Annotated in this window: 160 protein-coding genes and 2 tRNA genes; 78 read left to right on the forward strand and 84 right to left on the reverse strand. The window is 60.5% G+C overall.

Translation table 11 applies throughout. The features are described 5' to 3' along the window. The first annotated feature begins 508 nt into the window (after positions 1-508). The 23 genes from HUU46_09790 to HUU46_09900 all read left to right on the forward strand — a co-directional run bounded on the left by HUU46_09790 (position 509) and on the right by HUU46_09900 (position 23,642). Positions 509-5,983 carry an amino acid adenylation domain-containing protein gene (locus HUU46_09790; protein NUM53922.1) on the forward strand — a complete coding sequence of 1,825 codons (5,475 nt, stop codon included), beginning with the start codon at positions 509-511 and terminating at the stop codon, positions 5,981-5,983. Between the two features lie 424 nt (positions 5,984-6,407). Continuing rightward, positions 6,408-6,815 carry a flagellar basal body rod protein FlgB gene (gene flgB, locus HUU46_09795; GenBank protein ID NUM53923.1) on the forward strand — a complete coding sequence of 136 codons (408 nt, stop codon included), beginning with the start codon at positions 6,408-6,410 and terminating at the stop codon, positions 6,813-6,815. A 38-nt stretch (positions 6,816-6,853) separates the two neighbouring features. Beyond that, positions 6,854-7,273, forward strand: a complete 420-nt coding sequence (gene flgC / locus HUU46_09800; protein ID NUM53924.1) for a flagellar basal body rod protein FlgC — start codon at positions 6,854-6,856, stop codon at positions 7,271-7,273. Positions 7,274-7,353: 80 nt separating this feature from the next. Then, on the forward strand, positions 7,354-7,674 hold the full coding sequence (fliE, locus tag HUU46_09805) for a flagellar hook-basal body complex protein FliE (protein ID NUM53925.1): 321 nt from the start codon (positions 7,354-7,356) through the stop codon (positions 7,672-7,674). Between the two features lie 48 nt (positions 7,675-7,722). After that, positions 7,723-8,166 carry a hypothetical protein gene (locus tag HUU46_09810; protein NUM53926.1) on the forward strand — a complete coding sequence of 148 codons (444 nt, stop codon included), beginning with the start codon at positions 7,723-7,725 and terminating at the stop codon, positions 8,164-8,166. A gap of 55 nt (positions 8,167-8,221) precedes the next feature. Further along, on the forward strand, positions 8,222-9,778 hold the full coding sequence (gene fliF / locus HUU46_09815; protein NUM53927.1) for a flagellar M-ring protein FliF: 1,557 nt from the start codon (positions 8,222-8,224) through the stop codon (positions 9,776-9,778). A gap of 4 nt (positions 9,779-9,782) precedes the next feature. After that, complete coding sequence (fliG, locus tag HUU46_09820; protein NUM53928.1) at positions 9,783-10,808, forward strand: flagellar motor switch protein FliG; 1,026 nt, start codon at positions 9,783-9,785, stop codon at positions 10,806-10,808. Between the two features lie 18 nt (positions 10,809-10,826). Then, positions 10,827-11,471, forward strand: a complete 645-nt coding sequence (locus HUU46_09825; protein NUM53929.1) for a hypothetical protein — start codon at positions 10,827-10,829, stop codon at positions 11,469-11,471. Positions 11,472-11,475: 4 nt separating this feature from the next. Further along, the gene (locus HUU46_09830) at positions 11,476-12,789 is read left to right on the forward strand and encodes a FliI/YscN family ATPase (protein NUM53930.1); all 1,314 of its coding nucleotides are present in this window, start codon (positions 11,476-11,478) and stop codon (positions 12,787-12,789) included. Between the two features lie 6 nt (positions 12,790-12,795). Beyond that, positions 12,796-13,254: a flagellar export protein FliJ gene (gene fliJ, locus HUU46_09835; protein ID NUM53931.1), complete on the forward strand. Its 459-nt coding sequence runs from the start codon at positions 12,796-12,798 to the stop codon at positions 13,252-13,254. Next, the gene (locus HUU46_09840; GenBank protein NUM53932.1) at positions 13,251-13,817 is read left to right on the forward strand and encodes a hypothetical protein; all 567 of its coding nucleotides are present in this window, start codon (positions 13,251-13,253) and stop codon (positions 13,815-13,817) included. Before fliJ ends, HUU46_09840 begins: the two co-directional genes overlap by 4 nt. 124 nt (positions 13,818-13,941) lie before the next feature. Beyond that, positions 13,942-15,537: a flagellar hook-length control protein FliK gene (locus HUU46_09845; protein NUM53933.1), complete on the forward strand. Its 1,596-nt coding sequence runs from the start codon at positions 13,942-13,944 to the stop codon at positions 15,535-15,537. 141 nt (positions 15,538-15,678) lie between these two features. Beyond that, positions 15,679-16,104 carry a flagellar hook capping protein gene (locus HUU46_09850; protein ID NUM53934.1) on the forward strand — a complete coding sequence of 142 codons (426 nt, stop codon included), beginning with the start codon at positions 15,679-15,681 and terminating at the stop codon, positions 16,102-16,104. Then, positions 16,101-16,502, forward strand: a complete 402-nt coding sequence (locus tag HUU46_09855; GenBank protein NUM53935.1) for a hypothetical protein — start codon at positions 16,101-16,103, stop codon at positions 16,500-16,502. Before HUU46_09850 ends, HUU46_09855 begins: the two co-directional genes overlap by 4 nt. 235 nt (positions 16,503-16,737) lie before the next feature. Next, the gene (locus tag HUU46_09860) at positions 16,738-17,994 is read left to right on the forward strand and encodes a flagellar hook protein FlgE (protein ID NUM53936.1); all 1,257 of its coding nucleotides are present in this window, start codon (positions 16,738-16,740) and stop codon (positions 17,992-17,994) included. A 170-nt stretch (positions 17,995-18,164) separates the two neighbouring features. Next, positions 18,165-18,932 (forward strand): MotA/TolQ/ExbB proton channel family protein, encoded by a 768-nt coding sequence (locus HUU46_09865; protein NUM53937.1) that lies wholly within the window; start codon positions 18,165-18,167, stop codon positions 18,930-18,932. A gap of 15 nt (positions 18,933-18,947) precedes the next feature. Continuing rightward, on the forward strand, positions 18,948-19,727 hold the full coding sequence (locus HUU46_09870) for a flagellar motor protein MotB (GenBank protein NUM53938.1): 780 nt from the start codon (positions 18,948-18,950) through the stop codon (positions 19,725-19,727). A gap of 13 nt (positions 19,728-19,740) precedes the next feature. Continuing rightward, positions 19,741-20,340 (forward strand): hypothetical protein, encoded by a 600-nt coding sequence (locus HUU46_09875; protein ID NUM53939.1) that lies wholly within the window; start codon positions 19,741-19,743, stop codon positions 20,338-20,340. A gap of 3 nt (positions 20,341-20,343) precedes the next feature. Beyond that, on the forward strand, positions 20,344-20,685 hold the full coding sequence (locus HUU46_09880) for a FliM/FliN family flagellar motor switch protein (GenBank protein ID NUM53940.1): 342 nt from the start codon (positions 20,344-20,346) through the stop codon (positions 20,683-20,685). Continuing rightward, positions 20,672-21,451, forward strand: coding sequence for a FliO/MopB family protein (locus HUU46_09885; protein NUM53941.1), 780 nt, complete (start codon positions 20,672-20,674; stop codon positions 21,449-21,451). The genes HUU46_09880 and HUU46_09885 overlap by 14 nt, the downstream gene beginning before the upstream one ends. Before the next feature lie 142 nt (positions 21,452-21,593). Continuing rightward, positions 21,594-22,349: a flagellar type III secretion system pore protein FliP gene (gene fliP, locus HUU46_09890; GenBank protein NUM53942.1), complete on the forward strand. Its 756-nt coding sequence runs from the start codon at positions 21,594-21,596 to the stop codon at positions 22,347-22,349. Positions 22,350-22,619: 270 nt separating this feature from the next. After that, a complete protein-coding gene (locus HUU46_09895) occupies positions 22,620-23,372 on the forward strand; it encodes a DUF1080 domain-containing protein (protein NUM53943.1) in 753 nt (250 codons plus the stop codon). Positions 23,373-23,551: 179 nt separating this feature from the next. Further along, positions 23,552-23,642: transfer RNA gene (locus tag HUU46_09900), tRNA-Ser, on the forward strand. Between the two features lie 649 nt (positions 23,643-24,291). Here HUU46_09900 and HUU46_09905 read toward each other — a convergent pair. From HUU46_09905 to HUU46_09945, 9 genes are all read right to left on the reverse strand, one after another. Further along, positions 24,292-24,984: an intradiol ring-cleavage dioxygenase gene (locus HUU46_09905; protein NUM53944.1), complete on the reverse strand. Its 693-nt coding sequence runs from the start codon at positions 24,982-24,984 to the stop codon at positions 24,292-24,294. A gap of 248 nt (positions 24,985-25,232) precedes the next feature. Continuing rightward, positions 25,233-25,988, reverse strand: a complete 756-nt coding sequence (locus HUU46_09910) for a succinate dehydrogenase/fumarate reductase iron-sulfur subunit (protein NUM53945.1) — start codon at positions 25,986-25,988, stop codon at positions 25,233-25,235. A 187-nt stretch (positions 25,989-26,175) separates the two neighbouring features. Further along, positions 26,176-28,098 carry a fumarate reductase/succinate dehydrogenase flavoprotein subunit gene (locus tag HUU46_09915; GenBank protein ID NUM53946.1) on the reverse strand — a complete coding sequence of 641 codons (1,923 nt, stop codon included), beginning with the start codon at positions 28,096-28,098 and terminating at the stop codon, positions 26,176-26,178. Positions 28,099-28,325: 227 nt separating this feature from the next. Beyond that, entirely contained in the window at positions 28,326-29,021 is a 696-nt protein-coding gene (locus tag HUU46_09920; GenBank protein ID NUM53947.1) for a succinate dehydrogenase cytochrome b subunit, read from the reverse strand. A gap of 299 nt (positions 29,022-29,320) precedes the next feature. Then, positions 29,321-30,661, reverse strand: a complete 1,341-nt coding sequence (locus HUU46_09925; protein ID NUM53948.1) for a hypothetical protein — start codon at positions 30,659-30,661, stop codon at positions 29,321-29,323. 103 nt (positions 30,662-30,764) lie between these two features. Then, a complete protein-coding gene (locus HUU46_09930) occupies positions 30,765-31,088 on the reverse strand; it encodes a four helix bundle protein (protein NUM53949.1) in 324 nt (107 codons plus the stop codon). Between the two features lie 97 nt (positions 31,089-31,185). Then, on the reverse strand, positions 31,186-32,529 hold the full coding sequence (gene glmM / locus HUU46_09935) for a phosphoglucosamine mutase (GenBank protein NUM53950.1): 1,344 nt from the start codon (positions 32,527-32,529) through the stop codon (positions 31,186-31,188). A 127-nt stretch (positions 32,530-32,656) separates the two neighbouring features. Next, a complete protein-coding gene (folP, locus tag HUU46_09940; protein NUM53951.1) occupies positions 32,657-33,499 on the reverse strand; it encodes a dihydropteroate synthase in 843 nt (280 codons plus the stop codon). 166 nt (positions 33,500-33,665) lie between these two features. Beyond that, positions 33,666-35,636 (reverse strand): ATP-dependent metallopeptidase FtsH/Yme1/Tma family protein, encoded by a 1,971-nt coding sequence (locus HUU46_09945; protein ID NUM53952.1) that lies wholly within the window; start codon positions 35,634-35,636, stop codon positions 33,666-33,668. Positions 35,637-35,968: 332 nt separating this feature from the next. Here HUU46_09945 and HUU46_09950 point away from each other — a divergent pair, with 332 nt between their 5' ends. The 3 genes from HUU46_09950 to HUU46_09960 all read left to right on the forward strand — a co-directional run bounded on the left by HUU46_09950 (position 35,969) and on the right by HUU46_09960 (position 39,277). Next, a complete protein-coding gene (locus HUU46_09950; protein NUM53953.1) occupies positions 35,969-37,039 on the forward strand; it encodes an RluA family pseudouridine synthase in 1,071 nt (356 codons plus the stop codon). Positions 37,040-37,041: 2 nt separating this feature from the next. Then, positions 37,042-37,416 (forward strand): four helix bundle protein, encoded by a 375-nt coding sequence (locus HUU46_09955; GenBank protein NUM53954.1) that lies wholly within the window; start codon positions 37,042-37,044, stop codon positions 37,414-37,416. Between the two features lie 172 nt (positions 37,417-37,588). After that, positions 37,589-39,277 (forward strand): hypothetical protein, encoded by a 1,689-nt coding sequence (locus HUU46_09960; protein NUM53955.1) that lies wholly within the window; start codon positions 37,589-37,591, stop codon positions 39,275-39,277. Between the two features lie 25 nt (positions 39,278-39,302). Here HUU46_09960 and HUU46_09965 read toward each other — a convergent pair whose 3' ends face one another. From HUU46_09965 to HUU46_09980, 4 genes are all read right to left on the reverse strand, one after another. Then, the gene (locus HUU46_09965; protein ID NUM53956.1) at positions 39,303-40,400 is read right to left on the reverse strand and encodes a hypothetical protein; all 1,098 of its coding nucleotides are present in this window, start codon (positions 40,398-40,400) and stop codon (positions 39,303-39,305) included. Positions 40,401-40,492: 92 nt separating this feature from the next. Beyond that, a complete protein-coding gene (locus HUU46_09970) occupies positions 40,493-41,452 on the reverse strand; it encodes a diguanylate cyclase (GenBank protein ID NUM53957.1) in 960 nt (319 codons plus the stop codon). Positions 41,453-41,584: 132 nt separating this feature from the next. Beyond that, positions 41,585-42,820, reverse strand: coding sequence for a DUF1501 domain-containing protein (locus tag HUU46_09975; GenBank protein NUM53958.1), 1,236 nt, complete (start codon positions 42,818-42,820; stop codon positions 41,585-41,587). Positions 42,821-42,852: 32 nt separating this feature from the next. After that, complete coding sequence (locus HUU46_09980) at positions 42,853-44,379, reverse strand: DUF1800 domain-containing protein (protein NUM53959.1); 1,527 nt, start codon at positions 44,377-44,379, stop codon at positions 42,853-42,855. Positions 44,380-44,772: 393 nt separating this feature from the next. On the opposite strand from HUU46_09980, the gene HUU46_09985 reads away from it, so the two are divergent. The 13 genes from HUU46_09985 (at position 44,773) to priA (ending at position 62,535) form a co-directional block, all read left to right on the forward strand. Further along, positions 44,773-45,381: a hypothetical protein gene (locus HUU46_09985; GenBank protein NUM53960.1), complete on the forward strand. Its 609-nt coding sequence runs from the start codon at positions 44,773-44,775 to the stop codon at positions 45,379-45,381. Continuing rightward, complete coding sequence (locus HUU46_09990) at positions 45,378-46,322, forward strand: 4Fe-4S dicluster domain-containing protein (protein ID NUM53961.1); 945 nt, start codon at positions 45,378-45,380, stop codon at positions 46,320-46,322. Before HUU46_09985 ends, HUU46_09990 begins: the two co-directional genes overlap by 4 nt. 94 nt (positions 46,323-46,416) lie before the next feature. Further along, a complete protein-coding gene (nrfD, locus tag HUU46_09995) occupies positions 46,417-47,559 on the forward strand; it encodes a polysulfide reductase NrfD (GenBank protein NUM53962.1) in 1,143 nt (380 codons plus the stop codon). A gap of 229 nt (positions 47,560-47,788) precedes the next feature. Continuing rightward, the gene (locus tag HUU46_10000; protein ID NUM53963.1) at positions 47,789-49,177 is read left to right on the forward strand and encodes a hydroxylamine oxidoreductase; all 1,389 of its coding nucleotides are present in this window, start codon (positions 47,789-47,791) and stop codon (positions 49,175-49,177) included. After that, complete coding sequence (locus HUU46_10005; protein NUM53964.1) at positions 49,174-49,644, forward strand: hypothetical protein; 471 nt, start codon at positions 49,174-49,176, stop codon at positions 49,642-49,644. The genes HUU46_10000 and HUU46_10005 overlap by 4 nt, the downstream gene beginning before the upstream one ends. 32 nt (positions 49,645-49,676) lie before the next feature. After that, the gene (gene hcp / locus HUU46_10010; GenBank protein ID NUM53965.1) at positions 49,677-50,975 is read left to right on the forward strand and encodes a hydroxylamine reductase; all 1,299 of its coding nucleotides are present in this window, start codon (positions 49,677-49,679) and stop codon (positions 50,973-50,975) included. Positions 50,976-51,019: 44 nt separating this feature from the next. Beyond that, positions 51,020-52,573: an alginate export family protein gene (locus HUU46_10015; GenBank protein ID NUM53966.1), complete on the forward strand. Its 1,554-nt coding sequence runs from the start codon at positions 51,020-51,022 to the stop codon at positions 52,571-52,573. A 381-nt stretch (positions 52,574-52,954) separates the two neighbouring features. Next, positions 52,955-53,578 (forward strand): MotA/TolQ/ExbB proton channel family protein, encoded by a 624-nt coding sequence (locus HUU46_10020; protein ID NUM53967.1) that lies wholly within the window; start codon positions 52,955-52,957, stop codon positions 53,576-53,578. Continuing rightward, positions 53,575-54,003: a biopolymer transporter ExbD gene (locus tag HUU46_10025; protein ID NUM53968.1), complete on the forward strand. Its 429-nt coding sequence runs from the start codon at positions 53,575-53,577 to the stop codon at positions 54,001-54,003. The genes HUU46_10020 and HUU46_10025 overlap by 4 nt, the downstream gene beginning before the upstream one ends. Continuing rightward, positions 53,957-56,332 carry a tetratricopeptide repeat protein gene (locus tag HUU46_10030; GenBank protein ID NUM53969.1) on the forward strand — a complete coding sequence of 792 codons (2,376 nt, stop codon included), beginning with the start codon at positions 53,957-53,959 and terminating at the stop codon, positions 56,330-56,332. The genes HUU46_10025 and HUU46_10030 overlap by 47 nt, the downstream gene beginning before the upstream one ends. 3 nt (positions 56,333-56,335) lie before the next feature. Beyond that, entirely contained in the window at positions 56,336-58,123 is a 1,788-nt protein-coding gene (locus tag HUU46_10035; GenBank protein NUM53970.1) for a VWA domain-containing protein, read from the forward strand. A 74-nt stretch (positions 58,124-58,197) separates the two neighbouring features. Beyond that, a complete protein-coding gene (locus HUU46_10040; protein ID NUM53971.1) occupies positions 58,198-59,865 on the forward strand; it encodes a hypothetical protein in 1,668 nt (555 codons plus the stop codon). A gap of 168 nt (positions 59,866-60,033) precedes the next feature. Beyond that, positions 60,034-62,535: a primosomal protein N' gene (gene priA / locus HUU46_10045; GenBank protein ID NUM53972.1), complete on the forward strand. Its 2,502-nt coding sequence runs from the start codon at positions 60,034-60,036 to the stop codon at positions 62,533-62,535. Here priA and tcmP read toward each other — a convergent pair whose 3' ends face one another. From tcmP to HUU46_10080, 7 genes are all read right to left on the reverse strand, one after another. Beyond that, the gene (gene tcmP / locus HUU46_10050) at positions 62,536-63,627 is read right to left on the reverse strand and encodes a three-Cys-motif partner protein TcmP (GenBank protein ID NUM53973.1); all 1,092 of its coding nucleotides are present in this window, start codon (positions 63,625-63,627) and stop codon (positions 62,536-62,538) included. A gap of 61 nt (positions 63,628-63,688) precedes the next feature. Continuing rightward, positions 63,689-64,441: a phage Gp37/Gp68 family protein gene (locus HUU46_10055; GenBank protein NUM53974.1), complete on the reverse strand. Its 753-nt coding sequence runs from the start codon at positions 64,439-64,441 to the stop codon at positions 63,689-63,691. Between the two features lie 69 nt (positions 64,442-64,510). Next, on the reverse strand, positions 64,511-65,521 hold the full coding sequence (locus tag HUU46_10060; GenBank protein ID NUM53975.1) for a 2-dehydropantoate 2-reductase: 1,011 nt from the start codon (positions 65,519-65,521) through the stop codon (positions 64,511-64,513). A gap of 7 nt (positions 65,522-65,528) precedes the next feature. Then, positions 65,529-66,572, reverse strand: coding sequence for a hypothetical protein (locus HUU46_10065; protein NUM53976.1), 1,044 nt, complete (start codon positions 66,570-66,572; stop codon positions 65,529-65,531). Positions 66,573-66,587: 15 nt separating this feature from the next. After that, the gene (gene hisS / locus HUU46_10070) at positions 66,588-68,042 is read right to left on the reverse strand and encodes a histidine--tRNA ligase (protein ID NUM53977.1); all 1,455 of its coding nucleotides are present in this window, start codon (positions 68,040-68,042) and stop codon (positions 66,588-66,590) included. A gap of 168 nt (positions 68,043-68,210) precedes the next feature. Beyond that, positions 68,211-68,287 (reverse strand) — tRNA-His (locus HUU46_10075). 305 nt (positions 68,288-68,592) lie between these two features. Beyond that, positions 68,593-69,900 carry a Gfo/Idh/MocA family oxidoreductase gene (locus tag HUU46_10080; protein NUM53978.1) on the reverse strand — a complete coding sequence of 436 codons (1,308 nt, stop codon included), beginning with the start codon at positions 69,898-69,900 and terminating at the stop codon, positions 68,593-68,595. Positions 69,901-69,999: 99 nt separating this feature from the next. On the opposite strand from HUU46_10080, the gene HUU46_10085 reads away from it, so the two are divergent. Both HUU46_10085 and HUU46_10090 read left to right on the forward strand, forming a co-directional pair. Beyond that, complete coding sequence (locus HUU46_10085; protein NUM53979.1) at positions 70,000-70,887, forward strand: site-specific DNA-methyltransferase; 888 nt, start codon at positions 70,000-70,002, stop codon at positions 70,885-70,887. Then, on the forward strand, positions 70,880-71,848 hold the full coding sequence (locus HUU46_10090; protein NUM53980.1) for an XcyI family restriction endonuclease: 969 nt from the start codon (positions 70,880-70,882) through the stop codon (positions 71,846-71,848). The genes HUU46_10085 and HUU46_10090 overlap by 8 nt, the downstream gene beginning before the upstream one ends. A gap of 225 nt (positions 71,849-72,073) precedes the next feature. On the opposite strand, the gene HUU46_10095 is transcribed toward HUU46_10090, so the two are convergent. The 10 genes from HUU46_10095 to HUU46_10140 form a co-directional block, all read right to left on the reverse strand. Then, complete coding sequence (locus HUU46_10095; protein NUM53981.1) at positions 72,074-73,465, reverse strand: hypothetical protein; 1,392 nt, start codon at positions 73,463-73,465, stop codon at positions 72,074-72,076. Then, complete coding sequence (locus HUU46_10100; protein NUM53982.1) at positions 73,462-74,961, reverse strand: hypothetical protein; 1,500 nt, start codon at positions 74,959-74,961, stop codon at positions 73,462-73,464. The genes HUU46_10095 and HUU46_10100 overlap by 4 nt, the downstream gene beginning before the upstream one ends. Further along, positions 74,958-75,749, reverse strand: coding sequence for an ABC transporter permease (locus HUU46_10105; protein ID NUM53983.1), 792 nt, complete (start codon positions 75,747-75,749; stop codon positions 74,958-74,960). Before HUU46_10105 ends, HUU46_10100 begins: the two co-directional genes overlap by 4 nt. Beyond that, the gene (locus HUU46_10110) at positions 75,746-76,615 is read right to left on the reverse strand and encodes an ABC transporter ATP-binding protein (protein NUM53984.1); all 870 of its coding nucleotides are present in this window, start codon (positions 76,613-76,615) and stop codon (positions 75,746-75,748) included. Before HUU46_10110 ends, HUU46_10105 begins: the two co-directional genes overlap by 4 nt. Before the next feature lie 354 nt (positions 76,616-76,969). Then, complete coding sequence (locus HUU46_10115; protein ID NUM53985.1) at positions 76,970-77,539, reverse strand: HD family hydrolase; 570 nt, start codon at positions 77,537-77,539, stop codon at positions 76,970-76,972. 201 nt (positions 77,540-77,740) lie between these two features. Beyond that, on the reverse strand, positions 77,741-78,109 hold the full coding sequence (locus HUU46_10120; protein NUM53986.1) for a cupin: 369 nt from the start codon (positions 78,107-78,109) through the stop codon (positions 77,741-77,743). Between the two features lie 63 nt (positions 78,110-78,172). After that, positions 78,173-78,586, reverse strand: coding sequence for a hypothetical protein (locus HUU46_10125; GenBank protein ID NUM53987.1), 414 nt, complete (start codon positions 78,584-78,586; stop codon positions 78,173-78,175). A 59-nt stretch (positions 78,587-78,645) separates the two neighbouring features. Then, positions 78,646-80,028 (reverse strand): sulfatase-like hydrolase/transferase, encoded by a 1,383-nt coding sequence (locus HUU46_10130; GenBank protein ID NUM53988.1) that lies wholly within the window; start codon positions 80,026-80,028, stop codon positions 78,646-78,648. Between the two features lie 30 nt (positions 80,029-80,058). Beyond that, a complete protein-coding gene (locus HUU46_10135) occupies positions 80,059-81,075 on the reverse strand; it encodes an NAD-dependent epimerase/dehydratase family protein (protein ID NUM53989.1) in 1,017 nt (338 codons plus the stop codon). A 45-nt stretch (positions 81,076-81,120) separates the two neighbouring features. Beyond that, complete coding sequence (locus HUU46_10140; GenBank protein ID NUM53990.1) at positions 81,121-83,472, reverse strand: PAS domain S-box protein; 2,352 nt, start codon at positions 83,470-83,472, stop codon at positions 81,121-81,123. A 211-nt stretch (positions 83,473-83,683) separates the two neighbouring features. Here HUU46_10140 and HUU46_10145 point away from each other — a divergent pair, with 211 nt between their 5' ends. The 8 genes from HUU46_10145 to HUU46_10180 all read left to right on the forward strand — a co-directional run bounded on the left by HUU46_10145 (position 83,684) and on the right by HUU46_10180 (position 91,732). Next, entirely contained in the window at positions 83,684-85,105 is a 1,422-nt protein-coding gene (locus tag HUU46_10145; protein NUM53991.1) for a fucose isomerase, read from the forward strand. A 563-nt stretch (positions 85,106-85,668) separates the two neighbouring features. Next, on the forward strand, positions 85,669-86,121 hold the full coding sequence (locus HUU46_10150) for a transposase (protein NUM53992.1): 453 nt from the start codon (positions 85,669-85,671) through the stop codon (positions 86,119-86,121). Between the two features lie 164 nt (positions 86,122-86,285). Beyond that, positions 86,286-87,200 carry a histone deacetylase gene (locus HUU46_10155; GenBank protein NUM53993.1) on the forward strand — a complete coding sequence of 305 codons (915 nt, stop codon included), beginning with the start codon at positions 86,286-86,288 and terminating at the stop codon, positions 87,198-87,200. A 234-nt stretch (positions 87,201-87,434) separates the two neighbouring features. Next, on the forward strand, positions 87,435-87,950 hold the full coding sequence (locus HUU46_10160) for a DUF1572 family protein (GenBank protein NUM53994.1): 516 nt from the start codon (positions 87,435-87,437) through the stop codon (positions 87,948-87,950). After that, positions 87,947-88,663 carry an NAD-dependent deacylase gene (locus HUU46_10165; protein NUM53995.1) on the forward strand — a complete coding sequence of 239 codons (717 nt, stop codon included), beginning with the start codon at positions 87,947-87,949 and terminating at the stop codon, positions 88,661-88,663. Before HUU46_10160 ends, HUU46_10165 begins: the two co-directional genes overlap by 4 nt. A 90-nt stretch (positions 88,664-88,753) precedes the next feature. After that, positions 88,754-90,187: a DUF1501 domain-containing protein gene (locus tag HUU46_10170; protein NUM53996.1), complete on the forward strand. Its 1,434-nt coding sequence runs from the start codon at positions 88,754-88,756 to the stop codon at positions 90,185-90,187. 23 nt (positions 90,188-90,210) lie between these two features. After that, positions 90,211-90,852, forward strand: a complete 642-nt coding sequence (locus HUU46_10175) for a class I SAM-dependent methyltransferase (protein ID NUM53997.1) — start codon at positions 90,211-90,213, stop codon at positions 90,850-90,852. Then, positions 90,833-91,732, forward strand: a complete 900-nt coding sequence (locus HUU46_10180; GenBank protein ID NUM53998.1) for a DUF72 domain-containing protein — start codon at positions 90,833-90,835, stop codon at positions 91,730-91,732. The genes HUU46_10175 and HUU46_10180 overlap by 20 nt, the downstream gene beginning before the upstream one ends. Positions 91,733-91,808: 76 nt before the next feature. Here the strand turns inward: HUU46_10180 and dnaJ are convergent, their stop codons facing one another. From dnaJ to hrcA, 4 genes are all read right to left on the reverse strand, one after another. Next, positions 91,809-92,954 (reverse strand): molecular chaperone DnaJ, encoded by a 1,146-nt coding sequence (dnaJ, locus tag HUU46_10185; GenBank protein ID NUM53999.1) that lies wholly within the window; start codon positions 92,952-92,954, stop codon positions 91,809-91,811. Between the two features lie 54 nt (positions 92,955-93,008). Further along, on the reverse strand, positions 93,009-94,934 hold the full coding sequence (dnaK, locus tag HUU46_10190; GenBank protein ID NUM54000.1) for a molecular chaperone DnaK: 1,926 nt from the start codon (positions 94,932-94,934) through the stop codon (positions 93,009-93,011). Positions 94,935-95,062: 128 nt separating this feature from the next. Beyond that, complete coding sequence (grpE, locus tag HUU46_10195; protein NUM54001.1) at positions 95,063-95,710, reverse strand: nucleotide exchange factor GrpE; 648 nt, start codon at positions 95,708-95,710, stop codon at positions 95,063-95,065. Between the two features lie 51 nt (positions 95,711-95,761). Then, positions 95,762-96,814 carry a heat-inducible transcription repressor HrcA gene (gene hrcA / locus HUU46_10200; protein ID NUM54002.1) on the reverse strand — a complete coding sequence of 351 codons (1,053 nt, stop codon included), beginning with the start codon at positions 96,812-96,814 and terminating at the stop codon, positions 95,762-95,764. A 183-nt stretch (positions 96,815-96,997) separates the two neighbouring features. Here hrcA and HUU46_10205 point away from each other — a divergent pair, with 183 nt between their 5' ends. The 13 genes from HUU46_10205 to HUU46_10265 all read left to right on the forward strand — a co-directional run bounded on the left by HUU46_10205 (position 96,998) and on the right by HUU46_10265 (position 110,765). After that, positions 96,998-98,209 carry a glycosyltransferase family 4 protein gene (locus tag HUU46_10205; GenBank protein NUM54003.1) on the forward strand — a complete coding sequence of 404 codons (1,212 nt, stop codon included), beginning with the start codon at positions 96,998-97,000 and terminating at the stop codon, positions 98,207-98,209. Beyond that, positions 98,206-99,321, forward strand: coding sequence for a glycosyltransferase family 4 protein (locus HUU46_10210; GenBank protein ID NUM54004.1), 1,116 nt, complete (start codon positions 98,206-98,208; stop codon positions 99,319-99,321). Before HUU46_10205 ends, HUU46_10210 begins: the two co-directional genes overlap by 4 nt. Before the next feature lie 331 nt (positions 99,322-99,652). Next, on the forward strand, positions 99,653-100,747 hold the full coding sequence (locus tag HUU46_10215; protein NUM54005.1) for a glycosyltransferase: 1,095 nt from the start codon (positions 99,653-99,655) through the stop codon (positions 100,745-100,747). Positions 100,748-100,896: 149 nt separating this feature from the next. Continuing rightward, entirely contained in the window at positions 100,897-101,769 is an 873-nt protein-coding gene (locus HUU46_10220; GenBank protein ID NUM54006.1) for a hypothetical protein, read from the forward strand. A gap of 63 nt (positions 101,770-101,832) precedes the next feature. Then, on the forward strand, positions 101,833-103,068 hold the full coding sequence (locus tag HUU46_10225) for a hypothetical protein (GenBank protein ID NUM54007.1): 1,236 nt from the start codon (positions 101,833-101,835) through the stop codon (positions 103,066-103,068). Next, positions 103,065-103,523, forward strand: coding sequence for an NUDIX domain-containing protein (locus HUU46_10230; protein ID NUM54008.1), 459 nt, complete (start codon positions 103,065-103,067; stop codon positions 103,521-103,523). The genes HUU46_10225 and HUU46_10230 overlap by 4 nt, the downstream gene beginning before the upstream one ends. A 50-nt stretch (positions 103,524-103,573) precedes the next feature. Then, entirely contained in the window at positions 103,574-104,242 is a 669-nt protein-coding gene (locus HUU46_10235; GenBank protein ID NUM54009.1) for a MotA/TolQ/ExbB proton channel family protein, read from the forward strand. A gap of 16 nt (positions 104,243-104,258) precedes the next feature. Beyond that, on the forward strand, positions 104,259-104,705 hold the full coding sequence (locus HUU46_10240; protein ID NUM54010.1) for a biopolymer transporter ExbD: 447 nt from the start codon (positions 104,259-104,261) through the stop codon (positions 104,703-104,705). Between the two features lie 9 nt (positions 104,706-104,714). Beyond that, a complete protein-coding gene (locus HUU46_10245; GenBank protein NUM54011.1) occupies positions 104,715-105,536 on the forward strand; it encodes a hypothetical protein in 822 nt (273 codons plus the stop codon). After that, positions 105,533-105,880, forward strand: coding sequence for a hypothetical protein (locus HUU46_10250; protein ID NUM54012.1), 348 nt, complete (start codon positions 105,533-105,535; stop codon positions 105,878-105,880). Before HUU46_10245 ends, HUU46_10250 begins: the two co-directional genes overlap by 4 nt. Before the next feature lie 117 nt (positions 105,881-105,997). Then, on the forward strand, positions 105,998-107,092 hold the full coding sequence (carA, locus tag HUU46_10255; GenBank protein ID NUM54013.1) for a glutamine-hydrolyzing carbamoyl-phosphate synthase small subunit: 1,095 nt from the start codon (positions 105,998-106,000) through the stop codon (positions 107,090-107,092). Positions 107,093-107,143: 51 nt separating this feature from the next. Beyond that, positions 107,144-107,956, forward strand: a complete 813-nt coding sequence (locus tag HUU46_10260; GenBank protein NUM54014.1) for a sugar phosphate isomerase/epimerase — start codon at positions 107,144-107,146, stop codon at positions 107,954-107,956. A 97-nt stretch (positions 107,957-108,053) separates the two neighbouring features. Continuing rightward, on the forward strand, positions 108,054-110,765 hold the full coding sequence (locus tag HUU46_10265) for a heparinase II/III family protein (GenBank protein ID NUM54015.1): 2,712 nt from the start codon (positions 108,054-108,056) through the stop codon (positions 110,763-110,765). A 20-nt stretch (positions 110,766-110,785) separates the two neighbouring features. On the opposite strand, the gene tsaE is transcribed toward HUU46_10265, so the two are convergent. From tsaE to HUU46_10295, 6 genes are all read right to left on the reverse strand, one after another. After that, a complete protein-coding gene (gene tsaE / locus HUU46_10270; GenBank protein NUM54016.1) occupies positions 110,786-111,250 on the reverse strand; it encodes a tRNA (adenosine(37)-N6)-threonylcarbamoyltransferase complex ATPase subunit type 1 TsaE in 465 nt (154 codons plus the stop codon). Beyond that, positions 111,247-112,710, reverse strand: a complete 1,464-nt coding sequence (glgA, locus tag HUU46_10275; GenBank protein ID NUM54017.1) for a glycogen synthase GlgA — start codon at positions 112,708-112,710, stop codon at positions 111,247-111,249. The genes tsaE and glgA overlap by 4 nt, the downstream gene beginning before the upstream one ends. Positions 112,711-112,720: 10 nt before the next feature. Further along, complete coding sequence (locus HUU46_10280) at positions 112,721-113,821, reverse strand: Nif3-like dinuclear metal center hexameric protein (protein ID NUM54018.1); 1,101 nt, start codon at positions 113,819-113,821, stop codon at positions 112,721-112,723. Next, complete coding sequence (gene amrB, locus HUU46_10285; protein ID NUM54019.1) at positions 113,818-114,642, reverse strand: AmmeMemoRadiSam system protein B; 825 nt, start codon at positions 114,640-114,642, stop codon at positions 113,818-113,820. The genes HUU46_10280 and amrB overlap by 4 nt, the downstream gene beginning before the upstream one ends. A gap of 91 nt (positions 114,643-114,733) precedes the next feature. Next, positions 114,734-115,369: an LON peptidase substrate-binding domain-containing protein gene (locus HUU46_10290; GenBank protein NUM54020.1), complete on the reverse strand. Its 636-nt coding sequence runs from the start codon at positions 115,367-115,369 to the stop codon at positions 114,734-114,736. 69 nt (positions 115,370-115,438) lie between these two features. Beyond that, positions 115,439-116,278: a carbon-nitrogen hydrolase family protein gene (locus HUU46_10295; protein ID NUM54021.1), complete on the reverse strand. Its 840-nt coding sequence runs from the start codon at positions 116,276-116,278 to the stop codon at positions 115,439-115,441. 108 nt (positions 116,279-116,386) lie between these two features. Here HUU46_10295 and HUU46_10300 point away from each other — a divergent pair, with 108 nt between their 5' ends. Beyond that, the gene (locus tag HUU46_10300) at positions 116,387-116,659 is read left to right on the forward strand and encodes a hypothetical protein (protein NUM54022.1); all 273 of its coding nucleotides are present in this window, start codon (positions 116,387-116,389) and stop codon (positions 116,657-116,659) included. Positions 116,660-116,709: 50 nt separating this feature from the next. Here HUU46_10300 and HUU46_10305 read toward each other — a convergent pair whose 3' ends face one another. From HUU46_10305 to HUU46_10320, 4 genes are all read right to left on the reverse strand, one after another. Continuing rightward, positions 116,710-117,639 (reverse strand): universal stress protein, encoded by a 930-nt coding sequence (locus HUU46_10305; protein NUM54023.1) that lies wholly within the window; start codon positions 117,637-117,639, stop codon positions 116,710-116,712. A 79-nt stretch (positions 117,640-117,718) separates the two neighbouring features. Beyond that, positions 117,719-118,069 (reverse strand): hypothetical protein, encoded by a 351-nt coding sequence (locus tag HUU46_10310; GenBank protein ID NUM54024.1) that lies wholly within the window; start codon positions 118,067-118,069, stop codon positions 117,719-117,721. Positions 118,070-118,143: 74 nt separating this feature from the next. Continuing rightward, the gene (locus HUU46_10315) at positions 118,144-118,587 is read right to left on the reverse strand and encodes a hypothetical protein (protein ID NUM54025.1); all 444 of its coding nucleotides are present in this window, start codon (positions 118,585-118,587) and stop codon (positions 118,144-118,146) included. 136 nt (positions 118,588-118,723) lie between these two features. Next, positions 118,724-121,075, reverse strand: a complete 2,352-nt coding sequence (locus HUU46_10320) for a hypothetical protein (protein NUM54026.1) — start codon at positions 121,073-121,075, stop codon at positions 118,724-118,726. Between the two features lie 845 nt (positions 121,076-121,920). Here HUU46_10320 and HUU46_10325 point away from each other — a divergent pair. Together HUU46_10325 and HUU46_10330 are read left to right on the forward strand one after the other, a co-directional pair. Beyond that, the gene (locus HUU46_10325) at positions 121,921-122,094 is read left to right on the forward strand and encodes a DUF1328 domain-containing protein (protein ID NUM54027.1); all 174 of its coding nucleotides are present in this window, start codon (positions 121,921-121,923) and stop codon (positions 122,092-122,094) included. Positions 122,095-122,219: 125 nt separating this feature from the next. Continuing rightward, a complete protein-coding gene (locus HUU46_10330) occupies positions 122,220-122,375 on the forward strand; it encodes an entericidin A/B family lipoprotein (GenBank protein ID NUM54028.1) in 156 nt (51 codons plus the stop codon). A 127-nt stretch (positions 122,376-122,502) separates the two neighbouring features. Here HUU46_10330 and HUU46_10335 read toward each other — a convergent pair whose 3' ends face one another. The 8 genes from HUU46_10335 to HUU46_10370 all read right to left on the reverse strand — a co-directional run bounded on the left by HUU46_10335 (position 122,503) and on the right by HUU46_10370 (position 134,188). Continuing rightward, positions 122,503-125,481 (reverse strand): bifunctional proline dehydrogenase/L-glutamate gamma-semialdehyde dehydrogenase, encoded by a 2,979-nt coding sequence (locus tag HUU46_10335; GenBank protein ID NUM54029.1) that lies wholly within the window; start codon positions 125,479-125,481, stop codon positions 122,503-122,505. A 33-nt stretch (positions 125,482-125,514) separates the two neighbouring features. Beyond that, positions 125,515-125,967, reverse strand: a complete 453-nt coding sequence (locus tag HUU46_10340; protein NUM54030.1) for a cyclic nucleotide-binding domain-containing protein — start codon at positions 125,965-125,967, stop codon at positions 125,515-125,517. A gap of 427 nt (positions 125,968-126,394) precedes the next feature. After that, on the reverse strand, positions 126,395-127,276 hold the full coding sequence (locus HUU46_10345; protein NUM54031.1) for a 3-hydroxyacyl-CoA dehydrogenase family protein: 882 nt from the start codon (positions 127,274-127,276) through the stop codon (positions 126,395-126,397). Then, positions 127,266-127,778: an isoprenylcysteine carboxylmethyltransferase family protein gene (locus HUU46_10350; GenBank protein ID NUM54032.1), complete on the reverse strand. Its 513-nt coding sequence runs from the start codon at positions 127,776-127,778 to the stop codon at positions 127,266-127,268. The genes HUU46_10345 and HUU46_10350 overlap by 11 nt, the downstream gene beginning before the upstream one ends. 10 nt (positions 127,779-127,788) lie before the next feature. Continuing rightward, a complete protein-coding gene (locus tag HUU46_10355; protein NUM54033.1) occupies positions 127,789-128,553 on the reverse strand; it encodes a glucose 1-dehydrogenase in 765 nt (254 codons plus the stop codon). A gap of 52 nt (positions 128,554-128,605) precedes the next feature. Beyond that, positions 128,606-129,601: a YpdA family putative bacillithiol disulfide reductase gene (gene ypdA / locus HUU46_10360; protein ID NUM54034.1), complete on the reverse strand. Its 996-nt coding sequence runs from the start codon at positions 129,599-129,601 to the stop codon at positions 128,606-128,608. 30 nt (positions 129,602-129,631) lie between these two features. Then, complete coding sequence (locus HUU46_10365; protein ID NUM54035.1) at positions 129,632-133,312, reverse strand: DUF1553 domain-containing protein; 3,681 nt, start codon at positions 133,310-133,312, stop codon at positions 129,632-129,634. A gap of 108 nt (positions 133,313-133,420) precedes the next feature. Next, positions 133,421-134,188, reverse strand: coding sequence for a 1-acyl-sn-glycerol-3-phosphate acyltransferase (locus tag HUU46_10370; protein ID NUM54036.1), 768 nt, complete (start codon positions 134,186-134,188; stop codon positions 133,421-133,423). Between the two features lie 303 nt (positions 134,189-134,491). On the opposite strand from HUU46_10370, the gene gcvT reads away from it, so the two are divergent. The 7 genes from gcvT (at position 134,492) to HUU46_10405 (ending at position 140,196) form a co-directional block, all read left to right on the forward strand. Continuing rightward, on the forward strand, positions 134,492-135,553 hold the full coding sequence (gene gcvT / locus HUU46_10375; GenBank protein ID NUM54037.1) for a glycine cleavage system aminomethyltransferase GcvT: 1,062 nt from the start codon (positions 134,492-134,494) through the stop codon (positions 135,551-135,553). Positions 135,554-135,651: 98 nt separating this feature from the next. Further along, positions 135,652-136,041: a glycine cleavage system protein GcvH gene (gcvH, locus tag HUU46_10380; GenBank protein ID NUM54038.1), complete on the forward strand. Its 390-nt coding sequence runs from the start codon at positions 135,652-135,654 to the stop codon at positions 136,039-136,041. After that, complete coding sequence (gcvPA, locus tag HUU46_10385) at positions 136,041-137,327, forward strand: aminomethyl-transferring glycine dehydrogenase subunit GcvPA (protein ID NUM54039.1); 1,287 nt, start codon at positions 136,041-136,043, stop codon at positions 137,325-137,327. The genes gcvH and gcvPA overlap by 1 nt, the downstream gene beginning before the upstream one ends. Next, complete coding sequence (gene gcvPB / locus HUU46_10390) at positions 137,318-138,754, forward strand: aminomethyl-transferring glycine dehydrogenase subunit GcvPB (protein NUM54040.1); 1,437 nt, start codon at positions 137,318-137,320, stop codon at positions 138,752-138,754. The genes gcvPA and gcvPB overlap by 10 nt, the downstream gene beginning before the upstream one ends. Positions 138,755-138,865: 111 nt before the next feature. Beyond that, the gene (locus tag HUU46_10395) at positions 138,866-139,072 is read left to right on the forward strand and encodes a type II toxin-antitoxin system HicB family antitoxin (GenBank protein NUM54041.1); all 207 of its coding nucleotides are present in this window, start codon (positions 138,866-138,868) and stop codon (positions 139,070-139,072) included. Next, a complete protein-coding gene (locus tag HUU46_10400) occupies positions 139,069-139,281 on the forward strand; it encodes a type II toxin-antitoxin system HicA family toxin (protein ID NUM54042.1) in 213 nt (70 codons plus the stop codon). Before HUU46_10395 ends, HUU46_10400 begins: the two co-directional genes overlap by 4 nt. Before the next feature lie 69 nt (positions 139,282-139,350). After that, entirely contained in the window at positions 139,351-140,196 is an 846-nt protein-coding gene (locus tag HUU46_10405) for a TIM barrel protein (protein ID NUM54043.1), read from the forward strand. A gap of 73 nt (positions 140,197-140,269) precedes the next feature. Here the strand turns inward: HUU46_10405 and HUU46_10410 are convergent, their stop codons facing one another. Then, positions 140,270-140,503: a cold shock domain-containing protein gene (locus HUU46_10410; GenBank protein ID NUM54044.1), complete on the reverse strand. Its 234-nt coding sequence runs from the start codon at positions 140,501-140,503 to the stop codon at positions 140,270-140,272. Positions 140,504-140,914: 411 nt separating this feature from the next. On the opposite strand from HUU46_10410, the gene HUU46_10415 reads away from it, so the two are divergent. The 6 genes from HUU46_10415 (at position 140,915) to HUU46_10440 (ending at position 147,359) form a co-directional block, all read left to right on the forward strand. After that, entirely contained in the window at positions 140,915-141,745 is an 831-nt protein-coding gene (locus HUU46_10415; GenBank protein NUM54045.1) for an isoaspartyl peptidase/L-asparaginase, read from the forward strand. 134 nt (positions 141,746-141,879) lie between these two features. Further along, complete coding sequence (locus tag HUU46_10420) at positions 141,880-143,715, forward strand: helicase-associated domain-containing protein (protein ID NUM54046.1); 1,836 nt, start codon at positions 141,880-141,882, stop codon at positions 143,713-143,715. Between the two features lie 177 nt (positions 143,716-143,892). Then, positions 143,893-144,291, forward strand: a complete 399-nt coding sequence (locus HUU46_10425) for a hypothetical protein (GenBank protein NUM54047.1) — start codon at positions 143,893-143,895, stop codon at positions 144,289-144,291. A gap of 15 nt (positions 144,292-144,306) precedes the next feature. Continuing rightward, positions 144,307-145,113, forward strand: a complete 807-nt coding sequence (locus HUU46_10430) for an alpha/beta fold hydrolase (protein ID NUM54048.1) — start codon at positions 144,307-144,309, stop codon at positions 145,111-145,113. A gap of 71 nt (positions 145,114-145,184) precedes the next feature. Then, entirely contained in the window at positions 145,185-145,826 is a 642-nt protein-coding gene (locus HUU46_10435; GenBank protein ID NUM54049.1) for a ribulose-phosphate 3-epimerase, read from the forward strand. A gap of 39 nt (positions 145,827-145,865) precedes the next feature. Beyond that, a complete protein-coding gene (locus HUU46_10440) occupies positions 145,866-147,359 on the forward strand; it encodes a hypothetical protein (GenBank protein ID NUM54050.1) in 1,494 nt (497 codons plus the stop codon). 243 nt (positions 147,360-147,602) lie between these two features. Here the strand turns inward: HUU46_10440 and HUU46_10445 are convergent, their stop codons facing one another. The 31 genes from HUU46_10445 to HUU46_10595 all read right to left on the reverse strand — a co-directional run bounded on the left by HUU46_10445 (position 147,603) and on the right by HUU46_10595 (position 184,393). Further along, complete coding sequence (locus HUU46_10445; protein NUM54051.1) at positions 147,603-148,355, reverse strand: DUF1080 domain-containing protein; 753 nt, start codon at positions 148,353-148,355, stop codon at positions 147,603-147,605. Positions 148,356-148,715: 360 nt separating this feature from the next. Then, positions 148,716-150,455 carry a hypothetical protein gene (locus HUU46_10450; protein NUM54052.1) on the reverse strand — a complete coding sequence of 580 codons (1,740 nt, stop codon included), beginning with the start codon at positions 150,453-150,455 and terminating at the stop codon, positions 148,716-148,718. A 3-nt stretch (positions 150,456-150,458) separates the two neighbouring features. Further along, entirely contained in the window at positions 150,459-152,666 is a 2,208-nt protein-coding gene (locus tag HUU46_10455; GenBank protein ID NUM54053.1) for a hypothetical protein, read from the reverse strand. Between the two features lie 25 nt (positions 152,667-152,691). Further along, positions 152,692-154,071 (reverse strand): hypothetical protein, encoded by a 1,380-nt coding sequence (locus tag HUU46_10460; GenBank protein ID NUM54054.1) that lies wholly within the window; start codon positions 154,069-154,071, stop codon positions 152,692-152,694. A gap of 120 nt (positions 154,072-154,191) precedes the next feature. Further along, on the reverse strand, positions 154,192-154,653 hold the full coding sequence (locus HUU46_10465) for a hypothetical protein (GenBank protein NUM54055.1): 462 nt from the start codon (positions 154,651-154,653) through the stop codon (positions 154,192-154,194). Positions 154,654-154,753: 100 nt separating this feature from the next. Beyond that, on the reverse strand, positions 154,754-155,677 hold the full coding sequence (locus tag HUU46_10470) for an alpha/beta hydrolase (protein NUM54056.1): 924 nt from the start codon (positions 155,675-155,677) through the stop codon (positions 154,754-154,756). 313 nt (positions 155,678-155,990) lie between these two features. After that, a complete protein-coding gene (locus HUU46_10475; GenBank protein NUM54057.1) occupies positions 155,991-156,611 on the reverse strand; it encodes a HEAT repeat domain-containing protein in 621 nt (206 codons plus the stop codon). A gap of 18 nt (positions 156,612-156,629) precedes the next feature. Then, positions 156,630-157,964, reverse strand: coding sequence for a Gfo/Idh/MocA family oxidoreductase (locus HUU46_10480; GenBank protein ID NUM54058.1), 1,335 nt, complete (start codon positions 157,962-157,964; stop codon positions 156,630-156,632). 292 nt (positions 157,965-158,256) lie between these two features. Then, the gene (locus HUU46_10485) at positions 158,257-158,655 is read right to left on the reverse strand and encodes a hypothetical protein (protein ID NUM54059.1); all 399 of its coding nucleotides are present in this window, start codon (positions 158,653-158,655) and stop codon (positions 158,257-158,259) included. 117 nt (positions 158,656-158,772) lie between these two features. Further along, positions 158,773-159,117, reverse strand: a complete 345-nt coding sequence (locus HUU46_10490; GenBank protein NUM54060.1) for a hypothetical protein — start codon at positions 159,115-159,117, stop codon at positions 158,773-158,775. A gap of 140 nt (positions 159,118-159,257) precedes the next feature. Beyond that, positions 159,258-162,536 (reverse strand): HEAT repeat domain-containing protein, encoded by a 3,279-nt coding sequence (locus tag HUU46_10495; protein ID NUM54061.1) that lies wholly within the window; start codon positions 162,534-162,536, stop codon positions 159,258-159,260. Positions 162,537-162,558: 22 nt separating this feature from the next. Beyond that, positions 162,559-162,939: a hypothetical protein gene (locus HUU46_10500; GenBank protein NUM54062.1), complete on the reverse strand. Its 381-nt coding sequence runs from the start codon at positions 162,937-162,939 to the stop codon at positions 162,559-162,561. Between the two features lie 55 nt (positions 162,940-162,994). After that, entirely contained in the window at positions 162,995-164,545 is a 1,551-nt protein-coding gene (locus tag HUU46_10505) for a twin-arginine translocation signal domain-containing protein (GenBank protein ID NUM54063.1), read from the reverse strand. Between the two features lie 282 nt (positions 164,546-164,827). Next, positions 164,828-168,316, reverse strand: coding sequence for a DUF1080 domain-containing protein (locus HUU46_10510; GenBank protein ID NUM54064.1), 3,489 nt, complete (start codon positions 168,314-168,316; stop codon positions 164,828-164,830). Positions 168,317-168,790: 474 nt separating this feature from the next. Further along, complete coding sequence (locus HUU46_10515; GenBank protein NUM54065.1) at positions 168,791-168,988, reverse strand: hypothetical protein; 198 nt, start codon at positions 168,986-168,988, stop codon at positions 168,791-168,793. Between the two features lie 167 nt (positions 168,989-169,155). Beyond that, entirely contained in the window at positions 169,156-169,506 is a 351-nt protein-coding gene (locus HUU46_10520; GenBank protein ID NUM54066.1) for a transposase, read from the reverse strand. 147 nt (positions 169,507-169,653) lie between these two features. Continuing rightward, positions 169,654-170,757, reverse strand: coding sequence for a serine hydrolase (locus HUU46_10525; protein NUM54067.1), 1,104 nt, complete (start codon positions 170,755-170,757; stop codon positions 169,654-169,656). Positions 170,758-171,012: 255 nt separating this feature from the next. Next, the gene (locus HUU46_10530) at positions 171,013-171,942 is read right to left on the reverse strand and encodes a hypothetical protein (GenBank protein NUM54068.1); all 930 of its coding nucleotides are present in this window, start codon (positions 171,940-171,942) and stop codon (positions 171,013-171,015) included. Continuing rightward, positions 171,939-172,931, reverse strand: coding sequence for an ATP-binding cassette domain-containing protein (locus HUU46_10535; protein NUM54069.1), 993 nt, complete (start codon positions 172,929-172,931; stop codon positions 171,939-171,941). The genes HUU46_10530 and HUU46_10535 overlap by 4 nt, the downstream gene beginning before the upstream one ends. Next, positions 172,928-173,905, reverse strand: coding sequence for an ABC transporter ATP-binding protein (locus tag HUU46_10540; protein NUM54070.1), 978 nt, complete (start codon positions 173,903-173,905; stop codon positions 172,928-172,930). Before HUU46_10540 ends, HUU46_10535 begins: the two co-directional genes overlap by 4 nt. A 23-nt stretch (positions 173,906-173,928) precedes the next feature. After that, on the reverse strand, positions 173,929-174,360 hold the full coding sequence (locus HUU46_10545; protein NUM54071.1) for a hypothetical protein: 432 nt from the start codon (positions 174,358-174,360) through the stop codon (positions 173,929-173,931). A gap of 120 nt (positions 174,361-174,480) precedes the next feature. Then, on the reverse strand, positions 174,481-175,356 hold the full coding sequence (locus HUU46_10550; GenBank protein ID NUM54072.1) for an ABC transporter permease subunit: 876 nt from the start codon (positions 175,354-175,356) through the stop codon (positions 174,481-174,483). Next, positions 175,349-176,269, reverse strand: a complete 921-nt coding sequence (locus tag HUU46_10555) for an ABC transporter permease (GenBank protein ID NUM54073.1) — start codon at positions 176,267-176,269, stop codon at positions 175,349-175,351. The genes HUU46_10550 and HUU46_10555 overlap by 8 nt, the downstream gene beginning before the upstream one ends. Before the next feature lie 27 nt (positions 176,270-176,296). Next, the gene (locus HUU46_10560; protein NUM54074.1) at positions 176,297-177,940 is read right to left on the reverse strand and encodes a peptide ABC transporter substrate-binding protein; all 1,644 of its coding nucleotides are present in this window, start codon (positions 177,938-177,940) and stop codon (positions 176,297-176,299) included. Positions 177,941-178,128: 188 nt separating this feature from the next. Further along, on the reverse strand, positions 178,129-178,572 hold the full coding sequence (locus HUU46_10565; protein ID NUM54075.1) for a PEP-CTERM sorting domain-containing protein: 444 nt from the start codon (positions 178,570-178,572) through the stop codon (positions 178,129-178,131). A gap of 503 nt (positions 178,573-179,075) precedes the next feature. After that, the gene (locus tag HUU46_10570; protein NUM54076.1) at positions 179,076-180,350 is read right to left on the reverse strand and encodes a cytochrome c; all 1,275 of its coding nucleotides are present in this window, start codon (positions 180,348-180,350) and stop codon (positions 179,076-179,078) included. A gap of 254 nt (positions 180,351-180,604) precedes the next feature. Beyond that, positions 180,605-181,972 carry a right-handed parallel beta-helix repeat-containing protein gene (locus HUU46_10575; GenBank protein ID NUM54077.1) on the reverse strand — a complete coding sequence of 456 codons (1,368 nt, stop codon included), beginning with the start codon at positions 181,970-181,972 and terminating at the stop codon, positions 180,605-180,607. 141 nt (positions 181,973-182,113) lie between these two features. Next, positions 182,114-182,794, reverse strand: a complete 681-nt coding sequence (locus HUU46_10580; GenBank protein NUM54078.1) for a DNA alkylation repair protein — start codon at positions 182,792-182,794, stop codon at positions 182,114-182,116. 30 nt (positions 182,795-182,824) lie between these two features. Further along, entirely contained in the window at positions 182,825-183,064 is a 240-nt protein-coding gene (locus tag HUU46_10585; GenBank protein NUM54079.1) for a DUF2283 domain-containing protein, read from the reverse strand. Between the two features lie 32 nt (positions 183,065-183,096). Continuing rightward, a complete protein-coding gene (locus tag HUU46_10590) occupies positions 183,097-183,348 on the reverse strand; it encodes a DUF4258 domain-containing protein (protein NUM54080.1) in 252 nt (83 codons plus the stop codon). 7 nt (positions 183,349-183,355) lie between these two features. Then, the gene (locus tag HUU46_10595; GenBank protein NUM54081.1) at positions 183,356-184,393 is read right to left on the reverse strand and encodes an alcohol dehydrogenase catalytic domain-containing protein; all 1,038 of its coding nucleotides are present in this window, start codon (positions 184,391-184,393) and stop codon (positions 183,356-183,358) included. Positions 184,394-184,653: the final 260 nt, after the last annotated feature.

Raw genomic sequence — 184,653 nt, forward strand, 5'->3', positions numbered from 1 at the left:
AGTACCCTCCAAAGTGTTACTTCCACGGCCCGGCCCGATGAGCCGGACCGAATCCCTCGAAACAAAACCAGAGGATACAAAGGCAAACCGCGTGCCAGAACGCGTATGCTCTCTTAACATACTGATAATAAACATTTTACAAATAAACGAGCAGAAAAGACCCCAGCAACGCTGTGACGGAATTTGTCACTTGGCAGGGTTGGGCGACAAATATTGTAACCGCGAAGGGTTGACAAGACTGCGCCAATCGTTTCCGTAGCCCAGTGCTCGAAACTTTCCAGCGCTGTGCGATCGCGGCTTGCTTGGTCGCGGACGCTCGATGTCGTCGGAGTCAATCGGCGAATCGGCGGGCAATGATCGTTCGGCGGGTTGTAAAGGCGAAAGTTGTTAACATGGTACTACCCGTTCGACGATCGCGGCGGGATCCGTGTCAATCGCCGACCTGGTGTGCGGGGTTGGGCGCTCTCGTGTAAATTCGGACATGGGACGAAGTGGGAGGTTTGGGTCAGTGGCAGTCACGGTACCGGTGGAAGAGCTTTATGCGAAATCCCGGCTGACCAGTGCGCAACTGGCGATCTGGCTGGGTCTGAAGCTTTACCCCGACGTGCCAGTCCTTGACGCAGCCGCACTATACTTTCTACCGCCCGGCGCGCGCATTGATTGTTTTCAGTCGGCGTTTCAAAGATTAATCGACACCAGCGACGCTTTTCGTACGATCATTGTCGAAGAGGACGGAATTCCGCAGCCCCGCGTTATCGAGCCGTTTTCGTACACGATGGATATTGTCGACGTATCGGGCCACGCCGATCCGATCGAGGCCGCGAAGGGATGGGCGCGCGAGCAATCCCTGCATGTCTTCGATTGCGCGCAACCGATGTTTCGAGCAATCTTGCTGAAGCTGCGCCCGGATTTCCACGCGTGGTACTTCCACGTCAATCACCTGATTACCGACGCCTATTCGAGCGTGCTGACGGTGCAGCGGTTGAACAATCTGTACCGGCTTGCGATCGACGGCAAGTTGGATGGGCAGATTGCGTTCCCCCAGTACGCGGATTACGCGGCGGAAGAATTCGAGTCGCGCCAATCGAAACCGCCGGTGGAGGAGCTTACTTTCTGGCGCACCAAACTCGCCCGCCGGCTCGAACCCCCGGCGTTCTACGGGCGCACGCGCACGTCGAGCAATACCGCGCTGACGACGCGCGGAAAACTGCTTGGCGACGGAATCGCGCAGAAACTTCTCGGCATGCTCGACGATCCGCGCGTCGCGGGGAAGACGCCCGAGGCGACCCTGTTCAATCTATTTGCGGCGGCGCTGTACGGATTGATGTACCGAATCAGCGGCAGCAGGGAACTCGCCATCGGGACGATGTACCACAATCGCCGCAACGACGCGGCTCGAGACACCATCGGCGTATTCGTCGGCGCGTTGCCGTTGCGCGTTCGTATCGACGAAGGAGAGACATTTCTATCGCTCGCACGGAAAGTGCGCGCGGAAGCGGTGGAAAACCGCAAGAATGTCAACGGCGTTTTTCGCATGAGCCTCGACTATGGCGATTACGACGTGATGCTGAACGTACACGTCGCGCAGCCGGTGGGTTTGCTGGGTTACGAAGAGAACCTGCCCCACTGGGTGCGATCCGGGCACGGACGCGAAACGCTGGTGATTCACGCGTTTTACGTGCCCCAGTTGATGGATTATTTTGTCATCTTCGATTTGAACGACAGTGTGTTCGACGAGTACTTCCGCGAATGCGTCTCGCGGCATTTTTCGGCCATGCTTCGCGCGCTGGTGGACGATCTCGAACGCGAAATCGACGACGTAGATTTGCTGACGGACGACGAGCGCCATCGCGTGCTGGTCGAATTCAACGACACCGCGCGGCCCTATCCGGACATGACAACGGCAAACGCGCTCATCGAGGCGCAGGCCCGCAACAGGCCCGATGCGATCGCCGTCGTGTGCGGCGAACACGTGTTGACATACGCGCAGTTGGACGCGCGCGCAAACCAACTCGCGCGGTACCTTCAATCGCTGTGCGTGAAGCATGAGGACCTGGTCGGCATTTGCACGACGCGTTCCGTCGAGATGGTCATCGCGGCGCTGGGCGTGATGAAGGCCGGGGGCGCCTACGTGCCCATCGATCCGGCGCAACCCGCCGAACGGTTGGCCTTCATGCTGAACGACAGCGGTGTCCGCGTGCTGCTCACGCTCGCGCCTCTCGCCGGCCGGTTCGCCGAGCGGTCCGCGCGGTGCGTGCTGCTCGATACCGATCGCGAGCGTATATCGCGCGAAGATTCCGGCCCAGTCGAATCGGCGTCCGGACCGGCGGCGTTGGCATACGCGATTTACACCTCGGGCTCGACGGGTTGGCCAAAGGGCACACTCATCGAACATCGCGGCTTATGCAATCTCATGCAAATGCAGGCGGCGACGTTCGAGATCACGCCGGCAAGCAGGGTGCTTCAGTTCGCGTCTTTCGGTTTTGACGCATCGGTATCGGAAATCTTCGTTACGTTGGGCGCGGGCGCGACGCTGTGCATTCCGCCCGAAGACGTCGTATTCGACCCGTGGGCGCTGGCGGCTTTTATACAGGAGCACGCAGTAACTATCGCCACGTTGCCGCCGGCCCTGCTGCGCCTCATGGATTCGAGCGGCGCGACGACGTTGCGCACTGTCGTGAGCGCGGGAGAGCGGTGTCCGCGCGAGGTGGTCGAGCGCTGGGCGCCCGGACGCCGCTTTGTGAACGGCTACGGGCCAACGGAAGCGACGGTGTGTGCGGCGATGGCAGTGTGCGACGCGGGCGCCGGCAATGCGCCCCCGATAGGACGCGCGCCAGACAACACGCAACTGTACGTGCTCGACCGGAAGATGCGTCCGGTGCCGTTGGGGACACCGGGTGAATTGCATATCGGCGGCGTGGGGCTTGCTCGCGGATATCTTGGACGCGCCGAATTGACTGCGGACCGGTTTGTCGCGAACCCGTTTGTTGATACGCCCGGCGCGCGCCTATACAAGACGGGTGACTGCGTCCGCTGCCGGCCGGATGGCCAAATCGAATTCATTGGGCGGATCGATAGTCAGGTCAAACTGCACGGGTACCGCATCGAACTTTCTGAAATCGAGTCGGTGCTTGAATCGCACGCGCGCGTCAGGTCCGCCGCGGTGGTTGTGCGCGGCGAAGAAGGCAACGAACCGTACCTTGTTGCGTACATCGTTGCGGACGGGGGCGGGCGTCCCACTGTGTCCGAATTGCGCAGTCATGCGGGCCGGCGTGTCCCCCGTTACATGGTCCCATCGATATACACATTTGTCGACGAATTGCCGCTGACGGCAAGCGGAAAAGTCGACCGCGCGGCGCTGCCGAGTCCATCGCCACAACGCGATGACCCTGCCGGCGAAATTGACGTGCCGCAATCCGACATCGAAAGGCGATTGGCAGCGATTTTCGCGACGGTCTTGCGCACAGATACGGTCGGCTTACACGATCACTTTTTCGAGCGTGGCGGCGACTCGATAGCGAGCATCCAACTGGCCGGTCTCGCGCGCGAAGCGGGCCTTGCCGTGTCGCCGAACCACCTGTTCGAGTACCCGACGGTTGCGTCGTTGGCCGCGGCCCTCTCGCGCGGCGTATTGGTCCACGCGGAACAAAGCCGCGTGACGGGCCGTGTTCCGTTAGCGCCCATCCAGAAGTGGTTTTTCGAAATCCCAAATCCAAACCCAAGTCATTGGAATCAAAGCGTGACATTGCGCGCGAACGCCCTCATCGATATCGACGTGTTGTCGCAAGCGATCGAAGCGGTCGTCGATCACCACGACATGCTGCGCGCGCGGTTTCGACGTGCGAGCGGAACCTGGGAGCAAGTAATCGCCGAACGCGGCGGCGCGCCGCCGGTTCAACTCGTGGATTTGTCGCAGGTGGACGACAAGCAATTGGCGGAATCGCGGGCGTCCGCCGAGGCGGACATCCAGGGCAGCCTCGACATCGAACGCGGGCCGGTGCTTCGCTTCGCGGTACTGCGTTTCGGGCGCGGCCGGCCCGACGCAGTCATCGCGGCCGTTCATCACCTCGTTATCGACGCGGTTTCGTGGCGTATCGTCCTGGAGGACCTCGAGCGCGCATACGACCAGATTATGCGCGGCGTGCCGAATACCTTCTTGCCAAAGACGACATCGTTCAAACACTGGTCGACCCGACTGAGCGCGCTTGCGGCGCACGATAGAACGGGCGTCGGCGCACGCTATTGGCGGGCCCACTGCGACGACCCAGCGCCCGCCATCCCGACCGAACTTGCCGCCGGCCCGAATTCCAGCGGATCAAGCTCGACACTGCACGTTGCTCTGGACGCGGACCGTGCCACAAAATTATTCGATCGCTTTAACCATGCAGACGGAGCGCACCTGCTCGATGCGCTGGCCGCAGGATTGGCGGGCGCGTTCGTCGAATGGACCGGAGGCGACGCGTTCGCATTCAACCTGGAAACACACGGACGCGAACATTCCTTCGATGACGTCGATCTCTCGCGTACCGTCGGCTGGTTTACGTCGCTCATACCGGTCCGCTTGCACATCGACGCGAACGCCGATACTCCGTCGCGCGTCGCGCACGTGGCGGCACAACTCCACGAAGCCCGGAAACACGCGTTGGACTTCGGCGTTCGGCGCTTTCTCGCTGATGATAATCCGGCCCGCAGCGACCTCCCACGATTCGCCGACGTGAGTTTCAATTACATGGGTGACATAGATCGGTTGTCGCCGGCGGGACGCCTGTTTACGACGGATTCCTTGTCGCAGAATTTTCGCGGCAACTATCATCCCGAGTCGGAGCGCGCGTGTCTGATAGAAATCAATGGTTTCGCGCACGACCGCACCCTGCATTTCTATTGGACCTACAGCGCCAACCGACACCGCCCAGATACCATTGCGCGTCTCGCGAACACGTTTATTCAACAACTCGAGACAATCGCGGACGCCCACGTCGGCGCGCCGGCTCCGCCGAAGAGCATTGCCGAAACGTTCAATTTCGCGGAGATGGGTACGCTGATTCCGATTAAGCCAACGGGATCGCGTCCCCCATTCTTCTGTGTACCGGGCGGTGGCGGCGTCGTCTTTCCGTTCTACAACCTGGTGCCATATCTCGACGCCGATCAGCCGCTTTACGGTCTGCAGGACCCGAGCCTAGACGAAAACGTCGCCCCATTCGAACGGGTCGAGGACCTCGCGGCGTTTTACCTGGATCGCATGCGTTCGGTGCAACCGCACGGGCCCTACTACGTCGCCGGCTGGTCCTTCGGCGGGGCAGTCGCGTACGAGATCGCACAACAAGCCGTCCACGCGGGCGAAGACGTCGCGCTCGTAGCAATCATGGACCAACTGGCGCCTCCCCTGCTCGAGACCCGCGGTACGTTGCGCCAGCGTCTCGGCAAGATCGTCCCGGCGATCGCCGTGCTCGGGCGCACGGTAAAGGGCAGTTTTCCGTACGTGCGCGACGGGCTCTATCTCGTCTTTAGCCGCGACCGTCAAAACGGAAATGGCGGCGCCGGCAGAATCTCGCTCGTCGACTACTTCACATGGGCTTGGCGTGACGCCTTGTTCAAATCGTTCCTGCAGCAGGCCGACATCGCGCGCGTGGCCGTGGCGGACTCGAGTTACGTGAAGTTCAAACAACCGGCGACCATGCGCGTCATGTACGTGTTGCGCTCGCACGTGCGCGCACTCAAATTCTACCGGGCCCGGCCGTTCCCCGGTGTCGTCGACGTCTTCCGCTCTATCGACGATTGGAAAGACCTAAAACTGGACGACGACGAGGATCTGGGATGGGGTGCGCTCGCGGAAGGCGGCATACGGGTCCATCGCATCAGTGGGAGCCACGTCACGCTCATGCGCAAACCACACATCTTTGAGTTTGCGCACAACCTTAACGAGCGACTGCGCGAAACGCAGCCCGCGAAGCGCTACGACGGAGTTTCTTCGGCGATTAGGTAAATGCGAGAGCGAAGAGAACCACGAGCATAAGGAGCGCTACGCCGATTCCCCAGCTCGAGTTGTATCCCCACGATCCGCCGCTTCCAAATGTAAATCGGTAACAGTCCATTTCGACAACCATGTTCGCGTGCAGTCCACGCGCCCGGCTCCTTCCCTATTATCCAACATTTCGGCCCCGCGCGTATCTTTCCGCGAAATGATTCCTGCCAGGAGGAATCTGCCGCTGGCTGGAAATAAGTGCCGTAGTGAACGGACACCGAACCGCAAGTACATACTACATAACTAATTTGTTTTCATATACTTATGAGATAAGCACGGATAGGCATGCACATTGCGTCAGCGAATGGCGAGAGTCTTTTGACGGAGAGACTTTCACAGGTGGTGGGGCGACCCGGACGCGGGTCGCCTCGCTTTACGAAATCACTTGACGGAGACGACGGTGGCCTTTGAGGGTGTAAGCAGTGTTCGCTTGTTACAGGACGCGATGCGCGTGTGTGTCCAGAACCACACGGTCATCGCGAACAACATTGCGAACGCGGACACCCCGAATTTTACCCCGTCGAAACTCGATTTTCAGGGTACTCTGCAAGAGACCTTAGGGGGGCGCGGCCGTTTCTCCCTCCGCAAGACTCAGGCCCGCCACCTTGACATTTCCCGCGAAATTCCGCGTTTTGAGCATATTGCACTTTCGAGCAAGAATGACTACAATAAAGTCGACCTAGAACAAGAGATGGCCGATCTTTCCGAAAATACCGGAAAGTACACAATATATGGTAGTCTCTTGGTCAAGCAGTTTAAGCAGGCCAAGGACATGTTGGCGGGCCTTCGGTAGGGGAGTGCGAAGCGGTTGATGCGTAAAGGGTTTCGCTCGTGCTAGAAGCGGTTTCGGCAAAAGAGATTGCGGTCAGCGGCCTCAAGGCCCAGCGTACCCGCATGAATCTTATCGCGAACAACATCGCCAACGCCCTCACCCCCACGACCGCCAAGGGCGGGGCATTCCGTCGGCAACTGGCCATTCTCAGCGGCGAAGGCATCAAGAGCGGCATCCTGCCGAACAAGCTTGGCGTAAAGGTCGAGCGCGTAATGTCCGACCCGTCGCCATTCCGGCAGGTTTACGAACCGAGTAATCCGTATGCAAACGCGGACGGATACGTCGAGTATCCAAACGTTGACCTTGCGGTGGAGATGGCGGACCTGGTTTCGGCCCAGCGCGCATACGAGGCGAACATCGCTGTAATCGTTTCGAGCCGGCGTATGGCGCAGAAAGCGCTCGAGATAATTCAGGTGTAAGGAAAGTGGAACGGACGTAACGGACAAGAGGGACTTGAAGGGGCGACAGCCCCAAGGGACCCATGAGTTTGTAAATCAAAATGGCTGACCCACTCAACATCAGCGGCATCACCCCAGGGCGGATCGAGATCGATCCGTCCAAGATGCGGACGCCCGCGCCATCGTCTGCGCCGGTTGAGGGCAAATCATTCAAGGACGTACTTGCCGATTCAATCGGTGAAGTGCAACGCCTGCAGTCCGAGGCGGACACGACAATCAAGAAACTGGTGTCCGGCGAAATCAAAGACGTTACGGAAGCCATGGTCGCCGTTGAGAAGGCAGACGTGTCGTTTCAAACGATGATGGCCGTGCGTAACAAGATAGTGGCCGCGTACGAAGAGATTATGCGGATGCAGGTATAGCAGTGCGGCGCCGGGCTGTCCGGCGCCGAACGAACGAGAGACAGGCCTGTGAGTATTCTCCGTCGACTCAAGGCCGGCATCGAGGCCCAGTGGCGCGCATTGCCACTGTGCGATCGGCGCCGGTGCATGCTGGTATCGGTTCTGGTGCCTCTGGCGGCCGTTACCGCCTACGACGCGCGCCCGCGATCGGACGAGTTCGAGGCCTTGGCCTCGGGGCTGACATCGTCGGAATCGAGCGCGGTGCTCGGGCACCTCGAAAACCGGCACGTTCCCTACGTTTTGATGGACGGCGGGCAGACTGTGATGGTGCCGGCCACCCAGCGCGCGGAGTTGACAGTTGAATTGACTCGATTGGCCCTGATGCGGGACGGGCTGTTTCCCGCTGGCGGGGACATAGGCCTGAGGGCGGACCGAACGACGCGGGAAATGGAATTGGCGGACTGGAATCGTCCCCGTGCGCAGGCGCAGGCACGCGGTGCTTCGGAGCAGTAACGCAGTTACGAACACACACGCGAATAAGCGCTGAAATGCAGTAAGGGGAACAGCCGTGTTGCAATTTGCTCGTCAATTTCTCGCGGGGCTAGTGCTGGCGTGGGACCGTTTGTCCGCCAGCGCCCGAGTGACGGTCGCGGTGGCATTCCTTTTCACCGTGGCAATTATCGCGGCCATGGTGACGATCGGCAGCCGCCCGCAGTATGTCGAACTCTATTCCGGATTGTCGCCGCAAGACATGCTTGCGGTGCAGAGCCGCCTCGATCAGGAGGGCGTCCCGTGGCAGTTGGACGCGTCCGGCAAGTCTATCAAGGTCCCGCTCCAGCATCGCAGCGACATGATGGTCAAAATCGGCGGCGCGGGCATCGTGAAATCGCAGGGCGCCGCGCCGGGCATGGAGCTTTTCGACGACACAAACCTCATGCAGACGCAGTTTACGCAGGACGTGAACCTCATGCGCGCGAAGACCGGCGAGCTGCAGAATTTGCTGGGGCGCTACTCGTTCATCCGCGCCGCGTACGTGAGCATCGGTGAGGCAAGAGAAGAATTCTTCTCGGCGGACCAGCTTCCGATCCAAGCGAACGTAACGATCGACGTCGCGCAGAACCTGACGGAAGAGCAGGTTAGAGCCGTCATCAACACGGTCGCGTCGTCCATCGCCGGTCTATCCAAGGACCACATCAACCTCGCGACTACGGACGGCAACCTGCTGAAGCCCCTCGCCGACAACGATTTCGATTCTATCGCGAGCACCAAGCTCGACCTGGCGCGCAGCGAACGAAACCACTTGAAGCGTGAAGCGGAAGCCGCGTTGCGGGAATTCGGCATTCGCAGCGTCGTGACAGTCATGCTGGACGTGGACAACACGACAAAGAAAGAAACGAAGGAACAGATCGAGAAGGGCGTCGCGGTCAGCACGCTCAAGGTTAAGAACCAGACGAACAGTTCCGCCGCGTCGCCCTCCGGCCCCGCCGGCGCCCGGGCAAACCTGCCCGCGGACGCGCAGAACGCCGGCGGCGAATCGAATTCCCAGACGGAAACGCAGCAGCTCACCAACACCGAGCCTTCCCGCACCACCACGATCACCGAGTCTTCCCCCGGGAAGGTGACGGTAACCGGAGCGACGGTAATCGTCGAGGGCAAGTATGAAGATGAACTCGACGCGCAAGGCGCGGCCACGGGTAAGAAGACGTATGTGCCACCCGACAAGAAGAAACTCGAAACGTACCAAAACCTTGTGGCAACCGCAGTCGGCGTTACCGTCGACAAGGTGAAAATTAGCGACCATCCATTTGAGTTGCAGCAACTTGCGGCTGCAACACCCGCCGTCGCGGCGGCGGCAAGCCCACTTTCGTTCGGTGCGGTACAATTAGACGGGATATTGAAGATCGTGGCAGTGGCCCTGCTCTTCTTTGTCGTGCGATTCTTGGCGCTGCGCGCCACGGTCCGCAAGGCACAGATGGACGACAGCGTCGAGATCGAGCTGCCCAAGGCCAGCCCCGAAGAATTGCGCAAGCGCGAGATAGCGACCGAAGTGGAGCGCGTGTCGCAAGAGCAGCCGGAAGCGGTTGCGTCCTTGCTGCGTACGTGGCTGAGCGAGACGGAGGAGTAATCCGTTGCCGCCTAAAGCATTAAAGGAACTCGACGGCCGAACGAAGGCGGCGGTCTTTTTGGCATGCCTCGGCCCGAAAAACGCGAGCCGCGTTCTAGCGAAATTGAGCGAAGACGAGATCGAACAGCTCACGCTCGACCTATCGAGCCTCGGCGCGGTCGAACCGGAAATCCGCGAGAAAGTGGTGGAAGAATTCCACCAGATGTACCTCGCGAACCGTTACGTCACCGCGGGAGGCGTGGACTACGCGCGAAACCTGCTCGAATCTGCGCTCGGCCCTGAGCGCGCCATGGAAGTGCTCACGAAACTTCAGAGCAGCTTGACGGAGGTCCCCTTCGAATTCCTGAAGCGCGCGGACCCGTCGCAGATTTGCACATTCATACAGGACGAACATCCGCAGACGATCTCGCTCATTCTCGCGCACCTCTCGCCAAAAGTGTCGAGCATCGTGCTGTCCGCGCTGCCGCAGGACTTGCGCGCGGAAATCATCATGCGCATCGCGTCCATGGACCGGACCCCGCCGGAGATCGTGCGCGAAGTCGAGCGCGTGCTCGAACGCAAGATGGCGTCCGTGTTCAGCCAGGGTTTCACGTTTGCAGGCGGCGTGAAGGAAGTCGCGGAAATACTCAATAACATCGATCGCGGGTCCGAGAAGTCGATCATGGCGACGCTCTCCGAGCGCGACCCCGAGTTGGCCGAAGAGATCGCGCGGCTGATGTTCACGTTCGACGACGTGATCAAGGTGGACAACAGCGGCATTCAGAAAGCGCTGCGCGAGATCGACCAACGCGACCTTGCGCTGGCGCTCAAGACGGCGGGCGAGGACCTCGCCAACAAGATACTCAACAACATGTCCGAGCGCGCCCGCACCATGATTCGCGAGGAAATGGAGTACATGGGCCCGGTCAAACTAAAGAACGTCGAGGAAGCGCAGCAGAAGATCGTCAACATTATCCGCCGCCTCGAGGACGCCGGCGAAATCGTCATCAACCGCGGCGGCGCGGGTGGCGGCGACGAAATAGTCGTCTAGGCGCGGCGAGGATCGCGCATGTCGAAGGTCTTCAAATCTCAACGCGTGCCGGCCAAGAAGCGGCGCCGCGTCGAGAAGACCGTGGCCGCATTTTCGCGGCCCGATCTCGCGAGCGCGCCCGCGATCGACATGGACCCCACGGAACTCGAAACGCCGATGGAACGCGCCGAGCGCATGTACCAGGAAGCGTATGCCGCGGGCCGCGACGCCGGTATGGAGGCGGGTTTCGCCCAGTTCAAAGAACTCGTCGGCGAGGCACACAAGGCGCTCGATAGCGCGGCGCACGCGCTGCGCGAAGCCAACGCGGCGTTTCTCGAGTCCGTCGAACCCCAGGTCGTCGAGTTGGCGAAAGCGGTCGCGTCGCGCATCCTTCGGCGCGAATCGCGCACCGATGTCGAACTCGTCCGCAACACGGTCCGCGCCGCGTTGGAAAACCTCACCGAGCGTAAGCACGCAATTGTTCGGCTCAATCCGGGAGATATGCAGGCACTCACCGAGCGCGGCGTATCGTTGGAACAGTTCTTCGAATCGTTCGAGCGGGTCGACGTCATGCCCGACGAGTCCGTGCCGCATGGAGGGTGCACGGTGGAAACGAAGATGGTGGATATCGATGCGCGGCTGGATACGCAACTGATGCGCATCTTCGACGCGATCGAGGAATAGCCTGATGCCCGTCTCGCTCGAACGGCGCATGGAACGCGTGATGGCCGCGAGGCCCATCGCAGTGTACGGCAAGATTGTCGACGTCGTTGGTCTCACCATCGAGGCCACCGGACCGCCGATGCACATTGGCGATCTCTGCTACATTCGCCCCCCGCGCAACGGCGAAACCGTGCCCGCGGAAGTGGTGGGATTTCGCGGGAGCCGAATCTTGTTGATGCCGCTCGGCGATATCGCGGGCATCGCACCGAACAGCCTGGTCGAGCCGACGTTTCGCCCCCAGTCCGTGCGGGTCGGACTCGACTTGCTCGGGCGCGTAATCGGCAGCATGGGTAATCCGCTCGACGGCGGGCCGGCCCCTTCCGGCTCGTCGCACGTCTCGCTCTCGATGTCGCCGCCATCCCCGTTGACGCGGCGCCGCATCACCGAACCACTATCGACGGGCGTTCGTTCGATAGACGGATGCATTACCGTGGGCAAGGGACAGCGCGTAGGCATTCTCTCGGGCAGCGGCGTCGGCAAAAGCAAACTCATCGGAATGATTGCGCGCAACACGAGCGCGGACGTGAACGTCATCGCGCTTGTGGGCGAACGCGGTCGCGAAGTGCGCGAATTCATCGAAGGCGACCTCGGCCCGCACGGGCTGGCGCGATCGGTTGTCGTCGTAGCGACGTCAGACGAGCCGGCGCTGATGCGCATCAAGGGTGCGCTCGTTGCGACCGCCGTCGCGGAGTGGTTTCGCGATCAGGGCGCGGACGTCTTGCTCATGATGGACAGCGTGACGCGCTTCGCGATGGCGCAGCGCGAAGTCGGACTCGCCGTCGGCGAACCGCCTACCACGCGCGGCTACCCGCCGTCGGTGTACGCGCTGTTGCCGAAACTGCTCGAGCGCGCGGGCACGTCCGACAAGGGCAGCATCACCGGAATCTATTCCGTCCTTGTCGAGGCGGACGATTTGAACGATCCGGTCGGCGACGCGGTGCGCAGCATTCTCGACGGACACATTTCGCTGTCACGCGCGCTGGCCAGCCGCAACCATTATCCGGCCGTCGACGTGTTGGAAAGCATCAGTCGGTGTATGATTGACATTACGCCGGACACGCACCGATTGTTGGCGGGCGAGATTCGCAAAGTGCTCGCAACGTACCGCGACGCCGAGGATTTGATCAACATCGGCGCGTACGTCGAGGGAAGCAACCCGGAGATTGACCGCGCGGTGCGGCTCATGCCGGCCGTGCGCCGGTTCTTGCAGCAGGGCCTCAATGAATCGACCAAGTTCGCGGACATTCAGGCGCAGTTGCACAAGGCGGTAAAAGGGTAAAGGCCGTTGCCGAAGCCGTGGCAAAAATACGCCGTGTTGTTGCGCGTGCGCGAGCGGCAGGAACGTTTGAAAGCGCAGGCCCTCGCCGCCGCCCGGCGCGACGTGGGCCGCGCGCAGGCACAGCGCGACGCGTTGGCCGAGGAACAGCAGCGCGTGCTTGTCGAGGCCGGCAACGCGGCGAAACGTAACGTCGACGCGGCGAAGGTGCAGGCCTTCATTCATTACGAACGCCACATTGCGCGGCTCGCGGTTGACAAAGACGCGGAAATCTACTCGTTGAAATCAACTGCGGAAAAACGCCGCGCCGAACTCGAAGAGGCAATGAAGCGCCGTAGGGTCGTCGAACGGTTGAACGAGCGCGAGCGGCTCGCCTACCGCAATCATGTTTTGAAGGAAGAACAGAAGTTGCTCGATGAGACCGCGTCGGTCCAGGCCGCACTCGAGCGCAGGGCGGACCGCGCATGAAAGTCTTCGTCGCGCTGGTCATGGCCATCTTCGCTTTTGCGGCAACCATCGCGGGTGCCTTGTACCTCGCGGGCGGGTTCACGCAGGAAGGCATGCAAAAGCTGCTCGGCATTGAAGCGCCCAAACCGGAGGAAGCCGAACCGCCGTCAGCCGAACAAATTCCGGAAGTGGTCAAGGCGTTGAACGAGCGGGAAGCGGAACTGGCCGAGCGCGAGGCGGCGCTCAAAACCGAGGAAAAACGTATCCTGGAAACGCGCACGCAGTTGGAGGACTTGCGCACGACGCTTGAAGGCCTCGTCGCCGAGGCGACGAAATCGCTTGACGCCGCCGATTCGGACAAGTTCCAGCGGCTGCAAAACGTCGCCAACTCATTGGGCGCGATGGAGCCCGAATCCGCCGCGCAGGCCATGGAATCGTGGTTGCCCAACGACGCTGCCATCGTGCTGCAAATGATAGACGAAGAGGTGCGCGGCGAAATCCTGAACGCCATGCCGCCCGATAAATCCGCGTCTATCCTCACGGCCATGAAGGAAGTATCGGCACCGGCCGTCCCCGCGCAATAGCGCGATCCGCAGCACCTTCACGCAGTTCGCCACCGAACTGCCAGGACTCTCCCACTCCGCGCGACGGCGTGTGCCTGAGCGCGATTTGGATACCCCACGTTCGATTAGAAAGGAGGTGAAGTATGTGCAGATTAGTACGATTGAAGTACGAATCGAAGGCGTAGACCCGAAACCGCCCGCGAAGAAGGACGGCAAGGAAGACGCAGGCATCGAGTCTGCGTTTGCCGCGTTTTTCGCGGACGCGCAGCACGACGTACGTCAGAAATCGGTTGCGAAGAAAACCTCGAGCGAAGATGGAGACTCCGCCGAACGCGCCGGCTCCGTGGCGCACGACGGCGCAAAGCCGTTGCGTCCCGCGGCAGAGGATGCGCAGGAGGCGGCGCCGGATTCCGAAGTCGAATCTACGCCCGGCGGACCCGCTTCGCAGGCGAAAGCTGCCAATGCGGAAGTCTCGGATGATGCTATGTCGAAGGTCGTTGTCGTCTCGGACGGCGTCAAACGCAGTCACGTGAAGTACACGGTGTCGAAAGCGAACGCGCAGGCGGCAATTCATGTCGCAGCAAGTGCGACCGCTGCGGCCACGAAAACTGCCGCGAATGTAATGACGACGGAGGGAGCGCCGACGGTCACGTTGCCGCAGTCGAACGCAACAGTCGAAACGGCGGCAAAGGTTCCAGTAACCGCGCCCCCGCAAATTGCGTTTCCGATGAACCTGGCAGAAATGCCCGTGGTTGAGGCGGAGTTGACCGTGACGCCACCGCCACCAAAGACGATCGCGGAGGCTTCAACGGCAAAGGTCGACGCTGCAACGGACGTTGCGCAGGAAGGCGAATCGATCGACGTCGTGCCAACGGTCGAGGCAAACGTTTCAAGTGACGATGCTGAGTCCGATGGAGAACAGCCGTTGGGCGCCGGGCGCGAACGGCAGCCGCAGGTTACCGTGTCGAAGGCAACGACACACGCGGTAACTCCGCCGTCGGAATCGGTGAAGGCGGAGCGTTCTCCGCGAGCGAAGCCAACACCGGAAGTGCAGCCGGCGGAGACGCCAGTCGCGACAACCGGTGAGGAGGCAGTAACCACAAAGGCAGTCGATGTACCGCCTTCGGCCGAATCGGCCGCGAAAACGCCTGAGGCAGCGTCGAAGCCGGAACCGCAAGTCATTCGCAACGTAACGCAATTGGTCGTGCCGGACGGCTCGATCGTCGCAACCCAAAGCACGGAGACGCGAACCGAAGGCACGCAAGCGTCGGCGCAGCGTGAGGTAGTCGTGGTCGAAAAGGTCACGGTCCAGGCGTTGCCCGAACAGGCGGTGCGCGGCGTCCGTTACATGGCGGCGAACGGCGAACACACGATGCGTATTCGGCTCGTGCCGGAGTCGCTGGGCGAAGTGCGGCTTGAAGTGATCGCGTCGAAAGGCGAGGTCAGCGTCAAGCTCTCGAGCGCGAGCCCCGCGGTGCGCGAAATCCTGCAGACGCATGCGCAGGGTCTGCAGACCGCGATCGCGCAGGACAACCCGGGCGTCGTTCGCGTGACGGTTACGCCGGACGTGTCGAACGGCGCTTGGCTGTCGGGCAATGCCCAGCGCCACAGCGGGCAGCACGAAGGCGGCGCGCAGCAACGCGCCGGGACGCCGTCGTCGTATCACGCATCGAAACAGGACCCACCCAGTGCGTCGCGCCGCGAAACGGCGCACGCAGGAAACCTCAACGTGTACGTATAAGGAAAGGAACAAGAAACAATGAGTGTGTTATCCAGCATCGGATCGGAGCTGCGCAGTTTGCTCCGGCCCGTGGCGCGCGGCAGCGACGTTCTTTCGCCGCTGAGCAAGGCCGCCGCGAGCGATCCGGTCGAGGAGGCGTTGATGAAAGCCATCCAGACCAACAGCAGCCAGAAGGCCGGCGCCAGCGACACCGGTGCGTCGTCTACATCGACGGAACTCGGCAAGGACACGTTCCTGCAGTTGCTCGTCGAGCAGATGCGCTACCAGGACCCGCTCGCGCCGACGGACAACGCGCAGATGATCGCGCAGCTTGCCCAGTTTTCCGCGCTCGAACAGATGAATAACCTGAACGAGTCGTTCGAGGAGTTGAGCGGCAATCTCGATCAGCTCAATTTCCTGTCCGCGTCTTCCATGATTGGAAAGCATGTGGCGGGGATTGGCGCCGACGGCAGCACGATAACCGGTGTGGTCAGTGGCGTCACGATGAAAGGCAGCATCGTCTACCTGACCGTTGGCGACAAGCAACTGTCGATGGCGGGCGTGCAGACGATCTCGGACGCGGCATGATCAACCGAATCGAACTGCAAACGCGCGCGGCAAAGGCGGCGCCCGGTGCGTCATATAGCGCGAAGCCGGGCCCAACGGCCTTTGCCGACGTGTTCGCCGAGCAGTTGCGCGGCGGAAAGGCTGTGAAGTTCTCCGCCCACGCGACACAGCGGCTCGCCGACCGGCGCATCGCGTTGACGCAGAACGACGAAGCGAGCATCGCGCGCGCCGTGGACAAGGCGGCCGCGAAGGGCGCTCGAGAAACCCTGCTCCTCATGGACAAGCTCGCGCTCGTTGTGAGCGTGCCGAACCGCACCGTTATCACCGCCATGTCGCAACACGAACTTGGCGACACCGTATTCACCAACATCGACAGCGCAGTGCTGGTCGCCCCGGCGGCGACGGAACTGAGCGCTTGAGATGAAGACAGATCGCTTCAATGTTCGATGCATTCACGTTGCCATTTGTGCTCGTAATCGTAATCGTGCTCGTAATCGTAATCGATTTCTCGATCCGAAAACGGCCATACCGCATTCGCGTGTACGAAAGGCAAGTAACAAGACTGAAAACATGGGCTGGTCCCCGTTTGTGGGGGAGCCCTCTATCGCGCCGCGGACTGACTGAAGCGGCGCAAACCACAGGGAGTTTCCAAGTATGGGTTCAGCAATTTACGCGGGTGTGACGGGATTGCAGGTGCATCAGCGCCGGCTCGACGTCATCGCCAGCAACATCGCCAACGTAAACACGACGGGCTATCGCGGTTCGCGCGTGTTGTTTCAGGATTTGTTCTCACAGACGCTGCAGGGGCCCCGCGCGCCCGTTGGCGCCTTCGGCGGCAACAACCCGATGCAGATCGGACTCGGCGTGCGCCTGGGGTCCATTGACACGAACTTCCAGCAGGGCACGCTGCAAACCACCGGCGTCGCATCGGACCTCGCGATCCAGGGCGGCGGCTTCTTCGTCTTGAGCGATGGATCGGGCAATTACTATACCCGCGACGGTTCGTTCGACATCAACGCGAATGGTCAGCTCATCGACTCTGCGACCGGCTTGTTCGTGCAGGGCTTCCAGGCCGACGGCGCGGGTATCATCGATCCGAACGGAGCAGTCACGAACCTGACCATTCCGGTCGGCGGCACCTCCATCGTCCGCGCAACCACCATCGGCACGCTTATCGGCAACCTCGACGCCGATGCGGCCGTAGGCGACACCGTCACGCGCACAATCCAGGTGTTCGACTCGCTGGGGACCGCGCGCGACATTACCATTACGTTCGAGAAGACCGCGACCGTAAACGAGTGGGAATGGTCCCTGTCCTCGACGGACACCGATATCGCCACGCTCTCGCCCGACGCGGGCACGCCCGGCACGATTACGTTCGACGCGTCCGGCAACGTGACTGCCGGCGGTGTTGGCGCGGTCACCGTGACCTTCGCGGCGGGCTTGCCGGCAACCCCGGTCGACCCGTTCCTGTTCGATCTCGACTTCACCGCGATGTCACAACTGTCCGACACGAGCGATATTACGCTCCAGAATCAGGACGGCTACCCGCGAGGCACGCTCGAAGCCTTCAACATTGGCGGCGACGGCATCATTAACGGCGTGTTCTCGAACGGTCTGACCCAGGTCATCGGCCAAGTGGCGCTGGCGAGCTTCGCGAACAATGGCGGCCTGACACGCTTCGGGGACAACCTGTTTCGCGACAGCCCGGGCTCCGGCCCCGCGCAAATCGGCATCCCGAATACCGGTGGCCGCGGCACGGTCTCCGGCGGTGTGCTGGAAGGCTCGAACGTGGACCTCGGGACGGAGTTCTCGAATCTCATCGTCACACAGCGCGGCTTCCAAGCCAACGCGCGGACAATTACAACGGCCGACACGTTGCTTCAGGAAACCGTCAATTTGGTCCGGTAACCCCCAGTAGAATAGTCTAACCGAACGTACCGGCCGAGGGGCGTGGGGCCTCTCGGCCGGTTTTTTGCGTCTGGACTATACAATGACTTGTTGCAACGCAGCGGCAATGCTACAATATGTCGCATTAGTCCGCAGTTCGGGAATGAAACTCACGAAAAGGTTGTCGCGCGATGGATATCGCAACCGTCGTTGGACTGCTCGCCGCCATCGGAATTCTCGGCTCGGCTATTCTTTCCGGCGGCGATGCGAGCCTGTACATCAACTTCCCGTCGGTTCTAATCGTCTTCGGCGGAACGCTGGCAGCGACACTGATTAACTATCCACTGCGCGACGTGATCAGCGTATTTGGCTCGCTCCGTAACGCCTTTTTTCACAATGCGCCGTCGCCGGACGATCTGATTACCCGGCTTGTGCAGTATTCGATCATCGCGCGGAAGGAGGGCATCCTGGCGCTCGAGGCGCACGCCAAGCGCGCGAATGACGAGTTCCTGGAGAAAAGTGTTCAATTGGCGATTGACGGGACTTCGCCCGATCTCATCAAGGACATTCTTACGACCGATCTGGCGTTCATGGAGAACCGCCACGCGCTTGGCCAATCCGTATTGACAGCAATGGGCACTTACGCACCTGCCTTCGGTATGATCGGCACGCTAGTCGGCATGGTGAACATGCTCGTGTCATTAAACGATCCCGCGAAGATCGGCCACGGCATGGCCGTCGCCTTGCTGACCACGCTGTACGGGGCGTTACTCGCGAATTGTTTCTTTCTCCCGTGTGCCGGAAAGTTGCGGGTACGCACGGGGCACGAAATGCTGACCCGCGAATTGGTCATCGAAGGAATCATGTCGATCCAGGCGGGCGATAACCCGCGTATCGTCGAACAAAAACTCAAAGCGTTCATACCTCCCGCGCTGCGCGAGGGCTACAAGGCCGCATAGACGATGCGCCGAGCGATGGCAAGGTCTGAAGGCGACAAGCCCAGCGCACCCGCATGGGTCGTCACCTTCGCGGATATGATGGGGCTGATCCTCTGCTTTTTCATTTTGATCGTCTCGTTTTCATCCATCGAGAAGAACAAGATCACGGAAGCCGTGAAGTCCGTGCAGGGCGCGCTGGGCGTGGCGCCGGAGAACCGGGCCGGACAACGCATGTCGCCCAATGTGTTCGAGACGCCGCCACGCGTGCCGCGAAGTATCGAACGCGTTGCGCGCGAGTTTCGCACGCGATTGCAGGTGCTCGGCGTCGAAGATGGAGTAAGCATCAAGTACAGCGGCGACGGCGGGCTCGAGATCAACCTGCCGAACCAGGTGCTCTTCGATTTTGGCCGGGCGGAATTGAAGCCTGAAGCGTACGAGATTTTGAACCAGCTTGCGTCGTCGCTCAGCACAATTCCCGGGATTTTTGTCGAAATTCGCGGGCACACGGACAATGTGCCCGTGGGCGCCAACAGCCCATTCGCGGACAACTACGATCTGAGCTATCAGCGCGCAAAAAACGTCATGCTGCAAATGACGGCTGCAGGCGGCCTGCAACAGGGCGCGTGCGAAGTCATCGCGTGCGGACCGTCGCAGCCCATCTCGAGCAATGACACCGAAGAGGGTCGCGCCACGAACCGGCGCGTCCAGTTGCAGGTGCGCGGCGATTTCTCGGACGAGTCGACCGCCCAGATGCAGAGTGTAATCGAATCCACGCAGGCGCCGACAACGCCGCCGGGACCGCAACCGGTAAACTAGGAGGGCCTACCTCATGGGCGAACCCAAAGAAAAACACGCGGAAGCGGCCCCGGCGCCGGCAGCCGGCGGCGGCGGCAAGATGATCATGATCGCCGTCGGGTCGTCGCTGATTTCGGTGATCGGCGCACTGGCCGTGTTCTACTTCGCGTTCATGCCCAAGTTGGCCCCGCCGGCCAGCGGGGAAGAGGGCGAGGAGGAGGAGGTCGCCGCCGAAGAAGAGGCGGGCGGGGGCGGCGGTGGCGCCCACGGCGGAGGTGGCGGGGAGGCGGCGCCTAAACTAACCGTCGAATTCGACGAAACGACCGTGACCTGCGTCATGCAATCGCCCGACATTCCGGCGTCGATCCTCATGTTTCAGATTGCGCTCGACTGCGCGAACTCCAGCGCGGCAAGCTTGATCGAGGCGAACAAGGCGCGGTTCGCGGCCAAAATCCGGGAGTTGCACAGCTACAAGAAACGCGCGGAATTGGACAATCCCCAGCTTGAACAAGATATATTGAAGGCGGTCGTCCAGGAATCGAACGCGCTCCTGCAGGAGATCACCGGAAAGCCCTCGGAGAAGACGCGGGTAAAGGACGCATACCACATTAAATTCTTCATACAGGACCTGTAATTCATGGCGGAGCCGCGCATCGCGGAAGATCACAACTTCGAGGAAATCCTGCCGGTTGCGGCGCCGCCGGGCGCGCACCATAAGCTCGATGACCTCAAACGCGTGAAGCTCACCGTGTCCGCGGACCTCGGCGCCTGCAACATGCTTGTTCGGGACGTGCTCGAGCTGCAACGGGGTAGTGTTGTGCAACTGAGCAAGCTCGCGGGTGAGATGACGGACATCTATGTCAACGGCCTGCCCCTCGCGCGCGGCGAGGTCGTCGTCATCGGCGACACGCTGCACGTGCGCATCGGCGAAATTGCGGGACAGGAAAAGCAGGGCGATACCGAAGATGTGTCGATGTAGCGCCATCGTCGCGATTGCACTGGCAATTGCGTTTTCGACTTCCGCCGCGGAGCAAAAAGCCGCACCGGAATTCGAGGCCGTGGCGCCGCCCCAGGTGATTCTACAGCCGCCCAACCTTGACAAAAGTACGCCCGCCGACGAGGAGCCCGTCTCCCCCACGCCTCCCGCCAGTGATTCGGCTGCGGATTCCGCCGTGTCCGCGGAGGACTGGGCGAAGATTCAAGCGGAAATCGATAAGGGGAGCGACACCACGGATCAAGCGGCGGAACAACCCGCCACGGCGGCCGCACCGGTGCAGGCGCCCGGAACCGGCGCGTCGCTGCTTCGCGGCACTCTGGCGCTGTGCGTGGTGCTCGCGCTGATTCTCGTGTGCTATTACGTCGCCAATCGATACGGGAAAAAGAGCCCGCTCTTCGCCGGAACGACGCTCGGGAAAATCCTCGGGCGCGTGCACTTGTCGCCGAAGGCCGAGTTGTATTTTGTGAAGGTAAAGGACCGCGTGCTGGTCATCGGCGTTACGCAAAACGAGATTTCACGCGTCGCGGAGTTCGACGCAGCGCTGTTCGATGACGCGCAGACCGCCGCCGCGCCAGTCCAACAACACCCCGCACCGCGGCAAGTGACGTTCGCGAACGAACTGCGCGCGCAGAGTTTGCCTGAAGCGACGCCCAGCGCCGTCTCCGAGGAACTTGCGGCACTTCGCGCGGAACTCGACAAAGCGCGGCAGTATTTCCGGGAGACCTCGGGTGAACCCGGCGCTCTCTAATAAGGGTCGCCCGCGTTTTTTCGACACAACCCGTGCTCATGCTCGTGCTCATGCTCATGCTCATGCTCGTGCTCGTGCTCGTAATCGTAATCGTAATTCGAAACCTCGCCCCATCCATCGAGCTTCCCGGCTCGGACGAGGTCTGATCCCTCTTTTGCTCATACTCGCCGTCTTCACCGTGCCGACACTCGCACAGGCGCCCGCGCCCGACAATTCGCTTGGCCTGAATATCTTCCAAACCGCGCGTGACGCCGTTCAGCCGGAGCAGCTCTCGACGACGATGACCGTCTTCCTGCTGCTCACCGTGCTCTCGCTCGCTCCGGCAATCCTGGTGATGACGACATCGTTTACGCGCATCATCATCGTGTTCGGGTTTCTGCGGCAGGCGATGGCGACGCAACAGACGCCGCCAAACCAGGTGCTCATCGGCCTCGCATTGTTTCTAACCGCCGCGATCATGGCGCCAACGTATCAACGCGTGTACGACGACGCGCTGCGTCCGTACATGGACAACCAAATCGGCCCGGAAGACGCGTTGGACCGCGGCATGAAACCGGTGCGCGAGTTTATGCTGCGGCAAGTTGCCAAGCACCCGAAAGACCTCGCGCTCTTCATGAACATCAACAAACTGCCCCGGCCGCAGACGCCGGACGACGTGCCAACGCACGTGCTCATCTGCGCGTTCACGCTGAACGAGCTGCGCGTCGCATTCATGATCGGCTTCATCATCTACATTCCCTTCCTCATCATCGACATGGTCGTCGCCAGTACGCTCATGGCGATGGGGATGATGATGCTCCCCCCCGTGTTCATTTCCCTCCCGTTCAAAATCATCCTCTTCGTCCTCGCAGACGGATGGTACCTGATCGTTAGCGAACTCGTGCGAAGTTTCGGGTGAATATCGTTGCGCCGGGCGGAGCGGGGCTCCGCCCGAGCCGCTTAACGATCAGAAACGGCACGGCATGGACGGAGCATCGCCCCACCCATTCCGCCTGCAATGGTAGTTTCGGTGTGTACCCGCGTTCGCGTATGATGGGTGCTTTCCAATTCTTTCGGACAGGAGAAACCAGCCATGAATCGGGGACTCGTATTCGCGCTCTGCGCCGCACTCGTGTTCACCGCGCCCACCGCATTCGCCAAGGAACCCAAGATCAAAGAATGGTCGAAGATGGAAAAGGACGACAAGGGAGAGCTCAAACGCGTTTGGTACATGACGATCGACGGCATCATGGTCCACGAAGACGACCCGAACATCGTCCCGCCGCCGCCCGTCGTGACGCCCGGTCCCGCCGGCGATCCCGTGCCCTCGCCGTCGGACGCAATCGTCCTCTTCGACGGCAAGGACCTCTCGAAGTGGACGTCCACGAAGGAAGGCGAGGACACCAAGTGGATTCTGGTCGATGGCGCAATGTCGCCGACGAAAGATTCGGGCTACATTCGAACGAAACAGGAATTCGGATCGTGCCAGTTGCACGTCGAGTTTGCCACGCCCGTGCACGTCGACGGCGATGGGCAGGGCCGCGGAAACAGCGGCGTGTTTCTGCACGGACGCTACGAAATCCAGGTGCTTGATTCGTACAACAACACAACCTATTTCGACGGACAATGTGCCGCGCTCTACGGCCGCAAACCGCCGCTCGCGAACGCGTGCCGCAAACCCGGCGAATGGCAGACCTACGACATCGTCTATCACCGCCCAATTTTCAAAGGGAAGAAAGTTGCGAAGAAGGCCACGTTTACGGTGTTCCACAACGGCGTGCTCGTACACGACAAGGTCGAACTCAGCGGCGGCACAGGCTGGCGCGGCCCCCACTCCATCACACCCTACGTCCCCCACGGCGACAAAGGCCCCATCCAACTCCAAGACCACGGCAACCCCGTCCTCTTCCGCAACATCTGGATTCGGGAATTGGCGGATTAGCAGCGGACCACGTCGGACTGAAAAGAACTGTGTCCGTGAGAGATTCTCCGTAGCGCCCGGCTTCCGTGCCGGGCGTCTTCGTTTCCGCGCTGCGCGAAGGATGGAAGGTGGAACCCCCCGCATTCCGTTTGCTAAACTACCTTTTTACATATCGTTTCACGACAAACCCTGTCGTCCGCGGAGAGGTGGCCGAGTGGTTGAAGGCGGCGGCCTCGAAAGCCGTTGTACTCCATTGGGGTACCGCGAGTTCGAATCTCGCCCTCTCCGCCATCTAATTCTCCGTATGAGGGTTTGCCATCAGCAGCCACTTTCGCAACCACCTTGCCGCTCTATCGGGATCGCCACTCGTAATTGACGCTCGGAATTCGCGGAGCGATTCACGAGTCCGATGACGACGCACGAAGCAGGAGCACGAACGGACTGCACCGGCGATTTCGTCGTGCGCGGCCACAGACCATTCGGTTGAACGCGGGGGGAACTCCCTCTTTCCGGCGCTGCGGATGGTGGAGTTGGAAGCGGGTGGCGGAATCGCGTGTGGGTAGCACCGCCCGCTTCGTAGTCCTGTAGCGAACTCGGAGAAAGAGTATTCCCCCCGCTTGTGTTCTCGGACTTGCGCTGCTTGGTTCGGCAATTGGCGCGCGGTACGGTTCAACGCCAACACCATCAGCGGCAAGTCTGAGCACTCACCCGCGGAGGGGAGCATTCCCACGGATGAAGTACCTTGTTGATTCAATTGTCTCTTCCGACCGTTCCAAGGACTCCCAGCAAAGCCAGGTATTGCGTGACCAGTCTTTCGTGCTTGTGCTCGAAATCGTGATTGAATGCTCTGTATCTCATTCACTCGAACGTGAGCCCTGCTTCAGTGGCCACAGTTTTCCTGAAAAACTTCCTAGCGGCGCCCATGCAGCGCTCGCCTGCTTCACACCGGCTGCACACCGAGCGCAAGCTTGCCGACGTAAAACCCGTCGCGGCTGCGCAGCCGCAACAGCGACTGCCCCGCGCTTTGCTCGTAGATATCGTCTTCTTCGTTCGCCGTATCGGCCTGGCCGCTCGTTGCATACGGCTGTTGCGTGTAGACGTAACTGGTAACGTCTTCGTCGAAGAACAGCTGGCCGGTGTGCACGTACGAGCCGCCAACGTGAACTTTCACGTGGATGTGCGGCGTCCTGCCCGGGTACCAGCCGGGATAAATCGTTGTAAAGGTGACGGCGCCCTTGTCGTTGCTCGTCTGTTGCCCGCGCAAGAACGTGGTCGTAGCGCCGTTCACACCCGAATAATTGCCATCGGCATCCGCGTGCCAAATCTCGACGGTTGCGCCTTCGATGGGTGCGCAGGTGGATACGTCTCGCACTTTGAGCCGCAGTTTGAGCGTGATGCCGTCGCGGTCTTCCCGGATGTCGGATCGAAACGGATGCGTGGACAGGTAGTAGGGCCCCTCAGTTAGCTCGGGCAAAAGGATGCACGTTTTCTCGCCGCCGACCGTTTCCGCGCTTGCGGGACGGCCTTGCGCCGCCTCTCCAAGTATCGCCGCGCCGACGCCCGCTCCAAGCGCGGCGATGGCGTCGCGCCGGCGCAGCAGGATTTCAGTTTCCGCAGTATTGAGGACTTTCATCGCCGAAATCTCCCAGACACACGCACAGGTTCGATTCAGCCTTGCCGCCTTGTTTCGGCGGCGATTCGCTGTACCTAGCTTGTACCATCGAGATCGGCGAATCTCCAAATTACATTTTGTTCATCTTTTTGTTGTCCGGCAGGGCCTGTGCTGAGGGAGCGGAAGTAGAAAAAAGGCCGCCTTATCGGGGAAGCGAGCGCGAGGGAAACCTCTGCCATCATCGAAAGAAAAGGTTTCCTTCGAAGCTTTTACGCGCCCAATGCCGCGGCGAGGTAGTCGCGGTTCATTTTCGCGATGTTCTTGACGGAGATGCCTTTCGGGCAGGCGGCTTCGCATTCGTAGTGGTTTGAGCAGTTGCCGAAGCCTTCGGCGTCCATCTGCGCAACCATGCCGAGGACGCGGCTGTGTCTTTCGGGTTGGCCTTGGGGCAGCACGTTGAGGTGCGCGACTTTCGCCGACACGAACAGCATCGCGGACGCGTTCGGACACGCCGCGACGCAGGCGCCGCAGCCGATGCATTGCGCGGCGTCCATCGCCCAATCGGCCTTGTCTTTCGGCACAGGAATGCTGTGCGCTTCGGCCGCCTGGCCCGTACGCACGCTGATAAAGCCGCCCGCCTGAATGATGCGATCGAACGCGGACCGATCGCATACGAGGTCCTTGATTATCGGAAAGCCCTTCGCGCGCCACGGCTCGATCGTGATCGTGTCGCCGTCCTTAAACTTGCGCATGTGCAACTGGCACAGCGTCGTTTCCTTCTCCGGCCCGTGCGCCTGCCCGTTCACCACCGCGCCACAACTGCCGCAGATGCCTTCGCGGCAATCGTGATCAAACGCGATCGGCTCGATGCCCTTCGTCTCCAATTCCGCGTTGACGATGTCGAGCATTTCCAAGAACGACGCGTCCGTATCGATGCCCTTCGCTTCGTAGGTTTCAAGGCGGCCAGGGGCGGCAGCATTCTTCTGCCGCCAGACTTTCAGCGTGAGGTTTATCTTGCGCGACATGAACGAAACCTATTTTGGATTTTGGATTTTGGATTTTGGATTGAAAGGGCGAATGCGACCGCGGATCGCGCGGATACACGCGGATTTGGCGAAGACCAGTACTTAGGCAAGCAGCATAACGCAGCGGGCCGCTTTGTCCGTTTGCAGTTCCCAATCCAAAATCCAAAATCCAAAATCCAAAATTCCTTCATTTGTAGCTTCTCGTCGCCAAGTGCACTTCTTTGAATTCCAGCGTTTCCTTATGCAGCGTGGGCGCACTGTCAACGCCGGTAAATTCCCACGCGCCCGCGTAGCAGAAATTCATATCGTCGCGTTTGGCTTCGCCGTCTTCGGTCTGGTGTTCTTCGCGGAAGTGGCCGCCGCAGGACTCTTCGCGGTGGAACGCGTCGCGCACCATGAGTTCGGCGAACTCGAGGAAATCGGCGACGCGACCGGCGCGTTCGAGGCACTGGTTGAAGTCTTCGCCATTGCCGACTACCGTGACATTCTTCCAGAATTCGTCGCGGATCGCGGGAATCATCTGTAGCGCCTCGTTCAGTCCCGCCTTATTGCGCGCCATGCCGCACTTGTCCCAGCAGAGCAGACCCAGTTCGCGGTGGAAACTGTCCACGGTGCGCTTTCCCTTGATCGAAAGCAGCGTGTCGATGCGCTTCTTCGCTTCCTCCTCCGCGGCCCTGAATTCGGCGTGGCTCGTGTCCACCTTTTCGAACTTGGTCGATGCGAGGTAGTGGCCAATGGTGTACGGAATGACGAAGTATCCGTCGGCAAGCCCCTGCATAAGCGCGCTCGCGCCGAGGCGGTTCGCGCCGTGGTCGGAGAAGTTCGCTTCGCCGAGTACGTGCAGTCCCGGCAGGTTGCTCATGAGATTGTAATCGACCCACAGTCCGCCCATGGTGTAGTGCACGGCGGGATAGATCATCATCGGGCGCTTGTAGGGGTCTTCATCGACAATGCGTTCGTACATCTGAAACAGGTTGCCGTACCGCGCTTCGATGAGGTCCTTGCCGAGGCGCTGAATCGCGTCGCGGAAATCGAGATAAACCGCCTGGCCCGAACCCACTCCCCTGCCCGCGTCGCACTGTTCTTTGGCGCTGCGCGACGAGATGTCGCGCGGCGCGAGATTGCCGAAGGACGGATATTTGCGTTCGAGATAATAGTCGCGCTCGTCTTCCGGAATCTGATCGGGCGGGCGCGTGTCTCCCTGTTTTTTCGGCACCCAGATGCGTCCATCGTTGCGCAGGCTTTCGCTCATCAGCGTGAGCTTGGACTGGTAGTCGCCGTGCACGGGGATGCACGTGGGATGAATCTGCGTGTAGCACGGGTTCGCGAAGTACGCGCCTTTCTTGTGCGCGCGCCACGCCGCGGTGACGTTGCACGCCTTCGCATTCGTCGAAAGATAGAAGACGTTGCCGTAGCCGCCCGTCGCGAGGATGACCGCGTCCGCGGCGTGCGACTCGATCTCGCCCGTGAGCAAGTTGCGGCAGACGATCCCGCGCGCCTTGCCATCGATCACGACGATGTCGAGCATCTCGCGGCGCGGATAGAGTTCGACGCCTTTCTTGGCGACTTCTTTCATCAGCGCGCTGTACGCGCCGAGGAGTAACTGCTGGCCCGTCTGGCCGCGCGCGTAGAACGTGCGGCTGACCTGCGCGCCGCCGAACGAGCGGTTATCCAGCAGTCCGCCGTACTCGCGCGCAAACGGCACGCCCTGCGCCACGCACTGGTCGATGATGTTGACGCTCAACTCCGCGAGCCGGTACACGTTCGCTTCGCGCGCGCGGAAGTCCCCGCCCTTCACGGTGTCGTAAAACAGGCGGTACACGCTGTCGCCGTCATTCTGATAATTTTTCGCAGCGTTGATGCCGCCCTGCGCGGCGATGCTGTGAGCCCTGCGCGGCGAATCCTGAATGCAGAACGTCTTGACCTTGTACCCCAACTCCGACAGCGACGCCGACGCCGACGCCCCGGCCAACCCCGTTCCCACGACGATGATCGTGTACTTGCGCTTGTTCGCCGGATTCACCAGCTTCATCTCGAACTTGTGCCGGGTCCACTTCTCGGCGATCGGCCCGGAGGGGATTCTGGAATTGAGGGTGTTCGTGGTGCTCATTTATTGCTCGGGTCTGTCGGGTCTGCCCGGTATGGAGTCATTTCCATTGCTCCAGTGCCTACTGTGCAACAACGGATTGAGATTGGAATTACCTCGATAGGGGTTACGGCGAGCAGCCCAGGGTTGACGCGTCGGAGTCGCTTCGACGAAGGCGCGGCTACCCTGGGTAAAGACCACCCCCACCCCGTATCTACCCTGAAAGGGTTGCGGCAGTCCCTCAACGCTTTTCATACCGCCGGCCCGCCGATGATGTTCCGCACGATTACGTAGATTGGAACGAGACTGAACCCGCACGCGACCACCGCGCCAATGACGAGGCTGGCTTGCCGGATCACGGGCGTGTAGCGGTCGTGATAGAAACCGATGGACTGAAACATGCTCTGGATTCCGTGGCTGAGGTGCATACCGACGCACCAGACCGCTGCAAGGTATATGACCACGCGCAAGGGGTTAAGGAACGAATTCCAAACCAATCCGTACAACTCGTATTCCTGCCCCTTCAACTCGACGGACGGGCCGGTCTTTCCGGCGATGGTGAAGTCGGAGAGATGCAAAAAAAGGAACAAGAAAAGGAGCGCGCCGGTGAGGATCATGAACTTTTTCGCGAAGTTGGTCTCGCCGCGCGTGGCCGCCACTGCGTAGCGGTTGGTGCCGCCGGATTTCCGGTTTTCGCGCGTGACGAGGATCGAGAACCGAATGTGGACGACCGCCGCGACGATCAGGACTGCACGGGCGATCCACAGCAACTCGGGCACGGCATGAAGCGTTTCCGAGTAGTGGTTGAACGCTTCGGGGCCAAAGAACAGGATAAAGTTGCCGGCCATGTGAACGATGATGAACCCGACGAGAATCAGGCCGGTAATCGCGACCAACTGCTTTTTGAAGACCGAACTGCGGAAGAACGGGGCCAGCTTCGTGATCATGCGGTGTCCACTTCGTCAACTGCGGTACGATACGCCACGCGTACCGACCGGAAAGTATAGCACCTGATTCGTGATGCGCAAAATTCGCGATTCTCCCCTGTCGCGTCGCGACTTAATCTAGCCCGCCGCAATAATCGTCGATTTTACACCGCCCCTGTCAATTAAACAGAGGTCGTTTCGCATGGTGTAGTTCCGTCCCGCTCGTCTTGCCGACCAATCATGGCCTAGTCCGCGACTGCGCCGCGCACACCGAGTGCAACACGTTGGGCCAATAGATAGGAGCGCCAACACGGTGGCGACTACGCCCGCGGTGTCATGCCGAGTAGGTCGCAGGACGATTGGTGCAGGATGCCGTAAGCGATATCGTGGATGTCGTTGAAGGAGTACTGGCCGAGTTGCACCTTGTCGGCAAGGACCTCGGCGAGGAGTTTGCGCGTGATGACGGCTTTGGCGTAGGTCCATTCGACAGTATAGGCGTCGCTGAAGAATCCGATCTGCTTGTTGACCGGCAACATATCGAGGCGCTCCTCCATGACCTGGCGGATGGCGCCGGGGAAGAAGTTGTGCCACCAGTAGCCGCACAACGAGAGGTTCGGCAGCTCGCGCGCGAGCGTGCAGAGCGACTGATTGGCGTGCCGGCTAGAAAGGAAGCACATGAATTTGAGTTTGGGATACCGCGCAACGATTTCGCCAAGCTGCCCGATGGCGCGCTGGCTCAGCCGCGACCCGGTCTCGTACGGCAACGATTCCGCGCCGAACGAGAATTGAAAAACAATCTCGTCGCCGTGCTTCTCGAGCTCCCCCAAAAACCGGTGCATGATGTAGCTCGAGTAAATGTCGCGTTCGCGATCGCCCGCATTCGCGCGCGCCTTCAATGCGGCCGACACCTGATCGGCGCTCGGCATTGCGTAGTCGATATCGGTCGAGACGTGTTGCGCCGTTGCCGTCACTTTGTCGTACGGAAGAAGTGCGCAGTAATGCGCGACCGCCGCATCGATATCCTCGACGGTCTTGATCGTCTTGTGCAGCGGCGGCGCGGACTTGCGATCGAACGTGACCGGCAGCGTCCATTGCGGCGCCGTAGCATTCCACGCACGCTCGAGTTCGTACAGCGGAATGTCGGGCTGGCCCCATTGCGTTCGCGCGAAGAACGACCATTCGATTGCGTATTGCAGCAGATCGTCCGCGGAACCGTCGCGCTGACGGAAGAGTTCGGTGCCGGTGCGCGCGATGTTCGCGCGGCGCAGGATCTCGCGTGACCAGACGGGGTTCGATGCGTGATGTTTAATGAGACGGTCAAGGTTACGCCAGTTGCTCGAATCGATCGGCGTGTGCCAGTTGTACAAGTCCGCGAGAATGATGCGGACGCCCCAGGACATGGCCGTGTTGCGCGCCTTCGCAAGATACGGGATCGCTTCCTCGACGCGCCGTGCCGCTTCCTCTTCCGTGCGATCCTCCGGAATCCGCGCCCCCGACGGACACCCCGCCGCATACAGGTCGCTGATGCACATGTGATACAGCAGGATGTCGTCGAGCCCGCGCGCGGAAAGGTGCGCCGCGTCAATGTGCGTGTGTGGATCCATCCACTGAAAAGAGTGCAGGATTTCCTCGATGGCGTGCGCAGTCATTTCGGGTTGCATGGAGGGAACTCCGGCATGGGAGGAGGAGTTAGGAAGTTAGGAAGCGAGGGAGTGAGGAAGTCAGGAAGCGAGAAAGAGAGGAAGCAGTTCATCGTGATGCGCATTACCTTGGTTTGGTGCTTAGTTTGGCCATGAGCGCGCGGAGCATACGGCTTATTTCAGCCAAAATCGCCAATAGCTCGGGCGCTTTCACGGCGTGTTGCGGGTAGAGATCCTGTGCGAGCAGAAGTAGGGTCTCGAGTTCTTTCGTGCTTCCCTGAGCGATGCGCAAGAACTGCGAGAATTCCTTTGCACCTTCCCTGCCCCAGCCTTCGGCAATATTGCACGGGATGGATACGGCAGCCCGGCGAATCTGCAACGAAATTCCGAATGCTTCGCTTTTGGGAAACGACTCTGTGACCTTGTAGCATTGCCTGGCCAGCGACATCGACTTTTGCCAAACGACCAACTCTTTGCACAAACTCGCCGCCAATCTCTTGCTCCCTGACTTCCTAACTCCCTAACTTCCTTTCTTCCCAACTCCCTCACAGCGCAGCGATTTTCTTCGCCAGTTGTTTCGCCAATCCTTCGGCCACTTTCGCTTTTTCGTGCTGCACCATGATGCGAATGACAGGTTCGGTACCCGAGGGGCGGATTACCACGCGGCCGGTGCCGACAAGTTCGTCTTCGGCGTCTTTGCGGACGGAGTCGATGACCTCTTCGCTGGGAACGGGTTTGCCGTTGAGCGGGACGGATTGGTTCGCTTCAGGCATGGGTTGGTAAACGGACGCGAGGCTGGCAAGCGGTTGATCGCGGCGGATCATCGTGGCGAGGATTTGAAGCGCCGCAATGAGGGCGTCGCCGGTGACGTTATGATCGAGCATGACCATGTGACCGGAGGCTTCCCCGCCAATCGTGAGGCCGCGTTCGCGCAATGCTTCAACCACAAAGCGGTCGCCGACTTTGGTCCACACGACGCTGCCGCCGTGCGTTTCGATTGCCTTCGCGAGACCGCCGTTCGCCATGATGTTCGTCGCTATTGCTTTTCCGGGCAGGGCCTCGCGTTCAAGCAGATCAACGCCAAGAATGGAGAGCAGCGCGTTGCCGTCGAGCATGCGGCCGTCGCCGTCCGCCATGACAATGCGATCGCCGTCGCCGTCGAACGCGATGCCGACGTCCGCGCGCTCGCGAATGACCGTTGCGCGCATTTCTTCGGGATGGACCGATCCGCAATTCTCGTTGATGTTGCGGCCGTTCGGATTGTTGTGAATCGGAATGACTTCCGCGCCCAGTTCGCTGAACGTATAGTGCCCGCACTTGTACGACGCGCCGTTGGCGGTATCGACAACAATCTTGAGGCCGTCCAGCCGCATGCCCTTCGGGAATGTCGCCTTGGCGAATTCGATGTAGCGCCCGACGGCGTCGTCGATGCGGCGCGCGGTCCCGATCTCGCCCGCGGTCGGACGCATGTTGTCGATCTCGCCGCTGATGACGAGCTTCTCGATCTCGTCCTCGACTTCGTCGGCAATCTTAAAGCCGTCGCGCGCGAAGAACTTGATTCCGTTGTATTGGAATGCGTTGTGCGATGCGCTGATCATGATTGCGCCGTCGCAGCGCAGGCTGCGCATGATGTACGACACGCCCGGCGTCGGCAACGGGCCGGTCAGGAGCACGTTCACTCCCATCGAACACAGCCCGGCGGTCAGCGCGTTCTCGACCATATAGCCGGAAATGCGCGTGTCCTTGCCGATGAGGATGGTGTGGCGGCGCGCTTCCTGCTGGTACAGGTATCCCGCCGCGCGGCCTACTTTCAATACGGTCTCAACGTTCACCGGCGCCATGTTCGCCACGCCGCGGATACCGTCGGTCCCAAACATACGGTCACTCATTGAAGGTCCCTCTCACGAGTCCCACTCTCGTTACCAAGCTTCAGTCCCATTCTCGTTACCAGGCTCCGCTTGGTAACGCGCTCCTGAAGAGCTCTGCTTTGACTCGCAATTGCCCGAAACGCAGCGGTCATTCACTATACGTCCCTCTAACAATAGCATCGGTCATCTTGGCGACGCGCGCCATCCGCTTCACGTCATGGACGCGTACCGCGTCCGCGCCGTGGGCGATGGCGATGGCCACCGTTGCCGCCGTCCCCTCCATGCGATCGTCGACGGCAACACCGAGTACCTCCCCAATTGTCGACTTATTGGACGTGCCGATCAAAATCGGCCTGCCGAACTTCTTGAATTCGGAAAGGCGGCGCAGGATCTCGAGGTTGTGCGCGGGGGTTTTTCCAAAGCCGAAGCCCGGGTCGAGCCAAATTGCCTCTTCGCGAATGCCCGTCTTCGTCGCGTAGCGGATTCGCTCGTCGAAGAACCGGCAAATGTCATCGACCACGTCGTTGTAGCGCGGGGCGCGCTGCATGGTGCGCGGCGTTCCGAGCATGTGCATCAGCACACACGTACACGCTGCTTCCGCGACAACCTCCGCCATGCCCGGATCGCCGCGCAGCGCCGTGATATCGTTCACCATGCCCGCGCCAAGGGAAAGCGCGCGGCGCGCGGTGTCAGCGTGATACGTGTCGATGGAAATGGGAATGCGCTCCGCCGCGATCTGCTCGATGACCGGGAGCACGCGGCCTTGTTCTTCGTTCGGGTCGAGCGGCTCCGCGCCTGGCCGGGACGACTCGCCGCCGACGTCGACGATGTGCGCACCCTCGGCGGCCATCTCGCGCGCGTGCGCCACTGCGGCTTCTGCGCTCGAATATTTCCCGCCGTCCGAAAACGAATCCGGCGTGACGTTCAACACCCCCATGATGAGCGTCTCGCGCGCGACAGACGGGGCCCCCATCCGAGTCACCTGCGCCATGCGCCTGCGAGTGCGGTCAAGCGCTGCCGCCCTGGCGGGCCCGATGCCAACGTGCCCGGAAAAGCGCCGCTACCGCGGCGCATTCCTGGGCGCTTTACACCGGCTAAAGCGGCAACGCCTCCAAAAGAACTTGGAGGCGCCGAGAAAACGGTCCGTTGCATCACGCTCACGCCGGGCCGGGGACCATATCGCCGGGGCCGAGGCCGCCGCCGACTTCGGGTTCGCGCGCGGCTTTCTTGTCGGGCGCGACTTCGATGCCTTTGGGCGGGGTGCCCGGAGGCGATTCTTTCTTCACCGGCAACAGATGACCGAGGCCGTGCTTGCGGAAGAGGTCGTCGATCTCCTCGGCGTCGAGCGTTTCGCGCTCGTAGAGTTCCTCGGAGAGCGCGACGAGGATGTTCTTGTGCTCGATGAGCATCTTCTTCGCATCGCCGTAGGCGTCTTCGAGGAGCTTGTGGATGGCTTTGTCGATGGCCGACGCAGTCTCCTCGCTGAAATCGCGCTCGCGCATGAAGTCACGGCCCAGGAACACCTCCGTATTCGACCCGAAGGAAATGGGGCCCATCTCGCTCATGCCCCACTGGCAGACCATGCGGTGCGCGAGTTCGGTCGCGCTCTTGAGGTCGCCCGCGGCGCCGCTGCTGAATTGGCCAAACATGACGTCTTCCGCGGCGCGCCCGCCCATCATCATGCGGAGCGCGGCGAGGCAGTATTCCTTCGAGTACGAGTAGCGGTCCTCGAGCGGGATCATGCTGGTGACGCCGAGCGCCGGCCCGCGCGGAATGATCGTCACCTTGTGCACGGGGTCCGCGTGCGGCAAGAGTCGGCCCACGATCACGTGACCCGCTTCGTGAAACGCAGTGTTCTTCTTTTCCTTCGCGCTCAAAACGAGCGAACGCCGCTCCGGTCCCATCAGCACGCGGTCCTTGGCGTCCTCGAAGTCCTGCGCGGTGACTTTGTCCTGGTTGCGGCGCGCGGCGAGCAGCGCGGCTTCGTTCACCATGTTCGCAAGGTCCGCGCCGGAGAAGCCGGAGGTGCCGCGCGCGAGGGTATTGACGGAAACGGTTTGGTCGCAGGGCACGCCGTTGTTGCGGATGTGGATGCCGAGGATCGCTTCGCGGCCCTTGATGTCGGGGTTTGCGACGACGATCTGCCGGTCGAAGCGGCCCGGGCGAAGCAGTGCGCGGTCGAGCACGTCCGGCCGGTTGGTCGCGGCCATGAGGATGACGCCCTCGCTCGTGTTAAAGCCGTCCATCTCGACGAGCAACTGATTCAAGGTTTGCTCGCGCTCGTCGTGGCCGCCGCCGAGGCCCGCGCCGCGCTGGCGGCCGACCGCGTCGATTTCGTCGATGAAGATGATGCACGGCGCGTGCTTCTGCCCCTGCTGGAACAGGTCGCGCACGCGGCTCGCGCCGACGCCGACGAACATCTCGACGAAATCCGAGCCGCTGATGCTGAAGAACGGAACGTGCGCTTCGCCCGCGACCGCGCGCGCAAGCAGCGTCTTCCCCGATCCCGGAGGGCCGACGAGCAGCACGCCCTTGGGAATCTTGCCGCCGAGCCGCGAGAACTTTTTCGGTTCCTTCAGGAACTCGATGATCTCCTGCAACTCTTCCTTCGCCTCGTCCACGCCGGCAACGTCGTCAAACGTGACGACCTTGTCGCTGTGGTTGACCAGACGCGCGCGGCTCTTGCCAAAGGACAGCGCCTTGTTGCTGCCGCCCTGCATCTGGCGGAACATGAAGAACCAGAACACGGCCACGATAAGAATGAGCGGCACGATATTGATCAGTATCGATACGAGAATGCCGGAGGACTCCTTGTCTACGTCGGCTGGAATGCCCTTCTCCATGGCCTTTTCGTAATATTCGTTCGCGTACTTTTCGAGCGAATTGAATGAAAAGCTTTTGCGACCGTCGACTTCCTGTATTAGCTCTCCTTTGACGGTGTAAATGCCCTTTTCGCCACCCATACTAATTTGGATGCGTTTCACATTGCCCTGCTCGAGTTGCGCAGTGAACTCTTCCGGGCCGAACTGTCCCTTGGGGGTCTGCCCTTTGTTGAGGGTCGTGAGGAGTAGGACCACGATAATGAGAAAAACGACCCAGAGGGACAACTGCTTGAAAATTCCATTCATAACTAAAGCAAATCCCTTATCTTACGCCGCACAGGCACAAGGCCGCAGCATAGCATTCGGTATCATAACACACGAGGATCGACCGAACAATCCCGCGCGAGGTTGTGGAGTGCTGTAAAGTCAGGTTATTCCGTACGCTGGAGCCAAATTTTGCGAGAATGGAATGTCAGACGTGCCGGAATGGAAGTGCGTCGTCTGCAACTGCGAAAACTGCTTATTCGCGCGGTATGCGCAACCCACTACCGGCTGGTCGATTACCGCACCGTCAACGGATAAGATGGACTCGGGGAATCAAATCGCAGTTGCAGCGCCGGCAGGAGCACCGACTATCCATGAAATCGTCCCGCACGCTTATCGTGAAGGAGCGCACCGCGTTACTGCGTTACCTTCAGTCGCAGTACCCGGAAACAAAGCGGACCGCGCTCAAGCAGTTGCTCAGACACAGGGCGGTGTTCGTGAATGGGAACCCCGTCACACGCCACGACCACGTGCTCGAACCCAAGGATAGGGTTGTCATCGAGCGCGGGGCGCCGGCGCCGGTCTGCAAGCCAAGCGCGACAATGCCGGAGATCGTGTTCGAAGATCGGCACATCATAGTCGTCAACAAACCGGAAGGGTTGCTGACGATCGCGACGGAAAAGGAAACGCACCGGACTGCGTACCGGCAGGTGATGGCATACGTGCAGGAGGACCGCCCGCACCGGGGCGAGCGCATTTTCATCGTTCACCGGCTCGACCGCGACACGTCGGGCCTGCTCGTATTTGCGCGCACGGAGGAGGCCAAGCGTGCGATGCAGCAGAACTGGGAGAGCGCGGAGAAGAAGTACTACGCCGTCGTGGAAGGCGTGCCCCGCGAAGCGTCCGGGACCATTCGCTCCCATCTTCGCGAGCATCCGAAGAGTTTGCGTATGCACAGCGCCCCGCCATCGGACGAAGCGAAGTTGGCGATTACAAAATATCTCCTGATCCGAAGCACGCGGCATTTCTCTCTGCTTGAAGTAAAGTTAGAGACGGGTCGCAAGAACCAAATACGCGCACACCTGTCCGAACACGGCAATCCAATCGTCGGCGACAAGAAATATGATGCGCACGGCAATCCTATAAAGCGGCTTGGATTGCATGCGTACTACCTGGCGTTTCCGCATCCGATCTCCGGCAAGCGGTTGGTGTTCAAGACGGCCATACCGGAGGAATTCGAGTCGCTGGTGAATGAGGAGCCGGGTATCGGGTATCGGGTTTCGGGTTTCGGGCACGCGAAGAAGGGGGAGCGCATCGGGAAGTCGCGTAGTCCTGTCGAAACTCTACAAGCGAAGACGTCGAGAATGGGGAATCGGAGGAGATCGGGTATCGGGTTTCGGGTTTCGGGTTTCGGGAACGCGAAGAAAAGAAGGAAGGAGCGATGAGAATGCCAAAGGCGATCTCAACGTATCGAGAACTCGATGTTTGGAAGAAGTCTGTCGACCTGGTAGTCGAGGTTTATCGTTTGTCCAAACGCATGCCGCCGAGCGAACGATTCGGGCTCATACCCCAAATACAGCGGGCCGCTGCTTCAATACCTGCGAATATCGCTGAAGGTTACGGGCGTTCCCATCGAGGTGACTATTTGCGCCATCTTTCGATTGCGAAAGGCTCTCTTGCAGAACTCGAAACGCACTTGATTGTCTCGGGAAGACTCGAATACATATCGCGCGGCGAGGCGAAGAAAACCTGGGCGCTCGCGCAGGATGTTGGAAAGATGTTGACAAAATTGATCTCGTCCCTGCAAGGACATGCACGTTGAGCCTGGGGCCTCGCCAATGGCCTGAATTCCCGATACCCGATACCCGATACCCGAAACCCGACACCCGATACCCGAAACCCGATACCCGACACCCGATACCCGACACCCGAAACCCGACACCCGACACCCGATACCCGACACCCGACACCCGACACCCGAACGGAGCATGGCAATGAGCCGACACCTTTTCATCGCTCTCGGAATTGCGCTAACCACCCACGCCCAAGTCGATCGCTTCTACGGCGAACCCGTCGAACTCAAGTCGAACTTTATCTATTTCACGAGCTGGCAGTACGTTCGCCAAGGCAGCTTCGGCTGGAAAGTGGACGTCGCCCCCGACGCAACCGAAGCGGAAAAGAACGTCGGCGCGTGGCTCGAGGGCGACGGAACGCGGCCCGCGAAGTTCGAGACGATTGACATGCCGCGCGGCATCAAACTCGTTGCGCAACCCGCGGAGAAGGCGCCGTTCCAACCGGGCCAGATCGCGGCGCAGGTGTTCGACGACGGCAAGTACAGATCGTGGTACACCGTCGGTGCAACGCCGGATCCCGAGCCGTTCAGCAGCAAGGACAAGATACTTCCCGGATACAACAGCCACATCGCCTACGCGGAGTCGGCAGATGCCGTCACGTGGACCATCCCGAAGCTCGGCCTTATCGAATACGCGGGCAACAAGGACAACAACATCGTTTTTCGCGGCGACCTGAATGGCTCCGTACGCGGATTTCACGGCGGCACGGTATTCGTCGATCCCTCCTCGACCGACGAACGTTACAAGATGTTCTATCTCGGCATCATCACCGACGACGAGTGGAACGCGTTTGCCGCCAAGTATCCGGATGAAGTCGATACGATGGCGCGGCGCACGGACGTCGGCGGCTATCGTTGTGTCGTGGCCGTGTTCGGCGCGGTGTCTCCCGACGGACTGCATTGGACGTCGCTGCCCGAACCGCTCATGATTCAGCACGCCGATACGCAGAACGTTTGTTATTACGATCCCAATCGTAAGGAATATGTCGCGATCGTCCGTGGCTGGCAGGCGACGCAAAAGGCGCCGGGGTTTGAAAAGGAGAATATCGACAGTTGGATCGGTGTGGGCCGCCGCTCCATCGCGCGCGCGACGAGCAAGGACTTTCGGCATTTCAGCAAACCGGAGATTATCGTGACCACGGGAGCGGACATGGCGCCAAGCCATCTCTACTACACCAATTGCGCAACGACGCTGCCTGGCATCTCCGATAACTACGTGATGTTCCCGTGGATTTGGGAACTCGAAAGCGACGGCGGCGCAACGTGGCTCTTGTCGAGTCCCGACGGCAACGTCTGGTCACGCGTGCCCGGCGGACCGGTGGTGGGCTTGGGCGCGGTGGGCGCGCCGGACGGCGGCTACGTCGTGTGCAGCGGCAACCTCCTCGATTATGCGGGCGACAAGTGGGGCATCACGTACGGCGGCAATCCGATCCCGCATAAATACCCCGGCCGCGCATTCGACAAACGCAAGGGACTGTTTCCCGGCGTTCAGGGCGTCGGCGGAATCGCGACCTGGCCCAAGGGCCGGCTGGTCGCACTGCAGTGCGACGAAGAAGGCGAGTTCGCAACAGTCGCGGTGATTCCTCGCGGCGATCGCATTCGACTCAACGCGTCGGTCAAACCCAGCGGGTATATCAAAACACAGGTGCGCGCATTTCCCGGCGGCGTGATCGAGGGGCGCACCTTTGACACTGCCGACCGCATCATCGGTGACAGCCTCCAACTGCCGGTTACGTGGAACGGGGACGACAAACTAAACCACGGAGGGAAGCCGGTGATTTTTTCGTTCAAACTGCGACAAGCAAAATTGTTTGGCGTCGAATTCTATTAAGCTGCTTGCACGCTGAAGGCGGGGTTCAGTTCCGCTCCCCTTCCTCTTTGCGCTTCCGTTCTTCTTCGGCGTACTCCCGCTCGAATTGCTCCTCGCATGCCTTGCAGTATTCGCTGGTCATGATGTGGGTGACCCAGCCCGTGCCGATGAGTTCTTCGTAGGTCGAGTTGTCGGGAAGAATCGTGTCGCGCAAGAGGCGGTAGCATTCACGCGGGGTGTAGTGTTCGCACACGTCGAGGGCGACACCGAGCATCGCCATTTGACCAAGCAGGCCCTTGAGTTGGGCTTCGACTTGATCGTCATCGAGGTCTTCCGGCATGGGCAACTTACCGGCATCGCCAAGCAACTCGATAATCGGTTTTTCTTCGGCGTGCTCGATACAGTAGTCGATAAGTTCGGTCTCGTACATATCCTGGTCGTATTTGCCTTCGTCATGTAGCGCGCGATCAATGGCGGCGGCTTCATCGCCGAACTGCCGTTCCAGCGGGTCGTCTTCACCGGTATCTCGCTCGGGGGAGTGTGGTGTCCAGTGTTCGACACGTGCAGTGTCCCCTTCCACGTTGATCACGGTGAAACTCGGCCCGGCGGGTTTCGGCGATGTATCCAACTCCGGCGGGAGGGCGAGGTTCGGAATCACGGCCCATTCGCCCTCGTCGTCGTCGTCACCCTTGCGGGGCTCGCGGATGCATTCCTCGACGATTACACCGCCCAACTCGATAACGACGCGCCCGTTCTGGCTGAACCATTCGAGATAAAGGCGGCGTTTCCACGTTGTGGGCGGTGGCTCGCCCAGTTTCGATCGGCGGAGGAATTCGTCGACCGAACACTCGAAGGTGCGCACCCAACCTTCCGCGGTCATCGTGCCCGTGGGGCCGACTTGCCTATCCTGGAATCCCTTATGCTCGTCCCAGCGAAAAGCCGGTCCGTCCGAGTCGGGATTCTCGGGCATGAACCGGACATGCTTGCCGCGAAGGTCGGGGTCGCAGTCGCCGGTAAGATTGAGTATCACGGTGACGGGTTCGGCGTCCGTCTCGCCTCGCAACACGATGTGCCCGTGCGTCGAATAACGCGTGGCGTTACGCAATTCGCCGTATAGCAGGTAATCTCCCAATCGATATGCCATGGTTGAACGAACTCCACGCCGCGCCGGTCGCGGTAGTGTGCCGCAAGGAAAATAGCGTTTACAACGATGGCGGTGGGAGGCGGTCACGCAACCTAAACGGACGCGGGTATGGTATGGGGGGATTGGTGCGGGGCGTCGTCGTTCGCGCCCGCGGTGACGATGCAATTGCGCCCGGCGTGTTTCGCTTGGTAGAGCAGCTCGTCGGCGCGCCTGAGAACCACATCCACCGACGCGGCAACACCGGGGGCGATCCAGACTCCGCCGACGCTCACGGTCACGTCGATCGACTTGTCGTCACACGCGAACGGGGCATGCGCGATCGCCTTGCGTACGCGTTCGCCCACTGCCTCGATTTCGGTCCGTTGCGGTCCCGGCGCGATAACGACGAACTCTTCGCCGCCGTACCGGCCGGTGGCGTCGTAAGTCCTGCACTGTTCCTTCAGCCGGCGCGCGACTTCGATCAAGACGGCGTCGCCGGCGGCGTGGCCGTAGGTGTCATTAATCCGCTTGAAATGGTCGACGTCGAGCAGAAATACGGCCAGGGGCGCATTGGTCCGCGCGGAGCGGGAGAGCTCTTCTTCGAGCCGATGCACGATGGCGCTGCGGTTTGAAACCTGTGTCAGGAAATCTGTCTGTGAGAGTCGCCGCAGCGCGGCGTTCGCCAGTTCCAGTTCCTCGTGAAGCCGCACGATGCGTTCTCCCGCGCCGATTCGCGAGCGCAACTCGTCCGCGTTGTACGGTTTGATTAGGTAGTCGTCCGCGCCGGCGTCGAGCGCGGTCACAATGTCGCCGGTCTCGCCTTTCGCGGTCAACAACAGCAGGTAGGTGAACGGCGCGCCATCGCGTGCCCGTACGCGTTTGCAGACTTCGACTCCGTCGATGGCGGGCATCATCCAGTCTAACAACGCAAGCCGGGGCGCGTCTTCGCGTTGAAGGCACTCCCACGCTTCCGCGCCATCCTTGGCTACGACGACGTCGTGGCCCCATTTCCGAAGATACGCTTCGAGGATACGACGCGATACCGCGTCATCCTCGGCGATGAGGATTCTCAAGCCGTGTTCTCCGTGACGGTCCGGGGTCCAATCCGGCCGACGGGGCGATACTAGAATTTCCGGGACAGCTTTTCAATAGAAATTGACACCGCCGCCGGCACGTTCGGGGCGGTCCGGCGGCGGTGGGCCGCACTACGCGATGAGTGGAATCCGGCTGAATTCCTTCTTCAGGATTTTCTCCGGGGCAACTTCGAACCAATCTTTAAGTACAGAGGAGTAGACGCTGCGGAAGTCGACGCCGTACTTCAGGTCGCCGTCATCGAGATCCGTCAAGTTGGGCGCGCTGCCATAGATGCCCGCCTTGACGTTCTTGCCCACAACGAACATTGGCGCGGCGGTGCCGTGGTCCGTGCCCCCGCTGGCGTTCTGCTCGACTCGGCGTCCGAATTCGGAGAACACCATCGTCACGACGCGGTCGGCGTGACCATCCGCTTCGAGGGTTTGCTGGAAGCGCCCGAGGGACTGCGCGAACCGTTCGAGCAACGAATCGTGCGTGCCCGCCTGGTTGGCGTGCGTATCGAACCCGCTCGTGCTGACGTAGTAGATGCGCGTCTGCAAATCGCCGCGGATGAGGGCCGCGACGGTTTGCAGCGGGTCTTTCGCGCCGGGGCGCTGGCCGGTGTTGGCCGCGCCCGCGCGTTGCGCGGCTTCTTTCACTTCATAGGAACTCATGATCGCGTTCGACGTTGTGTGGCGCAGGAACTCCAAGGTGTCATTCTTGCTGCTGCCTTCGGCGTTGATCTTCTCGAAGCGTTCGGCGGTGTCCGTCGCCTTGCCGGGTTTCCAACCGAAGGCTGCCGGGTCCTCGAACGCGACGCCGATCCCCTTCTCGCCGTCAAAGGCTTGCGGCCGCTCCTTTCCCAGCGCGACACCGGCCTGCGGGCGCGCGGAACCGGAGCAGCAGTTGTCGAAGTAGCGTCCGATCCAACCGCGGGACAGGAATTCGTCCGAGTCGCTAGCGGTATGCCAGATTTCCATCGAACGAAAATGCGAGCGGTCCGGGTTCGGATAGCCCACGCCTTGAACGATCGCGACTTGGCCGTTGTCGTACAGCTTCATGAGGTCGGCGAGCTTGTCGTTTGCGGCAAGATCGTCATTGATGCGAATGAGCCTATCCTTCTTTAGTCCAATCGTGGGCCGCGCGCGGTAGTAGGAGTCGTCCGAGCACGGCACAAGCGTGTTCAATCCGTCGTTTCCGCCGCCCAACTGCACGACGACGAGTATGCGGCCGTCCTTGAATCCCGCGATTGGCGCGGCATCGCCTGAAACGCTCTCGGCCGTGTGCGCCAGAAACGCGGGCGCGAGCCCAATCGAGCTGAACATGGCCGCACCCTTCAGGAAACCGCGGCGTGAGATGATGACGTTCATTGGCGTTTACCTCGTATCGGTGCCGGGATTCGTTAACACAGTTGGTATTCCGCCGTGCTCAGCAGCAGGTGCATCGCGGCGAACAAATTCTTCGGGTTTACGTTTTTGCGGTTCATGGACTGGTCGGGGCCCAGCGCGGGCTCGAGCGCGGCAAGCAACTCGGCGCGCTGCGCGTCCGTGAGCGGCACGCACAGGAAGTGTTCCGCGAGCTTGGTCACGCACTCGTTCGGCGTGTTGAAACCGAGCGAAAGCAAGAACTCGCGCGCGTCCCAGCGTTCCGGCATGTCGTCCGTTTTCGGGGACATCATCGTGTCCTGCATCGCCGGTTCCATCGACTCGCCGCCGGGCTTCTTTGCCGTCGTTTCCATGCGCGCGTCCTTTACGACGTTCGCGGCAAGGAGTCCCTGCGGAAGGTTGTAACGGGTCAGCATTGCATTCGCATTGACCCACGCGAGATTGCCGTCCCATCCCTTCACGTTGGGCGGGAAAAACAGGTCTTGGCCGAGCGATTGGCATGCGCGCGCCATGGCGACATAGGGCGGGTTCTCGTAACGCATGTCGAAGGCGAGTTGCACGACGAACTGGGCCGGGCTCTTCACTTGCCGGGCGACCGCCTTATCGCCGTAGAATGCGCGCGACGCGAACATCTGCCGAAGCATCGGGCGCAGTTCGTAGTTGTTTTCGCGCAGCGTCTGCGCAAGACCTTCCACAATCTCCTTCTCGGGATCGTCGTACGCGAAATATTTCCACAGTTTCGCCGCGATGAATCTCGATGCGGCGGGCTGCTCGAAGATAATGTTGATGACGTCCCAGCCGTCGAAATTGCCAGTCTTCCCCATGAACGTCTTCGGACCGCCGTCGTGGTAATCAAACCGGTATGCAAACTTCTGATGGTCCGCCGTCCAACCCGTAAACGCGCGGGCGGATTCCTTAATGTCGTCTTCGGTGTATTGCCCCTGCCCGAGCGTGAAAAGTTCCATCAGTTCGCGCGCCCAGTTCTCGTTTGGGTGCTTCTTTGTGCTGCGGTTGTTGTCCAGGTAACGAAGCATCGACGGCGACTGGCCGACGTCTATCGTCAACTGCTTGAAATTTCCCGCCGCATTCCTGCGAAACACGTCGTTAAGCTGGTGCGTATGCCAGGAGGACTTGACTTTCTGCGCGGATGTGGCGAAGTGTCCGTGCCAGAACAGCGTCAGTTTTTCTTCGAGCGGACGCTCTGTGGTGTGCATCCGTTCGAGCCACCACCCCTTCAACTTCTGGATTGCGGCGCGCTCTTCCTGTTGGTACTCGTTGGCCTTGGCGCGCCGCTCCTCGACGCTGAGGCCTTCCATCTCGCGTCTGACCTCTTCCGGGCTGCGCACTGCGACCACGAATTCGGGTGCGCCGGCGTCCGTGGGCTGGGCAGTGAAATCGACGAGGAATGAAACCGCCTCTTCGGGCGTCATCGCGGCAATCTTAGTGAGCCGCTCGGACGGACCGCCGAAACCAGCCCGGTTGAGCAGGTGCCTCGCATTGGCGGCGCTCCACGAGTCGATCGGCTTCAATAATGGCGTGGCCATTCTTCACCACTCCTTTTGTCGTCACGCTGGACCTTGCTCTTCCGAACGGGCCTCATTCTAACCCGCTTCAGCGCATCATAAAACCCCTGGGGCGGGGTATGGTTCCGAATTGGCCGCGATTTTATAGACGCGGGGACCACTGTCGGCGACGTTCGACGAGCAAGGCTCGAAACAGTTGCGTACTGAACAGATGTGTCATCCCTACACATTTTCCGGGCGGCCGGTCATGAATTCGGCTCCTGCGTAACCCATTGTACGGCATTGAGATTACGTTATTTATAAATATTGCACAAGAATACATCTTTCGGCACGAATTGTGCGTCTGCGATCTCCGAGGGTAAGTACTGTTCCGCCTCTATCGACTAACCGAATATCGGTGGGGTACCTGCAGGGATGATCGAGTCGCGCTTGAGCCAATTGCTGACGCTGGGTCTCGGAATCTCCATTGTTCTGTCTTCGTGCAGCCCCTACGCCGAACCGGTCGATGCGGCGTCGCTGTATGTACGCGAGGTCGAGGGCGCGGTTTTTGACACGACTCCGATTCGGGGCGAATTTGTGCCGCTACACTACAAGAAGGCGGGGTTTACCTACCGGTGTACAGAATGCCATTTCAGCATTCAGCCGCCGCCCCGGCAAAACCCGCTCCAGTCCGAGCACGCGAACATCACGTTGGACCACGGCCTGAACACAAACTGCCTGAGTTGCCATCACCCGCGAAACCGTGACGTTTACGTGGACCACGACGGCAATGAAATCCCCGCCGACCAGCCGGCGCGGCTGTGTTCGAAATGCCATGGTCCGACGTACCGCGATTGGGAAGCCGGGATTCATGGGCGCCAGAATGGGCATTGGGACACGTCGAAGGGTGGACGCTCCAAACTGTTCTGCGTGCAGTGCCACGATCCGCACAGTCCGAAGTTCAAGACCATGACGCCGCTGCCGCCGCCGAAGCGGTCGCGGTTCTCAAATGGCCGAGATTCCGGCCCGGATTCTGCGCCATGAACGCGCCGCGCGGAACCCAGGGCGGCGCCTTGGACCCGACACTTCAACGCCGCAGCTTTCTGAAGGCGGGCGTAGGGACGATGGCGGCCCTTGCGTCGTTGGCAGGCATCAGCGCGCCGTTGCGGTCGGTAAACAGTGGTGTCAGCCTGGACGCATTCCTTCAGCAACACTACAAGCGCTTGACGCCCGACCTGCTCGATCAAATCCTTCGCCGCATCGAGAACGAGGTCGCGCGCGACTATGGCGCGAAAGTGACGGTGCGCGACATTCGGCCGATGGACGGCGTCGAATTCGGCTATGCGCTGAACCTCTCCCGCTGCAACGGCAACCGGAAATGCGTCGAGGCGTGCGTACAGGAGAACAACCAGACGCGCGATCCGCAGATGCAGTACATCCGTGTGCTCGAGATGCCGGCGGGATCGCTCGACGTCGAGAAGTCCGATCTCTACTACGACCACGAGCAGGTGCCGGCAAAAGGCAAGTATTACCTGCCGGTGCAGTGCCAACAGTGCCAAAACCCGCCGTGCACGAAGGTGTGCCCGGTCGAGGCGACCTGGACCGAACCGGACGGCATTACGGTCATCGATTACAACTGGTGCATCGGCTGCCGGTACTGCATGGCGGCTTGCCCGTACGAGGCGCGCCGGTTCAACTGGAAGCAGGCAGAGATTCCGCCGGAAGAAATCAACCCGAACATGGGCTACCTCAGCAACCGTATCCGGCCGATGGGGGTAGTCGAGAAATGCACGTACTGCCTGCACCGCACGCGCGAAGGCCAGTATCCCGCGTGCATGGAGGTGTGTCCGACGGGCGCGCGTGTGTTCGGAAATATGCTCGATCCGGACAGCGAGATCAATTACATCCTGAAGAACAAACGCGTGTACATCCTGAAAGAAGACGCGGGCACGGCCCCTCGCTTCTTCTATTACTTTGACGTATGAGGGCGCGGCGGTGAAACTGCTTCGAGACTACATCCTATTCCTCGCGCGCGCCTTCGTGCTGAGCTTTAGCGGCTCACGGAAGTTCTATCTGTGGATGGCCGTGCTGACCGTGCTCACGGTCATCGGCGGGAACGCGTATTCGCGGCAGCTCGTGCAGGGTCTCGCCGTGACCGGCATGACCGACCAGGTATCGTGGGGCGCGTACATCGCGAACTTCACGTACCTCGTAGGCGTTGCCGCGGCGGCGGTGATGCTCGTAATTCCGGCGTACATTTACCGCAACAAGGACATGCACGACGTGGTGCTGTTCGGCGAACTGCTTGCGATCGCCGCGATTGTCATGGCGCTGTTGTTTGTTGTGGTCGACCTCGGCCGGCCGGACCGGTTCTGGCACCTCATCCCGGTCATCGGCAAATTCAATTTTCCCGGCTCGATGTTGTCGTGGGACGTGATCGTGTTGAACGGGTACCTGCTGCTCAATCTGCACATTTGCGGCTACCTGTTGTTTATGAAGTACATGGATCGAAAACCGACAATTCTGTTCTACATGCCGTTCGTGCTGGTGGCGATCGCGTGGGCGGTCAGCATTCACACCGTAACGGCGTTCCTGTACGTCGGCCTGGTCGGACGGCCGTTCTGGAATTCGGCAATTGTTGCGCCGCGATTTCTCGGTTCCGCGTTCACGGCGGGCCCGGGGATTCTCATCATCGTGTTCCAGATCATCCGCCGCATGTCCACGTATCAGATTTCGGACCGTGCGCTGCACATTTTGCGCAACATCGTTACCGTTTCTCTGCTGGTGAACCTGTTTCTCCTCGGGTGCGAGGCGTTCAAGGAGTTCTATTCCGAGTCCGTGCACAGCAGTTCCGCGAAGTACCTCTTCTTTGGGTTGCACGGCCACGACGCGTTGGTGCCGTGGATGTGGGGTGCGATGGCGATGGAATTCGCCGCCGCCACAATCCTAATCATCCCGCCGCTTGCGCAGCGCATCTCGCTGCTCAACGCCGCGTGCGTGCTCGCCATCGTCGGCATCTGGATCGAGAAAGGCATGGGCCTCATCGTGCCCGGCTTCGTGCCGACGCCTCTCGGCAATATCGTCGAATATGTCCCCTCGCTTAACGAGGCGTTGGTATGCGTGGGGATTTGGTCGTTCGGTCTACTGATCTTTTCGTGGATGCTCCACGTTTCAATTCCCATCATGTCCGGCGAATTCCGCCACCAGTCGAAAGAGGTATGACGCCATGACACGCGCACAGCTATTGGCCCAGGACGAATACGGCGGGTCCCCGCTATCGAGAAGGAGGAGTTCCATGTGGGTTCACAAGACGATGGCGATCATCGCGGCGATCGCGATGTTCGCCGCCATACTTGGATTGCTGGCGCTGCCCGCGTCCGCGCAGGAAGCGTCGACGGCGCTCGCCGCGCCCGCGGCGCAACCGCAGCCCGCCGTCCCCGGCGCTGGATACATGCTGCCGCAGTTGTCGCCGGAGTCGAAAGCCTGTGCGGAGTGTCACAAGACGCAGAGCCCCGCGATCTACGAGCAGTGGGGAGCGAGCAAACATTTCCGCGGGAACATCGGGTGCATGGAATGCCACCGCGCGAACAAGGACGACGTAGACGCGTGGCTGCACGAGGGGCAGTATATCTCGACGATCGTCAGCCCGCGGGATTGTGCGCGGTGCCACGCGCGCGAGGTCGAGGAGTTCGCCGCGTCGCACCACTCGAAGGGCGCGCGCATCCTCGGGTCACTCGATAACACACTGGCCGAGGTGGTCGAAGGCAACCACGGCATGGTGACGCCCGCGTTTCCCGAGGGTGTGTCTGCCGCCGCGGTGAACGGGTGTTGGCAATGCCACGGCACCGAGGTGAAGGTGCTGCCCGGCGGCAAACTCGACCCCGCGACGTGGCCAAACACCGGCATCGGCCGAATTAACCCCGACGGCTCGGAAGGCTCGTGCTCGGCGTGCCATTCGCGGCACGAGTTCAGCGTCGAACAAGTACGGCAGCCGGAGAACTGTGGCAAGTGCCACATGGGGCCCGATCACCCGCAAATCGAAATTTACAACGAGTCAAAACATGGCATCGCGTTCCGCGCGAACGTCGACAAGATGAACCTTGCCAATCCGAAATGGGTCGTGGGTGAAGACTACAGCGCGGCGCCGACCTGCGCGACGTGCCACATGAGCGCGACGAAGAACATGCCGGTGACGCACGACGTCGGCTTGCGAATCAGTTGGAACAACCGGCCCGCAATTTCGGTCCGCCCCGAAGTGGCGGACGCGAAAATGGGGCTGCCCGGAGCGAACGTTAGCTGGCAGCAGCGGCGCGAGAACATGAAGCAGGTGTGTCTGAGTTGCCACAACGTGAACTTTTTCGACAGCTTCTACAAGCAGTACGACGAGCTGCTCGACTTATACCACGAGAAATTCGCGCAACCGGGTCTGGACCTGATGGCCGCGGCGAAACCGCTTCTGAAACCGGTCGAGTTCTCGAACGAAATTGAGTGGACGTGGTACGAGATTTGGCACCACGAAGGCCGGCGCGCGCGCCATGGTGTTTCGATGATGGGACCGGACATCACGCATTGGCACGGCACGTACGAAGTATCGAAGCACTTCTATACGGAATTCATTCCACAACTAGAGGAAATCATCCACAAAGGCCTCGAATCCGAGGACGCCGCGAAAAAGGAAGCCGCCACGGCGCTTCAAGCCAAGCTCGACGAGGTGCTCAACAGCGACAACCACAAGTGGTACATCAACAAGATGGATCCGGGCGAGGCCGACGCGCGCAAGAAACGCCAGGAAGAATTCAAGGCACGGTACGAACCGAAGAAGGAAGCCGCGGCAAAATGAGCGGCTTCACGGCGGAGGACTTCGCAGTTGACGACGACCTGCACGCGTCGCTGTTGCGTCACGCGCAGGATGCCGCTGCGCGCGCGATAGCAAAGCTCGGCGGTCCGTTGTCGACAGCGAACGTCGCGCGGTTTCTGGTGGATGCCGATTGCCTGAAGCTTTACACGAAAATCGTGTACGACGCCTCGGCGCTCGAGCCGCACCAGTTCGCGCAACCGGTGTTCGAGGGCGGCGCGGCCCATCGCAGTTGCCGATTGGACGTGCACCCGCACTTCGCGGACAGGCCGGAATGTCTGCCGTTCATCGTTGCCTATATGGCTGGCGCAATCAACTACGGTAACGCCGTGACGCTCGATCTCTGCGAGGCGTATGGCGCGGCCTTAATGCGCATGTCGCGCGAGGACTTTTATGCGGCGGTCTGCCGGGTGGCCGACGAACTGCCGCTGGATTTGCTGTTGTCGAAATAAACATGGAAGGGAAAGTTGAAGTAATGGGAAATATGCATTGCGATCAATGTGAGCAAACCGCGCACGGAACGGCGTGTACCGAAATCGGCGTGTGCGGAAAGGACCCGGACATCGAGTCCCTGCAGAAGATTCTGTTGTACGGGTTGAAGGGCATGTGCGCGTACAAACACCACGCGCGCCGCCTGGGAAAAACGGACGAGGAGGTCGAGGCGTTTATCGAAGAGGCGATGTTTGCGACGGTCACGAACGTGAACTTTGACATGGAAAGCCTGCTCGCTCTGGTGCTCGAATGCGGGCGCATGAACTACAAGACGATGGAACTGCTCGATCGCGGGCACGTCGAAATGTTCGGCCAACCGCAGCCCACCGAAGTGATCGAGGGTATTCAGGAAGGACCGGGCATTCTCGTGACGGGCCACGATCTGGTCGACCTGAGGGACATCCTCGAACAGAGTGCGGGCAAGGGTATCAAGGTGTACACGCACGGAGAGATGCTCCCTGCGCACATGTACCCCGGACTAATGAAGTATCCGCACCTCGCGGGACACTACGGCGGGGCATGGCAAAAACAGCGCGTCGAGTTTCGCGCATTTCCCGGCCCGACTGTCGCGACAACGAACTGTGTCCTAATTCCCTGGGCGGGCAACAACTACGCCGATAGGCTGTATACCACGCGAGTGACGGCGGTGCCAGGCGTGACACGCATCAAGACAAACGATTTCTCGCAAGTCATCGCGAAGGCGCTCGAAATCGGGCCACTTACGCCGACGCCGCTGAAGAAGTCTACTGTGGGTTTCCACCACAGCGTCATTCTTGGACTGGCGGACAAGGTCGTCGATGCGGTGAAGACCGGAAAGATTAAGCGCTTCTTCTTAATCGGCGGCTGCGACGGCGCCGAACCGGGCCGGAACTACTTTAGCGAATATGCGCAAGCCCTGCCGAAGGAGTCTGTCATCCTTACGCTTGGCTGCGGCAAGTATCGCATTCGCGACTACGAATATGGCATGGCGGACGGTATCCCGCGCTTTCTGGACATGGGCCAGTGCAACGACGCCTACGGCGCGATTCAGGTCGCGCTCGCGCTGGCGAAGGCGTTCAACTGCGGCGTGAATGATTTGCCGCTGACCCTCGTGATATCTTGGTTCGAACAGAAGGCCGTTGCGGTCCTGCTGACATTGCTTTACCTTGGCATGAAAAATATCACGCTCGGACCTGCGCTGCCGGCATTTGTCACGCCGAACGTGCTGAACGTGCTGGTCGAAAAGTACGGATTGAAGGGGATTGGGGAAAACGCCGTTGAGGACGCGCACGCCGCAATGGCGATCGCGTAGCGACGCGGCGTTCGAGTGGCCTACCGCGGAAGGGGAAAGTGGACATGAAGAAATCATTGGTTGCGTTGGCAGGAATCGTATTGGCGTGCGGCGCGTACGCGGAGCTTCAAAACGTCGATGTCGGCGGGGAAGTGCGTATTCGTGCACGATACTGGACAAACACGTACGAGACGGGCATCAACGGCCCGGGGGAAATCAGGATTCCGAACTTCTTCGTGCCGAAACGGCCCATCGGTCCGTTCGGCGTCGTGAGCCGGTATGACTGGGACGATCGCGATCACGATCTTGATTTCGTCGAACAACGCACTCGGCTGAATGTGAAAGCGGACTTCACAAACGAGGTCGCCGCATTCATCGAACTCGAGTCCTACGACATCTGGGGCGAGGAGTTCCGATCGAACTACATTACCGGCACCGACAACCGCGCGGTGACGGGGAACGACGTCGAGGTTTATCAGTCGTACATAGAGACGAACGAAACGTTCGGCCTGCCCTTGCGCCTGCGCATTGGCCGGCAGGAAATGAAGATGGGCAAGGGTTGGCTCGTGGACGACATCACCACAGCGATTATCGGCCGGTCTTTCGACGCCGTCCGCGCGACATACAGCCTTGACACGGTCGACATTGACGCATGGTTCAGCAAGCTCAACGAGCGCGGGATCGACGAAGAGGACGGTGACACGGACTTCTACGGAATTTACGCGACCTGCCACGCGGTCGATTGGCTGAACGCATCGGTCTATTGGATGTACATCCGCGACGGGCGCAGTCTAAACGACACGAATTTCGTCGCGCCGATCGAGTGGCTCGAGGACCTGTTTGACCTCGACGATTACGATCCAACCAATATGCACACCGTCGGACTGCGCCTTTTCGGCAACTCGACGGGCTTCGATTACGACCTCGAACTTGCATACCAGTTTGGCGATGCCGGAAGCGTCGGGTTCGGCTTCAAACCAACCGGTTTCCTCTACGGCGATGACGATGCGGAGTTTGACGCGTGGGCCGGTGACCTCGAAGTGGGGTACACGATCGACATGGCGTGGAACCCGCGCGTGTACCTCGGCGGCGCGTACTTCGAGGGCGAGGACAACCGCGACCTGAGTTTCATCGAGTGGCTAAACCCGTTCTATCGCGCCGAGGCGAGCGTTTCGTTCAACCGCCTGTTCCCCGGTAAGCCGTACAGCATGATTATGGAAATCGGACAGGACATGTCGAACTTCTGGCAAGTCCGCGGCGGCGTTACCGCGCACCCGACAGAAGCCATCACCGCTGGACTGCAAGTCGCGATGTACGGCGTTGACGAAACGTTCGACTCTCCGGTAACGGTAACCGTCGGCGAGTTCAAGATTCCGGTCGCGCCCGCGCTCAGCTTCTGGACCGAAGAGTCGGATGACGACATCGGCGTGACGACGCACTTGTATCTAAACTATCAGTATTCGGAAGATTTGTTTTTCAAGGTGGGCTGGGAACACCTTTTCACCGGCGACGGGCTTGGAGACGGCAACTTCATTCACCGCTATGGCCTTGAATTCAGCGGCGGTAGCGACGATGACGACGCCGACTACTTCTACTTCGACACTGGTCTGAAGTTCTAACATTCTTCTCGTGCAAGTAATTACCGGACACGGCCCGTGTCCGGTAATTACTCTTTGCAACCTTTTGCCGGGTAAAGGCATAATACGTCCACGGGGTGTCGTGTTCTGGCGCGAACGCGGGCTGCCCTTCGATCAAAGGAGCTTATCCCGATGGACGTTTTCGGGCCGGCAGTTCGTGTGTCTACCAGCCGTCTTGTTCGATTGGCCACCTGCGCATTCATCTGTGCGATGTACCTGGCAAGCCCCGCTTTCGGGCAAGATCCTGCGCCCGCCGATGCGCCTGCTCCCACTGCCACGACGCAACCCGAACCGAGTACGCCCGCCTCTGCGCCGGCCGCGACCGCCGAACCACCGCAGCAGGCCGCTGGTGCCCCTAAAACGATGACGTTATGGGACATGGTGAAGGCTGGCGGGACGGTCATGATCGTCATCATGCTGTTGAGCGTTGCCGCGCTCAGTTTGGTTATTTACTTCATGGTTACGTTGACACCGGCCCGCGAGGTGCCGCTCCAATTCGTCAAACGCGCGCAGGCGCAAATCCGCGCCGGCGATTTGCGAGGCGCGTACCAGATGTGCGAAGACCGCGACGAATTTATCGCGAACGTGTTGCGCGCGGGGCTGCGGATGCACGGGCACGATCGGTACGTGATCCAGGAAGCCATGGAAAGCGAGGGCGAACGCCGCGCGGCGCTACTTTGGCAGCGGATTTCGTATCTGAACAACATCGGCGTGATTGCGCCGATGCTCGGATTGCTCGGCACCGTAACCGGCATGATGGGCGCGTTTGGAGCGATTGCGTATAACGATGCGCAGTCCAAGTCTATTGTTATGGCGTATAACGTCGCACAGGCCTTGGTCACCACCGCCGCGGGCCTGGTCCTCGGTATCATCGCGTTCATCTTCTATTACTATTTGCGCGGTCGCGTGGTTACAATCATTGCGCACGTGGAAGCGCACGCGAGCGAATTCGTGGAACTGCTTACGGGCAAAGGGCCGATCGAATGAAGTTCGGCAAGCATCCCTTCGAGACCGAAGAGGCGATGCAGTTGACTGCCCTGGTTGACATCGTGTTCGTGGTCTTGATCTTTTTCCTCTCGACCCACGTGTACGGCTCTCTCGAAAGCGAAGTGGACGTGCAGTTGCCGACGGCAAGCTCCGCCGTGTCCGGCGAGCGCACGCGCGGCGAGATTTTTATCAATGTGAAGAAGGACGGCAAAATCGTCTTAAACAACCGGGAGGTGACGATTCCCGAATTGCAGGACATTCTCAATCGGGTCGCGGAAAACTTTCCGGGCGGCGCGGTAATTATTCGCGGTGACCGTGAATCGCTGCTTGGAAACGCAATCGCCGTTCTTAACTGTTGCCGAAATGCGGACATTCAAAATGTGTCGTTTGCTGCCTACGCACAAGAGCCTGCCACATCGCCGTGACACGCGGTTGTTTAGTTCGCTCCTAATCGCCGCGGCCGCGCTGTGCCGCGCCGCGCTCGCCGCGGAGGACCCCGAGCAGGGCCAGATCGATTTTGCAAACAGCCTGTTCCGCAGCGACTACTACGACCTCGCCGCGGACGAGTACCGCAAGTACATCGACATGTTTCCGGAAGGAAAGTTCATCGATACAGCCCTGTACCGCCTGGGCGAGAGCGACTATAGCGCGGGCAAACACGAATCCGCGCTCGAAACGTTCGACAAGCTGTTGTCGACACGCGCGGCCGCGCCGGATCGTGGCCGCGCCACGTTGCGCAAGGGTGAGCTGCTCTATCGTCTGAAGCGCTTGGACGAAGCGGCGCCCGTCCTCCAGTCGCTCACGACAAGCGAGTCGCCGCCGGAGCTTCGGGCGGGGGCGCTCTACTACCTCGGCAAACTCGAGTACGACAAGTCGAATTTCGATGCGGCGCTGAATTGCTTCAAAGCGATTGTCGACGAATTGCCGGACAACGCGCTCGCGCCGTTTGCACGGTACCAGCTTGCGTTGGTCCATGTCGCCAGGAAGGATGGTGAGAACGCGGCGCTTCAGTTCTCCGCGGTCGCGGATTCGGACGCTGACGCCGCTTTGAAGGTGGAGTGTGGGTTCCGCGCGGCGGAAGCATACGACTCGATCGGCTGGTACGAGGCGGCGGAAACGCGCTACAAACAGGTGCAGGACCAGTTTCCCGATTCGCCGTATGCGGAACGGTCTGCTTACGGCTACGCGTGGGCGCAGTACCATGCGGGAAGAATTGCCGAAGCCGTCACCAGCGCGAACGCGTATCTCGATAAATACCCGCAGGGGCCCAATTCGGTCGGCATAGAGTACCTTCAAGGCAACTGTGCGCAGCAGCGGGGCCAATACGACGACGCGATCAACGCGTATCGTGCGCTGCTCCAGAAGCACCCCGATTCTCCGTTCGCTGCGCGCGCGCAGTATAAGATCGCGTGGACGCTGTTCCTCGCCGGCAAGCCGGAGGACGCGAAGCAGGAAGTCTCGACTTTTCTCGCGACGTACAAGGACGCCGCGCTGTTGGGCGACGCGGCGTTTCTTCGCGGCACGATTCTGCACTCGGAACAGAAGTTCGAGGAGGCGTATCAGGAGTTCCGCGTAGTCGCCGAGCAATACGCGCAGAGCGAGTTCGCGCCGGAGGCAATGTACAAGATGGGCGAGTGTCTCGCGCAGTTGAACCGCATGGAAGAAGCGGCGAACGTGTTCGCGACGTTTGCGACGACCTATCCCAATCACGCGTTGGTGCAGGAGGCGATTCTGCGTGTGGGCGACGCGAAGTTCCTCGCTGCAAGATTCGCGGACGCCATCGCGGAATACAAGCGCGTACTCGAGAGCGCGCCGGACCCCAAGAAGGAAGAACTCACGCTGTACCGCCTGGCGGTCGCTTATCACAACACGCAGGACTTCAAGTCGAGTGCCGACGCGTTCCGCACCCTGATCGAGAAGTTTCCCGAAACGTCGCACAAAGCGGAAGCCCTCGTGCGCATAGGGTTTCAGCTTCTGGGCGATGGGAAGGACCCGGTGCGCGCCATCGAATCGTTTCAGGCGGCGCAACAGGTGGAGGCGAAGGGGCCGTTTGCGGGGCGCGCGATGCTGGGCCTCGCGCAGGCGCGCTATCAAACGAAAGACCTAGATGGAGCGGCGGATGCGTTTCTGCAGGTTGTCTCCGGCTTTCCCGAGGTGAAGCTGAATGAGCAAACCTACGGCTGGGCTGCGGAACACCTCTTCGGCCAGAAAAAGTGGGAGGACGCGGCGAAGGTGTATGCCGCGCTGCTCAAAGGCGTGCCGGATTACCCGACGCCCGAGCGCGTGAAATTCCGCATCGCGGAATGCAGCGACCGGGCCGGCAACGCCGAGAGGGCCATAGAGCTGTATCAGGGCGTCGTGGACACGGCGCCGTTGAGCAGTTCGGCGGTCGAGGCAAAGTTTCGCATGGCCAAGTTATTCGAGAGCAAGAACGACATCGAAAAAGCGCTTGACTACTACGAGCAGGCGGCTACGACCAACACAGGCGGGACCGCGGCTTCGGCGCGCTTTCGCATCGCCGAACTGCTTGAAGGAAAACAGGAATTCGCGGGGGCGGCAAAGAGTTATTTACAGATACACCTGATGTTTCTCGATCCCGAGCGCGGCCCGGAATCGTTGTGGCGCGCGGGCCAGTGCTTCGAGAAAGCGAGCGATACGACGAACGCGAAACGCGCATACCAAGACCTCGCCAAGGCCTACCCCGATTCCGAGCAGGCCGGCAAGGCCAAGGCGCGCTTGGGCGAGTTGGGCTGAAATATGGACGAGCAACTGAGCCGCAATGCCGTGTTGGCCGGCAGCGTCGCGCTGTCGTTGCTGGTGCACGTCGGCTTGCTCGCGGCATCGCCTAGCGTGTCTTTCTTGGGCAGGGGCATGCCGGAAGGTCTGCGCCCGGATACGATGCGCGTGCGGCTGCTCGACGAATCCGAACTGATGCACCTCGATGCCGCGCCGGGCGCGCCCGGCACCGGCCTTGCCACGCGCCCCGGTTCGGTTATCGATCTGCTGCAGGACGCGCTCGCGCCAATCGATCAAACGGATACCGCGCTTTCGCAAACTATCGACGTGCCAAACCTGGATCAGCGTGTGGCGCAAGACAAACTCGCCTCCCTGGAACCGGCCATTCCAACCGATGTGATCCAACGGCAGCTCGATGCGAAGATTATCGAGATTTCGGAAGATGCCGCGCGCAGGGACGTTCAGGTCGAGCGCCGGCTTGTCGCGCCGAGTTCAACGCGTATCTTGCCGGAAGACGCGCATCCCGTCATTCGCGGTCTGTCTGGACTGGCTACGGACGACGCACTCATGATCGATCCGCTGGCGCTCGGCGGGGGATCCGCGAAGCCCGGCGCCGAATCGGGACCGGGCGATCAGCCTATGGATGAGCCAGACCCCCTCAAACCGTCGCGCGAATCGCCGCTCGCCGATCTTTCGGAGGATGTTCTGCGCGCGCTCCCCGAACTGCCGATGGAAAAGGTTGTGGCGCGGGCCCCGGTCGTGAACGAGATCGTCAGGAACAAGCGCTTCGATTTCATGGACGACACGGTCACGATGCAACTGGAGACGTTTGTGCCGGCGAACGAGCGGGAAGGGTACTTCCGCCTCCAAATCGTACCGAAGGAAGGTGAATCGCTTCCGATTCTTCCAAAGGATGTGACCTTCGCCATCGACGCATCGAGCAGCATCATCCAACGCAAACTCGATCAGGCCGCGCGCGGCGTGCAGCGCAGCATCCAGAACCTGCGCGAGGATGACCGGTTCAACGTCGTCGTTTTTCGCGATACGCCTACTTTGTTCCAGCCCGACCTGATTCCCGCTACCGCGCAGAATAAGAACGCGGCCGCGCAGTTTCTCAAGGGACTCGAATCGCGCGGCAAGACGGACGTGTACGAAGGCATTCGCCCGGTGATCAACCAGACGCCGCGCGCGGGTGTTCCCGGCATCGTATTCGTCGTGTCGGACGGCAAGCCGACCACGGGTATCCTCGATGGACGCACGCTCATCAATTCGCTTACCGATCAGAACAACTCGAAGTACAGCATCTACGCGTTTTCCGGCGGAAACACGGTGAACCAACATTTGCTCGATTTGCTCGCGTATCGCAACAAGGGCGAGTGCGATGTCGTGCCGCAGATCGACGATATGAACCGCAAACTTCCGGATTTCTTCTCGCGCTTGAGCGACCCGATTCTGGTGGATTGCGCCGCGGACTACGGGCGAATCAACGACGCCGGCGTTTTCCCCAGACAAATCCCGGATTTCTACAAGGGGCAAGTTGTCACCGTGTACGGCCGATTTGATCCCAAGCGTGACCGCGAATTTGCGATGCGCCTGACGGGTCTCGCGGGCGATCGCAAGAAGGAGGTCGTGTTCAAAGCCGACCTTACAAAGGCCGCAAAGGGCAATGAGAACATCGCGCGGAACTGGGCATTCCGCAAGATCTACCACCTTATCGGCGAGGCGACGCGCACGGGCGAAACGCCCGAACTGCTCGGCCAAATCCGTGGGTTGGCGCAACAATACGGCATCCGCACGAGTTATGATTAGCGTGTGAGTACGCTTGCGCGATGCAAATCGGATGGAATGCGGCGGCATCGCCTCCGCTTCGGCCTTTTCCCCGCATGAGTCGTACCTGCACGCAGTGGCTACGCGCAATCGCCGATCGCGATCCGGGCCTGTACCACGCATTGGCGCAGTCGTACGGCAATCCAAGCTATGTGTCTGGTCGCGTGGAACTCATCGCCCGTGTGATGAATGCGTTTTCCGCGCGTTTCGGCGATGCGCCTGTCCGCGTGTTTCGGTGTCCGGGCCGCATCAATCTGCGCGGCATGCACGTCGACACGCACGGCGGTTACCTGAATCTCATGACGCACCAGCGCGAATTGGTGATCGTCTCGGCGGCGTCCGATGGACCGCAATCGACATTCGTCAATATCGACCGCCAATTCTCCGAGGTCCTATTCGATGCGCGCGCGTGGACCGGTCGTGAAACATTTCGTGCGTCGTGGTCGCGCTTTATTACGGATGAAGCCGTGCGCCAACACGTTGTGGGGCAGCGCGGCGCATGGGCGAACTACATCGAAGGAAGCGTACTCCGCGCACAACACGAGTGGCGGGCGGAACCGCTTCGCGGCATTCGCGCAGCGGTCGGCAGCGACTTGCCGAGCGGCGCCGCGCTGAGCTCGTCCACGGCGCTTTCGCTCGCGGCGTTCATGAGCGCGTGCGCATGGAACGACAAGTCCGTCGACGCCGCTGCGCTCATTACGATCGCGCAGGACATTGAGTGGTTCGCCGGTGCGCGTATCGGCACCAGCGACCAATCCGGCATGCTGTTGCCCGGCGCAAACGAGGTGGTGAACTTTGCGCCCGCGGCATCGCCCGCGAACGTGGCGCACGTGCGGCGCATGGCGTTTCCCAGGGATTTGGCGGTCCTCGTCATCGATTCACATACCGGCCGCAGCATCAGCGGCGCGCAGCAGATCAACTACACACGGAACCGGTTCGCCTACTCGCTCGCTCTGGAAATCCTTCACCAGGAGATGGCGAAAAGCGGCGTACCGCTCGACCGCCTCGAACGCATGACGCGGCTGAGCGACTTCGCCGCACCCCAGCTCGAACCTCTCGGCGGCGTGCGTGCGTTGTATAGCTGGCTCGCGCGCGTGCCGCAAACCGTTTCGCTGGACGAGTTGCGGACGCGGTACGCGTTGCCGGTCCTCGAAGAAACGTACGAACGGTACTTTGGTCCGGTGCCGGGTCCGGCTCGCCCCACCTCGTTTACGATTCGCGGCCCCCTGTTGTTCGGCCTCGCGGAATCCGAGCGCGCCCGCTTGTTCGTAGACGCGCTGCTGCACGGCGATCACGAGGTGACCGGGTACTACATGACACTCGGGCACGATGGCGATCGCCTGTTCGACGCGATGGGTATGCCATGGTCGCACGACGTGAGCGACGAGGCGCTTCGCCTGCTCGCCGCGCAGCAAACGCCTGTCGCGCGGGTGCCCGGCGCGTATGGCGCGAGCAGCCGCGCGCTCGACGCAATCGTAGACTGCGCCATCCACGCAGGCGCACTCGGCGCGTCGCTCACGGGCGCGGGCATCGCCGGGGCCGTACTTGCCCTGGTTGAGGCCGCCTACGCAGAACGTATCGCGGACGGCATCCGGGCGTACATCGCCAGCGGTGAGTACCGTGGTATCGCGCCAAAAGCGGCAGACCTGGATGAACGATCGCTCCGCGAAAGCGTCGTCGTCAATGCAGCTCCGGGCCCCGCGGGAGAAATCGTCTTTGAATAGGGGACAATTCGACTCATTTGTGCCGCATCATAGTCCTCGTATTGCTCCGTTTTTGCCTTGATGATTCTGGCGTGGTCCATCGCTACGGCACATGCATTCCAAGATCGATTACGATTACGAGCACGAGCACGAGCACGAGCACGAAAGAACATAAACGATTAACGCAAGATGCCCGACCTGTCAAACCCGAAATCCGAAACCCAATCTCCGGTTCCCGATTTCCGCGCATTTGCGCGGGTCGTTCTGCCGCTGCCGCTCGAACAGCCTTTCACCTACGCGGTCCCGAACTCGCTGCGCCACCGCGCCACGGTAGGCATGCGCGCCGTCGTCCCGTTTCAAAAACGTGTCGAAACGGGGACGATAGTCGAACTCGATGCAACGAGTGATGTTGCGAATATTCGGCCGCTGATCGATCTTCCGGACGACACTCCAATCTTTTCCGGCGAGTTGCTTGAACTGTGCAAGTGGATCGCGGAGTACTACTGCTGCTCGTGGGGCGAGGCGCTGCAATCGGCCGTTCCCGCGGGCATTACGATTCGGACCAAGATGAAGTACACGCTCGATCTCGCCCAGATCGCCGCGGGCAGGTTCACAGACAAGCAGCGCAAAATCATTGCCACGCTGCACAGCCGTGGCACGCTGACGGAGAAGCAATTGGCGAAGACGGTTGGATCTACCGCATTGAGCAACACGTTGAAGTCTCTCGTCGCGCGCGGGATTGTCCGCGCGGAACCCCTTGCAGCGGACGCCAGCGTCTCCATTGCCACCGAGACGTGCGTGCGGATCGTCGAAACGGCAATACCGCTGCAGGCGGAATTGGAACGGATGCAGCGCCGCGCGCCGCGCCAGGCAGCGGTCTACCTTGACCTGCTGAACAACGAGCCGGAGCGCGTCGCGAGCGCGTTGTACGAACAGCATGGCATCGATTCGGCGGTGTTGCGGCAACTGGAGCAGCGTGGTCTCGTCGAGCGGTTCGAGCGCGAGTTCTACCGCATGCCCGATCTCCATGCCGACGGACGCGCCGCGCAGAAGCACGTTCTCAATGGCGACCAGGCCGCGGCTTTTCACGCGATCTCCACGGCCATGGAGTCTTCGCAGTTCCAGGCGTTTCTGTTACAGGGCATTACGGGCAGCGGAAAGACCGAGGTATATCTTCAGGCGATCGAGCGCGCGCTGGCGCTGGATCGCACGGCGATAATCCTTGTGCCCGAGATTTCGCTGACGCCGCAGACCGTGGGGCGATTCAAGGCGCGCTTTCAAGCAGACATCGCCGTGCTGCACAGCGGTCTCGGCGCGGGCGAGCGCTACGACGAGTGGCGGCGCGCGCAGCGTGGAGAGGTGCGCATCGTCGTCGGAGCGCGCTCGGCGATTTTTGCGCCGCTGCCGCGGCTCGGAATCATTGTCGTGGACGAGGAACACGACACCTCATACAAGCAGGGCGAGACACCGCGCTACCACGCGCGCGACGTTGCGATCATGCGCGCGAAACTGAACGGCGCGGTGTGCGTGCTCGGGTCGGCGACGCCGTCGATCGAGTCGTATTACAACAGCGAGTCGGGAAAATCCGTGCGCATCGAATTGCGCAAGCGCGCAACGAACGCGCTGCTGCCGGAAGTGGAAGTCGTGGACATGCGCACGGAGAATCGCGAAGCGGGCATGCAGCTCATGATTTCGCGGCGGCTCGAGGAGGCGATAGGAGCGCGCCTGAGCGCCGGCGATCAAGTATTGCTGCTGCTCAATCGCCGCGGTTTTGCGCCGTTTGTGTTGTGTCCAAAGTGCGGGTGGTGCGCGCAGTGCCCGGACTGTTGCGTGACGATGACGTACCACGCGAAGGGCGCGTTCCTGAGTTGCCATTACTGCAACACGCGGCGCGACGTGCCGCAGGTCTGCGACGAGTGCCACTTCAATCCCCTGTTGTATCTCGGCATGGGCACGCAGAAGATCGAAGACTATCTGCAGAAATCGTTCCCCGACGCGCGCATTGCGCGGATGGACGCCGACACGACGAGCGGAAAGGGCGGCCATGCGAAGATTCTGGGGCGGCTGGCCGCGGGCGAGATCGACGTGCTCGTGGGCACGCAGATGATCGCGAAGGGCCACGACTACCCCGGGGTGACCTTGGTCGGCGTGATTCATGCCGACACGGGACTCGGCCTGCCCGATTTTCGCGCCGCGGAAACGACGTTTCAATTGCTGACCCAGGTGGCGGGCCGCGCGGGCCGCGGCGACAAACCCGGCCGTGTGATCATCCAGACGTTTCGCCCGAACCATTACGCGGTGCAGGCCGCCGCGCACCACGACTACGCGGCGTTCTTCGCGCGCGAGATCAAGGAGCGCGAGCGCGCGAAGTATCCGCCATTCCGCCGCATGGCGAACATCATGATCGAGTGCGAAGACCCGGAACTCGCAGAGCATTGCGCCGGTATTCTCCACCGTCTCGCGCGCGAACACATCGTGTCGCTCGGATTCGAGGGCCTCGAAACGCTCGGTCCCTCCCCCGCCACCATCCGGCGCGTGAAAAAGCTCTACCGCTGGAACCTCGGTCTGCTCTCCCGAAGCCCCAAACGCCTCAATACCCTCTGTCGAGCGGTGAGAGACGCCTATACGCAGAATTCGATAACGGCGAAGACGAAATTGAAGATCGATTTGGATCCGTACGGGATGTATTAGCTAAACGAATCGAATCCGCGTGCCCGGCGTGTACGCAAACTTTCTACGACGAGTCTTCTCATCTACGAGAATCGTCCCTTCACTTTCCATAGGCCTTAAGGTTTTCACCTTCAAATGTCCAGAGTGATAGTCCGTCTCATCGGAACGCACGAAATTCTCAATTTCTTCAATCTTTACCCATCCCGAATTACGAAATCGACCGGATAGCTCATTCATAAGAGGTACGAAGTCGACAGTCTCAAGGCCGAGCGTCAGTTGTTCGGTATGGTAGCCATGAAATGCGAAGTCACCGTCTGGAGCAACCTTCCACATTGCCTGTTTCATTTTGTCACAGCCGGTGAGATCCTGTGTGCCAAAAAAGAGTGCGTAGAACAGTCTGCCTCCTTTGAACAAGTTGAATCGCAGGACATAGCGAGCTCCGGCAGCTCTCAACTGTTTCTCGTAAACATCAAAGAGAATTCGATCTCGTCGCGCCGGATCAATCTCTTCTAGCGCTTGCCGCCAGTTGGCACAACCATATAACTCGTCGAGTTTATGCTCAAACGAGTACGTTGACTTGAATCGGTTGATGTACTCGTACATATATGTTATCAGTACTTCCGAACGTGGATTCTTGAAGATTCGTCGCACGACACTCATGGGCGTGCCCGATACGCCGAAGGGGTCTATCATTACGAACGCCGGATCGAGCGCCGTACTCTGCTTTTCCAAATCATCCATAACGCTGGTTAAGTGCTCGTCGAATGCTCCTGGAATGACCTGCAAGCCACAGTTGGGCGGGAGTGACTCCTTCCACCGCTCACAAAGCGATTTGAGATGTTCCGCTGACGTGGAATCTGCTTCGATGAATCGGAATTGTACGTGGCTGCGCAACATACGGCGAGGGCTGTTTAATAACGAGCGCATCGCGATTATCGGAGATCCATCTTCTTCTCCACTGTATTTTCCTGGACCAGCAAAACCATCGATGAACAATACTCGCTTGTTTGATGACGCCATAATTGGCCACCAAGCGGCGAGGTAATTCTCGAGCACTAAATGCTTGCCCTTGGTGTGCGGTTCTATGGGCCACAAGACGTCCCGTTTCGCCATTCTCTACTCTTTCTTCTATTGACAGATTCCAATTCGCACACAAAAAGCCGATTCTGCAATTTCAAGAAAATGTGAACGCGAGGCGACGTTCACCGAGTTGCTTACGCGCCGATGGCATATCATCCCATTCCCTTCCGTCAAGGGTGCGCCCGTTTCGGCTCTTTTGGGTACCTCCCCATTGCTTAAAGAAGAAGGGCACATTTTGACTCTCACACTTGTCACGAATTTCGCGCACCCAACCAGCTTGCATCGGTCGCGCCATTGGACCCGATTCACCCCCGACGATCACCCAATGCATTCCACGAAGAGGCAAATTCGGTAGCGGCCCGATCAATGGCTCCAACGACAAGAACCGGACTTTCGCGGGAATTTCCCGCAGGTGCTTGATGCGCGAAAGAACACGCTCGTCTTCCACGCTCGTGCCCATCCAAATATTGGGTGTCCACTTGAATCGCGGAGCATATTCACCCGCAATCTCCGGCCGCTTCGTAAGAATCTGAAACGTATGATGCGGGCACTGATTCATCACGTCGAAGACTTGCTGAATAAATTCGAGCGGAACGTTTTCGTGAAATAAATCGCTCATCGAGTTCACGAAGATGCATTTTGGTTGGCGCCACTTCAGTGGAAGTTCCAAGGCCTGCGGTTGCAGCGTGAGCTTAAACCCATTCTGGTATTGCGGCACGCCCATCGCCTTTAGCCGCTTGGCCATACGCTCGGCATAGCAGTGCTTGCACCCCGCACTGACCTTTGTACAGCCGGTTACGGGGTTCCACGTAGCCTCGGTCCACTCTATTGATGAGCCTTGTGCCATTGGTTACTTCCTTATTTCACTATACTGAAAATATGTTCCGTTGTCAACGCCTGTGCATGGATCCTATGTTCATGGAAGCTCAGCGATGTTCTTCTTGGCGATTGTACGCTTTCCATCCTCAATTTCCTTGATCATCCGCGTCAATGCCGCATTGACAGGCGTTGGGATGCCGACCTTCTTTCCCATAGCGCAGACGTAGCCGTTTAGAAAATCGACCTCGGTTTTTCGGCCACGTTCGAGGCTTTGGAGCGTGGAGGAGCGGGCGCTTTTGTATTTGCGGCCGAGCATGCGGGCGATGAAGTCTTTCGCGTAGCGCGTGAGGAAGCCGGCGTTTTTCGGGAGGTAGAGCAGCTTGGGGTTGGCGGCGATGCGTTCGAGCGTGAAGCCGTGGGCCTCGGCGGTGTCAACGACTTCGCTGTAGGTGCGCAGGAAGATGCGGCGGATCCGCGGGTCGGCGAGCATTTCGCCGAGGGTTTCGCCGGTGAGCGCGCCGACGCTGTTGACGGTGCAATTGATCGCGAGCTTGCTCCACAACACGCCGCGCATGTTGGTCGAAAGCGTGACCGGACCGCAGTGGCGCAGCGCTTCCGCAACAGCCCTCACGCGCGGCGTGACGGTCCCATCCAGTTCTCCCACGAAGGTATCGCCCGGCGTGGTGCGCTCGTATTCGCCGGGCCGATGCATGATTGCGTTCCAGCCGATACTGGCGCTGACGACGCGCTCGATGCCGATGGCGCCGCCGACGGCGTCTTCGACGATTCCGTTCTGAAACGTGACGACATACCCGTCGGGCGGGAGAAACTTGGCGGTTTCCGTTGCGGCTTCCACGACGCCGAGCGCTTTCATAATCAGGTACGCGGCGTCGAACGGGCCCTTCGCTTCGGCGAGCGTCGTGTAAACATCGGCCTGAACAGTAAACGACCCATCGGGCAATTTCACCCGCAGGCCGTTTGCGCGGATCGCTTCGGTGATCTCCGCGTTGTTCGTGACGAGTGCCGGGCGCAACCCCGCATCGATGAGCGTGCCCGCGATGATGCCGCCGATTCCGCCGATGCCCTGTATTACGATGCGGCCGCTCATCGCCCGCTCACAGGTCGATCACGTCGAGTCCCGGTATGGACGATTCGAGCGGAATCGTTTCGATATGCGTTGCGCCAAGTTTCGCGAGTTCGTAGCGCGCCTTTGCGATGGGCAATACCTTGTCCGTCGCGTCGAGCTTGATCGTGAACTCGGTGAAGTGGACGCCCTCTTTCATGGTCGGTTCGTCGCCGAACAGATGGTTATCGCGAAGATACGCGAGCAGCTTGTCGACATCGCCCTTCTTGGCATTGAACGTCAAGAGCACCTTGTTTTCGGCGTAGATCGACCCGTACAAATTGAGCAGAAACATCCGCGCGAGGTCGAGTTTCGCGGGGTCGGTGAGCAAAGCCGGATTCGCCCAGATACCGGCTTCGGATTGCATTACTTCGTCGACGATGTGGAGCCCGTAGTTGGCGATGGCGCCGCCGGTCTGCGTGATTTCGAGTCCGAAATCGACGGAGCCCTGTTTCACCTTCGTCTCGGTTTTGCCCCAGCTTTCGTAAATGACGATGCCGGATTCGTTGCGCGGGGGTGTCTTGTACTTTTGCACGGAGAAGGCATTGTGCGATTCGCCAAAACCCAATTGGGCCGCCTTCGACTGGAACCATTCGAGCGCGAGGTAGGGCAACTCCGACACGGCGGATACAAGTTTTTTCTTCGAGAGCAACTCTTTCAGCCACGCGTCGCATTTATCGACTTTTGAGTCCGCGATGACGACGATCCGCACTTCGCCGCGCTGGAGCGAGAGGATCTTCTTCAAGGCAATCGCGGAGCCGTATTCGTATTGGTATTCGAGAGAACGTTCGCGAATCCAATCGTCGCCGCCGATGGCGAGGTCCACTTCCCCGAGGGCGAGCTGCGCGCCGAATTCCTGCGGGCGTCCGTCCCAACCCACAAGGAACGGCGTGAGCGTGAACGAGCTTGGTCCGCCTTTGTCGTAGCCCTTTGTCGGAAACCCGGCATGCTTCAGCAGCGCGATGAGGCTGCCGCCGCGGTTGGGGTCCGCGAGGGAGCCCGCGGGGAGACCGATTTTCAATGTGGGCGATGTCATCACGTTGTCCTGTGTCTACTCGCCGTACTGCGCGAGGACGTCCCGCACGGTTGCGATTAGTTCCGCACGCGGGACGGTGCGCTGCGCGACGCGGCCGGCCTTGCGGAACTCTTCGTTCGACTGTATGTCCTTACGCTTTTCCTTGCCCAAGCGCAGGTCTTTCACCGCGACGGTGTTGTTTGCCAATTCGTCAGGTCCGAGAATCACGGCGACGGGGATGCTGCGCCCGCCCGCGTACGACATGCGCGCGCCGAGGCCCGCGTTTTCCGCGCCCATGTAGACTTCCGTCGCAATGCCAGCGGCACGGAGTTCCGATGCGACTCGCAACAGTTCGGATTCCGGCGTGCCGGGGAACGAGACGACCATGACTTTCGTTGTGGCAATATTCGCGTCAAGTTTTCCAAGGCGCGTTAGCGCATCGATGAACCGATCCAGTCCGATCGATGCGCCGGTGGACGGAATGCTCGCGTCCATAAAGCGTTCGACGAGGCCGTCGTAGCGCCCGCCGCCCATGACAGAACCGCACTCGGGGGCGCCGGGCAATTCGGCTTCGAACACGGGGCCGGTGTAGTAATCGAGCCCGCGCGCGAGGGTCGGGTCGAACACGGCGTCGGTTTCCGGAATGCCCAAGCCCGAGAGGCACTCCGCGAGCGTCGTCATTTCGGCCAATGCGCCATCGCGCAGCTCGGACGCGGGCAACGCTTTGCGCATCGCTTCGATCGTCGTTAGCCGATCGGATACCGGCAACGAAATGAACTCCACCAACCGATCGATCGTTTTCGGGTCGAGCTTCACGCCCGGAATAGGATCGCCCGAATCGTCGATGCGGCCCGGCCCGAGTTCGCGGCGGACGTTGTCGATGCCGACCTTGCGCAGTTTGTCGACCACGCGCAGGATGTGTTTGTGCGTCGCGATGTTCTCGACGCCACAACCGTAAAGCAGTGCATCCACAATCTTGCGGTTGTTGATGCGCACGCGGAATTCGCCGGAGGCGAGGCCGACGGCGCGCATCGCCTCGCACATCGTTGCGACGATTTCGGCGTCGACCGCGATGGAGGAAGACCCCGCCGCGTCAATGTCGAATTGCGTGAATTGGCGGTAGCGCCCCGGGCCGGGTTTGTCCGCACGAAATACAGGACCGATGTGGTACCGTCGGAACGGCAATTTCACCTGGTCGCGGTACTGCGCGAGGATGCGCGCGAACGGTACCGTCAGATCGAACCGCATCGCGACCGCTTCCCCTTCGGGGCTTTCGAGGCGGAATAGTTCCTTGTTCGTTTCCTCACCGCCGGTACCGAGCAGCGTTTCGAGGTGTTCGAGAATCGGCGTGTCGATCTGGACAAAGCCGAAGCGCTCATACACCCGCTTGATGCAATCGACGACGCGGTCCCGCGCCGCCATGTCGGCGGGCAGATAGTCGCGGAAGCCTTTTAAGGTTTCGGGCGTGACGAGTTTGTTGTCCAGGTCCATAAGCCTATAGCCGCCAACGCATCGACGGGTGTTCAAGGTCACAAACTGTGACCTTAAATGGGCATGCGATGTCATGCCCAATTTCCAGAGCGCCACCGCCCACGCTTCTTGAAGCCACAATTTGTGACGTCAAACAGGGTTGCGGCCCGCGAATCTCCCCAAAAAGAATGGTACCGGGAAAGGGGCTCGAACCCTTGACCTCTGGATCCACAATCCAGCGCTCTAACCAACTGAGCTATCCCGGCACTAACGGGAGATCATATCAAGCAGCGGGCGGCGAATTCTAGCGCCCCCGGATGGTGAAAGCGATATGCGCCAAGCGGGGCAGCGCGGTGACGCATCGCCGCACAAGGCGCTTCGCGCAAGTTCTCACGTCTCTCATCTGTGTTCGATCGCTTCTACTCTATAAGGCCAGCGTGTTGCACTTTGTCCGTCGCGAATTAAGCCATATTCGGTTGATGAGATCGAATCCCATTTTTGCGAAACGAGGGTCATTTAAGTGACATATTATGCGCATTTCGCAAATACGGAGAATCCTAACACCCATCGGCTATCCCAAGGTCCAGCCTGTTCGGTAGGGCGGGTCGATAAAGCGGTTTGCGTCGGCCAGGTTCGTGATTCGCTTTGAAGCCGTATCCCACTCGACCGGGCCATTGGCGCGCATAGAGACGTTGCCAAGGAGAACGACCTCGGTGAAAGGGGCGGCATAGTCGAAGTTCGAGATGGCCGTTGCTTCGCCCTTGCATGCGGCAATCCAGTTGCGGTGGTGCTCCGAGACCTCGCGGTCGTTGCGGGCCATGGCGTCCCACTGTGCTTGTTGCTCGGCAGACAAGAATTTTGGGCCGTTGCCGTAGGTGCCGACGGTGATGGCGCCCTTCTCGCCGATGAGGAGGGAGCCGCCGTCGTTGTCGCCGAGGCGGAAGTCCGGCGCGAGGCCGCCGGGGCGCGGGGGCATCTTGCCACCGTCGGACCAGGTGAGTTTGACGGGCGGCATGTCGCCGCGGGCGGGGAACTCAAAAGTGATGATGGACCAGAGGGGGCCGGTTTCGTTGTTCACGCCGGAGGTTTCGGCGCTGATTCGCGCCGGGGCACCAAGTTTGAGGCTGGTGTAGGGCGGGTCGAGAATGTGACAGCCCATGTCGCCCATGGCACAGCAGCCGAAATCCCACCAGCCGCGCCATTTGTGCGGCAGGTAGGCGGGGTGGTAGGGGCGTTCGGGCGCGGCTCCGAGCCAGACGTCCCAATTGAGCGTCGCCGGCACGGGCGGAGTGTCGGCGGGGCGGTCCAGGCCTTGCGGCCAAGTAGGGCGATTGGTCCAGCACTGCACTTCGCGGACCGGGCCAATAATGCCGGAGGCGATCATGTCGCACAGTCGCCACACGCCCGTGCCGGAATGGCCCTGATTGCCCATCTGGGTGACGACCTTGTACTGGCGCGCGGTGGCGGCAAGTTTGTGCGCTTCGGCAACGCTGTGCGCCATGGGCTTCTGCACGTACACGTGCTTGCCGAGTTGCATCGCCGAGGTGGCGACGAAGGTGTGCATGTGATCGGGAATCGATACGACGACGGCGTCGATGTCTTTCTGTTTGTCGAGCATGACACGGTAGTCGTTGTATTTCGGGACGGCCGCCAGCGCTTCGAGCGCGTAGGCGCGCGTTGCGCTTTCCGCATCGACGTCGCACATGGCGACGATGTTTTCGTGCATGACGGAGCGCAGATCGGCGTAGCCTTGTCCGCCGACGCCGACGCAGGCGATGTTGAGTTTGTCGTTTGCAGAGACTTTGCGCGTGGCGGGAACAGCTTGCGGCGCGCCGCCCGTTGCGCAGCCGGCGACGGCGGCGGCGGAGATGCCGAGCATGGATCGGCGGGTGATTTTGGACATGGACACTGCCTCCATGGAGAAGTTCTCTTTGGTTTTATGATACTGTTTTGCGGAAGAGGAGACTACAATTTCCCGATGTTTAAGCTGAAGGTTGGTACCTCCGCGGATGCAGCCCTTATGCGTTCCACGAATTTTGACAGCAAGTTGATCATTGGCGATTCCTTGCACGTGTTAAGGCGCTTTCGCGCGGACTATTTTCAGTGCTGCGTCACAAGTCCACCATACTGGGGGCTCCGAGACTACGAGATTGACGGTCAAGTTGGCGCCGAGAGCGATGTCACGGACTACGTCAAACACCTCGTGGACGTGTTTCGCGAGGTTAGGCGCACACTTCGGGAAGATGGCACGTTTTGGCTGAACGTGGGGGATTCGTACACAAGTGGCAATCGCACGTGGCGCGACACCGACAAAAAGAACCCCGCGAGGGCAATGAACTATCGGCCCCCAACCCCAAAGGGCCTTAAGCCTAAGGACCTTATTGGCGTACCTTGGCGCGTTGCCTTGGCGTTGCAGGAGGACGGATGGTTTTTACGCGCGGACAACATCTGGTACAAGCCCAACTGTCAGCCTGAGTCTGTCAAGGACCGTCCGACACGCGCACACGAGTATTTATTCCTTTTTAGCAAGTCCGAGCACTACTACTACGATTCCGACTCCATCCGTGAACCGGCAAACGGATCGGGCCAATTGAAGAACAAGAGAACGGTATGGGTCTGCAACACCGAGCCGTACCATGGGGCGCACTTCGCGACGTTTCCGAGGCAGCTCGTAACGCCATGTGTCAAAGCGAGCACGCGGCGCGGTGACCTGGTTTTGGACCCATTCATGGGTTCAGGCACGTTGGGTGAGGTTTGTGCGACCGAAGGTCGCCGGTTCGTGGGAATCGAACTGAATCCGGATTACGCCGGCCTGGCAGTCGCCCGGATATCGGGGTTGGACGCGAAATTGCTCCGGTATGCCTGACTCGGAGACACTGCGGCCGTTACTCCAAGTCGGCTTCTACGACCGGCTTAAAGGCATCCGAGACCGGTTCCTGCACGAGGCGCTGGGGCGGGCCATCAAGCAGGTCAACATACCAGATCTCGACCGCGAGTTGTCGCGTTTCGCTTCGCGAAAACCGCTGAACGTCCTTGCGCAGGCGGGTGTGCGCGGGGAGGTTTTTTATCCAGTACCTTTACTTCTCCGAGCCGATCCGTTCCTGTTGGGCTATTACCGCCTGCTCTTCGGGTTCTCCCAAAAAGAGTTCTACCAAGGCCGACATTTTGGGCCGTACAGAGGCATGGAGGAACTCGGCAAAATATCTCCGGGAATCGTCGAAAGGATTCCGGAACTTTGCGGCCGTTGCGGGAAGATCGCGGACGAACTTGTGCTTGGGATCGACGACCATTCGATTTCCACAGTACGCGAACTCCAGATTCTAACGCTTGGACCGCAAATGCGTGGGGGCCGGAACACCAAACTCGGACGGGACGCGACTCAGGAGGTCTACGAACTCCTCGACCGTCTTCTCGGAAGGTACATCCGGGAAAAGACGAAACACTCATACCTTATTGTAAACGATTCCAGACGCAAGGTATCGATCGAATTCAAATCGGACCCCGACATTCGCATCACGGAACGTTTGCCAAGCAGCGAACGTTTGTTAGTTTCAATCGAGATCAAAGGAGGAGCGGATTTCTCAAACATACACAATCGTCTCGGAGAGGCGGAAAAGAGCCACCAGAAGGCGCGTTCGCTTGGATCGAACGAATGTTGGACAATCCATCGGGTGAAGATCTCGCCCAAGAAAGCTCGCGAGGCTAGCCCTACGACAACAGCATTCTTCAACTTGAACGCAATACAAATTCCGGATTCGGATCAGGGCGTCGAGTTTCGCGAGAAACTGGCGTCCGTCTTGAGCATACGTATTCCGAAGGGCGTGTAGGGAAACAATAGGGGCCTCTAACAAAAGTTACTGCAAAGCCGTTGGGATTGATTTGGAAAGTCGGGTTGGCTGGATTCTCGGGGTAGCGCGTCGCAACGTCTGGCCGGGCGCTGTATCTCGATCGGGGAAAAGACCGAAAGCGACTTTTATTCGATGCCCCAACGCAACCATATACAATCGCAAATACCATAACCCGTATGTAACGGTTTGGGCGGCGAGGGTCTGTCACTTCGCGTATAACGCATATATGTAATGGTCGCTGCGCAGCACGATGCTCGATTTTCCGTTGCCCGCGACGTCCGCGGTGAGTTCGACACCGGTGATGTTTTCGGTGAACGTGTGCTTTTCGTCGGGCGTTGTGGGGAAACCGTCCTTATACAACCACACGCTGTATTCGTTCTCCTCGGTACACATGGCGAGGTCGGTCTTTTTATCGCCGTTGAAATCCGCCAGCACGTAGTGGCGCAACGGAACGCCGCCGGTGAGGAACCACGTGACCGGAATTCGGAATGTGAGATCGGACGCGACGGACGGTTCGAAGCGGCCTTTGTCGGGCGAGTATGTGTGGGCGGTTAGCGTGATGGGCCAGTTGCGCCCCACGACTGCCCGCAACAGCGCGTCCACCGAAATGCCCGCGCGCGGCGCGTTCCACAGCAGGACGTCCGCGTAGCCGTCGCCGTTGAAATCGGGTGGTGTATCGCCAATCGGAATTAGCGCGCCGGGATAGCGCCGCTCGGGCCCCGGTTTCGCGATGCTGGACGGCATGCCATCCGCGTCGACCGCGACGTCACTCATGCGGATGAGCGTGTTCAGCGACTCCTCGACGGCGCAGTAAGCGCGCGTCGTCTTCGCCTGCTCCCTGCGCACGACGAACCACGGCCAGTTGGCGGGTTCATCACCGGCCGCACCGCGAAGCAACCGCGCAGTTCCCCTGGTTCTAACATCCACAGCCACGTACTCTTCCGCGTCATTCCGCTGTTCTGACGAAACGGGGTGGGAGTCAAGCCGGTAAACAATCGATGACGTAAAGTTGCCGATAGTGAGTTGGCCAGCACTTCGAAACGTCGCCGGCCTAAATACGTGTGTCTCCGGTTTCGACTCTGCATACGGTTCGCTGCGGACGAGAGTGCCGTCGAGCGATCGGTACTCGAGGGCGGCCGATGCGGGTAGGGCCACCATCACGTGCGATGGATCGTTTCCGGGAATCACCAGCACCGCTGGAGTAGGAATCGGGAAGGCCTGTGCGTACAGGGAGTCCGCGTCGAAGAGTCTCGCGGGTTCGACAGGATCGCCCTGCAACGCGAGGGGAAGTCGGACAATGGCCGCGCCAGTGACAGCAACGACCTCGAATTTTCCATCCGCATCGATATCGGCGATATCAAACGCGGTGACACCGCGGGGAAGTGTCGTCTCGCGCAAGCCGATGCTGCTGGCCGCGACCGAGAGCGTGTTGCCTTGGAGCATAAATAAGTCTGCAACGCCGTCAGCATCGGCGCTCGCAAAAAACGTCTGTACTTCCGCGCGCTCAGCCTGGGCGGATTGACTACCGACGGGGAAGGTGTGTACTTCGAAGACGGCGCCGAGCATCGCGGCGGTTACGTACGCTAAGGACATCATCGCACCGACTCCCGCGACAGATACACCGTCGTTTCCTCGGCGGCGGCTTGGCCTTCGCCCCGCGGAATCGAAACAAGCAAGTCGGAACGATCGTCGCCGTCGATATCTGTGGCCAAGAATTCGCTCTTCGACGTGACCTCCAACGTGGCGATGACCTGGTTCGTAATGCCTTTCGGTCCACCTTTGCGGATGACAATTCGATTGGGTCTATCATGGATCGCAGCGTCGCGAATACCGTCGCCGTCGAAGTCACCGTCGAGCGAAAACAATCCGCCAGCGAGAAAATTGACGAACATGGCGCTCTGGTAGACGGGTGGTCTATCGAGTTCGATGGAGAACGTGTGGTTAAAGGAGGGTCTTGCGGGGAATTGTCCGGCATCGTCCTGCAGCCAAACCTGCACTTCGAGGTCCACTTCACGGCCGGTCAGGCCGCGTACGAGCGTCTCGCGGATTCCGCCTTCCACAAGCTGTTTATTCTCCGATACGAGGTCGATGCGACCATCCTCGTTATAGTCCGTGAGCACCCGCCAATGCCTCGAGCCGACGCTCCGGAACGAGACGAACGACTTGCCGGCATCCGTTGAAACGCTCGTTTCGACAATGGACACCGATAACGGTGGGGCGGTCTCGCCGACGGGCCTTAACTTAATCAAGTCCATGGCGTTGTCCGTATTGAGGCGGACGCGCTGGTACCACGAATCGACGACTTCGGACCGCACAGAACTCGTTGCCGAGGGTGACAGTTCTAATCCGCGTTTAACGTGGTCGATCGCGTAGTAATCTTCACGGAATCGTTTTGCTGTTTTGGTCACGTCCTCGTCCTCGTAGGCGACGCGGACGCCGTTGGCGCTGATCTCGATGTCGCTCATTCGAACGAGCGCTGGAATTTCAACACGCCTCTCTGACGTTGGCCACAGCGTCTGCGGGGGTACGTAAGCACTCATGGGCGGCAGGATTTGCCAGTTCGCGGCTGCCTCGTAGAAAAGTTCCGTCTTCGCGAATATGTGAATGCCGTCCGAGGCGGGCCGGACGATTTCCGGTATGGAGTCACCGTCAACATCAACAAGAAAGTCCTCGAAGTGATAGAATCCGCCGCCTTCGGACGATTCGGTTGCGAAGCTGGTGTCGATGACCGGTTGGCCCCAGTTTATGGGTTGGCTGAGCGTTCGTTGCCATTCCGAATTCGACCAGCGCAGCACTTCCATGCGGTCGCGCATGAGTACGTAGATTTCGTTCTCCCAAAGGTCAGCCAGTGCCATTCCATTTGGCCGGGGTAAGGGTGTCTGTTGCGCTTTTGGGAATTCTCCATCGCGCTGAAACGCCGCGGTCGTCGGTGTGACGATGTCATTAGCGCCGTCGCCGTCGAGGTCCGCGTATCGCGTATAGGTGCGGACATTGGCGCTGAATCTTGGCGTATAGGCGTATTCGACTCCGTCAATCGGCTGCTCGACCAATACAATGCCCCCGAGGAGGAGCAATGGAGCGAGGGCGATCATCCGTGGAGGTTGCGGCGTTGGAGGGCGACGATGGCCGCGGTGGAGAAGATCGCCGCCGCGATGAGGGAGGTGCCGAGGCACCAATATAAGTTCGCGCCCCATTCGGCGGTGAGGCCGTCGCACTGGGCGCGGAAGCATTGCCACGGGGTATCGACGTAGCTTGCAAAGAGTACCGGCGCAATGCCAAGCGGATATTTCACCGCATCGAGCACTAGCCAGGTGCCAATAGCGGTAATGACGGCCGCCGCGTTGCTTTTCATGAAGGTCGAAATCATAACGGCATAGGACACGAACGCGAATTGTGGAGCGAGGTGAATGAGGAAGCCGAACAAGTACGTTTGCAGCATCGCGCCGCCGGTGTAGAGCATTTCACCGCCGTATTCGACGCCGGCGACGGTCCCAAATGCAAGACCGATGCCCCATGCCGCGACTGCGACAAGCAGGCTCAGTGTGAAGGCGTAGGTCAGGCCAATGAGCAGTTTCGCGACGATGAACTCGTGCCGAAGCAGGGGCCGCGTGAGCAGCATGCGGATGCTGCCGGTGCCGGTCTCGCCGGACACGAGGCTGGCGCAGAAGCTGAGGACGAGGAACAGTCCGAGCAGGTTCAATGCAGTCGGCGTGGCGAAGGCGATGAAGCGGTACGCGTTGTCGCCGGTACCGGTCAACGGATGCAGCAGGGGAGAAAGCACGACGAGCAGCACGACGAGGACTGGCCCGACGTAGGACAGCTTCGAGCGGAAGGCCTTGATCAGCTCGATCTGATATGCGGTGGCGATGCGGCCGATCATCGGTTGAGCACCTTGAGGAAGTACTCCTGCAGCGTTCGCTGGCGCGGCATGATGCCGGAGAGCTTGTAGCCGCCACTCACCAGAAACGCGGTAAGCTGATGGACGGAACCGCCGTTCAACACCACGCGCACGCGGCCTTTGTACATCTCCGCCGACTTCACCCAGGACTGTTCCTTGAGCTTCTTGCCGGCCGCTTCGGGGGAGTCCACGAGCACATCCACCTGGGACTGGTCGTACGAAAGCAGGTTCTCGACCTCTTCGCAGGATACGAGTTTACCCTGGTTGATGACGCCGACGCGGTCGCAGAGGGCCTCGACTTCCGCCAACTGGTGGCTTGAGAACAGGATGGTGACTTTGGCTTCGTCGGCAAGGAATCGTAATAGGTGCAGGATTTCCTGGGTGGACTCGGGGTCGAGGCCGGCGGTCGGTTCGTCGAGGATGAGCAGTTCGGGTTCGGCGAGCAGGGCTTGGGCGATACCGAGCCGCTGGCGCATTCCGTGGGACAGGGTGCCGACGTGGCGGCCTGCGTACTTAAGAAGTCCCACTCTATCGAGGGCACGATCTATGTTCACGTCCTTATCGCCAAGCATGGCAAGAAGTTGCAAATTTCGGCGAACGGAAAGGTGGTTGTAGAACGCGGGGCGTTCGGTCAGGACACCGACGCGGGCCATGACGTCGATAAAATGGTCGTGCAGGTCCCGCCCAAACAGCGACACCGACCCGGACATGGGCGCGACAAGCCCGCAGAGCATATACAGCGTGGTGCTCTTCCCTGCTCCGTTCGGCCCCAGGAGGCCAAACACCTCGCCCTCGTTGACGCTCAACGACAGGCCATCCACCGCTGTTACCGCCCCGTAACGTTTCACAAGCTTTTCAGCCTGGAGACAGACTGGCATAGGGGAAATGGTAGCAAGAAACGGCAGGCCGGTTTCAACTGGGAACGGACATCGGGTTCCGGGTCTCGGGTTTCGGGTTCCGCAGACGATGATGATCGAGTTTGCCGGGAAGGGACCCCGGCGGGTGTCGGTCGTCGGCATTCGGGTTTGGGCCGAGTAAACAAGAGGGATAATTTGAACGGTGCTTTGCGTCTTTCGTGCGGATCGAATGGGCGCGGCTCCAAACTGGAGGCGGCCCACGCTGACGCTGTTGAGGTCAGACCGGCGCGGTATCTGTCGGGAGTGCGGGATCAACCCGGTCTGTTGAGCGGGTTCCGATGGCGGTTACTTCGGGCGCGGGCGGCCCACGTGGGCACAGATGGCGTCGAACAGGTCGGAGACCTGGGGGCAGCCGTAGTCCGCGAAGTTTTTCGGGTTTGCCCAGAATTCTTTCAGGCGGCCGCGGCCTTCGCGTTCGTACATGACGATCTTGAGCATCATCTGCGCCTTGTCAAGGCCGCGTACGAGACGGGCCTCGGGCGATTGCGGGGCGATGAGATCGCGATTGAATTCGGCGTATTTCGCGGGAAAGCCCTGCATGAGCTTCTCGAGTATGGCCTGCTCCGCACGGTCCTTGGCATCGCCGAGGTAGCCGTCGCCCGCAGGCATGGGGATGTCCATTAGAATCGCCTCGGGCAGGTCGTGGATGAGCGCCATGGTGAGGGCGCGCTCGCGGTCGAACTGGCCGGGGTACTCATCGACAAACAGCAGTGTGAGCACGGCGACGAAGTGGCTGTGGGCCGCGACGGACTCCGGTTCGGTTACGCCACGGAGCACGAACCCCGCCCGCGAAATGCGGTCAAGCGGGTGAATCTCTTCAAAGAGCCGTAGTACGCGTTGTTCGAAGGCGCCCATGGCCGCAGAGTATGCCAGATTGAGGTGTCAGGAGTCAGGAGCCAGAAGTCAGAAGCCAGGAGCCAGGAGTCAGGAGTCAGAAGTCAGAAGTCAGGAGTCAGGAGTCAGGAGTCAGGAGGAAGAAGGAAGAAGGAAGAAGGAACCACAACTTGATTTGACGAGAGTCAGGGTCCACGACTCTCTCGCGCGAACGCTCGATCGTCATTCCGCGTCGCGGAAGACGGTATCGGGTGAAAATGCAGGCACACACACGGCGACATATTCGGCGCCGTCGTCGCCGGGCGTGCTGTAACGGACCCATTCGCCGGGCATGGTAATGATGGCCTGGCCCGCGAACACGTCGAATGGGTCGCCGAGTTCGTGCTCGACGTGCAGCAGGCCTTTGAGGACCAAGGTGTATTCGGTGAACTCAGGGCGCTGGCCGGGTTCGATCCATCCGGTGGGGCTCTTCATGTGCGCGATGCTGACGCCGGTAGTACCGGTAGTAACCCGGCCCACGAATTCGCAGATCTGTTTTGGTTTGTTTCCGACGGCCTGGACGATCGTCGGCTGGGCGATGAGTTGCGGCATGTTCCCCCCTCCACAGTGCCGAAACCTCCCCGGCGCTGCGTCCATCTCACGGCAATCGATTTGTTAAGGAACCTGGCGGGCGAGCGGATTCACGATGCGCCACACGCTTGGCACCGCCAGTAGTCCAAGAACCGCCCCAGGCAATAATACACCAGGCGCATCGAGAATCCAGTGTGTGAGCGGCAAGCGCGCCATGAACATGTCGGCGACGTGCAACGCGGCGTGGCCCGTGGCCCACATGGCCTGCGCTACGATAACAGGCCAGCATTGCCGCAGGTTGAACGCGCACCAAATGAACCCGGCGCCGGAAATGAAGTACGCCAATCCGATATCGCGCACGAAATGGCCGTTGTACAGGCCGGTGTTGGTCACGCCGGGAATGCTGTCGTACCACCCGGGGGCGTACAGTATCATCCACCCGCCATTCGCTATGCTCAGCGCTCCGAGTATGCAGAACACAATTCCGATGATGCGCATGGGTGTTGCCTCCCGTTCGATGAATTGGGCGTATACGGGGCCTATGCAGGGCGCTCGGGTCAGTCCGAAGGCGCCGCCTTTTTAATCCAGGCATCGTGCAGGCTGACCAATTCCCGCACCACATCCGGGTGCGCACCAGCACAGTTCTTTTGTTCGCAAATGTCGTCGCGCAGATTGACAAGAAAGAGTTCACCGGCAATTGGAGGCGCGTCGCGCAGTCCGGTGTCCTGAGGTTTGAAGAGCAGTTTCCAGTCGCCTTTTCGAACTGCCCAGCGCGCGTTTTCACCCGTGCCGACGTACCAGTGGAGTACATTGTGCGGCGACCGTGCTTCGGCGGACTGAATGACTTGTGACAGGTCACATCCGTCAATATCGGTTGGTGCTTCGATTCCGCAGAGGGCCGCAAGCGTGGGCATCCAATCGCACGCGTGGGTCACCTGCGATCGCGTCACGGCCTCGGGCAGATGCCCCGGCCAACTGACGATTGCAGGCACGCGCACGCCGCCTTCGAACAATGAAAACTTCGCGCCACGATAGGCGCCCGCGCTGCCGCCACCGAAGTGCGCGCGCTCTTCCATCGAATGACCGTTGTCGGATTGGTAAACGATGATTGTGTCGCCGCGCAGGCCGCAGGCGTCGACACATGCGAGAAGTCGGCCGATGCGTTCGTCAAGCGTCGAGAGAAATGCCGCGTAGAGATTGCGCGGATACGGCACGTCCGCGTATTTCGCGAGCCATTTTTCGTCCGGCTGATACGGATAGTGCGGGGCGTTCGCGGCGAAGTACATGAAGAAGGGCCGGTCCTTGTGCGCTTCGATAAACTGCGTCGCCTCTTTCACCATGAGGTCCGGAAAGAACGCCCCGTCTTCGTGAACCTCACTTCCATTGCGCGTGAGGTCGTGACGGTTCGGGCCGTGCCAGAAGAAGAAGTGCGAGTAATTGTCGATGCAGCCGTTCATGTGACCGAACGAATAGTCGAAGCCGCGCGCATTGGGAACGCAGTCGGGCGCCATGCCCAGATGCCACTTGCCGATATGGGCGGTCGCATACCCTGCGCGCTTGAACAGATCGGCAATGGTGGTTTGCTCCGCGAACGTCGGTAACGGAGTCTCGTCGTCCGGGGCGTTGTTCGGCATTCCCGCGCGAAGCGGATACTTGCCGGTGAGCAGTCCCGCGCGCGACGGCGAACACACGGGCGCGGCGGAATAGAATTGCGTGAAGCGGACGCCGCGGTTTCCAAGCGCGTCAAGATTTGGCATGATGAGGTCGGTTGCGCCAAACCCGGGAGCGTCTATCGATCCCTGATCGTCCGTGAGGATTACGATGACATTTGGTTTGCGCGCTGAGCCGGAAGCAATCGCCAGCGGTACGAGCGCGGCCGTGGCCGCCAGAAACGATCTGCGCGAAACGTGAAACGCAGTTTGGCGCGTATTCGAGTTCATTGCAGCAGTACTGGTTCGCGCGTGCGCAAATTAGAACTTCCCGTCGCGCGTTTCGAAGTGGGTTGGTTTCGCGAGGGTCTTTCCACCGGAAGCGATCCAGTGTGCAATCCAGTGACACAGCGTATCGATCGATACGTCCGGCGGTCCGAACAGGTCATGGCATTTTGTGGCGTTGCTGAGGAGGGCCGTGGGCGCCTCGGCGCCTACGATGTTCGGTTTCTTCCCCAATAGGCCGCCCATGCGTGTCGCGAGGTCGCGAATTGAGATTCGTTCGAGTCCGGTGACATTTAGAACCGCCGGGGGCGATGTTGCGAGTGCAAGACATTGCAGCGCAACGGAATTCGCGTAGCCTTGCCAGATGCAGTTTGCGTAGCCCATGGTGACGTCGATCGTTTCGCCCTTCCATACTTTCTGCGCGACGTCGAGAATCACGCCATAGCGCAACTCGACCGCGTAGTTCAGGCGATAGTGCAACACGCGGGTGCCGTAGTGGTGCGACGCGTAGTCCCACATGCGCTCGCGGCCCAGGCCGGACATGGCGTATTCGCCAACGGGATCGGGAAGCGTGGTTTCGGTCGCGCCGCCGCCGTCGACCGGCACAAAGGGATACACGTTGCCCGACGAGAACGCGACGACGCGCGCCGTCGCGTATCTGCGCGCGGCGAGCCCCGTCGCGAGGACGTTTGTGCCCCAGGTGTCCCACTCGGCGCCGGTCGATCCGAACTTGCGTCCGATCATGTAGACCACGTTTTCGGCGTCGGGGAGCGCGTCAATTGCGCCGGGCGCGAGAAGATCGGCCTTGTGGGTCGCGATGCCGCAGGATTCGAGCCGCTCGCGCACGGCGCCCTGCGAAAACGTCGATACGGCGGTGATGCCGCGCGTAACGCCGGACTCCTCGACGGCGCGCGCAGCGAGCATGGCGAGCGTGGGGCCCATCTTCCCGCCGACGCCGAGGATGACGATGTCGCCCTTCAGCGCGCGCATGGCTTCGACGAGGCCGGGCGATGGCCGCGTCATTACGTCTTCCAGTTGGTCTACGGATTCAATCGTTTCGGGGATGGAGTTGGCCATGCGAGAGTATGGCCCGAAATGCTACACGTGAAGCAAGTCCTGCACGGCGGCGGTGACGTTGGTTGTGCTGAAGGGTTTTGGGACGAAGCGCATCAGTTGGCCGTTGTGCTTGCCCTCGATTCCTTCGCCGCCAAACCCGCTCGAGATAATGCAGCGGAGGCCGGGATTGATCCTGACGAGTTCGTCAAGCGCTCTTGCGCCGCCCATTCCCGGCATTACGATATCGAGTATTACAACGGCGATGTCGTCCTTGCGTTTGTTGTATACCTCGATCGCTTCTTCGCCCGTCGAGGCCTGGAGGACGTCGTAACCGGACATTTCGAGGATGTCCTGCAACACCGCGCGGAGCAGTTGTTCGTCGTCGACGACAAGAATGGTCTCTTTGCCGTTCCTGACCGATGTGCCGTTGGCGGGTTTCGGCGCGGGGGCGGCCTGCCCCGCGGATGGCAGGTATACGTCAAACCTTGAGCCCACGCCTACTGTCGATTCCACTGCGATGACCCCCCGGTGCGAATGCACGATTCCGTAAACGACGGACAGGCCCAACCCGTATGCCTGCCCCTGCTTCTTTGTCGAGAAGAACGGTTCGAAAATGCGCTGGCTCACCTCCGGCGGCATGCCGCGGCCGGTGTCCTCGACGCGGATGCGCACGTAGCGGCCGGGCGTGGTGACCTGCAGCCGCTCGCGATCGGCGTCGGTGACCTCGACGTTTCGCGCGGACACTCGGATTTCGCCCGCGAACTGGATGGCGTCGCGCGCGTTCAGGCAGAGGTTCATCATCATTTGGTGCATCTGCGCGGGATCGGCACTGACCTGGTCGAGCGCGGCGTCGGGGTCGAACGCGATACGGACATTGGGATTGAGCGAGTGCGAGACAAGCTTGATTGTTTCCTCGATCAACGGGTTGAGCGAGAGTTTGGTTTCGTTCTTCGCGCCGCCGCGCGCGAACGTGAGCAGTTGGTGCGTGAGTTCGGACGCGCGCACCGCGGACAGTTCGATTTGCGAAAGGTGCTTCATGACCGGCGAGTCGGGCTCGACGGTCTTCTTCGCGAGCGTGGCGTAGCCGAGCACACCGGTGAGGATGTTGTTGAAATCGTGCGCGATGCCGCCGGCGAGCCGGCCGATGCTGTCCATCTTCTGCGCTTCAAGCAGGCGCGACTGGAGCGATTCGCGGTCGGTGACGTCGATCGCGACACCCGCCGCAGCGATCACCGCGCCGGTTTCGTCCGTGACGGGCGCGATGGCGCCATTGCAGATACGAATGCTCCCGTCGGGGCGGCGCAATTTGAGATTTCGCAATTCGACGTGCTTGCCGCGTTTGAGCACGCGATCGAATACCGCCGCGATCAGGGTGTCGGGGTTGTCCAACAGTTTCGCCGCGATCGAGGCGACGGTCTCGTCGTGCAACATGGGACGGGTGAGTCCCGTGAGTTCCTGGATTCGCGCGTTGAACTCGATGATTTCGCCGTCGCGATCGAGCACAAACAGGCCGACGTCCGCGGCGTGCAGCGCGCCGGAGATGAGTTTTCGGGATTCGATGAGTTTGCGTTCTTCCCGCTTGCGCTCGTCGATATCGCGCACGACGACGCTGACGCCCATCGCTTCGGCGTCGTCCCCGGTAATCACGGAAAAGGTTGCGCCGGCCGCGAACTGGGTGCCGTCCTTACGCGTGGCGGTAACGTCGGCGGCCCGCGATGGCGCGGCATCCGATACCCACGCGAGGAACCCTGCGCCGTCGGTGTCGACGGAGAGAAATTCCCGGACATTTAGCCGAGTTGCGTCCTCCTTGCTGTATTGAAAGAGGCGTTCGGCGCCTTTGTTCCATACCTCGATCTTGCCGCTGTCGTCGATCGCAATCACGGCATCGGCGGTCATGTCGGCGACGCGCGCGAGGTACTGGCTCGCGTGGTGCAACTCCTTGTACCGCTGGCGTTCGGTTTCCGCCGTGTCGAACATGCGCGATAGCTCGTGCATGAGCGCGAGCATCGTCAGCAGGATGCAGATGTACCCGAAGCTTTCGGACAATCGCATGACCACGTTGTGGGCGGCGCTGCCGTCCCCGATGATCACGATGCCATCGAGCATGCGGACCTCGGCGCTGAAATCGAGGAACCGCGCGAACGTGAGCAAGAGGCAGCCGCCCAGGAAGAGCCCGGTTGCATAGCGGCTTGCGCTGATGCGGCGAATAAACGCGTTGGCGCCGAATACGAGCAGTGCCGTCCCCACCAGCTCGAGCAGGTCGCCCAGGAAGGCGTTGCCTTTGGCGATGTTTGGATAGAACGAGCAGGCGAATACGGCAACGCCTGACGCGATGAGCGCCAATCCGAGCCAGGAAGGGCCCTTGGCCCTGTTTGGAGTACGACGGTATTCCACGGTCCCAAGTCTCGCTTGTCCTAATGTAGAGTATACACTATTGACAGAACCGAATATATCATTTTTTATTCGATAAAAACTATAATTTAGTGATTTTCGCATATAGCAACGCCGTTTGCCGCTGTAACCAGGCATCGGTACAATGCGTCCATGCCTTCCGGGTGCGGACGTGGGGAGGCAAATTGCACGAAAACCACGGGAGTGAGGGGCCATGCCTGCCAAAGCGAAATCGGCGTGTTTCGGGTTGATAGTCGGTAACCGGGGATTCTTCCCGGATGTCCTCGCACGGGAGGGGTACGACGGCCTGACGAAGCTGCTGAAAAAATGGGGCTACTCGGTCGTGGTGCTCTCGCCGAAGGACACAAAGTTCGGCAGCGTGGAGACGTGGGACGATGCGAAGAAGTGCGCCGAACTGTTCAAGAAAAACCGCGAGAAGATCGACGGCATCATCGTCACGCTGCCGAACTTCGGCGATGAACGCGGCGTAGCGGACACGCTGAAGATGGCGGGGCTGAACGTGCCCGTGTTGATCCATGCGTGGCAGGACGACGCGGCGAAGATGACGATCAAGCACCGGCGCGACTCGTTCTGCGGGAAGATGAGCGTCTGCAACAACCTGAAGCAGTATGGCATCCCCTTCTCGATCACCGCGCGGCACACGATGGACCCGAACACGAAAGCGTTCGAGAACGAAGTGCGCACGTTTGCGGCGACGTGCCGCGTGGTGCGCGGGTTGCGCTCGTGCCGCATCGGCGCGTTGGGCGCGCGGCCCGCGGCGTTCAACACGGTCCGCTACAGCGAAAAGCTGTTACAGGAATCCGGCATCACCGTCGAAACGCTCGACCTCTCCGAGGTGTTCGCGAAGGCGGCGCGCATGAGCGACACGGACAAGCGCGTGAAGGACCGCATCGGAAACATCAAGGGCTACACCGACACGAAGGGCGTGCCGAATCCTGCCCTGGTGAAGATGGGCAAGCTCGCGACCATCATCGACGAATGGATGAAACAGTACGATCTCGATGCGACCGCAATCCAATGCTGGACGAGCATGGAGGAATGGTTCGGCGTGGTGCCCTGCACCGTCATGAGCATGATGAGCAATGACCTGTTGTCGTCCGCGTGCGAGACAGACGTCGCGGGCACCGTGAGCATGCAGGCGCTCGCGCTGGCATCGGGCTCGCCCAGCTTCCTGCTCGATTGGAACAACAACTACGGCGACGACGCGGACAAGTGCGTGTGCTTCCACTGCTCGAACCTGCCGAAGAGCTGTTTCAATTCGACGCGCATGGACTACCAGGAAATCATCGCGGGCACCGTTGGGAAAGACAACACCTACGGCACCATCTACGGCCGCATCAAAGCGCAACCCATGACCTTCTGCCGCGTCAGCACTTTTGACAGCGAAGGAATCATCAGCTCCTACGTCGGCGAAGGCGAGTTCACGGATGACCCGATCGAAACCTTCGGTGGGTTCGGCGTCGCGAAAGTGAACGGCCTGCAAACGCTGCTCCAGTACATCTGCCACAACGGCTTCGAACACCACGTCGCCGCCAACCACAGCCAGATCGCCCGGGCAATCCACGACGCGTTTACAACGTATCTGGGGTGGGAGTGTTATTGGCACCAGGGGTGAATTATGCTTATGTACTGTTTTCACTATTCGGCCCGTGAGAAATGCAAACCCGAAGACCGAAAACTCGGGGGTGCGTTTGTGAACGTGCTCCTTTCATTCAATGACGCGTATTACGGGTGAGAGACTTGCGCGCATCCTGATCCGTGAAGCGGGCTGGGTTCCTTCAAAGTTGATAGACCACTGGGTTTGTTCCAAGCAACGCATGCGCACAAAGCGATACCGCCGTTACTTCGATGAGGCACGGCAAAGTGATTACAGCATAATCTTCCATCGCTATCCGAAGAAAAAACGAAAGTGCAAAATCAAGAGCAAACCACACAAGTGCCGCCGAAGCGCAATAAAATTAAATCCAAACGTGCGTGAATTGGCGACGCAACCTAAATGATTCCGAGTATAACTACGCGGCGGGGCAGGCAAAATCGATCGCACGTATGCAAGCGTAGGGTAGCCTTCGCGCCGAAGGCGCATAGCAACCCTAGCCAGGGGCATCGCCCCTGGAAAGTGACGTAATCCCGCCCTAGGGGCGCCCTGAAAGGGCACTGCAAAATGGAGGATTGCCATTCATGCCGCAATCGTTCGTCCGCATATTGGGACATCTGATATTCAGCACAAAGCATCGAGTCGCTTGCTTGAATGCGGAAATCCGCCCGAAGCTCTATGGCTACATGGCTGGGGTGCTCGAAGGCGAAGGTTGTCGTGAAATCCTCATCGGCGGCGTGGAGGATCACGTTCACATTGCGTTCGCGATGGCGAAGGTGGCCGCGCCCATCAAATTGGTTGAGGTAGTAAAGAAGCAATCCTCGAAGTGGATCAAAACGCAGGACAGGGCTTTCGACAAATTCTATTGGCAGTCCGGTTATGCGCTATTTTCCGTCAGCCCATCGAATCTGGACACGCTGCGCGGTTACATTTTGAACCAGGAACGGCACCACAAGAAAATGACCTTTCAAGATGAACTCCGCATCTTATTGCGAAAACACGGTATTGAGTTTGACGAACGGTATCTGTGGGATTAGGCTTCCTGCAATGCCCTTTCAGGGCGAAGAGGGACGGGGTTTGTGCCGCATACCAGGGGCGATGCCCCTGGCTAGGGTTGCGAAGCGCCTTCGGCGCAAATACGAGATTCGTATCCGGTTCTCATCGTTATCGCGTTCTGAAATGCGTCGGGGACGATTAAGCAATGCCTAAGAACACCGGCTATTGTTTTCGCGAGGAAGGGTTGTTGCACGACACGGGGCGTGGGCATCCGGAGTGCGCGGCGCGGCTCGAGGCGATTCGGAAGGCGTTCGCGGATGCGAAGGTCGAGTACATCGCGATCGACGTCGAACCGGCCACGCGGGAAGATTTGCTGCGCGTCCATACCGCGGAACATATCGACACGATCGAGCGCACCTGCAAGCAGAACGCCGATTATCCCGACGCGGACACCGTCATGGTGAAGGCGTCGTGGGACGCGGCGCTACTTGCAGCGGGCGGCGCGATTGCCGCGTGCAAGGCCGTGCTCGAGGGCAAGGTGGACAACGCGTTTTCCGCGATGCGGCCGCCCGGCCACCACGCGGAACGCGACCGCGCGATGGGCTTCTGCCTGTTCAATAACATCGCCATCGCCGCGCGGTGGCTGCGCGACGTGCGCGGCATCGGCAAGGTCGCAATCCTCGATTGGGACGTGCACCATGGCAATGGCACGCAGCACACGTTTTACGACGACGACACCGTCTATTACGCGAGCATGCATCAGCACCCGCTGTATCCCGGCACGGGCTACCCCAGCGAGCGAGGCAAGAACAACACAAACCTGAACGTGCAGATGGACTGGGGTTTTGGGCCGAAGGAATGGCTCGCCGCGCTGGATATGCAAATCATACCGGAGTTCGAGCGTTTCAAGCCTGATTTCCTATTGATATCGAGCGGGTTCGACGCGCACAAGATGGACCCGCTCGCGTCGCAGCGCCTCGAAACCGAAACCTACGCGGAGATGACGCGCCGCGTGAAACACCTCGCGAACGGCGGCATCGTGTCGCTGCTCGAGGGCGGCTACCACCTCGGCGCGCTCGGCGAGTCGGCGGTGGCGCATTTCAACGCGCTGCGGGAATGACTTTACGTCCAAATAAACTGAAACCTGAATCGGTGCGAAATATGGAGTGCGGCAGCACAGTCTTCGGCGCTGCCGCTTTGGCTCTCACGGCGCCACGCATTGGGGCGAGCAGTTGTTATTTGCAGACCAAACCGGCTCCGCCGGAAGCCAAAGCGGCAGCGCTGTCCGAAGCGGACGTTGCCGCCGCACTCCACATAGTCAATCTACTTATACTGAGTTTTCGGAGTGAGAGATATGTCAGACGAATTTGGGGCGGCGTTGATCGCGGAATGCAACCGCCGTCTCTTCGACGAATCGCTTCCGCGCATTGAGAAGTGTCTGGGACTACTGATGGAGGACGAGATTTGGTACCGTCCCAACGCGGAGACCGTCAGCGTCGGCAATTTGGTGCTGCACCTCTGTGGAAACGTGCGGCAATGGATTTGCACCGGACTTGGGCGGCAGGAGGATCACCGCGAGCGAGACAAGGAATTTGCCGAACCCGGGCCGATGCCGACTTCAGAATTGCTCGGTCGCCTTGACGCCACGATGCGTGACGCGAAGGCTGTAATCGATTCGCTTGATCCATCAACGTTAATGGAGAAGCGCTCAGTGCAGATTTATCAGGAATCCGGCTTGAGCATCCTCATCCACGTGGTCGAACATTTCACCTACCACACCGGCCAGATCACGTACTTCACCAAATCGCGTAAGGCCGTCGACACCGGCTATTACGCGGGCAAGAAACTCGGCACGCGCACGCGGCTATGAGTGCCGGTTCTCAATATCCGAATCTACGACAATTTGGCCGCATCGTCTTCTTCACCGGTGCGGGGCTTTCCGCCGAGAGCGGCATTCCGACGTACCGCGGGCGCGGCGGGATTTGGAAGCAATACAACTACGAAGATTTCGCGTGCCAGCGCGCGTTCGATCGCGACCCGGAAAAGGTGTGGGACTTTCACGACAAACGCCGCGAGCGCGTAGCGGCGTGCGAGCCGAACGAGGGACACCGCATCGTTGCGGAGGTGTTGCGGGCGGAGCCTGAATCCTGCGTGGTTACGCAAAACATCGACGGCCTGCATCAGCGGGCGGGAGTCGATCCGTCGAAAGTCATCGAACTGCACGGCAGTCTCTGGCGCGTGCGCTGCGACCGCGACGGCATCGTGGTCGCAAACGATCAAATTCCGATCGATCCCCGTCACTGCGCGTGCGGCGCATATTGGCGCCCGGACATCGTGTGGTTCGAGGATATGCTCGATCGTCGGGTGCTCGAGCGGGCGGAGGCGGCGCTGACCAAGGCCGACGCAATTGTGAGTATTGGCACCTCGGGCGTGGTGTATCCCGCCGCGGAGTTGCCGCGCATCGCCGTGGCGAACGGCGCGGTATCAATCGAGATCAACCCCGAAGACACGCCCGTCTCGCATCTTTACCAGCACCGGCTGCGCATGCCCGCCAGCGAGGCGTTGGCGAAGTTGCGGCGCTAACCGCGACGCGGCCCCTTACAGTGAAAGCCGCCCTATCGGGGATTGGACGCTTGACGGCATTTTTTGGATAATGTCCGCGAAGGCATACCCATGAGATCGGCGACGAACACCAACCGGCGTTTGCAGTTCCTGACCCGCCGGCAATTCTTCCGCGATTGCGGCGTGGGCGTGGGCAAGATCGCGCTCGCCTCGCTGCTGACGCGCGGGGCGATCGCCGTTCCGGCGAACCCGCTGGCGATCCGCCAGCCGCACTTCGCCGCGAAGGCGAAACGCGTCATCTATCTCTTCATGGCCGGCGCGCCGAGCCAGCTCGATCTGTTCGATTACAAACCGACGCTGGTGAAATACGACGGCCAGCCGATTCCGCCGGATATCGTGAAGGACCAGCGGTATGCGTTCATTCAGCGCAACGCCGGGTTGCTCGCGACGCGGTTCGCATTCGCGAAGCACGGCCAGTCCGGCGCGGAACTTTCCGAGATGCTGCCGCACCTTGCGAAAGTTGCCGATGACATTTGCCTGATCAAATCGATGTGGACGAACCAGTTCAATCACGCGCCCGCGCAGATCATGATGAATACGGGTTCGCCGCAACTGGGCCGCCCGAGCATGGGCGCGTGGGTGTCATATGGACTCGGCAGCGAGGCGGACGCGCTGCCTGGCTTCGTCGTGTTGAGCACCGGCGAAGGCGTAAGCGGCGGCGCGCATTGCTGGGGCTGCGGGTTCATGCCGACGGTGTATCAGGGCGTGCCGTTCCGCAGCGCGGGCGACCCGATCCTGAACGTGTCGAACCCGAAATTTGTGGACGCGCAGACGCAGCGCGAATCGCTAGACCTGATTAATCAGTTGAATCAGCACCGGTTCGAGGCCGTCGGCGATCCCGAGATCGAGACGCGCATCAGCAATTACGAACTCGCGTACCGCATGCAGTCGAGCGCGCCGGAACTCATGGACATCTCGAAGGAGTCGCCTGAAACGCTCGCGCTGTACGGCGCGGAACCGGGCAAAGCGTCCTTCGCGAACAATTGCCTGCTCGCGCGGCGATTGCTCGAACGCGGCGTGCGCTTCGTTAATGTCTACCACGGCGGATGGGACCACCACAGCGACGTCGCGGGCGGACTCAAGGGCCAATGCGGCGCGACGGACCAGGCGTCCGCGGCGCTGCTGATCGATCTCAAGCGGCGCGGCATGCTCGACGACACACTGGTGATCTGGGGCGGCGAATTCGGGCGCACGCCAATGGTCGAATCGAGCGCGGCGCTGGGCCGCAGCATGGGGCGCGATCACCATCCGCAAGCGTTCACCATGTGGTTGGCGGGCGCGGGCGTGCGCACGGGACAAACAATCGGCGCGACGGACGATCTCGGGTTCCACATCGCAGAGCGGCCGATTCACGTACACGATTTGCAGGCGACGATCTTGCACCTGCTCGGCCTCGAACATACCGAACTTACCTACCGCTTTAAGGGGCGCGACTTCCGCTTGACGGACGTTTCCGGCTCAATCGTCAGCGAAATTCTCGCCTAGCATCCCGATCGAGGACGCGGCGCATGCTGAACGACGCTATCATGTACCGGCTGCGAACGGTCTTCGAGTTTCACGAACATACCGTCGCCATTTCGCAACTCGAGGGCTGGCTCTCCGACATTCAGGGCTACACGCTCATGGTGCTTGCGGAACAGGGTCCGGGGCTCGGCGCGATCGTCGAGATCGGCAGTTTCAAAGGCAAATCGACATGCTGGCTTGCGAAAGGAGCGATGAGGGCTTGCCGCGAAAAGGTCTACGCCATCGATTCGTTCACAGGTTCTCCCGAGCATCAGAAAGGTATGGAGAACGAGGACCACGACATCGTAAATTCGGGGTCAACGCTCGAAGCGTTCAAGCGTAACACGTCGTTTCTGGGCGTCGCGGATCACGTCGAGACCATCGTGGCGAAGTCGGAGGACGCGGCGGCGGCTTGGAACAAGCCCATTCGTCTGCTGTTCATCGATGCCGATCACTCGTACGAAGCGTCCAAGCGCGATTTCGATTTGTGGTCGCCGCATGTAATTCAGGGCGGGCTTATCGCGTTCCACGATATCGGCGCTTGGGAAGGCGTCACCGACTTCTACAATCAGGAAGTGAAATCGAACCCGGACTATCGTGAACTCCTGAACGTGATGGGGCTGGTCGTTGTCGAGCGAATCGTCTAGCGTACGCGTCGGCCCCGCGGGTTGGTCGTACGACGACTGGAAAGGTGTCGTCTATCCGCCGGACAAACCGCGATCGCTGCACCCGCTCGAATTCCTCAGCCGCTACTTCGACACCGTCGAGGTGAATATGTCGTTCTACCGTCCGCCGAGCGCGGCGCACAGCGAGGCGTGGGTGAACAAAGTGAGCGCGAACCCGCGCTTCATGTTCACGTACAAACTCTGGGAGCGGTTCACGCACCACCGAGACGAATGGCCGAGTGTGAGCGAGCTGCGGCAGTTTCGCGACGGTATTGCGCCCTGCGTCGAGGCGGGTAAGTTCGGCGCGCTGCTCGTGCAGTTTCCGTGGAGTTTCAAGCGCACGCCGGAAAACCGGCAATGGCTCGCGCGGGTGTTGGAAGCGTTCGCGGAGTATCCGATGGCGCTGGAGATTCGCCATAATTCGTGGAACCGGCCCGAAGTGTTCGAGGCGCTCGCGGACCGGCGCGTGGCGTTCTGCAACATCGATCAGCCGCTGTTTCAGAATTCGATCGGCGTTACCGATTACGTCACCGCGCGCGTGGGCTATGTGCGGCTGCACGGGCGAAATGCCGCGGACTGGTTCCGCGAGGACGCCTCGCGCGATGACCGCTACAATTACCTGTACACGCGCAACGAGCTAAAGGAATGGCTTGCCGTCGTCCAGCGCATGCGCAAACTCGCGCAGGACATCTACGTCGTCACCAACAACCACTTCGCGGGGCAGGCGGTGGTGAATGCGTTTGAGTTGAAGCACGGGTTGGGGCAAGGGGTCGAGGAAATACCCGAGTGCTTGATCGAAAAGTACCCGAGACTAAAGGACATCAAGGACCTAAATGACGCAAAGGACGTAACGGGGGGCTGAAGGCGAACGACCTTTATGCCGGATGTGTCCTGTTGTCTTTTGGGTCTCTTGGGTCCTCTTGCCCCCACGAACGCGATTACCCGCCCAACGATTTTTTCAGCTTCTCGACGAACCGCTGGTAGAGCGGATAGGTTTTTTCGTTGCTGAGTTGGGCGAAGCGCTCGACGAGTTCGCGCTGTTCGCGCGAGATACGCGTGGGGATTTCGACCTGTACGCGGACGATTTGATCGCCCTTGTGGTAGCCGCGCAGGTCTTTGATGCCCATGCCGCGCAGGCGGAACAGGGTACCCGGTTGCGTGCCGGGCGGAACCTTCAATTCCGCGTCGCCGGTCAAGGTCGGCACTTTGATTTTGTCGCCGATGATCGCCTGAACAAAGCTCACTGGAATCTCGCAGACGACATCGTTGCCGTCGCGCATGAAGATATCGTCCGGCTCGACTTCGACGTAGATGTACAGATCGCCGCGCGGCCCGCCGTGTTCGCCGGGTTCGCCTTCGCCGGCGAGGCGCAGACGCGATCCGGTATCGACGCCGCCGGGCAGGTCGACGGACAGTTCGCGTTCGGCACGGTAGCGGCCCGTGCCTGAGCAGCGCGTGCACGGTTTGGTGATGATGCGGCCCGTGCCGCGGCAGCGTCCGCAGGTTTGCGTGATGCTGAAAAAACCTTGGGCGCGGCGAACCTGGCCGGTGCCCTGGCAGTCCGCGCAGGCCTGCGGCTGCGTGCCTGCTTGCGCGCCCGTGCCGCTGCAATCGCTGCACACTTCGCGCCGCTGGAATTTTACTTTTTTCTTCGTGCCGGACGCCGCCTCGCGCAGGGAAATTCCCAGGCGGTACTCGAGGTCGGCGCCCGCGCGCGCGGCCGTGCGCCTGCCGCGTCCGCCGCCGCTGGACCGGCCGAAGAGCACGTCGAAAAACTCGTCGAACGGCGCCTCGAACCCTTGCGCGCCCGCGCCGCCGAACCCTCCAAAACCGCCGAAGCCTTCCGCGCCACCCATCTGTTCGCCCATGTGGCCGAACTGGTCGTACTTCGCGCGCTTGTCCTTGTTCTTGAGGACGTCGTAGGCCTGGTTGATTTCTTTTAGTTTGTCCTCGGCCGCTTTGTCGCCGCCGGTTTTGTCCGGGTGAAACTTATGCGCGAGTTTCAGATAGGCCTTACGAATGTCCTCGGCGCTCGCTTCACGCGGGACACCGAGGATGTCGTAATAGTCACGCTGTCTTGCCATGGGCATACTCTATCACCTTCTGCTGCGTGCGCGTCCAACAGAGCGTGGCGATGATTAATCCTTCTTGTCGTCTTCGACGGTGAAGTCCGCGTCGATAGGACCTTCGCCTGCCGTGCCCGGCGACTCCGCGCCGCCAGCGCCTTCGGAACCGGCGCCGGCAGCCGCGCCGGCGCCCGCTTGCGCGGCGTGCGCGTACATGGCCTCCGCCATCTTGTGCGAGGCCTGCGTGAGCTTTTGCATCGCGGACTCGATGGCCGAGTTGTCCGTTCCCGCGAGCGCCGATTTCAGTTCGGCGATCGCGGCTTCGATCGCCGACTTGTCCTCGGCGCTGATCTTGTCCGCGTTTTCTTTGAGCGTCTTTTCGGTCGAGTAGACCATCGAGTCGGCGTTGTTGCGGATTTCGATGCCCTTCTTGCGTTCGGCGTCTTCCGCCGCGTGCGACTCCGCGTCCTTCAGCATCTTGTCGATGTCGGATTCGGACAGGCCGCTCGAAGATTCGATCCGAATCTTCTGTTCCTTACCCGTGCCGAGGTCTTTCGCGGAGACGTGCACAATGCCGTTCGCGTCGATATCGAAGGTGACTTCGATCTGCGGAATGCCGCGCGGGGCCGCGGGAATGCCGATGAGGTCAAAACGGCCCAGCGTGCGGTTGTGCGCGGCGAGTTCGCGCTCGCCCTGCAACACGTGAATTGTCACCGCGGTCTGGCCGTCGGCCGCGGTCGAGAAGATTTGCCGTTTCGTGACGGGGATGGTCGTGTTGCGCTCGATCAGTTTTGTGCAGATGCCGCCGAGCGTTTCGATGCCGAGCGACAGCGGCGTCACGTCGAGCAGGAGCACGTCCTTCACTTCGCCCGCGAGCACGCCCGCCTGGATCGCCGCGCCAACCGCGACGACTTCGTCGGGGTTCACGCCGCGGTGGGGCTCCTTGTTGAAGATGCTCTTGACCATTTCGCCGACCGCGGGCATGCGCGTCATGCCGCCGACGAGAATGACCTCGTCTATGTCACTCGCTTTGAGTCCCGCGTCTTCGATGGCGCGGTAGCAGGGCGCCTTCGAGCGCTGAAGCAGATCGTCGCAGAGTTGTTCGAGCTTTGAGCGGGTCAGCGTGTAATTCAGGTGCTTCGGTCCCGACGCATCCGCCGTGATGAACGGCAGGTTTATGTCGGTTTGCTTCGTGCTCGACAATTCGCACTTTGCCTTTTCCGCGGCTTCCTTGAGGCGTTGCAGCGCCATTGGGTCCTTGCGCAGATCGATGCCCTGATCGCGCAGGAACTCGTCAGCGATCCAGTCAATCACGCGCTGGTCGAAATCGTCGCCGCCGAGGTGCGTGTCGCCGTTCGTGCTCATCACTTCGAAGCTGTCGTCGCCGATCGCGAGGATCGAGATATCGAAGGTGCCGCCGCCAAGGTCGTACACGGCGACCTTCTCGTTCTTCTTGCGATCGAGACCATAGGCGAGCGCCGCGGCCGTGGGTTCGTTGATGATGCGCAGCACTTCGAGGCCCGCGATTTTGCCGGCGTCTTTCGTCGCCTGGCGCTGCGAGTCATTGAAGTATGCGGGTACGGTGATGACCGCCTGCGTCACGGGCTCGCCGAGATAGTTTTCGGCGGTTTCCTTCATCTTGCGCAGAATGATCGCGGAAATCTCGGGCGGACGGAACGATTTGCCCTGCACTTCAACCTGGCAATCGCCGCCGGGCGCGCCGGTCACTTTATACGGCACAAGCTTCTCTTCCGTCGTCACTTCCTCGTGACGCCGGCCCATGAAGCGCTTGATTGAAAAGACCGTATTCTGCGGGTTCGTGATCGCCTGGCGCTTCGCCACGGCGCCAACAAGGCGGTCGCCGTCTTTCGTAAACGCAACCACCGACGGCGTCGTGCGCGCGCCTTCCGTATTCGCGATGACGGTGGGTTCGCCGCCTTCCATTACGGCAACGCACGAGTTCGTCGTGCCCAAGTCGATCCCTATCACTTTGCCCATGTTATCCGTTCCTCCATCTCGCGGCGCGTAGCCCGTCTTCCGCAAGTTCTTTCGTTATCGTAGATTCGAGTAGCCGTACCGGCGCGGACAGGGCGTCGCCCCGCCCGAATCGTGTTCGTATTCGTTACTCAACTTTGTTCCAAAGTTTCTTCGACCGCGGCTGCGTCTTCAACCGCCTCGTCCTGTCCGGGAGTACCAAGCGACACGACGACCTTGGCCGGCCGCAGGACCATCTGCCCGAGCTTGTAACCTTTCTGAAACTCTTCGATGACGGCCTGCGCGGGCACGTCGTCCGACTCGCGCTGTGTCACGGCCTCGTGCACCTCCGGGTTGAACGGTTCGCCTGCCGCCGTGATCGGTTCCACGCCGTGCCGGACGAGCACGTCGTGAAACTGGCGCAAGACCATGCCAACGCCTTCGGCCAGGGCGTCCGGCCCGCCGTCGCGGTGCTTCATCGCCAACTCCAAGTGGTCCACCACGGGAAGCAGATCGCGAATCAGCGCTTCGGCGGCCTGCTGACGCACGCGGTCCGCGTCGCGCGCCATGCGCTTGCGATAGTTGTCGAACTCCGCGCGCATGCGGAGCACTTGGTCCGCCAACGCGGCGCGCTCGCGAACGAGCGCATCGACGTCAATCGCCGGCTCCGGCGCGGGCTCGGTTTCCACGGAAGGCGCAGCCGACTCCACCGCGGCCGCTTCTTCCGCCGCGACCTCCGCTTCCAAACGTTTTTCGAGTTCGGTCTTTTCTTCGTGCGACTTCTTCATTCGTAAACGCATCTACTCACTTCGCGCTTGGCCTGTTCTTCAACTTCTCGATAGCGGCCGGCGCTATGTCGCCAGCCGCGTTAACAATCGGCTCAACAATCCGGCCGTGTAATCCACGAGCGCGGTCACCTTCGGGTACGCCATCCGGCGTGGGCCAAGGACCCCGATCATTCCGACCTTCTTCGTACCGACGAGGTACGGCGCGGCGACGAGGCTGATTCCCTCGACGCCATCGCCTGGGGCCTCCCGCCCGATCACAACCGTTGTGCGGGGCGACTCGCCCTGCATGACGGCGGACCTCAGAATCTCCAGCAACCGCTCTTTCTCGTCCAGCAGGACGAAGACTTCGCGCGCGCGGTCCACGTCGCGGAACTCGGGCTGCTCGAAGAGCTGCGTGGCGCCTTCGAGGTACAACGTTCCCGGCCGGTTCGCCGGAAGCAGTTGCAACACGCGCAACGCCTCTTCGGCGAGCAGCCGCTGCTCGTCCAGAAACATCCGCAGCCGCGTTTGCACCGAGGTCATCAATCGATCCACCGGCACGCCGCGGAAGTTCTCGTTCAAGAACGCGCTCAACCTCGGCACGAGCGCCGATTCGATGCTGGGCTCGAGGGACACCATGTGCGTTCGCACACGGCCCACGTTGTCCGCAATCAGCACGGCGACCCGCGACGGAGTCAACGGGACCACTTCAATCCGGTTTACCTGCGCATCGCCTTCGTCCGGAGACTCGACAATGCCGGTCTGGTGCGACAGCAGCGCAAGCAGGTGGCTCGTCTGCCGCATGACCTCGTCCGCGTCGTTCAGCCGCGCGGTCAATTCCGATTCGATGCGCGCGCGTTCCTGGAGCGTCAGCTCCTGTACGCGCATCAAGTAGTCGACGTAATACCGGTAGCCCAGGTCGGTCGGCACCCGCCCGGAGCTGGTGTGCAATTGCTGTAAATAGCCGGCCTCTTCGAGGTCGGCCATCACGTTGCGCACCGTCGCGGCGCTCAAATCGATGCCGAACCGCTTCACGATGGCGCGAGACCCGACCGGCTCCGCCGTCGTAATATAGCTGTGGACGGCAGCTTGGAGGATCAGGTTTTCGCGTTCGGACAGATCGGCGTCCTGGCGCACGGTTCACGCTCCAACTTGGCACTCAGCACACAAGAGTGCTAACAATCTACCGGAGTGTACCATAGGCCTAACCCGCTGTCAAGCGAACCCGGCATCGGCCGCATGGGATTTGCGGGACATATAAAGCCCTGTGATCACTATGGTTAAGCGTGGACGGCGGGCGGCGAATCGAGGGGGTCCTTCTTGACTCCCCCAGACCCCCCTGTTACGCTCGACTCGATGCGCGTCGGCTTTGATATCGGCCCTATCACCCACGCCCGCAGCGGGGTGGGCAACTACTGTCTGCACCTGCTGAAGGCGCTGCTGGAAATCGAGGGGCTCGACGTAACCGGCTTTGCAGCGCAGGCGCGCAGCCTCGACCTGAAGGCGATTGGGCGGCGTTTGCCGCACCGGCGCCTGCCTATTCCCACACGTGCGATGTATAAAGTCTGGTCGACGTTCGGCGCGCCTTCGGTCGATTCACTGCTCGGGGGCGTGGACCTCTACCATGCAACCAACTATTTTTTGCCTCCAGTAAGGCGCGCGAAACGCGTCCTCACAATCCACGACATTACATTCAAGAAGCATCCCGAACTTTGCAGTCCCAAGATTGTCGGGCCGTTCTCTTCAAGAGTCGAAGGCTTTGCGCGGGAAGCTGACGCCGTCATTGCCGATTCCGAAAGCACGAGGCAAGACATTATCAACTTGCTGGGGATACCGCAGGAACGCGTGCATACGGTCCTCCTAGCCACCGACGCTTCAATGAAACCTGTTCCGATCGAAATCGCGCGCAAACCGTACGGGCTTAACGATCCGTATATTTTATTCGTAGGCACAATTGAGCCGAGGAAAAATGTCCACGGCTTAATGAAAGCGTTCCTTCGCATAATGGACGAGTTTCCGCACACGCTGGTTCTTGTGGGGAGTTATGGGTGGTACGACAAGGACGCATACGAGTCTGTAGTTGAATTGGCCATGGACGCGGATACCGTTTGGCCGGCCAGTGCTCAGGCGGTCGCTGAGTCTCCTGATTCGTGGCTGTCGCTTATGCATTCAAGAATCAAACACCTCGAGTACGTTGATCAAAAAGACCTTCCATCACTGTATAGCGCCGCCGATGCATTCGTCTTTCCATCTTCTTATGAAGGTTTTGGATTACCTATTCTCGAAGCAATGGCATGCGGTTGCCCCGTAATCACCGCGGACAATTCGTCCCTGCCCGAAGTCGCCGGCGACGCCGCCGAATACTGCGATGCCAACGACGTGGACAGCATCGCGAACGCGATGCGCCGCGTACTATCGGATCCGCTGTTGCGCGAACAAATGCGTCAGCGCGGATTTGCGCAGGCCGCGAAGTTCTCGTGGGAAAAAACGGCTGAGAAAACCGCCGCAATTTACCGGAGCGTGTGTGGATGAGGGTCCTTGTCAATGCGCTCCAAGCCAATAACCGAAGCGGTACGGGCGTGTATGTCGTGCAACTTGCGCAGCGCCTGGCCAAACTTGCCGACCCCGATGAAGTAATCTTTGCGTGGCCGAGAGATTTCGCGGCGCCAACAGAAGGCCGCGCGTCCAACGCCCAATTCATCGAACGGGGTTACGCCGGCCCCGCCGCGCGGCTGCGTTACGATCAATGGGGTGTTCGCGCGGACATTCGCGCGCTGGACGTGGACGTAGTGCATTATCCCGCAAATGTGGGATGCGTGTTTCCGCTTCGCAATATGGTCGTCACCATTCACGACATGACGTTCTTCCTGCACCCCGAGTGGTACCGCTACGAGCGCGCGCTTTATTACCGCTGGGCGGTTGCGAAATCCGCGCGCCACGCCGCACGGATCATCGCGGTATCGCAATCGACCATGAACGACATCATCGAAATACTGAAGGTTCCCGCCGATCGCATCGAGGTCGTAAACCAGGGCGCGGACGAGCGGTTCGCGCCGGCGACAGAATTGGAGAAATCAGCCGCACGCGTGAGATACGGGCTGCCCAACCGGTACGTTCTCTATTACGGCACCATCGAACCGCGAAAGAACCTCGAGAGGCTGATTCAGGCGTGGTTGTCCATTGCGGACAGTACCGATTGCGATCTTGTTGTTGCGGGGCGTATCGGCTGGAAGACCCGCGCCATCATGGATTGCGCAGACCGGTCCCTGCACCGCTCGCGAATCCATTTCCCGGGGTTCATCGTAGACGAGGACCTGCCCTCGGTCATCAGTGCGGCAGACCTCGTCTCGCTGCCCAGCCTGTACGAAGGCTTCGGCAACGCAATTCAGGAGGGCATGGCCTGCGGCGTACCCGTGCTCACGTCGAACAATTCGAGCATGCCGGAAGTCGCCGGAGGCGCGGCAATGCTCGTCGATCCGCTAAGCGTCGAGTCTATTGCGGATGGACTGCGCCGATTACTCCAAGATGCGGTGTTGCGTGCGGATTGCATCGCAAAGGGAAGAATCCGTGCCACGCAGCTTTCGTGGACAAAGACGGCCGAGGGCGCGTTGCGCGTGTACCGATCGGTCGCGGAGAAGGGGTAGGAATTTTGGATTTTGGATTTCGGATTTCGGATTCGAAGACGTGGACAGACCGCTCGCGCGTAAACGTTCGGCGCGCGCTAACAGTCGCGGTCTTGTTGCATCCCTCTCATCCCGGCCCTGGCATGTGCGCCTCCCCGCTCTGCTGTCAGCGTCTATTCGAGCCGATGCCGCGCGCGGGATTCCTTCCCGCTAAACTGGGGCCAAACAGGTGCTTCGATTGGATCTCCCAAGTATTGAATCCAAAAACCAAGTTCGAAAATCGTGGAACTCGGCAGTCACGCGTCGCCCTTGCGTCTCCCCCGTCTTCAATCCAAAATCCAAAATCCTCCCCATGAAAATCGTTCACGTCTACAAAGATTTCGACCCGCCCGTGCACGGCGGGATGGAGCACCACATGGCGCTGATGTGCTGGTTTCAGCGGCAGTGGGCGGAAGTCGAGGCAATGACGTGCAGCCGTACCTGGCGCACGCACGTTATCGATCGCGAGGGAACGCGGGTCACAGAGGTAGGCGAGTTTGGCCGCTTCCAAAGCGCGCCGGTTTCTCCGATGTTTGTGCGGCACATGGCGCGTCTGACCACCGATATTGCGGTGTTGCACGTTCCGAATCCGACGGCGGAGATTGCGTGGCTGGCGGCGCGGCCTAAGGCAAAGCTCGTTCTTCGATACCAGAGCGACATCGTGCGGCAGGCGACCGCGATGCGGGTTTATGCGCCGATTCAACGTCGGTTTCTCGATCGCGCCGATCTCATCCTTGTGGCAAGCCCGCAGTATCTCGATACATCGCCGACGTTGCAGCGTTATCGGCACAAGTGCGCCGTTGTACCGCTGGGCATCCTGCCTGACGAGTTCGCCGTGCCACCGTATGACACCATCGAAGAGACGCGAGCGCGATATGGCGGCCGATTTGTCCTGTTCAGCGGGCGCCACCGGTATTACAAGGGCATCGAGTATCTCGTCCGCGCCGCAAAACACATTGCGGCGCCTGTGGTCATTGCGGGAGATGGTCCGGAGCGCGCGCGGTGCATGGCGCTGGCGCGCGACCTGGGCGCAACCATTGCGTTTCCAGGTGCATTGCCGCACGAAGCGCTCGTGGCCCACCTTCACGCGTGCGAGGTGTTCGCGTTTCCATCCGTCGCGCGCAGCGAGGCCTACGGCATTGCCATGCTCGAAGCCCACGCCGCGGGAAAGCCGGTGGTGGCGACGACGCTCGGGACCGGCGTCGAGTTCGTGAACCAGCACGGGACCACCGGCCTGAACGTGCCACCCCGGAACCCCGAGGCATTGGCGTCCGCGATCAATCGGTTGCTTGCCGACGCCGCACTTCGGACGCAGATGGGTGCGGCGGCCAAGCAGCGCGTTGAAACGGAACTTCACGCGGAAGCGATCGCGCGCGCCGAGTTCGAGCGCTACGCGGCGTTACTCTGACAGATTTCGCACCTCGCTGCTTGCCCACCCCACGTTGCCGAAAATCCCGTGACCTGGTGCCGTAGGGCGGTCTTGTCAATCGAACACTGGAAATTTTCTGGACTCGACCCGCGAACTATGCCAAAATCAACGCGGGAGGGAACGGGCTGATGCAAGGGAATCCTCACGAACACCACGAGGTCGAGCATCTGGACGCGGATGCAGTCTGCGAGGCCTGCGGTAACGTAAACCCCGAAGGAACCTTGCTGTGCAAGACCTGCGGCAACAATTTGCGCGACCAGCGCGCGCGCCGGTTGAAAGCGGGCCCCGTCGCGGCGGCTGAACCGAAGGTAAACATATTCAACATCCTGCGCGGTGTCGTGATCGTATTCGGAATCTGCGCCGTGCTGTGGGTGGCATTGAACGTTTCCACCATCGAATCATGGCTTTTGAGCGGTGTGCAAAGCGCCGAGGCCAGCGGCGAAACGGTGGTTGCGCCGCAAACGTTTTGGGACGGTCCCGGTGTTGGGCGGTACGAAGAACTCGCCGCAACGCTGTCTGAGCAGGCGGTGACGATTGAGGAAGCGGGCATGGTCCCGCCGGGAATGCCGTTGGCGTCGCTTGACGGCCGGTATGTGCTGAAGCGGTCCACCCAATCGGCGGCGAGTCCGCTTGGCTCGGCGATCGTTCGGGTTGACGGCGACACCGCCTATTTCGTCGCCCTCCTCGCCGGCGGCACCCAGATTCGCGGTTCGGCGCAGCGGACGTCCGATACGATGTTTCAAGCGTTGAATATTGGCGTATTGCATTCGGATGGTTCGTTTGCGGACGCCGCCGGCTACGGTCAAATTCGGTCGACCGGCGAGATCAATTGCAGCGGTTTTTTCGGCGAATACGAAACGCAGGCGGATGTCGTCGCGATTCCGTTGCCGGGAAATGGCGTTCCGGCGCCCGCACCGGCTGACGACGCGCCGGCGCCCGCCGAGGGCGCCGCACCCGCCGAGGAAGGTGCGTCCACCGAGGGTGCTCCCGCAGCGCAGTAGCGCGTGATCGTTTGTATAAACTCGCCGCCGGTCTTCCCCCGCCGCCCGCGTTGGAGATGAACAATGCCGAAGAAGAATAGTGTCTTTACGTCCGCTCTTTCCGCGATTACAGCCTCCCTGGTGCTCTCGACCGCAGTCCATGCCGTGGAATCAACGCGTTTCGCGCTCGACGTTTTCCCGAACGAATCGAAGCAGGAAACGGACAGCGGCACTGCGGCGCAATTGACCTACCTGACTACGGACGCCGCGGCGGACACCAACCTCTACTTCCACGAGCGATCCTGGTCCTCGGACGGTTCGTTCATTATTTTCTACTCGGCGCGCGAGCAGGGCGGCTTGATGGGGTACATTGTGGCGACGGGCGAGTTGTTCCGCATCGCCACGCCGTCGGGTGGCGTCGGCGCGGCAACGGCCGCGTTGAACAAGAACAGCGTATTCGCATTGCGCGGCAACGACGTGATCGAACTGCACATCACGATTGTGCCGGCTAAGAACCCGAAGCGGAAGCGCTCGCAGGTAACTGCCGGCGAGCGGACGATTTGCTCGTTGCCCCCGTGCAGCGGATCGAGCGCACTGAACGAAAACAGCAACGGCACGAAGCTCGCCATTGGCCGCTTGGGGACGGACGGGAGCGACTTGGCGGTCATATATGTCATCGATCACGCTACGGGCGATACGAAGGAAGCGTACCGGGTGCCTACTCCGCCGCAGTATATGTCGCACGTGCAGTGGAGCCACACGAGCCCGAATCTGTTGAGCTTCGCCGGGTTCTATCCGCGCATCAACGTGCTGGACATCGACACCGGGACCGTTACCGCGCCGTACGATCAACTGCGCGACGAGCTCGTGACGCACGAGCATTGGTGGGTAAACGATCAGATCGTGTTTTGCGGCGGCACGCACCCCAAGCCGGCAGAGGACGCGCACGTCAAGGTCGTGGACGTGAAGACGGGCGTGACCCGCATTCTGGCCGCAGGTAGCTGGTGGCCCAATGGAACTGATGAAGAAGTGGCCAAGGAGAACTATTGGCACTGCGCGGGCAGCGACGACGGCCGGTGGGTGGTTGCCGACAATTGGCACGGCGATATCACGGTAATTGAAGGGAAAAATGCACGGCCTATCGTGCTGACTACCGGGCACCGCTCTTACGGCAAGGGCGATCACCCGCACGTGGGTTGGGATCGCCAGGGCCAGCAGGTCATTTTCACATCGTACAAGCTGGGCGATCCGAACGTCTGCATCGCAACGATTCCGAAAGCGATGCAGGACGCAAACTCGACGCCGGCCATCGCGCCGTGAAGGCGAAGCGCTACCGCGCCGCCGGTGGCGTCGTATTGGATTCCAACGGCAAGGTGTTGTTGATCGAACGCGATGTCGAGCGCGACGGCAAATCCATTCACGAGGTGCGTCTGCCGAAGGGGCACATTGACGACGGGGAGACGGACGAGCAGGCGGCCATTCGCGAAACCTGTGAAGAGTCGGGGTACTGTTGCCTTGAAATTGCCGCGGACCTCGGCGAACACCGCGTTGAATACGACTTCAAAGGCAAACACTACGTGCGCGCCGAGCACTATTTTCTCATGTACCTGACTTCGTCCGAATGGCGCGGCCCGGAGGTCGATCCGGATTCGGAGGAGGCGTTGTTCTCCGTCAAGTGGGCAAAGGACCTCGCGCATGCCGAACGCATCTTGACGTACGACAGCGAAAGGATGTTCGCGGCCCGCGCCGCGCAGTATCTCGCATCGCGGGCTTAGCCCCGCCCTCCCCCACGTCGAATTCGACTACGCCCGCGCGCGCGATTACCATGGCGTGCAACAGCGGAAAGGAACCCGGTTTGGACAACGAACCCTACGACCTGATGCAGTTTATCCAGTTGGGCGGCATTCTGATGTGGCCCATCATGGTGTGTTCGATTGTGGCTCTGGCGATCACGCTCGAGCGGCTGTGGCGGTTGCGGCGCGCGCAAACGGGCATGCGCGAATTCGTGGACGCAATGCGCTCGATACTTCGGCAGCGGCGTATCCAGGAAGCGTTGACGTTATGCGACGAGTCGGACACACCGGTCGCGCGCGTGGTGAAAGCGGGCGTGCTCAAACACGACCGGCCGAAGGCCGACATTCGCGAGGCGATGGAAAGTGCGGGGCGCCTCGAGGTGCCGCGCCTCGAACGCTACCTCGGCGCACTCGCCACGATCACGAGCGTTGCGCCGTTGCTCGGATTGCTCGGCACCGTGATGGGAATGATCAAATGTCTTTCCGTGATCCTGCACAAGGCCGGCCAGGTCATCCCCGGCGATCTTGCCGAAGGCATCGGCAATGCACTCGTTACGACCGCCGCGGGCCTCACGGTCGCGATTCCGAGCCTCATTGCATACAACTATCTCGTGTCGCGGGTGGACAACCTCGTGCTCGAGATGGAGGTTAACTCGTCCGATCTCGTCGATCTAATCGCACGCGACGAAGACGAACGTTAGTGGAACTGGACCAGTTATGACGTTTCGCGAACCGGGCAAGCGCCGACACACGATCAAGGCGGGATTCGACCTGACCCCGCTGGTCACGGTGATGTTGAACCTACTCGTCTTCTTTATCATTTCGTCCACATTTGTCGTGCAGAGTTCTATTCAAATCCAGGCCCCGGTCGCGGAAGGTACAAGCCAGTTCGAGGCGCAGGACCTTTCCGTTACGCTCCAGGTTGGCGAGGGCGGGCCGGACGGAAAAGGCCGTATCTACGTCAACACCGACGAGATTCAGACGTGGGACGCGCTCACCGAGCGGCTGGGCGAAGAGGTCCGCCAGCGTCCGGACGCGCGCGTGCTGATACGCCCGGATGCGCGCATCGAAGCCGGACGGCTGATCACGGTACTTGGAATCGCGTCCAAGGCGGACGTGCGGTATTATGCAATCGAGACGGAGCCGCCAAAGGCGCCGGAGTAGTACTGCCCCATGTTCCGCGATCGCATACTGATGACGACGTTGGCCGTATCCTTCCTCGTTCATGTTTCAATGGTCACGCTGTTTTCCATTTACGTGTGGGTGCCGGTGAACCGCCCGAGATACGCCCAGCTTGAAATCAAATACCGGCAGTCCAATCCGCTAACCCTGGCAGGTTTAGTCGAACCGCTGAAGGTCCCACGTCTCGATGTGCCGATGCCCGAGAGCGATCTGACCTTACCGCAACCTCCGCAGCCGGAACTGACTCTCGGCGCGCCACGCGTTGCGAAGGCGGAGGAACTCCCGACCATTGCCGTGCCCACATTGGACCCGGCGCAACTTGAACGCTGGGACATGATCGCGTCCAGTTTACAGGCGCGGTCTGCGTTCGAACCGGAGCCAGAGCGCGACTTGTGGGCACAATCCATCGGACAGCTTGGGCGAATCGGCGATCGACTTCGCATCTATACGCCGTTTGAATCGGTGTTCGACGAGGAAGGGACCCGCCCCCGGCCAACACCCATCGCGCGGCCAGCGGAAGGCATTGCCATCTACGTCGAGTGGACCGGCGAACCTCATGACAGAGAATTGATGTTACCGCCGTCGGTAGACGCGTTTTGGGGCCTTGACGCGAAAGCTGTGAGGCGCCCCATGTCGGTACCATTCAAAGCGAACGCGGCCGGAAACGTTGTGCTCGCGGCGCCGCCCGCGGGCGACGAGATGCTCGCGCGACTTGCCGAGTCGCTGCTTCAATTGCGGTTCGCTCCGCTCGAGGAATCGTCGGCCGGCGACCAGGTGGGCTTGCTGATTGTTGCGCCGGAATCTGCGCCATGATTGAGATCGAACTCAAGTGGGCGCTGGTATTGTACTCCGGGATTCTCGGGGCGATTGGTCTTTTTATCTGGTCGTATACCGAAATCTCCGTGCGGCGTCCGCAGCAGTATCTCGGTAAGCAATTCCTTTGGCGCTGTACGTTTTGCGGGTACACCTATCTCGACGAATCGGACGAGGAAATATCGAAGTGCCCGCGTTGCGAGAGTTTCGTTGCTGCAACGGATGCGAAAGCCCGGTTCGTGCCGGTCGACTCGCCCGAAGCTACCCCCCAGCAAGATTCGGGCAGGAACACTTCGCGGCGAAAGCGCCATCACCAGCGGCGTCGCGGGCCCCGGCGCCGCTGATTCAATTCTCCTCCGGCCGCGGCGATGCAATCTGCCGCCTCGCACCTTTGTGTCCGCCGCTCTATTTTCGCTATGATATTTTAATTTTGGATTGAGCAATCTTCGGGAGATTTGCACTTGAAAGCGGTATTGGCACTGGAAACAGGGGACGTGTACGAGGGGAACGCCGTCGGCGCAGAGGGCGAATCCTACGGCGAGCTCGTGTTCAATACGAGCATGACCGGCTACCAGGAAATCCTCACCGACCCTTCCTACGCGGGGCAGATTGTCACGATGACGTATCCGCTCATCGGCAATTATGGCGTGAATCCCGAAGACGTCGAGTCGCGCAAGCCGTTCGTCGAAGGGTTTGTCATGCGCGAGTGTTGCCACACGCCAAGCAACTGGCGTGCGAGGCAGACGCTTCCCGAGTATCTGCGCGAACATAGCATTGTCGCGATCGACGGCGTGGACACGCGCAAGATCACCAAGTTCCTGCGCACGCACGGCGCGAAAAAGTCGGTGTTGAGCACGATCGATTTCGATCATGACAGCCTGGTGCAAAAGGCGATCGATTCGCAGGACATGGCGGGCAGCGATTACGTCAAGGCCGTGAGCGTCACCGAGCCATACGAGTGGAACCCGGCGTTCAAAGGCAAGTACCGCGTCGTGGCATTCGACTATGGCATCAAGTACAACATACTCCGTCTGCTCGAGGCGCACGGCTGCAACGTCGTTGTCATGCCGGCAACCGCGACCGCGGAACAAACGCTCGCGCAAAAACCGGACGGCATCTTTCTATCGAACGGCCCTGGCGATCCGGCCGCGCTACCCTACATCTACCCGACGGTCCAGGCGCTCATGCCTGTGAAACCAATCTTTGGAATTTGCCTCGGGCACCAGATTCTGGGCCACGCGTTCGGAGGCACCACCTACAAACTGAAGTTCGGGCACCGCGGCGGCAACCAACCCGTGCTCAATCACGACACCGGCGCGGTCGAGATCAGCGCGCAGAACCACGGCTTCGCCGTTGATCCAAAATCGCTCGACGAAAGCAAGGTGCGCGTGACGCACATCAACCTCAACGACGGTTCCGTCGAAGGGATGGAGCATAAGGAACTGCCGATTTTCAGCGTGCAGTACCACCCTGAATCGTCCCCCGGCCCGCACGACAGCCGTTACCTCTTCGAGCGATTTGTGAAGCTGATGGACGAGGCAAAATCGCGGAATTAGATATTGATTCTACACGTTGACCGTACGCGGCGAATTGCGTACCGTTGAGCCATGCCAAACCTTTCGCGCCTCTGCATTCACACCATGACCACCAAACCGTGGTCGTTGCGCGAGGCTATCGACGGCTTCGTGCGTGCGGGCGTGCCTGCGATTACGGTGTGGCGGCAGCATATCGAACCTGTCGGCATGGAAGAAGCGGGGCGGATGCTGCGCGAGTCCGAATTGAAAGTCGTGAGTCTGTGCCGCGGCGGATTCTTCCCGGGTGTGACCCACGCAAAACGGCAGCTCGCCATCGAGGACAACAAACGCGCCATCGACGAAGCGTACGCGATTGGGGCGCCGCTCGTCGTGCTCGTCTGCGGCGCGGTGCCGGGCATGCCGCTCGCCGAGGCGCGCAAGCAAATACTCGACGGCATCGCGACCGTGCTCGACCACGCACAACAGGCGCAGGTGAAGCTTGGCATCGAACCGCTGCACCCGATGTACGCCGACGACCGCTCCGCGGTCTCTACGCTCGAACAGGCCAACAACATGGCCGCTGCGCTGCGGAGTCCTTGGGTGGGTGTGACCGTTGATGTGTATCACGTCTGGTGGGACCCCTACGTTCAAAGCGAAATCGCGCGCGCCGGCAAATCCATCTTTTCGTTTCACGTCTGCGACTGGCGCACGCCAACGCGCGACATTCTCAATGATCGCGGGCTTATGGGCGAAGGCTGTATCAAGATAGCGCAAATCCGCAAGTGGGTCGAGGAGGCCGGTTTTGACGGTCCTATCGAAGTCGAAATCTTCTCGAACGAACTCTGGGCCACCGACCAGACCGAGTACGTGGAGAAGATAAAGGCGGCATTTCTCAAGCACTGCTAACGTCCGGACGTTTCGAACACCTCTGCAAACTGTGTACGCTGTGGTTCGCTTTTGTCCTGAAAGGGTTCTTATGCGCCTAATCTCGATCTGCTTATGCATGTTCCCACTGGCATTCGCGCAAGCGCCTGTCAAGACTGCTAGCGTCTTCTATTTTCCCGAGGTGATTGCGCGCGCGACCGCCAACGCCGGTACGCACGATTGGGCGAGGACAATTCGCGACGACACTGTGCGAAAGGCCGAACCGTGGCTGGCGCTGTCCGACGATGCGCTGTGGGATTTGATGGTGGGTCCGAACATTCCGCGCACGTGGCATGTGTGGTCGGATGGGTATTGCCCTTCGTGCAAGCAGGACGTGCGGATGTATGACTGGATCGCGGACCCGTGGAAGCACCCGTGGAAGTTGCAGTGCCCGAAGTGCGCGGAGCTGTTTCCAAAAAACGATTTCGAGAGATTTCACCGCTCCGGCTTCAACGAGCACGGTGTGTTTCAACCTCATCGTGCCGACCGTTCGCTGTTGTTCAATGCGGACCATCCCGATCCCGCCGACTCGCTGCACACGTTCGGCGTCGATGACGGGCACGGCTACGTCGCCGACGGTCATCGCTGGCGGTTCATCGGCTACTACATCATCTTTGGCCAATGGAAGAAATGGGTGCACGAGGGGATTGTCAGCTTGAGCGCGGCGTATGCCGTGACGGGCGAACCGAAGTACGCGTACAAAGCCGCAGTTCTGCTGGATCGCGTCGCGGACCTCTACCCGTCTTTCGATTTCCATACGCAGGGAGGATGGGTTTACGAGACGACAAATGGCACGCGGGGCCAAGTCTCCACGTGGCATGATGCGTGCGAGGAAGTGCGTGCAATGGCATACGCGTATGACCGAGTCTTCGACGGCGCCAAGGCGCAGGAAGAAGCGCTTGTATCCTTTCTCTCGCGTAAGGCAGCGGAATGCCGGCTCGCCAACACCAAATCGTCGTGGGCCGATATTCAACGCAATATCGAGTCTGGTATTTTCGAAGACACACTTGCGCACCGCGAACGCATCGAATCGAACTACCCACGCACCGACATGACGAACCTCGTGATTGACGCAGTGCTGCGCTGGCCGACGAACCGCGAGGCCGTGCTGCAGCAACTCGATGCCATCATCGAGAAGTCGACCGCCGTGGACGGCATGAGCGGCGAGAAGGGGCTGGCGGGATACTCGTCGATCGCACCGAGCGCGTTGGCGGAGATCATGATCCAGATGATGCGGCTCGAACCCGGCTTCCTGAAAACGGTGTACGAGCGGCGGCCCGCGATCTACGACGCGTTTCGCTTCAACATCGACACATGGTGCATGGAGGAATGGTATCCGCGAACGGGCGACACGGGTGCGTTCGGACAAAAGAACGTGCGGTATGCGGGGTTGTCATTTACGCCGAATTCCGCCGCGGACGGTTCCGAATACTCGTTCTTCTGGGACTTGTATGAGGTGACCAAAGACCCGGCCCTGGTACAAGTGATGTATCTCTCGAACGGATCGAAGCTCGACGGACTGCCACACGATCTGTTTGGCGAAGACCCGGAAGTCTTTCAGGCCGACGTAAAATCGGTCATCGACCGCGAAGGCACGGAACTTAGACTGAGTAGTGCGAACAAGCAGAAGTGGTGTCTTGCGGTCATGCGTTCCGGCAAGGGCGCGGATCGGCGCGCGCTGTGGATCGATTACGATTCCGGCGGCGGCCACGGCCATTTCGACGGCATGAACATCGGCTACTTCGCGAAGGGCCTTGACCTCGTTCCCGATTTCGGTTATCCGCCCGTCGGCTACGGCGGGTGGGGCGCGCCGCGCGCTACCTGGTACAGGAACACCGCGTCACACGCGACGGTCGTGGTCGACGGAAAGAACCAGTCAACTGCACAGGGCACGACCACGCTTTGGGCGGATGGCGATGGCTTTCATGCAATCCGGGCTGCAAGTCCGGACATGATTGGCGGCGAGATATACGAGCGCACCATCGCGATGATCGATATCGACACGCATGATTCGTATGTCGTCGACTGTTTCCGAGTGAAAGGCGGCAGGGACCATGCCAAGTTTTTCGGGTCGTCTTTCGGCACGATTGTGACCGGCGGGCTTACGCTGACTGACGCGCCCGACTACGGCGGCGACACGCAAATGCGCGCGTTCAAGGCAGACGCGGCCCCAAAACCGGGTTGGCATGTCGATTGGACGATTGACGACAAGCGGGACTACGTGCCCGACGATCGCACGATTCGCTTGCGCTATACCGATCTGACGGAGCATGCCGAGGCGTCCGTGTGCGAAGCATGGGTCGATACCGGCATTTACGGCGAAGCGTCCGAATGGGTGCCGCGCGTAATGGTCCGGCGAAAGACGGAGAGCGCACCGCTGGAATCGACATTCGTTTCCGTCATCGAACCGTACGAGGGAAAATCGAAAATCGCGGCGATCCGCCGTTGGACGTCGTCCGTTCCGGATTCGACGCCCTGCATCGAGATCGAGCGATCGGACGGGACCACCGACGTCGTACTGTTCAATGCGACGGGCTCGACCGCCCCGGCGGCGGGTGGCGGCGTTCAGGTCCACGGCGACCTGGCCTGTGTGTCCCGCACCAATGAGGGTGTGCATCGGATTCGTGTGGCGAACGCAACAGAAGTTCTTGCCGGCCCCGTGCGCGTCATTTTCAAGGAACGCATTCCATACTTTGATTTGATGCTTGCGGCCGGCGAATGGAAACCGACAGCCGGGTCCTTCGAACGTATCGAGCAGATATTCGTGGATGGCGAGCCATTGATTAAGTAAGTGGAACGTCCCGGCGCGAACTAGCGCGTCACCACGCTGCGCCACCCGCCGGGCAGCAGATTTCGGTTGATGAAGGTCAGTTTTCGCAGGTCATTGCCGAGGTGCTCAAAAAGCACGTCGAGCCGCTCGGGCGGAAGCAGCGCCTCGGCGCGCTCGGCCCACTCGACCGCGCACACGGCATCCGACGCGAACAGCTCCGTTGCACCGATGTCTTCCACCTCGTAGGGACCGCTCAGACGGTATAGATCGAAATGGTAGAGCGTACGGTCGGCGCCGTATTCGTTGATGAGAGTGAAGGTCGGGCTATGCACGATCGGCGACGCGCCGAAGTGCTGCGCCATGCCGCGCACGAAACACGTCTTGCCTGACGCGAGGGCGCCGCGTAACGCCACGACGCCAGGGGGCATGATCTCGGCGATGGCCCGCCCCAGGCGCTCGGTTTCCTCCGGCGACGCCGTCTCGATGACGCACGAATCGTCCGTCACGGTTGGGCGATGGCCTCGCGGAACAGGTCGACGTAGGTAGTCGCGGAACGTTCCCACGAGAAATCCTGCGCCATGGCGGCGCGACGAATCGCGGCGAGTTTTGGCGTGTCCGTGTACAGCTTCAGCGCCCGCGCAATCATGTTTTGAAACGCGCGCTCGCTCCACGACGCGAACACGAAGCCGGTGGCTTTGTCGTTCGCCAAGTTGGACGGAGACGCGTCGGTCACCGTATCCGCGAGGCCGCCGGTGCGGTGTACGACGGGGATGGAGCCGTAAAGCATCGCGTACATTTGGCTCAACCCGCACGGCTCCGTGCGCGACGGCATCAGGTAGAAGTCCGACCCCGCGTAAATCCTGTGCGCCAGGTCTTCGTCATAGCCGATGTGCACCGCCATCTTTCCGGCAAACCGCGCCTCCGCCTGTTTCAGCGCGCTCTCAAAAACGTCGTCGCCGGACCCGAGGATCACGAGTTGCACATTGCGGCGCAGGAAGTCGTCGAGACACGACAGCAGTAGGTCAATTCCCTTGTCCCACACCAGCCGCGTCACCATTCCGAACAAGGGCCCATCGCTCTGGGGCAAATCCAACTGCTTCTGCAATTCGGACTTGCACCGCGCCTTTCCGGCGATACTGGCGGAATGGAAGTTCGCGGGAAGCCGCTTGTCGATCGCAGGGTTCCACTGCGCGGTATCGACCCCGTTCGCGATGCCGATAATGTCGTTTGCGCGCGTACGCAGAACGCCCTCCAATCCGTGTCCGGCGACGTCGGTTTGGATTTCCCTCGCGTAGGTCACACTGACGGTGTTGATCTTCGATGCGAAAATGATTCCCGCCTTCATCAGGTTCAGATCGCCGTAGAACTCGAGGTACTTTGGCGTGAACAATTCCCAGCCCAACCCTGTCTTCGGCATCAGCGTCGACGAATACCGCCCTTGGTACGCCATATTGTGAATCGTGAACACGGTCGGCATGTTTGCCCAAACGGGATGATCGATGCAGCGCGTCTTGATGTACGCGGGAATCGGCGCCGTGTGCCAATCGTGGCAATGCACGATGTCGGGTACCCACCCCGTTCTCTGAATTCCATCCAGCACGGCCAAACTGAAGAAGCAGAACCGCTCCAGGTTGTCGGGATACTCGTGCCCGCCTTCGCCGTAGGGATGGTCCCGCTGAAAAAAGTCGTTGTGCTCGATGAGATACATCGGCACACCGGCGCCAGGAAGCGCGCTTTGCCGCACGGCACCGTGCACCGGCACATCGAGGTACGCTATGCACGCCGCGACTTGGTCGCCCAGTTGCTCCTCTGGGATCGAACCGTACGCGGGCATCGCAATACGGCAGTCGTGTCCCAGCGCGCGGAGCGCGCGCGGTAGCGCGTAAGACACGTCCGCGAGCCCGCCCGTTTTCACTAAGGGCGCGGCTTCCGCGGTCACAAACAGTATTTTCATCGGTTCGCTCATGAGCGTTCGGTTACTCCGTGATTATGCGAAACACATCGGGTTCGATATACGTGGCGACGCGCACCTTTTTCAATCGGGCTTTGAGGTACGAGGCAAGCACCGGCACCACCCACCTTTCCGCCGCGGCGTGTCCCGCGTCGATTACGGCGAGGCCGCGGTCTTGTGCGGCCAGCGCGTCGTGATAATCGATGTCGCCCGTTACGAGCACATCGACCGCATGCGGTATTCCGGCAATTTCGCCGCCGCCCGATCCGCCAATCACGCCGACGGTGTGGACGCGCCGGTCGTTCGCGCCGACGACGCGCACAAACCGCGCGCCCAGCGCCTTTCGCACCTGCCGCGCAAAGACGCCAAGCGTGATCACACGATCGAGGTGGCCCTTCACGCCAAGCCCAATCGATGCGTCGACGTTTTCGAGCGGCACGATATCGTACGCGACCTCTTCGTACGGGTGCGAGCGCAATAACGCCTCGACGATGCGCGGCAGGCGCGCTTTGGCCGCCAGCACTTCGAATCGCAGTTCAGGCTCTTCGTTCACCACGAACTTCCGTCCGGAAAACGGATCGGTCTTTTCATTGGGAAGAAAGGTCCCCGTGCCTGGCGCGCTGAACGAACAGTGTGTGTAATCGCCAATCACGCCGGCGCCCGCGCTGCACACCGCATCGCGCACCTGCGCGAGGTGCGTGGCCGGAACAAACGTGACGAGTTTCACCTGCTGCGCCTGCGGCACGGACAGCAACGGCGTTGTGTCGCGCAGCTTCAGGCGGTCTGCGATCGCGGTGTTCACGCCGCCGGGAACGACGTCAAGGTTTGTATGCGCGCCATAGCATGCAATGCCCGCCTGCGCGATATCGAGACAAAGGCGCGTATGCGGATCGCCGGCGCGCAGCGTTTTCAGCGGTTCCCAAATCAGAGGGTGATGGGCGACGATCATCTGCGCGCGCGCGCGCCGCGCCGCGGCAAACGCTTCGCGCGTCACCGTCAGCGCGACCAGCACGCATCGCACGTCATCCTCCGGATCGCCGGTGTGCAGTCCGCACCGGTCCCATGGATACGCAAGCCCGCGCGGGGCCAAATCGTCCACGACGTCGCAGACGTCTTGTACCGTCATGCAGCGCGTTCCATGCTGATGGCCGCGTAGCCCACGACACGGTCGTAATCCCCCGACGCGGCGGAACTCGTGCGGTAATCGAGCAACTTCCACTCCCTTGCGTCAAGCGCGGCGGCGCACGCCATCGCCGCGGTTACGGCTGCCGCGCCGCACATCGCGCACGACCTGTCGCGTATGCCTTGGGCGTAAGCTTTCCAATCTTTCGTCAATACCGCGTTGATCGATCGCCGATCGATCGCGTTCGCGCTCGCCTCGTTCAGGTAATGCGAGAGGTCCGTTGACGCGACCACCAGATCGTCCGGGTCCAGCATGCGCGCGATCGCCTCTCCCGCGTTCGCGTGCCACGGCCCCGCCTGTGATCCGAACAGCACGGGAACGATCGGGACGAGGCCGATCGCGCGCGCCAGGAACGGCAACTGCACTTCGAGCGAATGCTCCGGCAAGTGCGGCTCGATCGACACCGAATCGATCGTGCCGGCAAGTGCGCGCGCGAACGCCTCATCGACGGGAAACGCGCCTATGGGCGTCATGAACTCGCCGCTCGCGAATACCGACGCGGAATCGATCGCGTACCGGTGCGAACACCCTATCAGCACGACACGGCGGGGCTTCTTCCCACGCACGCGCGCAAACGCATGGCCCGCCGTCGGGCCGGAATAGATATACCCCGCGTGCGGGCTCACAATCGTAACGACGCGCTCCGGCGCGGGATCCACGTCCGCCGCGTCGAGATACGAATCGACCGTGTCCCGCAAATCGTCCGGCTCACCAGGGTAAAACTGCCCTGCGACCGCCGGTCTGCGGATCATCGTTGTGGGCATGATTCACCTCCCGGAAATCGTTCCGTCGACTTCCAGCCCCAGTCTAGATCAGTTGGCGGCGGGATGCACGCGGCGAACGTCTGTGCGCTCCCTACACATCCAGAGGCGGGAGGGCCTTGAAATGTCCGTTCTGGCGAATGCGCCGCCGCGTTTCCTGCACGCCTACGAGCACGGGAATGATCGAGTGCAGATGGTTTACAAGCAGCAGTTGGCGGTCCGCCTCCTTTTCGAGCGAGAGCAGTTCTACCTTTTGCGACAGTTTCAACCCGACTTCCTGCGCGATTTCGAACGACACGTTCTTGGTCGAAAACGACTTTCGCAGATAGTCCGTCTTCATCAGGTCGTGCAACCGTGCGTACTGCCGTGCCAGTTCCTCCGTCGTGATTTCGTACGCGATCGGGTCGTTGCCCAACACGGTCACCTGTGCGCCGTGGTACAGTCTGTCCGGTACGTCGCGGATGAACTCGTCCAGATGAAACGCCGCGACGCCTTCCGTGAGGATGTCCATCCGGCCATCGTCATAGGTCTTGAAAATCGTTTGCAGGCGCATCTCGGTGCCGTATTCGGCGACGCGCCCATCCACGTAAGCGGGAATGCCGAACGTGATGCTTTCGTCGCGGCATTCGCCGATGAGCTGCTTATAGCGCGGTTCGAAGATGTGCAGCTTCAGCTTTTCGCCGGGAAAGACCACGAGCTGCAACGGGAACAGCGGAAGAAACTTACCCATACTCCGGCGCTTTCACTTTATGCGCTTACTTGATTGGATTATACCAGACTGTGGCCGTGGCCGCGGACGCTACTCGTTTGCCGTTTTCGGTCTGGTGATCGCCCCGTATATCTCTGGGCGCCTGTCACGCAGGTGATTGTCTTCTTTAGCCTCGGAGAGATCGATATCGCACACCGTGACGCCGGGCGTATCGCCGTCCCATTTCGCGAGGACCTTTCCCTTCGGTCCGGTGACCAGACTTGTCTTTGGGTGCGCGAACGCGATGAAGCACTGATTCTCGTATGACCGCGTCCGCATGATCGCTTCGTTCATGTCGCCCGAGAACCCGTAGGTCGGATTCAGTATCAGGCGCGCGCCTTGGAGCCGGAGGGTCCGCGGCGTCTCCGGCCAGCGCCGGTCCGCGCAGATCATGACGCCCACCTTTCCGAACACCGAATCCCATACGGGCAACCCTTCGCCGGGAGCGTATTGCAGGTCGTGCGTCTGGAGGTGCGTCTTGTGATACACGCCGATGCGCGTGCCCTCGGAGTCCCACAGTCCGGCGGCGTTAAACAGGTTTCCGTTTTCGATCGACGTAAAACCGAAGCAGATCATCATCTTTCGTTTCGCCGCTTCCTGCGACACCCGCTTTAGATAGGCGCTCGATTCGAGGTCCTGCGCGACCGTTTTCAGTTTCTCCGGTGTCGACGATTCGTCCGGCGCGGCATACCCGTCGAGCCAGCACTCCGGCGTGATGAAGACGTCCGCCTTCTGCGCGGCCGCCTCGTCCAGTTGCAGGAGGAATTCCCCGAAGTTCTTCTCCACGTTCCACTTCTCGGGCACGCCGTGCATGAGGGCGATGCGTAATGTATCGCGCGGGGCCTCGGACGCGGCGGCGGCCGAGGCGAATACGAGCGCGGCAAGGAGCATGGGGCACCTCCCAGATCGATAATTGGCCAAATTGTTAGGCCTATGTTATGATAGCAGCGGTGGTCAAAGCTTGTCGCGATGGGTGCAACCTGGGTAAGGAAATCGCGAATGCACGAACCGAAGCGTTATTGCTCCGAGCCGTGGCGCTACACCATGACCGCGCGCGAGAGCCAGTTCTGGCGCAAGGGCGACCGTTCCCAACGACAACGTTTGCTGGAGTGCCTGGCGGCGCGTGTATTGGGTGAGGCGGTTGACCACGACCGAAACCGGTTCGTCATCATGGACGAGGGGGGCGAAATCGTCGCCAAGGGCAAGATTCAGGCGCCCAACCTCGATGACGAACTCGAGCGGATGGACCGCGCGCAGAACCGGCTCAACTAACGCCTCCCCGGCGCGACGCGTTCCGCGGACAGCGGAACGTGGCGTGACTTCTACGCCTTGCCCCCGTATTCCGGACGAATTGTCATCACGGGACACCGCGCCACGCGCACCACTTTCTCGGCGACGCTCCCGAACAGCACGTGCCCCAATCCCGATCGGCCATGCGTGGGAATGACAATAAGGTCAACATTGGTACTTTCGGCATAGGCACTGATCTCGCGGAACGCTGAACCGACGCGCACTTCGCCTTCGACCGTAACTCCGGTGATGTCATCGCACATCTTCTTTACCAGCGCGCGCGATTCGTCTTCGAGTTGCGGTCCGAGTTGGATTGCGGCGTCCGGCATGGCTTCAGGCAGCACCACCGGCACTTCTGTCGCGTGGAAGATCACGAGCGTCGCATCGAATTCCTTTGCCAACGACTTCGCAAACGGCAACCCCTTGTCCGAAAACGGCGAGAAATCCGTGGGAAAGAGAATTCGTTTGAGTTCGAGCGACAGGTCGTACTCCTTCACGAATTCATGCTCGGGGTGTTTTACACTCAGCACAGGCACGGGCGACTGCCGCACAATCTTCTCGGCGACGCTGCCGAAGACAAGGTGCTCGACTCCCGACCGCCCGTGCGTCGCGATGACGATGAGCGTAGAGTCCGTCTGCTCCGCAATCTCGAGGATTTCCTGCGTCGGGTTGCCGAGCCTGACGTGCTCCTGGGAGCGGACGCCTTCGTCGTCGGCGATTTGCTTCAGGTGCGCCATGCGGCTCGCGGCGTGTTCCCGCATCGAATCCATGACGGCGTGCGATTCCGATTCGCCCAGCCACATCTCGTTTCCGCGCACGCCGGCGAGCGCGGCGCGATCCAGCACGTGCGCGAAATGGAGCGTCGCGCCAAACTGCTTCGCCAGGGCCACCGCGTACTTCAGCGCGTAATTCGCATAGGTGGAAAAGTCCGTCGGCACCAGGATGTTTGTGTTGCGAAACATGCACGATCCCCCTTTCCTATTCGGCACAACCACCTACGATAGTACGCTTGTTCACGCACCCGAAACAACGCGGATCGGCCTACACCTGGACCAACTTCAATTCGGGCCCAACGGCATCGATGGCGTTGCGCACGTGAAGACACCGGCCCGTTTGGCCAAGGTCCTGTTCAATTACCGAGAAGACGTTGGCAAGCGGCATGGGAATCGCGTCAACCTGGTGCACAAACAATTCGCATTGCAGTCCGCCCGAGACGACGCGGTCGCGCATGCTCGCCCACACTTCGCCGAGCGCGCCGGCCAGCAACACGACCTGCTCTGCCGACCTGGGTTCGGCAATTCGGATTTGTAACCGATCGCCAAGCTGCGCGGCTGTAACGCCGTCTGCGTGAATCAGATATTCTCGTGTATCCGCGTTGGTCCGTTTCGTCATTCGTTCACTCCTTCTATGTTGACATAGCCCCACTCAGCCGGGAACGCACTCGTGCTGTTGCGCTGCGCGGTTCGCTACGGCAGATCGATTATTGCGAACGAATCGTTGCTCTTGTCGCGGATTTTCGGGTCTCCCAGAGACATGACACGCACCCGGTAGCCCTTTCCCACAGGCACGTCCTCGGGAACGATCCAGTTGAACTTGCCGTCGTTCGGAGCGATCGACGCGATTTCGCGCTCGATCGTCCTGTCGTTAAGCAATTCGATCCGAACGTAGAATCCTGTAAACCCGTCGGAACGCCATCGTATCGCCTCTTTTTCGCCGCGCACCCAAATCTCGCCGCCGTTGGGTTTTCGGACTTTGATGTCCGGGTAGCCTTTGGCTTCGTCCTCGGGCGCGGCCGCTGCCGACAGGAGAATCGGAGCAAGCGCAATCGCCATGGCGACGGCGACGATGCACGCGTACTTCTGGAATCGCTTCTTGCTTACGTCGAACTTGCCCACGCATCGAACAAACATTGTCAGTCCCTCCAACCAATGTGCGTGCCGGAGATATCGGTTCTTATCGAGGACCTCACGTCTGGCCGCAACAAGCGACGCTTCGTGAGGCCATCACGTGCATGTACAAATCAGAGTCCGATCGGGCTCAATCGAACTACCCTCTGTCCTTCTTTCCGGATCGTTGGCCACGGTCGCCGCCTCGGTTTGAATCCCCGTCTGCGCCGGCGCGCGGCCCACCATCCCTCCCTGAACCGCCAGGCGACGAGACACCGCTCCCTGGTACGGGGTTCGGCCGGGTTTCGACCGGCTTGGGTACTTGAACTCGGTCGCCGCTCTTGCGATCTCTATTCGCTTCTTGCCGTGGACCCGGGCCGGCATTCGGCGCGGGGTCCATCTTCTGAATCTGCGGCGCGCGATTGGGCGCGGTTTCGGACTTCGGTCGCGGACGGCTTTCGACCTGCTCACTCCTGTTCGACTTTGCCGGGGGCACGTCTGTTCGAGGTTCGAGTTTCTGAACGCTCCGATCGTCCCGCTTCACGCCGGTTCTATCGGTGTCGGTTCGCTTTCCTACGTGGCCTTTACCCTCGATCGGGGTCAGACGTTTATCGTCCGTGGGTTTTGACTTCTTGGGTCCATCGGTCTTATTCATCGTGCGATCGCCGCCGGCACCCGCATCCTCGCGCACTTTCGCCTTCACTTCATCGCGCGGTTGTGTTCGGGGCTTTTGCTCAACCTTCGTCTCGATACGGCCCCGATCCGTACGCTCGTCCGGTTGGCGTGATCGCGCCTTCTCCCGGTCCAGCGTTTTTGTCCGTTGAGGTTCTTCAACCTTCTTCTCGGTACCGTCGCGATAGGTGTGTTCGCCGGGGCGGGTCCGTAGCGCTTCCTGTTTCTTCTCGCCGGTGTCGATCGTATGCCTGTCCTTCAGACCTTTCTGGCGTTCACTCTGTATTTGTTCCACCGGTGCGGGTTGTTTCTTTTCCACACCTTCACGCCGTGTCTGGTCTGCTGGCCTGCGACGGTCCGTGGGGATTTCTTTCGCGACTCTGGGTCGGGCCTGTTTCTGGTCCGCATCCAGCCGGACTTTCGTCGTCTCCTGTTTGACCGCCGATTTGCGGCCGTTGCGGTCCACAGTCCGCTTGCCCTCTTCGGCAGCCGTTAACACCGCTCTCTTCGCTTGCGTATCGCGTGACTTTTCAAGGGTCGCGACCACATCGCGCGCAACGGCGTCATTCTTTGCGAGCCGCTCGGGCCCTCGCAGAACTGCTTTTGGACTGGACTTGAACGTCGTAAACTTCGCTGTCTTGAACGGTACTTGGACCAACGGCGCGCTTCGTGCGTCGTTAATGTTCCATATATTGATGCTTGTAACGTTTATATTCTGGACGACCGCCGGCCGAACGGGTGCGACGTACGCCGTGCCAAAATACAGGTAGTCCTGCGGAACGAATGTCGATGCCGCAAGACTGAAGGCGACGCCGCCGATATCGAACGTGGCCGCGGCCGATACGATTACGGGCCGGTTATAGTAGTCAACGGGCGTCCAAAGGTAGTTGGGACCGTAGCGTATCGAGGCAACCCATGCGGGGGACCAAACGGGGTCGTAGCTCCAGCACCAGCCGTAGCTTGGGAAGTGGTGCCAACGACCGTAGTGGCACGTGATGTATCCGAAGGGGTATTCGTCAATCCAACAATGGCCGGTGCGGGGCAGGTAGCTCCAGTATCCGTGACGGTACGGCACAAAGTCTGCAACGTACGTGGGCTGCCAGTACGTGCGGCCTTCGATTTGCCGCCATTCGCCGTAGTAACCGAGTTCGCTGTATCCGATTGTGGACCCGGAGAAGCGAACGGTGTCGGGCAGGTTATCCGCCCCGGTCGCGAGAAACCCGACGCGCGAACGGTTCCACGCGTCAAAATCGTCCTCTTCCGACGGATCGAAATCTACGGGCTGAGAAGGCAGGTAGCCAGTGTCAACATATACGCGTTGGCGCGCCGCAACGCGCTGCCATTGGCGGTCACCCCCACTCACATTCGCCAATCCCCAACGAACCGAGATAGTCGTCGATCCTGCTTCGCGCACGTCGATGCGCGCGCAGGTGTCACTCTCGATCATGACATCGCACGCCGGTGTCTTCACGAGCACATCACCTGAACTGCGACTCAATCGGTGAACATATAGGGACCCCGCAATGGCGCGAAGCGACACGGAAGGCGGAAGCGACTCGAGGTCGATGTTGCTGCCATCCGCCATTCGAACAAATGTGCCCGCGGACATCTCGATTTCCGCGGTGCCGCGTTCGCGTACCCAGAGCGAGTCGCCTGGAAGGACGATCGTGTTGGTCGTCGCGTGGCCCCAATCCGAGTCATTCGTGCCTCGAATCAGTGTTGCGCCTTCGTCGAAGCTCACGCGCGCCTGCATGCCGCCTTGCGCATTCGCGGGCAGCAGCGCCAGCACGCCGATTCCAACAACGAGGCCCGCAACGTAGCGTCTCAATCGATATGACATTGGAGCGGCCTCCTCTTGCGATCGCGTACGCGATCGCGGTCAGAGTTCAATCAATGTGCGGCTTCTCACCGTTCGATGTTCAATTCCACCTGGCATTCGCCTTCCGCTGTCCGCCGCGCCCCGCGCACTCCGAATCATCCGCCACTTTGTGCGCGCACGCGAAAACGAATCTTGCAGCCGCACATTGAAACCTTTTTGCATTGTGATTTTCTTTTGATCGTGTCGCCAGGGTTTTCGCGAATGGAATTGCAGAAGTATTTACTGCAACTTCAATCCAGTCGCGCTGCATCTCGCACCTGCTAGAGACCATGTCAAATCCTACCACACGCGCATTTGAAGCCTTTGTATGCTGGTATGACTAAGACTTACGCAGCAATCACCAATACTGCGAATCATAGTTGCAATTGCACAACGTACTGAGGCCGCACTACTTGTACTCGACACGTTAGTGCGAAGCGCGCTCCGCGCAAGTAGTGTTGTGTCAAGTCGCTAATTGTGTACGTGCGCCCAATTCTGCGAATAACCGGCAAACTGCAACGCACACGCATGGAACAAACGTCCCGGCTTGAACGTTGTCTCAACCGGCCTGCGGAACTTGCACATATTGCGGCACAGGAAGTAACACTTTATGAAACTGGAGCCTATGGCGGGCTGGAACAACTTATTTGGTGTTTTTCACAATGAAGTTGTGACGATTATTGACCGCGGCAGAAATGCATTGAAAGGTTCGTTATCGACATTTGCACGAAACGTTTTCTGCAATTATGGTTAGAAGTTTCAAGAGATATTGTCAGCGGATGTTATACAGAACTCGTCAGCTATCTTCCAATAGTAGGGAGCAGGCGATGTTATACTGGGCGTTGATCTTCTTTATCGTGGCGATTGTCGCGGCCGTGTTTGGCGCCGCAGGTATCGCCTCCGCGGCGGTTTCACTTGCAAAAATCCTGTTTGTCATCTTTATCGTATTGTTTCTCATCTCGTTCGTTTTTGGATTCAGGCGGCCGCGCCGCTATCACTAAGAACGTAGAAGCTGATTGCGGGCGATCGAATTCGCGCGATCATCCGGGAATCGAGCGAACCGGAAAACCGGCTAGAGGCTTCCGCCTGTACAGTGCGGAAAAAATCCTTGAAAGGAGGTCATACAATGAGTCGCTTCAGTCAATTCACTCTCGCCGCGCTTGCCGTTTTGCTGGTGTGTTCAGGCGCCTTCGGCTGCAATACCATCCATGGCGCGGGAAAAGACATCGAGAAAGGCGGCGAGGCCATCCAGAGCGCCGTGGACGAAGCCAGACAGCGATAACCCGTATTTCGTACCGCTTCGCGTTCGTCCAGTAGACACAGCGTTGCGCGAACGAACGTGCCGCCCAGGCAAACAGCGGCACTTTCCTGTGCGTCGTTCGGTTCGCCCTGCAATTGCGATCGCTTCGCTACAGTTCCGGTGTGAAGCCCTTGCGCATGGTGTTCTCCGTGACGCACCGCTGCACGGCAAAATGGGTCAGGTAGCCTGGCCCGCCCGCCTTCGCGCCACACCCGCTCAAGCCTAAGCCGCCGAACGGTTGCCTGCCCACGCGGGCGCCGGTGCAGGCGCGGTTAATGTACAAGTTGCCTGTGCGAAACCGCTGCCGTGCCTCGGCAATGTGGCGTGGGTTTCGCGAGTACACACCCCCGGTCAATGCGTATGGCGTCCGCAATGCGATCTCAATTGCGTGCGCGAAGGTGCTTGCCTCGTACACGGTGAGTACTGGACCGAACAGTTCGCGCTGCATGAGCATATGCTCCGGATCGGTTACGCGAAAGATCGTCGGCGGAACGTAGTAACCGCCCTGCGTCCACAGGCCGGTGTGCAACAGTTCAGCCCCTGCTCCCGGGTCGCCGATGACGGACATCAACCGCGTGTACGCCACCGCATCGATTACGGGCGGGACGTCGCAACCAGGGTCGCTGGCTGGGCACACGCGAAGACGTTGCGCCGCCCCAATCAGCCGATCGACAAATGGCTGGGCAATGCCGCCAACAAGTATGGCCCGCGAAGCCGCGGAGCACTTTTGTCCCGCGTAGCCAAATGCGCTGGCAAGCACTCCCGCTACGGCATCGTCCAAATCCGCGTCTTCGTCCACGACGATCGCGTTCTTTCCCCCCAGTTCGCAGATCACGGACTTCAGCATCGTCTGGCTGGGCGCCACACGCGCCGCGGTCTCCAAAATACCCCGGCCCACTTCCATGCTCCCCGTAAACGCGACGACAGCGATATCGGGATGTTCCACGAGTCTGCGTCCGACATCCTCGCCCCTCCCGGGCAGAAAGTGAACAACGCCGCGGGGAATACCCACGGTCTGCATTGCGCGAAACAGTGCATGCGCGCATGCGCTGGATTGCTCGGCCGGTTTCAGGAGTACGGAGTTGCCAGCCACCAGCGCGGCCGAAGCCATTCCGCAAAGTATCCCTATCGGAAAGTTCCACGGCGCAATCACGGCAGTCGGACCGCGACCCTCCCAGAGCCATTGATTCGACTCTCCCGGTGGCGCATCGGCAGTCTCCGGCGCCAACTCCACACGCGCCTGTCGTGCATAGTACCGGCAGAAATCAATCGCCTCGACGACATCGGCGTCCGCTTCCTGCAACGTCTTTCCGGCCTCGTACACTTCGAGCGCCGCAAGTTCGCAACGCGTGTCTTCCAGGGTGTCCGCCAGGCTTTCCAAGCATAATGCGCGTTCTTCAATCGGCCATGAGTTCCACTCCAAGCCGCCTTCGACCGCGGATGCGATGGCCTCGTCAATGTCGCTCGGCGTGGCTTGAGATACGATCGATATCAGCATCGTCGTGTCGCTCGGGTTCGAGTGCTCGAGCCCCGAATCGGTTGTGTTCGTATTCCCGTTAACGACGACCGGCACCTTGCGCGGAAACGTTACCGGCATAAGGGAAACCGATTCCGCGAGCCGCGCCCGTGCATTCTCGTCCGCAAAATCGATCAGCCCGCAGTTCTCGAACGTAGTAATGTCTCTCGGCTTTCGTCTTCCGCCGGCGCGGTTTGGGACGAGATGAAGCCGTGGCCGTTTGAGTAATTGGTCCATATCTGCACCCTCGCGGAAGGCCAGCCGCAGAAACCCGTCGTTGGACGAATTCTCGAGCAGCCGGCGTACCAAATACGCCATACCCGGTATAAGTTCGCCGACGGGCGAATACAGCCTGACGCGGTGCCGCGTGTTGCGTAACGCGCGCTGTTCCGCCGGCGCCATTCCGTACAGCATCTGCACCTCGTATTGATCATTTCCGATGTTGCGTTCCGATGCGCACAGGACGGCGTTGGTAAGCGAACGCACGTTGTGGCTTGCGAATGCGGCGTGAACGCTGCCGGCGTGATCGAGCAGGTATCGCGTAATCTGCTCGAAGTTCGCGTCGGTCGATTCCTTGTCCGCGAAGAGAGGGCTTGGCCTTCCCTCTTGCCGGGCTACCGCGGTTTCGTAGTCCCAGTAGGCCCCCTTCACTAGCCGGACGGTGACTGGAGCATTGCGGCGCGCGGCGAGACTCACCAGCCGTTCGGCATAGGCGCCGGCTTCCTTGCAGTACGCTTGCACGACTATTCCCAGATGCCGCCACGAGCGCAGTTCGTCGTGCAGTGCGCATGTTTCGAACGCGCGGTGCGCAATCTCATGCAGCGCGTATTGCTCCATGTCGAAATTGACGAAGACATTGCATTGCTTCGCGCGGAGCAGTATCGGCAACAGCAGCGCCGCCAGCCGCGATGCCGAACCTTCCGGATCCGCCGGATTCTGCGAAGGGTCTAACGCGGACAATTTCAACGACACATTTGCGCGCGGCAGCGGGCCCAGCGCGTCGCGTTCCAACAGCGGGCGCGCGGGCCACGTCTGCGTGGCCTCCGACAGAAGCTCGATGAGGTGCAGGTACCGAGCGGCGACGGCGTTGGCCTCGCGGTCCGTCAATGTGCGCTCTCCGAGAAGGTCCGCGGAAAACGCGAAGCCGTCGTTCCACAACCCGCGCAACACGCTGACCGCCTCTTCTGGCGTGCTGCAGACAATAAATCGCCGCGCAATGTGGCTCACTTGCGCCTGCACGACCGCGGCAAGTGCGTGCCGAAAAGGTTTTGATACCGCGACCTTCACGGGCCCGCGCAAGATTGCCGGCAGGGCCGCGTCGTCGCTCGTCAGATAGGCCTCGACGTGGTCCGCGAGTTGGTCGTCGTCCTTCAGCGACGGTAGTACGTCGACCAGTTGGAGAAGCGCGCGCCGGCGTCGGTCTTCGCGCATGACCCAGTCCAACGCCGCATCCAGCCAGTCGAAGCCGTCGTCGTTGGCATGCTCGCGTTCGACGCATCGCCACATGGACAGCCCGTACTCGAAAACGGGATCTTTCGCGTCCGCTACGGGCGAACGTTTCGATAACGCCATGACACGCTCTCCTCTTCGCGCCGGCCCCGCAAGTTACTCGACCCGCACGAGCCGATGTTCGGCAATGTGCAGGTTCGCGTTTTCGAGCCGCTCGCTGAGCACGTGAATGATGTTCAGCAAAATTCGCACCGCTACGCGTTTCTCGAGTATCTGGTTCAGTTCCGATTCGGCGAGCGTAAACACCATTGACGTCGTGTGCGCGGTAGCGGATGCCATGCGCGGCCTGTGATTCAGCACGGCCATCTCACCGAAGGCGTCCCCCGCGCGGCACTTTCCGATGAACGTGCTCTTGCTGTAGATGCGCACTTCCCCGTCAAGAACGATGAATATGCTCGTCCCAAGCGTCCCTTCATGGAAGATAATCTGGCCCGCTTCGAACCGGAACAGCTTTCCGCGGCGCAAGATGTCCGATATCTCCGACGGTTCAAGGCCCTGAAAAATTCGGATCCTGCGCGCAAACCGCTTGCACAACTCCATCTCGTCCATAACCTACCTCCTATCGGCTCATGCTTCCGTCAGGCAAAAGGCATCCCAAATGCGCGTATGCCGCAACGAACCGAAAAAATCAGACGCTTGCTCAAACCGCGGGTGCGGTGACGTGTCGGGAGCTAACACGAAGTGTTGGAACACCGCAGCGGCGTAAACTGGAAGGTATCGCGTCGCACGAGACGCGTCTTGAGGACTGGATAGTCCGGTCGCAAGCACTCCGGCTACAGGAACGGCCGTTTGTGCCGAATAACTGCACGTGTTCGAGATCAACACCATGGCACGGAACTCGCCTGCTCAAGGCACTCATTCCAATTGCCGCCAGGACACCGCCCCTATTTTACCACACGATCCCGGCACGCGTCGGTCCGCGGTGTGACATAAACGATTGCCACCGAAGCAGGATGGATACAATTCGCAGAAAACGTTAGAACACGGGGCCGAGACGCTTACCGTTCTTTCCCCAGCGGTAAAATCCTTCTCCGGATTTTGCGCCAAGCTTGCCTGCTTCAACCATCCGGACAAGAAGCGCCGGCGGCGCGGGCAAACGAACCGGATCGAGGTCGTGCATGACTTGGAATGCGTTAAGCGCGATATCGAGTCCCGCAAGGTCTGCGATGCACAGCGGGCCCACACGGAGATTGAACCCGTCGCACATGCCCTGATCGATGTCGTCGATTGTTCCGATTCCGTCTTCGACAAGGCGAATCGCTTCGCACGCCATGGCGCCGAAGATGCGGTTCATGATGAATCCCGGCACGTCTTTCTTCACCAACACGGGCCGCTTCCCCACGGAGCGCCCGAATGCCAACACCGCATCTATCACCGCATGCTGCGTCGTCGGATGCGGTATGACTTCCAGCAGGCGCATCAGTGGCACCGGGCCGAAAAAGTGCATGCCAATCACGCGCCCCGGGTGGCGCGATGCGGCCGCCAGTCGCGTGATGGGAATTGTCGATGTATTCGACCCAACGATGGCGTCCGCGCGGCAGACGTCATCCAGCGCGCGAATGGTTGCGAGCTTCGTCTCGATATCTTCATACACCGCCTCGACCACGAGGTCCGCATTGTGCGCAGCATCGTAATCGGTCGAGGTTTCGATGCGGGCGGCAACCACGCTGGCCGGCGCCTCGAGCACTTCCTTGTTTTCGAGTTTGGAGAGTGACCATTCGATCGACTCGAGCGCGAAGGACAGACGCTCGTCGTCAACGTCGACCAACGTAACCGCGTAGCCCGCCTGCGCGCTCACCTGTGCGATACCGCTGCCCATGAACCCCGCGCCGATAACGGCGACCCTTTCAATCTTCATGACGCTCCCCCTTTTTCACAAAGCCTATCCAACGCGGCACGCGCGAGCAGTAGGCTTCGTATGACGCGCCAAATACGCGCCGCAATGCTTGCTCCTCACCCGTAATGACGCGCGCGTGGAATCCGGCGAGCACGCAACACGCATACACAAGTTGATTGCCCGAACCGAAGAACAGCGCCTCGCCGAACACCACCGAACTTACTCCAACGTACATCGGATTGCGCGAGAACCGGTAAAGTCCGCGCACCACGAGTTCTTGCGGCGGGTGCGTGGGCGATGGCGTGCCCCGGCCGAAGGTCGCGAAGTCGTACGCACACCACGCATAGATGAGCACACCCGACGCGAAGAGCACAACGCCGGAGATTTGCGTCAGCGCAGACCTAAACGTGAAGAGCTGCGATCCGGTGACGAGAAAATACGGTACGACGCCCGCTACGGTGCAGGGAACAAGGAACGTGAAGACGACCGTTCCGAAGACTGCCCGTGACACCGTCCTGCCCATGGCCCGCCCCCTACGCCGCATACCCTCCATCGCAGGTGATCACCGCGCCTGTCGTGTAGCTCGCCGCGTCGGACGCGAGATAGACCGCCGCGCCGACGATTTCGTTCGGTTGTGCGTGCCGGCCCATCGGCGTACGCGACGTGAAGTGCTCGAGCATCTCCGGCGACTCGATCAGCACCTGCGCGAATTTTGTCTCGACAAGCCCCGGCGCAATCGCGTTAGTACGCACGCCCGCGCCGCTCAACTCCTTCGCGAACATCTTCGTCATCGCGATCACCGCCGACTTCGTCACGCCGTAGATGCCTTGCATCGGCGGCGGAGAAAAGCCGGCAATGGATGCAATATTGATAATCGAACCCTTCCCCTGCTCGACCATCATGCGCGCCGCGTGCTGCGCCATGAGAAAGTAGCCCTTGACGTTTACCTCGAAGGTCTTGTCGAACGCCGCCTCGGTGATATCGATCGCGGGACCGAAATACGGGTTCGCCGCGGCGTTGTTGACGAGAATGTCCACGCGTCCGAACTCCTGCTTCACGCGCGCGTACAACGCCTCGATGGCCGCGGTCTGCCCCGTGTGACACGCAATACCGACCGCCGCGCCGCCAGCCGTCTTGATTTCCTCGGCCACGCGATCCACTCCGTCCTGCTTGCGCGAACAGACGACAACCGTCGCTCCCTGCTCCGCAAACGCCTTCGCGATCGCCTCGCCGATGCCGCGGCTACCGCCGGTCACGATCGCAATCTTGTCTTTCAAACTGAAATCCACTATCGGCATTCGACACTCCTTCCGCTGCTTCAATTCGATGAATGTACTGCCTCGGCTTCGCCTACCTCGCCGCGCTTGAGACGATATGCCGCACAATTGCAGGCCCATGATCGCGGCTGTTTTCGATAAACACGATGTTCGATTCCTGCCCGGCGCACAAGGTGCCCGCGACATACAACCCCGGCACGTTCGTTTCAAAATGCTCGTCGAGCACCGGCTTGCCGCACGTCTTGTCAATCGCCGCGCCCAGCTTTTCGACGAGCGACGTATCCGGTTCATAACCCGTCATCGCCAACACGAAGTCGTTAGGAACGACGATGTCCTTGCCGCTGCCGTTGCGCAGCACGACGTCATCCGGCCGAATCTCCGCCACATCGACGTTGCGATGGCACGCGATAGACCCCTCCGCAATCCGGTTCTCGATGTCCGGTTCGATCCAGTATTTCGTATCGAACTTGTCGCCGCGCATCGCGACCGTCACGCGCGCGCCGTTCCGCCACAGCTCCAACGCGATCTCCGCCGCGCTCGATCCCGCGCCAATCACGAGCACGTCGTGGTCCGCATACCAGTGCGCCTCGGTGTAACGGTGCGACACCTTCGGCAGGTCCTCTCCAGGAATTCCGAGCGGCCGCGGGCTGTCATAGAACCCCGTCGCCATGACCACGTGCCGCGTGCGCCACGCATATTCGCGGTCAAACAAATCCTTCGCGACGACATCGAATCCGTGTGCGGCCTCCTTCACTTCGGTGACCTCGCAATACGTCACGATCTTCAGATCGAAATATTTCACGAAGGTCCGGCAGTACTTGAGATACTCCTGCCGTGTCGGGTTCTTCTCCGTCGTCACCAGCGGGAATCCGGCCAATTCGAGCTTGTCCGCCGTCGAGAACCATCGCATGTATGTGGGGTGCGAGCACAACGCGCTGCACACCGGCCCCTTGTCGATCGCAATCGCGTCAAGCCCCGCTTCCTTCGCCGCATGCAGCACGCCCAACGCCGCTGGCCCCGCGCCCACGCAAAGGACATCCAGGAGTTTGTTCAGCCCGTAACGGTTCATTGCGCCACACTTCTTCGTCAAGGGGAGGGATCAGCCCTTGGTAATGGTCTCGTCAAGATTTAGCAGCGACCGGCACACCAGCACCCACGCCGCCAATTCGGCATCGTCCGACCTGTCCGGCGTATCAGACGCCAGGACGATGGAAGTGTCCGCGGGCGCGCCCGCCAGCTTCGTGCGTTGCGCGGACAGGAACGATTCGATCGATTTCATTTCCGCCTCATCCGGCGGACGCGACACGCACAGCATGAACGCATACCGAATGCGCCTGGCGTCGTCGACGCTGTACGCAAGCACGCGCTTTGCGAACGCTTGCGCCGCTTCCACGAACACGGGGTCGTTCAGCAACGTCAAGGCCTGCAGCGGCGTGTTCGATCGGTTGCGCTTTACCACCGCTACGTCGCGCGCGGGCGCGTCGAACGTGGACGCTGCGGGATACGGCAACGTGCGTTTCCAATACACGTACATGCCCCGACGATACCGATCGTCGCCATCCGCAACCGTCCATCCTTCGCCGGGATACACGAGCGACAACGCCCCTTCCGGCAGTGGCGGTTTCATGCTCGGCCCGCCGATTCGGTCACTCAACAGTCCGCTGGCCGCGAGCGCGATATCGCGCACGAATTCGGCCTCGACGCGGTAACGCGGCGCGCGCGCAAGCCATTCGTTCGCCGGGTCCGCCGCGAGCAATTCCGGCGTCACCTTCGAACTTTGCCTGTACGTCGCGGACGTCACGATCATGCGCGTAAGGTCTTTGATGTCCCAATTGCGGCGCATGAACTCGACCGCGAGCCAATCGAGCAGTTCCGGGTGCGTCGGCATGTCGCCTCGCGCGCCAAAATCTTCGACGGACGCGACGATGCCGCGCCCGAAATACGTCTGCCACAACCGGTTCACGAAGACGCGCGCCGTAAGCGGATTCTCTTCAGACGCGATCCACCGCGCCAGCGTCAGGCGATTCATGGGCACGCCCGACTGTAACGGCGGCAGTACCGCGGGAACACCCGCGGTGACAGGGTCTTTCGGGTTCAAGAACTCGCCGCGATGGAACACGCGCGTTACGCGCGGGGCCTCGCGCTCTTGCAGCACCTGCGCCGTCGGGAATTTCGGCATCGACTTGCGCAGGTCGGCGATTTGCTTGTGCGGCTCCGCCAACTCCGGCGCAACCGTGAGATAATACCGCTTCAACGATTCGACTTCGTCCGGCGCGCGCTCGGACTTCGCCAGAACCGTTTCAATTTCCGCTGGCACTCCGGACGCCTGCACCGGCAACGGACCGCTCGTCGCCGAAACGCGGAACCGGCCAATCGTATGGTAGTGAACGAAATACTGATCGATGATTAGTTTCAGCAGCGTGCCACCGTCATTCGACAGTGGTGAAGCCAGCTCGTACACAATCGCGTGCGGTTTGCCTTGGCCGCCGTTGATTCCCCATCCGGAGTCGAGCTTGCCGTCGAGCGTCAGTTCCGGCGCGCGCCCGCCCGCCGCGAAGTCTGCGGTCGGGTTCTTCAGCGCGGCGTCCGTGAATGCGTCGGGCGTCACCCACGGCGCGGCGCTCGCCTTGACTTCGCTCAGCAGAAAGTCACCAGGTGTACTCATGATTTCGCCGCGGCCCGGTCCATCGCCCGGCAACGACGGGTCCGTCAACGTCTCGATGCGAATCGCGGTGATATTTTGAAGGTCCGTGCGGAACTCCACGTTATAGGTGTCCGTATTCGGATTGTCACCGTGCGCGAGGATCGATCCGTCGTCGAGAAACTTGAAGGACACATGGTACTTCGATTCGCACCGTACCGGCTCGAGCACGGTCCACTCCCGCGCCTTCGCGGACGTCTCCGCGTCCCACGCGGCAAACCGTTCGTTGAAATATTTCGCGCGGCGCACGTTGTCCGGCTCGTCCGACGGCGGGTAGAACTGGCGCACAACTGATACTTTGAATCGCGCAAGCGTGTGTGCGCGGCCGTACTGCTGGTTCAACGACAACACGATGGTTCCCGGCCCATCGAGCGTAATCGGTTCCTTCAGATGCAGCGTCACCCAATGGCTGGCGGTCTTGTCCACGCCGGGCGCGTCCACCGCCCAGCCGGTCCCCGTGCTCGTGTCGATTGCCTTGTCCGCTTCGAACCCGGCGTAGGTGACGTCCGATTCCGCGCGTGCGAACGCAATCGGTCTTCCTTCTCCCTCGCCCGATTTCAGCGTCGCCCACACTTCGGACAGCACGAAGTTGCTCTTATCGGATCGCCCCGCGCCCGCGTCGCCCGCGTTCGGCGCCGTCTCGATGCGGATCGCCGTGATTGGCCCTCCTTCGGCTTGCAGTTCGACGCGGTACGAATCGGTGTCCGGCGCGGCGCCCGATACGGTTATTACGCCATCCCCATCGGCCGCCAGCGTCGCGCCGCCGGACGATGACACCGCGGTGGGTATCAACGAAACGGTTTCGGTTTGTACCGCGGCGACGGGAAACTTATTTGGCAGGTCCGCGACCAGTGCATCGATCTGCGATTGGACTTCCGCCCGGCGCTTCGCGACTGCTTCGTCCGGCACCTCGATCTGCACGTCGTCGGTGTTATTCAGAAACGCGTAGAATCGGTAGTACTCGTCATGCGCGATCGGATCGTACTTGTGCGAGTGGCATTGTGCGCACGCGAGTGTCAGCCCGAGGAAAACCTGCCCCGTCGTGTTCGTACGGTCCACCATCGCTTCGTAGCGGAACTCCTCGACGTCGATGCCGCCCTCTTCGTTTACCATCGTGTTGCGGTGGAAGCCGGTGGCGATGCGGTCGTGCACGCCGGCGTCTGGAAGCAAATCCCCGGCGAGTTGTTCAATCACGAATCGGTCGTAAGGCAGGTTCCGGTTGAAGGCGTCGATTGCCCAATCGCGATACATCCACGCCTGTCGCGGCCGGTCCTTCTCGTAGCCGTTCGTATCCGCATAGCGCGCCGCGTCCATCCACCGCATCGCCTGGGCCTCGCCATAATGCGGCGACGCAAGCAATCGGTCCACAAGCCGTTCGTATGCGCTACGCGAGGGGTCCTTAACGAACGATTCGATTTCCTCCGGCGCCGGTGGCAGCCCGGTCAAATCGAGGGAGACGCGGCGGATGAGCGTGTAGGCGTCCGCCTCCTGCGAGGGCGACAGCCCATGCTCCTCCATCTTCGCCAGCGTAAATGTATCGATCGGATTGCGCGGCCAATCTGTCTTCTTCACCGCCGGTAAAGGCGCTTGCACCGGCTTCTGGAACGACCAGAAATCCGCGCCCACCGGAGCAACGACCTTGCCCGTCGATTCGCCGCCCCACGACGCGCCTTCATCGATCCATTTCTTCAACAGCGCAATCTCTTCCGCGGAAAGCGGGTCACCTTTCGCCGGCATGCGAAACCCGGGATCGGTCGAAGTCACGCGCTGGATAATCGCGCTCTCGTCGCTGTTGCCCGGACGATATGCCGCGACGCCCGAATCGCCGCCCTTCAATGCCTCGTCCGCGGAGCCCAACCCCAACCCGCCCTTGTGCGCGTCTCGGTTGTGGCACTCCATGCAGTGCGCGTCGAGGATGGGGAGAATCTGCGCGTGAAAGTCGACTTTCTTCGTTTCGTCGGCGCTGGCCCAATGGGCAATCGACATCAGTACCACGCACGCGGACAGCGCAGTCCGCAGACCCGTATGTTCCGCCGCGCAACCCGCGCGATTATTCCCATTCCGTTCCATGTTTCCCATTGCCTTCACAACTCCCGACGACCCATCCTTCGTACTTTGGGTCTTTTCTGATTGCAGCGCTTGCGTGCCAGTTAGAATACCAAAAAACCGCTCTGGATGCGGGCCCGCTCAATCGACGGGAGTAAATCGCTCCAATGTCGCCCGGTACAGCTTTTCGGCCAATACTTTTCGGTCGGGAACGAAGATAGGCGCATCGCCGAAGTGGATGGTGGCGGTAAAGGAAGGCAGCCGCAGCACGTTCAAAATGCATCCGGCCAGCGACACGCCGTCTTTCCACACGATCACGTCGCGCGCGCGCGGCGCGCCCTGCGGCGTGCTGTACGAGATGGCCGCGTAGTGTACGGGCATGCCGCGTTGTACCGCGGGTTCGAGCAGCGGCGGTTTGAACGGATGGACCCGAGCGTCCTGCGAGATGCGGCTCTCCGCGAAGAAATGCACGCCATAGCCCTTGTCCAACGAGGCGTTGATAATCTCGTTTACGCGGTGCGTGTCGCGCACCTTGGCGCGGTCGATAAAGATCGTGTTCATCGCTTTTGCCATGAACCCAAGCACGCCGACGTCCTGCACGTCCGCACGTGACACGAACACGCACCCCGTCGTGCGCGCGAGAAGCACGACGTCGACGAGCGTGAGATGGTTAGTCACCAAATAGAACGGCGGTTTTGGGGGTGTGCCGATCAAAGTCACGCGCATGCCCGCGATGTGGCACGCGCCCATCGCCCACACACGGAACAGCAGCCGCCGCCACCGTTCCTCCGCCGTGCGCGCCAGCGGCGCGATGATCAACGACAGGCATCGGACCGGAAACAGCAGGAACGTCCACAACGCCAATGCGACGACACGCATCGACAGCCGTACATTCACCCAGAACCCCACGAATCGAACTCCCCAAACGCGCTAATCGGGTTTTGCGCGCGTAATCGTGCTCGGAATCGCTCGCGCGATTCAACGCCAATACATTTCTTGAAAACAGCTCGCTGTTGCTGGCAGCATAGTGCCCCATAAACCCGCCGCAACTGGCGACGCGACGTGGAATCGACCACGGGGAAGCGGCGGGCCGGTTTCCAACGCCGTTCGCCTGGGCGACCCCGAATGCGCTGCTGCGGCGCGCCGGGGAAGGATTTGGTGGGAGAGCGGGTTTTGGGCCCGCCTGCTAACTCGCACACCCGGAGGCGGTACATGCGGCGGACTCCACTTCACGACGAACATGTCGCGCTCGGCGGCAAGGTCGTCGACTTCCACGGCTGGGCCCTGCCCGTCCAGTTCGCCGGCATCATCGAAGAGCACCACCACACGCGCACGAAGGCCGCGCTGTTCGACTGCTCCCACATGGGCGAGTTCGTCATCCGGGGCGAACAGGCGGTCCGCGCATTCGGCAATCTCGTCTGCCTCGACCCGTTGAAGGTCCCCGTGGGCCGCGGCAAGTACGGCGCCATGTTGAACGGCGCCGGCGGTATCATTGATGACGTGATCGCGTTCCGCCTCGACGAGTTCGATTTCTATGTGGTAACGAATGCGGGGCCACTCGAAATCGTCTCCGCACGCATACGGGATGCGGCAGGAGACACGGACGTCTCGGACGATACGGCGAAGATCGACATTCAGGGGCCGCTTGCCCGCGACATCCTCGCGAACGAGATTCCCGAGTGCACGTCTCTTAAGTATTACCAGGCGCGGTATGCCACGTGGAATGGCGTCGAGATTGTGTTGTCGCGCACGGGGTATACCGGCGAACTCGGATACGAATTGTTCGTTCCGAACCGAATCGCCGTCGATCTCTGGCGTAAATTGCTCTCGTATCCCGACGTGAAACCGGCCGGCCTCGGCGCTCGCGATACGCTGCGCACAGAAATGTGCTACGGCCTTTCCGGACAGGACTTCGACGAGTCGCGCACGCCACTCGAAGCGGGCATGGCGAACTTCATCGCGTGGGACAAAGACTTCGTGGGACGCGACGCGCTGCTCGCCAAACGAGAAGCAGGCGGCTATCCCGTCCTCACGCCGATTAAGACCGGCGATCGCCGCGCGCCGCGTCACGGCTTTGACGCGAAACACAACGGCAACATCGTCGGCGTTGTTACCAGCGGCACTTTCGGCCCCAGTGTCTGTCACGGCATCGGCTTCGCCTACGTGCCGCAACCGCTCGCCACGCCCGAAACCAAACTGACCGCGGGTCCGCGCGACCTCGATATCGAAACGACCACAGTCCCGATCTATACGCGGGGCACGTGTCGAACATAGACAAAACACACGCACGTTTGCGCGGAGCGACTTTGAGTGCGGTGCGACGGTACCGCCTTGACAAATTGACCATCGCCGATTGAAGGAGAACAACGTAGATGTCCACCTATCCCGACGACTGCAAATACACCAAGGAACACGAATGGATTCGGGCGGACGGCGCCACCTACGTCGTCGGCATCACATCGTTTGCCGCCGAACAACTCGGCGACGTAACGTACGTCGAACTGCCCAAGGTTGGCAAGGAAGTGAGGCAGGGCGAAGCGGCGGCGGCCGTTGAATCGGTGAAGGCCGCAAGCGACATCTATGCGCCCGCGGGCGGCCGCGTGAGCGAGGTGAACGCCGCGCTCAACGACGCGCCGGAACTCGTAAATCAGGGTCCTTTCACGGAAGGCTGGTTCTTCAAACTCGACAATGTAAATACCGCTGACCTCGATTCCCTGATGGACGCAACGGCCTACGCCGCCTACGTGGAGGCGCAACACTAATGTCGTGGGCCCCCGCTACCGCCGCCGAACGCGACGCGATGCTCGACGTTATCGGCGTGAAAACGATGGACGATCTCTTCGCCTCCGTCCCGAAACACCTGCGCGCAAAGTCGTGGAACCTGCCCGCCGGCATTTCCGAAATGGCCGTGCGCGACGAAATGGGCAGTATCGCCGCGCGCAACGCCACCGGTCTAGCGAGTTTTATCGGCGGCGGTGCATACGACCACTACATTCCCGCTGCCGTCGATGCGCTCACGTCGCGCAGCGAGTTCTACACGGCCTACACGCCGTATCAGCCCGAATGCTCGCAGGGCACGCTGCAGAGCATTTATGAATACCAGTCGGCCATCTGCCGGTTGACCAACATGCAATTCGCGAACGCATCGCTGTATGACGGCGGTACCGCCGTATTCGAAGCGACCACCATGTCCGTTCGCTTGACGGGCCGCAGCAGGATCGTGCTGCACAAGTCGCTTAGTCCCATCTATCGGAAGATGCTCGTGACGCACACCGCACACCTCCAATTGGATTTGGTCGATGGTGACGATCCAACGGAGGCCGCGTGCGTGATTGTGCAAAACCCAAGCTTTTTCGGGACCGTCGCGGATTACACCGCGCTTGCGGCGCGCTGTCACGCGGCTGGCGCGTTGCTCGTCGTCTCCTTCTATCCCATTTCCTTAGGGATGCTGAAAACGCCGGGAGAGATGGGCGCGGACATCTGTGTCGCGGAAGGCCAATGTTTGGGCGTGCCGCTTGCCTTCGGCGGGCCGTGGCTCGGCGTGATGGCCACACGAAAGGAACACGTGCGCAAGATGCCGGGGCGCATCGCTGCGGAAACGGCGGACGCGCAGGGGCGTCGTGGGTTCGTGCTTACGCTGCAGGCGCGCGAACAGCACATTCGCCGCGAAAAGGCGATGTCGAACATCTGCTCGAACGAGGCGCTGTGCGCTTTGCGCGCAATGATCTACATGGCGCTGCTCGGCAAGGAAGGACTGCGCGAGGTCGCGCGGCATTGTCACGCGAAAGCGGAATATCTCAAATCGAAATTGGGTTTCGCAACAATCGCGAATCACGGCCCAACGTTTAATGAGTTCTACGTGCGTTTGCCGAAGAGCGCCGAGAAGGTCGTCGCGGAAATGGCTGCGCGCGGTTTTCTCGCGGGCATTCCGTTGGCGCCCCTCGGCGCGGGCGCGGACACCGATTTGCTCATCGCCGTCACCGAACGCCGTACGCGTGCGGAGCTCGACGCGTTTGCCCAGGCGCTGGAGGAAGTTTCATGCAGTTGATCTACGAAAAATCTGCTCCGGGCCGCCGCGCCATCACGTTCGGTCCGCTGGACGTACCGGATGCCTCGCTTCCGAACGACCTGTGCCGCGGCAAAGCCGCCGAACTTCCCGAACTCGCGGAGATCGATGTCATTCGACATTTCACCAATCTATCGCGCCGCAACTTTGGCATCGATTCGCATTTCTACCCGCTCGGCTCCTGCACGATGAAGTACAACCCGAAAATGGCGGAGGCGGTTGCGGCGCTGCCCGGCTTTGCGCACCTCCATCCGCACCTCTCCAGCGCCGAAGCCTATTGGCCGCTGTGCCAGGGGGCGTTCGAGCTCGTATACGAAACGGAAAAATGGCTCGCGGAAATTGCGGGGATGAAGCAAACCTGTTTGCAGCCCATCGCCGGTGCGCACGGCGAACTCGCGGGCGCGCTGCTCATCGCCGCGTACCACCGCGACCGCGGCGAATCGAACAAGGACACGATCCTCATCCCCGATTCCGCGCACGGCACCAACCCCGCCAGCGCCGCCATCGCCGGATTTAGAGTCGTCGAAGTGCCGTCGCACGAAGATGGCACAATGCGCCTCGACAGTGTGAAAGCCGCGATGACGGAAAACGTCGCCGGCCTCATGATGACCTGTCCCAACACGCACGGTCTCTTCGAGCCCGTTGTCGCCGAGATCGCCGACTACCTGCATCAGCACGACGCACTCTTGTATTACGACGGCGCGAACCTCAACGCAATCATCGGCAAGGCGCGCCCGGGCGATCTCGGCTTCGACGTCATGCATTACAACCTGCACAAAACCTTCGCGACACCGCACGGCATGGGCGGTCCCGGGTCAGGCCCGGTCGGTGTCGGCGAACGCCTGGAAAAGTATCTGCCCGGTCCGCGCGTTGTGAAACGCGGCGAATCGTTCGCGCTCGAAATGCCCGAGAAATCCATCGGGCGTCTCTCGCAATTCTTCGGCAATTTCGGCATGGCCGTGCGCGCATACGCGTACATGCGCCACCTCGGCAAGGACGGCCTGCGCGAAGTCGCGGAAGATGCCGTGCTCAATGCCAATTACATCTGGGCGCGGTTGAAGGGCACGTACACGCCCGCGTTCGATCTGCCCTTCATGCACGAGTGCATCTTCACCGCCGCGCCCGAAGCGAAGAAAGGCGTTCGCGCGCTCGATATCGCAAAAGCGCTGCTCGATTACGGTTTCCACGCGCCTACCGTCTACTTTCCGCTGACCGTTAAGGAAAGCATCATGATCGAGCCAACCGAAACCGAATCGCGCGAAACCCTCGACGCCTTCTGCGACGCCATGCTCGACATCGCGAAAAGAATCGAGTCCGATCCCGATTCTCTCCACGACGCCCCGACGACCACCCCGGTCGGCCGCCTCGACGAAGTCCACGCCGCCCGGCAGTTGAATTGCGCGTGTTAGTCGGTGAAGCCTGCGCTGGCGCTTTGCTTTTCAAAAGTCATAAGATACCGCCGTCGGCAAGGTCCACTACGGTCTGTGGCCGAAAGCGCAAGTTGCGTTAAGGAGTACCGTGTGCAATTTACCGTTGCGACCGAACAAGAGGAAGACGGGCGATGGATCGCCGAGGTGAATGAGCTTCCCGGGGTACTGAAGTATGGGAAAACCCGCGATGAAGCCATCGCGCTGGCGGAAGCGTTGGCGCTCCGGGTTGTCGCGGACCGGATCGAACACGGCGAACACCCGGTCGAGCCGATCCAGATTACCTTCGCGGCGGCATGAGCCAGTGGCCCAGCGCAAAGGCCAAGCGCGTGCTTGCCGCGCTGCGGAAGATCGGCTGGGAAGTGAAACGCATTTCCGGCTCACACAAGACCCTTTCTCGGCCCGGTCTTCCCGATTACGTTTTTGCATTTCACGACAACGAGGAGATTGGGCCGGGCATGTTGGCCCGCATTGCGAAAAACACGGGGCTGAAACCGGAAGACCTCTGACGCGTGTCCGGTCATTGGGGCACGCGGCGATCCGGTCTGCGCAGGAGCAATCGAGTGAGTAACGGCGAAATGACAAGGCGCACCGTCCTTGCCACCGCGGCGATGGGCGTAGCACTGGGCACGATGACACCGCGGTCCGTGGCGGCACAGGGCGCATTGAAAAGCCGCCTCAAGCAGTCAGTCTGCAAGTGGTGCTACAAAGACATTTCGCTCGAAGATTTATGCAAAGCCGCCGTCGACATCGGGCTGAAATCCATCGACCTGCTCGATGTCGCGCAATTGCCCGTCGTCAAGCAACACGGCCTCCTTTGCGCCATGGTCAACGGACCCGGCCCGATTCGCGACGGATGGAACGAGACGAAACGTCACGACGAGCTCGTGAAAAAATCGGAAGCGATTCTTCCCGTCGTCGCGGAATATGGCTTCCCGAACATGATTGTCTTCAGCGGCGACCGCCGCGGGATGAGCGATGCGGAAGGCATCAAGAACTGCGCAAAGGGCATCAAACGCATTACACCGCTCGCCGAAAAGCTCGGTGTGACCGTCTGCATGGAACTGCTCAACAGCAAGCGCGATCACAAAGACTACATGTGCGATCACACCGCGTGGGGCGTCGCGCTGGTGAACGAAGTCGGTTCAGAACGCTTCAAGCTGCTCTACGACATCTACCACATGCAGATCATGGAAGGCGACGTGATCGCGACGATTCGCGAGAACAAAGACTACATCGCACATTACCACACCGGCGGTGTTCCCGGCCGTCACGAGATCGACGAAACGCAGGAACTGCAATACAAGACAATCTGTCAAGCCATCGTCGACACCGGCTTCACCGGCTACCTCGCGCAGGAATTCATCCCCGCGCGCGATCCGCTGACGTCGCTCGCGCAGGCCGCGCGCATCTGCGACGTATAGCGTCTGCGACAGACAAAACAAGCGCGCCGGCGATCCCCATCGCCGGCGCGCCCGCGTTACTCAGTCGTCCTGGTTAGTCTGGACGCGATACATTTACCGCTTGGAGACCTTTTGGGCTCTCCAGCAGTTCAAACTGGACCTCTTCCCCTTCGCGCAGCGTGCGAAATCCCTCCATCCGAATCGCGCTGTGATGCACAAACACGTCCGGACTGTTTTCGCGCGTGATGAAACCAAACCCCTTTTGGTCGTTAAACCACTTCACGCGCCCCTTGAGATGATTCCCGTTCGTTCCATTCGTACCGCTCATACCACATTCCCTCTTACTGAAATCTAACCACACACACACCCACACAGCAGGTCCAGCGGGGATACAAGAGCGTGTCCCAGCCCTCCTCTGACCCACCTTGCAAATTCTAGAATATCGCTTAATACGGATTCTGTCAACGGGTAATCAAATAATTTTGCTCACCTTGGTTCGAGATTTTCGTACCTATCGTTAGGTATTCCGATTCGAAAGGAGCCATTGCGGCCCGCGTTCCGTCTCGCCAAAATCATGGCTTGCGAAGGTTTAGACCAGTCCCAAATTCCGAAACCCCGGAAAATCGGCCATTTGAGTCCGTCTTGGAACTGCGCGCCGCCGAGCGGCTCATCTTAGGGGCAGGTTGTGTATAGTCGGGGCGCGTGAAACACAACCGAATCCGGATCGGCGTTCGTACCTATGCATGCACTTGCAGTTCACGGTGGAGCGGGCCAGTGGCCCGAAGAGAAGGTCCAGCGCGCGTTGGACGGTGTCAGCCGCGCGCTGGACATCGGTCAGGCGATTCTCGCGCGGGGCGGCGCCGCGCTCGACGCCGTCGAACAGGCCGTTCAGGTGATGGAGGACGACCCGGTGTTTGATGCGGGCACCGGGTCTTACGCGAACACCGATGGAGAGGTGGAAATGGACGCCATAATCGCCGATGGCGCCTCCGGGCGGTTTGGGTCCGTCGCGGCCGTACGCAACGTTCGGCACCCCATCGCCGTCGCGCGCAAGGTCATGGACGATACGCCGCACTGCCTGCTCGTCGGCGAGGGCGCGACCCGCTTCGCGCACGCCAACGGTTTCGACTTCATTCCGAATGAACTGCTCCTCGGCGAGTCGTTTCATCCCATCCATGACACGGTCGGCGCCGTCGCGCTGGACAGTTACGGACGTCTCGCCGTCGCGACATCCACCGGCGGCACGCGGGGAAAGATGCCGGGCCGTGTCGGCGATTCGCCCATCTTCGGCGCAGGCGCCTACGCGGATGCCGCCTGTGCTGTGTCATCGACCGGGGTGGGCGAGTTCATCATGCGGGCGCTGCTTGCGAAATTCGTCGCCGACGGAATTGCCCGCGGCCTCACGCCGGAACTCGCTACGCAGGGCGCAATCGCCCACCTGGCGCACATCGGCGGAATGGGTGGTGTAATCGCAGTGGACCGAGAGGGCCGTGTCGGGCGCTGGGCGAATACGGCGGCCATGCCTTCGGGTTATGTCGATGGCAAGGGAGTTCGCGCTGTCCGTCCGTAGCGACTCGTCGCCCACAAACGTCAATTGGTCATCGTTGCGCCCCTTGTCAGGCTGCGCTTTGTTCGATATACTGCCTGTTTATTCAACAAATTTGCGGGTTTTCCATATATGTTTCTTGGTCAAGGGGGTAGGCGATGCGCCATGGGGCGAGCCTAATTGCGGCACTCGAGGGCATGAGCCGGCCCGCGTTTCGGATCGCGAAGGAGCTGACGCTTAACAGCCGCTCGGGCCTGACTGTCCGCTTTCTGTCAAAGAAACTCGAACTTCCCGAGGAGGAAATCGAGTACATCATCGACGTCAACCACCGCATCTTCTTTACGGACATCACGAAGGTAAAACTCGTCGCCGAAGGTCCGGCGGTGGTAAAGCGCATTTCGGACGGACTAGAAAACCGGGGCGATGTTCCCTCGCTGATGAATCTGGTGAAGGGCCTCGGTCCGCACGAGTTTCGCCGGTTGGAGGAGCAAATCGGGATCGAGAAACCTGGCGGCAAGAAGGCCGCTGCGGAAGAGTTGGTCTCGCGCGGGTATCAGCATCCGGACTCGATCGTCGAATACGTTGCCTCGCGCGGGTTCTCGCCCGCCGCGCGCGAGATTTTCGACATCGTGTGGCAAACGAAACCGGGCGTTCTGCCGACGGCCGCGATCCGCAGCGCGGCCGCCGGCAAGTCGGACTACGCCGTCGAACAGGCGCTGCTCGAATTGTTTAACGGCTTTGCACTCTTCGAGATGTTCCGGTTCGACAGCGAAGACCGGCTCGTGCGTGTCGCGGGGATTCTCTCGGAACTGCGGCAGTGGCGCGAGTCCTCGCGATCGAACGGCGCCGCCAAGTTCGGACTGCGACAGATTAAGGGCAAGCCGGATGACGTCGACGTGCGTGGGCTCGATTTGTCCGACCGCATCTGCCGTCTTGTCGCAGCCATTGCCGCGCGGCCCGTGCGCATGCGCGGCGACGGCGAATTGTTCCGGGAGGACCGGCGCAGGCTTGAAGACTTGTGCGGCGACGATCTGGAACCCTCGCTGCAGACGTGCCTCTGGATGGCGCAGGGCGTGGGCTGGCTCGCGCGCGTGGACAACGAACTGCGGGCGGGCGAACCCGAGCAACTTATCGAACTCGATCGCGTGGGCCGCCACCACGTGTTGTTCGATTGGCTCATGACGACCGGAAGCGAGAACGCGTCACGCCGCCGCATGGCGACACTGCTTGAGGAACTAAAGCCGGACGCGTGGTACCCGGTCACGGATTTTGTGGACTACGCGCAACGGCAGAACCTCGATGGGGAGCGTCCGCAGATCAAGAACGCCGGCGGGCACTGGCACTACGTCGGCTCGAGCGGCGGCAACACCGAGCGCAGTCTCGCGCGGTCCCTCGAAGAAACGTTTCTGTGGCTTGGCCTTGTCGATCGGGCGCAAGACGCGTCGCGCGGGTTGTTCCGGCTGACGCCGCTCGGCCGCGCCTTCATCAGCGGAGGCGACCGCAAATCGCTTTCAAAACAGTTTCCGGAGCGCCAGGGCGAGATCATCGTCCAACCGAATTTCGATATCGTCGTACCGTCGCAGGACATGGACCCGCTGCTCACCGTCCCACTCGATCAGTTCGCCGTCCGCGGCAGTACGGGCCTCGCCACGGTGTACACGCTGACGAAGGATTCGTTCACACGCGCGGTGCAGGATGGGCACGACGGCGACGCGTTCGTAAAATTCCTGCTCGAACACAACCGCGGCGGATCGCTTCCGTCAAATGTGCTCACGACGCTCGACGACTGGCGCGGCGGCATGAAACGTGTCCGCCTGCGTACGGTCCACGTGCTCGAATCGGACGACCCGCTCGTGATGGCCGACCTGCTCCACCGCCGGCGGTTCAACAAGCACTTCGAGCAGCTCGACCCGCACAAAACCGTCGCCGTCGCCCGCATCTCGAAAGCCGACCTCGCCAAGGAATTGGAGAAAGAAGGCTTCGTGGTCGATTAGAGGACCGCGCGCGGCGTGGCGGTTCATCACTTGCGCGCGCACCACGCCCTCGCTACTCTATGTCGCATGGAGCTTTCTCAGACACTCAGCACGGCGCTTGGCGTGTGTATTTGCGCCTGCATTCTTGTTGCGTTTGTAGTGCAGCGCCAATGGATTCGGGGGGCGTGGAAGCGCGGCATGGAGGCCTACGAACGCAAGGATTTCGCCGAAGTGCGCAATGCGTTCCGCTACGTCGTGAAGAAATACCCCGGCTGGGCGATGGCGCGCCGAATGCTCGCGCGCGGGCTTGCCGGCCTTGGCCAACACGCGGAAGCCGAGCAGGAACTGCGGCTGGCCGCGCAACTTGAACCGCGCAACGCCGAGGGGCACATCGATCTCGCGATCTTTCTCGCGTCCCTCCCGCGCGACCGCCACGAGGAAGCCGTTGCGTGCATCGAGACCGCGCTCGGCGTAGCGCCGGAAATGCGCCCCGCGGTGGCCACGCTGCCGCAGTTGCGCGCATTGCATTCGCACCCGCAGTTCCGAATGCTGGCGGGGCTGCCGGACGCCGAGATTTCGGCTGCGAGACTGAACTGACGGGACGGTCTGGGTATGCCATTGACGTTTGATCGCGATTCGCTCAAGTTCCACTTCCGCGACGAAGGGACCGGTGTGCCGTTCGTCTATCAACACGGTCTCGGCGCGGACGTGTCGCAGCCCTTCTCGTTCTTTGTCGGCGGGCACCGCGGCATTCGCCTGATATCGATGGATTGCCGCGCACACGGACAGACGCGCCCCCTTGGCCCGGAGGACAAGCTCAACATCGGCGCCCTTGCGGACGACGTAGTAGCGTTGATGGATTTCCGAAAAGTCGAGCAGGCCGTTGTGGGCGGCATCTCGATGGGCGCGGCCATCGCCATGAACATAGTATTGCGCTATGCCGACCGTGTGCGCGCGCTCGTGCTGCAACGTCCCGCGTGGCTCGGCCAGCCGATGCCCGCCAATCTGCGCGTGCTGGTACTGATAGGCGAGCTCATTCGGGAACACGGCGCGCAGCGCGGAAAGGAGGTGTTCAGGGCAACGCCCGAATACGCCGCGCTGCAAAAGGAGTCGCCCGATACCGCGGCATCGAATCTCGCGCAGTTTGACCATCCGCGCGCGGACGAGACGGCGATCAAGCTCATTAGAATCCCGAACGACGCGCCCTGCGCCGACCGCGCGTGGAAAGCGATCAAAGTGCCGACGCTCGTTCTCGCGAACCGCGTCGATCCGGTCCATCCCTACGCATTCGGGGAGACGCTGGCCAAGGAAATCCCCGGCGCGAAGTTCGCCGAGGTAACATCGAAGTCGCTGAGCATCGAGCGCCATACCGCCGACGTGCGCGCGCGCATCGAAGATTTTCTCCTGGCGCTGCCGTAGCGCCGGCCAATTGGCTTGGCCGCTCGCCTTCCGTGTAGTCTGTACCGTCCGCAATCGATAAGGTGCTTCCCATGCTGAAATGTTCCACATCGCTCTGGTCGGCCGACCTGACCAATCTGGAATCGGAGATTAAGCGCGTCGAGCCATACTCCGAGATGTTTCACATCGACGTAGCCGACGGCCACTATACGCCGACGCTGCTGTTCTTCCCCGATCTGCTCAAGGCGATCCGTAAACACACGAAACTCCCGCTTGAAGTGCACCTGATGTGCACGCATCCACTTCATTGGGTCGAGCCCTTCGTCGAGGCTGGCGCGGACGGGTTTATCGTCTATCCCGATTCGGAGGACGACACGCGCGACGTTATCGATGCCATCAAGGCAAACGGCAAGTTCGCGGGCATCTCGCTCACGCTGGATCAACCGATCGAACTGCTCGATCCGTTCTGGGACGATCTCGCGATCGTCTGCATTGTCGGTACGCGCGTGGGCATCAAGGGCGCGGACATGGACCCGAGCGTACCGGGCAAGATTCGCGCCGCGCGGTCCATTATCGCCGAGCGAGGACTTAAGGCCGAGATCGAATCCGACGGCGGTATCCGCCGGCATACCGTGCCGCTGCTTCATGCGGCCGGTTCGGATTACATCGTGCCCGGGTCGCTGATGTTCGGCGAAGACCCCGCACAGATGCGCGCGTGGCTCGCTTCGCTATAATCTTCATTCGAGGAATACGTCCCGCGCGAGGTGCCTGACATGTCCACGATGCCACCGCCACCGCTGCCGCCAACGTCGCGGCCCAAGCCGCCCGGCCTTGGCTCGGGACAGAAGACACTCATCGCGCTCGCCGTTGTCGTTACCGTCGCGCTCACCGCTCTGTCGCTGTTGTTCGTGCTGTGGACGCAGCGCGTGACCACGAGCGCCGAGCCGCAGTTTGGCGTGCTGCAAGAGGCCAAGCAGCGGCAAACCGACCGATTCGACGCGTACAAGGACGCCGTGGCGGGCCTTCCGGTGGGTACGCTTCCGATTGATTGGTCGTGCGAGCGGAACCTCAAAGCACTCGCGGAAGGTGAGTTTCCGTTCGTACTGTCTCTGGTAAATGCGTACTTCTCCGGCGGATACCAATTGCATCCGTTGGACCTTGTCGAGATCGCGCGCACGTTGAGCGCGAAGAGCGAACTATCGGAACTCGAGTCGTCCATCGATCCGCGAACGCATTCGCCGGTCGAAATCGAGAAGGGATTGCTTTCGTTTCTGCGCGCGTCGACCGAACTTGCGAACCTCGCCACGGCCGCGCGAAACGGAATCTATTACGTCGAAATCGATCCGACACGCTCGGAATGGGACTACGACTACGGCGACCACGGCACCCTGCCGCCCGATCGGCTGGCGCCCGCCAAACTGCTCAACTTTCGCGCGCTGCTCGAAGCGCGATGGGGCAACGTCGACGACGCCGTGCAAGCCTATCGAGATTCCGTGCTGTTCGCGGAACTTGTCGGCGGCGATCCGTATCTTTCCAACTATGCGACGCGGCACGGAATCGAGTGGCGCGCGGACACGGCGCTTTGGGAGCTGACCGCACGGCCAGATTTCACCGATTCGCACCTTGCCGCGATTCACGAGGCATTGGCCCCGCGCGAGAATACGTCCCGGCTCAAAGAATTGATTATCGAAGACGTCGACCTCGCGTTCCCGCGAACAACGAGCCAAGCGGACGTTAACAATCCGTTGGTCGAGCGCATGTTCTCCTTCACGGGTGTGTACAACAAGGAGAAGACGCACGAGACCGCGCTGCGGCTCGCTTCGCTTGTCGACAAGCCGTATTCGGAAATGAAAGAGGCCGTAGAACGTATGGATGAAGAGACCGGCAGCGAACACTGGTACTTGGGCAACGCGGCCTACTACGCGCGGTCCGCGCGCGCGTCGCAATTGATGTCAACGCAGACGCAGCATACGCTCCGCGTCGCGCTGGCGCTCAAGCGGTACAAGTCCGAACGCGGCGCGTATCCCGCGGCTTTGAACGAATTGCTGCCAGATAATCTCGACGCAATCCCGACCGACCCAATCACGGAACTGCCCATCGTTTACATGCCGTGGGAAGACGGCTACTTCCTGTTTCGGCCCACGGCCGAGATCGAGGAGGCGGAGTCCTACGCGTACGAGGAGTCACCGTACGACGAGGAAGAATACGAGGTCTACTCGATCGGCGAGGGATACCGCCGCCAAACGTTGTGGCACGCGAAGCAGTAAGCCGGCGCCACGCCGGAACCCGGCCCGGGAACGGATACCGATTACGATTACCAATCATCATGAAGTCTCGCTTTACCCAGACGAATGCAAATTCATGGACTGAATGGACAAGATGGACGGCTTTTGGGACGACCGTCGATAAACGATTACGAGCACGATTACGAGCACGAGCACGAGCACGAGAAGACAGGACAAGGACGCTTTTGAATCGGCCTCCGTGGTCGCGTCACAACTACAACTACTCTACTTCGCCGCGCGGTAATAGATGTTCCTGAATTGCACGAGGCTCGAGGCGCCGTTCCATTCCTTCTTGGCCTCGTCGTAGCCACCGTGCATTTGCAGCGCGATGGGGCCCTTCTCGGGCACGCCGGGCAACTGCGCCTTGTCGATGACGGTTTCGCCATTGAGCACAACGGTGAGGCGATCGCCTTTCATCGTAATGAGGAACGTGTTCCACTCGCCGACAGGCTTGTCCGCTTTTTTCTTCGGGGTAACGCCCGCGCGGACCTCCGGCGGCATCTTTTCGTCCATGCGGTAGCCGTAGACCTCGCCGGACCCAATTGGCCAGCACCAGATGTTTACCTGCGCCTTCGAGGCGCCGCGCAAATAGATGCCGGAATCGGCGCCGGGCATCGGCGTCACGATCTTCTTGCCGCTTGCGTCGGTCGCGTCCAGGCCGCTTGGCAGCACGGTCGGTACGTTATAGATTCCTTCCGTGCGTTTTATCTTCCATTCGCAGTACAGCTCGATGTCGCCGAGTTCCTGTTCGCTCCAGACCGCTGTATCGCCCTCTCGGCCCGTTTTCGGATCGCAGTCGATCGTGCCATCGACGATTGACCAGCAGTCTTTCGCGGCGTCCGGCACTTTCCACCCTGTGAAGTCCTTGCCATTAAACAGCGATACCCAACCCTCGCCGGGCGGCGCAGGCGCGGCCCAGGAGTACAGCGACAGCAGCGCGACGGCGACGGCGACTACCACTAACGTCAGCTTTTTCATGTTGTTACTCCCACCTACACACTTGAGGCTTTTGTACATCTTTGTGCGAGGATTCTTGGCGCTCGCACAACCTTGGGTATGCGTGGGGCAACCCGAACATGAGGCAGAAGCGCTCTGCCTTCACTTCATATGCCCAACGCGTTGCACTAATCCTGCGAACCCGCCCTGCGAAATGACCCCTGTTTAGCTGACAGAACGGCCAGCAATTTACGAAAAAGCCGGTTGGGTCGCGGCGCGTTTTTACAAGACGAGGGTCATTTGCTTTACATAATTCAATACATTTTACGATATTTGCGGTTTTCATGAATACATATGGTTCGCCCAAATCAATCACGGGCGGGACGCCTGTGCTCCTTTGTGCTATCGTCCCCAACGCTGCACCAAGGGCTGCTGGATTTGGGTGGTGGCCTTATCGAACGCTGCGTAGCGTTCGTCGCCGTCGCCAAGGTACACGGGGTAGAACGCCATCTTCTCGACGTAGGTCGAGCCGGGATCGACTTTGACAATCGGCCCGCGTTGGTAGTCGCTAAACGGATACACCCACCCGCGGGTGAAGTACGTGAGCGGGACGTTCCAGAAGTGGTGGTAGTACAGGTAGAATGCGGCGCGGTGCGTCGTTGCTTCGCCGCGGTTCGTATTGAACGAAATGGACGACGCGATGACCTCACCGACGCCGTACCCCTCGGACTCGTTCGTCATGGCGAGCCACGGCACGTCCTGATCGACGCGCGTGCCCCATTCGTCCTGCCAGTTCGGGCCGTGCGCCGTGCGGATGGTGCGCAGTGCGCCGTTCTTCTCGCGCCACACGAAATGGTCCACGAGGTGCGTATCGAGTACGAGTTCGCCGTTTCGGATCGCGGAGGCGTTCAACTCATCGCGCACTTCCGTCACGGTGGTGCACTTCATGTACGGCGAGTTCGAGTAGAACGTGTACGTAACGGACGCATACACCTGCGGCGTCCAATCCGGCATGCGCCCACGGTTCGTAATGCGAAACATGATGGGGCCGTTCGCGGTCACGGTCGTGTCGTCCGGCGGGTTCCAGGCGAACGTGTGGCCCCACTTTCCGTTGTCGGAGAACGAATCCGGGTTCCAGTGCGCCGCGAGGGTCAACGAGTTCGTGAGCAACGGCGCGGGCTTATCATCGCGGCCCTTGATGCGAAACGATTTCACCTGACCGGAGCTGTCGTCGAGGTCGGTTACAAAATACTTGTTCTCGACCACGACCCCCGGGAAGTCGCCGCCTACTTTCAGGTCGGTGTCTGCCGCGGGTGCGGGCGACGGCTTGTCGTTCCCGTACAACGCGACATATACCCGCGACGCAAGTGCGGGCACGGACGCCAGGAACACCGCCTCGACCATCTGCGACGGATGCTGCAAATAGTTCGGATTCGACGTGCCCGGCGGACGCCCGATAAATCGTCGCGGGTTGAACGTCTGGACCGCGACCGGCGTGAGTGCGCCGCCGTCGTCCACGGAGAACAGGCGCAATTCCTTTTCGATGTCCGCGCAGTCTTCCGCGCGGGCGGTGAGCGAAATCTCGACCGGCTCGTTCTCGCGCGCGAGCCCGGCGGGTTCGGTCAAGACGAGCGACTGATAACGCGTCCACCCCTTCGGCACGCCGCCGGATCCGGGCGCCTTCGCGTTGACCGATTTTACGATGGGTTCCGACCTGTCCGCGGCAGAGACATGGATGTCGATCGTCGTGTCCTCGTCGTTGTGCCAGACCGATCTCGTGACAATAACGACGTTCGGCGCGGAGTCCGCGTCGCGCGTGATCCATCCGGATTGGACATGCGAGAAACCATCGACGAATACGTAGAACGAATCCGAATCGACGCCATTCACGACGACTTTCGAAAGCGTGGCGCCTTTGCCTTCGGTCCAGTCGCCGAGCGGCACGACGATTTCGAAATAGGGGTACGCGACGGTGGGAGCGACAAATGTAACGCCGTCCACCTTCTTCGGATCATACGGCGAATCGTAGAGCACGTTGCCATCGCCGACGTCACGGCCGCGCTCGACGGATTCCGCCGCGGAGAACGCAAACGGCGCCGCAAGCGTCGCAACGAGTATTGAGGTTACTGCTAGATGTTTCATGGCTTACTTCTTCTCGCCGTCGGCGGCCTTGTGTCCGCTCACCGCGCCCGCGACGCCTTCGTCAAACGGCATGGTTAGGATCGGCATCACCCATGTCTCGGGCGTGCGGTCGTTCGTGGCGGCCCATTCGTGTACCCGCAGCGGGTTCGTCAGCAGCTTCTGGTGGTGTTTGATCTCGGCAAAGGGATCGTCTCCTTTCGCGAACCGGAACGCGATCCACGCGTTCTTGTCGTGGTAGTACGCGCCCGCGCGCACGGGCATCATGCGCGTGAAGTTTGTGCCGCCAAAGGGGTACACGATCGGGCGCGACCAATACACCCACGGCCCGTTTTGCACGTAGAAATAGGGCTGCGCCTCGCTGGGCGGATGCCCGTAGCGGTTGCCGTTCGTATACTCGATCGCGATATTGGCGAAGCCGACTTTCTTCTCGCGGTTCACGAGCGCCATCCACGGCGTGTCCGCGGGGACCTCGAGCGCGTGTATCGGGTGCTTGCGCGCGGACTCGACGTCCATCGTCTGCACCTTGCCGAGCGCGTCTTCCCACACGAATTCTTTGAGCGTTTCGTGGTTGAACACGATCTCGGCGTTGCGCAGCGCCTGCACGAACATGTCCTTGCCCACTTCCATGAACGACGACACGATTACGTAGGGCTTGTGCGCGTAGAACGAATAGCCCACGCTCGCGACGACAGAGTCCATGTGCGGCAGCGGCGCGTACCGTCGCGTCCGGTGCAACAACGGGCCGCTCACCTGGTCGAAGATGGGCGTTTCCCAATCGCTGATGTGGACCCAGGGCGTCGGCGGCGAATAGATGTCCGGGTTCCAATGGACCGCGCCGTTGGTCTCGAGTTTGTGTTCGAGCGTAACGGGATCGCCTTCGCCGCGAATCGTGATGGTCTCGACCGATCCGCTGTTCACGGAGAGGAAATAGCTGTAGGTCTCATTCTCGACCGTTTGGCTCAAGCGTTCACCCTTGGCGACCTTCAAATCGCTTTCGAGCGCGGGCTTCTCCGCGTTCGGGTTACCGTACGCAAGGTAGTAGACCTTTTCTTCGTAGGCCGCGACGTCGGCGAAGAAGACCAATTCAATGGTTGTTGTCGCGTCATATCGATGAACCAGCGCGCCGGTCTCGGGGTCCTTCTCTTCCGAGTTTAGAAGGCGTTCGTCACGCCAGACCGTTACGTTCGTGATCTGCGACGGCGCGACAAGCCAGCCGTCTGCGCCGGCCTTCGGATGCGTCGGGTCGTAGGTCACAATGCGAACTTCGTTCTCCGGTTTTTTGATATCGTCGGCAAAGACCGCGACCGCGACGTGGACGGGTTCCTGATCGCGGCGCAGGCCCGCGGTTTCTTCGGCGACAAGCGACGCGGAATGCGGCCAGTCCGCGCTCCAATAGCCGCCGGAACCTGGCGCTTCGCCTTCGGCGGAATACACTGTTTCCTTGCCCGCCTCGTCGGCGACGGTTACCTGCATGGAATGCTTCGAGGCGTTCAGCCACGAGAGGGGCGCGGTTACGCGAAAGTTGCGCGTGCCGTCCACGACGCCATCGTAACTTTCGCCCTCAACTGGGTCGTCTTTCTTGTACGCCTGCGCATACGACTTACCGAAATTGAAGTACCTCGCATCGCGGTTCTTTTTTCCGTCCACGTCTACAGATTTCACTTTGCCCGCGGCGACGATTTCCTTTGGAACCGTGAGCGCGATGTGGTGGTACGGGAAGTCGTGCGTCGGCCCGGCGAATGACACGGACGCGCTGCCGCGTTTCTCCGGCGCCTTGTCCGCCGCGGCCAGTTTCACGCGCTCGCCGGATTCGGTCGTGCCTTCGACGGCAATTGCGTATTGCGTGTTCGGCGTCCAATTCGCATAGACGGACACGGTGAAATCCTCGTTTCCGTGCACGACGCGATGGCCGTTGAAGATACCCTGGTTCGCAACGATGAAAGTTTCGAACTGTTTTTCGTTTACTTTGACGGAATCGACGCGAAACTCCGGCGAACCTTTCGGAAAGTGCGCGACGAGATCGTAGGCGATGCCCGCGGTTTCGCCGATCGAAGCGAAATCAACCTTTAGCGGTCCGGGGGGCGCATTGGGTTCGGCCAAGCCCGAGGGCCGCGGATGTAACGCGGAGAAGGGCGTCGAGTCGCCCGCGTGCGCGAGGCCCGCGAACACGAGACCCAGCGCGAGCCACATGCAATTTCGCGAAGTAAACATAGTCATCTCCCGTTCCGTTGCGACACTACTTCAGCAATTCCTGCATCGCATTCATCAATACCGGTTCCGCTTCCGGCGCGGTGCCGGACACGTACACTTGCGTTTCGTAGCCGCCCTGCGAATACGAGACGGTCGTGCCGATGTACCCCATGCCGTAGTCGCCGTACGCGGCCATGCACACGGGCGCGTCCGGCCGCATCGCCTGCGCGGCGAGTTGGTACTCGACGAACAATTCGCCGGGCATGTGCAGAATGGCGACAGGGCCTATCTGCAATCTTGTCAGCGCGATGGTGTCACCCGATTCGCAGCGCTCGGCCCACGCGAGTTCGCCCGCGGCGCGACGGCGCTGGCCCGGGTCCGCGTTTGCGTCCGCGAGCAGCGCGCGCTCGTGTTCGATTGAAATCTCGGCGCGGCGCGGAAGGGCGACGGCGATTCCCTTCCACTGCACGTCGTCCGCCGAGAGCGGCTTTTTCTCCGTGGACTCGAACGCCTTTTTCATGCCTTCGGCGAGACGCCCGGCGAGCGCGGGACGGTTCACCGGATTTCCGTCGTTGAACTTTCCCGCGGTCACGTTGCCGCCGGCGCCATTGAAATGAATCCACGCGGCATTCGGGACAGCGTCTTCGCACATCTTCCGCGCGATGCCGGGGAAGTCCCAGGTGACCTGGCCCATGCCGTAGTAACTTTGCGGGTGCGTCGTGTAATACGTAAGGACGGCCACGGGCGTATCACCGTCCCAAAAACTGACCGCGCGCGCGAGGGGATCGATTGTGCCCACGGGTTGGGCGCGCGCTTCGGGGTCTTTCGTCGCGGACCAGCGAATCCACTTCACGTTGCCGTCCGGCCCGAGCACGCGGCGGTTCGACGCGACGTCGATTACCTCCGCCTTCCCGAACCCAATGTGCGATAGGGAGCGCGGGCGCTTGATCGCTTCGGCGGCGGCGGCGACGGTCTTGTCGAGCGCCTCTTTGGCGTGATCCAGGTTGCACATGGATCCGCCCAGGCCGTGCTTTTCGAGCAGGGCCTCGCTGCTTGCGTCAATGACCGGCGCGTCGTGTTGGTGCAGGCAATGGACGGCGACACGATCGGCAGATGTGCCCGACGCGGTCGCCAGCGCCTCGCACCATGCGTCGTGCGAGGCGTTCGCAATGCCGGTGTAGTCCACCGCGCACAACACAATCGGCTTTTGCCCCTCCGGGAGGATGACGATACCGCGCGAAGTGAGCGGGTCGTCCACGCCGCGCACGGGCATCACAGCGCCCCCGCAGAGTGGCGCGCCAATTGGCGGCGTGATATCGGCGACAAACGTTGCAATCGAGACTTGTTGCGGTTGGGCAGGAAGGCAGGCAGTAACGAACAAGAGGCCAGCAGCAACAGTTCTTATTTGGAAAACAGACGATTTCATGGGTTATACGAATGCTCAACCGACGGATCGCCGACCGTGTCCGCCGGCATGCGGGTTTTGGTTTCCGCGGTCGAGGGCGCGTCTATATCCAGCGTCATATACACAACAAGAATCCTCACTCTATTCGGGCTTCGTGATCGGCGAATCTTTTGACAGCCAGGAGACCACCAGGCTGGATTTGACAATCATGAAGATTGCAAGCGCGCAGCGGACGCTGCTGGAAAGTACATACCAATTACCCATAAGCAGATCGTGCGTTTTCAACATCGTCACCAGACCTTCGAATACGTCCGGCACATCCCTTACAAGGAAGTAGAGGCCTAAGAGTTTTATCCCCAGTTCCAAATGCGAGGTCCACAATACTGGCTGCGTCTGCGATTCCGCGTCCTCCTGAGGTTTGAAAAGGAACTGCAACACGCGATCGGTGCGGAACATGAACTTGAAAGCGGCAAAGATATAGATCATCGGCGCGAGCACGCCGAGGGCGCGCATGCCTAGCGGGAAGTAATTTTCCGCGTCTTCCCCCGTGACGAAAACTGCGGCAGACAAACCACTCACAAACATCAATATCCCCGTCAGCATAAAGTACAATCCCAACAATTTTACCGCGGCGCCCGCGAACTCGCGTTGGTTCATTGGCAGGCCTTCCGCACGTTGTGATCGACGCTGGACAAGGCGGGTCTCATGCCGCTTGCCTCGACTCGTGTTCCTCCGGTTTCGCACCCGCACCATGCTTTTTCAAGAACGCGCGCAGCGTATCGAGAAACTTTGGATCGCGAATCGTCGAGATGTGGTCGGTGCCCTCGATGTATACCGTCTCGTGGTTGCCCATCACGTCCTTCATGCGGTCCACGCCGTCACGCAGCGGGTCGTTCGTGCCTACGATCGAGATCGTCGGCACGGTGCACGCCTTCAATTCCGCTTCGGTGACAATGAGATTGTTGAGGCTGCGCATCACGCAGGCGAGCGCCTTGGCGTCGTTTGTCAGATTGAGAACGTAATTGATGCTCAGCAGGCCACGGCGGCCGGGGAGCTTGCCCGGCGGCGAGATGGCCTGGAACAGCGGGGTGAAATCCTGCCTTTCTTCCAACGATTCCGCAATTTCAAGAGTATGGTTGTCGGGATCGTTTTCGCGTTCCCAGCCCGCGCCGCAGGGCGCCGCACTCAGCAATCGCTCCGGGTACATCGTCACGAATTTTAGCGTAATGAAACTGCCCATCGAGTAGCCGACGACGTGCGCCTTTTCGATCTTCAGATGGTCCAACAGGCGCACGATGTCTTTACAGAATTCGGTCCCATACTTTGCTGGATCGTGGGGTTTACCGCTCAGGCCGTGTCCGCGATTGTCGAGGCAAATGACTTTGTAGTCCTTGGCCAGCGCCTCCGTAATTCCCGGCGCGCGCCAGTTTGCGTCCGCGTTCGCCGCAAACCCGTGTACGAGAACGACCGGCTCGCCCTGGCCTTCGACGGTGTAGTGAATCCTCACGCCGTCCGCGTCGAAGTACTCGCCGACCACGCGCTTCGTGATGTTGTGGTACGTCCACCCCGCGCCGGCTAGCGCGAGCACGAGGAGGGCGATGAGGACTAGGAGGAGTTTGCGTTTCATGTTTCGGGTTTCGGGTTTCGGGTTTCGGGTTTCGGGTTTCGGGTTTCGAAAATGCAAAGCAAAACTGTACCGACATAGCAATCGAAAAACTTCGATGTGCTATGCATTCGTTCAAGTTAGGCGTCGATTTTTAAGCGCGACTCCATGCTTGGACATATCGTAGCCACTGAATCGAGATGACCTTTCGATAGATGTCGAGCTCTTGATTACGAGTACGAGCACGATTACGAGCACGAAAGAGCTGCCACGTAATCGGTTGCGTCGCTGCAAATGTTAAATGTGAAATGCCAGACCCTAAACTCAAACCCTCTCTTCACCCTCGCTCCTTGCATTCGAGCAGCGCATTCGCTGCCGTCGCCCGCGCGCTTCTCGCGACCCCGCGCTTCAGCACCTTCACCGCGTCGGCGCCGCCGATATGGCCGAGCGCGGCTGCCGCGGCGTCGGCGAGGAGCGGGTCTTTCGACTTCGCCAGGGGCGCAATGGCGGGAACGGCGGCCGCGCAGCGCCGCGCGCCGAGCGAATTCACGATGCCGATCTGCGACTTTGCGTCGGCCTTGGCCAGCGCGTCGACGAGCGCGGCGTCGGCTTCGCCGCCGGGAATGCGTTCGAGCGCGATGCGGGCCATGTTGGACGTGTCGATTGCGGTCAACAGCGGCGCGAGCGCGGCAACGTTCTCCGCGCCGCCGCATATCGCGAGTTGGCGGCACGCGAAGATTTTCGCGTCGCGCGTGGCGTCGGCGGACGTGAGCACGCCCACCAACGTCGCCGCCACCGCTTTCCGCGCGTCCGCATTTCCAAGACTGCCGGTGACAAGTCCTTCAACGGCCTTGAGCCCGGTCGTGCTGTCACCGAACTTGTACGGTTTGATCGCGGCGACGGTGTCTTCCATCGATGCGCCGGGGGCGATAGCCGCCAGAATTGCTGTATGGTCCATGGTAATCGCTCTCCCTCGTTAGATGTGCCACGGGCTGCGCATGGCCCGCTGCATTTTGCGTGTCGCTTCGTCGTCGTTCGGGAACGTTTCGGTGACCGGGTCCCACACGATCTTGCGTTCGAGCTGCATGGATATGTTGGCGAGCAGGCCGAGGCTGATCGCGCGGTGCGCGGGCACGACCGGCGCGACCGTCTGCTCGCGGCTGCGCACGCAGTCGAAGAAATCCCTCGCGTGATTGTCGCTCTTCTTGAGGCGAATGGCGTCCGCGCCGAACTGGTGGGTCTTCAGGTTTGCGGGTTCGGTGGTGAGCCGATCGCCGCGATCGCAAAACACCATGCCCTTCGTTCCCTCGAACCGGGTGCCCATCGGGAACAGGTTCGAAAGAATCATCTTGAATCCCTTCGGCGCGACGGGGCTGGCGCCGGGCGCGAACGTGCATTCGATGAGATAGCTCGTTGACGCGTTCCACAATCCGTCGTCGGGGAAGACGCCCTTGCCTTCGATCGCGACCGGGCCGGTATGTTCCGTACCCATGCCCCAGTTGCCGATGTCGCCGTGGTGGCCGATCCAGTCGGTGAGTTGGCCGCCGGAGTAGTCGAGAATCCAGCGCCAGTTCCAGTGGCAGCGCATCTTTGTGTAGGGCGCTTCCGGCGCGGGCCCGAGCCAGAAGTCGTAGTCGAACCCGTCGGGGATCGGCTCTTCCTTTTGCGTTTCGATGGGACGTCCGGTCGGCAGGCCGACCTTCACGGTGTGCACTTCGCCGATCATGCCGTTGCGGACGAGTTCGGCAGCCTGGAGGAAGTGCGCCTGCGAACGCTGCCAGCTTCCCGTTTGCCAGACGATGTTGTAGCGCTGCACGGCTTCGACGATCGCCTTGCCTTCGTTCAGCGTCAGCGCGAGCGGCTTTTCGCCGTAGATGTCGAACCCTTTGCGGGCGGCGGCGATGGAGGGAATCGAGTGCCAGTGGTCCGGCAACGCAAGCGCAATCGTGTCGAGGTCCTTGCGCTCAAGCAGTTCGCGAAAATCGTGGTAGCCGGTGCAAGAGTCGTCGCCGTACTTCTGATTGACGATGTTGCGCGCGTTTTCGCGGCGTTCGCGGTCGACGTCGCACACCGCAATGACCTGCGCCTCGGGAAAGTTCAGGAATCCCTTCATGTTCCCCGTGCCCTGGCTGCCGACTCCAATGCACCCCATCGTGATGCGGTTGCTCGGCGCGGGCCGCCCACCCTTGCCCAGCGCCGTCGCCGGAATGATCATCGGCGCGGCCACCACCGCGGACGTCATCGCCGTCCGTCGCAGAAAATCGCGCCGCCCAAGACGCGCGCCCGCGGGGATTGTTTTCGTTTCGTTCATTCCCTCTTCCCTCCCGATAATTTCGTGCTTGTGCTCCTGCGCGTCATCTTATTCGTATGTCGTGCACCGAAATATTCTCGTTCCCAAATTTCCATTTGGGAACGCGCTCTTGAAAAGCTCTGCTTTGCTCTTCTTAGTGATTCAAACCGGCCCGCCACCCGCTTCCGCGCCGAAAACACACTGCAACCCTCATTTCTTCGCCGTCTCGCGCCGTTCCGGGAGCAGCCACTCCTCATTCTTCAACTACTGCGGGAACGCACGCAAATCGACAAATTGCTACGCCATCTTGAGGTTAACTCGGCAGTCTCACCCTTGTCACGTGTCCGTTTTTGAGAAGGATGACTATATCGTCGCTGTCCGCGGCGGGAAGTACACGCCAACGAATCAGATTAAACGGCACGTCTGCTATGTCAAACCAGTCGGACGGACTTGCAAAGTAACGTCCATACACGAGTTTCTCGTCCGCGTCGGAAGCAATAACAGTGGCGGCGCGTAGCGCCGGCACACCCATCTTATCGAGAACAGCTTGCTCTCCATCGCCCACCTCAACTGTGCCGGCCCACCGAAGAAGCAACCTGTACCTTATGGAATCTGCGGCGAACGGAGTAACGAGGGACACGATTACCAAGGATGCTATGGCTAACTTCCACTCAATCGGGCCAAACCGACGAAGAACTGTCAGCCTCCTCATATCAAGGCCCCAACTGTTGCCGGCGTTACTGCTTGGTGTGAGTCTCCCGCCGTTCCGGCAGCAGCCACTGTTCATTGTTCAACGATTGCAGGAACGCAAGCAAACTATTTCTTCCAGCTACTCTTCGGGTATTTGCACGCTCGATACCAATTCATTCTCATCAAATACGATCTGAATGTCCTCAGGGTCGGGACCAAAGAGGCGAAGCTTAAACGGGTACAGGTAAGGCGGAAATGTGACAAACCATTCTTCAATTGGTCCGAACATCTTGCCATATCCCCAAATTTCCGGACGCTCACCCCAAAAAATCGCCCCGGCCAGATTCATATCCTTTTCAGTCAACGTATTCACGTCGCGAGAGATCATTTGCCAGTCTTTTTCGCACCTGATTGTTGGCTCTCCCAGCGTTCGTATAACTGTCTCCCTGGAGTCGCCTACGTGGAGTTCGCGCGCCGTGCCCAAACTCCGGTATCGCAAGATATCCACAACCAAGCAGAATGAAAAAATCAGCACTACCGTGAGAGCAACGTACTTTATCCAAGCCAGATATGACCGTCGTGGTCTGACTTTGCTCGCCACCATATTCTCATGCCCTCACCAACTCAATGCGCCGCCTTCGCCGTCTCGCGCCGTTCGGGGAGCAGCCACTGTTCATTGTTCAACGATTGCAGGAACGCAAGCAAATCGAGTAACTGCTCCTGGGTCATGCCCGTGTCGAGGCCTTGCGGCATGATGGAGTTCGGGGCCTGGTCCATCGCGGTGATGTCCTTGCGCGAAATGCGGACGGAATCCTTCGCGTTCTGGCGCAGCAACACGGCGTCGGCGGTTTGTTCGCCAATGACGCCGACGTATTCGACGTCGCCGCCGAATTCGGGGTCTTTCGCGCTGATGCGCATGGACTCGTAACCGGGCACGAAGCTGGCGTTCGGGAAGAGGATGGCTTCGAGCAAGTCATGCCCGGAACGGATCGCGCCGATGGTCGTGAGGTCGGGGCCGACGGTGCCGCCTTCCGCGCCCACGGTGTGGCAGGTGGAACAGGCGATCTTTTCGTTAAAGAAGAGGTGTCGACCGCGCCCGACGTCGCCTTTGCCGATCAACGGTTCGATGGCAGCAAGTTTTTCGAGGCGCGCCTTTTCTTCGGCCTCGATCTGCGCGCGCAGGGGTGCGGCGGCCAGCTTCACGGAATCCGGGTAGGTCGCGAGGAGCGCGTCCAACCCGCCGGGAATCATGCTTGGCGCGATGGCAGCGTTCGACAGGCTCTTCACCAGCGAATTGCCGACGGCTTCGTCCGCGCCATTCTTGAACGCGTCAAGCAAGGCGGGGAAGGTGAGCGCGTCGGCCTTGGGCAGATGCGCATCGGCAAGCGCGCGGAGTTGATCGTTGGTCAGTTTCGCGTGACCGATCACTTTGCCCGCGGACAGGCGCACGGCGGGATCGGTCTTCTCGGATAGGTTGCCCGCGAGAAACGCGAATCGCGCGTCGTTCAGCTCCGGCGCGCGCGTCTGGACGGCGCCGAGGGCGCTGATGCGCAGCGCGGGCGTTTCGTTCGCGTTGTCCGCGAGCGCGAGCAATTGTTCGTCAAACGACCCGATGGATCGCGCGGCGATTAAGGTCGCGGCGCGGTAGCGGATTGATTCGTCGCCGGACTGCAACGATTTCCCGACCGACTGCAGGATGGGTTCGGGCAATGGATTCAGGTTCATCTTTTCGATCGCGTCGAGCATGAACAAGCGGCGCGCGGCAGGGGCTGCGTCGTCGCCCGCGACATGCGCCATGAACTGTTGCACGTTGCCGTATTGCGCGTAGGCGAGAATTACCTCGCCGATTCCCTCGGCGGTTTCCGGCGCGAAGTCCGGCGCGTTAACTTTCTCCTGCAACGACGCCAACACGCGGTCCGCCCAATCGGGGTGCCGCGACGCCACCCAGAGGCCGGTCTTGCGCAGGTCTTCGCTGTCCGAATTCAGGAAAGCGAGCGCATGCTCCGCGGTGAGCTTGTCGCTCTTGAGTTGATCGAGCGCGATGAACGCGGCCTTGCGCGCGGCGGGGTTCTCCGCGGACAGCGCAGCGCGCAGGGGTTCCTGGTCGTTAATCTGTATCAAGGCGAATGTAATTGCATGTTCGAGGAACCGGTCGTTCCCGCTATCGGCGGCGCGCAATAGCGGCGCGACAGCCTCCTTCGCACGGAGCCTGCCGAGCGACGCCGCCGCGACGCGGCGCACGCCGGGAAACGAATCGTTTAGCAATGGGATGAGGACTTTGACCGCATCGGCATCCCGGACCGTTCCGAGTAACTCTGCGGTCAGTTGGCGCAATTCCGGAACGCTCTGAGCGAGGCCAATCTCGCGTAGTGCAGTCAAGGCGCGGGGCGTCCCGACCTGCACGAGTGCACTTGCTAGATTCTCGCTTCGGCGCGACGCCTCGATAAGATTCTTGATTGTCTCCGAGTGGTCATCGTCGGGATACGTAATGATAAAGCCACCCATAGCCCTTCGTGTGAGGCAGGATTCTTCGAACGCTTCGCGTAGTGATTGTACCGAGGACTCGTCGTTCGCGGAAACCAACACGAGCTGTTCCAGCGCCGCCTCGCGAACGTGTAACCGCGGATCCCCGAGCAACGAAATGAGCTTCTTCGTCGATGCCTTGGGGATATTTAACTTCGATCCCCAGCCGTCCTTTTGTCGCGCACCAGCGATCTTCCGCACGCGGTATATCGAACCGCGAATCTCTGGCTTCGCCACGCGGGATATCGGGCATGCGTCGACATACCAACCGCCAGTATCGGAGACGAGCACAGTGCCATCTGCATCTTCAATTGCGTCAGTGGGGTGAAAGTCCGGGTCGGTGGACGATAGGAAATCCGAGTCCTCACTCGTATACGAGGACCCGGTCTCACTGCCAGACTTGAAAATATGACGCTGGACGCGGTGCGGGTTGAACTGCGCGCTGAACAAATTGCCCTTGTACTCGTCGCCGAAGTTTGCGCCGCGATAGACCATCAGCCCCGCCGGCGCGATGCGCGAGAATTTTGTGAGCGACGGCATGAGATCGCCGGTGCGGACGAATTCGTCGATGACTTCGTGGGGCTTCGGGTAGACGCCGCCTTCGACCCAGTGGTTCAGCGCGTCGCGCTGGCCCTGCCGTGGTTCCGTAAAGTACGTCATCGTGCCGATCATGTCTCCGTTGTCGAGCCAGACGAGTTCGACGGGGTTGTCGAAGCCGCCGCCGCAGAAGCGTTCGAGCTTCGTGCCGTCGGGTTTGCAGCGCCATATGCGCGCGGCCTGCCCTTCGTAGTGGAGGCCGTCGGGCGTGGTGATGTTGTAGCCGTGGCGGCCGTGCGTGAGGTACATGTAGCCGTCGGGTCCGAGGAAGGGGCCGTGGAGGCTCGCGGTGTTGAGCACGTTCCATCCGGTAAGGATCACGTCCTTCTTGTCGGCGACGCCGTCGCCGTCGGTGTCCTCGAAGCGGAAGAAGTCCGGCGGGGACGCGCAGTAGATCGCGCCGCGGTACCAGAGCACGCCCATGGGAAGGCTGAGCTTGTCGGCGAACACGGTGCGCTTGTCGAAGACGCCATCCTTGTCCGTGTCTTCGAGCATGAGGATCATGCATTCGGGGTAGGTCGGCGTGTCCTTGCCTTTGGTATTTTTGCCGGAAGATTCGGCGATGAACAAGCGCCCTTGATGGTCGAACTCCATGAACATCGGGTAGGACGACATCTCGGGCGGCGCGGCGACTTCGACGGTGAAGCCATCCGGTACCTTCAACGCGGCGAGACCGCGCGCGGGTTCTTCGGCGAAGGCGAATAGCCACAAAGAACACAAAGAAGCACAAAGAAAGAAAACCACGGGGACGCGGAGGGCACAGAGAGTAGCCAAGAGTTTCATTTTGTACTCGCTTCGCTCACGTTTATGGCAGAGCCGGCAACTTTATATGTTCAACGACTTCATACTTCTCATCAGACTTCAACGTGAATGTCATCTCGCCACCGTAACCATTCTCAAGATAACCATGGTCATCGGTAGTAATCGTCTTGCCGTTTTGACTGTAAGCGATACGTACGCTACTTTCGCTCGTCACAGAAATGCGTGATTCGACCTTGCTGTTATTCGCCACCTCGACAAGCATTACCGGACCACCTGCGAACAATATGGAGACGTCTTCAATCTGATTGCCAGTTTGGTTATCGATCCGGATTGTTACGCCGGGATATCGCAAGAGAACCAGCAAGATTCCGATTACGATACCGGTAACAAGAAAGCCGATAAGGTATTTGGCGCGCTCGGTCATACTTCCGCTAAACGACCTCTAATGTTACTCTCCGTGATCTCCGTGTCTCCGTGGTTCAACTCTTCAGGAAACGCTTCAGCAGATTGTGCGTGATACGTTGTACGCGCGTGTCGGGGCCGTGGGGACGGCCGTTGTGCGAGTAAGGCAGCATGTGGCCCGGGGGCGAACTGAGGCCCTGCGCCCACCAGATCGTCGATGCGTTGAACACGTGGTTGCCTTTTGGGCCGGGGTAGATCGTCGCCGTCCAATGCGCAACCTCGTCGCCGGAATTGAGCGCGTCGCCTTCCGCGACGATTTTCAGTCCGGGGATGTCCGCGGGTTCGCCATGGAATTCCCAGCCGACGAGGCCGGGAATGCCGTCGCCATTTTTCATGCCGGTCCCGTCAAACATCCAGTGCGACGCGTCGGAAACGATCCAGTCGCCTGCGCCGTTGAACGGAATGATGGTGCGCGCGCCGATGATCTCGCGTTCGTCGGGGCCTTCCATGGGGAACGGTCCCATACCGCGGTCCGCCTCGGCCTTGCTGGTTCCGCCGAAACAGCCCTCGCGCGTGAAATTGCGGTTCGGCACGCCCGCCGAACTCGGCGACATCGGCGACACGAAGCAGCAGGTGTTTCCGGAGAAGAAGCCGACGTTCAGGCCCTCCGCGATCGCCTGCTTGACGTGGTTGAACTGTTCGAGGCTCCAGTACTCGTCGTGGCCGACGGAGATCATCGCCTTCGCGCGCGTGATGGTTTTGATCTCTGCGTGCACGTCGGTGTTCGAGACGTAGGTGACGTCATAGCCTTCGCGTTCGAGCCAGTACACGAAGGGAAATTCCCACAACAGAAATTCGCCGGACCCCTGCGACTGCGGTGCGTCGAGAATCTGGCAGTACTTTCCATAGGGCCGGTCGTAGCTGACGCGGATGCCGGGCTTGAGCGCCCATTCGCTCTTGCCGTCGTCGTACAATGCGAATTGATCGGGCCAGCGGTTGTAGGCCTGCCAGGTGTTGTCGCTGCATTGGAAAACGATGTCGGCCTTGCGCTCGTCGCGCACGATGAACACGACGTAGCTCTGCCATGGAGCATCGACCAACGACAAGCGGCCGAGATAGACGCCGCTGACCCAATCCTCGGGAATGGTGATGGTCGTGGCGGGTTTCCATTGGCACTCGCGGATGCGCTCGTTACCGATGGGGGGATCGGGTTGCGTAACGCCGTCGAAGGGGCCGAGCTGTTGCATCAAGCGCGCGCCCGCGCCGTCGTAGTAGCCCATGCGAAAGATGTCGATGGTGAATCGGCCCGGCGGATTCGCGCTCACGAAGATGTCGAGCGCGTCGCCCGCCTTCACGCTCGCGCGAGAGCAGTAGCCTTCGATCCATGGACACCGGTAGCGCGTTTTCGGATCGACTTTGGTATACGTGAGCTGCCAATCCGTGGCGTCCGCGCGCACGTTTTCCTTGTGGAGCGCGCCGTGGCGCGCAGCTTCAGTGGACAAAGTGGACGTAGTGGACGCCACAACCGCAGATGCAATTCCCGCGGCAGCCGTGTTTTTCAACACATCGCGACGAGATATATTATTTGGCTTTTTCGTGCTCGTGCTCCCCACAGCGACGGAAAACATCCAATCATTCCAACTCCGCCGCGCGCGCCAGTTTTAGAATGAGACTTTTCATAACTCCATTCCACTTTACACTTCGAAATGTTCGACCTAGGCGTATGAAAACGTACGTGATACATCCAACTATGACTACAGGAAATGATTCGAACCAAACGCCCACCCCAACGATTATTGAACTCGGAACAATGAGAGCCAAGTCTTCATGAAAATGGTCCCATTCAGTACTCAATTCAATCGTGACAAGCATTCTGCGTTCATCCGGCGTTAGTTCTTCTCGCTCACGACTCATTGTGCTCCGCGCTCCAGGTAATTGATCAACGCAGCCAACTCGCCAAGGCTCATGGTGTTCAGCAAGCCTTCGGGCATAATCGATCGCGTGGCGGGCTTGCGCGATTCGATGTCGTTCTTCGCGATGTCCACGCGCTTGCCCGTGACGTCGATGAGCGTGAGCGTGTTCTCGTCCTCGGTAACCATCATGCCGGTCACGGTCGTCAGGTCGTTCAATTCGACGTCGAGGCCGATGTATTGATCGGAGATTACTTTCGAAGGTTCGGCGATCGCATCGATGAGGTCCGCGCGGCGGAACCGGCTGGCGACCGTCGAGAGATCGGGGCCGCCGCCTTTGCCGACCGTGCCAAACACGTGGCAGTTGACGCAGCGCGATTTGACAAAGACTTTTGATCCAACTTCGTTGAAGTGCTTGCGGTCTTCGCCGTTCTTGGCGTATGCCATCGGATCGTATTCAAGATATTCCTTAATCTCTTGCAGGCTCATCTGCGCGAGTTCGGACGCCTTGCCTTCCGATTCCGCCTGCATTTGCGCGAGCAGCGCCAGCGCGTCCGCGTTGCGTTTGGCGAGTTGCGCGTCTTTCCGCGCGACGGCGAGTTGCTTTTCCTCCTCGGGCAGAAGCGCCAATGCATCCTGCCAGATGAATTCGATGAACCCCTCGAAGCTCGCGCCGCCGGTCATCTCGCGCGCGCCGTCGAACCACGCGACAAACCTGTCGCGCTGTTCGCGGGACCACCCGGATTGAATCGTGCGCAGGCAGAACGCCGTGTGGATTTGTTCTTCCTGCGACTTGTCCGGCGTCTGGTATGCGAGCAGCTTGTCGATGACGCCTGGCAGTTCCATGTGGGCCAACAGAATCTGTAGTTCGCGATTGATGGATAGGTTTTCTGCCGGAAACGCCGCCAGCAGGTTCGCACCGACGTGTTGGTTGAATGCGCTGCGGTCAGTTCCTTGGGCGTCGCGGATGAACGCGAGCTGAATCACGCGCAAGGATGCCAGCAAATCGTCTTCGGAAAGGTGCGCGCGGCTTGACGCGATTTTCTCGAATACCGCGTCCATGTCCGCCGCGCTGTGCTGCGTGTGGATCAGCGCAAGAAGGCCTTCGATCAAGGCGCGGGGTTGTTGATCCGAATCCGTGGCGAGCACGTGCGGCGCCCAAAGACCGCGCGGCGTGCGTTCGAGTGCCGTTCGCGCGGCATAGCGCACGGACGTATCGCCGCTGCCGAGCAGAGTCAACAGCTTGACGGGGATTGCGTCGTTTTTGGCGAGCTTGGCCCCGGTGTCCAATCCGGCGCGAACCAGCGAATCGCACGCACGCCGCTGCACGAGCGCGTCGGCGTCATCCAGCGCCGCGGTCAACGCTTTCTTCACCGACTGCAACGGATACGTCCCAAGCAAGTACACGGCGAAGGCGCGCACGTCCGCGTTGTCGTCGTTCGCCAGTTTTGTCAACAGCGATTTCGACGGCTTAGGGCCGTGCGCCTGCAACGCTTCGAGCGCGGCGATGCGCTGCTCGACCGGGGCGTCCTTATGCCGCGCGATGCCGGCCAGGCCACTCTCCCACTTCTTCCCAAGCGAATCTTTCGCCTGTTCGAGCGCGTAGCGGCCCCACGCGGAGCGCCGCATCGGTTGCCGCACGACGTCTTCGACGGACTTTGGCACTTCGTGCTTCGCAACCGCATCGCCGTATTTGATGCGGTATAGGCCGCCGCGTGTGCCGCGCCCGCCAATGGTGAAGTACATCAACCCGTCCGGGCCGACGTCGACGTCCGTCACGTTCAGCGGTTCGCCGACGAGGAAATCGACCGTCTTGCCGATGAAGGAGCCGCCGCGCTGCTTGGGGAACATTGCGCGGATGCGCCCGCGCGACCAGTCGCCCATGTAGAATCCGCCGCGATACTTCTCCGGGTATACGGTGTGATCGTAGATGCACGTGCCCACGGGCGAACCGCGGCCAACGTCGTCGAGAGGCGGCAAGGTGTCGAAATAGTAATTCGGCATCTTGCCGCTGCCCGACCGCCAGCCGTAGTCCGCGCCCGGCACGCAGTGCACGACGCGCACGGGACGAAACCACGGGGTGCCGATGTCCCACTCCATGTCGGAATCGAAGGTGAAGATTTCGCCGGTGTTGTCCACAGCGAAGTCGAAGGCGTTGCGGAACCCGCCGCAGAACTGCGCCATCGTTTTCAGATCGGGCGACACGCGATGGATGGTGCCGCCCGGCGCCAGGATTCCCTTCGCGTGGCCCCGCGCGTCCCAGTAGCGCGGCATCAGGAAATCTTCCTGCAGGCCGCGGCTCGGCGAATCCTTCGCGATCTCGAAATCGGGATACGAGTGGTTCCCGTACATGACGTACAGGAACCCGTCCGCGCCCCAGGCGATCGCGTGCGGCGAGTGTTCGCCCATGCCGCCGCTCTTCGCTTTGATGACCTGCGTCACCTCATCGGCCACGTCGTCGCCGTTCTTGTCGATCAACCGGTACACGCCGGGCGCGTGCGGACCGTCCGACTGCACGAGCAAATCGCCCGGCGCGAGGTAGCACAGGCCCATCGCGCGCTTCACCACTTCGCTGACGGACTTCACCTTGTCGTACTTGCCGTCGCCATTTTCATCGAGCAGCAGCCGGACGCCCTCGCTCTCCGTCGCGACGAGCGGCCGGCCCAGATGGTCGAAGGTCATGTTGATGACCGAGCCGATGAGTTCGTGCGACGCGACTTCCTCGACACTGAACCCTTCGGGCATGCGGAACTGCGCGCCTTCGACGCCGAGTTTCTCCGAGCGCGCCGCGTCCACGTCGGGCATGAGTTCGCCCGGCCTGATGCGCGCTTCCTTCGACGTGAGTTCCTTAATTTCGATGTCCTTGAACGACACCATCATGTCGGGGCCGGTGTGGAGTTGCAGCGCGATGTAGCCCTTGCGCGCGCCGGCGAGGTCGTCGATTTCGCAGGTGACGTGGCCGTTCAGCACCATTTTGATGTGCGGGCCCTGACAGGTGATCTCGTATTCGTTCCAGTCACCCTGCTTCACCCAGGTCTGCGTTTCCGCCTGCTTCTCCGGCGACATCGCCTTCCAATAGTCCATGATGCCGCGCTTCTGCTCTTCGTAGAGCATGCCGAAGTAGGTCTGCTCCGCAATGTCCGCCTGGTAGCCCGCCGCGACGAAGTCCGGCCGCATCTCGCTGCGGAATTGAATCCCGCTGTTGTGATTGCGCAATTTCACCTTCGCTTTCAGCACAAAGTCGGTGAACTGCTTCGGTTCGTAGAACAGGAAGGTGTTCTTTTCGATCTTCACGCCGTCCGTCGATCCGACGATGGCGCCGTCCGCCACCTTCCACAAGCGCGGATCGCCTTTCCAGCCTGTCAGGTCCTTGCCGTTGAACAGCGGGGTGAACCCTTCCTCCGCCGCGCGCGCCCCCGGCGCCAACGACGCCACCCCGGCCACGCAGGCAATCAGCACAAGCCCCAATACACACCATCGTAGTTTCATGGCAATCTCCCCAATAGAACGTCGATACCTGCTAAGCGATACAAGAAGCGATTGAAAACGCGCTCAGCCCAACCCGCAGAATCCCGCCCCCGACCGGGGAGCGACGAATCCAATAACTTTAGACTATGACCTTGCGGGATTCCACATTCGGGCAGGTAGATTGATAAATATGCCGATTGACGGGTGGCAGTCCGTGTGGTAATGCTTTCCGTATAAGAACGGTGGTCTCCATACCCGACGACGTTTTCGAGCAGGCGGAACGCTTCGCGTGGAAGGCCCGCAAGTCTCGAAGTCATTTGTACAGCGAAACAGTAAATGAATACGTTGCGAGGCATTCGCCGGACGCGGTTGCCGAGGCAATGAACCGCGCTTATGATGAACTTGACGAGGAGGAGAGAATGCCCGACATTTTCCTAACGCTCGCTGCGCGCCGCATCTTGAAACGAACGGAGTGGAAATCTCTGTGGGCGAATTCTAATCGGAAGTTGCGTCGTCTTGCGGCGTTACGCTGCCGGGTGATAACTCGCGCGCTGGCGATTTTACGAGCCGATCCGCGTACTTCGATTCCAGCGCTTGGTAGTGGGCAATAAGAGCATACGTGTCGTGCCCGAACCGTTCCGAGATTTCGTGCCGCGTTTGTCTGATCTCTTCTATTGCAACGTCCGTACGCATCCTATACCTCTTGATCGTTCATCAACTCGAGCGGCGTCGTTAGAATCGGCACATGGAGGCCGAGCAGTACGCGCCGAAGGCGTTCCGCAACCCTAGCCAGGGGCATCGCCCCTGGAACCCGGCCAACACCTCATCTCGTCTTGCCCTGAAGGGGCATCGCAAGAAATCTAATTCCGCACGCACCATTCGTCGAATTCGATTCCGTGTTTGAGAAGGAGAATGCGAAGTTCTTCCTGAAATGTCATCTTCCGGTGGTGACGTTTCTGGTTCAGAATATAGCCGCGCAACCGCTCGAGATTCGAGGGACTGACCGCAAACCGGGCGTAACCCGATTGCCAGCAGAAACGGTCGAACACGCGATCCTGAAGTTTTCTCCACTTTGACGACTGTTTCTTCACGGTTTCGACGAGCCTGATCGGTGCTGCCGCTTTCGACATCGCGAAAGCGGTGTGGACGTGATCGTCGACACCCCCAATCAGATTTTCGCGGCATTCCTCGCCGTCGAGTACTCCGGCCATCTGGCCGTAGCGTTTAGGGCGGCCGGGTACACCTTGCGACCGGGCCGACAAAGTGTTCCGCCCATGATAGAACCGTTCGCTGTCAGGAATCGACGGACGGTTGGGAAGTCAGAGATCGACCGAATTGGATGAGTCAGCGGCCTGCGATCATGCTGGGCGGGCGGCGCGGATTTTCTCGAGCAGCGCGGCGAATTCCTCGTCCTCGACGCGGTCTCCAATTCCGTACCAGACACGACTCATGACACCCGGGCTTCCCGTGTTTACGCGATGTACGACTACAAGGCGCTCGGCCGGCGAAACGTAGACGACTTGCGTGCCTGTGCCTTCCGCATAGAACGCATCGTTGCGGCCGATCCACCACATGTAGCCGTATCCGCCCTGTTGAAACGGGCTGTGAATCTGGGTGCTCTCCTTTACCCAAGTTTCGGGAATTACCTGCAATCCGTTCCACGTTCCACCCTGGAGATAAAGGTGTCCGAATCGCGCGAGATCGCGGGCACTGATCCAGAAAAGATAGGCTGGATGATTCGAAACTTCTTCGTGGCGGTACTCGACGTCTTCGCGGCGGAAATCTTGCATCCCGATAGGCTGGGCGATCCATTGGATGAACGCATCTTCGATGGAAAGTTTGGCCTGTTGTTGGAAGATGCTGCCGAGCGCGTTGAAATCCCAGTTGTTGTAGTACCAAAACGTGCCCGGCGCGTGAGCGCCACGCTGGGGGCGGCGTTTTTTGTTCGAACTGGTTTCATAGGCTGCGCCGTGATATACGCCGGAACGCGACGCAAGGAGGTCTGAAACCTTCGCCGTCTTTTCCTGTTCCGTGAGACCAGGGCGAACGTCGTCTATGGAGAGTTCGGCTAGCGTGGCATTCACATCGATCAGCCCGCGTTCAATCGCGACACCGTAAAGCGCGCTCAGTAGGCTCTTGCGAACCGAGTGGGCGTTGAATCGCTTCGTTGTTTCGCCCCACTCGGCGACCAGATTCCCGTCGTGAATCACGATTACGGCCGCGGACCCAATTCGATTCGCGTACTCGCGGGCTTCGGCCAGTTTCTCGGCAGACCAGCCTGAAGCCAGCGGAAAGGTTTTCGCCAGGGATTGATCGTTATCCAGTACATTTTGCGATGGACCGCCGGCCAGAATCTTCGAATCGAGGGAGGCGCGCAGGCCCCAAACGCCGATGACCGCGACTGCAACCAACACTGCGATCAGTAGCCCAAACCGTCGTACCCATTTCATTCCACGAGCCATGATTCATAGCCCTCCGTAACGCAATTCCGCGATGAACGCACGCGGTCGGTCCGGGGTTCCGTCAATACCTGCCGAATTGACCGGCGCTCTCAAGCCTCAAGAGCTTAAGGGGGCGCCTTATCGACGCAAGGCTAATATTTGATGCGCGAGTGGTTCGAAGGGTTTAGCGTGGCGCATTGGTAGTCCAAAGAAGCGTATTCACGGGTGACGTTGCGCTTGCGACGAGAAGGTGACGATTTGAGGGAATGAGCCCCGTTACGATTGAAGCGAGCCACGTTCGCCCTGCCAGACCGCCAGCAGTTGGTCGAGCGTTCCCTCGAACCAGTAAATCTTCCCCCGGATTGCGCGTTTGGCATGCGCGGGCACGCCGCCGATATTGACGATACTGTGCAGGCAGTCCGCGGGATGGTGGCCGGTGACGTGGGACGTTCCTTCCCAATAGATGCCGCAAATCCAAGTCTTTTCCAGGTTGACGCGCGTGATGATTCCACTATCGACGGGGCTGAGCATGCGCGCGTCGTACGGGCCAACGTTGAGCATGCTCGTCAAATCGCCGTTGGCGCGGAGCGTGTCGTATTTCACGCCGAGCGGCGTGCGCGCGCCGACCGTTTCGCGCACGGCGGGTAACGGTTCCCACGTCCCGCTTCGGAGTACGTAGGTCAGGCTGGTCTTGTCGGTCTTGTCTTTCTCGGCGATGTCCCACAGATCGTACTCGCTGAATGCGGGCGTCTCCGCGAATTGCCTGCGCCACGCCTCGTTGCTCAGACCGCCGAGGCGAAAACACTGTTGTACACCGTAGAACTCGTTGAGCCCGGCGTCCTGTGTCTCAACGATCCACAGCATGTCGATCCCGTCGTCCGCGGGGGCCATGTAGAACGTCCACGCCTGCGGGACCCACTCCGCATCGCCGATGGACACCGTTTTCACGAGCACGTTGGGCTTCATCTCAAACTCGGCCTGCATATCTGCGATCTGTTTCTCGTCGATTCCGGCCGATGCCGCGTCCTTTGGAATTTCTCCGTGAATCAGCGGCGTGTGCTCGTGGAATCGGTAACCGATGCGATTGCCGGGATGCTTCTCGTTCGTGAAGGTCGCGATCTGTTTGCCATCGGGAATGGTTGCCGTAATCGGCGACGCCTCCGCGCCGGCCATCACGGCGGCCACCAGCAAGAGTAGTGCTGTCATAATCCGATCTCCCCTGCGCGTACACACGCGACGTGTCGTGCGTCGTCAAACCGCTCAAGCGGCGGCGGCGCCTGCTTGCACTTATCTTGCGCGAAGGGGCACCGCGGATGAAACGCGCAGCCTGCGGGCGGATTCAGCGGCGACGGCGGATCGCCTTGCAGCAGCACGCCGGCGCGGTCGCGTTTGCGCGATGGATCGGGAATCGGCACTGCGTTGATGAGCGCGCGCGTGTACGGATGCATCGGACGATAATACACGTCCTCCGCGGCGCCCAGCTCGACGATCCGCCCGAGATACATTACCGCGATTCGGTCCGAGAGGTGCTTCACGACGCTCAGGTCGTGCGAGATGAGTAGGAGGGACAGGCCTTCCTCGCGGCAGAGTTCGGCAATGAGGTTGAGTATTTGCGCTTGAACGGAAACGTCCAGTGCGGACACCGGTTCGTCGGCAATGATTAATTTAGGGCGCAGTGCAAGCGCGCGCGCGATGGCGATGCGCTGGCGTTGTCCGCCGGAAAACTCGTGCGGGTACTTGCGCATCCATCGCGCGGCAAGGCCCACGCGGGACATGAGCGCGGCGACTTTTGCCGCCACCTCGCCGCGCGCCGCCAGCCCGTGCGCGAGCATCGGTTCCGCCAGCGCGTCGAAAACGGTCATGCGCGGGTTCAGCGACGCGTACGGGTCCTGAAACACCATCTGGATCGACGGACGTAACGCACGAAGTTCGCCGCGTGGCACCGAAGCGAGGTCGCGCCCGCCGAATTGAATTGTCCCGGAGGTGGGTTCGACGAGGCGCACAATACTCCGCGCGAGCGTCGATTTGCCGCAACCGGACTCCCCCACCAACCCGACCGTCTCGCCGGGTTGGACGCTCAAGCTTACGCCGTCCACTGCGCGCACGACACCCGTGCGCCGTTTCAGCAGCGGCCCTTCCTTAAATTGGAAATGGACGCGAACGTCGCGAATGTCCAATATTGGCGCGGCGTTCACGAAATCTCTCCAGCGAGAACGCGCGCGCACGCCGTCGCGTGTTCGGGCGCCACGCCGTGCAGGGGCATCGCGTTCGTGCTGCACGCCACGACCGCGTGTTCGCAGCGCGGCGCAAACGGACACCCTGCTACGCTCTGCGTCAGGTCCGGTGGCGCCCCCTTGATCGTGTACAGCTCCGTTCCTTTTTTCTGCGTCGCGGGTATCGATGCAAGCAGCGCGCGTGTGTACGGATGTTTCGGTCCGCGGAACAGGTCTTCGACCTTCGCGGATTCGACGATGCGCCCCGCGTACATCACGAGGACCCGGTTGCACGACTCCGCAATCACGCCAAGATCGTGCGTGATGAGAATCACGGCCATGCCGAGCTCCGCCTGCATGGATTTGATAAGCTCGAGAATCTGCGCCTGCACCGTTACGTCCAGCGCGGTCGTCGGTTCGTCGGCGATAAGCAATTGCGGACGTGTGATAAGCGCCATCGCAATCATCACGCGCTGCCGCATGCCGCCGGAGAACCGGTGTGGATACTCGTGCATGCGCCGTTCCGCGTCCTGAATGCCCACGCGCCGCAACATATCCACCGCGCGCGATCGCGCCTCTGCCTTCGTGCAGCGCTCGTGAACGAGCAGCGGCTCCATGATCTGATCGCCAATGCGCAGGTACGGATTCAGCGCGGTCATCGGGTCTTGAAAGACCATGCTGATGCGTTTGCCGCGCACGGCGCGGCGTTCGGCATTCGTGCAATGCAACAGGTCGATCGTGCCGAACTTGGCCGCGCCGCTCTCGATTCTTCCCGGCGGCATCGGCACAAGGCCCAAAAGCGAAAGGTTGGCCACCGACTTGCCCGAGCCGGATTCACCGACGATCCCGAGCGTTTCACCGGGATCGATGGAAAATGACACACCATCCACCGCGCGAACCACACCGCCGCGTGTGTGAAAGTGAGTCTTCAGTTTGCTAACGTCTAGCAAGGGCATCGAAAGACCGCGCGTCGATTAACTCAGTTATCAAGTAGAAACTTGGCATATCGGTTTACGCGAGAAATCTCCGAGTCTTTGAACGTTTCAATTAAGGTTCGAAATTCAGCAAGCCCAATACGCTTCAAGAGCTTTGCATAATCTCTGAATTCGTAGGGAATGTTTCCGCGTGCCAGCATTTCGACCACACGCGCGCGAATTCGATTCTTATCCGCAGACGTCAGCACAGATCGACGAAGCGCTCGGGCAGTATTGGACTTTAGTGTTCTGCCAAAGGGGAATCCTTCGTCCTCCTCAATGAAATCGATGCCAATCTGAACGCATGCTGCATCACCGGACCTAATCCCGTCAATTACTGCATCCATGAGTGGATAGATCCAGGTGTGGTCACCTTCCGAATGCACATTTGGGACAAGGGTCGCCGGTGTTAGCCCCAAGTTCTGCCGATACTTCACGTATCGATCCTGTATTCCCTCAACGCTCCATCGTCCAGTTCCGTTGTAGTCATGGATTGCGGACATGGCAAAGTCGATCTCAGTGTCCATTCATATCTGTGGCGTTTGCGGTAGCAGCGGTTAATCTTTCGATATTCGCGGGTCGAGCGCGTCGCGCAGGCCGTCACCCAGGAAGTTCAAGGAAAACAAGGTCAGCGACAAGAATACGCTCGGGAAGATCAGCAGCCACGGGTAGTCTTCCATGACTTTGGCGCCGTCCTGAATCAACACGCCCCAGGAACTCATCGGCGCCTGCACGCCAAGCCCGAGGAAGCTAATCACGGCTTCGAGCAGCATTACCTGCGGGATCGTCAGTGTTGTGTACACGATGATCGGCCCGAGGGCGTTGGGTATCAAATGGCGCAGCACGATTCTTCGACGGCTCAAGCCCATCACGTAGGCGGCTTCGACGAACTCTTTCTGCCGCAGCGCGACCACCTGCCCGCGCACGATTCGCGCCATGGTGAGCCATTCGACCGCGCCGATCGCCAAGAAGATAAGCACGATATTCTTGCCAAGATAGACGGTGAGAATAATGACGATGATCGTGAACGGCAGGGTGTACAGGATGTCCACGACGCGCATCAACGCGGAATCGACGCGTCCGCCGGCGAAGCCCGACACGGCGCCGTAGATCACGCCGATGCCGAGCGACACCGCCGTTGCGCAGATACCGACCATGAGCGAGATGCGTCCGCCGTAGAGAATCCGCGTGAGCAGGTCGCGGCCCAGCGTGTCGGTGCCGAACCAATTCGCTCCGCTGGGCGGCGTCGCGCCGAGCGAACGGTCCTGCGTCTCGTACGAGTAGTTTGACACCCAGGGCCCAATGACGACCATAGCCACCATCGCAACGAGCAGTGCGAGGCTGATCGCCGCGAGCCGGTTCTTGCGCAGCCGCCGCCACGCATCGCGCCACAGGGACGCGCCGGCCTCGATCTCGTGCGGAACATCAGTCATACCGCACCCGCGGGTCGAGCCATGCCTGCGCGACGTCGACAACGAGATTAAACAGCAAAATAAGCGCGGCGTAGAACAACACCGCGCCCATGAGCAGCGTGTAGTCGCGGTTGAACGCGGCGTCTACAAACTGTTTTCCCAATCCGGGCACGAGAAAAATCTTCTCGACGACAAACGACCCCGTGAGCAACCCGGCCGCCGCTGGCCCGAGAAACGACACCACCGGTTGCATGCCGCCGCGCAACGCATGACGGAGGACGACGCGGGCTTCGCTCAACCCTTTCGCGCGTGCGGTGCGGATGAAATCCTGGGCAAGCACTTCAAACATGCCGCCGCGCGCCAGACGCGCAACGTAGGCCGCATATACGGAGCCAAGCGTCAGTGACGGAAGAATTTTGTCCATCGGCGCGTCCCAACCCGACACGGGCAACCACTGCAGCTTGAGCGCGAAGATCAACACGAGCAACGGGCCCATGACGAACGTCGGCATGCAGATGCCCGCCATTGCGATCGACATGGGAATGTAATCGGTCAGGGTATTCGGGCGCAGCGACGCGACGATGCCCGCGGTCAGTCCTATTGCCAGCGCGACTGCGAGCGAGTAGACGCCGAGTTCAATCGAAACCGGCGCGCGCAATGCAATCCATTGGCTCACGGTGCGGCTCGGCTGTTGCATCGAGGGTCCGAGGTCGCCGCGCAGCAAATCCATCATGTACTTCGCGTACTGCGCGGGCAGCGGCGCGTTGAGGTTGTACGATTCGCGAATCTGTTCGAGTACCTCGGGCGGCACGTGGCGCTCGCCCTCTTGAAACGGCCCGCCGGGTGCTAGCCGGATGAGGAAGAAGACTGTGGTGGCGATAATCAGAAAGACGGGAATGAACCCGAGCGCGCGCCGCAGAATGTATCGTGTCATGCTCGCGCCACTCCGCCGCGGCCCGGACTACGATTGGTCCCGCGTAACGGACATGTACTTGTAGTTCATATAGCCGAGCTGGTTGCCGTCGCACCCTTCGAGATCGGGCGACACGAGGTAACGTTGGCGGTACGTGTAAATCGGAATTATTGGGGTCTCGCTCAACAGTATCTTTTCCGCTTCCTGCATGTAAGCAAACCGTTGCGCCGGATCGAGCTCGTGCCGCGCCTTTTTTTCGAGTTCGTCGTATGTCGCGTTCGACCATCCCGTGCGATTGTTACCGTTGCCGGTGGTGAAACATTCGCAGTAATTCATCGGATCCAGGAAGTCCGCGATCCACCCCGCGCGCACGACGTCGTAATTGAGCGTCGTCATCGAGTTCAGGTAGACCTTCCACTCCTGCTTATTGGTCGTCACCTCGATGCCGAGGCCATTCTTCCACATGTCCTGAATCGCCTCGGCTACCATCTGGTGGTCTTCACTCTCGTTGTACAGGATTTCGATCGGCCGCATTCCCGTGCCGCCGGGAAAACCTGCCTCGGAGAGCAACTGCTTTGCCTGCTCGATGTCATAGGGCAGGCTGGCTTCCGCCGTGTAGCCGCCGATGCCCGGCGGTGTAAGCGCGACCGCGGGAACGAATGCGCCGAAGAGGACATCGTCGCAGATTGACTTCTTGTCCACCGACATTGCCAGAGCCAGGCGCACCTTCGGATTATCCAATGGCGGACGCGTCGTGTTTATGCGGTAAAAATAGGTGCCGACGAACGGCTCGATGCGCAGCACCGCCGGATTGTCGCGCTTGTACGCGGGTATCTTTGTAATCACCAACGTTTCGATGGTGTCTACCTCGTTCGCGCGGAACATGCGTTCCGCCGTCTGCAGGTTGCCGCTGACGGGGTAGAACTCGATTTCATTCAGCTTCAGGTTGGCCGCGTCCCAGTAGTGCTCGTTTTTGACGACGCGGATCACCTCATTCGGCCGCCATTCCACGAGCTTGAATGGTCCGTTCGAGACGTGGTTGCCCGCCAAAATCCAGTCGTTCTGGCGGTCGTCGATTTTTCCAAATTGCTCGACGGTGGATTGCAGCACGGGAAACCACGCGTTGTGGATTTGCATGGACAGGAAATAGGGGGCGGGATATGCCAGTGTCACTTCGAGCGTGGCGTCGTCAATCGCTTTCACGCCGACCTGGTCGAAATCGGCCAGTTCGCCCTTGTTGTATGCCTCCGCATTCACGATGCACCACAGCATGTACGAATACTCGCTGCCGAATTTCTTCGAGAGCATGCGCTTGTAGCTGTAGACAAAATCCTTCGCGGTGACCGGCGCGCCGTTCGACCACTTGGCATCCGGGTTGATGTGGAAGGTGTAGGTCTTGCCGTCCTCGGAGATATCCCACGATTTGGCCGCGCCCGGCTCAATCTCGAGCGTTTTTTGGTTGAGCGTCGCGAGGCCCTCGAACAGGGAGGTAAGTATGCGGTGTTCGGTGTGGCCGGTGGTTAATTGCGGGTCAAGGGACTGCGGCTCCGCGTCCGCGGCCACGCGCAAGACACCCTGCCGGGCCGATCGGGAGCCCGAACCGCCGCCATCCTGCTTGCCGTTGCACCCCGCGGCCGTAATCGAGATAAGTGCGACGAACGCGAGCGCTGTGTCGAGTATAGATGACCGCATTGAGCAGCCATTATACTCACGCCCTTTCGCGGCTCAAACCGTCACACGCGTCGAGCGCATGCGGAATAGAAATGAGAGGCGGAGTTCCCGGAAGCCGCTCGCGGGGGTTGTTGCGGCCGACAGGAAACTCCGCTTCGTCAGCCCGATTCGAACCGTGTCTTGCGACCGGGTCAAATCAGTATCGTGATTTAATCCAAGCCCGACTTTCCGCGCAATCCGCGGAGCACCGCGAGCGCGGCCAAACCCGCGCCCATGAGCAGCGCGGTTGCCGGTTCCGGCACCACCGTGCCTCCCTTGAGGTCCCACGCTTCAAACCGCTTGCTCTCCGGGGCGAGTGCAAACGTCCCCAGCTCACGCGGTTCGTCGCGCAGCACGGTCACTTCATCCTCGCGAAAGTCCGGCGCGGCCTCGAATGACTCGCTCGCATCCGGCGAACGGCCCGGCGCATCGAGCACACCCTGGAGCGCAGCGCCGTCCGACGGCTGGTATGCGCCGACATCGCCAAAGGCGTTGTTTGCCGACGCACCCGTCGATACATCCGCGCGCGCAACGAGCGCCGCGACAAATGCGCCAACCGCCGCGACCACTATGAAAGCCGTGCCCGATCGAATCGTCACGGTATTCTTAAGCACCTATAGAACTCCTTCTAACATTTATCTAACACGAATTGCTCAAGCGTAGCGTGCCACGCTGGCATTCTTGGTCACCCACAGGTTTGTCGTACCGAGGTACTTGCACCGAACCTCCGATACGCCGACAATTTCCACACGAAGGGTTCAAAGCAATAAGCTTGCCAATTTGGTCCGAATTCGGTAATTCCTTGTTTTAGCAAGAGTTAACCAAGATCGGCGGCGGCACGATATAGTACGTTTACTACTAATTGCGCGCAATGCGAGACTCAATGTAATTCATCGCTGAGCAACCTTTGCGCTCACTTTGGACAGTATTTACAATTTCGCAGCCGTCCCGCTTTACTCACATCGCCCCCCGGCGGCGTCCGCACCTCACGCACGCGTAGTGGGCGATACAAAAACCCTACATACTGGAAGTGAGCGGAGTATGAGATTGCTGAATGGAACCGGCGGCAGGAGCGACTGCTCCGGCCGCCGGTCCGCCGGTATTCTGTGCGGCGGAATTAGCGGGCGCCACCGCCGAGAGTGCCGCCGCCCGCGGAGGCGGACTTCGTGGCGGGGGTTTCCCACGACATATTCATCCAGCCGATCATCATTTCTTCCCAGGTCTGCTCGCCCCAACGGACGGGCTTCGTCGGGTCGGGGTTGGCGGGATTATTGGCGGAATTGTCGAAGTGGGCGATCGTTTCGATGCGGGTGCCTTTCGGCAGGCGCGCCGGCGTTTCGAGAATATAGGTCGTCTGCCAATTGAAGTCGTAGTTCGGCACGCGCAGCAACGTCTCGGAATTGCCGTCGGGATAATGCGCGATGTACTCGAACGATTTGCCGCGGTAGTGCATATGCGGCGTCATCGAATACAGAATTCCATTGTCCGGAATGACGCTTTCGGCAACCACACGGTAGTTTGCATCGCCCGCCGGGATTTGGAAATCCGGGTTGATGGTCGTCGCGGTGATCACCTCGCGCTGCGGCGGCTGCTTCGCAAACACGATTCCCAACTGCGACCTGTCCACCTCGTGTTTGCCCGTCGGCGTGTAATGCATCTGGAAGATGAAAGTCGATCCCTTCGGCACCTTCACCGCGTTTCCTTCCGGCAATATCGTCGGGATGACGCCCGGTGCAAAGCCTACCAGGAAGCCGCGGCCCAGCCGTTGAAACTCCTGGCGTTGTCCCGCTTCCATTTCCGGCGATCGCATGAACACGATGATGTGGTGCACCACCTTGGGGTTGCTTGCGCGCGCTTCGATCATCTGGAGCCACTTGTCTTCCGCGAAGTTCGTCGGCACCTCGATTTCGCGGTACGGCACCACGCCCGACGGTTCGATGTGCTGCTCGACCGGCAATTCGAATACGGCGTCCGGGCCCGGGATGCGCCAATCCTCGCTGTATTTGATCGGCGCGGGAAGGTCGGCTTCGTTGCCCATCGGGCGCCCGCCGTCGGCCCATTTCACGATGGTCGCGATCTCGCTGTCGGTCAGACGGCGATCGTTCTTGTATTTTCCGACGGAGGGGTCCGCGTGCCATGGCGGCATACGGCGCTGCTCGACGACTTCCTTGATCATCGGCGCCCAGCCCTTCGTCTGCCGGTAGGTCAGCAGGGAAAAGGGCCCGATGCCGCCGGGATGGTGGCAGTCCGCGCAGCGTTCCTGCATGATGGGCGCCACGTCTTTCGCATACGTGGGTACGTTTGCCGCGGGCGCGGCGGCTGTGTCCTGCGCGAGCGTAACCCCACCGATCGCGCACGCGACAAGACACACAACAATACGAACGGCTCTCATTGCACCAACCTCCATACTACTCGGGACACCAGAATTGCGGCCTAGGGACTTGAGTCTACCCGCCGCGGCAAATCCAGGCAAGGGCATGGGCCGTGGGGACGCCGGGGCGTCGCGAGACAACGCACAACAAGAGCAACTGTCAGGAAACGACGGGGATTCCGCGGTCACGCTCGCGCGCACCGTGTGCTCAGCCCAGCCCCGAAAGACCGACCGATCCTGGTCGATCCTTCGTTTGTTAGGCGATAGGCGTACAGCTACTTCAGGGCCAAAACCGCCAGCGTCGAGTCTTTCGGATTGGGTCCCAAATCGGCCCGAGCCGTGTGCGGTCCGCTGCGCCAAATAACGCCGCTCACTCGAGAAACGCCGTGATCGTCGTCCGCGCCATATACGCGCAACGCAGGGCGGTCGATATCGTCGTGCAGGACGCAGTCGGTGAACTCGATGCCCCCGACGATGGCTGCGACGCTCGGTCGGTTGCGTTGGATCGCGAGGGGGGCACGGCCCGCGGCTTCATCCGGGGCGACGGCCAGCCACGAAGACTTCCAACTGCATCGCTCGAAGCGCACTTGCGCTGTCGTGGCGGACTTGTCGTAGACGCTTACTGCTTCGCGTCCTATGTTCTCGACGACACAGTTCACGAATTCGACGACACCTCGCGGGCCGTCATCCCGAATCGCGCCAACAAGTATCCCAGCATGCCCTTTTACGCCGGTCGCGCGGATATCATCGGCGCTCGCGCCGGCGGGCCCGAGCCGGCCGACGCAATTCTCGAAGCGAATCGATACGGGCTGACTTGTGGAATCCAGAGGTTTGAGATAGACCTGCATGGCCGCGCCCGCGTTGTCCTGAAACACGCAGTTTCGGACCACGCAATTCACGAGGCGCTCGTCCGGTCCGTTCGGTTCGAAATCGATACCCGCCTGTGGCGCGGTGCCGGAAGTGCCGGAGAACTCGCAATTCTCGACTAGCAGATTTTGCGCGCTGATTACGCTGATGCCCTGGCGATGGTGGTCTTTGGCGACGCAATTTCGAATGGTAATGTCTTCGCACCAGGGATGCCCCTTGGTTGCGCCGATGTAGAAACCGTCGCCGCCCGAGCTTTCGAGGCGGACACCTTCGATCAATACGTTCTTGCAGCCGTTTATGGCAATGCACATCCGCCATTCGGCTTTCTTGTAGGGCGGATTCTGATAGTCCTTTTTCCACATGCGCAGTGTCGCGCCGTATCCGCGAATGGTGATGTTTTCGGCGTCAGCCGCATCGAAGAGCGAATCGCCGCCGCCCTGGAATTCGCCGCGTTTCGCCAACACGAGCACGCCGGGATCGAAAACGAGTTCGAGGCCGCCGCGCAGCCGAATCGGCCGCACGATCCACGGCGCGCCCATATACGGCACGATCACGGTCTTCGCCGGCGAATCGATTGCCGCTTGGAGGGCGTCCGTAGCGTCTTCGGCGTTGAATCCCCACCAGGAGGCGTTTGCGACGGTACGCGCGCCGGACGCGATCTCCGCGATGGCTTGCGGATTAGGTCCGACGGGCGGTATCCGCGTTTCCTGCGCGAACACGGTTAGGCACGCGGCAAAAACCAACGCGGCAAGATGGACACGATTCGCTTTGAACATGAGTGCGATCCCCCTTTGATCAGTATAGCGATTGTTCATGCTTGGCGCGCACCGGACCACGGCGGCAGCCGCGCATGGCGTTGGCTTGTTGAAGAGGGGGATGACGCCAACGGTTAACTTAACATTCGCTGCACACACGCGCTACGATGACTTCTTCTTTGCCCGGTGCGCGAGCGTCCTGGCAATGTACTGCTCGACATTCGGTGTTTTGCAGCCCGTATCGCCGTGGTCTACGTGAACTCTACCAATGCGTCTTGCCGCGGCGACAACTTTCTTCTGAAGGGCGTCATTGCGAATGCCAATGGAGATTAGCGCCATAACCATCGCATGGCGCGTGCGGTTTGGGCGGGCGTGTATGGAAGACTCGATTGTCTTGATGAGCGGATCGAAGTAGCCGTCGGGAAGCGAGGTATCGTACATCGCCGCATGACACAGGATTGTCCAACCCGCGCTGCTGACCCATTCGTCTTTCGACGTGGCCCACTTCTCCAACTTTGCACAGGCGTGGGGCGAACGCGCAACCAGGCCGGCGAAAGCATCCGCGATAACGTAATTTCCCAGTGTCTTTGCCCATGCTTCGGCTTGCTTCGCAGTCAGCTTTGCGGGATCGGCAATCTTGGTGGCGAGGACCATTGCATCGTGGTTGTTAGTCGCCCAGAGTTCTTCGGCGAGGGAGTGATTGGTCTTGATCTGCTTCGCAAGCTTGCCGAGTTCGGCATAGCTCACGCCGAACATTTCGTTCGTTACGCCGTGCCGCGCGTAGACCTTGCGGTTCTGCGCGGCGCCGGCGGCTTCGAGTTTCGCAAGGACGTCGCTGGTCACGATGGGAATCTGCAAGTCCGGAGAGGCCTATTAAAGGGCCAGCGGAACTTTGGACGAGTCGCCGGACGCCTGGTTGACGATTTCCAGCGTCTTAAGTTGGTCCGCGTTCAATTGCTCATTCGCGTTCAGCAGTTCAATGCCGTAAACACGCCCGTCTTCCGCGATATCGATATTTAATTCGTCGCTCACTGTCAGTGTCTCGACGTGTTCCGGCTTCTCGCGAAAGCAAATGTAGGCGACACCGTGTTCGGGATCATAGGTCAGCTTCATTGTGTTCCACTCCGGCAAGGACGAAATTGCGATTAGTAATATCGGGCAATCACGGTGAGCACCAGCCATCCGGCGTTGGCTGGAACAGCTATCGCCGTTACACGCTTGCGCCTATAGTACGTGCCTCGCCAGACGCCATTATAGTCGAACTCAAACCGAAACTCTGTGCGTCCCAATTTCGCCGGTCGACTGGCTCCTTCCGTCACGGTTTGCACAATCTCCTCCTCCGAGACCCCACGTTCGGGCATGCGGATGCGGCAATGCCTGTGGATCAATACGTTCACGCGAGTATCACGGAGCAATCACCACGCGCATGCCGTTGCGACTTTCCGCGGCGGCAAAGGCTGCGGGCGCTTCGTCGAGCGAGAAGCGGTGCGAGATGTACTGCTTCACGTCGATGACGCCGGCGGCGATGAGGTCGACGGCTTTTTGATGATGGCGCGGCATGCAGCCGTGCGACCCGCAGACGAACAATTCCTTGTAGTGGATGAGGTTTGTGTCCAGCGGAACGACCGAGTTGCCTTTTGGCAGGCCGCCGAAAAGATTGATCCACGCGCGGTTCTTCGCCATTTGCAGGGCGGTCTGCTGCGCCTCGGGCGACGCATTCGCAGTGATGATGACGTCCGCGCCGAGACCGTGCGTTTCTTCCTTCACGCGCGCGACAGGGTCTTCTTCCGAGGAGCAGATATAGACGTCCGCGCCAAACTTGCGCGCGAGTTCCAATCGCGGGCGCGAACGTTGCACGACGATGGCCTTGCCCGCGCCCATCTTCTTCGCCACTTCGATAATCATGCACCCGATCGGGCCCGCGCCGATGATGACGACGGCATCGCCAAACTTCACGGGCGACAGTTCGAGCGCGTTCAGCACGCACCCCAGCGGTTCGGCGAGCGCCGCCTCCTCGAGCGAGACGTGATCGGGCACCTTGTGCACGGGGCCGTAGTTCACGACCATGCGGTTCAGCTTCACGTATTCCGCGAAGCTGCCCGGAAACTGATAGCCCATCGCGTAGTTGATCTGGCAGTTGTTTCCAATGCCGGCTTCGCAGAACACGCACTCGCCGCACGGCACGTCGCCGCCGAGCGCGACGCGATCGCCGACCTTGAACTTCGTGACGTGCTTGCCGACTTTCGCGACGACACCGGCAGCTTCATGGCCCATAATCGCGGGCGGCGTGATGCGCGGGCTGCCGTGGTGAAACATGCGGATGTCGGACCCGCACACAGCGCACGCCGCCACCTGCACGAGTACTTCGTCGTCCGCAACGTCCGGCGTCGGGACGTCTTTGACTGCAAGCGTATCCAATGCTTCGAGAACGGCGGCCTTCATGAATGTCCTTTCGTGAAATATGACGTCGATTTGGAACGCAGCTTTGCGAAACGCGGATCATGGCACGCGGCGGCGTGTGGGCGCAACGCTACGCCGCATTTCTCGCCGCCCCACGACGTCGCAGTGGACGTAAAATACTTCGGTGCGGTGAGAAATGCTCACGAGTAAGCCCTTGAGCGCACAGTCTTTTGCGTGCTCCTGCTCGTGAGTCGTCATCGTACTCGCACTCGAAACTCGAAACGATCGAGTACGATGACGAG

Source organism: Candidatus Hydrogenedentota bacterium, from assembly GCA_013359265.1.
GTDB lineage: Bacteria > Hydrogenedentota > Hydrogenedentia > Hydrogenedentales > SLHB01 > JABWCD01.

Excerpts from the sequence above, each read along its gene's own strand:
- glmM (NUM53950.1), bottom strand. The coding sequence starts at position 32,529 with ATGAGTGACCGTATGTTTGGGACCGACGGTATCCGCGGCGTGGCGAAC.
- gcvPB (NUM54040.1), top strand. The coding sequence starts at position 137,318 with ATGCAGTTGATCTACGAAAAATCTGCTCCGGGCCGCCGCGCCATCACG.
- priA (NUM53972.1), top strand. The coding sequence starts at position 60,034 with ATGCCCGACCTGTCAAACCCGAAATCCGAAACCCAATCTCCGGTTCCC.
- HUU46_10505 (NUM54063.1), bottom strand. The coding sequence starts at position 164,545 with ATGTTTTCCGTCGCTGTGGGGAGCACGAGCACGAAAAAGCCAAATAAT.
- HUU46_10475 (NUM54057.1), bottom strand. The coding sequence starts at position 156,611 with ATGGACCATACAGCAATTCTGGCGGCTATCGCCCCCGGCGCATCGATG.
- HUU46_10265 (NUM54015.1), top strand. The coding sequence starts at position 108,054 with ATGTTCCCACTGGCATTCGCGCAAGCGCCTGTCAAGACTGCTAGCGTC.
- HUU46_10515 (NUM54065.1), bottom strand. The coding sequence starts at position 168,988 with ATGCGTACGGACGTTGCAATAGAAGAGATCAGACAAACGCGGCACGAA.
- HUU46_10495 (NUM54061.1), bottom strand. The coding sequence starts at position 162,536 with ATGAAACTCTTGGCTACTCTCTGTGCCCTCCGCGTCCCCGTGGTTTTC.
- HUU46_09960 (NUM53955.1), top strand. The coding sequence starts at position 37,589 with ATGAGCCGACACCTTTTCATCGCTCTCGGAATTGCGCTAACCACCCAC.
- gcvPA (NUM54039.1), top strand. The coding sequence starts at position 136,041 with ATGTCGTGGGCCCCCGCTACCGCCGCCGAACGCGACGCGATGCTCGAC.
- HUU46_10325 (NUM54027.1), top strand. The coding sequence starts at position 121,921 with ATGTTATACTGGGCGTTGATCTTCTTTATCGTGGCGATTGTCGCGGCC.
- folP (NUM53951.1), bottom strand. The coding sequence starts at position 33,499 with ATGGCGCAGGTGACTCGGATGGGGGCCCCGTCTGTCGCGCGCGAGACG.
- HUU46_09870 (NUM53938.1), top strand. The coding sequence starts at position 18,948 with ATGGCAAGGTCTGAAGGCGACAAGCCCAGCGCACCCGCATGGGTCGTC.
- HUU46_09855 (NUM53935.1), top strand. The coding sequence starts at position 16,101 with ATGATCAACCGAATCGAACTGCAAACGCGCGCGGCAAAGGCGGCGCCC.
- HUU46_09950 (NUM53953.1), top strand. The coding sequence starts at position 35,969 with ATGAAATCGTCCCGCACGCTTATCGTGAAGGAGCGCACCGCGTTACTG.
- HUU46_10150 (NUM53992.1), top strand. The coding sequence starts at position 85,669 with ATGCCGCAATCGTTCGTCCGCATATTGGGACATCTGATATTCAGCACA.
- nrfD (NUM53962.1), top strand. The coding sequence starts at position 46,417 with ATGGCCGTGCTGACCGTGCTCACGGTCATCGGCGGGAACGCGTATTCG.
- HUU46_10445 (NUM54051.1), bottom strand. The coding sequence starts at position 148,355 with ATGAAAAAGCTGACGTTAGTGGTAGTCGCCGTCGCCGTCGCGCTGCTG.
- HUU46_10455 (NUM54053.1), bottom strand. The coding sequence starts at position 152,666 with ATGTTTACTTCGCGAAATTGCATGTGGCTCGCGCTGGGTCTCGTGTTC.
- HUU46_10120 (NUM53986.1), bottom strand. The coding sequence starts at position 78,109 with ATGCCGCAACTCATCGCCCAGCCGACGATCGTCCAGGCCGTCGGAAAC.
- HUU46_09885 (NUM53941.1), top strand. The coding sequence starts at position 20,672 with ATGTGTCGATGTAGCGCCATCGTCGCGATTGCACTGGCAATTGCGTTT.
- HUU46_10130 (NUM53988.1), bottom strand. The coding sequence starts at position 80,028 with ATGAACTCGAATACGCGCCAAACTGCGTTTCACGTTTCGCGCAGATCG.
- HUU46_10530 (NUM54068.1), bottom strand. The coding sequence starts at position 171,942 with ATGACAGCACTACTCTTGCTGGTGGCCGCCGTGATGGCCGGCGCGGAG.
- HUU46_09875 (NUM53939.1), top strand. The coding sequence starts at position 19,741 with ATGGGCGAACCCAAAGAAAAACACGCGGAAGCGGCCCCGGCGCCGGCA.
- HUU46_10225 (NUM54007.1), top strand. The coding sequence starts at position 101,833 with ATGCCGAAGAAGAATAGTGTCTTTACGTCCGCTCTTTCCGCGATTACA.
- ypdA (NUM54034.1), bottom strand. The coding sequence starts at position 129,601 with ATGAACCGTTACGGGCTGAACAAACTCCTGGATGTCCTTTGCGTGGGC.
- HUU46_10155 (NUM53993.1), top strand. The coding sequence starts at position 86,286 with ATGCCTAAGAACACCGGCTATTGTTTTCGCGAGGAAGGGTTGTTGCAC.
- HUU46_10340 (NUM54030.1), bottom strand. The coding sequence starts at position 125,967 with ATGGACGAGATGGAGTTGTGCAAGCGGTTTGCGCGCAGGATCCGAATT.
- HUU46_10260 (NUM54014.1), top strand. The coding sequence starts at position 107,144 with ATGCCAAACCTTTCGCGCCTCTGCATTCACACCATGACCACCAAACCG.
- HUU46_10525 (NUM54067.1), bottom strand. The coding sequence starts at position 170,757 with ATGGCTCGTGGAATGAAATGGGTACGACGGTTTGGGCTACTGATCGCA.
- HUU46_10430 (NUM54048.1), top strand. The coding sequence starts at position 144,307 with ATGCCATTGACGTTTGATCGCGATTCGCTCAAGTTCCACTTCCGCGAC.
- HUU46_09955 (NUM53954.1), top strand. The coding sequence starts at position 37,042 with ATGCCAAAGGCGATCTCAACGTATCGAGAACTCGATGTTTGGAAGAAG.
- HUU46_09945 (NUM53952.1), bottom strand. The coding sequence starts at position 35,636 with ATGAATGGAATTTTCAAGCAGTTGTCCCTCTGGGTCGTTTTTCTCATT.
- HUU46_10085 (NUM53979.1), top strand. The coding sequence starts at position 70,000 with ATGTTTAAGCTGAAGGTTGGTACCTCCGCGGATGCAGCCCTTATGCGT.
- HUU46_09990 (NUM53961.1), top strand. The coding sequence starts at position 45,378 with ATGAACGCGCCGCGCGGAACCCAGGGCGGCGCCTTGGACCCGACACTT.
- HUU46_10435 (NUM54049.1), top strand. The coding sequence starts at position 145,185 with ATGCTGAAATGTTCCACATCGCTCTGGTCGGCCGACCTGACCAATCTG.
- HUU46_10365 (NUM54035.1), bottom strand. The coding sequence starts at position 133,312 with ATGGGAAACATGGAACGGAATGGGAATAATCGCGCGGGTTGCGCGGCG.
- HUU46_10115 (NUM53985.1), bottom strand. The coding sequence starts at position 77,539 with ATGGGCGCCTTCGAACAACGCGTACTACGGCTCTTTGAAGAGATTCAC.
- HUU46_10245 (NUM54011.1), top strand. The coding sequence starts at position 104,715 with ATGTTCCGCGATCGCATACTGATGACGACGTTGGCCGTATCCTTCCTC.
- HUU46_09895 (NUM53943.1), top strand. The coding sequence starts at position 22,620 with ATGGAAAAGGACGACAAGGGAGAGCTCAAACGCGTTTGGTACATGACG.
- HUU46_09850 (NUM53934.1), top strand. The coding sequence starts at position 15,679 with ATGAAAGCCATCCAGACCAACAGCAGCCAGAAGGCCGGCGCCAGCGAC.
- HUU46_10220 (NUM54006.1), top strand. The coding sequence starts at position 100,897 with ATGCAAGGGAATCCTCACGAACACCACGAGGTCGAGCATCTGGACGCG.
- HUU46_09910 (NUM53945.1), bottom strand. The coding sequence starts at position 25,988 with ATGTCGCGCAAGATAAACCTCACGCTGAAAGTCTGGCGGCAGAAGAAT.
- HUU46_09985 (NUM53960.1), top strand. The coding sequence starts at position 44,773 with ATGATCGAGTCGCGCTTGAGCCAATTGCTGACGCTGGGTCTCGGAATC.
- HUU46_10330 (NUM54028.1), top strand. The coding sequence starts at position 122,220 with ATGAGTCGCTTCAGTCAATTCACTCTCGCCGCGCTTGCCGTTTTGCTG.
- HUU46_09830 (NUM53930.1), top strand. The coding sequence starts at position 11,476 with ATGCCCGTCTCGCTCGAACGGCGCATGGAACGCGTGATGGCCGCGAGG.
- HUU46_10060 (NUM53975.1), bottom strand. The coding sequence starts at position 65,521 with ATGAGCGGCCGCATCGTAATACAGGGCATCGGCGGAATCGGCGGCATC.
- HUU46_10025 (NUM53968.1), top strand. The coding sequence starts at position 53,575 with ATGAAGTTCGGCAAGCATCCCTTCGAGACCGAAGAGGCGATGCAGTTG.
- HUU46_10415 (NUM54045.1), top strand. The coding sequence starts at position 140,915 with ATGCATGCACTTGCAGTTCACGGTGGAGCGGGCCAGTGGCCCGAAGAG.
- grpE (NUM54001.1), bottom strand. The coding sequence starts at position 95,710 with ATGCGTTTACGAATGAAGAAGTCGCACGAAGAAAAGACCGAACTCGAA.
- HUU46_09930 (NUM53949.1), bottom strand. The coding sequence starts at position 31,088 with ATGTCGCTGGCCAGGCAATGCTACAAGGTCACAGAGTCGTTTCCCAAA.
- HUU46_10095 (NUM53981.1), bottom strand. The coding sequence starts at position 73,465 with ATGATGTCCTTAGCGTACGTAACCGCCGCGATGCTCGGCGCCGTCTTC.
- HUU46_10345 (NUM54031.1), bottom strand. The coding sequence starts at position 127,276 with ATGAAGATTGAAAGGGTCGCCGTTATCGGCGCGGGGTTCATGGGCAGC.
- HUU46_10240 (NUM54010.1), top strand. The coding sequence starts at position 104,259 with ATGACGTTTCGCGAACCGGGCAAGCGCCGACACACGATCAAGGCGGGA.
- HUU46_09865 (NUM53937.1), top strand. The coding sequence starts at position 18,165 with ATGGATATCGCAACCGTCGTTGGACTGCTCGCCGCCATCGGAATTCTC.
- HUU46_10250 (NUM54012.1), top strand. The coding sequence starts at position 105,533 with ATGATTGAGATCGAACTCAAGTGGGCGCTGGTATTGTACTCCGGGATT.
- HUU46_10595 (NUM54081.1), bottom strand. The coding sequence starts at position 184,393 with ATGAAGGCCGCCGTTCTCGAAGCATTGGATACGCTTGCAGTCAAAGAC.
- HUU46_10055 (NUM53974.1), bottom strand. The coding sequence starts at position 64,441 with ATGGCACAAGGCTCATCAATAGAGTGGACCGAGGCTACGTGGAACCCC.
- HUU46_10480 (NUM54058.1), bottom strand. The coding sequence starts at position 157,964 with ATGAACGAAACGAAAACAATCCCCGCGGGCGCGCGTCTTGGGCGGCGC.
- dnaK (NUM54000.1), bottom strand. The coding sequence starts at position 94,934 with ATGGGCAAAGTGATAGGGATCGACTTGGGCACGACGAACTCGTGCGTT.
- HUU46_09915 (NUM53946.1), bottom strand. The coding sequence starts at position 28,098 with ATGAGCACCACGAACACCCTCAATTCCAGAATCCCCTCCGGGCCGATC.
- HUU46_09905 (NUM53944.1), bottom strand. The coding sequence starts at position 24,984 with ATGAAAGTCCTCAATACTGCGGAAACTGAAATCCTGCTGCGCCGGCGC.
- hisS (NUM53977.1), bottom strand. The coding sequence starts at position 68,042 with ATGGACCTGGACAACAAACTCGTCACGCCCGAAACCTTAAAAGGCTTC.
- HUU46_09840 (NUM53932.1), top strand. The coding sequence starts at position 13,251 with ATGAAAGTCTTCGTCGCGCTGGTCATGGCCATCTTCGCTTTTGCGGCA.
- HUU46_10005 (NUM53964.1), top strand. The coding sequence starts at position 49,174 with ATGAGCGGCTTCACGGCGGAGGACTTCGCAGTTGACGACGACCTGCAC.
- HUU46_10215 (NUM54005.1), top strand. The coding sequence starts at position 99,653 with ATGAAAATCGTTCACGTCTACAAAGATTTCGACCCGCCCGTGCACGGC.
- gcvT (NUM54037.1), top strand. The coding sequence starts at position 134,492 with ATGCGGCGGACTCCACTTCACGACGAACATGTCGCGCTCGGCGGCAAG.
- HUU46_09920 (NUM53947.1), bottom strand. The coding sequence starts at position 29,021 with ATGATCACGAAGCTGGCCCCGTTCTTCCGCAGTTCGGTCTTCAAAAAG.
- HUU46_10470 (NUM54056.1), bottom strand. The coding sequence starts at position 155,677 with ATGAAACGCAAACTCCTCCTAGTCCTCATCGCCCTCCTCGTGCTCGCG.
- amrB (NUM54019.1), bottom strand. The coding sequence starts at position 114,642 with ATGCCCACAACGATGATCCGCAGACCGGCGGTCGCAGGGCAGTTTTAC.
- HUU46_09860 (NUM53936.1), top strand. The coding sequence starts at position 16,738 with ATGGGTTCAGCAATTTACGCGGGTGTGACGGGATTGCAGGTGCATCAG.
- fliE (NUM53925.1), top strand. The coding sequence starts at position 7,354 with ATGGCTGACCCACTCAACATCAGCGGCATCACCCCAGGGCGGATCGAG.
- HUU46_10410 (NUM54044.1), bottom strand. The coding sequence starts at position 140,503 with ATGAGCGGTACGAATGGAACGAACGGGAATCATCTCAAGGGGCGCGTG.
- HUU46_10500 (NUM54062.1), bottom strand. The coding sequence starts at position 162,939 with ATGACCGAGCGCGCCAAATACCTTATCGGCTTTCTTGTTACCGGTATC.
- HUU46_10440 (NUM54050.1), top strand. The coding sequence starts at position 145,866 with ATGTCCACGATGCCACCGCCACCGCTGCCGCCAACGTCGCGGCCCAAG.
- HUU46_10520 (NUM54066.1), bottom strand. The coding sequence starts at position 169,506 with ATGGCCGGAGTACTCGACGGCGAGGAATGCCGCGAAAATCTGATTGGG.
- HUU46_10465 (NUM54055.1), bottom strand. The coding sequence starts at position 154,653 with ATGCTGACGGGGATATTGATGTTTGTGAGTGGTTTGTCTGCCGCAGTT.
- HUU46_10210 (NUM54004.1), top strand. The coding sequence starts at position 98,206 with ATGAGGGTCCTTGTCAATGCGCTCCAAGCCAATAACCGAAGCGGTACG.
- HUU46_10000 (NUM53963.1), top strand. The coding sequence starts at position 47,789 with ATGCTGCCGCAGTTGTCGCCGGAGTCGAAAGCCTGTGCGGAGTGTCAC.
- HUU46_10570 (NUM54076.1), bottom strand. The coding sequence starts at position 180,350 with ATGAGAGCCGTTCGTATTGTTGTGTGTCTTGTCGCGTGCGCGATCGGT.
- HUU46_10020 (NUM53967.1), top strand. The coding sequence starts at position 52,955 with ATGACGTTATGGGACATGGTGAAGGCTGGCGGGACGGTCATGATCGTC.
- HUU46_09880 (NUM53940.1), top strand. The coding sequence starts at position 20,344 with ATGGCGGAGCCGCGCATCGCGGAAGATCACAACTTCGAGGAAATCCTG.
- HUU46_10485 (NUM54059.1), bottom strand. The coding sequence starts at position 158,655 with ATGAGGAGGCTGACAGTTCTTCGTCGGTTTGGCCCGATTGAGTGGAAG.
- HUU46_09965 (NUM53956.1), bottom strand. The coding sequence starts at position 40,400 with ATGGCATATCGATTGGGAGATTACCTGCTATACGGCGAATTGCGTAAC.
- HUU46_10280 (NUM54018.1), bottom strand. The coding sequence starts at position 113,821 with ATGACGGTACAAGACGTCTGCGACGTCGTGGACGATTTGGCCCCGCGC.
- HUU46_10400 (NUM54042.1), top strand. The coding sequence starts at position 139,069 with ATGAGCCAGTGGCCCAGCGCAAAGGCCAAGCGCGTGCTTGCCGCGCTG.
- HUU46_10175 (NUM53997.1), top strand. The coding sequence starts at position 90,211 with ATGCTGAACGACGCTATCATGTACCGGCTGCGAACGGTCTTCGAGTTT.
- HUU46_10555 (NUM54073.1), bottom strand. The coding sequence starts at position 176,269 with ATGACACGATACATTCTGCGGCGCGCGCTCGGGTTCATTCCCGTCTTT.
- hcp (NUM53965.1), top strand. The coding sequence starts at position 49,677 with ATGCATTGCGATCAATGTGAGCAAACCGCGCACGGAACGGCGTGTACC.
- HUU46_10575 (NUM54077.1), bottom strand. The coding sequence starts at position 181,972 with ATGTTCAAAGCGAATCGTGTCCATCTTGCCGCGTTGGTTTTTGCCGCG.
- HUU46_10405 (NUM54043.1), top strand. The coding sequence starts at position 139,351 with ATGACAAGGCGCACCGTCCTTGCCACCGCGGCGATGGGCGTAGCACTG.
- HUU46_10080 (NUM53978.1), bottom strand. The coding sequence starts at position 69,900 with ATGCTCGGCATCTCCGCCGCCGCCGTCGCCGGCTGCGCAACGGGCGGC.
- HUU46_10235 (NUM54009.1), top strand. The coding sequence starts at position 103,574 with ATGGCGTGCAACAGCGGAAAGGAACCCGGTTTGGACAACGAACCCTAC.
- HUU46_10030 (NUM53969.1), top strand. The coding sequence starts at position 53,957 with ATGTGTCGTTTGCTGCCTACGCACAAGAGCCTGCCACATCGCCGTGAC.
- HUU46_10125 (NUM53987.1), bottom strand. The coding sequence starts at position 78,586 with ATGCGCATCATCGGAATTGTGTTCTGCATACTCGGAGCGCTGAGCATA.
- HUU46_09980 (NUM53959.1), bottom strand. The coding sequence starts at position 44,379 with ATGGCCACGCCATTATTGAAGCCGATCGACTCGTGGAGCGCCGCCAAT.
- HUU46_09825 (NUM53929.1), top strand. The coding sequence starts at position 10,827 with ATGTCGAAGGTCTTCAAATCTCAACGCGTGCCGGCCAAGAAGCGGCGC.
- HUU46_10560 (NUM54074.1), bottom strand. The coding sequence starts at position 177,940 with ATGCGGTCATCTATACTCGACACAGCGCTCGCGTTCGTCGCACTTATC.
- HUU46_10425 (NUM54047.1), top strand. The coding sequence starts at position 143,893 with ATGGAGGCCTACGAACGCAAGGATTTCGCCGAAGTGCGCAATGCGTTC.
- HUU46_10460 (NUM54054.1), bottom strand. The coding sequence starts at position 154,071 with ATGAAATCGTCTGTTTTCCAAATAAGAACTGTTGCTGCTGGCCTCTTG.
- HUU46_10585 (NUM54079.1), bottom strand. The coding sequence starts at position 183,064 with ATGAAGCTGACCTATGATCCCGAACACGGTGTCGCCTACATTTGCTTT.
- HUU46_10540 (NUM54070.1), bottom strand. The coding sequence starts at position 173,905 with ATGCCCTTGCTAGACGTTAGCAAACTGAAGACTCACTTTCACACACGC.
- HUU46_10550 (NUM54072.1), bottom strand. The coding sequence starts at position 175,356 with ATGACTGATGTTCCGCACGAGATCGAGGCCGGCGCGTCCCTGTGGCGC.
- HUU46_10335 (NUM54029.1), bottom strand. The coding sequence starts at position 125,481 with ATGGCGTTATCGAAACGTTCGCCCGTAGCGGACGCGAAAGATCCCGTT.
- HUU46_10065 (NUM53976.1), bottom strand. The coding sequence starts at position 66,572 with ATGACATCGCCCACATTGAAAATCGGTCTCCCCGCGGGCTCCCTCGCG.
- HUU46_09975 (NUM53958.1), bottom strand. The coding sequence starts at position 42,820 with ATGAACGTCATCATCTCACGCCGCGGTTTCCTGAAGGGTGCGGCCATG.
- HUU46_10015 (NUM53966.1), top strand. The coding sequence starts at position 51,020 with ATGAAGAAATCATTGGTTGCGTTGGCAGGAATCGTATTGGCGTGCGGC.
- HUU46_10305 (NUM54023.1), bottom strand. The coding sequence starts at position 117,639 with ATGTTTCGCAACACAAACATCCTGGTGCCGACGGACTTTTCCACCTAT.
- HUU46_10100 (NUM53982.1), bottom strand. The coding sequence starts at position 74,961 with ATGATCGCCCTCGCTCCATTGCTCCTCCTCGGGGGCATTGTATTGGTC.
- gcvH (NUM54038.1), top strand. The coding sequence starts at position 135,652 with ATGTCCACCTATCCCGACGACTGCAAATACACCAAGGAACACGAATGG.
- dnaJ (NUM53999.1), bottom strand. The coding sequence starts at position 92,954 with ATGGCAAGACAGCGTGACTATTACGACATCCTCGGTGTCCCGCGTGAA.
- HUU46_10315 (NUM54025.1), bottom strand. The coding sequence starts at position 118,587 with ATGTTTGTTCGATGCGTGGGCAAGTTCGACGTAAGCAAGAAGCGATTC.
- HUU46_10295 (NUM54021.1), bottom strand. The coding sequence starts at position 116,278 with ATGCTCCTTGCCGCGCTCGTATTCGCCTCGGCCGCCGCCGCGTCCGAG.
- HUU46_10420 (NUM54046.1), top strand. The coding sequence starts at position 141,880 with ATGCGCCATGGGGCGAGCCTAATTGCGGCACTCGAGGGCATGAGCCGG.
- HUU46_10290 (NUM54020.1), bottom strand. The coding sequence starts at position 115,369 with ATGGGTAAGTTTCTTCCGCTGTTCCCGTTGCAGCTCGTGGTCTTTCCC.
- HUU46_09925 (NUM53948.1), bottom strand. The coding sequence starts at position 30,661 with ATGCAACCCGAAATGACTGCGCACGCCATCGAGGAAATCCTGCACTCT.
- HUU46_10350 (NUM54032.1), bottom strand. The coding sequence starts at position 127,778 with ATGGGCAGGACGGTGTCACGGGCAGTCTTCGGAACGGTCGTCTTCACG.
- HUU46_10170 (NUM53996.1), top strand. The coding sequence starts at position 88,754 with ATGAGATCGGCGACGAACACCAACCGGCGTTTGCAGTTCCTGACCCGC.
- HUU46_10040 (NUM53971.1), top strand. The coding sequence starts at position 58,198 with ATGAGTCGTACCTGCACGCAGTGGCTACGCGCAATCGCCGATCGCGAT.
- glgA (NUM54017.1), bottom strand. The coding sequence starts at position 112,710 with ATGAGCGAACCGATGAAAATACTGTTTGTGACCGCGGAAGCCGCGCCC.
- HUU46_10165 (NUM53995.1), top strand. The coding sequence starts at position 87,947 with ATGAGTGCCGGTTCTCAATATCCGAATCTACGACAATTTGGCCGCATC.
- HUU46_10105 (NUM53983.1), bottom strand. The coding sequence starts at position 75,749 with ATGATCGGCCGCATCGCCACCGCATATCAGATCGAGCTGATCAAGGCC.
- HUU46_10450 (NUM54052.1), bottom strand. The coding sequence starts at position 150,455 with ATGAAACATCTAGCAGTAACCTCAATACTCGTTGCGACGCTTGCGGCG.
- HUU46_10160 (NUM53994.1), top strand. The coding sequence starts at position 87,435 with ATGTCAGACGAATTTGGGGCGGCGTTGATCGCGGAATGCAACCGCCGT.
- HUU46_10310 (NUM54024.1), bottom strand. The coding sequence starts at position 118,069 with ATGACGAAACGGACCAACGCGGATACACGAGAATATCTGATTCACGCA.
- HUU46_10145 (NUM53991.1), top strand. The coding sequence starts at position 83,684 with ATGCCTGCCAAAGCGAAATCGGCGTGTTTCGGGTTGATAGTCGGTAAC.
- HUU46_10090 (NUM53980.1), top strand. The coding sequence starts at position 70,880 with ATGCCTGACTCGGAGACACTGCGGCCGTTACTCCAAGTCGGCTTCTAC.
- HUU46_10300 (NUM54022.1), top strand. The coding sequence starts at position 116,387 with ATGCACGAACCGAAGCGTTATTGCTCCGAGCCGTGGCGCTACACCATG.
- HUU46_10035 (NUM53970.1), top strand. The coding sequence starts at position 56,336 with ATGGACGAGCAACTGAGCCGCAATGCCGTGTTGGCCGGCAGCGTCGCG.
- HUU46_10510 (NUM54064.1), bottom strand. The coding sequence starts at position 168,316 with ATGAAACTACGATGGTGTGTATTGGGGCTTGTGCTGATTGCCTGCGTG.
- HUU46_10355 (NUM54033.1), bottom strand. The coding sequence starts at position 128,553 with ATGCCGATAGTGGATTTCAGTTTGAAAGACAAGATTGCGATCGTGACC.
- tcmP (NUM53973.1), bottom strand. The coding sequence starts at position 63,627 with ATGGCGAAACGGGACGTCTTGTGGCCCATAGAACCGCACACCAAGGGC.
- HUU46_10320 (NUM54026.1), bottom strand. The coding sequence starts at position 121,075 with ATGTCATATCGATTGAGACGCTACGTTGCGGGCCTCGTTGTTGGAATC.